The sequence below is a fragment of the Paenibacillus sp. FSL H8-0104 genome, from assembly GCF_038050215.1.
GTDB classification, from domain to species: Bacteria; Bacillota; Bacilli; order Paenibacillales; family Paenibacillaceae; genus Paenibacillus; species Paenibacillus amylolyticus.
Map to the genome: position 1 here is coordinate 6,747,570 of NZ_JBBOTC010000001.1, position 223,039 is coordinate 6,970,608.

At 45.9% G+C, this 223,039-nt stretch carries 179 protein-coding genes and 1 tRNA gene (1 of these 180 running past the window's edge); 38 read left to right on the forward strand and 142 right to left on the reverse strand.

The genetic code is table 11. The annotated features are described in order from the left end of the window. On the forward strand, positions 1 to 75 hold the 3' end of the coding sequence (locus NST38_RS29625) for a TetR/AcrR family transcriptional regulator (RefSeq protein ID WP_076251980.1). The gene continues 585 nt to the left of window position 1, outside the view; 75 of the gene's 660 nt are visible here — the last part of the coding sequence; the start codon falls outside the window, past its left edge; it ends in the stop codon at positions 73 to 75. A 130-nt stretch (positions 76 to 205) separates the two neighbouring features. On the opposite strand, the gene NST38_RS29630 is transcribed toward NST38_RS29625, so the two are convergent. The 5 genes from NST38_RS29630 to NST38_RS29650 all read right to left on the reverse strand — a co-directional run bounded on the left by NST38_RS29630 (position 206) and on the right by NST38_RS29650 (position 3,251). Next, complete coding sequence (locus tag NST38_RS29630; RefSeq protein WP_076251982.1) at positions 206 to 1,267, reverse strand: LLM class flavin-dependent oxidoreductase; 1,062 nt, start codon at positions 1,265 to 1,267, stop codon at positions 206 to 208. Positions 1,268 to 1,422: 155 nt separating this feature from the next. Then, complete coding sequence (locus NST38_RS29635) at positions 1,423 to 1,584, reverse strand: hypothetical protein (protein WP_179087887.1); 162 nt, start codon at positions 1,582 to 1,584, stop codon at positions 1,423 to 1,425. Beyond that, positions 1,581 to 1,838: a hypothetical protein gene (locus tag NST38_RS29640; RefSeq protein ID WP_076251984.1), complete on the reverse strand. Its 258-nt coding sequence runs from the start codon at positions 1,836 to 1,838 to the stop codon at positions 1,581 to 1,583. The genes NST38_RS29635 and NST38_RS29640 overlap by 4 nt, the downstream gene beginning before the upstream one ends. A 109-nt stretch (positions 1,839 to 1,947) precedes the next feature. Then, positions 1,948 to 2,760, reverse strand: coding sequence for a class I SAM-dependent methyltransferase (locus NST38_RS29645; protein ID WP_076251986.1), 813 nt, complete (start codon positions 2,758 to 2,760; stop codon positions 1,948 to 1,950). A gap of 149 nt (positions 2,761 to 2,909) precedes the next feature. Continuing rightward, positions 2,910 to 3,251: a zinc ribbon domain-containing protein YjdM gene (locus tag NST38_RS29650; RefSeq protein ID WP_017691576.1), complete on the reverse strand. Its 342-nt coding sequence runs from the start codon at positions 3,249 to 3,251 to the stop codon at positions 2,910 to 2,912. Positions 3,252 to 3,486: 235 nt separating this feature from the next. On the opposite strand from NST38_RS29650, the gene NST38_RS29655 reads away from it, so the two are divergent. Next, the gene (locus NST38_RS29655) at positions 3,487 to 4,638 is read left to right on the forward strand and encodes a VanZ family protein (protein WP_076251988.1); all 1,152 of its coding nucleotides are present in this window, start codon (positions 3,487 to 3,489) and stop codon (positions 4,636 to 4,638) included. 162 nt (positions 4,639 to 4,800) lie between these two features. On the opposite strand, the gene NST38_RS29660 is transcribed toward NST38_RS29655, so the two are convergent. The 7 genes from NST38_RS29660 to NST38_RS29690 form a co-directional block, all read right to left on the reverse strand. After that, positions 4,801 to 6,258: a carboxylesterase/lipase family protein gene (locus NST38_RS29660; RefSeq protein ID WP_076251991.1), complete on the reverse strand. Its 1,458-nt coding sequence runs from the start codon at positions 6,256 to 6,258 to the stop codon at positions 4,801 to 4,803. A gap of 280 nt (positions 6,259 to 6,538) precedes the next feature. After that, complete coding sequence (locus NST38_RS29665) at positions 6,539 to 7,633, reverse strand: metallophosphoesterase family protein (RefSeq protein ID WP_076251993.1); 1,095 nt, start codon at positions 7,631 to 7,633, stop codon at positions 6,539 to 6,541. Then, positions 7,633 to 7,971 carry a DMT family transporter gene (locus NST38_RS29670; protein WP_083684565.1) on the reverse strand — a complete coding sequence of 113 codons (339 nt, stop codon included), beginning with the start codon at positions 7,969 to 7,971 and terminating at the stop codon, positions 7,633 to 7,635. Before NST38_RS29670 ends, NST38_RS29665 begins: the two co-directional genes overlap by 1 nt. After that, positions 7,968 to 8,738: an HAD family hydrolase gene (locus NST38_RS29675; RefSeq protein ID WP_076251995.1), complete on the reverse strand. Its 771-nt coding sequence runs from the start codon at positions 8,736 to 8,738 to the stop codon at positions 7,968 to 7,970. The genes NST38_RS29670 and NST38_RS29675 overlap by 4 nt, the downstream gene beginning before the upstream one ends. A 95-nt stretch (positions 8,739 to 8,833) precedes the next feature. Then, positions 8,834 to 10,207: an ABC transporter substrate-binding protein gene (locus NST38_RS29680; RefSeq protein WP_076251997.1), complete on the reverse strand. Its 1,374-nt coding sequence runs from the start codon at positions 10,205 to 10,207 to the stop codon at positions 8,834 to 8,836. 37 nt (positions 10,208 to 10,244) lie between these two features. Continuing rightward, positions 10,245 to 11,090, reverse strand: coding sequence for a carbohydrate ABC transporter permease (locus tag NST38_RS29685; RefSeq protein WP_223199815.1), 846 nt, complete (start codon positions 11,088 to 11,090; stop codon positions 10,245 to 10,247). A gap of 59 nt (positions 11,091 to 11,149) precedes the next feature. Continuing rightward, a complete protein-coding gene (locus NST38_RS29690; RefSeq protein WP_036612319.1) occupies positions 11,150 to 12,025 on the reverse strand; it encodes a carbohydrate ABC transporter permease in 876 nt (291 codons plus the stop codon). A gap of 198 nt (positions 12,026 to 12,223) precedes the next feature. Here NST38_RS29690 and NST38_RS29695 point away from each other — a divergent pair, with 198 nt between their 5' ends. Further along, positions 12,224 to 12,796, forward strand: coding sequence for a GbsR/MarR family transcriptional regulator (locus tag NST38_RS29695; RefSeq protein ID WP_076252000.1), 573 nt, complete (start codon positions 12,224 to 12,226; stop codon positions 12,794 to 12,796). Between the two features lie 226 nt (positions 12,797 to 13,022). Here NST38_RS29695 and NST38_RS29700 read toward each other — a convergent pair whose 3' ends face one another. The 3 genes from NST38_RS29700 to NST38_RS29715 form a co-directional block, all read right to left on the reverse strand. After that, positions 13,023 to 16,622, reverse strand: a complete 3,600-nt coding sequence (locus NST38_RS29700; protein WP_341344248.1) for an S-layer homology domain-containing protein — start codon at positions 16,620 to 16,622, stop codon at positions 13,023 to 13,025. A gap of 497 nt (positions 16,623 to 17,119) precedes the next feature. Further along, complete coding sequence (locus tag NST38_RS29710; protein WP_341344249.1) at positions 17,120 to 18,277, reverse strand: glycerate kinase family protein; 1,158 nt, start codon at positions 18,275 to 18,277, stop codon at positions 17,120 to 17,122. Between the two features lie 3 nt (positions 18,278 to 18,280). Further along, positions 18,281 to 18,715 carry an Lrp/AsnC family transcriptional regulator gene (locus tag NST38_RS29715; RefSeq protein WP_338589399.1) on the reverse strand — a complete coding sequence of 145 codons (435 nt, stop codon included), beginning with the start codon at positions 18,713 to 18,715 and terminating at the stop codon, positions 18,281 to 18,283. Between the two features lie 161 nt (positions 18,716 to 18,876). Here NST38_RS29715 and NST38_RS29720 point away from each other — a divergent pair, with 161 nt between their 5' ends. Continuing rightward, positions 18,877 to 19,344, forward strand: coding sequence for a VOC family protein (locus NST38_RS29720; RefSeq protein ID WP_341344250.1), 468 nt, complete (start codon positions 18,877 to 18,879; stop codon positions 19,342 to 19,344). Between the two features lie 91 nt (positions 19,345 to 19,435). On the opposite strand, the gene NST38_RS29725 is transcribed toward NST38_RS29720, so the two are convergent. Next, positions 19,436 to 19,990, reverse strand: a complete 555-nt coding sequence (locus tag NST38_RS29725; RefSeq protein WP_076252008.1) for a hypothetical protein — start codon at positions 19,988 to 19,990, stop codon at positions 19,436 to 19,438. Between the two features lie 96 nt (positions 19,991 to 20,086). Here NST38_RS29725 and NST38_RS29730 point away from each other — a divergent pair, with 96 nt between their 5' ends. Further along, complete coding sequence (locus NST38_RS29730; RefSeq protein WP_076252010.1) at positions 20,087 to 21,004, forward strand: phosphatidate cytidylyltransferase; 918 nt, start codon at positions 20,087 to 20,089, stop codon at positions 21,002 to 21,004. A 109-nt stretch (positions 21,005 to 21,113) separates the two neighbouring features. Here NST38_RS29730 and NST38_RS29735 read toward each other — a convergent pair whose 3' ends face one another. Next, positions 21,114 to 21,683, reverse strand: coding sequence for a hypothetical protein (locus NST38_RS29735; RefSeq protein WP_341344251.1), 570 nt, complete (start codon positions 21,681 to 21,683; stop codon positions 21,114 to 21,116). A gap of 180 nt (positions 21,684 to 21,863) precedes the next feature. Continuing rightward, a complete protein-coding gene (locus NST38_RS29740) occupies positions 21,864 to 22,241 on the reverse strand; it encodes a LysM peptidoglycan-binding domain-containing protein (protein ID WP_340983888.1) in 378 nt (125 codons plus the stop codon). Between the two features lie 304 nt (positions 22,242 to 22,545). On the opposite strand from NST38_RS29740, the gene NST38_RS29745 reads away from it, so the two are divergent. From NST38_RS29745 to NST38_RS29755, 3 genes are all read left to right on the forward strand, one after another. Further along, a complete protein-coding gene (locus NST38_RS29745; RefSeq protein WP_341344252.1) occupies positions 22,546 to 23,598 on the forward strand; it encodes a bifunctional transcriptional activator/DNA repair enzyme AdaA in 1,053 nt (350 codons plus the stop codon). 77 nt (positions 23,599 to 23,675) lie between these two features. Further along, positions 23,676 to 24,449, forward strand: coding sequence for an isocitrate lyase/PEP mutase family protein (locus NST38_RS29750; protein ID WP_339196130.1), 774 nt, complete (start codon positions 23,676 to 23,678; stop codon positions 24,447 to 24,449). A 50-nt stretch (positions 24,450 to 24,499) separates the two neighbouring features. Continuing rightward, positions 24,500 to 25,018, forward strand: a complete 519-nt coding sequence (locus NST38_RS29755) for a hypothetical protein (RefSeq protein WP_076329362.1) — start codon at positions 24,500 to 24,502, stop codon at positions 25,016 to 25,018. A 161-nt stretch (positions 25,019 to 25,179) separates the two neighbouring features. On the opposite strand, the gene NST38_RS29760 is transcribed toward NST38_RS29755, so the two are convergent. The 7 genes from NST38_RS29760 to NST38_RS29790 form a co-directional block, all read right to left on the reverse strand. After that, entirely contained in the window at positions 25,180 to 25,878 is a 699-nt protein-coding gene (locus NST38_RS29760; protein WP_341344253.1) for a hypothetical protein, read from the reverse strand. Then, the gene (locus NST38_RS29765; RefSeq protein WP_339196134.1) at positions 25,875 to 26,750 is read right to left on the reverse strand and encodes an ABC transporter ATP-binding protein; all 876 of its coding nucleotides are present in this window, start codon (positions 26,748 to 26,750) and stop codon (positions 25,875 to 25,877) included. The genes NST38_RS29760 and NST38_RS29765 overlap by 4 nt, the downstream gene beginning before the upstream one ends. Continuing rightward, positions 26,747 to 27,127, reverse strand: coding sequence for a GntR family transcriptional regulator (locus NST38_RS29770; RefSeq protein WP_036611682.1), 381 nt, complete (start codon positions 27,125 to 27,127; stop codon positions 26,747 to 26,749). Before NST38_RS29770 ends, NST38_RS29765 begins: the two co-directional genes overlap by 4 nt. 99 nt (positions 27,128 to 27,226) lie before the next feature. Next, positions 27,227 to 27,397, reverse strand: a complete 171-nt coding sequence (locus tag NST38_RS29775; protein ID WP_017691550.1) for an aspartyl-phosphate phosphatase Spo0E family protein — start codon at positions 27,395 to 27,397, stop codon at positions 27,227 to 27,229. Positions 27,398 to 27,654: 257 nt separating this feature from the next. Beyond that, positions 27,655 to 29,037, reverse strand: a complete 1,383-nt coding sequence (locus NST38_RS29780) for a hypothetical protein (protein ID WP_036611685.1) — start codon at positions 29,035 to 29,037, stop codon at positions 27,655 to 27,657. A gap of 272 nt (positions 29,038 to 29,309) precedes the next feature. Next, on the reverse strand, positions 29,310 to 30,227 hold the full coding sequence (locus NST38_RS29785) for an aldo/keto reductase (protein ID WP_036611688.1): 918 nt from the start codon (positions 30,225 to 30,227) through the stop codon (positions 29,310 to 29,312). 147 nt (positions 30,228 to 30,374) lie between these two features. Next, the gene (locus tag NST38_RS29790; RefSeq protein ID WP_076252022.1) at positions 30,375 to 31,265 is read right to left on the reverse strand and encodes a diacylglycerol/lipid kinase family protein; all 891 of its coding nucleotides are present in this window, start codon (positions 31,263 to 31,265) and stop codon (positions 30,375 to 30,377) included. 501 nt (positions 31,266 to 31,766) lie between these two features. Between NST38_RS29790 and NST38_RS29795 the strand changes: the two genes are divergently transcribed. From NST38_RS29795 to NST38_RS29805, 3 genes are all read left to right on the forward strand, one after another. Further along, positions 31,767 to 33,284, forward strand: a complete 1,518-nt coding sequence (locus NST38_RS29795; protein WP_179087888.1) for a leucine-rich repeat domain-containing protein — start codon at positions 31,767 to 31,769, stop codon at positions 33,282 to 33,284. 310 nt (positions 33,285 to 33,594) lie between these two features. After that, on the forward strand, positions 33,595 to 34,935 hold the full coding sequence (locus NST38_RS29800) for a glycoside hydrolase family 30 protein (RefSeq protein WP_076252025.1): 1,341 nt from the start codon (positions 33,595 to 33,597) through the stop codon (positions 34,933 to 34,935). A gap of 312 nt (positions 34,936 to 35,247) precedes the next feature. Next, positions 35,248 to 36,408 carry an MFS transporter gene (locus NST38_RS29805; RefSeq protein WP_076252027.1) on the forward strand — a complete coding sequence of 387 codons (1,161 nt, stop codon included), beginning with the start codon at positions 35,248 to 35,250 and terminating at the stop codon, positions 36,406 to 36,408. Between the two features lie 137 nt (positions 36,409 to 36,545). Here the strand turns inward: NST38_RS29805 and NST38_RS29810 are convergent, their stop codons facing one another. Next, a complete protein-coding gene (locus NST38_RS29810; protein WP_036611704.1) occupies positions 36,546 to 37,508 on the reverse strand; it encodes an endo-1,4-beta-xylanase in 963 nt (320 codons plus the stop codon). Between the two features lie 426 nt (positions 37,509 to 37,934). Here NST38_RS29810 and NST38_RS29815 point away from each other — a divergent pair, with 426 nt between their 5' ends. After that, positions 37,935 to 40,064 carry a 5'-nucleotidase C-terminal domain-containing protein gene (locus NST38_RS29815; protein ID WP_445933730.1) on the forward strand — a complete coding sequence of 710 codons (2,130 nt, stop codon included), beginning with the start codon at positions 37,935 to 37,937 and terminating at the stop codon, positions 40,062 to 40,064. Positions 40,065 to 40,208: 144 nt separating this feature from the next. Here the strand turns inward: NST38_RS29815 and NST38_RS29820 are convergent, their stop codons facing one another. Next, complete coding sequence (locus tag NST38_RS29820; RefSeq protein WP_076252030.1) at positions 40,209 to 40,898, reverse strand: hypothetical protein; 690 nt, start codon at positions 40,896 to 40,898, stop codon at positions 40,209 to 40,211. Between the two features lie 337 nt (positions 40,899 to 41,235). Between NST38_RS29820 and NST38_RS29825 the strand changes: the two genes are divergently transcribed. Together NST38_RS29825 and NST38_RS29830 are read left to right on the forward strand one after the other, a co-directional pair. Next, entirely contained in the window at positions 41,236 to 41,592 is a 357-nt protein-coding gene (locus NST38_RS29825) for a hypothetical protein (protein WP_339196144.1), read from the forward strand. A 222-nt stretch (positions 41,593 to 41,814) separates the two neighbouring features. Beyond that, positions 41,815 to 43,260 (forward strand): DEAD/DEAH box helicase, encoded by a 1,446-nt coding sequence (locus NST38_RS29830; protein ID WP_341344255.1) that lies wholly within the window; start codon positions 41,815 to 41,817, stop codon positions 43,258 to 43,260. 79 nt (positions 43,261 to 43,339) lie between these two features. Here the strand turns inward: NST38_RS29830 and NST38_RS29835 are convergent, their stop codons facing one another. Then, complete coding sequence (locus NST38_RS29835) at positions 43,340 to 44,752, reverse strand: DKNYY domain-containing protein (protein WP_076252036.1); 1,413 nt, start codon at positions 44,750 to 44,752, stop codon at positions 43,340 to 43,342. Between the two features lie 245 nt (positions 44,753 to 44,997). Between NST38_RS29835 and NST38_RS29840 the strand changes: the two genes are divergently transcribed. Both NST38_RS29840 and NST38_RS29845 read left to right on the forward strand, forming a co-directional pair. Next, entirely contained in the window at positions 44,998 to 46,866 is a 1,869-nt protein-coding gene (locus tag NST38_RS29840; protein WP_076252038.1) for an AbfB domain-containing protein, read from the forward strand. Between the two features lie 105 nt (positions 46,867 to 46,971). Beyond that, positions 46,972 to 47,121 carry a winged helix-turn-helix transcriptional regulator gene (locus tag NST38_RS29845; protein WP_076252040.1) on the forward strand — a complete coding sequence of 50 codons (150 nt, stop codon included), beginning with the start codon at positions 46,972 to 46,974 and terminating at the stop codon, positions 47,119 to 47,121. A gap of 73 nt (positions 47,122 to 47,194) precedes the next feature. Here NST38_RS29845 and NST38_RS29850 read toward each other — a convergent pair whose 3' ends face one another. From NST38_RS29850 to NST38_RS29870, 5 genes are all read right to left on the reverse strand, one after another. Then, a complete protein-coding gene (locus tag NST38_RS29850; RefSeq protein ID WP_076252042.1) occupies positions 47,195 to 54,253 on the reverse strand; it encodes an InlB B-repeat-containing protein in 7,059 nt (2,352 codons plus the stop codon). 456 nt (positions 54,254 to 54,709) lie between these two features. After that, the gene (gene minD / locus NST38_RS29855) at positions 54,710 to 55,519 is read right to left on the reverse strand and encodes a septum site-determining protein MinD (protein ID WP_036671782.1); all 810 of its coding nucleotides are present in this window, start codon (positions 55,517 to 55,519) and stop codon (positions 54,710 to 54,712) included. Positions 55,520 to 55,925: 406 nt separating this feature from the next. Next, the gene (locus tag NST38_RS29860; RefSeq protein ID WP_036671783.1) at positions 55,926 to 56,624 is read right to left on the reverse strand and encodes a response regulator transcription factor; all 699 of its coding nucleotides are present in this window, start codon (positions 56,622 to 56,624) and stop codon (positions 55,926 to 55,928) included. A 4-nt stretch (positions 56,625 to 56,628) separates the two neighbouring features. Beyond that, positions 56,629 to 58,770: a sensor histidine kinase gene (locus NST38_RS29865; RefSeq protein ID WP_076252044.1), complete on the reverse strand. Its 2,142-nt coding sequence runs from the start codon at positions 58,768 to 58,770 to the stop codon at positions 56,629 to 56,631. 269 nt (positions 58,771 to 59,039) lie between these two features. Continuing rightward, on the reverse strand, positions 59,040 to 59,633 hold the full coding sequence (locus NST38_RS29870) for a hypothetical protein (RefSeq protein WP_341344256.1): 594 nt from the start codon (positions 59,631 to 59,633) through the stop codon (positions 59,040 to 59,042). A gap of 268 nt (positions 59,634 to 59,901) precedes the next feature. Between NST38_RS29870 and NST38_RS29875 the strand changes: the two genes are divergently transcribed. After that, positions 59,902 to 60,762 carry a GNAT family N-acetyltransferase gene (locus tag NST38_RS29875; RefSeq protein WP_076252045.1) on the forward strand — a complete coding sequence of 287 codons (861 nt, stop codon included), beginning with the start codon at positions 59,902 to 59,904 and terminating at the stop codon, positions 60,760 to 60,762. A 51-nt stretch (positions 60,763 to 60,813) separates the two neighbouring features. On the opposite strand, the gene NST38_RS29880 is transcribed toward NST38_RS29875, so the two are convergent. The 4 genes from NST38_RS29880 to NST38_RS29895 all read right to left on the reverse strand — a co-directional run bounded on the left by NST38_RS29880 (position 60,814) and on the right by NST38_RS29895 (position 63,980). Then, a complete protein-coding gene (locus NST38_RS29880) occupies positions 60,814 to 61,359 on the reverse strand; it encodes a hypothetical protein (protein WP_047840962.1) in 546 nt (181 codons plus the stop codon). 184 nt (positions 61,360 to 61,543) lie between these two features. Further along, positions 61,544 to 61,813, reverse strand: a complete 270-nt coding sequence (locus tag NST38_RS29885) for a CD3324 family protein (RefSeq protein ID WP_076252047.1) — start codon at positions 61,811 to 61,813, stop codon at positions 61,544 to 61,546. A gap of 271 nt (positions 61,814 to 62,084) precedes the next feature. Further along, on the reverse strand, positions 62,085 to 63,011 hold the full coding sequence (locus NST38_RS29890; protein ID WP_076252049.1) for an oxidoreductase: 927 nt from the start codon (positions 63,009 to 63,011) through the stop codon (positions 62,085 to 62,087). A gap of 60 nt (positions 63,012 to 63,071) precedes the next feature. Further along, the gene (locus NST38_RS29895) at positions 63,072 to 63,980 is read right to left on the reverse strand and encodes a helix-turn-helix transcriptional regulator (protein WP_076252051.1); all 909 of its coding nucleotides are present in this window, start codon (positions 63,978 to 63,980) and stop codon (positions 63,072 to 63,074) included. Between the two features lie 69 nt (positions 63,981 to 64,049). Here NST38_RS29895 and NST38_RS29900 point away from each other — a divergent pair, with 69 nt between their 5' ends. After that, positions 64,050 to 64,616: a dihydrofolate reductase family protein gene (locus NST38_RS29900; protein ID WP_076252052.1), complete on the forward strand. Its 567-nt coding sequence runs from the start codon at positions 64,050 to 64,052 to the stop codon at positions 64,614 to 64,616. Positions 64,617 to 64,733: 117 nt separating this feature from the next. On the opposite strand, the gene NST38_RS29905 is transcribed toward NST38_RS29900, so the two are convergent. Continuing rightward, positions 64,734 to 65,858, reverse strand: coding sequence for an SGNH/GDSL hydrolase family protein (locus tag NST38_RS29905; RefSeq protein WP_076252054.1), 1,125 nt, complete (start codon positions 65,856 to 65,858; stop codon positions 64,734 to 64,736). 64 nt (positions 65,859 to 65,922) lie between these two features. Continuing rightward, the gene (locus NST38_RS29910; RefSeq protein ID WP_076252056.1) at positions 65,923 to 66,291 is read right to left on the reverse strand and encodes a DUF4180 domain-containing protein; all 369 of its coding nucleotides are present in this window, start codon (positions 66,289 to 66,291) and stop codon (positions 65,923 to 65,925) included. Positions 66,292 to 66,503: 212 nt separating this feature from the next. Here NST38_RS29910 and NST38_RS29915 point away from each other — a divergent pair, with 212 nt between their 5' ends. Beyond that, the gene (locus NST38_RS29915; RefSeq protein WP_076252058.1) at positions 66,504 to 67,121 is read left to right on the forward strand and encodes an NUDIX hydrolase; all 618 of its coding nucleotides are present in this window, start codon (positions 66,504 to 66,506) and stop codon (positions 67,119 to 67,121) included. 108 nt (positions 67,122 to 67,229) lie between these two features. Here the strand turns inward: NST38_RS29915 and NST38_RS29920 are convergent, their stop codons facing one another. From NST38_RS29920 to NST38_RS29935, 4 genes are all read right to left on the reverse strand, one after another. Then, positions 67,230 to 68,123, reverse strand: a complete 894-nt coding sequence (locus tag NST38_RS29920; RefSeq protein ID WP_076252059.1) for a response regulator — start codon at positions 68,121 to 68,123, stop codon at positions 67,230 to 67,232. Beyond that, entirely contained in the window at positions 68,095 to 69,426 is a 1,332-nt protein-coding gene (locus NST38_RS29925) for an ATP-binding protein (protein WP_256720059.1), read from the reverse strand. Before NST38_RS29925 ends, NST38_RS29920 begins: the two co-directional genes overlap by 29 nt. Positions 69,427 to 69,582: 156 nt before the next feature. After that, on the reverse strand, positions 69,583 to 72,720 hold the full coding sequence (locus NST38_RS29930) for a hybrid sensor histidine kinase/response regulator (protein WP_076252063.1): 3,138 nt from the start codon (positions 72,718 to 72,720) through the stop codon (positions 69,583 to 69,585). Between the two features lie 3 nt (positions 72,721 to 72,723). Then, positions 72,724 to 73,881 (reverse strand): response regulator, encoded by a 1,158-nt coding sequence (locus tag NST38_RS29935; protein WP_076252065.1) that lies wholly within the window; start codon positions 73,879 to 73,881, stop codon positions 72,724 to 72,726. Positions 73,882 to 74,056: 175 nt separating this feature from the next. Here NST38_RS29935 and NST38_RS29940 point away from each other — a divergent pair, with 175 nt between their 5' ends. Beyond that, the gene (locus NST38_RS29940; protein WP_076252067.1) at positions 74,057 to 74,554 is read left to right on the forward strand and encodes a DinB family protein; all 498 of its coding nucleotides are present in this window, start codon (positions 74,057 to 74,059) and stop codon (positions 74,552 to 74,554) included. Between the two features lie 137 nt (positions 74,555 to 74,691). On the opposite strand, the gene NST38_RS29945 is transcribed toward NST38_RS29940, so the two are convergent. From NST38_RS29945 to NST38_RS29970, 6 genes are all read right to left on the reverse strand, one after another. Next, positions 74,692 to 75,642 (reverse strand): SMI1/KNR4 family protein, encoded by a 951-nt coding sequence (locus tag NST38_RS29945; protein ID WP_076252070.1) that lies wholly within the window; start codon positions 75,640 to 75,642, stop codon positions 74,692 to 74,694. A 213-nt stretch (positions 75,643 to 75,855) separates the two neighbouring features. Beyond that, on the reverse strand, positions 75,856 to 77,481 hold the full coding sequence (locus NST38_RS29950) for a rhamnogalacturonan lyase B N-terminal domain-containing protein (protein WP_076252072.1): 1,626 nt from the start codon (positions 77,479 to 77,481) through the stop codon (positions 75,856 to 75,858). 252 nt (positions 77,482 to 77,733) lie between these two features. Continuing rightward, positions 77,734 to 78,606 (reverse strand): AraC family transcriptional regulator, encoded by an 873-nt coding sequence (locus NST38_RS29955; protein ID WP_076252074.1) that lies wholly within the window; start codon positions 78,604 to 78,606, stop codon positions 77,734 to 77,736. Between the two features lie 169 nt (positions 78,607 to 78,775). Next, on the reverse strand, positions 78,776 to 80,884 hold the full coding sequence (locus NST38_RS29960) for a TerD family protein (protein ID WP_076252076.1): 2,109 nt from the start codon (positions 80,882 to 80,884) through the stop codon (positions 78,776 to 78,778). A gap of 339 nt (positions 80,885 to 81,223) precedes the next feature. After that, complete coding sequence (locus tag NST38_RS29965; RefSeq protein ID WP_076252077.1) at positions 81,224 to 85,027, reverse strand: S-layer homology domain-containing protein; 3,804 nt, start codon at positions 85,025 to 85,027, stop codon at positions 81,224 to 81,226. Between the two features lie 177 nt (positions 85,028 to 85,204). Beyond that, positions 85,205 to 86,341, reverse strand: a complete 1,137-nt coding sequence (locus NST38_RS29970) for a response regulator (protein ID WP_076252080.1) — start codon at positions 86,339 to 86,341, stop codon at positions 85,205 to 85,207. A gap of 177 nt (positions 86,342 to 86,518) precedes the next feature. On the opposite strand from NST38_RS29970, the gene NST38_RS29975 reads away from it, so the two are divergent. Continuing rightward, positions 86,519 to 89,608 carry a hybrid sensor histidine kinase/response regulator gene (locus NST38_RS29975; RefSeq protein WP_076252235.1) on the forward strand — a complete coding sequence of 1,030 codons (3,090 nt, stop codon included), beginning with the start codon at positions 86,519 to 86,521 and terminating at the stop codon, positions 89,606 to 89,608. Positions 89,609 to 89,841: 233 nt separating this feature from the next. On the opposite strand, the gene NST38_RS29980 is transcribed toward NST38_RS29975, so the two are convergent. The 6 genes from NST38_RS29980 to nikA form a co-directional block, all read right to left on the reverse strand. Beyond that, positions 89,842 to 91,347, reverse strand: coding sequence for a malate:quinone oxidoreductase (locus NST38_RS29980; RefSeq protein WP_076252082.1), 1,506 nt, complete (start codon positions 91,345 to 91,347; stop codon positions 89,842 to 89,844). A 378-nt stretch (positions 91,348 to 91,725) separates the two neighbouring features. Further along, positions 91,726 to 92,694 (reverse strand): ABC transporter ATP-binding protein, encoded by a 969-nt coding sequence (locus tag NST38_RS29985; RefSeq protein ID WP_083684583.1) that lies wholly within the window; start codon positions 92,692 to 92,694, stop codon positions 91,726 to 91,728. After that, positions 92,691 to 93,491 carry an ABC transporter ATP-binding protein gene (locus tag NST38_RS29990; RefSeq protein WP_036671813.1) on the reverse strand — a complete coding sequence of 267 codons (801 nt, stop codon included), beginning with the start codon at positions 93,489 to 93,491 and terminating at the stop codon, positions 92,691 to 92,693. Before NST38_RS29990 ends, NST38_RS29985 begins: the two co-directional genes overlap by 4 nt. Then, the gene (gene nikC, locus NST38_RS29995; RefSeq protein ID WP_083684586.1) at positions 93,488 to 94,342 is read right to left on the reverse strand and encodes a nickel transporter permease; all 855 of its coding nucleotides are present in this window, start codon (positions 94,340 to 94,342) and stop codon (positions 93,488 to 93,490) included. Before nikC ends, NST38_RS29990 begins: the two co-directional genes overlap by 4 nt. After that, complete coding sequence (gene nikB, locus NST38_RS30000) at positions 94,339 to 95,286, reverse strand: nickel ABC transporter permease (RefSeq protein WP_076252084.1); 948 nt, start codon at positions 95,284 to 95,286, stop codon at positions 94,339 to 94,341. The genes nikC and nikB overlap by 4 nt, the downstream gene beginning before the upstream one ends. Further along, positions 95,286 to 96,836 (reverse strand): nickel ABC transporter substrate-binding protein, encoded by a 1,551-nt coding sequence (nikA, locus tag NST38_RS30005; RefSeq protein ID WP_083684588.1) that lies wholly within the window; start codon positions 96,834 to 96,836, stop codon positions 95,286 to 95,288. The genes nikB and nikA overlap by 1 nt, the downstream gene beginning before the upstream one ends. 370 nt (positions 96,837 to 97,206) lie before the next feature. Between nikA and NST38_RS30010 the strand changes: the two genes are divergently transcribed. Continuing rightward, on the forward strand, positions 97,207 to 97,632 hold the full coding sequence (locus tag NST38_RS30010) for a hypothetical protein (RefSeq protein ID WP_076252086.1): 426 nt from the start codon (positions 97,207 to 97,209) through the stop codon (positions 97,630 to 97,632). A gap of 96 nt (positions 97,633 to 97,728) precedes the next feature. Here NST38_RS30010 and NST38_RS30015 read toward each other — a convergent pair whose 3' ends face one another. The 3 genes from NST38_RS30015 to NST38_RS30025 all read right to left on the reverse strand — a co-directional run bounded on the left by NST38_RS30015 (position 97,729) and on the right by NST38_RS30025 (position 100,417). After that, complete coding sequence (locus NST38_RS30015) at positions 97,729 to 98,274, reverse strand: hypothetical protein (protein WP_076252088.1); 546 nt, start codon at positions 98,272 to 98,274, stop codon at positions 97,729 to 97,731. A 12-nt stretch (positions 98,275 to 98,286) separates the two neighbouring features. After that, a complete protein-coding gene (locus NST38_RS30020) occupies positions 98,287 to 99,429 on the reverse strand; it encodes a WXG100 family type VII secretion target (RefSeq protein ID WP_076252090.1) in 1,143 nt (380 codons plus the stop codon). A gap of 184 nt (positions 99,430 to 99,613) precedes the next feature. After that, the gene (locus NST38_RS30025; protein ID WP_083684591.1) at positions 99,614 to 100,417 is read right to left on the reverse strand and encodes a DNA-binding protein; all 804 of its coding nucleotides are present in this window, start codon (positions 100,415 to 100,417) and stop codon (positions 99,614 to 99,616) included. Positions 100,418 to 100,581: 164 nt separating this feature from the next. Between NST38_RS30025 and NST38_RS30030 the strand changes: the two genes are divergently transcribed. Then, complete coding sequence (locus NST38_RS30030; RefSeq protein WP_076252091.1) at positions 100,582 to 100,929, forward strand: helix-turn-helix domain-containing protein; 348 nt, start codon at positions 100,582 to 100,584, stop codon at positions 100,927 to 100,929. 75 nt (positions 100,930 to 101,004) lie between these two features. Here the strand turns inward: NST38_RS30030 and NST38_RS30035 are convergent, their stop codons facing one another. From NST38_RS30035 to NST38_RS30055, 5 genes are all read right to left on the reverse strand, one after another. Further along, positions 101,005 to 102,699, reverse strand: a complete 1,695-nt coding sequence (locus NST38_RS30035) for a histidine kinase N-terminal 7TM domain-containing diguanylate cyclase (protein WP_076252093.1) — start codon at positions 102,697 to 102,699, stop codon at positions 101,005 to 101,007. A gap of 335 nt (positions 102,700 to 103,034) precedes the next feature. Beyond that, complete coding sequence (locus NST38_RS30040) at positions 103,035 to 103,805, reverse strand: AAC(3) family N-acetyltransferase (RefSeq protein ID WP_076252095.1); 771 nt, start codon at positions 103,803 to 103,805, stop codon at positions 103,035 to 103,037. A gap of 160 nt (positions 103,806 to 103,965) precedes the next feature. Then, on the reverse strand, positions 103,966 to 105,390 hold the full coding sequence (gene araA, locus NST38_RS30045) for an L-arabinose isomerase (protein WP_076252097.1): 1,425 nt from the start codon (positions 105,388 to 105,390) through the stop codon (positions 103,966 to 103,968). 275 nt (positions 105,391 to 105,665) lie between these two features. Next, complete coding sequence (locus NST38_RS30050) at positions 105,666 to 106,361, reverse strand: L-ribulose-5-phosphate 4-epimerase (RefSeq protein ID WP_047840995.1); 696 nt, start codon at positions 106,359 to 106,361, stop codon at positions 105,666 to 105,668. A 175-nt stretch (positions 106,362 to 106,536) separates the two neighbouring features. Beyond that, positions 106,537 to 108,162 (reverse strand): xylulokinase, encoded by a 1,626-nt coding sequence (locus NST38_RS30055; RefSeq protein WP_076252098.1) that lies wholly within the window; start codon positions 108,160 to 108,162, stop codon positions 106,537 to 106,539. Positions 108,163 to 108,603: 441 nt separating this feature from the next. Here NST38_RS30055 and NST38_RS30060 point away from each other — a divergent pair, with 441 nt between their 5' ends. After that, positions 108,604 to 109,695, forward strand: a complete 1,092-nt coding sequence (locus NST38_RS30060) for a GntR family transcriptional regulator (protein WP_076252245.1) — start codon at positions 108,604 to 108,606, stop codon at positions 109,693 to 109,695. Between the two features lie 156 nt (positions 109,696 to 109,851). Here the strand turns inward: NST38_RS30060 and NST38_RS30065 are convergent, their stop codons facing one another. The 5 genes from NST38_RS30065 to NST38_RS30090 all read right to left on the reverse strand — a co-directional run bounded on the left by NST38_RS30065 (position 109,852) and on the right by NST38_RS30090 (position 117,799). Continuing rightward, complete coding sequence (locus NST38_RS30065; RefSeq protein ID WP_076252100.1) at positions 109,852 to 110,616, reverse strand: leucine-rich repeat domain-containing protein; 765 nt, start codon at positions 110,614 to 110,616, stop codon at positions 109,852 to 109,854. Positions 110,617 to 111,216: 600 nt separating this feature from the next. Next, positions 111,217 to 112,356, reverse strand: a complete 1,140-nt coding sequence (locus tag NST38_RS30075) for a 5-methyltetrahydropteroyltriglutamate--homocysteine S-methyltransferase (protein WP_341344257.1) — start codon at positions 112,354 to 112,356, stop codon at positions 111,217 to 111,219. Positions 112,357 to 112,548: 192 nt separating this feature from the next. After that, a complete protein-coding gene (locus NST38_RS30080) occupies positions 112,549 to 114,402 on the reverse strand; it encodes a hypothetical protein (RefSeq protein WP_076252104.1) in 1,854 nt (617 codons plus the stop codon). 11 nt (positions 114,403 to 114,413) lie between these two features. Next, the gene (locus NST38_RS30085) at positions 114,414 to 116,705 is read right to left on the reverse strand and encodes a glycosyltransferase family 2 protein (RefSeq protein WP_076252106.1); all 2,292 of its coding nucleotides are present in this window, start codon (positions 116,703 to 116,705) and stop codon (positions 114,414 to 114,416) included. Then, a complete protein-coding gene (locus tag NST38_RS30090) occupies positions 116,705 to 117,799 on the reverse strand; it encodes a bifunctional glycosyltransferase family 2/GtrA family protein (protein ID WP_076252108.1) in 1,095 nt (364 codons plus the stop codon). The genes NST38_RS30085 and NST38_RS30090 overlap by 1 nt, the downstream gene beginning before the upstream one ends. A 458-nt stretch (positions 117,800 to 118,257) precedes the next feature. On the opposite strand from NST38_RS30090, the gene NST38_RS30095 reads away from it, so the two are divergent. Beyond that, entirely contained in the window at positions 118,258 to 118,980 is a 723-nt protein-coding gene (locus NST38_RS30095) for a YheC/YheD family protein (protein ID WP_036671837.1), read from the forward strand. 83 nt (positions 118,981 to 119,063) lie between these two features. Here NST38_RS30095 and NST38_RS30100 read toward each other — a convergent pair whose 3' ends face one another. From NST38_RS30100 to NST38_RS30135, 8 genes are all read right to left on the reverse strand, one after another. Further along, on the reverse strand, positions 119,064 to 119,402 hold the full coding sequence (locus tag NST38_RS30100) for a hypothetical protein (RefSeq protein WP_051449797.1): 339 nt from the start codon (positions 119,400 to 119,402) through the stop codon (positions 119,064 to 119,066). A 278-nt stretch (positions 119,403 to 119,680) separates the two neighbouring features. Next, positions 119,681 to 120,232 carry a DUF4303 domain-containing protein gene (locus tag NST38_RS30105; protein ID WP_076252247.1) on the reverse strand — a complete coding sequence of 184 codons (552 nt, stop codon included), beginning with the start codon at positions 120,230 to 120,232 and terminating at the stop codon, positions 119,681 to 119,683. Positions 120,233 to 120,269: 37 nt separating this feature from the next. Beyond that, a complete protein-coding gene (locus NST38_RS30110) occupies positions 120,270 to 120,548 on the reverse strand; it encodes a hypothetical protein (protein ID WP_076252110.1) in 279 nt (92 codons plus the stop codon). A gap of 11 nt (positions 120,549 to 120,559) precedes the next feature. Continuing rightward, positions 120,560 to 121,177 (reverse strand): hypothetical protein, encoded by a 618-nt coding sequence (locus NST38_RS30115; protein ID WP_076252113.1) that lies wholly within the window; start codon positions 121,175 to 121,177, stop codon positions 120,560 to 120,562. Between the two features lie 336 nt (positions 121,178 to 121,513). Further along, positions 121,514 to 122,059 (reverse strand): 50S ribosomal protein L25, encoded by a 546-nt coding sequence (locus NST38_RS30120; RefSeq protein ID WP_076252115.1) that lies wholly within the window; start codon positions 122,057 to 122,059, stop codon positions 121,514 to 121,516. A 502-nt stretch (positions 122,060 to 122,561) separates the two neighbouring features. Next, positions 122,562 to 123,338 (reverse strand): class B sortase, encoded by a 777-nt coding sequence (gene srtB, locus NST38_RS30125; protein WP_076252250.1) that lies wholly within the window; start codon positions 123,336 to 123,338, stop codon positions 122,562 to 122,564. Positions 123,339 to 123,361: 23 nt separating this feature from the next. Then, positions 123,362 to 129,355, reverse strand: coding sequence for a DUF7601 domain-containing protein (locus NST38_RS30130; RefSeq protein WP_341344258.1), 5,994 nt, complete (start codon positions 129,353 to 129,355; stop codon positions 123,362 to 123,364). A 387-nt stretch (positions 129,356 to 129,742) separates the two neighbouring features. Beyond that, positions 129,743 to 131,866, reverse strand: coding sequence for a bifunctional metallophosphatase/5'-nucleotidase (locus NST38_RS30135; protein ID WP_076252119.1), 2,124 nt, complete (start codon positions 131,864 to 131,866; stop codon positions 129,743 to 129,745). Between the two features lie 591 nt (positions 131,867 to 132,457). On the opposite strand from NST38_RS30135, the gene NST38_RS30140 reads away from it, so the two are divergent. Further along, positions 132,458 to 133,084, forward strand: a complete 627-nt coding sequence (locus NST38_RS30140) for a hypothetical protein (protein WP_076252121.1) — start codon at positions 132,458 to 132,460, stop codon at positions 133,082 to 133,084. A gap of 52 nt (positions 133,085 to 133,136) precedes the next feature. Here the strand turns inward: NST38_RS30140 and NST38_RS30145 are convergent, their stop codons facing one another. The 10 genes from NST38_RS30145 to NST38_RS30190 form a co-directional block, all read right to left on the reverse strand. Next, positions 133,137 to 134,252, reverse strand: coding sequence for a response regulator (locus tag NST38_RS30145; RefSeq protein ID WP_076252123.1), 1,116 nt, complete (start codon positions 134,250 to 134,252; stop codon positions 133,137 to 133,139). Further along, positions 134,249 to 135,979, reverse strand: coding sequence for a sensor histidine kinase (locus NST38_RS30150; RefSeq protein WP_076252125.1), 1,731 nt, complete (start codon positions 135,977 to 135,979; stop codon positions 134,249 to 134,251). Before NST38_RS30150 ends, NST38_RS30145 begins: the two co-directional genes overlap by 4 nt. Before the next feature lie 164 nt (positions 135,980 to 136,143). After that, positions 136,144 to 138,435: an S-layer homology domain-containing protein gene (locus tag NST38_RS30155; protein WP_076252127.1), complete on the reverse strand. Its 2,292-nt coding sequence runs from the start codon at positions 138,433 to 138,435 to the stop codon at positions 136,144 to 136,146. 472 nt (positions 138,436 to 138,907) lie between these two features. After that, positions 138,908 to 140,605, reverse strand: coding sequence for an ATP-binding cassette domain-containing protein (locus tag NST38_RS30160; protein WP_076252129.1), 1,698 nt, complete (start codon positions 140,603 to 140,605; stop codon positions 138,908 to 138,910). A 59-nt stretch (positions 140,606 to 140,664) separates the two neighbouring features. Next, positions 140,665 to 141,516 (reverse strand): glycosyltransferase family A protein, encoded by an 852-nt coding sequence (locus tag NST38_RS30165; RefSeq protein WP_076252131.1) that lies wholly within the window; start codon positions 141,514 to 141,516, stop codon positions 140,665 to 140,667. Then, positions 141,513 to 142,178 carry a glycosyltransferase family A protein gene (locus NST38_RS30170; protein WP_076252133.1) on the reverse strand — a complete coding sequence of 222 codons (666 nt, stop codon included), beginning with the start codon at positions 142,176 to 142,178 and terminating at the stop codon, positions 141,513 to 141,515. The genes NST38_RS30165 and NST38_RS30170 overlap by 4 nt, the downstream gene beginning before the upstream one ends. Before the next feature lie 4 nt (positions 142,179 to 142,182). Then, complete coding sequence (locus tag NST38_RS30175) at positions 142,183 to 142,602, reverse strand: hypothetical protein (RefSeq protein ID WP_076252136.1); 420 nt, start codon at positions 142,600 to 142,602, stop codon at positions 142,183 to 142,185. Between the two features lies 1 nt (position 142,603). Next, positions 142,604 to 143,641: a hypothetical protein gene (locus NST38_RS30180; RefSeq protein ID WP_076252141.1), complete on the reverse strand. Its 1,038-nt coding sequence runs from the start codon at positions 143,639 to 143,641 to the stop codon at positions 142,604 to 142,606. A gap of 38 nt (positions 143,642 to 143,679) precedes the next feature. Beyond that, the gene (locus NST38_RS30185) at positions 143,680 to 144,750 is read right to left on the reverse strand and encodes a nucleotidyltransferase family protein (RefSeq protein WP_179087890.1); all 1,071 of its coding nucleotides are present in this window, start codon (positions 144,748 to 144,750) and stop codon (positions 143,680 to 143,682) included. A gap of 346 nt (positions 144,751 to 145,096) precedes the next feature. Further along, on the reverse strand, positions 145,097 to 145,765 hold the full coding sequence (locus tag NST38_RS30190; protein ID WP_076252145.1) for a DNA alkylation repair protein: 669 nt from the start codon (positions 145,763 to 145,765) through the stop codon (positions 145,097 to 145,099). A gap of 214 nt (positions 145,766 to 145,979) precedes the next feature. Here NST38_RS30190 and NST38_RS30195 point away from each other — a divergent pair, with 214 nt between their 5' ends. Beyond that, positions 145,980 to 146,954, forward strand: coding sequence for a YndJ family transporter (locus tag NST38_RS30195; RefSeq protein ID WP_076252146.1), 975 nt, complete (start codon positions 145,980 to 145,982; stop codon positions 146,952 to 146,954). Positions 146,955 to 147,045: 91 nt separating this feature from the next. After that, positions 147,046 to 147,498 carry a HEAT repeat domain-containing protein gene (locus NST38_RS30200; protein WP_036611867.1) on the forward strand — a complete coding sequence of 151 codons (453 nt, stop codon included), beginning with the start codon at positions 147,046 to 147,048 and terminating at the stop codon, positions 147,496 to 147,498. A 253-nt stretch (positions 147,499 to 147,751) separates the two neighbouring features. Here NST38_RS30200 and NST38_RS30205 read toward each other — a convergent pair whose 3' ends face one another. Both NST38_RS30205 and NST38_RS30210 read right to left on the reverse strand, forming a co-directional pair. Beyond that, the gene (locus NST38_RS30205) at positions 147,752 to 149,242 is read right to left on the reverse strand and encodes an aldehyde dehydrogenase family protein (RefSeq protein WP_076252148.1); all 1,491 of its coding nucleotides are present in this window, start codon (positions 149,240 to 149,242) and stop codon (positions 147,752 to 147,754) included. 28 nt (positions 149,243 to 149,270) lie between these two features. After that, positions 149,271 to 150,356: a 5-methyltetrahydropteroyltriglutamate--homocysteine S-methyltransferase gene (locus tag NST38_RS30210; RefSeq protein ID WP_076252150.1), complete on the reverse strand. Its 1,086-nt coding sequence runs from the start codon at positions 150,354 to 150,356 to the stop codon at positions 149,271 to 149,273. A 274-nt stretch (positions 150,357 to 150,630) separates the two neighbouring features. Here NST38_RS30210 and NST38_RS30215 point away from each other — a divergent pair, with 274 nt between their 5' ends. Next, positions 150,631 to 152,655, forward strand: a complete 2,025-nt coding sequence (locus NST38_RS30215) for a right-handed parallel beta-helix repeat-containing protein (RefSeq protein ID WP_076252152.1) — start codon at positions 150,631 to 150,633, stop codon at positions 152,653 to 152,655. 174 nt (positions 152,656 to 152,829) lie between these two features. On the opposite strand, the gene NST38_RS30220 is transcribed toward NST38_RS30215, so the two are convergent. Continuing rightward, a complete protein-coding gene (locus tag NST38_RS30220) occupies positions 152,830 to 153,159 on the reverse strand; it encodes a hypothetical protein (protein ID WP_076252154.1) in 330 nt (109 codons plus the stop codon). Between the two features lie 34 nt (positions 153,160 to 153,193). On the opposite strand from NST38_RS30220, the gene NST38_RS30225 reads away from it, so the two are divergent. Continuing rightward, positions 153,194 to 153,589 carry a hypothetical protein gene (locus NST38_RS30225; RefSeq protein ID WP_076252156.1) on the forward strand — a complete coding sequence of 132 codons (396 nt, stop codon included), beginning with the start codon at positions 153,194 to 153,196 and terminating at the stop codon, positions 153,587 to 153,589. A 133-nt stretch (positions 153,590 to 153,722) separates the two neighbouring features. Here the strand turns inward: NST38_RS30225 and NST38_RS30230 are convergent, their stop codons facing one another. The 5 genes from NST38_RS30230 to NST38_RS30250 form a co-directional block, all read right to left on the reverse strand. Further along, the gene (locus NST38_RS30230; RefSeq protein WP_076252158.1) at positions 153,723 to 155,471 is read right to left on the reverse strand and encodes an InlB B-repeat-containing protein; all 1,749 of its coding nucleotides are present in this window, start codon (positions 155,469 to 155,471) and stop codon (positions 153,723 to 153,725) included. A 154-nt stretch (positions 155,472 to 155,625) separates the two neighbouring features. Next, positions 155,626 to 159,015, reverse strand: coding sequence for an S-layer homology domain-containing protein (locus tag NST38_RS30235; protein ID WP_076252160.1), 3,390 nt, complete (start codon positions 159,013 to 159,015; stop codon positions 155,626 to 155,628). A gap of 4 nt (positions 159,016 to 159,019) precedes the next feature. Further along, positions 159,020 to 160,759, reverse strand: coding sequence for an InlB B-repeat-containing protein (locus NST38_RS30240; RefSeq protein ID WP_341344259.1), 1,740 nt, complete (start codon positions 160,757 to 160,759; stop codon positions 159,020 to 159,022). A gap of 403 nt (positions 160,760 to 161,162) precedes the next feature. Next, positions 161,163 to 164,222, reverse strand: coding sequence for a sensor histidine kinase (locus NST38_RS30245; RefSeq protein WP_076252254.1), 3,060 nt, complete (start codon positions 164,220 to 164,222; stop codon positions 161,163 to 161,165). Then, complete coding sequence (locus NST38_RS30250; protein WP_076252164.1) at positions 164,219 to 165,451, reverse strand: response regulator; 1,233 nt, start codon at positions 165,449 to 165,451, stop codon at positions 164,219 to 164,221. Before NST38_RS30250 ends, NST38_RS30245 begins: the two co-directional genes overlap by 4 nt. Before the next feature lie 298 nt (positions 165,452 to 165,749). On the opposite strand from NST38_RS30250, the gene NST38_RS30255 reads away from it, so the two are divergent. Together NST38_RS30255 and NST38_RS30260 are read left to right on the forward strand one after the other, a co-directional pair. After that, positions 165,750 to 165,884 (forward strand): DUF2252 domain-containing protein, encoded by a 135-nt coding sequence (locus NST38_RS30255; protein WP_257467764.1) that lies wholly within the window; start codon positions 165,750 to 165,752, stop codon positions 165,882 to 165,884. Positions 165,885 to 165,910: 26 nt separating this feature from the next. Continuing rightward, positions 165,911 to 166,273 carry a DUF2252 family protein gene (locus tag NST38_RS30260; protein ID WP_256720072.1) on the forward strand — a complete coding sequence of 121 codons (363 nt, stop codon included), beginning with the start codon at positions 165,911 to 165,913 and terminating at the stop codon, positions 166,271 to 166,273. Between the two features lie 135 nt (positions 166,274 to 166,408). Here the strand turns inward: NST38_RS30260 and rlmH are convergent, their stop codons facing one another. From rlmH to NST38_RS30285, 5 genes are all read right to left on the reverse strand, one after another. After that, a complete protein-coding gene (gene rlmH, locus NST38_RS30265; protein WP_076252167.1) occupies positions 166,409 to 166,888 on the reverse strand; it encodes a 23S rRNA (pseudouridine(1915)-N(3))-methyltransferase RlmH in 480 nt (159 codons plus the stop codon). A gap of 662 nt (positions 166,889 to 167,550) precedes the next feature. Next, a complete protein-coding gene (locus NST38_RS30270) occupies positions 167,551 to 167,718 on the reverse strand; it encodes a CxxH/CxxC protein (RefSeq protein ID WP_017691462.1) in 168 nt (55 codons plus the stop codon). 206 nt (positions 167,719 to 167,924) lie between these two features. Continuing rightward, entirely contained in the window at positions 167,925 to 168,896 is a 972-nt protein-coding gene (locus NST38_RS30275; RefSeq protein ID WP_076252169.1) for an MBL fold metallo-hydrolase, read from the reverse strand. 374 nt (positions 168,897 to 169,270) lie between these two features. Continuing rightward, on the reverse strand, positions 169,271 to 169,795 hold the full coding sequence (locus NST38_RS30280) for a hypothetical protein (protein ID WP_051449799.1): 525 nt from the start codon (positions 169,793 to 169,795) through the stop codon (positions 169,271 to 169,273). Positions 169,796 to 170,094: 299 nt separating this feature from the next. After that, positions 170,095 to 171,372 carry a S1C family serine protease gene (locus NST38_RS30285; RefSeq protein ID WP_036611896.1) on the reverse strand — a complete coding sequence of 426 codons (1,278 nt, stop codon included), beginning with the start codon at positions 171,370 to 171,372 and terminating at the stop codon, positions 170,095 to 170,097. A gap of 716 nt (positions 171,373 to 172,088) precedes the next feature. On the opposite strand from NST38_RS30285, the gene NST38_RS30290 reads away from it, so the two are divergent. After that, on the forward strand, positions 172,089 to 172,301 hold the full coding sequence (locus NST38_RS30290; RefSeq protein WP_036611899.1) for a hypothetical protein: 213 nt from the start codon (positions 172,089 to 172,091) through the stop codon (positions 172,299 to 172,301). On the opposite strand, the gene NST38_RS30295 is transcribed toward NST38_RS30290, so the two are convergent. The 27 genes from NST38_RS30295 to rpsF all read right to left on the reverse strand — a co-directional run bounded on the left by NST38_RS30295 (position 172,270) and on the right by rpsF (position 202,588). After that, entirely contained in the window at positions 172,270 to 173,076 is an 807-nt protein-coding gene (locus NST38_RS30295) for an MBL fold metallo-hydrolase (protein ID WP_036671861.1), read from the reverse strand. The genes NST38_RS30290 and NST38_RS30295 overlap by 32 nt on opposite strands. A gap of 6 nt (positions 173,077 to 173,082) precedes the next feature. Further along, positions 173,083 to 173,826, reverse strand: a complete 744-nt coding sequence (gene yycI / locus NST38_RS30300; RefSeq protein WP_036612041.1) for a two-component system regulatory protein YycI — start codon at positions 173,824 to 173,826, stop codon at positions 173,083 to 173,085. Positions 173,827 to 174,098: 272 nt separating this feature from the next. After that, entirely contained in the window at positions 174,099 to 175,379 is a 1,281-nt protein-coding gene (locus NST38_RS30305) for a YycH family regulatory protein (RefSeq protein ID WP_076252171.1), read from the reverse strand. After that, positions 175,363 to 177,213 (reverse strand): cell wall metabolism sensor histidine kinase WalK, encoded by a 1,851-nt coding sequence (gene walK / locus NST38_RS30310; RefSeq protein WP_076252173.1) that lies wholly within the window; start codon positions 177,211 to 177,213, stop codon positions 175,363 to 175,365. Before walK ends, NST38_RS30305 begins: the two co-directional genes overlap by 17 nt. Beyond that, positions 177,213 to 177,935, reverse strand: coding sequence for a response regulator YycF (gene yycF / locus NST38_RS30315; RefSeq protein ID WP_017691453.1), 723 nt, complete (start codon positions 177,933 to 177,935; stop codon positions 177,213 to 177,215). The genes walK and yycF overlap by 1 nt, the downstream gene beginning before the upstream one ends. A 247-nt stretch (positions 177,936 to 178,182) precedes the next feature. Beyond that, a complete protein-coding gene (locus NST38_RS30320; protein ID WP_101313489.1) occupies positions 178,183 to 179,715 on the reverse strand; it encodes a peptidoglycan DD-metalloendopeptidase family protein in 1,533 nt (510 codons plus the stop codon). Positions 179,716 to 180,201: 486 nt separating this feature from the next. Then, entirely contained in the window at positions 180,202 to 181,011 is an 810-nt protein-coding gene (locus tag NST38_RS30325) for a class I SAM-dependent methyltransferase (protein WP_256720066.1), read from the reverse strand. Positions 181,012 to 181,300: 289 nt separating this feature from the next. Next, entirely contained in the window at positions 181,301 to 182,068 is a 768-nt protein-coding gene (locus NST38_RS30330; protein ID WP_076252175.1) for a hypothetical protein, read from the reverse strand. 222 nt (positions 182,069 to 182,290) lie between these two features. Continuing rightward, on the reverse strand, positions 182,291 to 183,577 hold the full coding sequence (locus NST38_RS30335) for an adenylosuccinate synthase (protein ID WP_036671866.1): 1,287 nt from the start codon (positions 183,575 to 183,577) through the stop codon (positions 182,291 to 182,293). A gap of 445 nt (positions 183,578 to 184,022) precedes the next feature. Further along, entirely contained in the window at positions 184,023 to 185,384 is a 1,362-nt protein-coding gene (dnaB, locus tag NST38_RS30340) for a replicative DNA helicase (RefSeq protein ID WP_036611922.1), read from the reverse strand. 1 nt (position 185,385) lies between these two features. After that, positions 185,386 to 185,829 carry a 50S ribosomal protein L9 gene (gene rplI / locus NST38_RS30345; RefSeq protein WP_076252177.1) on the reverse strand — a complete coding sequence of 148 codons (444 nt, stop codon included), beginning with the start codon at positions 185,827 to 185,829 and terminating at the stop codon, positions 185,386 to 185,388. Continuing rightward, the gene (locus tag NST38_RS30350; RefSeq protein WP_076252179.1) at positions 185,826 to 187,817 is read right to left on the reverse strand and encodes a DHH family phosphoesterase; all 1,992 of its coding nucleotides are present in this window, start codon (positions 187,815 to 187,817) and stop codon (positions 185,826 to 185,828) included. Before NST38_RS30350 ends, rplI begins: the two co-directional genes overlap by 4 nt. Positions 187,818 to 187,828: 11 nt before the next feature. Further along, complete coding sequence (locus tag NST38_RS30355; RefSeq protein WP_036612044.1) at positions 187,829 to 188,740, reverse strand: DUF2232 domain-containing protein; 912 nt, start codon at positions 188,738 to 188,740, stop codon at positions 187,829 to 187,831. Positions 188,741 to 188,745: 5 nt separating this feature from the next. Then, a complete protein-coding gene (locus NST38_RS30360) occupies positions 188,746 to 189,048 on the reverse strand; it encodes a MazG-like family protein (RefSeq protein ID WP_017691445.1) in 303 nt (100 codons plus the stop codon). Between the two features lie 265 nt (positions 189,049 to 189,313). After that, positions 189,314 to 189,739 carry a CBS domain-containing protein gene (locus NST38_RS30365; RefSeq protein WP_017691444.1) on the reverse strand — a complete coding sequence of 142 codons (426 nt, stop codon included), beginning with the start codon at positions 189,737 to 189,739 and terminating at the stop codon, positions 189,314 to 189,316. 184 nt (positions 189,740 to 189,923) lie between these two features. Beyond that, complete coding sequence (locus NST38_RS30370) at positions 189,924 to 190,958, reverse strand: LCP family protein (RefSeq protein ID WP_036671869.1); 1,035 nt, start codon at positions 190,956 to 190,958, stop codon at positions 189,924 to 189,926. A 242-nt stretch (positions 190,959 to 191,200) separates the two neighbouring features. Further along, the gene (locus tag NST38_RS30375; protein WP_076252180.1) at positions 191,201 to 192,787 is read right to left on the reverse strand and encodes an MFS transporter; all 1,587 of its coding nucleotides are present in this window, start codon (positions 192,785 to 192,787) and stop codon (positions 191,201 to 191,203) included. Between the two features lie 250 nt (positions 192,788 to 193,037). Further along, positions 193,038 to 193,943, reverse strand: a complete 906-nt coding sequence (locus tag NST38_RS30380) for a D-alanyl-D-alanine carboxypeptidase family protein (protein ID WP_076252182.1) — start codon at positions 193,941 to 193,943, stop codon at positions 193,038 to 193,040. A gap of 254 nt (positions 193,944 to 194,197) precedes the next feature. Next, positions 194,198 to 196,024: an oligopeptide ABC transporter substrate-binding protein gene (locus NST38_RS30385; protein ID WP_076252184.1), complete on the reverse strand. Its 1,827-nt coding sequence runs from the start codon at positions 196,022 to 196,024 to the stop codon at positions 194,198 to 194,200. A 19-nt stretch (positions 196,025 to 196,043) separates the two neighbouring features. Next, a complete protein-coding gene (locus NST38_RS30390) occupies positions 196,044 to 196,949 on the reverse strand; it encodes an ABC transporter permease (RefSeq protein WP_036611941.1) in 906 nt (301 codons plus the stop codon). A gap of 29 nt (positions 196,950 to 196,978) precedes the next feature. Further along, entirely contained in the window at positions 196,979 to 197,941 is a 963-nt protein-coding gene (gene opp4B, locus NST38_RS30395; RefSeq protein ID WP_036611942.1) for an oligopeptide ABC transporter permease, read from the reverse strand. Positions 197,942 to 197,948: 7 nt separating this feature from the next. Next, the gene (locus NST38_RS30400; RefSeq protein WP_017691436.1) at positions 197,949 to 198,881 is read right to left on the reverse strand and encodes an ABC transporter ATP-binding protein; all 933 of its coding nucleotides are present in this window, start codon (positions 198,879 to 198,881) and stop codon (positions 197,949 to 197,951) included. Positions 198,882 to 198,895: 14 nt separating this feature from the next. Continuing rightward, positions 198,896 to 199,885 (reverse strand): ABC transporter ATP-binding protein, encoded by a 990-nt coding sequence (locus tag NST38_RS30405; protein WP_036612047.1) that lies wholly within the window; start codon positions 199,883 to 199,885, stop codon positions 198,896 to 198,898. A 727-nt stretch (positions 199,886 to 200,612) separates the two neighbouring features. After that, positions 200,613 to 201,203 (reverse strand): M15 family metallopeptidase, encoded by a 591-nt coding sequence (locus tag NST38_RS30410; protein ID WP_076252186.1) that lies wholly within the window; start codon positions 201,201 to 201,203, stop codon positions 200,613 to 200,615. A 228-nt stretch (positions 201,204 to 201,431) separates the two neighbouring features. Then, a complete protein-coding gene (rpsR, locus tag NST38_RS30415; RefSeq protein ID WP_017691433.1) occupies positions 201,432 to 201,704 on the reverse strand; it encodes a 30S ribosomal protein S18 in 273 nt (90 codons plus the stop codon). A 56-nt stretch (positions 201,705 to 201,760) separates the two neighbouring features. Then, a complete protein-coding gene (gene ssb, locus NST38_RS30420) occupies positions 201,761 to 202,246 on the reverse strand; it encodes a single-stranded DNA-binding protein (protein WP_017691432.1) in 486 nt (161 codons plus the stop codon). Between the two features lie 48 nt (positions 202,247 to 202,294). Next, the gene (gene rpsF, locus NST38_RS30425; RefSeq protein ID WP_036611944.1) at positions 202,295 to 202,588 is read right to left on the reverse strand and encodes a 30S ribosomal protein S6; all 294 of its coding nucleotides are present in this window, start codon (positions 202,586 to 202,588) and stop codon (positions 202,295 to 202,297) included. Positions 202,589 to 202,790: 202 nt separating this feature from the next. Between rpsF and NST38_RS30430 the strand changes: the two genes are divergently transcribed. Next, a complete protein-coding gene (locus tag NST38_RS30430) occupies positions 202,791 to 202,985 on the forward strand; it encodes a YjzC family protein (protein ID WP_036671877.1) in 195 nt (64 codons plus the stop codon). 438 nt (positions 202,986 to 203,423) lie between these two features. On the opposite strand, the gene NST38_RS30435 is transcribed toward NST38_RS30430, so the two are convergent. The 4 genes from NST38_RS30435 to NST38_RS30450 form a co-directional block, all read right to left on the reverse strand. Next, a tRNA-Ser gene (locus NST38_RS30435) sits at positions 203,424 to 203,514 on the reverse strand. 103 nt (positions 203,515 to 203,617) lie between these two features. After that, positions 203,618 to 203,827, reverse strand: coding sequence for a DUF951 domain-containing protein (locus NST38_RS30440; RefSeq protein WP_036611950.1), 210 nt, complete (start codon positions 203,825 to 203,827; stop codon positions 203,618 to 203,620). After that, positions 203,817 to 204,758 (reverse strand): mechanosensitive ion channel family protein, encoded by a 942-nt coding sequence (locus NST38_RS30445; RefSeq protein ID WP_036611953.1) that lies wholly within the window; start codon positions 204,756 to 204,758, stop codon positions 203,817 to 203,819. The genes NST38_RS30440 and NST38_RS30445 overlap by 11 nt, the downstream gene beginning before the upstream one ends. A gap of 14 nt (positions 204,759 to 204,772) precedes the next feature. Continuing rightward, on the reverse strand, positions 204,773 to 205,036 hold the full coding sequence (locus NST38_RS30450) for a DUF3343 domain-containing protein (protein ID WP_017691427.1): 264 nt from the start codon (positions 205,034 to 205,036) through the stop codon (positions 204,773 to 204,775). Positions 205,037 to 205,153: 117 nt separating this feature from the next. Between NST38_RS30450 and yyaC the strand changes: the two genes are divergently transcribed. Continuing rightward, the gene (gene yyaC, locus NST38_RS30455) at positions 205,154 to 205,759 is read left to right on the forward strand and encodes a spore protease YyaC (RefSeq protein WP_036611957.1); all 606 of its coding nucleotides are present in this window, start codon (positions 205,154 to 205,156) and stop codon (positions 205,757 to 205,759) included. Here the strand turns inward: yyaC and NST38_RS30460 are convergent. The 12 genes from NST38_RS30460 to rpmH all read right to left on the reverse strand — a co-directional run bounded on the left by NST38_RS30460 (position 205,734) and on the right by rpmH (position 217,730). After that, the gene (locus NST38_RS30460) at positions 205,734 to 206,234 is read right to left on the reverse strand and encodes a DUF4446 family protein (protein ID WP_036611960.1); all 501 of its coding nucleotides are present in this window, start codon (positions 206,232 to 206,234) and stop codon (positions 205,734 to 205,736) included. The genes yyaC and NST38_RS30460 overlap by 26 nt on opposite strands. Positions 206,235 to 206,374: 140 nt before the next feature. Beyond that, positions 206,375 to 207,529 carry an aminotransferase class V-fold PLP-dependent enzyme gene (locus NST38_RS30465; protein ID WP_076252189.1) on the reverse strand — a complete coding sequence of 385 codons (1,155 nt, stop codon included), beginning with the start codon at positions 207,527 to 207,529 and terminating at the stop codon, positions 206,375 to 206,377. Between the two features lie 161 nt (positions 207,530 to 207,690). After that, positions 207,691 to 208,536 carry a ParB/RepB/Spo0J family partition protein gene (locus NST38_RS30470; protein WP_036611964.1) on the reverse strand — a complete coding sequence of 282 codons (846 nt, stop codon included), beginning with the start codon at positions 208,534 to 208,536 and terminating at the stop codon, positions 207,691 to 207,693. Next, positions 208,529 to 209,290 carry a ParA family protein gene (locus NST38_RS30475; RefSeq protein WP_036611966.1) on the reverse strand — a complete coding sequence of 254 codons (762 nt, stop codon included), beginning with the start codon at positions 209,288 to 209,290 and terminating at the stop codon, positions 208,529 to 208,531. Before NST38_RS30475 ends, NST38_RS30470 begins: the two co-directional genes overlap by 8 nt. 189 nt (positions 209,291 to 209,479) lie before the next feature. Beyond that, positions 209,480 to 210,298, reverse strand: a complete 819-nt coding sequence (noc, locus tag NST38_RS30480; protein ID WP_036611968.1) for a nucleoid occlusion protein — start codon at positions 210,296 to 210,298, stop codon at positions 209,480 to 209,482. Between the two features lie 515 nt (positions 210,299 to 210,813). Further along, on the reverse strand, positions 210,814 to 211,536 hold the full coding sequence (gene rsmG / locus NST38_RS30485; protein WP_076252190.1) for a 16S rRNA (guanine(527)-N(7))-methyltransferase RsmG: 723 nt from the start codon (positions 211,534 to 211,536) through the stop codon (positions 210,814 to 210,816). Beyond that, entirely contained in the window at positions 211,536 to 213,425 is a 1,890-nt protein-coding gene (gene mnmG / locus NST38_RS30490; RefSeq protein ID WP_036611972.1) for a tRNA uridine-5-carboxymethylaminomethyl(34) synthesis enzyme MnmG, read from the reverse strand. Before mnmG ends, rsmG begins: the two co-directional genes overlap by 1 nt. A gap of 222 nt (positions 213,426 to 213,647) precedes the next feature. Next, a complete protein-coding gene (gene mnmE, locus NST38_RS30495) occupies positions 213,648 to 215,024 on the reverse strand; it encodes a tRNA uridine-5-carboxymethylaminomethyl(34) synthesis GTPase MnmE (RefSeq protein WP_036671881.1) in 1,377 nt (458 codons plus the stop codon). A 210-nt stretch (positions 215,025 to 215,234) separates the two neighbouring features. After that, the gene (gene jag, locus NST38_RS30500) at positions 215,235 to 215,936 is read right to left on the reverse strand and encodes an RNA-binding cell elongation regulator Jag/EloR (RefSeq protein WP_036611977.1); all 702 of its coding nucleotides are present in this window, start codon (positions 215,934 to 215,936) and stop codon (positions 215,235 to 215,237) included. Then, on the reverse strand, positions 215,933 to 216,811 hold the full coding sequence (locus NST38_RS30505; protein ID WP_076252192.1) for a YidC/Oxa1 family membrane protein insertase: 879 nt from the start codon (positions 216,809 to 216,811) through the stop codon (positions 215,933 to 215,935). Before NST38_RS30505 ends, jag begins: the two co-directional genes overlap by 4 nt. A gap of 75 nt (positions 216,812 to 216,886) precedes the next feature. Next, complete coding sequence (gene rnpA / locus NST38_RS30510; protein WP_036611981.1) at positions 216,887 to 217,237, reverse strand: ribonuclease P protein component; 351 nt, start codon at positions 217,235 to 217,237, stop codon at positions 216,887 to 216,889. Between the two features lie 358 nt (positions 217,238 to 217,595). Then, positions 217,596 to 217,730, reverse strand: a complete 135-nt coding sequence (gene rpmH / locus NST38_RS30515) for a 50S ribosomal protein L34 (RefSeq protein WP_017691413.1) — start codon at positions 217,728 to 217,730, stop codon at positions 217,596 to 217,598. Between the two features lie 576 nt (positions 217,731 to 218,306). On the opposite strand from rpmH, the gene NST38_RS30520 reads away from it, so the two are divergent. From NST38_RS30520 to gntK, 3 genes are all read left to right on the forward strand, one after another. Beyond that, complete coding sequence (locus NST38_RS30520; RefSeq protein ID WP_076252194.1) at positions 218,307 to 218,981, forward strand: GntR family transcriptional regulator; 675 nt, start codon at positions 218,307 to 218,309, stop codon at positions 218,979 to 218,981. 210 nt (positions 218,982 to 219,191) lie between these two features. After that, positions 219,192 to 220,553 (forward strand): GntT/GntP/DsdX family permease, encoded by a 1,362-nt coding sequence (locus tag NST38_RS30525; protein ID WP_036671886.1) that lies wholly within the window; start codon positions 219,192 to 219,194, stop codon positions 220,551 to 220,553. A 66-nt stretch (positions 220,554 to 220,619) separates the two neighbouring features. Then, complete coding sequence (gene gntK / locus NST38_RS30530; protein ID WP_074092902.1) at positions 220,620 to 222,167, forward strand: gluconokinase; 1,548 nt, start codon at positions 220,620 to 220,622, stop codon at positions 222,165 to 222,167. The last annotated feature ends 872 nt before the right edge of the window (positions 222,168 to 223,039 follow it).

A 223,039-nucleotide genomic window follows, 5' to 3' on the forward strand; every position in this document is an offset into this window, starting at 1 on the left:
GCTGCCAAAACCCTCTATGATCATACGTTGTCCATGGTTATACACTCCCTTGTGAGTACATCTGCGAATGGGTAAGCATTAAACCTGTGCTGTTTTAGATACTTTTAGAAGATAAACAAAAAGGAGCAGCCCCATTGGCGTAATACGCCTAGGGCATGCTCCTTTGTTTTGTTGACTCATCTAGTTCCGTAACGGTTTCAGTCGATTAACGTGCCTCTTCGTTCTCAGCTTCCCAACGTGCAATTTCTTTACGCACGATAGGAGCGACTTCTTTACCAAGCAGTTCGATCGCTCTCATGACCTCGTTGTGCGGCATGGTTCCGAGTGGGGTGTGTAACATGAAGCGTGTAATCCCAACTTCTTTGCGTAGGTAAATAATTTTCTGAGCTACGGTATCCACATCACCTACATACAATGCACCTTCCAGGCTGCGCGCCGCATCAAATGTCGCACGGCTGTAGTGTCCCCAGCCACGTTCACGACCCAGTATGTTCATGACCGCTTGCGCTGGCGGGAAGAATTTCTCCACGGCTTCGTCTGTTGTATCGGCAATGAAGCCGTGAGAGTGAGAAGCAACGGTCAGCTTGGAAGCATCATGTCCTGCATGTGCAGCTGCTTTTTTATACAGCTCCACCAGTGGTGCGAATTGCACCGGACGGCCACCGATAATGGCAAGCACCAATGGCAAACCGAGCAATCCTGCACGAACTACGGATTCCTGATTACCACCACTGCCAATCCATACCGGAAGCTTTTCCTGTACAGGGCGCGGGTAGACGCCCAGATTGTTAAAGGAAGGGCGGTGTTTGCCTTCCCAAGTTACTTTTTCCGAATCACGCAGTTTGAGAAGCAAATCCAGTTTCTCGTCGAATAACTCATCGTAGTCGTTCAGATCATAGCCAAACAGTGGGAACGATTCGATAAATGATCCACGCCCTGCCATAATCTCTGCACGTCCGTTCGAAATGCCGTCCAGTGTCGCAAAATCTTGATATACCCGTACCGGATCATGCGATGACAGCACAGTTACTGCACTCGTCAAGCGAATATTCTTGGTCTGTGAAGCTGCGGCCGCCAGAATGACAGCTGGTGATGAAGCGGCGTAGTCGGCACGATGATGTTCTCCCACGCCATATACATCCAGACCTACCTGATCTGCCAAAACAATCTCTTCAACAACATCCCGAATACGCTGCGCATGACTGATAAGTTCTCCTGTTTTTACATCCGGATTCGTCTCCACAAATGTACTAATTCCGATTTCCATTGTCTGTTCCTCCCTGGTATGAAGCGATCCGTTGTTCATCTTACCTATTGTAAGTAGATCACCTTTTGTTATGTATCTTAATATTGAACTATTTTGATGAAAAACACAAGTACCCCCTGTTTCCAGAGGGCACATTTATGTTTATTTTCTATAGATTACAGCTTATCTATACTTAGTTCCATCAGGTTGGCATTAATTACAACACCGGTCTGTTTCATAAAATTAAATCCCAGAATTCCGTCAATCTCCAAACCATAATCCATATTTCCTATTTCAACTTGAAAATCATTAATCGTTGTTCCATCTGAAATTTTCATCGAGGACCTCTCATGCCAACATATCGTTCTCTTGCCAGAACTTCTGGACGTGAAGTGTGAAAAAAGCAGTATTCCCGTCTGGGATCTTCCTGATGCAATTCACCATAACGTTTTAGTGCCTTTGTAGAATCATCAAATGAATCAATCACTGCCATCTCTTCAATATAACGCTGGCCTTCTCTAGAATGCGCCTTGGTTGCCTCAAAAACGACCCACTCGTTAGGGAATCGCTCCTGAACTTCCTTCCATTGCATAGTGACACCTCCAGACCATTAGATAGAGATATTATATCATGTGGAAACAGTATTCCACGGGCTGAAATTCTAAAATACATAGATTTTTAGAGCATTGCCTGTAAGTCTATTATTTCTTCCTCCCGATGTACAGCAAATGAGACGAGATTCCCAATATGGAAGGGTCTTTGGCGGCTTCAATCATATATTGCATGAGTTCATCATACTCGCCACGCTCTTTCCAGTATTGCTGTTGCTCGTCCGTAAGCATCGCTCTAAGGCTAGATGAACCAATCAAATCAACGGTTTCAAATCCATGTTGCTCCATGAAGGGTGTAACGTCCTGAATATTAAAATAGTATGCTCCCGTAAATCGTCCTTGATCCTGATGATCGAATATGCCCTTTTCCACAAAAGAACGGATGGCTGCCATGTTATCATTCGGCTTCCAATGCTGCGGGGATTGCAGCGAATTGATACTCATGCGCATTCGGCTTTGCATGGCTACAAACACCACGCCCCCTCGCTTGGTCACACGGTACAGCTCCCGTACAGCAGCCGTGCGCTCTTCGTCTGTCTGCAGATGGTATAACGGCCCCAGCATGAGGGACGCATCGTACGTCTCGTCAGCCATACCGGAGAGCGAAGTCGCATCGAGAACATGGAATCCATCGAATTGCTGTGTCAAACCAAACTCCTGAGCCTTTTGCCTCGCAGTATCCACAGAGGAAGGTGTCAGATCCGATAAAGTGACCTTGTACCCCAGCTTCGCAAGCTCAATGGCATACTTCCCTGGTCCTGCGCCATTATCCAGAATACAACCAGTAGCAGGGAGATGTTCCCTGATGTAATGCATGTTAATGATGAATTCAATTGGTTCCCGCTCCAGTCTGCCCCATTCATCAAACCCGGAATAATATTCAATAATATGATCTCTCTTCATCGCTCTGACACCTGCCTTTTCTTATATGTAGACTACTCATCCATGTTCAAAAAAATTAAATTCCAACCAGTATATATCTACTAAATATTTCCTGTCAAACAAAAAACGTTCAATTCCCCATTGAATGCGGAACTGAACGTTTCTGGATCTTATATCTTTTTCACAAACTCAGACTTCAGCTTCATCGCACCCAAGCTGTCGATCTTGCAATCAATATCATGATCCCCATCAATCAGGCGGATATTCTTCACCTTCGTGCCCTGTTTGACCACGAGCGAGCTACCTTTTACCTTCAGATCTTTAATGACGGTAACGGTATCGCCATCACTTAGCACATTTCCGTTGGCATCGCGGATTACTTTTGCATCCTCTGCGTTATCATTGTCTGCTTCCAAAGACCATTCATGCGCGCACTCCGGGCAAACCAGCAGGTTACCATCCTCGTACGTGTACTCTGAATTACATTTGGGGCAGTTAGGCAAATTAGACATATGTATTAAACTCTCCATTCTACGATTGGCATTCCCGCAAGTATACGGGATTTCGACGGTATATTCCATACGCTTGGTCACTGCATGGATGGATTTAAACCAAATTTAAGGTTCATGCATCCCTCACTTTAAGGGTAACTACTTATGATGTAACTAATAGATACGCACTACACATACATGAATTTTAATGTCTCTATGAATGTTATTATATTTAATACCAAAGGAGTTCTTACTCATGTCCTCATATGTTTTCCCTGTGCAAATGGCTTTTTTGATCTTTGTTGTTGCGGCCATGTTTTTGCTGGTGCCGTGGTTGATCTATGGGTATCGTAAAGACGGTTTCTTCAGCTGGTCACGGTTTGGCATCAGCTTTTCGTTTATCTTTTATATTCTGGCCGCCTATTGCCTCGTCATTCTCCCGTTTCCAACTACGCGAGATACCTGTGCGCAGCAAGCCGCTGACACGATCTACTACAATCTGGTTCCATTCACTTTTGTCAAAGACATCATGAAGGAAACACCCATTGTATGGACCCAGCCTTCCAGCTATCTCAGCATGATTCAGGGCAGAGCCTTCCTGCAAGTTCTATTTAACGTCCTGCTTCTCATGCCGCTGGGTGTATATATCCGTTATTTTTTTCAAAAAAGATCATTCTGGAAGTACGCCCTGATTGGTGGATTCGGGCTTTCCTTATTCTTCGAGATCACTCAAATCACCGGATTCTACGGGTATTATAATTGTCCTTACCGCCTTTTCGATGCAGATGATCTGTTATTGAATACTTCGGGAGCAGTCATTGGATTCTTCACAGCGCCCATCCTGCTTGCTTTATTCCCATCACGTGCAAGCATTCAGGCGAAGAGTGAACAGATCGTGGAGCAAAACCGAGTGTATACTATGCCTCAATTGCTCGCGTTAATTATTGATGGAATCATTGTTGTCTTCCTTTCGATTCTGATATCGATCTTCACAGCATCTGATGTGATCAGTGATGCGTTAAGTACATCCATTGCTATGGTCATTGTACTGTTCTTCATACCTTGGGTGCGAAATGGGGTAACTCCAGGCTCGGCCATCTTGCGATTCCGCTATGTGAATCGTCAGACCGGCACACCCACCAGTGAATCGTTATTCAAAAGATTTGCCGCACTCTATGTTCCATGGCTGCTCGTTACGATCATTCGCTTGGTCAACGATTATGCTTTTTCAGGTCATCAGGATGTTATGCTTCAACCTTATCAAATGTGGATCTCCTTGGGGACATTCGGTATCTATATGTTAGTCTACGCCGTACTCTTTGTTCATGTCTTGATCGTGCTCTTCTCCCGTGGAAAACGTTCCTTCTACTTCGATGAGGTGTCCCGCACACGTGCCTCTCGTAAATAATGTATGGAGTATAACGGCACAATGTACCTCTATTCAGTGCTTACGTTCTGCTTATTATTCAGCCGGATTACAAAAAGAGGACGTTCATTATGAGATGAACGTCCTCTTTTGATCGGGCGCATAGCAGTTATTCAGAGTATCCATTCAAATAATCAGCCTGGGTTATAATCCTAACAGCTCTCGCTTGGCTGCATCCGGATCATGTACGACCTCAATCTCATGGTTGAAGATTAGTGTCGCACGATCCTGCTCATATTCAGGCCAGTTCACACCTGCAACTTCAGGTTGGCCATTCTTGGCAAAGGAAATCCAGGCATCCTGTACCTTGAGGGCAAGTGCCGCCGCAGCTTCATCCGGCTCTGCATTCATGAATTTGAGGACATGCAGTGTATTAAACACAAAGAACATTTCGATGCTGTGAATCGCTCTTTTTAACAAAGGATGTTCCGGCATGACCCAATCAAATCGATACATCCACACCGGAGCATACTTCTGCTGTGCCGCAGCATATTGCAGCGCTGACCGCCAGAAGAACATATCGGTCATGACTTGGGCTTGTCCATCTGCCGTTTTTGGATAACTATCCGCGATGGCTACCCGGTTATCCAGATCTGGCGTCATAAAGTCTACGCCCTGAACCATATCGATTTCTTTTGAAAAAGGTACATGTGGCTGGATGAACAGTGCACCCTCGTGTAATGTCGTACCAATCAACACCGGAATATCCTGCGCTGAGCCTTCGCTCACTGCCTGAAGTGGCACCTGTGGTAGTGTATTTCCATCCAATACAGGTTGGAACAACAATGCCATACCTGCACCGCTCTGCTGTTTGACCGTTTCCCCCGCTGCAATAATCTGCTCTACAGGAATTGTATTTAACTTCTGCAGGTTGTCCCGGTCCACCCCAAGAATCTTCAGCATCCCTTCCCGCAACGCTGAGGCTTGCTCTGCCGGCATCAACTGGGAAGCACCACTCTCCATAATGGCACGTCGGAAGAGTCCTTTGGCCGATGGCATCGCCATCAGTGCTGCAATACTCATGCTGCCTGCTGATTCGCCGAACACCGTAACTTGATCCGGGTTACCACCAAAAGCAGAGATATTATCCTTCACCCACTGTAATGCCGCAACCTGATCCAGCAGACCTGCATTGGATACATATGAATCACCTAATGGAGCCATATGCAGGAATCCCAAAGGTCCTAATCGGTAGTTGATCGTCACAACGATGACGTCCCCCCGAACCGCTAACTGTGTACCATCATACATCGGCTGGCTACCTGAACCTGTTACAAAGGAACCACCGTGAATCCATACCATGACCGGCAGTGGTGTTGCTCCTTTTTCCTTAGGTGCCCAGATGTTCAGATATAAACTATCTTCTGACTCATTCGGAATTTCTGTCTGGCCTTCTGGTTGATGATTTCGTGGTTGTATATTCTCAGGTCCAAATTGAGTGGCCTGTCTGATTCCATCCCATGACTCGGGCTGTACCGGAGCCTTGAAACGCAGCTCACCTACCGGAGGTTTCGCATAGGGAATGCCTTTCCATACGCTTGCATCGTGCAAACGTTCGCCTTGAACGGTGCCATATGTCGTTTGAACTTGAAGTTCTCTCATGCCACTTCTACTTCCTCTCCGTAAATAGGTTGAATTAACGAGTATGTGCATATCATGTGTACTTATTTGAGTATAGTTTGTAATCATACCCATTTACAACTTTACCCAACTCTAGCCTCCCCTGCTACGTTTCACGTGGAACTTTATGGGGTGGATGATCTGATACATATCTTTAAGATGAACACCAAAAAGGCCACCCATTAAGCAATGTCATCAAGTTTAACTTGTCTTAATGGCATTGACCCTTAGTATAACCCTTTCCCTTTTACCATCCAAATAACTACCCTTCTACAGGATAACTTACCGTAAATTCAGCACCCTCAATCCATTCGCTCGTAACAAAGTTCCGCCCCTTTACAACAACTCGATCCTTATAAATCTCCACATGAAGCCCTTCGCTGCCCTCCAGATGTTCATCCTGATCCGTCCATAGATAACCTACAGACGACGCATTGAACATGGTTGGCATGTGGCCTGCACCATCGTACATCGTATGCTGTGCTTCCAGTTGCCAATGGGTATGACCGGAGAAGAGAATCACTTGCGGGTAATTGGCCAGAACGGCCTTGAGTTCCGCATCCTGATTCACACCATACCAGCCTTGTTCCTTCAACGACCCCGCTACCGTATCCATAAGCGGCTGGTGTAAGAAGAGAAAGATCGGTTGATTCAGTGTTGCATGCTCAGACAATTTCGCATCCAGCCACGCCAATTGTTCAGCCGACATATCACAATCCTTCGGGTGAGGTTGCTCGGTGCCCAGGAAAATATAATGATACCCATCAATCCAATGATCGTGGTATGCGCCCTTCATGCCTGTTGTCCCTTCAAAATCACTTAATCGACGCTGCCATAACCCTGCGACTGTAATGGGGTCTACTCCTGAAGAGATCGGTCCCCCGTCTTGGCCCTCCTGCTCAGAAGTTACAGCAGACAACGTATAGGTCCCGCCGGATAGTTGCTCAATTAGTGCAGCTGATTCAGCAGCGGTTTGTTTTGTGACCAGCTTGATATCTGCCTCCTGCTCCAACAACTCGGCTACTTCATCCTCTTTCATCTCAAGCAATACGATCGGCGGATCTTGCCATACCACGGCTCCAATATCATGATTACCTACCGTGTACCGGATGTCCGGCAAACTCTCCGCATGCTGCTTCCATATGCGTTGCAACTCACGATATTCGCTCGGCAGCCCCCGATCTGTCACATCACCCACATGCATAATCCCGCTGCTCCCCTGACAGAATGTAGCTATGTCGGCTAATGCCAACTCCAAATGTCGGTTATGAATGTGGTCTGCCTCGTCCCGTACATGTGTGTCCGTAATAACCTGAAAGCTGACAAGAGGTTGCTCCGGTGTATGTTCATTTCCCATCAAGAATCACTCCATTTCAGTCCAATAATGCCAATCAGAATAAACCCGATCCAGACCATCGATGTGAGCCGCAGACGTTCACCAAAAAAGTAATGCCCCACGACGCCAATGAGCGTAATACCCACGCCAGACCAGATCGCATAGGCCACAGCCAGCGGCATATACTTCACTGCAAAGTTGAGAAACGTAAAACTTGCGCCATAACAGACAAACATCAACACCGAAGGCCATAACCGCGAGAATCCATCCGATACTTTTAGCAAAATGGTAGCGCTCAGCTCCAGCCCGATAGCCAGTGCCAACAGTACCCAGCCCAAGTAGGCGTGACTGTTTGTCATCGATTCAGCCCACCATTCAGCAATTCATGGAAGGATTGAATCGTTCTATCTGCCAAGCGGATTTTTCCCGGTTCTCCAATGCCAATCCTGTACCCCGCACCAGCGGTTCGTGCCATCTCCATGTCTCCGTCCGTATCTCCAATGACCACGGTATGCTGCACTGATACACCCAACCGTTCACAGGCAAGCAGAAGCATATCGGGAAAAGGTTTGCCCCGTTCCACCAGATCTGTACCCATCACCACGTCAAAAAAGGAATCCAGTCCCATCCACTGTAAATGTTTAATTGCACTTGGTGTATCATCTGCCGTCACTACACCCATAACCACGCCTTTGGTACGACACTGTTCAAGGAATTCTCGAACACCCGGTAACGGATGTGCCGGACGATGCTGCTCCATCTCTTCCTCCGCTCGCGCCAAACACTCCCGGACCATAATCTTGGATTCCGCCCAGCTGAGACCCGCACGATATCCATGCCACGTCAGCACGGCATACACTTCATCCATCGTGCCCATCGCAAGCGGGCCCCGCACATCATACCCATTCATTCGGCCTTGATCATCGTGGAATGTACCCCATATCTGTGGGAATTCATCTGTGTCGATACGGAGTCCTCTGGTCGCTAACTGTTCTCTGAAATCGTTCAACACACAATCGGTCCAGAACCCCCACATGCCCGTAAAATCAAGTAATGTCCCGTCCTTGTCGAACAAAACGGCTTTAATCGGATTGGGTAATCCATCCACATACGTTTCATCTTGCATTGGTTAAACTCCTTGTCTGCGATCTTGTATGAACGGAAAGGACGGTACAGCATGTACCGCCCTTATCGCGTGGGTCAATTGCCTGTATACGTTTCTTATTTCGTTACCCTATCCAGTTCCTTCTGTGCTTTCTCTTTCGCTTCCTTCAGCGCTTGTTCTGCTGGCATATTATTGATCTGTACCTGATCAGCTGCATCTTTCAATGCATCATTGATCTTGCCACCCGTTGGATCCTGGAATGGAGCCGAAGCGTGAGCTGCCTGTTGCAGTGGTACGGTGATCTGTGGATTTTCCTCACTGAATTTCATAAACTCTGGATCTTGTTGGGCCGATTGACGTACTGCGATATATCCAGTGTTCATGGACCATGAAGCTGTGTTCGAAGTTTCAGAGAAATACGTAAGCCATTTGTATGCTGCCTGTTGTTGTTCAGGCGTTGCAGCTGACGGAATACCTGCCGAAATGGCACTTGCTACCGGTTTTCCTTCACCAATACCTTCCCAGCCTGGTTGTTGCATCGCAGCGACTACGCTAAAGTCCAAGTCGCCTTGGTCACCACTAGATCCGGTATAACCTGCTGCTTTATTTTTCATCACATCATCAATCGTTTTGTACCAGTACTCCCAGCCCTGACCTCCATAATGAATGCCCATAATCTTGTCTTCGTTAATCCATTTACGGAATAAGTCCCATGTCTCGATCCATTCCGGAGAGTCGATCATAACGGTTTTGCCATCGTCGCTAAGAATCTGTCCGCCCTTACCCAGCACGGCATCTATCATATTGTCTCTACCCCACATCGGTTCCCAACCGTAGAAGGTGGTCTTGCCATTTTCTTGCTTGCTCATCTTCGCTGCCGCCTCAGCCAGCTTCTCCCAAGTCGTCAGACTCGCTGGGTCGATTCCGTTCTCCTTGAACGTATCCATACGGTAATACATGATCTGAGTTGTACCGTACATTGGCAAAAAGTATTGCTTTCCATCCACCTGTCCCTGGTTCAGGAATGTCTGAATGAAATCGTCTTTCTTAAAATTCGGATCAGCGGCAATCATCTCATCCATGGGTGCATAATATCCTTTGCGTGCCCAGTCTATATTGGAGCTGAGTACAGCGGCTGGAACCTTCTTGGAAGCAATTGCTGCTTGCAGCTTCTGTTCCGTTTCCGTGTAATCTGCTTGTACAATCCCTTTTACAACGACTTCGTTCTGGGAGGCGTTGAACGCATCAATCGTCTTTTTCATGTTATCGCCCAGATTACCACCCAGACCATACCAGAACTCAATCTCCACCGGATCTTTCGCCTGAGCTTCGGTTCCACTGGCAGCAGCCGTCGTGCCTGATTCTGCGGGTGCTTGTGTTCCACAAGCGGTCAGCAGTGCAAAGCTGGTCGCAAGTACCAGCGACATGCCACCCTTCCAGTTCAACCTCAATCTCTTTTTCCATGTCATGCTTGCCTGACTCCAATTCATTGTTGTTCCTCCCGTTTTAGGTGAATGGTAGTGCATATCAGTTCTTGTTAACACCAGCCGTAATATTCACGCTCTGCATGATCGTCTTCTGGGTGAACAGGAAGAGAATAAGTAGAGGTGCGATGGTGAAGGCACTCGCAGCCATAATCTGTGGCCAAGCAAGTCCATATGCCCCGCCTTCTACAAAGAAGCTACGCAGACCCGCCGATACCAGCTGTAAATCAGGGTCTTTGGTGATGAGCATAGGCCAGAAATAATTGTTGTACTGTTCAATAAACGTAATCAGCACCATCACGGCGAAGCTTGAGCGAACAAGCGGCGTAATAATCGTCCAGAGAATCCGGAAGTGGGATGCACCGTCCAGTTGTCCGGCTTCCACCAATTCATGAGATACCTGCATGAACGCCTGCCGGATCAGGAAGATCGAGAACACGCTGACACAGTTGGATACAATCAAGCCAGTGTAGGAATCCAGCAGATTAAGCTCACTAAGCACCAAGTAACTGGGCAGATACACAGCCGTACTCGGTATCATATAACCCACCAGAATCAGGGATGTCAGTACACCTTTGAGACGGAATTTCATATGTGTCAGGGCGTACGCCATCATACTGGAGTTGACGATCTGAAATAAACAGATGGCTAAGGCTACACCGGTACTGTTCAGGATGTAACGGGCAAATGGTGCCGCATTCCAGGCATCCACATAGTTGCTCCACAGGAACGTCTCCGGCCAGAAGGTCGGCGGAAACTGCCAGATCTCATCATTGGTTTTGAACCCGCTAATGACCATCCAATAGAAGGGAAAGGCTGTACCCAGCGCGATAATGGCTAACAGAAGGTAGCGGATTAATTTACTTATTTTAAAATTCGGTTGTGACACGTTCTGCAACTCCTTGCGCTTCATCCGTTTAGACTTTTTGTTGGGCAATGTCATTGTCATTAGTAGTGCACCAGACGTCTGCCAAGCAGGAAGGATACGCCCGATAGCAACACGCAGATCAGAATGATCACAACGGCGATGGACGAAGCTTCACCTACGTTAAAGGATTCGAATGCAGACTGGTAATACATGTACAGCAACGTTCTCGTTGATCCCGCCGGTCCACCCTGCGTCATGACATTGATCTGGTCATAGGCTTGCAAGGACTGGATAGTAAGAATAATTGAGAGAAAAAACGTCGTTGGTGAGATCAGCGGCAATGTGATACTTCTGAACTTATCCCAACCGTTTGCACCATCGATTGAAGCTGCTTCGAGCAGATCGGAAGGTAGATTTCGTAGCGCAACGAGATAAAATACCATTGCCCACCCAATCGACTTCCAGAGCGTGACGATCAGAACAGCAACCAATGCCCAGTCCGCGTCACGCAACCAGCCGATCGGAGATACGCCTACCCAGCCCAGCATCAGATTAGCGAGTCCCACTTCGGGCTCGAAGATCCAGGACCACGCAATAGACACCGCAACTGTCGGGGTGACCCAAGGTGAGAAGAGTAATGTCCGGAAGATGCCGGATGATTTGATTTTGCTATTCATGAGCATCGCAAGCGCCAATCCGCCCACAATAGTTGGGATTACACTCCCCAGTCCGAATAACAAGGTGACTTTCAATGACCGATAGAATTCAGAGTTTGTCAGCAGATAACTGTAATTGTCCAAACCAACAAACAGCTTATTCGGGCTCATAAAGTCCCAATCGGTGAAACTGAGATAAACGATATATCCCAGAGGCCCCAGCCAGAAGATCAGCAATGGGATTAGAGCTGGCAGCGTGAATAGTACCGCCTCAGACTCCCTCCATAGTTTTAAACGCAAATCCCCCACTCCTTACTGTCCAATTTTTCTTTAATGATTGGGAATTTTTGAGTATAATCAGCTTTATATTTATTCTGTACAAAATTCATTGTACACTCGTATTGAAAATTCTAATTCCGGCTTATGTTAAAATTGGAGCAAGTCATGTAAAATATGAGGCAGCTAGTGGGAACGCTATCATAAACCAGAGGTGACATTGTGGGAAAAGAAACCGCCGGGAACCCGAATCATTCTTCGTTACCTGATCGGCATGCGCTGAGGGAGAGAGTTATTGAGGCCATCGCCAATACGATGGATCTATATGGGGTTAATCATACGTTTGGCAAATTATACGGCATCATGTATTTTGAGGATCGACCGATGACACTTGAAGAGATGAAAAACTCGATGAATATGAGCAAGAGCAACATGAGCTATGCGGTTCGTTCGCTTACAGAATCACAGATGATCTATAAACTGGAGGAAAAGAAGGAGCGCCAGGATCAATATCTGGCTGAGACCGACTTCTATCGTACGTTCCAGAATTTCTTCGGGGCCAAGCTCCAACGGGAAGTAGATGTCATGTTAGAAGGCATTCGTGAGGTCATTCCTGACCTGTCGGCAATGATCCTTTCGGAACATACCTCTTCTGAAGATCGAGATGATGCACTGCGTGATCTACACAAACTCCAACATGCGGAGCAATACTACGTCTGGTTACAAGGATTCGTGGATCAGTTGCGGGATGGTAAGTTTTACGAGAATGTTGCACACACGCCCGATAAAGAGTAGTACAACTGCGTAAACAGAATAAATAATGGGTGATCAAGCGCTAACCAACCTAGACCAATGTTAAGTCACACTAAAGCGCAAAAAGGAGCTGTTCCTAGCCAATGTATGGCTTTTGGAACAGCTCTTTTTTTATTCTATCTATTGTATTGTCATATCCTATCCGTTTTTAGGGGTTTTCTTTTCCATATACTACTGCATTAATGACCCCTTTTTTCTTTTAAAAATATTACTTTTGCGCTGCAGCTTCGATATCTGCATATGCCCAGTGTGTTGCTGGCACATCTCTGAACGTTGGCGTAACTTCGCCAGTTAGTGGTGTGCGGTTGAACAATACATTCAGCACTTTCACCGCTTCAGCACGGGTCAGCTTACTGTCCGGTTTGAATGTACCATCGTTGTAACCAACCATCAGGCCAGCAGATTGCACGTATGCAATCGCATCTGCTGCCCACAGGTCTGCGGATACATCTGTGAAGGAAACTGCTGGACCATTCACTGTTGTATTACTCGCTTGTTGCTGCATCCACCGATAAGCAATCATTGCCATCTGTGCACGGGTGATCGAGCCTTCCGGTGCAAATTGGGTGTTACTCATGCCGTTCATGATGCCAGCGGATTGCGCTTTTTGAATCTCACTTGTTGCCCAGTGTGTTGCAGATACATCCTTGTAGCTCACGCTATTCACGGAACCTGCTGCCGCTTCAGTTGGAAGATTGCGAGCTAGCATGGCTGCCATCTGTGCACGTGTTACGAATGCATCCGGGCGGAAATCCGCACCAAATCCTTGGATGTACGGTTGATGTGTACTTTGTGAAGCTTTCAGTCCATCCACAACAACGAGGGTGAACGTACTGAATTTGGTTACGGTAAATTCGATGCCTTCGCTATTATCCGTGAGTTTCACCAATTTGCCTTGGATCAATTCTTTTGTGCCGTCACTGTGTTCGATATAGATCGCCAGGTTGTCCAATGCTTGCTGACGAGCAGCCGGATCGGTTGGCAGACTGTCACGCAGTGGCAATGTGAGTGTCACTTCGCGGCTCTGCATATTCGTGTCGATCTCTACCGGACGAGCCAGTACACGCACATTCGTATTCGGAGCAACTTGTTGAATCAACTGTTCTTTCTTCGCACGCTCTTCAACTTCTTTGCGCTCCGATTCCTTTTTCAAAGGTACAACACGGAAGTACAAGTCTTGATCGAATCCGGCGATGGAATTTGTCGGAACGGAAATCACTACATTTTCAGTGGAAATCTCCAGCTTGAGTGAACCATCATTCAGTTCTTTTACCGCTGCTTTAGGCAGTTCAATGCGTGTCTCGGACACGGAATCTTTGCTATCTGGAATAACAATGCGTGCGGTGTTCATGTTCAATTGCTTCGCTTTTTCCACCGATTCCTTGGCAATGGCTTCAGTCATTTTCACCAGATCTTTGATCGTGCCGTTGGTTTCGGTTGTACGGGTAATTGGCGTTTTGGTCAGGTTGGTGCCGTTTGTTCCATTAACGTCAACCACGATCTGCTCTTGTTTCGTTGTTGGAGCAGGTGTAGACGTTACTGGCGTAGTCGTAGATGATCCGCCACCACCACCTGTGTTTCCACCCGGGTTAGGCGTTGGAGTATTGCCATTATCTGTGCTGCTATCACCATTCTGTGTAAAGACAAACTTCACGGCGCGGCCTGGCAGTTCATCGCTGATTGCTTTGTAACGAACCCATACCGTTTTGTTGCCGCTAAGGTCCATTTTTTGAATGAAGGCAACATCAATCCAGTGCAGCTTATTGTCAAAAGAAATCTCCATCGTGCTGTCCAAGCCCGTTAGGGTGTTATTGATGTCATTCCCCTTCACATTAGGAGCCGTAAAGAATCGATTAAATACATTTTGTAGATTCCCAACATCCTCGTAACTGTCTTGTTCATTTAGGACCCATTCAGCCAATTCCTTCTGGCCTTCAGGACTAAGTTCTGCCCTTTTGGATAAATCAAGAGCGCCTCTAAGATTAAATTTGTATTTGCTGAAGAATGCTTCACCTTTACTCTGATCTTTCATTGCTTTATCAAGCCATTGATCCATTCGCGGTATAGAGGTAGCTTGCTCAAATGAATCGATAGGCATAGAGAGGAGATTCAGGACAATATCAGGATCAACAATATCCCCTTTAGACACTCCTTCCAACCTTTCGAATGCAACTAGATGCAAGTAATTATATGCCAGTACACCTTTATCTACTTTGCTACGTTCCAAATGTTGTTGTCCAAGGCTGCGTAACACATATGTCTGTTGGTCATTAAAGTGATTAGGTCCATTTACTAATTGCTGAGCGAGCAGATCCAGTTTATTCCTAAGAACACTGAGTTCCCTCTGCTCCCAAACAGATTGTGCCAATACACCAAGTTCAATCATATATTGGACCTGTTCTTTGTTTTTGTAATCTTTATTTACATAGTCGATCAGGAATCCCGCAATGAAATCTCTAACTTGCAAAGACAAAGCACCGTATCCGTTAGGAAGAGTAATACCCAGATCCGGATCTTCCATAGCCATTCGCATAGCCGCTATATTACTGTTGCTCTTTGCAGTATTTAAGACACTCAATGGATTGCTTTCGTTATCATCAGGGAAAAATTTATTAAATGCAGTCTGAATTTCTTCAAAACTTATATATCCACCAAGTGGTCTTTCACTAAGCATATGTTCTGCTAATTCTTCTTGCTCCTCGGCCGTAAGATCCTCCCATTTACTAATATTCAAAGGGAAGCTTCCAAGTGGAATTTCCACATCATCTTCGGAATTGTATGACTCGATCCCCTCTTGAATGGATGACATCCTTTCCATCATTACCAACATGTCTTCTGACGTCTCTACCTTGTTTATAAAAGGAGTACGATCCCAAGCCTGCTCCGTATAATCCAGTATATCTAAAATATCAGGATTTTTTCTGAATTTATGCTCATAATAAAATGCGGTCATACGCTTTTCTACCTCGGATGAATCGAAATAAAAGTTAATCCATTTATAATAATCACTATTTTCTTCCATATCATTGAAATGTTGTTTTCTTTCAGCTTTTTTATTATAAAATTCATCGAGTATTTTTCTGGAGTCTGATCCCCCGATTTTGCGAGGAAGTTCAAGTGCTTGCAGAGCCAATTGCACCATATATTGAACTTGCTCCTTATCCTCATACCCTTCACTAGTCGGTGGATCTATACGCAATAAATATTCTATGATGTCCCCCTGATCCTCCTCAGACAACAATTTGAAATCAGGATCGGCTATGAAATTTTTATTGCCAAGTAACTCAATTAGTTCAGGTTTGAGATCTATCTGTGAATTCTGATCCTTCGTTTGTATAATATCGTTGAATTGCTCCAACGGGCTCAGCTGTGTGCTTGGGTTGAACGATTTCATCTGATAGGCGGCTTCTAAATCATATCGATCCACAACCATCACATTATAATAGAGCGTCTGGCTGGTATCTAAACCTAGAATTTTTTTGGAGAACGTACCGTCTTGAGATGTTGAACCCAACACCCAATCCTCATCTCCATACTCTAGATTGTCCCTGATCTCTGTCATGTTGTTCAGATTAGAAGTATTAGAAACAAAGACCTGATATTTTAGGTTACGAGTTTCAGTGGTGTCAGAGAAACCAGCGCCCCAACGCACCTCTATGTTATTATCATCAGTAAGCTTGACAGTAATTAATCCATTTTTGCCTGGCACAGGGCTTGAGCCACCTGCACTAACCTTCCCTGCTGGTGCCAACCATGGAGCTATTAACACCATAATGAGCATCAAACTAATTATTTTCCTGTAATTCATGTACTTGATCCTCCCTATCTCATGTTTTTTACATATAAATTCAATCCATCTGATACGTAAGGCCTATTGTAGTGCACTGCGATAAACAGAATCTAAACAAAAAGAGCAAATAAAAGGAAAAAGATCCATCCTGTAGTGCAAAAACAGGATAGATCTCAATTTTTTTCGCCAAAATTCATCATTTTATTTTAAAAAAAGTGTTCTTTGGGACCTATATAACTCCAGCCCTTAAATCAAGGTGTACCCGCCATCCACATACAATGTGCTGCCCGTCGTGAACATATTGGCCATCAGATACGTAACTGTATGTGCAATTTCTTCATTGTGCCATCAAGGGTAAAAATAACGCGAATGAAGCGACCTGAACGACAACTATACAATGGAACTTCACAGCAAAAAAGACGAGAGACAGATCACCTGATATCAGGCATATCCGTATCCCGTCTTTGTCACATCACATTCCAATCCGACCCTATACGATCTCGATGGTCACCGACTTAAGAAAGTAACCCCAGCTTCAGTACTCTTGCAATATTCTCGGCGGTACGTTCCACATTCTCCGGGCCTTCTCGCAATAGTCGATCCAGATCTGCTGCTCCAGGCACAATACCAAATATGGCATCGATGCCTTCCGCGTAGAGGGTGTCGATCCCTTCGCCCACACAGCCTGCAAGGGCAATCACAGGTTTACCCGCTTCCTTGGCTGCCCGAGCAACACCATAGGGGGTCTTGCCAAATTTCGTTTGGAAGTCGATGCCGCCTTCACCCGTAAATACCACATCCGCAGCAATCAACTTTTCACGCAACTCAGTATATTCAATGACAATCTCAATCCCTTTACGTAGTACAGCCTGTGTAAAAATCAAGAGTCCCGCGCCCAATCCACCAGCCGCTCCGGCTCCTTGTTCATCTCGGATATCTTTATGAAGTTGCTGTTTCACCACATCTGCATAATGGGACAGATTCGCGTCCAGCTGTTCAACCATCTCTGGAGTTGCCCCTTTTTGTGGTCCAAACACCCTTGATGCGCCATGCTCCCCACATAGGGGATTGGTCACATCACAGGCCACAATGAACTCCACTTCCGGCAAACGCTCATCCAGACCAGATACATCAATCCGAGCCAGTTGATCCAAAGCCCCGCCCCCACGCGCAAGCGGCTGACCCTGTGCATCCAGAAACTTCGCACCAAGTGCTTCAGCCATGCCAGCCCCACCGTCGTTGGTCGCGCTACCACCAATGCCAATGATGATTTTGCGTATGCCAAGGTCCAGACATGCGCGAATCAACTCGCCTGTTCCATAGGTTGTCGTCCGGAGCGGGTCCCGGGTGTCCTTGATAACCAAGTGGATGCCGCTGGCCGACGCCATCTCGATGGCTGCCGTTGTTCCGCCACCCAGAATGCCATACTGCGCAGTGACTGTCTGGCCCAATGGTCCGCTCACCTCGTGCTGGTGAAGGACGCCGCCGGAAGCGTCCACAAGGGACTGCACCGTACCTTCCCCACCATCTGCCATAGGTACATGAATATAGCGTGCCGTCGGATATATTTTACGCAACCCTTTTTCCATCGCGATACATACTTCTTTTGCTGTCATGCTTTCTTTGAACGAATCCGGTGCCAGAACAAATGTCTTCTCTCTAGTCTCTCTCATATCTTAAAGGAGAACACGGTTTTCCATAATATTTTTCATGCTGATATGGGATTTGGAGGGTCCCAGCTTCACCAGTGAATCCTGAAATTCGGCAAGTTCTTCAATGGACGCCGTCTGTACCTTGATCAGGTAGTTATACTCACCGCTAATACGATAGACATCCGTGACTTCGATAGCCTGTTCACAGAACTGGACCAACTCGTCGCAATGCTCTGTTTTGAGCAAAATAAACGTCGTGGTTCCACGGTTTAACCGGGCCAGATTATAGATGGTTGAATATCCCGTTATCACACCTCTTTCCTCCAGTTTCAGAATTCTTTCCTTAACCGAAGGTTGGGACATGTTAATTTCTTTGCTTATCTGTGCAACGGGGATACGTGCATGATGTTGCAACAAGCGCATAATCTGCTGATCGATCTCATCTATCATGTGTTCCATTTGTAAGACCTCCGAGTCATGACCTTATTTAATAAGGTTATCCTGATAAATTAGCTAAAAATAGTTAGATTTCATCTCATTATATCCTTTGATATTGTATGGTTCCAATGCGATATTAACCCTATACTTTAGAATACAATCTGAAGAAGGAGCGATGTAATGTGAGTGTTATTGGACTTGCACATGTAGCCATTCAGGCTCGTAATTACGAAGATACTCTGGCGTTTTATATAAAAGTATTGGGATTCAAGGTCGGGCACTCCTGGAGTTTGCCTTCCTTCCACATTACCGAGGCATGTATGCTGATCTCTCCGGATCAGCGCACCTGTATTGAGGTATTTGATCCAAAAGCAGTCATTCCTGCCGAGGGTGAACCTGCCACCTCTCCTGAAGCGGTCCGGCACGGCGCACTGTTACATTTCGCCTTTTACGTGCATGATATAGAAGATATCTATCAGCGAGCGCTCGCCCATGGAGCCAAGGCCTACGTTGAACCGGATTGGATATCGCTTGGCGAACCTGCACTTCGGGTTAGAAGTGCGCTCGTCCACAGTCCGAATGGTGAAGTGATCGAATTTCTTGAAGAGGTTAATTTTGACCGATCGTCATCCTCACCATCATCCATATGAAGTACACAAACAGCCTGTTGCCTCGTCATTCGTGGCAGCAGGCTGTTTCATGGTTCGATTTGCTTGGCAAGCACCAGCACACACACCTACCCTACTCTTGCTCTGCATTCCCCAGCGTATACTCACTTAGTTTCCCTTCATAAACCAGTTGCAATCGTTCACTCTGGCGAAAATCATCCGGTGTCACCAGCGCCGGCAGTTTATTCCACAGTTTGATTCCCGAACGCTGTAGAATCTCGGCTACAAATTGGGAGCAGAAGTAGGAGTTGCTGAACTCCACCGGTTCCTTGAGTGTAATGCCGATCACGCCGAGCAGATTGTACATATATTTCTGGCGGCTGCGGATGAAGATGTGCAGCACACGTTTCATCTTTTCCACTTCACGATCCGTCACCTGAAGCTTGTATATGACACATGTGGTATTGGGGTACTTGCTGTATGTACCTGTCTGAATATTTTCCTTCACAAACCCGCCATTCAGCGGATTACTCGGATGCTTGCGGCCGAAGCTGTACAGCTCGGTTAACTCCCGGTCAAATGAGATCGATGCGTGATTATATGGCGCTCGGGTATAGCTCTGAATAACCTTGGTAAACAGCGTTCCTGTATTCGTAAGCAGAATATAGATGGAGCGTTCATCTGTCATAGCAAAATTTCCCCTTATCAAGTTGGCACTATTCCTTCATAATAACATAGGTACCCTACAATGGAATCTTACTTTGAATAAGCAGGTGATCGGTACGTGAGCAGTTCACTCTTTACACTAACGTTAATCTTCACAGCTTTACTTGTGATACATATCGTGTACAAAATTATTGCAAAGCTTCAGCCAAGCAAAGACTATTCAGGCATCGGCCAAAAAATCAAAACCTGGTGGGGTATGTTTGTGATCTTCTGCCTCGCTACCCTTTTTAACCCTATCGTGTCCCTCATCTCCCTCATGGTGCTTGCATTCTTCTCACTCAAAGAATACTTCTCCATGATTCGCAGTACACGCAAAGCCGACCGTAGGCTGTTCCTGTGGGCGTATCTGGCGATTCCGGTTCAGTTCTACTGGATCTACATTGGATGGTATGGCATGTTTATCGTGTTTATTCCACTATATGTGTTCCTGGTGCTGCCCTTGCCACGCTTGATTAACAAAGGTACGGTCGGTTTCCTGCGCAGTGTCAGCTCCACACAATGGGGACTAATGCTGATGGTGTTTGGACTGAGCCACCTGGCCTATTTCCCATTTGCCTCACCGGAGTACGGCTCCAAGCTGGTGCTGTTCTTGGTCGTGCTAACACAGCTTAATGATGTGGTGCACTATCTGGTCTCTCTCTATCTAGGCAAACGAAAAGTGGTGCCTACCGCCAATCCATTTGTCACCTGGGAAGGGTTTGCGTGTGCGTTTATTGTAACGACAGCTACGTCTTATTTTATCCATCCCTACCTGACACCATTTGATTGGAAATTCTCGCTGTTCATCGGGGTGTTGATCAGTCTGGCCGGATTCTTTGGCAGTCTGACGGTGTCTGTACTGAAGCGCGATCTGTTAATTGGAGATGACAACAAGTTCGATTCGCTCAAAAAAAGCTACCTGAGCCGGGTCGACAGCCTGACCTATACCTCGCCGGTTATGTTCCACGTGGTCCGTTATTTCTTTGACTTTATGTAGCAACAGATAGATCGGCGAGCTTGTAATTATGTATGTCAAAAAAAGCAGCCCAAGTGGCTGCTTTTCCTGTTCAACAGGCTCTAGATGGAGCCTTCATGATATTCCTACGCTACTTCAACGTAATTTCCTTTTCGGATATGATTTCGTTCCCCTCATCATTTGTGAAGACAAATGTCGCTTTGCCCCGCTCGCCCTTCATCTCATCCGAATAGATAAAGCCGGAGAATTGTCCATTGCCGCTAAAGTAAAACCCCTCTTCACCATTTCCACCATGTTCAATGGCTTCCTGTAGTGAATTCACAATCGTCACCGTGTTAGACGTCCACCGCATCTCCGTTAGTGTATAGCCCTTCGGAACCTGTTTAATTCCAAAATCAAAGCTGTTACCCTCGCTCGGTTTCTCCGACTGGTCAATGACGATATCAATCTGCTCAGACGGTTCAGTGGATTCCGATTGAGCCGTAGGCTTGCCCTCATCACCACTGGCACTGCCTTGGCTATTGTTATTCTTCGCATCCGCATTCGGTACAGAGTTTTCTCCAGCTTCCTCTACAGGTTGCTTCGATTCCGGATAGGCATGTTCCTGAACCGATTCACCACTAGTGCCACAGGCACTGACGAATAGCGAAATACAGAGCACAGACATGCAAAGTGCAGATTTCTTTATATTTATTTTCATCATCTAATTCTCCCTTCATCTATCTACAGCACGTATATCCAACACACCACTTACTAATCACTACACCATATCGTCCCACATGAAGCTCCATTATATGTAAATGATTAATAAATTCAGTATGTAACTGCACCTCGATGAGTAAAAAAAGAACTCTGTTCATGACGTCATGCACTGTTTAATTTATCGATCGAACCCAGGTAAGACCAACACTTGTCCAATCTGAATGGCGTTATGCTCGATTTTGTTCACTTTCTTGATTGCTTCTACATACACACGAGTGTCCATCTGCTGAGGTTTATGTACCAATGAAATGCCCCACAATGTATCTCCCTGAGATACAACGATCTGGTCCCCCGACAACAATTGCTCATCCCCGGCAAATGCAGTGAATACAGCACTACACCCTATGATTATAATTAGAGTTATAGTGACGATCTTCATTAGCCAGGTTGGCGTCTTCACACGCTGCATGAATTGACCTTTAACATACATGGTGCGAGACTCGGACGTTTTGGTATAAACGGATTCATAAATACTTTTGTACGTAGAATATCTCATTCTATTCGACCTCCAGACTTTCATTCCGCTAATCTTTAATTTCATGTTTACCTATGTATTTTTCCTATAACAATGAATGATCAATAACTCACTTTTTCACTATATAGGTATCTTTGCCTAAGTCACCCTACCCTGATAGGTCTATACTACCAGTTCACTCTAAACAAATTCTGAACAACCGAATTTCAATGTTATATCAGATTCAATTTATCCAATATTCATGCCTGATTTTCGGCGATGCTTGCTGCAACGTTTTTCTATAATAGGTATAGATAAAGATTCTAATGAGTAAGGACGTGCCCCCATGATTTCTGCTGATCTAAAGGAACAATATTACGAGGCGCTTGTGGCCAAGGATTCGGAATACGAGGGTTTATTCTATGTTGGGGTCCGAACCACAGGTGTGTTCTGTCGTCCCACATGCCCTGCGCGAAAGCCAAAATTCGAAAACTGCGAATTCTATGAGACGGCACAGCAGGCACTTCTGGCCTCTTATCGCCCTTGCCAGCGTTGTCGTCCACTTTCTCACCCTAACCAAGTATCCGATGTCGTTCGCATATTAGTGGAAGCTGTGGAGAAAAATCCGGAGAAACGCTGGAAAGGACAGGATTTCAAGGCCCTCTCCATCGATGAATCCACGGCGCGCCGTCAGTTCAAGAAGCGGTTCGGCATGACCTTTGTCGAATATGCTCGCGCTCGCCGCATGGGACTTGCCCTGAAAAATATTCGCTCCGGCCGCACCGTGATTGATAGCCAATTATCTACCGGATATGAATCAAGCAGCGGCTTCCGCGATGCCTTTTCACGGATCATGGGTGCTGCCCCTACACAAGTCGATGAAGGACATATCCTAAAAGCGTCCTGGATTGACACCCGCCTCGGCCCGATGATGGCCATTGCTGATGAGGAGTCGCTATATTTACTGGAATTTGTGGACCGCAGAGGTCTGGAACGCGAAGTTGAGCGTCTGCGTAAACGAACCAAATCAGCGATTGTACCCGGCACTACAGCTCCCATCCAGTCCATTGAGCGTGAACTAAACGAGTACTTTCAAGGTATTCGGACAGCATTCGACACACCGTTGTTCTGTTTAGGAACACCATTCCAAAAGCGTGTGTGGGATGAGTTGCTGGCCATTCCGGCTGGTGAAACGAGGTCATATCAAGAGATTGCAAATGCACTGGGAAAACCGACTGCTTGCCGAGCTGTGGCACAGGCGAATGGGGCCAATCAGCTTGCAATTGTGATTCCATGTCACCGTGTAATTAATGCCAGTGGCGAATTGGGTGGATATGGCGGGGGATTAACTCGCAAAAACTGGCTGTTGACTCACGAGAAACAAAAAAAGGGTAGCTGAAAAACAGAATGAAGTAATGAAGTACGAATCAAATGTCCAAAGGAATGCATGATATAACAAAGGGGAGTCAACATAATATGAGTACCTTAGAAGAAAAAGCAGCGTTGTTCCAACAATACCATGTGAAAGGAAAACCACTTGTTCTGGTCAATGTATGGGATGCCGGAAGCGCACAAGCCATCCAATCCGCTGGAGCAACGGCCATTGCTACCGGAAGCTGGTCCGTTGCTGCGGCCCACGGTGAACACGACGGTGAAGCCATGTCATTCCATCTGGTGCTTGCCAATCTCGCACGGATTACAGCGAGCGTGGATCTGCCTGTAACGATCGATATAGAGGGAGGGTATGGGAGGTCTGTGTCAGAAGTGAAGCAAAATATCCTGCAAGTCATCGATCATGGTGCTGTAGGAATCAACATTGAAGATCAACTTCCCGCTGGCTTGGGATTGTACACTGTGGAGGAGCAATGCCCGAGATTGTCCGCCGCCCGGGAAGCTGCGCAGCAGGCAGGCATCCCGTTGTTCATTAACGCCCGCACAGATATTTTTCTGCAACATGCACCTGAACACCATAACCACTCTCTCCTGGAGGAAGCACTTATACGTTCGAGCCATTATGCAGATGCAGGAGCCAGTGGTCTGTTTGTACCCGGTTTGCAGGATCACCAACTGATTCAGGAATTGTGTGAGCGTTCACCGCTGCCAATTAACGTTATGGTTACGTCTCCTGAGCCTTCACCAAAACAGCTTGCCACACTGGGTGTAGCACGTGTAAGTTACGGGCCATATCCCTATCTGCAAGTTATGGAACACCTAAAAGAACTGGGGAGAAACATTTTATCGGGAAATTAACAGGAGGGCATGTTATAATCACCTCTATTGAACATTTACAGGAGGCAATTATGCTTAACGTGGAACAAAAGCTAGAAGTGCTACAATCGTATCCCCAACTGCAACGCAAAGATGTTTCTCTCGGTCGAGTTAATTTCCACTACGAGGATAGTGCGTATGATAAAAAAATTGTTGCTCTCCATATTCATCCTAACGGAAACGGTTATATCTATGCAGGGCTACTGCCTAACTATGAGACCGATGCCAAAGGATTCGTCAATATTCGTGATTACTCCGAAGCAGATCTGCGCACATTGTTAGATGAAACGATCCAAGCGATGTCTCACAATCCCAACGCAGTTGAATTCGAAGAGCCAGAACAAGTAAAAGCTACTGCTCCTGTATTGTCTACAACCTCTACGGGTGGCGGAACGTGGATCGATGAAGATGGACATACGCTGACTTTAAAATACGAAGATGACATGTGGTATGTATATTCCGGTGATAATCTGGATATGGCTTTTGAGTCACGTAGCGAAGCCGGCGAGTACCTCAAAGACGAAGGATTCAAACCGCAGGCTCAAGCTTAAGGGATGCACCTTCATTTGGAATTACGTATAAAGATTGTTGAATAGGTAAATCCAATGATTTAGGATGATACAAAAAACACGAGGCGTGTTCGCACTCGTGTTTTCTAATTTCGGAGATTTCGCTTAGATTCCTTGCCCAGTTCCTTTATAACTGTTTCCTGTCAGTCTTTTTTGGTTTTCATGGTAAGCGGCGCATTCTTCATCATCGGGTACGTAGATAGAAGTAGCGCACCACCAATACATCCCAGAACGGTGAACAGTGTCATCATATTCACACTCGCAAACCACTTCATCCACTCCCCAAGATCTGCGAAGACAACGATCAGAGTGATCATTAGCCCTACCCCAAAGAACATAATGAAGAAGTTACGCATCCCCAAGCGCATCCAACAAACCGTTGGGAAGACAGAGATTCCCAGTACGAGAAAGCCGCACATCAGATCGATCCACAGGTAGGATAAAAAATGATATTTGTTTGAATACAACATGCCTGGTTGATAAAGGGTTACGTCAACAATTCCTTTTTCCTGAAGCAGGTGTATGAGGAAATACGCCACATGCAGAATGACCATGGTGCCTGCAACCATCCATACCGAGTTCATATAGAAGGATTTCATGAATTGAATTCGTGTACTGCCCATACCAATCGCAACCGGAAACAGTGTAATCATTCCCCCGATGGCAAACGCACATATCCCTCCGTACATGGGACCAAACAGTTGCGTAGCATACGAGACATCAAATATGAAGCCAATGGCCAGATATACAACGGCGAGCATTAGAGCGATGGATGAAAAAATGCCCAGATACAAACGCATATCATCGCGAATCAGTCGGTTCGTACCTTTTACTGCGTTCATGGTTTAACCCCCTCTTGATTACGGGTCCTGTTAACCAAATAATCTTGTAATGTCGCTTTCTCAATGGATAGCCCCTGTGAATGAGCGATATCCTTCCACATTTTCGAGTAGGGCTCATCAATCATGACTTTCACAGTCGATCCCATCTGGGAAGACTCTATAACTTTAACACCTGCTGTGACTCGGTTGATATCATCTATTCCCCCTGTTAGAAGAACTCCTTTTTCGCGCATCTCTTCCATCGATTGATTTAACAACACCTCTCCGGCTTGCAAAACAATAAGGGACTCACATAAAGGCTGAATCTCCTCAATATGATGACTGGATATTAGAATCAGACGCGGGTTATCTTCATAACTTTCCAGTAGCGCATTATAGAAGAATTTACGCTTCTCAGCATCGAGTCCATTGGTAGGTTCATCCAGAATGGTTATCTTTGCATTACTGGCAAGACCCAATATAATCTGGGCAGCAGTCTTCATGCCTTTCGAAAATTTAATGATCTTTTTCTTCGCCGGTAGTTCGAACACATCGATTAAACGTTCCGCCAACTCCTGATTCCACTGCGGATGAAAATATTGTCCCATTTGAACCATATCACTAACTGTCCAGTTTTTCCCCAGGGGATGATTCTCCTGGATGTAACACAGATGCTCTTGGGCAGCCAGATTATTATAGGGGTCTTGACCCATGATCTGAACGGTTCCACTGTCCGGGCGGTTATGCCCTGCAAGTAAACTCATCATGGTTGTTTTACCCGCTCCATTTCTTCCCCAGATTGCACTAATGATTGGCTCACTCTCATGTAGCGTAACCTGGTTCAGAACGGGTGTCTTCTGGTAGCTGTAGTTGACCTGCTCCATATGAATCATAACTCACTCTCCTTATCCTTCTTGCCGCGAATCAGATCAATGATCATGTCTTCATTCATGTGAATCCGTCTAGCTTCTTCAAGTAAAGGCTTGATGTATTCTTCATAAAAATCTTGCTTCCGTTCAACGAGCAATGCTTCTCTTGCTCCCTTTGCAACAAACATTCCAACACCTCGCTGTTTGTATATAATCCCCTTGTCCACGAGTTCCTGCAGTCCTTTGCGGGCTGTAGCCGGATTGATATTGTAGAAGCGTGACAGTTCATTGGTTGAGGGAACCTGTTCTTCCACCTTCAATCTGCCCTCCACAATATCGTCCATAATCATCGTAGCAATCTGATGAAAAATAGGCTGAGATTCATCCAAAGTCGATTTCATGTGCTTCCAACTTTCATACGTATTCATTAGTCAGTTAGTAGGTTAGTTACTCATGTAACTAACTATAGTATACAAAGACGCAAATGTAAATAGGCGAACTTAATTCATCGCCTTTCCTACCTTGGCTCTGTTGTATTGATTAATAAGCCCGTCCAGGACTACGGATTGCTGGATCACTTCCGGATGAAGCAGACTACCGTATTCCATATGCATGCGATATAACAACTGTCTGGCATCTTCGATCCGTGATATCAAATCCAGGCGATCCATAGTACCCCTCCTTTTTGTCATATTTTAGTGTATTATGCCAATCATAAGCGCATGTGAGATACGACATACTTATTCTTCCACTTTGATACACAAAAAAAGAACGCTTCTGAAATGAATTCAGAAGCGTTCTTTACTTTTATTAAGTTCCAAATCCATGATCAGCGGGTCTCATAATTTCGGGGTTCGGGCTTTCGGGATTCGGGCTTTCCTTGCTTGGGACAGGTTCCGTAGCAGGAGCTACGATGAATACAACGATACTACAGGTAGCTATCAGCAAAGCCAACTTTCTCTTCATTGAGTTTCTGCACCTCACTAATTATCATTTTGTATTGCTGTTTCGCCGTCTCAGATGCAAATTCCCGGTATTGCTCAAACAGTCCGACACCTCTAAGCATACCTCGTCCACTGCTAATTTCAATAGAAAATTTTAAACTATCTAGCACAAATTCTATACCTAAATGATACTCGTCTTTCTTTAAATAATATGCACCCAAATCTGCTAAAAGTCGTAAATATCGATCATCCGTAACTTGTCTGCTTACTTTACCAATTCGGTTACTCTGTTCCTGATAAGTGAAGTAGGATTCATACTGTTTGAGAACATGATCAATATCCTTATCATAGCGATTAGCCGCCGTTACAATATCACAAAGCGCTGGGAATATCTCATTTTCCTTCGTCGAGATATACGCCAGGTAATCTGGTAATACCTCAAACTGTCCACCCATTAAATGATATATATATCGATTAGCTTCAGCCCATTCTTGAAACTGATTCATAACTACGATTTCATCTTTATCCGGGTTCCTCACCCAGCGATTATCCGAATATAAAGAAACATATTTAAGTGCCTCAGTGTAGTCCTTCAATTGATAACAGGCACTTCCTGCAGCTAGATCGGAGTATAGAATATAGAAAACAATTGGTCTTTTTGTCTCTTCTTGTTTCCTTCGGCCATTCATCTCATAATGGATGGACGCTTTTATTTTCAATTTTTCAGATAACTCCTGAACCTTGTCCCATCTATGCAATGCTCCAAAAGCATTAATCAGTTCGTTAAGCGCATCCAACTGGTAGCGTTCATCCAGCCGATCCACATAATATTCGAACCGAGATGCAATAATCAGATTTCGGTGCTGATCATTGGTTAGCCCCAACCTGAACAGTCGATACTGACAGAGTGCAAGCCGCTCGGAATGTTGCATTTTCTCACTCTCGGCGATGTTTTCATATAGAAGGATGGCTGCTTTGAATTTACCCGCTTGGTAGAACTCTTCAGCCACATCAAATAACAAAGGAATATAGGATAGATTATCCATCATCAGACGAATAACCTCTTCAATACAGTCCAACTTGTCCAACTCGGCACAGCGATGAAGGAAGGGTCCCAGTCTTCGCCAGTCCGGGGTCGCGTGTACAAAACACTCGTCTATGTATAACTCATAGAAGTAACCTTCTTCCAGTCTCATGGCGGAAGTAATGCGATCCAACTGCTGCATGGCAATAGGCCGATTTTTATTCAAAATATTGCTGAGCGTACCCGAATTAATCCCTGACGTTTCCGAAAAATGACTAATGGACATCTGTTCACGCTTCAGATAACTTTCCAAGTGATCGCGTATCGTGGTTGTCGACTCCAAACGAACACCACCCTCCAAAATAAAAAACATAAACGGGATTATCGGTATGCAAAAGTAATTATATGTAATTAGAAAGTATCGGTCAATATAATAATTTCAACTAATTTGTATTAAAACCATTTTAATCCTTTTATAAAACGGACAATCCTATCCTTATTTTATATCGGAAACACGTCTGGCATCAAACCTGAAATTAGACAAAAAACACGAGCCATCTACGGGCTCGTGCTCTCAACTGACTCAGCAGTCAGTATACTCACTATAACTTGGATTTAAGGCAGTATATTACCTGCCGCACGGTAAATTTCATACCACTCTGGACGAGTGAGATGAACATCTCCTGCTTTTACACAGTCTTGCAGACGTTCAATGTTCATCGTGCCTGTCACAGGTTGCATCTGCGCAGGGTGACGAAGCAACCATGCGATTGCAATCGTTGTATTGCTCACGTCATACTTCACAGCAATCTCGTCAATCTTTGCATTCAATTCCGGGAACTTGTCGCTACCCAGGAATACACCTTCGAAGAATCCGTACTGGAACGGGGACCACGGCTGAATGGTGATATCATGCAGACGACAGTAATCAAGAATGCTACCGTCACGGTTAACCGCGGCATCGTTCTCCATGTTCACATTAATGCCACTGTCAATCATCGTGGTATTGGTAATACTCATCTGCAACTGGTTGGCTACCAGTGGCTGTTTCACGTATTTTTTCAACAATTCGATCTGGTTCGGATTCTGGTTGGATACCCCGAAGTGACGCACTTTACCTTCGCGCTCCAGTTGATCAAAGGCTTCAGCCACTTCCTCCGGCTCAACCAATGCATCAGGACGGTGCAGCAGCAGAACGTCAAGATATTCCGTTTTCAGACGTTGAAGGATACCATCCACCGAATTCAGGATGTGCTCTTTGGAGAAATCAAACATGCCTTTGCGGATACCGCATTTGGATTGAAGAATCATATTTTCACGAACTTGGGGATTCATCTGTACTGCTTCGGCGAAGATCTCCTCACATGTTCCTGTACCATAAATGTCGGCATGGTCAAAGAAATTTGCGCCAACCTCCATTGCAGAACGAACAAAATGTTCGGCTTCCTTACCGTCTAGTGAATTAATCCGCATGCAGCCCACCGCAACTACAGGTACTTCTAGTGCGCTGCTGCCCAATTTAATCGTTCTCAAGATGTTTTCCCTCCATATTCGAATATTATCGTGTATCTTACCTTTGATTGTGACATATATCTGCAATCGGTTTCAATAGCTTTATCCTACATTCATATGGAGAAATGATAGGTTCTTCATTCCAGCCTATAGATCCAAAAGAATAAACTATACTTCTTCCGGTATAATGACCTCAATATGCCTTGGCAGGACACGGATATGAATCGGCAGGGCAGGACCTTCTTCCCCATCTACATTAGTGCGAATGGCTTCGTCTGAGCGAACATGAACTTCTTTGGCTGTAAAATAGTCCACGTCCTTATGGTCTTTCAGACTACCAAATAATAGGGAGGTGCCCAGGGTCAGACTGTTGAACACACTGATATTACGAACAACAAAACAATGTATCAGACCATCGTCCACCTCTGCATCCGGGGATAACTTCTCGAATCCTCCGACCGAATTGGTCAGCGCCGCCAGAAAAAGTGGCGATTCCCCCTCCCAGAGCTGTCCGTCATATTCAATGGTTAGATGATTGGCTGGTGTATTCACCAGGTCTTTCAAGCCTTCTTTGAGATATGCGAATGATCCCAACTTCGACTTCTCTTCCGAGGATACGGAGAACAGAGCTTCTGCCAAAGAACCCGCAGCCACAACGTTGGCAAACAGGCGATCATTGATTTCCCCCAAATCCACGATATGGGTCTGATTCGAACGTAACTGCCTTATGGCTTCTTCCGGGTCAAGCGAGATATTCAGCGCACGCGCAAAATCATTCACCGTACCTAGCGGTATAACGCCTAATCGGGGGCGATGATCCTGATCCATCATGCCGTTAATCGTCTCATGCAGTGTACCGTCGCCTCCGATGGAGATGACCAGATCACAGCCGTCTTTGCAGGCGCTCAGACAGTAGTTGGTGGCATCACCTTCCCCGGCCGTCTCATTAACAACCACCTCATACTGCTGTGACTCCAGAATTTCTCTGACTTGGGACACATACTGCTCGGCCTCTTCCTTACCTGACGATGGATTACTAATGATCATGGCTTGGCGCATACTCACATCTTCCCCTCCAAAATGGCATCTTTACTTCATCTTTACCCGTTTCAAGGGTGGGTTGAATAGGGTCTGCGGGAGATGTTCTATTTTTTTTGATAAACATGTCTCTGAAGAGTGCAGAGCAGGGTTTGTTTCATATAGAATAGAAGTAGAGAAATAGCCATTACGAAATTCCTTGTTCCTTTTTCCCGTTGACGGGTTAATAACTATAGATGTGCTTTGAGCCGAACCTGCATATGTTAAACTCTTCAATTCACACTGAACACTCCGTGGGCAGAACAACCTTCCGGTCGCTGTTATCGTGTAGATACTAGAATCAATTTCATAATACCTTTAGCTGCTTCAATCAAGGCTAGATATAGATCAAAATGGTCCAATTTGTCTATATCTAGTTACAAAAATTCATTTTAATGAGTTATGAAATTGATTCAATATACTTAACTAACTCAATCTGTTCGGATGATTTTATAATTCTAAAAATCGGAGGGAATGCATGCAATGAGAAGAATGACGCTATTATTTCTAGTATTCATCCTGAGTCTCGGGGCATCGGGGCAAGCCATGGCTTACACCACTACAGACTTGGGCGAGGGAATCATTGAAGATCCCGCTTTGGAGGACGGACTGAAGTTAATCCTGAACAAACCTCTGGATGTGCCATTAACTTCAACGGATCTGGAGCAGCTTGAAGTGGTAGATCTGAGCAATGCAGGTATTCACAGCCTGTCCGGTCTCGAATATGCAACCAATCTGACTCACCTCCGATTATATGGGAATGAGATTGAGGATCTCACACCGCTGGCGCACCTAACCCAGCTTCGCGAGATCGATGTTCGCAATAATTACATTACATCCATAGACGCACTTACTGAATTAAAAGACTTGGGACGGCTGTATATCAGCAACAATTCCATTTCTTCCATAGAGGTTGTACGTGGGTTCAACCGATTACATACGTTCCACGCCAGCGGTAACCAGATTGCCAGTCTTGCGGCCCTCTCGGATGCGGATGCACTGAAGTGGCTTGAGATCTCGAACAATACGATTAACGATCTGACACCGCTCATGGGTAAAACCCGGCTCCAACAACTCAATGTAGCAAACAACCAGGTTCAGACGCTGGACGTACTGGCTGAATTGCCAAATACACTGCGGAATCTGAATGTGGCAGGTAATCAAATCACGGATCTGACACCACTGGAGCATATGACACGCCTTCGGACACTTGATATCTCTGGTAACCAAGTACAGCATCTCAAGGGGCTTGAGGAACTGACTGGGCTGACAGAGCTGAATGCAGAGTCCAATCAGATCTATGATCTGGAACCTTTACGGCAGCTTTCCAGCCTGGACGTGTTGAAATTATCCAACAACCGGGTGTGGGATCTGACACCGATCGCAGGTTTTACGTTTACCCGTGATCAGTCAGCGACAAATGTTATACAGGATATCTCGGCGTCTACCTCGTTATCCTCCGGTATTCAGACGTCTGTCTCAGAGGTTGAGCCTGCCGGACTCACGGTGCAGAACAATTATCTGGATGTTGTGAGTGGCAGTCATACGATGCAACTTCTGAACCGGATGAATGTGCGGGAGCAGAAACGAACGCCCCAGGGCAGCTTTCAGCGTCTAATCGAAGGGTCTACCACCGCCTATGTTGGGGATCGTGCTTATGCACTGGATGCTGCACCTTTTATCGATGAAGGCCGGACCTATGTGCCTCTGCGTTTTGTCTCGGAGCAGTTAAACGCCCGTGTGAACTGGAACAGCGGTACGCGCGAAGCTGTGATCACACAGAATGATAAGACCATCCGCTGGAGCGTGGGTAACAAACAAGTTGTCGTGAATGATACACTTGCGATCAATGATGCTCCTCTTCTGATGAAAGATGGTAAAGCTTTTGTACCGGTTCGCTTCATCTCGGAGCAATTCAATACCTCTGTTGGTTACATCGGAAGCAGCAAAACGATTCTGATTTTTGAAAATAAACAGCTTGGTGAGAGTGTACAGCCTTAAGTTGTGTCTCACGTTCATTTGCAGCCATAAGAGAATATGAGAAACATAGCGCAAGTCCCCGTCTGAATAATCAGCGGGGATTTTGTTGTGTTATGACAGTTGTGTTAAGACATTGGATAATGGTATATGGACATCGCTGATCACAAGCAAATACAGCATACGATCTGTCTATGCGAATACGAACTCGTGATACTCCATCTTCGATTAGGGTAAATTTCACACGGTTTAGCATATCTTCTTTTGCCGTGGGAGTTGTTATACTGAACGTAATATATATGACAACTGAGGTTCAAGCGAGGAGGAAATTCACATGACATTCACGCTCACTGGTTATTCCACAACCCAAGACAGCCCGTGGAGAGAGCTATCTTTTGTGCCAATTAATGAAAGCGCTAACCTAAAACTCACGGGTGAACAGCACCAACTTGTGGAAGGGTTTGGCGGATGTTTCAACGAGCTTGGTTATATGGCTCTGTCCCATTTGAATGAGGAGAAGCGCCATGAGGTATTTCACTCTCTTTTCCATCCCGAGGGCGAGCACAAGTTTAACATCTGTCGCCTGCCGATCGGCGCAAGTGATTATGCAGAGCAGTGGTATAGCCACAACGAGGTGGACGGCGACGTGGCCATGGAACATTTTTCGATCAAACGTGATTTCAAATATCTGATTCCTTACATCAAGGAAGCTCTGACTTATAACCCGAACCTGCAATTCTTCGCCTCGCCATGGAGTCCGCCAACGTGGATGAAGTCGCCCAAAGCCTATAACTATGGGACACTGCGCTGGGAGAAAGATATTCTGGAGGCCTACGCCCTGTATTTTGTAAAATTTGTACAGGCCTACCGTGAAGCAGGCATTACGATCCATCAGGTGCATGTGCAGAACGAAGTGATTGCAGATCAGAAATTTCCTTCTTGCATGTGGACAGGCGAGCAGCTTCGTGAGTTTATTGCCGATTATCTGGGCCCGGCTTTTGACCAACACGGTCTGGATACGGAGATCTGGCTGGGAACGATCAACGCCCCTGATCCATGGGAGGAATTAATCAAGAAAAAAACAAACGACTTCGATGAGTACGCCGGGCTTGTCCTGAGTGATCCAAAAGCCTATTCCTATATCAAAGGTGTTGGATATCAGTGGGCAGGCAAAAATGCGATTCAACGTACCTCAGCGAGTTATCCGGAGCTACGTTATATGCAGACTGAGAACGAATGCGGTGATGGCAACAACTCATGGAACTATGCCAAATATGTATATAACCTCTACCAGCATTACTTCAGCAACGGAGTGAACGCGTACATCTACTGGAACATGGTTCTGGAACCCAAAGGCCGCAGCACATGGGGCTGGGAGCAGAACTCCATGATTACGATAGATCCAGACACGACGGAGGTTACTCGGAACCCGGAGTATTATGTGATGAAACACTTCGCGCATCATATTGTTCCTGGTGCTCGAAGAGTCGGCTTGTCTGGCGCGTGGAGCGGGAAATCCGTCGCTTTCCGCAACCCGGATAACAGTCTCGTGATTGTCATCAACAATCCATTCCAGGACCGTCGTGACCTGTATCTGACCATCGAGGAAGGGCAGACCCTTCATATTGAGCTGGAGGCTGATTCATTCAACAGCATGGTTATTCAACCGAAATAACTAATCCAACACATCGTTAAAAACGCGGACATCAATAGCGTCAGGCCCCAAGGATTCCCCGGGCCGTCGCTATTTTTTTATGGGCCAGACCATGCTTATTGTCAGCATAATTACTCCTGTAGAACACAAGCAGAAGACAACTTAAAGAAATGACGTTTCACCTTTTATATTTACAAATCTATAAATCTAGATATAATGTAATCCAGAGAACTTACTCTCATGTCCATCATATTATAGGAGGCAAGGCAGGCTCATTTCAGCATAACATATCTACTTTTCTGTATATTTAAATTTATTGGAGGTACGCTTTGCATGAAATCACAACAGGTCAATCCACTCCTTATCCTGATGCTGGCACTCGGGGTATTCGGGATTATTACAACAGAAATGGGAATTGTGGGGGTACTGCCTCAGGTTGCGAATAAATTCAACATTACGGCTGCACAGGCAGGTTGGCTGGTCAGTATATTTGCGCTAGTCGTAGCCATTGCGGGCCCTTTTCTCACCTTGCTGGCATCCGGGATGAATCGCAAAATTATCCTTTTAGCCGCTGTGCTGATGTTTGCCATTTCAAACGTGGTCTATGCCTACGCCACAACATTTGATACCATGCTTATCTTCCGTATCATTCCCGCGTTATTCCATCCCGTCTTCTTTTCCGTAGCCCTGGTCACCAGTGCCCAACTCGTACCAGCAGAGAAAAGCAGTCAGGCCGTCGCCAAAGTATTCACCGGAGTTACCGCGGGCTTTGCCTTTGGCGTGCCACTCACATCGTATCTTGCTGAACGCCTATCCCTCGAAATCGCCTTCCTGTTTGGAGCGATGGTCAGTGTGGTCGCTTTGATCGGCATATGGATCTGGCTACCCTCGATGCCCGTGAAGGAAAAGATGTCCTATGGCAAGCAGCTCGGTATTCTGCGCAAACGTGGATTATGGCTGAATGTTGCCGCAGTCATTTTTATATTCGCCGCCATGTTCTCCGTGTACAGCTATTTCGCCGAGTATCTTGGACAGGTCACCCACATGAGCGGATCATGGATCAGTGTCATGCTGACCGTCTTTGGTGTCGTCATGATCATCGGAAATTTGGGGTTTGGACAGTTTCTGCGTAAGAGCGTGGTCCGAACTGTCCTCATGTTCCCCCTGCTGTATGTAGCAGCTTACGCACTCGTCTATTGGGCCGGTCCTCACTTCATGTGGATGGTTATTGTAGTCATCCTCTGGGCATCCGTGCATTCAGGAGGATTAATTGTAAGCCAAACCTGGTTAACCGCTGAAGCGCAGGACGCGCCAGAATTCGGCAACAGCTTGTATGTATCCTTTTCCAACCTCGGTATTACCTTGGGTACTGCCATCGGCGGCTGGTTCATCGCGAACCTTGGAATACATCAGCTGATCTGGAGCGGAATGATATTTGCACTGATCGCTTTTGTATTGGTTTGGATTAAAATTAAATGTTTCCCTGCACCATAAATTGCCGAACACTGTTGAGAGAAAGCACTAACACAAATAGCGCCATATTCCCATGCTTAACATGTAGAACAGGCGCTATTTGGTGTTATATGATTACCGGATTTACAAAGGAAGCTCAGATTCGTGCAAACGCACGCTTAAGGATTGTTCGCCAGGTAATTTCTCAGCCATTGCATAGCCGGACGTTCTGTACCGTTGCTATTGACCAAGTGAGAGCCAGCCTGCCAGGTTTGATTCTGGTTGTAACCCCACAGCGTCACACCTTTAACAGCAGAGTGTTTCCACAGCACAGGGAATTTCTGCTGATAACGTTGCAATTGTGTATTATCGTCACCTGTCATATCCAGCTCGGATACATAGATTGGTAGCCCTGTAGCCGCAAGCTTGTTCAGTACCGTGTTCATTGTGTTCACAGAAACGTTGTCCATATTGAAGTAATGCGCCTGGATTCCAATACCATCAACTAGACCTCTGTTTTTCAAAAGGTTGATAATCTGGATATATTGGTCCGCTTTAGCAGGATCACCGATAATACCATATTCATTAATTAACAATTTGGAGTTAGGGAAGGCTTGTCTCGCCTGTTGGAATGACCAGATAACCCAATCCCAACCCGTTGCCCCATCTCCACCAATAGCATTGCGATAGGATGGTTTCGCATGCAGAGGTTCATTCACCACATCAACGAAGGCAGACTTCGAATACCGCTGTCCTGCCGCTTTAATCCATTGTGTCACTTCAGCCTTCTGATCTGCGGCTGAGAGACTGTTAATCCAATTTGGCTGTTGATTTCCCCATACGAGCGTATGGAACTTGAACGGAAATCCGTTGTTGTTAGCATAGTTGTAGGCCATGTCCGCCTGGCCCCAGTTCATCACGTTGCGTGTGCCTTCAACAGCATCCCACTTGGTAGAGTTCTCCGGAGTTACCTGATTCCAATATGGACTAAAATTCGAAGGAACCTGATTGGCAATAATATTGCCCAGAAATTTGCTACCTTTCGCCAGACCAGCGCTCACACTACCAACCGCAACAGAAGCAGCGAGAATCCCTACCAATGCCAGTGAGCCGACTGTTTTGAACCACTTAGACTTAATCAATGATTTTCCTCCTTAGAATTCATTTTTTGTAAAGCGCTTACAAACATCATTTTACTGGATAATTTTGGTTTTTAACACCTGTCAAATTATAGTATTTCATTGTAAAAAAATAGATTTAAATGCTTTTTCTGAAGTTATTCATAGATTCACTCTCTTAAATCCAACATAACTCTTACATTGGAGTTTACATTCACCAGATGTTTATCTAGTATGAAATGATACATATCTTTACACACACTAGATAACAAGGGAGATTACAACATGCGCAAAATTTCAACGAAACGTTTCGCCGGATGGCCTTTATCGTTCCTCTTATGTGCCTCCATTTTGTTCGCCCCTTTTGCTTCCACTCCGGTTCAGGCTGCTGAGGCAGACAAGGAGACCAAGATTACGTTGCTGGGTACATCGGATATACATGGTCGATTCATGCCGTGGGACTATGCTCTGGACGGTCCAAATCCAACCGGTAGCATGACACAGCTCTACACCATTGTGAAAAAAGTCCGTGCTGAGAATCCCAACACGATCCTGCTGGATGCAGGAGACATGATTCAGGATAACTCGGCTGAGTTGTTCAATGATCAACCTCAATCTCCCATGATGGTTGCAATGAACGAAATGAAATATGACGCATGGGTTATGGGTAACCATGAGTTTAACTTTGGACTGGACGTACTGGAGAAGATCTCTTCCCAATTCAATGGACAGCCTCTCGTGGGTAACATTTTCAAAGAAAACGGCGACCGCTACATGCCTGCCTATACGATTATCGAGAAAGACGGAATCAAAGTGGGTGTTATCGGAATGAACACACCTATGATTACCGAATTTGAAAAAGGCACGGATCACCTGGACGGCATCATCGTCAAAGATCCTGTGGAAGAGACCAAAAAGGCCATTGCTGAGCTGAAAGGCAAAGTCGATGTCATGGTTGGACTCATGCATATGGGATTGGATAACGAGAACGGAAATCCGGGAACCGGAGTGACGGATATCGCCAATGCCAACCCAGAGCTGGCTGCCATTTTTGCCGGACACATGCATACTTTGATTGAATCCCAAACGGTTAACGGCGTATTGATCTCCGAACCGAATAAATATGGCTCACATATTTCACGAATCGATCTGACATTTGAAAAAGACGGCGACAAAGTTGTGCTGAAAAGCAAAGAAGCTCGAGCACTCGCTGTAAAAGCAGCAGACGGAACGTATGAAGTCTCCGATCCTGCGCTGGAAGAGACTTTGCACCCATTCCACGAGTTCGCTCGTGCCGATGCCAACATTGAAGTGGCTGAACTGAAAGGAACGAACCTGGTCCCTGCTGATGAGATTAAGGGTATCCCTGCGGTGCAGATCCAGGAAACACCTTTGTCTGATTTTTTCACCGAAGTGATGTTGCATTACAGTGATGCCGATGTGGTTGCGCATCAGATTGATAACGACAAAGCCAAGCTGGATGTAGGCCCGATTAAGAAAAAGGATATTGCATTTAACTACCAATACACCTTTGGTGAAGTGACCGTATATGAAGTAACCGGACGCGATCTAATGGATTATATGGAGTGGTCTGCGGGGTACTTCAACTCTACACGCCCGGGTGATGTGACCGTCAGCTTTGATCCGAAACGACGTGCTTCCAAATACAGCACCGATGATTTCTTCGGCGGCGTAACATATGAGATTGACCTGACCAAGCCATACGGTAGTCGGATTACAAATCTCAAGTACAGCAATGGATCAGTTGTCAAAGAAGATGATACGCTGAAGCTCGGTATGAATGCCTACCGGATGGAAGCGCTGATTGCCAAAGGTGGCGCCATGGAAGGGCGTAAGTTCAAGCAACTCTGGTCCTCCAAGGACGCCTCGGCATTTGGTGAGATTCAAGGCACGATTCGCAACCTGTCCATCGCCTATCTGAAAGATGTCATGCAAGGTGTCTACGAACCGAAGATTCAACGCAACTGGAAAATCACCGGCGTAGACCTGACTGCACCGGAGCGTGCAGATGTGGTGAAGTTAATTAACGATGGCATTATGTCTGTGCCAACAACGGAAGATGGCAAGTACACCAACATTGCCTCCATTAACATTTTGGATGCAGTGACTCAAGAAGAGATTGATACATTATCTGCCAAAGCAGGTGTGAGTGCAACACAATTCGCAGGCGTGAAAACCAAGGGAGCGTTCTATCAACAGCTGAACAAAGCTCGCAAATCGTCAGGCAATGGCGAGGGAGCAACTACTCCTACACCTGAGAAGCCGACAACGCCAACAGTACCAAAACCAACACCAACTCCAGGCACGTCGAAACCTGGTAAACCATCCACACCAAGCACGGGTAAACCAGGAACTGTCACCAAAGGCAAACAAGCCAAGGTTACTGCGGCTTACCTGAACGTACGCGCTGGCGCTTCATCCAAAGCCAAAGTTGTTGCTGCGGTACCAAAGGGCACTGTGCTTGAGGTGATCAGTACAGACAAGTATGGCTGGGTAAAAGTGAAGCTGGATGGACGTGTAGCATTTGTATACGGGAAATATGTGAGTATTTTGAAATAGGTAACATCGTGACGCACCACGCTTAACGAAAAAGAAAAAGGGCGATTCTCCCATGAATATCATGGTCGGGATCGCCCTTTGTTATGTTAAACGAATGGTTATGCGTATGGCCCTTCCTCTACTGCTCTAGGGGAATGAAGTCATTTAGCCTTGTGGTTGGTTCTTGATTTTATCCATAAAAGCGTTCAGCTGGATGCCATTCGTTTGTTCCATAAAATCACGCAATTCCTCCGATTCCCCCTCGTAGGCGGCAAGTACGTAGTCATCATCGACAATATAGTACGTGCCGTAGCGAGTGAATGAATATCCTCCCTGCTGTTCTCCGGTCGTCCCCTTTTTGACTACAGCGATAATCTTCATACCTGGTTTAAGTTCAGGCTCCACACCTGCGAAGTCAGCGTTGTAAAATAAAAAAGTATCCTCGGGTACATCATCTCCTGTTACTACTTCATTTACCTTCACCTGATAAGAGATGAATTCAGGTTGGTAGGATGTGATTCCATTAGCCCTAACCTTATCAGCCACCTTTCGTTCAGGCGTACCGGGTTTAGTCGATAGCTCCACACGAAAACTCGGCAACACCTTCACGACCTCCGCCACAACGACCCCATCCCCAAACGCCATGACCTCATTGAAGCTAACTTCTCTCATGTTAATCGTCGCGGGGACGCCAGTGGATAGCGGATATTCCTTGCGGAGTTCATTCATTCGATCAGAGGATAACCTGCCCCCTGCGGCATTAAACGATTCGTAAAAAGGGGACGAGCACCCGGATAGGCTGACCAGAGCCAGTACGATACTTAACAACCAACATGTCATCTTGACTCGCGGCATATCTTATCCCCCTTTTCCTGATAAAAAAATAAAACACAGACATCCATGTCTGTGCAGTCCATTAAAATTTCGGTTGTACTCGCTCCGGCCGGGTAATACGTAGTATATAAAAGTACCACTATTATAAAAATTCTTTCATGACTAGCGACATACGTGTAATATACGATTGATTATCCTATAGCTTTTTTACGGGTACCCATATGCTACCATATCCCATTTTTCAGTTCCAGCCTCAATGGAGTGATTTTTGTTCTTTATTCCATTGATGTAAAGGAACTTTGTTGTCTCTAAGACCGTCCATACTTATAGATGTATTAAAAAGGAGGTGAGCAACCCAATGTCCATTGCACGAAGGTTATCCTTACTACCAGTCATCATGCTCCTGTTAACCCTTGGATGTGCAGAGAAGTCCGTAGAACAAGGGAAAGAGAAGCCACATGTGCGAGGAATTATTACGGATTTTGAGGAAGAAAGAGGTCAGGTACTCATCGAGAATAAAGAAGATGGCGGTGTTGATTCAGGACCGATTTGGGTCTCGCTCAGCAAGGACGCCGAACTCATCGTCGGAGGAGAGATTGTCACCGTCTCTTTGGATGAGACACTCGTTGGTCGAAGTGCAGAAGTGTGGATCAATGGAGTTATTGCTCAATCTTACCCTCCCCAAACCAAGGCTGTGAAGATGGTCATTCATTAACACCAAGCATATACGCCGATACATTTCGTTTCACGTGGAACGTTATGATACACATACGAACAGCAACGGGTGGTTGCTACTAAAATCGGAAATGATGAAAACAATTTACACACTTGAAGCATTTACTCCGTTAGCCTGCCTGCATATAGAGTATAATGAAGAGGTATACGATAAATGTACGGTGCAATAATTGTACAAAAACTAACGCAAAAGAGGTAAACGATGAGCAAGCAACAATTTAAAGATTATGGACTTGGTGAAGAGATCGTAAAAGCACTGGACAGTCTGGGCTATGAGACACCAACCGAGGTTCAAACCAAAGTTATTCCGGTAGCACTAGAGAATCAGGATCTTGTGGTCAAATCACAGACAGGTAGTGGTAAAACAGCTGCTTACGGCATTCCGCTCTGCGAGCTGGTGGATTGGAATGAGAATAAGCCACAGGCTTTGATTCTTACCCCAACCCGCGAACTGGCTTTGCAGGTTAATGAAGATATTACGAATATCGGGCGCTTTAAGCGTATTAAAGCAACCGCACTATACGGACAGTCCCCTTTCCATATCCAAAAAGCGGAGTTAAAACAAAGAACCCACGTGGCTGTTGGTACGCCGGGCCGGGTTCTGGATCATATCGAACGTGGCACGCTGCCACTCGAACGGATCGCTTATCTCGTTATTGACGAGGCTGATGAGATGCTGAATATGGGCTTTATCGAGACGGTACAGGCAATCATTCAGAAACTGCCGCAGGAGCGAGTAACGATGTTGTTCTCCGCTACATTCCCTGAAGATGTAGCCAAGCTGTCACGCAAATACATGAACAAACCGGTAGAGATCGAGATCAAGGCAAGTGGACTGACAACAGCCACGATTGAACATGCTGTGATTAACGTACCAGAGGTGAACAAAACCGCACTGCTTCAGGACTTGTTCATTGTGGAAAATCCGGATAGCTGCATTGTGTTCTGCCGTACGCAGGAGAATGTGGATAAACTGTTCCGGGTCATGGCTGACCTGGACTACCCAGCAGATCGTATCCATGGTGGTATGGAGCAGGATGAGCGGATCGAAGTGATGAACGCATTCCGACGGGGACAATTCCGTTATCTGATCGCGACAGATGTAGCCGCACGTGGTATTGATATCACAAATATTACTCATGTCATCAACTACGATATTCCTTTGGAAAAAGAGGGCTATGTTCACCGTACAGGCCGTACGGGTCGCGCAGGCAAAACAGGTAAAGCCATTACGTTGATTACACCGAAAGATGGCAGACGTCTGGCTGAGATTGAATCCTATATCGGATTCGAAATCCCTGTCGTGAAGGCTCCTTCCGAGGAAGCTGTAGATCGCCGCAGAGAAGATTTTGAGAAAAGATTGAAGATCGTTCCTGAACGTAAAAAGGACAAGCGTGAACAGCTGAACCAACAGATCATGAAGCTGAACTTCAACGGAGGCAAGAAGAAGAAACTTCGCGCCGTAGACTTTGTAGGTACCATCGCCAAGCTTGAAGGGGTAACCGCAGACGACATCGGGATCATTACGATTCTGGATAATGTGACGGATGTAGAGATCCTGAACGGCAAAGGCCCTCTCGTACTGGAGCTCATGCAAAACATAACGATCAAAAAGATGCAGCTCAAGGTTCGCAAAGGTCATAAATAGTTTGGTAAACACGGTCAAATAACTAGGAATTCAAACAGGGATAGTGGACTCTTTTCTAAGTCTACCATCCCTTTTTTCATTACCTCTTCTTTTTCCGCACTGTACCGCCTTCCACCGTATACCGAAATAGCGCATCTTCGGCGCCCCCGATATCATCCGTAACCATAAACGTCGCTGCATCTCCCGACTTATAAACCCCACCCGTCACAAAACTGAACACCACACGGTCGTCTTTGCCCCAATATTGATTCAGCATGACAAATGTACTTCCGTTGATACCTTTTACCGTACGGTTGCCATTGGCATTATACAGACCCTTCTGGTCCATTGCCCAACTCTGGGGATCAGCATCAAATAGATGTGTAAAGCTGGCTCGATCGATATGTTTATTCGGTTTACCCCATAGATACACACGATTGGCATCCACCGCCCAACTGCCGGAAGGTGTTATTAACTCAAACGTCGCTGCGTCAGCCCCCTTAATGATCTGAAGCACATCGTCAGGATGACCGAAGGGCTGACTTGTCCGAACAACCTCCGCACGATACACATGTTGCTGATCCATGGAAAGTCCAAGATGCTCCGTCCCGGCAAACGCTACAAAATGCTGAGCATCTGCCTCGTCGACACGGTATCCGTTGTAATACACATGATTGCGGTCACGACCAAAAGGTCCACCTAGCGGCTCGAACGTATCCGGGTCTGCTCCTTTTACAGTACGCCACTGAAAATAAACACGTTCCCGGTCCCGTGCAAACTGCTCATCAAGCGGTTCAAAGGTAGACCTGTCTGCTCCACGAACAAGGTTGAATACCGCTTTTGCTTCTCGATGTGGGGTACGGCCCCATTCTGTTCTATAAAAAATGGACGACGCCGTCTCATACCAATTGCCTCTGATTTGCATAGCGCCCTCTGCACTGTGGGCATAATTCGCATGCCACCAGCCATGTACGTCGGGATGATGTTCTTGCAGCCATGCCCTCACCTCATCCTTTTCCCCATTCGCATAGCGAAGAGAACTGGACAGATGGAACAGATGGTCCTTGTCGGTGCAATAGTCGTGATGAGCAATCACAGCATTCGTATCAATATCCTCAAATAGATGAAAATGCGTGCTGCTCTTTACATATAAATAACGTTGGTCCTGAGCAAAGTAAGGCGTATCCGGCAACAGCCGAAAGCTGCTCGGATCGGAGTCAGGCACGACCTGATCTTCCAGATAGACATACTGAGAGTCGAAGCAGTAATCTTCATCGATCACACGAAAAGCTTCCGTATCCCGACTGAACAAACTCGCCTTATTCTTGCGGGCATTGAACCACCATATTCCCTGACGATCACGCAGATAGGCGAAGGTCAACCATCCCTTTTGATAGGTAGAGATGACTTCAAAATCCTGAGCAGTAATGCCTCCCTTAATCGGAGTGTTCGTTCCATCCTCGTCATTATGCAATATCACCTGAAGGTCTTCATCTACAATAAACTTGTTCATGACGGTCCACCCTCCAACCATGATGTGAATTCAGTCTAGCTTTATTTTAACGTGTGTATTTGATCCACTCTACATAATCGTACTTGATATTTAGGAATATTTCCTCCGCTCTCACCGCTCAGCCACGATGAAATGAAGGTTTGTTCAGCAATGGATGGATTGTTCACTTGAAAAAGAGTCTGACCCAACTAAAATATAAATGAAAGCGCTACATTTAATCTGATATCTTTCGGGAGGTGTATGTAATGGGTAACAGGAAAGCCATCTGGTTTCTGGTCTTTGCACTCACGTTCACCCTGGTTGGACTTCATCCTGAACGAACAAGCGCAGCAAGTGTCACGATAACCAACGGTACCGATTGGCTCGACACCGCAGGTAACCCCATCCATGCGAACAGTGGCAACATTCTGCAGGTAGGCTCGACGTATTATCTGTATGGTGAACATGCGGTGGGCGGCAAGTTCGACAGCGTGAACGTCTACACCTCCACTGATCTGAAGAACTGGACTTTCAGCAACGCCATTCTGACAAAAGATTCCGCAACCGAGCTGGCCTCCAGCAAAATTGAACGCCCCAAAGTCATCTATAACGCCTCCACCAACCAGTATGTGCTCTGGGCACACTATGAGAATGGAACGGACTACAACCTCGGGCGTGTAGCGGTCGCAACAAGCAATACCCCGAATGGCAAATTCACCTATGAAGGCAGCTTCCGACCGCTGGATTATGAATCCCGTGACATGACCGTCTTTGTCGATACAGATGGCACGGGTTATCTGGTTACTGCTTCCCGCAAGAATGGCGGTGCCAATGATACGATGGCTATTTTTAAAATGAATGCAAGTTATACGGGAATACAATCCTTCGAGGGCTGGCTGTTCGAGAACGCCTATCGTGAAGCGCCTGCTGTTGTGAAAAAAGGCAACCGTTACTACCTCTTCACCTCCCAAGCCGCTGGCTGGTATCCGAATCAGGGTGCTTATGCTACAGCAACTTCCATGACGGGTCCATGGACTGCGCTTACGCCATATGGCAATCCATCTGCCTTCGGCTCGCAGATTCATGATATTGCTACGATTACAGGCAGCAACTCCACATCCTACATCTACATGGGGGATCGCTGGAATCCGATGAACCTCGGAGAGCACAAACATATCTGGCTGCCGCTAACCTTGAATGATTCGAACGGAACCGCATCACTGGAGTGGTATACAACGTGGAATATCGATGCAGTAACGGGTGTGGTAACACCGCCTCCTCTCGTCAATCATGCCCAAGGCAAAACAGCTACCGCCAGCTCCACAGCCTCCGGCTCATCTGCATCCAGTGTCAATGATGGCAACTACCAGACTTCATGGGTGGCTTCCTCCAATAGCTGGCCTGCCTGGTGGCAGGTGGACTTCGGCACACCAAAGACGATCACCGAGATCGACACGTCCTGGTTTATGTATAAAGGTTCCGAAGGGTACTACAAATACAAAATTGAAATTAGCAACGATGGTGTCAATTACTCCACCTTGGATCGCACCAATAATCTGACCTATGGCTTCACCACGGATGCCGTGCATTTCACTGCCCGTTATGTACGGATCAATATGGTGAACGCCGTCTTGTGGAATAATCCGGGGAACTGGTACACCCCAACCCTGCACGAGGTCAAAATGTTGGGTCCTGCAACACCAGAAGCCACAGGGTTCAGCCAGTTCAGTTCACACAACGTTCCGGATCGATACATCCGTCATGCCAATTACACCGCTCGGGTGGATGCCAACGTCTCCCCTGTTCTGGATTCCCAGTTCCGCGTCGTACCGGGTCTTGTCAGCTCCACAGGAATCTCGCTTGAGTCCATTAACTTCCCAGGCTACTTTCTGAAGCGTAATGCCAGCAACAAAATTGTACTTGAAGCTTACGCCAACACCGCCGCCTATAAGGGAGATGCTACGTTCCTAAGCAGTCCTGGTTGGGCTGATAGCACCAAAGTATCCCTTCAATCGTACAGTCAGCCCGGATATTACATCCGTCATTATGACTACGTGTTACAGCTCGATGCCATCAATGCATCCAGCAGCTCAACAGTGAAGAGTGATGCCACGTTTGGGCGAACCAATTTCTAAGCAAGATAATTGGAGATGAGGATGAGCCATCTACATCTACAATTTAGATCTCGGGAAAGGCCGTTTTTCAGGGTTCAAAACTGAAGAAGCGGTTAACGTGAAGGTGTGATAAAACGAGTTAAGTACGATCAAACCCCGCCCAAAGTGGAGTATTACTTAACCCACCGAGATAAAAGTCTAATGCCCATTCTGGAGGAAATCTGCAAATGGGGTGTGCATAACGTCCCAGAGACACAAACGCTGCATGAAATATAGTGAGTTATGTAATATATGCAAAAAAGCCTACTCCGATGGGAGTAGGCTCTTCTGCCAGTCTGATCTATCCAAGTTATTTGAAATTAGGATCAAACTTCATCACGTTCATTTTACCTTGTTCCTTATAACTCACATAGATGTTATCGGTGCTGTCTATGGTGATGTCTAGCTGAAGAACATCACCAGCGGAGAATCCGGCAGACCCTACGGGTCTCCAATCCAAATTCTCGTATTTCATCACAGTCACCCTGTTGCCGTCTGCTGCATCTCGATAAGCAACGTAAGGCGTTCCTTCGCTGTCAAAGGCCATATCTATGCTTCCTTCTTGAGATGAACCGACCAAGAATTCGGGAGTACTCACCTTCTCCCATGCTGTATCTTCTGACGGAATGGTGTGCGGATATTTCCACATTTCAACAACGTTGGAGCTGCTGAGATAGATCATATAAGGTACGCCAGATGGATCAAGCGCGGATGCAGCATCCATATTCGCAGTTATTAGATATGCTTTACGATCCAATTGTTTCCATGATCCATCTACCAAGCTATATCCTGTTGCCACAGGGGTACCAGTTAACCTGAATGGAGCAAATAAATACATGCCGTTGTTTGGTAATGGTGCGAGGAAGGCTCTTAGACCTGCGAATGCCTCTAGTCTCGCTTCTTGTTTCCATCCACTACCTTCATGATAACTCCATGACATAAGCATTGACGGTTCCGCAGCATTACCGGCCAAAATACCTCTAAACATCAGAAAAGGATTATCATCCTTATCGAAGGTAATGAAGAAGCTATCATTAACTTTATCCACTTTTCTGCTCGTCTTTCCATCATTCCAACTGAAATCAGAGATAGTAGATACTGGTCTCCACCACTTATGTTCATCATTATAATTCTTAAAGCTTACTTTACCTGAGCTATTCTTATAAGCAACATAAAGCTTGTCCTTACTGTCTATTCCGAGCGATATAGCTGAGCTCCCTAATCCTCCCGCTTTTTCAAGATCGCTTTGATTGCCAAAGGACTGCCACTTGCCTCCCTTAAATTGCATCACAAACACTTCGTAATTGTCCTTTATATAAGCCACGTAAGGAGTTCCTTGACTGTCGAAGATGACATTGGACTTACTATTCAAATCCAACAAGTCACCTACTTGCAGCCACGATGTCATCGTCCACTTCGCGTACAGGGTGATGTTTGACGTCACCGGCGTCATGAAGTCGTAGGCGATCTCCAGATCGCGATCGCTGTACCAACCTTCAAATCGATACCCTGCCCACTTCAGCGCAGCAGGTGCCACAGCTTTGTCGCCAGTAACCACCGTCTGACTACCTACTGCTGCTCCACCGTTACTGTCAAAGTCCACCGTGCGGCTGTTAAATGTCCACTTCGCGTACAGCGTGAGGTTACCCGTCACCGATGTCGTGAAGCTGTAGGCTTCATTCAGTCCAGCGTCGCTGTACCAACCGTTAAACACGTAACCCTCCCTCGTCGGTACGGCAGGCTCCGTAGCATTACCGCCGGTTTGCATATTCTGTTCAGCCACCAGTGATCCGCCGTTACTGTTGAAGGTGACCGTATATATAGCCGTCCACTTCGCGTACAATGTGAGGTTATTCATCACAGGTGTCATGAAGCTGTAAGATTCATTCAGACCAGCATCGCTATACCAGCCTTCAAATACATGCCCTGCACGGGTCGGTGCGTCAGGAACTACTGCCGTGTCACCTTCACTCACGGACTGACTGCTCACCGACGATCCGTTGTTACTGTTGAAGCTCACTGTGTAGCTGTTCTTTGTCCACTTCCCGTACAGCATCACATTGGCAATTACACCTTCTGTGAAACCATAAGGTATCATCAATTCGCTATCGCTATACCAGCCATCGAACGTATACCCTTCCAGCATCGGAGCGCCAGGAGCAGTAGCCACGGCACCTTCATTCACAGTCTGTTCTGTGACCAACGATCCGCCGTTACTCTCGAAAGTTACAGTGTAGGTAATCGGTACATATACCGTCCACTTCGCGTACAATGTCAGGTCTCCCGTAACCACCATAGTCGTGAAATTGTAGGCGTTCATTAGCTCACTATCGCTGTACCAGCCGCTAAACACATAGCCGTCTTTCGTCGGAGGGGCAGGAGCCATAGCCTTGACGCCTTCATTCACTGTTTGGGCATCTACTACCGACCCTTCATTACTCTCGAAGCTTATCGTGTAAGGGATCAGCCACTTCGCATACAGTGTGAGATCCGCCGTCACCGCTGTAGCGAAGTCGTAAGCATTCGTCAACGTGTTATCACTGTACCAACCGCCGAATACATAACCATCTTTCGTCGGTTCAGTCGGCGTACTAATCGTGGCGCCAAACCCTACAGTCTGAGCCGGCACTTCTTCGGACCCACCGTTACTGTCGAAATTTACAGTGTAGTCGTTAATTGCCCACTGAGCGGTAAACTGGACATCTTCAGCAGGCATCGTGGTCGGAGGCGTTGGCGACCAACCCGTAAAGCTATATCCCTGCCATGTCGGAGTGCCTAGACGCAACAGCATCGTCGCTCCGAAAGGAACATTATCCGTTTTATTTGTTGCCCCAGAACCGTTATAATCAACCGTCATTTGGTATACATCACGCTTATAATATACCTTCAACGCCGTTTTGCCGTTGCTCGTGATTAGATCCGTCAGTACCGAAATGCTGTCGTCCCGCACGAAGCCATCATAGGATCTCGGCTTGACATCCGCCAAATTCGCCTCGGTACCCGTAACTCCACGATACGATTCCGTATCTGCAACCGTATAGGTGTCACTTCCGATATTTTGCAGCAAGTACACGACCTGATAAGGCGTACCCTCTCTCCCCGTCCACTTCGCTGTATACGTAGTATCCTCAATCGGCATTGTACTTGGAGCTTCTGGCGACCAACCGGCAAACGTATATCCCTGCCTTGTCGGCACAGGTATACGAGCAGCAATGTTCTTGCCAACGGCTTCCGTTAGCGAGATTTGGGGCGCACCGGCATAACCCCCAACGAAGGTCATCTTTCGATTCTCCGGATAGTAATTAACTCTTACGACTGTCGAGCCGTCTCCCTTGATTAATACGCCGCTTACCGTTCCGGTCGCATAGCCCTGCTCCTTAAACCTGTCGGAGCTGATTCGAATCTCTGTGTCCGTTGTTCCAGTCCTATTTTCAGTATCCACAGGCGGAGCCTGTATTCTGCTGTTCGGGTCTAGCACATAATACTCAACCGTATACGGCGTATTCTTGTTCGCAATCCAGTGCGCGTACAGTTTCCGATCCTCCGCACCCATTCGGTTCGGAATCGTGATCTTCGTGCCGCCGGAAGCGGCCGTATACCAGCCGTCAAAGGTGTATCCTGGATATACCGGGGTGACCACACTGATTGGCGCGTTATAAGGAGCCGCCACAACCTGGGTCACTCCGCTGTTCTGTGGATCCAGCTGAAGGATGTAGTCACCCACTCTGGCAAGCCAGCTTAACTGAATCGTACGCTTGAGTGGCTCGGACATGAACGACGCCGGTGCCCCCTTCCAGGTGATAACCAGATTGCCATCACTCACCTGAATGTTCTTGTCCACCACTTCAATCATCCCGTTTGCTGCGTCATACTTGAAGTTTGGATTGTCCACCTGAATATCGAAATTCGAGCGATCATACGCCTGTTCATCCGTATCGCCTGTCTTCAAATCAAAGGTATTCATCGTGACCCACAACTCCGGTACAGCGATGGATGACGCAGAACCCGCCATGTTCACTTTGAGCGACTTATCCTGTGGATAGGCGAAGTCGTAGACGTTCTGTTCTTCTCCAATCGTATACAGTGGCCACTCTTCATCGACCAGCTCCACGCCGCCGGAAAGCGCTCCATCTCCTAATTGAGCGCCGAGTTCGACCTCCAAATAGATCCCAATCTCGACGAACAGGGCACCTAAAGACTTCGTGGTCTTCACCCCGCTAATATTTTTCAATTGATAATAGAAGTAGCCCCAAAGATTCACATACACACCGGGTTCTACAGCAAGCCCGATACTATTCAACTTGACGCTTCCAATCCCCGCTTTGACCTCCATATGAATACCAGCTCGTAAACCGATCGTCCCCATCACATAGAAGGTAAATTGGTAATCTCCGTCTCCCGGCAAGCTGACCGTATTGCTCGAACCACTGAAACTCAATACGCGCAAGCTAACCGAGTAGCGCTTCGCCATCTTATAGTAGAAATCTGCCCCCACCGTCAGGTTCACCTGGGCGCTGACCACAAACTCCGCTTCAAATTTGACTTCCACAATACCTAAAGCCACGCGTACGCTCTTTTCAAAAAGCTCTTTCTTGATTAACGGAACCCACTCCGTGTCTTGCTCCAACATCTCTTGATACTTTTCCTTCAACGATTCCGCATCTACGGCAGTATCCTGCACACCCGCCATTACCGCTTTAATCTGTGTCGCAATGTTCTGAACCTTTCCCAACCTGCCTGCGTTCTTCTCGCCCACCCAGTCATTCAGTGCATCATTTAACTTATCGTGTTCGACGAGAGCTATCTCTGCCGTGATGTTCATCCCGGTATAGCTATAAGCATCCAGATTCGCCGTAATTACATAATCATCAATGCTGTACCAGTAAGGAATTCCCCACTTTTTCAGCCAGTGCCCTTTCATATCCCCATTGATACCGAGGTCTAGGCTCATCTCCTGCACGAATGTACCCGTCATATGGATGACAAGATCGCTGTCTTCATTGATATTGACAACAATATCGGCACCCACTTGTAATGTAGCGCTTACGCCTGAGGTTCGGCCGTCAATATTCTTCAGCCTCGTGCCGAGTGAAGCAACAACGGTCAGCTTCTCCACACTTACCCGGCTCCCTTTACCGGACGCTAGGGAGGACTGAGCCTTGATCTCCTGAATTTCCTTTGTCTCCATGGCGATGTCAGACAGATAATCCGCGGCTTCATTGACGAATCCGCTGTCTCTCGCTTGCTGCTCAATTTGCTCTTCGAGCTGTGCAATCTGTTCTTTCGAAAACAGATCTTCGCCATCAATTGCTTGCTTCTGATAGATGTTGAAGACATTTTCAATATCTTCAATGGTGGCATCGGTATACGTAATGACGTCCATCTCTGCCTCAGGCGTAATCGACGTAATACGTCCATAACCGGTTACCTTAGAACCTTCTTCGGCGAATTCACCTTCATAGAACCCGATAAAGTCTCCCACATCGACCGTGGTCAGTTGATCCAAACCAAAGGGCTCGTACAGGCCGTCGCTGTAGTTCATCGCGGTATGATCGACCGTGATGGAATGGTTACTGGGATCTCCATCCGTATCTGCCTCTACGCTCACCGGTAGCACATCTGGCTTGAGCAACACTTGTTTGGCATCTGCGTGATCATAAGTGTAGACACTTGCATCTACTGACGTGATCTGGACATAGGCCACATCACCATCGTCTTCACCAGTCGTTTCGACTGTGCGCAGTTTGGGACTAATTCCCTCATAGATGGCTACGGTATCACCAACTTGAATCACCGTGCCAGTGCTTCCGGTGTACTTGAACGTTCCACTACTCGCATTCACTTCGGCGAGTGCATTTTCGCCGCCTACCGTCGTAGTAACGACTGAAATCGCGGGCGAATCGACATCTGCTCCATTTATCACCATATCCGAGACATCCGTGAACGGAATGTAGATCATGTTCGGATTGAGTGGAACATTCATGACTTCTTGTTTAGCAACGCTAAATACATAAATACTTGTCGTCGCGTCTTGGCCTTGGAAGGACAAACTGTCATCCGTCAACGTAAGTTGATATGTGTTACCTTCAACGAACTTGCCATTTTCGGCTGCTGACGATACCGTGAAAACTCCGTTCCCGCCAGAGACGGTAACCCCTTCGAATTCGGGATTCGCCGTATCCACGAAGGTCATCCCCTCTTTGACCTGGGATTCCGTTAGACTGCCCGATGAATCCTGCACCTTAATGGTGAAGTTCGGCGCGACATCCAGTACCGAATAGCTTGGTACGCTCTGTACGGCACGATCTATGCTATCGGTATACTTCGCATACAACTTCGTATCCGCAGTCAAGGTAGTGCCACTTGCGAAGATAAGTGAAAGATCACTATCCACAAACCACCCTTGGAAAATGTAACCTTCCTTTGTTGGGGCAGGCAGAGCACTTAGCACTTGCCCTTTCCGCACCTTCTGTGCAGTGACTGGCGTACCTCCGTTGCTCTCGAAGGTGAGTGTATATGTAGCCTCACCGGTGTTACCGCCTCCGCTGCCTCCAGACGTTCCGCCGCCACTATTACCACCTGCTGATGGCGTTGGTGTTGGTGTTGGTATCGGTGTCGGAGCAGGCGTAACCGGCGTTTGATTCTGATTATTCCACGCCTCTACAACCGCGTTGTTGCGCATGAAGAGAACCGCTGCTTCCGCGCGAGTCGCTTGCGCACGCGGATTGAAGTTCCCCTTTTCGTCCCCTGTGAACACACCGGCTTGCCACAGCTTGATGACCGCATCAGCCGCCCAAGGCGATACATCCCCGAGATCGCCCGGTTCTGTCGTGACCGGATTCTCGGTCTGATAAGGGATCTGTTCGCTTTCGAAATACCGCAACGTCATCGTCGCCATTTGCTCCCGAGATACGGTAGCATCCGGCGAATATTTCCAATCTCCTGTGCCATCGGTAATTCCCTTCTTAACCGCCCATTCGACATATGGCGCATACCAGCTGCCCGCCTGTACATCGGCAAAGCTCGAAGTAGAGTACGCCCCCGCATCGACTCCGGCCATCCGTCCAAGTGCCGTTACATACATGGCACGTGTCATTGTCCCCTTAGGAGAGAAGCTACTCGCGTTCGTTCCGCTGAATATGCCCTTCTCCTGCACATGGACGACTGCATCATAGAACCAGTCGGTGGGACTCACATCCTGGAATCCAGTGGATGTGGTTACTTTTGTCATCTGCATCGGCAGTTCAGCCGCTACTGCCGATTGCGCTGGTAATAGGGGCACGGCAGAAACTATTAAGCTGATCACCAGCATCCACATTAGGATCTGCCGGCTCACCTTCCATCCCTGTCTTACTTTCTTCACTTTCATTCATCCCTTCTATGTATAGATCAAACTAAGACCATCCAAAATTGGTTTCTAATCAAGCTAATCAACAAAGCCAGACTAATAGCGGATACCACTGACCCAGATCGGGATCATTGGTCTCCTGCAAGTCAGTTCGCTCGACACGCGGAGATCAAGCGAAAAAAATTTACAGATTGAATTCGTTCACCGACCTTCCTGATCAGTCGCAGTCGAATTGTGACACCGACACAGCAAATTATGTCGTTTTTTCTTCCGTATTTTATCATGCGAGATAGGGGCGCTTGTGAATTATAAAGAAAACTTTAAGTAAGCAACTACTCGCAAGTGAGAACATCAATGACATCAAAAAATAGCGGCGTAGGGAAGGTAACTCCCACACCACTCTTTCATGAATTCTTTAGCTCGTCTGCAGTCCATTCCAGATGATTCTCTTCTCAACGATTCATCTACCAGAAGCGACTATAACGAACTGCTCTTCCCCCAACGCAGTCTTGGAGGAAGTGAAAAAACACTAATATGCCTCTTGGGTTTCAATGAGATAAAAGGCTCCTGCTGATTCTTCGCCACATTGTGGGCGATATGCCTGAAGCGCAGCCCGCTTTCAAACTCAGGATTAAGCGCAATCGGGATGCCCTTATGTACGGAACGTATAATTTCTACATCGGCATGGATCACGCCAATCACACCGATATTGAGAATATCGATAATATCCTGCATCTTTACCGTTGCCGAACGGGCTTCCTGTCCGTCGGCCATATTAATGATGAGCTGTGGCGGAGCCGGAATCATATCTTCTAATAATCCGATTACGCGATCCGCGTCCTGAAGCGATGTACGATGAGGCGTAGTAACGACAATAGCCTCACCTGCTGCCAAAGCCGCATTCCAGAATCCATTTTCAATGCCTGCCGGCGAATCGATCAGCACATAATCATAGTTCTGGGCTATTTGCTGTACAACCTCGCCAAAAACTTGCGGATCATCGTGATGCACCGTGTCGTTACTACAGGAGATAAAGGACAAGGTACTGATTCGCTTATCTTTGACGATCACTTGATGTAAAGCACATCGACCCGTCAGAAAATCAGAAATATGATACCTTACCCTATTACTCAAACCAAGCGGAATATCCAGATTTCTCAATCCAAAATCAGCGTCGATCAGGCAAACGCTGCTCCCCGATAAGGCAAGGGCAGTCCCGAGATTAGCCGTGACCGTTGTCTTGCCAACTCCGCCTTTCCCTGATGTGATACATATAACTCGTGCCATCGGAGCCACTTCCTTCTCTTCAAGTACTAATGCGGGACAGCAAGACAACCATTTCTTCACGTATTATCGTTTGATCCGGCTTGAATGTAACGTCCTCGTAGCTAATAATCAGTTGCAATTTGATGAAATATGTCGTTATATCGACCACAGTGATTTTATCATGATGGATTATCCTACTTGAGAAATCTAAAGAAAACTTTAAATCCGTGCGTATTGGATCGTTTAATTTTTCGGAGAGATGGCACATCATTTTGACGAGGATGGAAAAGCGCAGACTGGTGTTGAGGGATTCAATATCTTGAGTCGATTACGAAGCTAGTGGAAAGAACAAAAAATGGGCCAATAGCGTCAGATACTGCTCCAACGCCATTTTCCCATTTATAATAGACTACCCTTACTGCTATATTCATGCTTGTGACGTACTGTTAGAAACCAGCATATATCCACTCCCCCGAACCGTAATGATTCGCTCGGGGTCGGCAGGGTCAGACTCAATTTTTTTGCGTAAATTACTGATATGTACAGCAACCGTTCTCGTATCCTCCAGACTTTCCATTCCCCAGATGATTTGAAACAACGTATCGACACTGACGACACGATTCACGTTTTGTGCCATATAGGACAGCAGACTGAATTCTTTTTTCGATAAAGAGATAGATGTACTTCCCATGTTGACGGACTGCGTGTAGAAATCCAGTGTCAAACCCGGTAACTCCAGCAGTTGTTCCCTTCTACCCGTCGACACTCTGCGAAGGTGAGCCTTGATCTTGGCCATGAGCACTCCCGGACTGAACGGCTTGGTCACATAATCGTCCCCGCCATAGGATAATGCGCTAATTTTTATTTCGTCTTCCTCTTGACTGCTCAGAAACACAATCGGCGCACTGGTGAGATTACGCGCATTCCTGCACCAGTCAATACCGTTTTCATTAGCCAGCAATATATCCAGTATAATTAAATCCGGCTCAAACGATGCAAGCAGCTCCATCGCTTCTGACCCGCTATGACTGCAGGTGGAGACAAATCCCTCCCTATCACAATACACCTGCACAATCTCGCATATATGAGGATCATCATCAACGATCATGATTTTGTGCGTGTCCATCTCATCACCCCTTTCCTTCAATCACCGTACAAGGAAACGTTACATAGAATGTCGCCCCCATCTTGCCGTCGCTCTCCGCTCGAACCATTCCTCCGTGCGCTTGTACGATTTCCCTGCAAATTGCCAGCCCCAGTCCACTGCCCTCTATGCCCATTCCCGGCCGATCATATCTGTAATTACGTTCGAAGATTTGCTCAAGCTGATCCGGAGGAATCCCCATTCCAGAATCCTGTATGCTAATGACTGCATGGGGAGCATGATTCACCACTTCCACAACTAGTGCAATACGCACCAGCCCCCCGCTGGAGGTGAACTTCATGGCATTTGACACTAGATTAAATAAAGCCTGCTCTATTCTTTTCGCATCCATCTCGACAACTGGCAAAATAGATCGTCTATCCTCGGCATCTCCGATATCCAGTATGAAGTCTAATCCTGCGTCGCGCACTACCAACTCATATTGTTCAAAAAAACCATGCAAGAAAGGAATCATCTGAACTGGCTCCATTCGGTACGAGACTTGTCCAGTCTCCAAATGAGACAAGAAGGACAACTCCTCGATCATACGGTTAATCCTTATCGTGTTCTCCCGGATGTACTTCAGATATTGTTCATTGCGTTCCGGCTTGACCCTGTCCTGTATAGCTTCTACATATCCAAGCATACTGGACAACGGCATACGCAGATCATGCGTAATATAAGCAAGTAGCTTCTTCCTCCCTTGCTCGGAGTGAAGCAGTCGGTCATACGAGGTTTGGAGATCATCATGCACTGTAGATAAGGCCTGTGTTCGCTCCTGAACGGTCTGTTCCAGATTCATATTCATTTCAATCAGCTTGTCATTAACGTACTGTAATTCACGTGTAATTCTCTCTTCGTTCGATGCCGTCCTCGTAGATCGCGAAGACAGCAGAATCAGCTGCGCGATCGTAAATATCAATAAGCCAAGCGGAGATGTATTTCCAACTAGCGACCATCCGTTAAAATACAAAAAATCGTTGACAACCGTGACCAAAGTAACCACCGACACCAGCAGGAAGATCAGCGCTCCCTCCATACGTCGCACAGCCGCCTGAACCAGCCCGATCATCAGATAAATCATATGTAGAACTACCATCACACCGATTACCAGCAAAAATTTTGTATATATAATTGCAGGGGTTACCACTACAAGGATACAGAATGCACCAGTTACGATCCGGGTGCCAAGGCGAAACCATCGCGACACATAATTCGGAAAAATACAATCAAAATACATGGTGATGATATAACCGCTGAGGCAAAGAATCAGATATTCGATCTTGAACTGCAATTCCCAAGGAAAATGAGGCAACCATTGTGTAAAGATAAGCTCGCCGTTGAACAAGGATCGAATACCAAGCAGTACAGTAAACAGGCCAAAATATAACGGAGCTTTATCCTTACGTCGCAACATAAACAACAGCAGATTATACAAACCGATCACTAGCAAACTTGCCGTGATGAACATATCCCTGGCAAGATTCAGATTGGTCTTGGTCGTTAGTACGTCACTGCCACCCAGCTCGATATCCTTGGTAATGCCGCCCCGATGATGTTGGAAGTTGGATACTTGCATGACCAGCTCTAACGTGTCGCTTTCAGGCTGAAAATACACCAGCTTTGTTTCCAATTGCGGGGTCATGCTGTGCTTGTCCTGACCAACCTCACCAACTTCTGCCAGCAGCTCGCCATTGACCCATAATTTGTACGCATTAAAAATGCTAGACAGCCGCAGAGCAAGCATCTCATCGCGATCCTGCTCGCTTAGATGAACGACCAGTCCAAAGGTTGCATAGCCTGTACCGCTCAGCCGCTGACCTTCTAACGGGTAGCCCAGCCAGGAGCTTGGGATGTTAATCCAGTGGTCCTGATTTCCTGCCCTTGCCGAACGAACCCGCATATCCTCAGGCGACAGCAGTTCTTGCCAATAGAACGCCCACTTCCCTGTTAATTTTTGCGGATTCGTACTAAGTTGAGCCTGCGTTAAATCCAGAATACCTTCTTCACTTTGGAGCCTAGGAGAGTCCGGCGAAGAGAGGACGACATAGCCTGTAACCAAACCAATAACAGCAGCAATGATATACAACCAAACCTTACGAGAACCGACTCGGAGAATCTCCCTCATGATGAACCCAACCCCATTCTACAAGAGCGCAATAAGTAAGTTGATCATCCAAATAATATCATCAATACAGGAGAATGTACCCTGCAAATTTCTAGCAGGTGTCGATAGCTAACATCGCGATGATACCCTTTTGACGACGCGCGCTTAGCTGGGTGCGCCGCCACAAAAAAAGTACACACTTTGAAGTGCATACTGATATGAAGGATCTTATTCGCAATGAATAATTCGAGCACAATCTGTATGTGCCAGATTCACAGATGACTCATGCATTATAGTGAATTATTGATGATTTCTGTGAAGGGCTTCATGTTGTACGTGTCATCCTGAATGCGCCATTCTCCCTGATCCTGCAAAAAGGTGATATCACCCGATAACGGAATGGACTTGAACTCTTTGCCATCCTTATCCGTAAATTTCAAATCGAGCGTGTATTCCACAAGAATCCAGTCACTCTTGCTATCTTTGATCTTGGTTTGTATATTTTCAGGATGCAGTCTCGCTTGTTCGATGTGTGCAACCTGAAGAGGTAAGACAATATATCGATTAGCCATGTAAGCCTCATAATTCCTGGAGGTCAGGAACGGCTTCATCGTCTCTCCTTTGGCCAATAACCCTTCCATCTCTAACGTATCCTCATAGTCCTTGCCATCCACAGTGAGTTCTGTTGTCTTATACTCCAGCGACATTTCGAGCGCTTGTTGCTGCTCCTCCGCAGTCGCCTTCTGGTCCCCCGTATCACTTGGCTGTTCCGTTGCTGGTGGAGTGACGGGTTCAGTGCTTTCCGCTGGTTCAGATGATGTACATCCCATTAACATGGCGGCGGAAAGAAATAATATACCCATCACATATGCCAACTTGCGCATGCTTAACCCCTCCCTTTCTCGTCAGTATTACTCTCAATTATCCCTTCAATAGGATATAATGTCCAGTTATTGGGCGTATCTGAACAGACACCCAGTGAATTACATCCATTGGGTGTCATCTTCATCATAGATTGTGTTATAGTCATCGGGAAGTGATTTGGAGGAGATAATGATGATGATCAAAATTACAACTGGACCAACTCTCGAAGGACAGCGCCTGCGGGTCCAATAACTGCGTGTTTCCTTCAACAATGAAGGTGTGAAAGCTATGTCAACTTATCAAGTCGTTCCTATGATCTATGATTCCAAGGAACAGATTGATGCTATTATTTTACTCGAACAACAATGTAAACAGCTTGATTCCATTCATTTGAAAGCAGACCTTGACCATATTAGCAAAAAAGACGGAGACCATGCACTCCTCTGTTATCGCCACCGTGATTTGGTAGGACTCCTCAGTTGGTATCCATCCGACGGCGTAACGGGAAATATTAATGCCATCGTACACCCAGATTTTCGTCGCCAAGGTGTATTCAGCAGCCTACTGAACAAGGCCATCCTGGATATGAAACCACAAGGAATCAACCAACTCAGTTATCGCGTTCCTCAGGGATTATCTCCGGGTGTTCATACTGCCCAATCCCTCGGAGCCATTTATGATCGTGCGGAGTACTCGATGCAACTTGTGAATGAGGTCCTTTCGGTTGTGGAGTCACCTGAACTAACGTTGTCCTTGGCAGAAGCCGAGGTTATGGAATTTATGGTCACTTGCTCCTCCCAAGCCTTTGGAGATTCGGAGGACTGGACACGCGAGTACTTTATGCAAACAAATGAACCCAGCCGAGTCACCTATATTGTATGGCAGAATCAACTGCCTGTTGGGCTGGTACGGGTCAACTCCATTAATGCAACAACCGCATTTATTCATAACTTCTGTATCTTGCCTGCTTATCAGGGACAGAAACTGGGGCGCACTGCGCTTAGCATCCTGGTTGATCTCCTAAGGAAACAAAGTTACACAGATATCCGCTTATCCGTTGTTACCGAGAACAAACGTGCTTTGAATCTGTACCGCAGTGTTGGTTTTGAAGTAAATTCTGAGTATCACTATTTCAACGGTAGTTTATAAAAGGCAGTGGAGAGAGATATCGTTTTCCGCAAAGGGAGACGGTCTCTCTTTTTATATATTGGAGAATTGAAAAATCAATTTATAACCATCGAACGTTTGCCCGTACATCTCCCGATAGTTACCTTTGGTATAATTATTCACTGTTTTCCGCCAGAAAGATTGGCCAATCTTATTGTTCTCCGATGGATTGGTGAACAACTCCCAGTTTCCTATAAACATGCCAAAGATCGTCGATGCCGCGTGTTCAGCAACGCCTACACCTCGAAACGGCTGCATCAGAAAGAAGTCATTTACAAAGAAATTCGTGCCTTGTGAACAATATGGCGGAGTAGCTATGAACGCAAACCCTGCCGGTATGCCATCCACAATCATGAGGAACGGATAAAGACACTCCGGTTTTTCCCACCATATGTTCTGGACGTTATACTGATCCTGCAAAGTTATATAATCAGGACTTGGCTCAAAAATGCCATGTTCGTTCGGGGTATGCTCTCCACCCAGACCATAATGTCCGGATAGATCATGAAGGTATAGCGGGTACATATTTTTAATCACATACGCCTCGTCTTTATTCGTTAATTTCACTTCTATATTCATATTCACCAACCTTACCAGATGATTTAAGGAGTTAATTCATGAACTCTCACAGCATAACCTTCTACCGTCAAATGAATTGTACGCGTAATTAACAACCTCGAATATGTAAAAAAGCTTTAATAACTATTCTTTATTCTTACAGGAAAAAGCCACATTCGATTGCTCGAACATAGCTTCTATAGTTTCATCCCTTTTTGCAATACACAATTTTCTTGATGCTATCGATGGATAAGCAGTATTGGTCCGCAAGCTGATCGATGGTTGTCCCCGCAGCAAAAAGCTGGCGGATCTCGTCGTTCCGCTCCTGGACAACCCTTCTGCCACCCGAATTCTCGCCCCACTTCTTGTGGGCATCCTTGGGCCTCGGAATATAGATCAAGCCACCAGAGATATGACGCTGTATTTCTTTGAGTAATTCTTCCGGGAAGATTGTATCCGCATTAATATATTTCACGTTGCTCCACTCCTTAAAAGTTAAAATCTTTAAGGCAGCAGAGTCGTACAATGAACACATTGGATATGCACTACAATGATATGGCGGAAATGGATTTCACGCTCTATACAAACAACCGCCGTTGTTCATCACATGGACTCTGCATAGAGCGGATCGTGAAACTTGTTATGAAACGAATCATGGTAGCCCCCCATTCAGTTAATCTTATTCGTGCTGAAGAACTTTTAACTGTCTATTCCATAATAAGGTTTACTTTCCTTAATGGCAAAATCTACACGTCGAATCTGTAATATACCCCTGTTAATTCTTCTGATACGCTCCATAGCTTGTTTGAAATGTTAGCGTCATATAATTTTTCGATGATCTTAGCGCTCTTGGGATAGCCCTTAGTGCCGCCCATACCGCTGGGAGCAATATACTCCCCTCCCGTGATCGTCGGATCTGCTGCAGCATATAAGGTAGGTAATGCCCCCATATGTGCCGGTTGACTAATGATTTTCAAAAGACTGCGCATGAATATATTGGTCTGTTTCCCCGAACCGAAGGAAAATAGGTTGGTATGCGAAATTCCTGGATGAGCGGCGATACTCATGGAATCAATATGGGCGGAATTAAATTTATTCTGCAGCTCTTTCGCAAACATCAGATTGGCTAGCTTGCTTTGACTGTAGAACTTCATGGGATTATATCCTTTGGAGCCATCTAAATTATTAAAATCAATCGCACCATTATGAGCTGCCATACTACTTACAGTGACTACTCTCGATTTCGGAGTAGAGATCAATTGAGGCAATAGTAGACCCGTAAGCGCAAAATGGCCTAGATGATTACTACCAAACTGTAATTCAAAGCCATCTTTCGTCAACTGGAATGGAGGGTTCATAATTCCTGCATTATTAACGAGAATGGACAAAGAATCGTATTGCTCAAGAAAAGCGGCTGCGAACTTACGGATACTAGCTAAATCGCTAAGGTCAAGCTGCATAACGATTACCTCTCCAGCTACATGCACAGACGACTTTATTTTATTAGCTGCCTTTTCACCTTTTTCCAGATTACGAACTGCAAGGATAACTTTTGCGCCTTTTTCAGCTAACGCTAATGCCGTTTCATACCCTAACCCGCCGTTCGAACCTGTCACAATCACTACTTTATCGGATACAGTCGGGATGATGTCTTTAGTCCAAACTTCGCTCATTTGTCTACACACCTTTCTTATCTCTTCCTTGATACCCTAATATCCAGCGTTTGAAAGCTCTTATCCCCCACCATACTGGCTTAAACTCCGTTCCAGCATCCCTCTAACCTGCTGCTGCAGTTCGAGCGGAGACACCACCTTCACTTCCGGCCCATAGGAGAGTAACTTTCGTGCTGTAAAAGAAAACTCTTCAGGCGGAATCAGTCCGCGCCACTCATGGCCTTCAACTGACTTGAACAACACATCTGACGCAGCAATCCTTGCTCCAAATTCCGTGAATTGCAGCACCACTTCTACGCTTGCTCTATCTTCTTTGGCAGCTAGCCATGCCTTTAGACTTGGAACAGATTTATCCACTGATTCCATAACAACCAACTGCTGCATGCGATCCACCCGATACAACAATACACGATCCTTCTTCCGGGCTGGCATGTACCAATGTCCCTGCTCATAGTAGATGCCATAGGGAAAGACCTGTACTTTTTTAGGACCACTGCGGGCATGATACATAAATTCGATTTCTCTCTTTTCTACCGCTGCACCCAATATCTCGGTTGTTAAAGGCTCGGAATGCCCACCAGGATGCTGGACAAAGGTGATATGCTCTCTCATTCGCATAATCAGATCCTGTACATCTTCGGGCAAAGTAGAGAAATACTGCTCAGCCAGATGTTCACGCATGGATCCATATGGAAAATCAGGGACTTTCTGTAGATATTCCAGCATCATAAACAGCCCTAATGCCTCCTGTTGCGTTAATTGAAGAGGTGGCAAAATCCGATTGGGCAACACCCGGTATCCGCCGTTCACGCCAACTTCTGTGTACAAGGGAAAACCCAGCGCCTGCAATGCATCCAGATCGCGCTGGATCGTACGAACCGAAACGTCGAACCGTTCTGCCAGTTCCCGTGCAGTGAACTTCTGTCTGGAATCCATGAGACGCATGATCGCCAGTTTCCGATGATTCATGTATTCAACATCCTAACTACGTCAACTTTTGTCATAGTTAAAGTGTATCATACATTGTAGAAGGGAGCGATGAACATGTCTGATAACAAAACAATTTTGTACATTGCTATGAGTTTGGATGGATATATCGCAAGACTGGATGGTTCGGTCGATTGGTTATTTGATGTGGAGGGTGATGGTGGAGACAACGGGTATGCTGCCTTTTATGAAACGATCGGTAGCGTTGTTATGGGACGTTATACGTATGAAGAGGTGCTCACACTTTCCGATGATTTCCCCTATGCAGATCGGCCAACATATGTGCTTTCTCGCTCGGAACAGCCGCCCGCTTCGAATGTACAGTTTACAACCGAGGAGGTAGGTACGCTCATTCCCCGATTAAAGCAGACTTCTGATGGAGACGTGTGGATTGTGGGTGGCGGCATATTGGTTCAAGCTGTGTTAGCAAAAAAATTACTGGACGAGATTGAAGTCGCCATCATTCCCAAAATTCTTGGCGAAGGCATCCCCTTATTCCCGACAGGCACTGTGCCAAGTCAATTTAAAATGCTCCGAACCCAGACGCTCGGACAGATTATTTCGATTCGTTACGAGGTACAAAACAGCGACACAACGGATAAACCCTCGAATGTCTAGATGAGTAGAAAAGGGAAAGACCATTCTTGTGATAAATGGACCTCATAAAGTTAGACACCATCTAACCATTGGGGTACATTTCATGAAAGAGTGGTCTTTCCATCACCATGTATCAAGTTATCCTATCAATCCTCGTACATATTCCGCTAACACCTCTGCCGTCCTACGATGAGATAAATCGCCAGGATGGGTACGCGCCCCTACCGTCTCTTCGGTTGTATCAGGAAGCTGGATGATTGAGACCTTACGATCTCCTGTCCCCTTTGTATACGCATCAACCGCGCGGTAGATGGCAGGCATCATGGGAAAACCAAGCATGCCATAAGCCCATACGAGTTGTGCATCTGGATTGTTTTTCCGAAGTTTGAACAGGAACTGTTCCACCGCTTTCTCAAAAGCAGCCAGATCCTCTTCATGATAAGTACCATCTTCATTCAAACGCTGCTTGTACACCTTGCCCGTGTCGGGGTCTTTCCATTCCGGTGACTGAAATGCACCCCCATCATTGCTACCCAGATTCATGACTACCACATCCGGCTGCCAGGAACTAAAATCATGCTGATCTCCTGCGCCTAGCGCATCGTTACGTTCACCAGTAAGCAAGCCACAGACCTGTTCGTAATACTCGGGGATGTTCCCTTTTGGATTGTTATCCCAACTTGTCAGCACACCCCAGCCACTTTGCGAGATGACCCGATATTCTGCATTCAATGCCTCTGCTGTCATAAACGTATAATTATGTATGGCGCTGAACCACATCGGAATCCAATCTTCCTCCGCTTTCGCTCCAATCGCACCTTCGCCAGATGTAATACTGTCACCAATGAACTCGATCTTGTACGGTTTTTCCTGCACAGGCAGGAACGCTCCATCGGATTTCAACGCATGAATCTGCAAGGCACAACCCGGGTCACCACTCATCGCTTGAACATCTTTGACGATCCGTACATTCTTCACCACATCTGCGTTCATACCTCGTAATACACAGACCCAGTACCTTCCCGCCGTTAACATCTGTCTGCTCACCGGAACACCGTTGATCAGAATGCTGATCCATGACTCATACATGTCATACTGCGACTCTACCTCAACCCATAGTTCGGAGCCCCGTACATTGAGTTCGACTGCACTCCCCGTCCAAAATAACGTCAGCGGCGATCGCTCTCCAGTTGATCTGCCATGCACTTTAAGATTTCCGATCTCAGGCAGAGCATATACCTTTAAATTCTCATTAGATATCACGGTGCAAACCTCCTACGTTTGGCTCAGATTATAAGCAGGCTCTCTACATGCTTCAGATGTGCGCTTAACGGATATTATGCAACTTTTGAAGCGCTTCCTCTTTGTTTTTCAAAAAGAAAACATGCTTGCCATTGTTACACTCATAGATGAAATCTCTCAGGCTCTTGCTGTTATGTCCTTCGAAATCTCCCACAATAGCAAGCTTAACATGATAGTTCACGTACTTCTGCAAAATCTCACCTGCAAGCTTGGTTTTCAGTTCGAAGAACTCTTCCGTGATGTTCGATTTGTCGATAATGAGTTTATCGGCATCATCGCTATACCTTACCGAAGCCATCAAATCCAGTGCATCTTGAGCATTGTTGATGACGATGCCATCACTTTCAATAATGGCGACCTTGGAATTGCCTTGTTGATCAATAGTTATGTTCATTTCACTTTCTCCTCTTCTGGACATCGTTTCTTTATAATATCTCGCAGTTCTATATTAAAAAGCAATATTTGTAGAGTGCGTTTAATCATTAGTGTGATTCCCTAAATTTGAGTTGTCCTTTCTTAGTAGTTATAGACTGTAATTCATATGATATAATGGGGTTATTTCCTAACTAAACTAAATCTCGTGACTTGCGAAGAAAAGAGGAGTCCATGGACACAAAGTGGCTAGAATGGGCAAAACAGATTCAAGCTATCTCACAAACAGGTTTAACCTATGCCAAGGATGTTTATGATATCGAGCGATACGAGGAATTGAGGCGCATTAGTATTGATATCTTAAGCAACTATACTTCTGTTAACAAAGAGAAAATATCACTTACATTTGCAAGTGATTCAGGTTACGCAACGCCTAAAGTCGATATTCGCGGTGTTGTTTTCAGGGAAAACAAAGTGCTTTTGGTTCGAGAGAAATTAGATGGGGCATGGGCATTACCAGGGGGATGGAGTGACATCGGCCTATCACCATCAGAAGTAGCTGTGAAAGAAATTAAAGAAGAATCCGGTTTTGATGTTGTACCGATGCGGTTGTTAGCAGTATTGGACAAAAAATTCCATGGACACCCACCTGAGCCTTATCACGTATATAAGATGTTTATCCGCTGTGACATTGTGGGTGGGCATGCGGAAACAGGTGTAGAAACCAGCGCAGTTGATTTTTTTGCTATCGACGCTTTACCTGAATTATCATTGGAAAGAAATACGTTGGAACAAATTAAAATCATGTTTGAATTTCTTGAACAACCAGATAAAGAAGTCATTCTGGATTAAAATAGTAACCCCTTCAGCTTCCCGTCTTTGGTGAAGGTGACCTCGACACCGCCGATGGTCACCTTCCCGGGTTTTCATATCCTCCAACAGACAGAGGCATATGATGCCTCAATTATTCATCTTTTCAAGCGTCTCCATATAGAACACATGCAGGAACTTTTTGATATTAACCTTGCCTTTGTCACCTGCCTGATCTTCTTCCATGGATCTCATCTTCATTCGAACATCCTGGAAGTCAAAGTAGAGTGGCGCATAATGCTCAAACTTGTGGTTGCTATAATCGGTGAGTCCAATCGAGGCCATGTTTGTTAACGCGGCAATTACCGTTCTGCGAATGCGTTGTTCCATCGCCTTGCTCTCTTTCTCCACGTCTTTGGGCGTAGACTTATAAGTCTGGGCAACCGCTTCATAGGACTCCTTCAGCGGCGGCCACTCCGCGACCTGCTTCTGATCAATCGCATACTCCATGAGCGCAATGATGTCCTTGCTACCACTTTCTCCGATGATCCCCAGATCCATCAGAATGCTTCTTGCCGCATCTCGCACCGTACGACCTTGGGCAGGGGCCGGCGCTTCCACCAGATTCAATCGAGCCATCGACTGCTTGATCTCCAGCACGTAACGTTCGTACTTCCACTGGTCATTCACTTTGCTGAGCACATGCTCCACTTCCACCCGATTAATCGGTTTATGAATGAAGAATTCAATGCCGTTCTGGTAGGCCGCCCCCACCATCTCCTTGTTCTCCACCTGAGAGATCATAATGAATTTCCCGATATATCCGCTGTGCCGCAGTTTCGCTACCGTCTCAATTCCATCCTGATCCGGCATCAGCAGATCAATCAACACCACATCAGGACGCAGATCCATGATCATCCGTGCGCCTTCTATACCGCCCTCAGCCATGCCCGCAAGCTCACCGATACCACAGGATTCAATGATATCATGCAGCATGCTCCGACTCACCACATCATCATCCACGATCATGATAGAAAGTGTCATCGACATCGGCCCCCTTGATCAGATTTATTTTGGGAATAGCTATAGCAAATGTAGTCCCTCTCGCTCCCGGAGGCGCCGACTCTACCTTAATTTGTCCCGCCAACGACTGAACGATATCACGTACATGGGACAGACCAATGCCCGTCGCGGCAATGCCAACTTCATTGAACTTTGTTGTATAGCCCGGTTCAAAAATAACATCCCGTTTAGCTTGAGGTACGCCTTTTCCAGAATCCATCACGACGAAATGCACGTTTTCTTCCTGCTCATATATACGAATTCGAATCGTCCCATCATGCTCAATCGCCTCTACCGCATTGGCAATCAGGTTGTTCATTACTGTTAGAAGAGGAATGTAATACGGAGACTCACAATCATACTGTTGTTCGATGTCAATCTCCACCTGCTTATGCAGCATTTCGCTATATTTTCGGTTTGCTTTACTGGCAAAGTTCAGCACTTCAGACAGGCTCATGTTGACTGCTTTTTCATTATCATACAGCTTCAGCAGACCCGCCAGAATGCGTTGTGAATCCTTCTTCACTTCATGAATCTGCTGAGCGATGCCCAGGGTGCGCTGACTGTATTGATTCATGTCCTGCTCCCGGAGATCGCGATATAGATCATAACTATCAGCTGTAATGCCTTCGATCGTATTCATCGCTTTCTTCAGGTAAAAGACCTCGCCATACAGACCCGAGTTCACACTCAGCATCTGCTCCATCCGCTTCTCCTGCTCTGCATGTAATAGCCTCATCTGCCTCACCGCAATGCTGTTATATAGCCCAATCACAAAGTAACTTCGCAGACCACCTACCACAAGCAGATACAACCATTCCTTCATATAAAAGATATTGGTCCCGCTTAACATTCCGCGAAAAAGCAGCTCAACAAGATTAGAGGAGAAATCGATACATGTGATTAACCCGCCGAGCAGAAGAGGCTGCATCTCATGGAATCGATGCTTGAATTTGCTAAGCCCATAGGCAAAGACCACATAATACACACCTGCACCCAGATTGTCCCGCATGCTTTCCAGTATGGACACGCTCTGTACATGATTGATGAGATCTACCGACTGAAACAGCAAATTCGCGATGCCTGTCAGGATTCCTGTCTTCACATAAGACAAGTGTGGCATGATCATCAGCAGAAATAAAAGGATGCTAACCCCCAGCCCGATTCGGAAGTAATCTTCCCGGAACGGATTTATCTTGAATTGCGCCCCTACCGCAGTGGTAAAGGCAATGGCCGTCATCTGCACATTCTCATTTTTGACCCAATTGCGCATCGATCTCTTCACCCACTATAACAACGTTTAGCGCCCAATGCCGGAACCCGCGCTTCTAATGTTAAATATACTAACATATGAAAGAAGCATTAGAAATAATTAAAATTAGGGAATGAACTCGCAATTAAAACAAAAAGGCCGGAAGTTTTCACTTCTGCGGCCTTTTCCTTATATCTCATCCGGAATATCAAATGATACCATCGTGCCCTCACCCGGCTCACTTACAATCGATAATCCCTGACCATACCTTTGCAGCAATCTGCGGTTTGTATTCACAATGCCTATTCCGCCTTTTCCACCTGGCGTAGCATGTAGCAGCTCTGCAACCTTCTCCGGTTCGATGCCTTTGCCATTATCCTTCACCTCAATACGGGTATAACCCTCATGACGAGTGATGGATAGACATAACGTACCGCCTACATTGCGGCTTAATAGTCCGTGTCTGACGGCATTTTCAATCAAAGGCTGAATGGATAGCGGCGGGAGAAGCAACGGAAGGTCCGGCTCTACGTTTAATACCACCGACAATCGATCTTCAAATCGTGTTTTTTCAATAAAAAGATAGGCTTCAACGAGTTCCAGCTCATATGATAATTTCACCAGTTCCCCTGTGTTGAGATAGTTGAAGCTGATCCGTAAATAGGATGAAAAAGCATCGCCAAGCTTCCGCATATGCTCTGTATCAATATCACTTAAAACCATAAGTGAATTCAACGTATTAAACAGGAAGTGAGGCTGAATCTGAGCCTGTAAATACGCGGCCTCCATGCGCAGGCGCTCTTGGATAGACTGATTTAGCATGGTCAATGCACGTATCCGATATTTCAGTTCCACCGCATCTACAGGCTTCGTGACATAATCATTGGCGCCCGATGCAAACCCCGTGTAGATATCTGGTGGCTGACTTCGTGCCGTCAACAGCAGCACAGGAAGCTCAGACATCGAGAATTGTTCCCTCACCTTCTGGGTTAACTCGTATCCGGACATATTGGGCATCATCACATCTGTAATGAGCAGATCCCACTGACGTGTGCCGAGCAATTCCATCGCTTCCTGACCCGAACCCGCTGTAGTTATATCATATGGTTCCGTCGAAAGAATGCTGACCAACACATCCAGATTCACCGGATCATCATCCACAGCCAGAATGGTAGCTCTCCCCTCTTTTAACAACGGAGCCATCTCTGCTGTCGCCAAGGCTTCCGCGTCCCCCATACCTTGGCGGGGTAACAGGAATCCGCTAGGTGCATCTTCCATCATCTCGGCGGCCTGTTCCCATATCAGGGGAAGTTGTGACTGAGCCTGATCGGCGGCTTCATCTGCGAGTGGTAGATCGAAGCTGAATGCCGAGCCCTTTCCGAGTTCCGAGCGAACCGTAAGTGCCCCACCGTGCAGTTCTACGAGCTCTTTGCAGATGTTCAGTCCAAGCCCGATGCCTTGTCCATCACTGATTCCATACGACCCTTGTTCATACGGGAGGAAAATGCGCATCCGTGTATCTTCATCCATGCCAATGCCTGTATCCGTCACATGAATCAGAGCATGTCCTTCACGAATTTCGGCACTTACGGATATCGTTCCTTCCTCTGTATGTTTAAGCGCATTATGCAGTAGATTATACAAAATCTGAACAAGCCTTTCTTCATCAGCCATGACCTGAGGGAACGATTCCGGAATCTCCATATGAAGGCGGACTGGTTTTCGTTCTGCCATGAACTGCAGCATGGCGATAACGCCGGGCACAACCGACTGTATGGAAAGAGGCCCCTGACGTAACTCAATGCGGTGCTCCTTCAGCCGGACTACATCCAGTAGATCACCAAGGAGATGTGACATCCGTCGACCGATCGTAATCAGCAACTCCATATCCTCCAGGCTCCGTTCATCCAACCGGTTTTTCTCTCGGGTGACCACGTTGTGAGCGATGTTAATGATCCCGTGCAGCGGGGTCCGCAGTTCATGTGATGTATTCGCCAAGAATTGATCTTTAATTTTGTCGCCCTTCTGCAGCTCTGTATTCAGCTTCATATTCTCCCTGACATTCCTGAAGTATTTCTTGAACCAATAGGCAGAGAAGCCCGTAATCGCAAAGATGATGTCGATAGGATAATAGACAGTTGTCACATCTTTGGCTGTCTCGGCCACACTCCATATCAGGTTGGATGTAATACCTCCTGCAGTAAGCAGCAGAAAAACAATATCCCGGTCCGCCTGTTTCCTGAAGATCATCGTTCCGACGATGTATAGAAACCAGATCATGGATACAAGAAAGAACAGGTTAATAACGTTGTAATGGATCATGGCATAGGTAATATGAATGGGCACCACCACAATCACGGCCGTATAGATCAAGGTCATGACAACATGCCACTGTAGCCATGCCTTTCGTACATGAACCATCGTTAATCTCTGGAATAACAGAAGGATACAAGCATTTTGCAGCAACAATGAGATCAATCGAATTTTAATGCCCCAGGTATAATTAATAGGAAGCCATAACATCAATATATTGTCATGACCCATCGTAACCGTGATGCCAACAGATAAAGTTAATACGGCTCCAACCAACAAGGAACGTTCCTGTCGATTAAATGCGTAAAGAATACAGGCATACATGCCGTGGAGGAGCAGAACCAGAAAGGTGAGCATCTGAAAACCAATGGAATACCAACGCGAAAAATCAACGGCTGCCTGTGAACCAAAGCGAACAGGTTTGCTAATTCCGCCCATATAAGGGCTGTCGTAATTGGCCACGCGTATCAATAACTCAATGGATGTTGTTCCTTCCTGATCATAGGTCGCTGTATACGAAGTACTTCGGGGTATATATGTACTGCTATCCACGGAGATCTCACCCATGCCCCCGTCCGCGTCTCCATTCATCTCGATCTCGGAGGAACTTCGAATCCCCTTGAACCAAAAGGTAACAGGCGTCTGAAGTGGATCTGTCAAAATACGCAAGCGATATGTTCCGTAACCGTACGAACCCTCTTGTTCCTGACTCTGTCCACTCCCCCAGTCTCCTGGGACCTGAACACTCTTCGCACCGCCATTCCTCTTCGCAATATCTTGTTGGGTCAGCAACTCATCCGGGTAAATTTCCCATTCCCCATTCAAGTACATGACAGGGGAATGATCCAGATCCACATCTCTCAAATCAAGCACCCCGTTAACGGCGCGATGCTCATCTACTGTGTGGAATAGCTCAGACCATACCGAGCGCATGCCAATTAACACTCCAAAAATGATTAGCATGATGAACAAATATCTGTAACGGTCCATACGTTTCGTTTGAAGTAATTTCATTAATTATTTTTTCATGACTTTGGTTAAACCGAGCTTCCAGTCCTGATACCATTCGGTAATGTCCTCACTGATCGGTATCTCCAAATCTTGCTCCATTCTGGTGGTTAAGAGACGATACTGCTCCTCCACACCGAGATCGTTGTGCATTTCATCATATAACTTCATTAGCATAAAATAACTTTCTTCTTCATCCGGAAGCATATGCTGGATACGTTGTGTACTCTCGACCACTTTCTCCGCCAGCCCATGCTGCTGGTAATACAGACTTAGTTGTCTCATATGATACAGCCACAGATAGCGTAATCTTTCTCGCTCAGGTTCAGCCCACATGTATTCATAATTGCCAAGATAGGTACCCTTATATAGATGAAGCGCTTGCTCATAGGCATGAACGGTACTTGCGTCTACGACTTTCCATTGCCTGATTTCCCGTTCCCACTGCTCACTATCCAACTGAGCCTCACCCAATTCGAGTCGATAGCCTGCCTCCAGGTGCCCGCTCTGAATCGTGATCATATCCATATTGCAAGTTTTCAGGGTTTGGCGGACATGATACATTGCAGTGTAGAGTTGGTGTGTCGTCTTCTCTTCTTCCATTCCCGGCCACAGAAGCTCCAGCAGAACACTGCGATGGATGACCTGGTTCCGGTGGTGAAGCAAGTATGCAAACAGCTCCTGCGCCTTGCTTGTACGCCATTTGGCAACCTGAATATCCTTTCCCGGAAGCTTAAACTGAATCTGATTAAAACAGCAAATTAAAGGTACGTTTGTATCCTTTGACCGCTGCTCGCGTTTTACGCTCAGTTTCTCTCTTACGCGGCTCACCGTCTGCTTCAATCGATCCTTTTGGATGGGCTTCATCACATAATCCAAAGCCTGTAATTCGAAAGCATGCACCGCATATTGATCGTAACTGGTCACAAATATAATTTCGGTGCCCGGTGTTGCCGCCTGAATCTGTCTTCCCAGATCCATACCATCCATCTCCGGCATATGAATATCCAGAAATACAACATCAGGACTGTGCTCCACAATACCCGCCACAGCCTCTGTTGGATTCATATATGTAGCGATAATTTCAATGCCGCTTACTTCTTTTTCTAGTGATTTTTGAAGGCCTATCAACGCTAGACGTTCGTCGTCAACCAATATCACTTTCACAGGAGCTTCCTCCTCGACCCTGAGGTCTTGAGATTTATTTTCACTATTATATCATAGGCATTTTAAGTATTGAGGGTACTTGGTTATCCATTTTTAATTTTTAGCAATTTAATTGTATAATACTAAATAGAAGACAGGTTATCAGATCCGGTCTTGGAAGAGAGGAAGGTACCATATGTCAGATGTTAATCAAAGCTTTGGGCAAGCCCTTGTCAAATCATTAGTGGGGGAACGCGGTCATATCCGCATCGCCCGTGCTCTACCCGATATCGATGTCACACTTGCTGCTCGTACGCACGATGCCATGCCATATACGATCTATCAGTTGGTGAAGCACATGCATTATTGGCAACAATTCATGCTCGATCACTTGGAAGGACGCAAACCACAGCTCCCTGCTAACGTGAGTGAGAGCTGGCCTGAGGAGAAGGGTCCACAGGACGAAGCCACGTGGAAGGCAGATATTCAGGCATTCTTGGATGGAGTTGATCAAGCCATAGCCATTGCAGAAACTGCACAATTAGATGATCCACTGCTCTATTTCCCGGGTGAAACTAAAGCAGGACTTCTGCGCAATATCGCATCCCATAACTCGTACCATCTAGGGGAGATTGTTCTGCTGCGTCGCTTCTACGGCGCATGGCCGCCTCCAGGTGGCGGATATCCGGCGTAAACCGGAAAGATTCCGATAGAACGAAGCAAGCCGCAAGGGAATGTATCTCCCTCGCGGCTTGTATTGTTTTTACCACACTCTACATTGTCTAGTTAGCACTAGTATAGAGGCGCTTCAACACAATGATATTATTCATACTAGACTTCTGGAGTCATCAGCCCTTGGATAAACGTCTCAAAGTTCGGTGCCAGCGGAATGATCTCTTTGGGATTCTCCCTCTTCACATAAACGACCTCAGGTTCTCCATCATTACCGAATGAACGATAATCGAGCATGATAACCCCCGACTCCGAAGGAGATACTGCGATGACCACACCAATCTCCGGATAACCTTCACGTTCAATCAAATTCCAGCTGCCTTGTACACCAGCTAGTGTGCGAGGTTTCTCACGGCCAATGCCCAGTATACCTTCAATTTCAACATAATCCGTAGCTCCCGTATCTGTGTTGGCTACAGGGAAATATCGATTGTACGGAATGCCACCGTTATGTAGCTTCATCATCTCAATGTAGGAGGCAGGGAGTCGGAACACCAATTGCTCCTCCACAGACTCAATGAGACCATCACTTGGCGGATTGGACACATAGTGCTCCAGTGCCTGCTCACTATCGTTCCAGAATTCGCCGGATTCCGGTCTGGGAACTGCTTCAAAGGTCGCTACAACGTCAACGGGTACATGGAATTCTCCAACAGCCTCTGGATCCGTTTCAACTTCAGGTTCAGATTCGGACGGCTCCTCCATTTTGCTTCGAATCCATCCCAGAAACTCCAGCGTATCTTCATCCTCAGGGTCCAATTCATCCGCTCTTTCAAACGCCTGCAGCGCATGCGCGTATTGCTCCAGATAATAATAAGCCAGTCCAATCCGATAATGCCAGAGTGGGTCACCTGTGCCCTCTTTAGCAACCGTCAGGAATTGTTCAACCGCTTCTTCATACTGTTCCAAGTTATTCAGCGCTCGTCCCAAATGGTTAACCAGCTCATAATCTCTTTCTTCCACAGGAATTGCTTGAATTGCATCTACAATTTCCTGAAATTCATCTTCTTCATGCCACTCTTGCAATTGAACCAACAGATCGTCTCTCATTCTCTTTTCCTCCCGTTCATTTACTCATGATTACGTCTTGAAAATTATACCACTATCCGGATCACCATCTCCAGCAAAGCAAAATCCTTAGGGATCTCATGAATCGATATCTTTTCATTTCGGATGACAAAGCTAAAAGAGGTAACCTGAACCCGGTTAAGAAAACCAGGCAGGCCACCTCCTCTATTCCTTCCACTATATTGAATTCTTCATTCAATTCAGCAACTCAACACAGTCATAGACCCAGCCTGCACTTAACCAGTTACCCAAGTCACTTGAACCGCTGATTGGCGTAATCGTGATGGTATTGGAACCATTCACGAAGTAGGATGCTGGAACATTCCAGCTAAAGGTTGTGTTGTTCCCACGATACGTACCAATGGTGAAGCTACGAGAATTGGGCTGTGAAGATGCAGCAGGATTGGTTAAAGCATGTCCATTAACCGTTACACTCGGTCTACCATTATTGTAAGCTGCGGTAATACCGATGTTGAGCGTATGAGAAGATGCCGCTTGAGATGCATTCAAATTAAACGTTATTGTGGTTGGAGAATTCTGACCACGGAACTGGATTGCCGGGAATCGATTGGTCGCACTACCGGTAGCATAGGTGACAGGTCCCCAGCTTGGGTTGCGACTATCGGAAGGGTGACGGATCGGAATCGTCTGTCCATTCAGCAACTCCCGTGGTGTACCATCCCAGTTGCCGATTCGCCAGATGTTAGAGGCTTTACTTGGGTCATTGTTGATCGTACGTGTATTCAGAGTCGTCGTTTGCCCTGCCGTGACATTAACCGTTTCCGTATATACGGCTAGTTCTCCCTTATAAGCTGTCATAGTGTACGTGCCCGGGATCATGCTGTATTTGGCTGCCGCGCCACTTGAAGACGTCCCCACCCAATACTGGGCATTGTTATTGGCGAACCCAATTGTGTATGCATAACCCGTATCCATCCCGGAGAGGCCATTAAGCACTACGTTCCCCCGACTGGATACCCAACCCTGCAGATTCAGACCAGACATCCAGCTGAAATCGGGTACACTTGGCGTACCACCTGTGGTGAAGATCAAAGCATACGGCCCATGCAGACCCAGGCGCCAATTCTCCGTCTGTGCATGTCCCGAGTTCATATAGTTATATACTTCCGTCTCGGTTCCACTTTGGAACTGGATGTCGCGGAAGAATGGACCACCAGAGCTTTTTTCCCGATTGCCGTAGGCCATAAATACACCGACGCCATTCCCCGTAACTCCACGAACGGATAAATCTTTGGCCTGATCATTACCATAATATTTGGAGGCCGACTGTCCATTTGCAAACCCGAACACATCCTGACTTTCAATCGCTCCGGTGTTGCCCCTGTTGTTTGAATTCGCCGGAACACCTGTCAACACACTACCATTACCGCGGAAAATGTACCGCAGCTCCCCGATCGAAGGTTGAGCTGTGATATGCGTGGCCATGTATATGATGTTCTCCCCACCACGCGAAGCATAATAGTGAGTCAGTGTGCTTGTGGATACCGTGATTAACACGGTTGATCCTGAAGGAGAAGTATTCCAAGTCACATTGGCAGATGAGCCCAAACCTGAGCCGATATGCGACCCTCTGTTGCTGTTCAGCTCCGTACCGTTCATTTTGGCCGAGATAATATCCCCATTGGTTTTGTTCACCACATAGACTAATCCTGATCCGGTGTTTACTTCAATTCTGGAGCCGTTATCGGTCACATTAATGGTTGCCGCGTGTCCGGTAGATGCAGGGTATACAACAGCTGTTGCGATCATAACGATGATTAAAAACAAACCAAGCGCCTTTCTCACTATACTTTTGGTCATGAGTAATTCCCTCCTTGGAACTCATTTAATAAAGCGCTTACATTATAATATATAATAACTGACACTTCCGTCGCCCCCCCCCTTTTTAAATCACTCTTCTACATACAAGTATTCTTACAATTCCAATAAAATAATACCATTATATTACATAAATTTGCAATGAAAACGGCACGTATATCCGATAGCAAATTCTGAAAACAAAAAACGCAGCTTCAAAAAGCTGCGCCCGCAGATACTAAGCTAGAGACAGTATCATCTCTTCCGAATAGGTATCCATATCTCACTTCTATATTGCTCTACAGTAACATCCTTGTGCTCATTCCATAACATTTCCGGACCCTCACTCAGCTCATAATCCGATGAGGGAAACCACTCTGCGTAGATCCGGCCCCACACCTCCTGAAGCGTGCTTGGAAACGGACCCACGACGGTAAATACAGCCCACGTTGAAGCAGGAACCTCCAGCTGTTCCAGTCCTTCAGGCGTATCCTTTGTCGTAGCTGCACCAATGTAATGATCCAGTTCTCCCTGTTCCGCCATCCGTCCCTCACTGAAATGGGCTGAAGCACTGATTAAGCCCATAGGTTGGACGTTTGATGCCCCCTTGATCGTATCAATCAATTCCGGTGTGAGACTCTGGTACATCGCAGCGATCTCCGGATTAACCCCGTTGAATACGATTGGCACCCTTTTACGAATACCCACGATTCGAAAAGCTTCTTTGTCTTCAATGCGGTAGTTCATTTCGCTTCCTCCTTGAATGGTCAGTTGAAATGTCATCCGTGGAAAGGCTTTAAGGGATGGGCCATGGTTTCGCGCTTCGGAGGGCGTAGTGTCATGCATGCTTTGAAATGCCCTAGTGAAAGAATCCGGCGATGTATACCCGTACTTTAGCGCAATATCAATGATTTTGCTGTCACTGTGGCTTAACTCCATGGCCGCAAGTGTCATGCGGCGACGCCGAATATATTCCGAGAGTGTTACACCACTAAGAAAAGAGAACATGCGTGTAAAGTGATACTCCGAGCAGCAGGCAATTCGGGAAATCTCCTTCATGTCCACGACATCCATCAGATGCTCCTCAATATGATTCAAGGCTTCATTTAACCGCCTCAGCGTATCCATATCATCCCTCCCACGTTAATTTAAGCTTAGCAAAGTCATTCTCTTTGCATCCGACATTACCTGCACCATTCTGTAGGCTCTTTGCACCCAAACCAGAAAAAAAGAGCAGCATCAGCTACTCTTTTCTAACCTTGATATTCACATATCGCCAGTAGTCAGGTCAAACAGGTCAAACCAGATACTCCGCCATAATCTGCTCGATATCATAGGGTGTAATACCTTGATCCACCGAATAGATTGTATCCGCTTGATCTATTGTATCCACCAGTTCTCCTCTAGCTTTCGCGTGGAGCATGAACAAGTCGTGCAGATCGGGTTTGCGTAAATTCGTTAGTGCTTTACCCATCAGCACGATACCTTTCTGATTCCCCTCTACGTTATTGTAGTATTCCGGATATCTGGTCAGCGCCAGGTCTGTCCAGATGACGGTGCGTTCGACCAGGTCCATAATCACAGGGATCGCAATCTGCGTATCCGCGGTAATATCGATTTTGTTCGCTACGGTAGACGGTTCGAAAATCTCGCCAGACCCCGGCTTCTTCAGCATCATCCACCCTACAAAACATTCCGGCAGATCACAATACGGATGACTGGTAAACGATAGCAGTGTCGCCACCACATATCGTCCACCATAGGCCACGATGGATGGAATATGCAGATCAATGAACTCACTTGCGCCATAAGGTGCGGTCACGATATCTCCGCTATGGACAGCCTTATAGTTAGAGGATCGCAGATTCGTATAGGAAATATGCTCCACATAGTTCCAGTCCTTATCGTACATCACCGCAGACAAGTCAATGTCCACGCGCCCTGTAGACTTTCCATCCACGTCCCCCTCTTTCCACCAGTTGAAGAATCGAATGGTATCTCCCTCGGCCATCGGCACACGACTCCCACGTACGATAGTATGCAGAGCCTTGCTCGCCGATCTCTGGGAAAAGGGCACCAGATAATCATGAAGCTGTGGATCGACATAAGTCTTTCCAAGCGGGGCAAGGGCAGCGAAGCGCTCTACCAATGCCTGTTCGCACAATTGCACGACATTCTGACACGTGGCTTCATCGATCTCTGGCAGCTCATTCGGAACAGCAAAAGCTTTGGCTACATTGCCTTTCGGGAAGAAGACACGCAGATCCTGCGGTTCATTACGGTGGGCAAAATGCTGTCTTACCTGCAATAACACCGGGGTAGATACTTGCTCCAGTACCTCACCAAATGCCAGCAGTACATACGCTTCATCTTCGGTCATCCGCAGCAAGTGATCCAGTCTTCTCGCGAATTCACCTGGACGCTGTGACAACAGATCGATCAGACTCCATACATTCCGATATTGGAAGGCAAGCTCCACACTTCCGTTGAAGGTCGAATAAGGCTTATTATTACGCAAAATATCAAAGGCTTCTTCGCATCGTGGATACCGAAGCTTATATTCCGAAGGATGCAGAATTTCGCCAAGGCGAATCCAGCGATCCTTATATCGCAGCATATCCTCCGTCATGGAGCCACATTGCTCCAATAATCCGAGCAAAAGGCGTCTCTCGCGGCGTTTGAATTTCCGGAAGGGAGAAGCCGCAGCGAGGCTAACATCACCATCGGACCAGGCAACAGCCAGACGCAGGACATCACTTGCCGTTTTGAAATATGGACCGATCCGGTCGATGTTCGCTTTTTCATGCTTCAACAGCGAGGCAACCACAAAGCCCACATTTTCTTTGAACGGAATCTCATTGGGTAATAGCGCATCCACGTCTTCCGGGTCTGCATGCTCCAATACCGTGTCGATATCCGCCTTGTCTGTTTCCGAGATGGAACCTTTTGCTTCAATGATCTGACGGATGAGTGTCTGGAATGCTTGCTGGTTTCCCAAACCAATGACTTTCAAGTCCGTCTTCTCCAGCAAAGGCATTCGCTCCAGAGATTGTTGATCCGGACAGACCACAGTCAGGTTGGTCAGATAATGAATAATCGCATTGAGATATAACTCGGCCTCATCCGCTTGCATCACCTGCATCGGGAATCCTGCATACATCGGTGTGTACTTCACATGTGCGCCGACCATGACTCTTAGATCAGCCACGAGTTGATGATACACTGTTTCAAACAGTTCCTTGGACAGCTGCCGCATCGCCTGCATTAGCTCATCCGAGAAGGTGTATCCGAGTGCTTCAATATTTTTGAGGGCAGTCGCCAGATATGTCTTCGGCAACTGTTGTTTCCCTTCGTTTGATTCGATAATGAGTTTGTTCGCTCTGCGCAAATAGATTGTATTGTTCATGATAAAAGAGTCCAGGAAAGCCACATCCCTATATAACGTGAAAGGTTAGGGTTAGAAGGAAGGAATGTGATAGCCTGGACGCCTCCTCTCTGAAATAAAATCTTCAGGAGAGCTGCGACCCTATGATCTCCAATGATTGTAGAAGGAAGGATCGCAATAGCCTGAAGGCCAGCAGTTCAAAGTTTGTCACCCGAACCTCTGGTGAACCCATCATCTCAGATTCCACGATCTGCCAACAGGGCGAAAGTATTACGACATGGATTTAAGAATTTAATAAAAATGGAAAAAAGCCTTTGCCGACCCCCAATGTCAGCAAAGGCTTTTCATTTTAGATTGTGTTTATTGATCAATCAAGTTTGTTACTTTCAACATTCTTGCAATCAATGCAGTAACCTCGGCACGAGTCATCGTGGTCTTTGGACTCAGCACCTCCGGCCCGTTACCTTGGATGATTCCGGCTGCAATCAACTGGGCTACATCTTCTTTCGCCCAATTCGATACATCCGCTGCATCACTGTAACGTTCCAGTTCAGAGTTCATCTGATCCGGGCTAATTGCCGCTTCCGGTTCAATCAGACGATACGCACGAGCAACCATGGCAAATCCCTGCTCACGTGTGATCTCCTGATTACCGTTGAAGTTCCCATTATCGTAACCGCGAACGATACCGAATTCATTGGCAAGGGCTACCGCAGAGCGGAACCATGCGGAATCGTTAACGTCAGGGAATAGATTCTGTGGTGCATCCTGACGCATTAAGCCCAGTCCAAGCACAACAATCTCGGCAAACTCAGAACGAGTAACCTGACGGTTCGGTGAGAATGTGTTATCTCCGTTACCTTGCAGATCTAATCTCGCAGCGATGTTGTTCACATCAATTTTACCCCAATGGGATCTGGCATCTTCAAAATCCTGCGGGTTCCAGATAACCGAGTAACTTCCGCTGCTACGCAAGTCATTAATGAGCGCGTAGTAACGACTACTGATCTTCGTGACAACCGTTGGTACATGGAAGATGCTACCGTCCGGATTAATGATTACGCCTGTAGTAATCCGGTTCGGATCGATACCTTCCGGAAGTGCAATATACTTCGGTGCATAACCGTTCAGCTGGCCGGATCGCACGGTCTGTCCATCTTTCGTAAACGTCAGATCCAGATCAACCGGTGTGACAAGTAGCTCGTATCCTTGGGATGCGGCTCTTGTCTCAGCGCTGTCAATCAAAGCATCCGAGGAACGTGCGATATCAACATGGACATCAATATCATTCAACGCTGCATTACCAAGCTGTTTGGACACACCATTCACGTCCATTTTACCGCCAGGTACCGGATAGATTGCCAGCAGATTGCTAATGTTTAGTTTGGAACCTTGATCCACCAATTGTTTCAGTGTTTCGAGGGTTAAACCGTCCACCTTCATATCCCCATCATTCGGTGAATGAATGGCGAACTGCTGGCCTGTGCCTTGTGACATGGCAACATTCAGCTTGGCTGGATCAACTTGAACCAATGTTTCTTTGTTATTAGATGGTTTGGATGTAGCAAATGGTTGATGGCTACCATCCCGTGTTGTTTCCAAATTATCCTTCACAGGTGCCGGAGTTGGCGTTGGTACTGGCGCAGGTGTAGGTGCTGGTGTGCTTCCACCGTTACCTCCCGTATTTCCACCGCTGCCATTGTTGCCTCCACCATTGTTACCATTGTCACTGGATGCTCTAGTCACGTTGATTTTATACGCCGTAACATTTCCAAGTGAATCGGTTACTCTAACAACGATCTTATTCCCACCGACTTGAAGCGGTAGATTCTCACTAACAGTGCCACTTGAAACCTCGTTCCATTCTCCATCTCCAACAGCTATTTCAATCTTCGCAAGTGGATCAAGTGCCGTTGGCGTTAACTGAAATTGATATACGCTATTCGGAACAGAGATGGTGTACGTGTCTTTAGCCGGATCAAAGGCCGGGGACAAGCTTCCCACGGAAGGGACCAGTGTTTGCAACGTAGATGTATCCGTAGCAATCACTTTGGTAAGTCCTGTTCTAGCGTTAGTCAGATCTTGAAGTGCCTTGTCTACCTGCGCTTGATTCGCTGTCAGGTCATTCAACACTCGCTCTGCTTCGTTCATTGCATCATCCAGTGCTGTCCAGCTCGCTGGCGTATACGCTGATTCTTCCAGGCTTTCACCTGTAATTTCAGTTACTTTCGCTTGCAAAACTGATTTATCTACAACTGGTACAGATGTTGTAGGGATTAGGCCCGTTCTTGCATCTGTCAGATCCAAAAGCGCCTTATCTACCTGCGCTTGAGTCGCTGTCAGATCATTAAGCACTCGATTTGCTTCGTTCCTTGCCTCTTCAAGTACTGTCCAGCTCGCTGGTGTGTACTCCTCTTCGTCCAGTTCGCCTGTTTCGATCTTATCTTTAATCTCATCGATTTTGGCTTTCAACTTCGCCTTATCAATAACAACATAACTTTTCGAATTTGATGCTTCTGAATCTGAGTAGGCTGGATTGTTCGTCTTCGCTGTTACTGTCACCGTGTAAGTTCCAACTTCTAGCGATGGTACCAATTGCGACAGGTTAAGCGCCGTTCCGGTTACTTCCTCCGTCCGCTTCGTACCGTCTTCCAGTTCAATCGTTACTTCATATTTATCTGCATGCTCAACTGCTTCCCATTTCAACTCATCGTCAATCAGTGTAATGTCTGGCGCCGTCAAAGGAGCAGCAACTTCTGCTATCGTAAAGTATGAATTCAGACCAAAATTGGAGGTATTTATGCTTACTTGGCCATTTTCAATTAAATGGAACGATTTTGGAGCATCAAATTTTGCATCATCACTAATTACTAGATATCGAGGCAACTCCGTCGAGCCACCTTTTTTGTCTAGTTGAAGTGTAATCTGTGTTTCAGTCCAGTTTGATTTCTGTATTTTGTAGATACGCTTCATCATAAGCAGTTTTTCTTTATCATTAGTAATCGGTGTTACGAAATCGGTATTTTTCTCCCCATTGTCACCGAATGTAAAGAAAGAAGAATTTTCTGTTATTTTATTTTCATTAGCAGAATTCGTATCCTCGATACTGTTGCCTAATGCAATCGTCAATATCGAATCTTCTTCCTGCGCTTTGGCTTGTTTCTGCATCAAGCCGCTCTGATCATCTCGACCGATGCTTGTAACGCGGTGGGTATAGACTTCGTTCTCCTGGGCATCCCAGATCGTAGTCATGTTTGAATCGACATATGAATTTGCTGTCGTCTGATCAAGCGTATAGCCGTATTTGATCGCCAGATATGTGCTGACTTTTTGGCGTTCTGCGTCCGTCAGAGCATGGTCAAATACGATGATTTCTTCAATCGTACCCTCCCAATGCCCACTATTGGCCGCAGTTGCCGGAATTAGCTTACCAACTACGGCTCCGTCCGAGTTACCAGTATTCCATGCCTTAGCATTATCTTTTCCCCAACCACTCAGTTCCTGTACCTGCTTCATTTTACTGTACAATCTAGCTTTATTCGTTCCAGTGTCCCCACCTGTCCAAGTAACAAATAGCTCTGTCGGGAATGTCATTCCCATGAACTTGTCGGGAGTGTACAAAGTCTGGTTAGGGTCACTGTTAAATGTTGTCAAGCCGCCCCTTGCGTCAACTTGAAGCATCCCCATACCCGTATAACCACCCGTTTGTACTCCCCATGAAATAATATAATTGAGGCCTCCCGTTTTATTGGTTCTACTAACGGTAATGATCGATCTGGGGCTCTTCCCTTGAGGAAGCTTACTTACATCCAGATTCATAAAACTACTCGTGCCGTTATATTCCAATACCGGATTGAAATTGATATTATGACTCTTATCATCCCAATAGGTCGGTTGATTAGCTTCAGTACTTTGGGTTGCATTGTTTATTTTACTGCCTTGATCTTCCCAGATACTCACCTTTTCGCCGCTGGCAACTCCGTTTACCCGCTCTGGTCGTAGCCATAGTGAAGGGGATCCAACTCCGCCCGGACCAACAGGAGTCTGGTTAGTCGACTCCGCTTGAGCCAAACTCATGGGCAACGTTCCAATCGCCAGAATAAAGGAAAGAACCAGCATGGAAATTCTTTGCCATGGTTTCTTCCGGATTTTTGCTGTGTACATAGTTTCCTCCTACTTAATATGTTATTTTTGGACTGCTTACTGACTCAAAACATCATATCTACCCTCATCTTGCTTATTCTACACATGGCCTCTTACCAAACTCTTACCAAACCTTTCACTAGCAAATACAACAAAAAACAGCCTTGCAAATGAAGCTGCAAGGCTGTATATTTCCAATTAACTATTCGAATTTTTCCATTGTTGGTACCATAACTCAACTTCCAGGCCAGGACGTATACCTGCCTCTTGTTCTAAAGCGATAACCAACTGATTATATTGAGCGACCACAGGATCTTTATTACCCAATCGATCGTAGGTCTTCATTAAGGCCAGTCCGACTTCCTCCAATGATGGCTCGAATTGCTGTACCCGGTAATATAACGTGAGTGCTTCCGTATTCTGTCCTAGATCAATGTAATATTGTGCAAGTTGCATGGCATGGTTTCGCCATAGTGCATGCAAGCGCTGACGCTCCAGCTCAGCCCATACGTAATCGTCCTCACCATAATATTTGCCTTCATATTGATCTGAGGTCTGTCGATGTTCAGCTATTGTAGACGAAGATAATAGAGGCAATCGGTTAAGACGGCTCTCCCATTCTTCCGCGTCAATCCTGAATTCACCCGTTTCCAATAGATAACCAAACTGTTGATAGCGAATGGACATCTTATCCTCACCCATGAGTTCGTTCATCATGCTGCGTAAGCGATGGATCCCACTGTGCAGATTGGATATACCTCTCCGCTCATCCAACTCTGGCCACAACAATTCAAGTAGTGTATCACGCTTAATCGGTTTGTTCCGATGGTGGAGCAAATAAGCAAATAACTCTCTAATCTTGGTTGTTCTGAATTTCATATGTTTTGGCGGCTCATTGGGGTGCACTTGGACTTGGAGCATCCCCAGACAACGGATCAACATGGATGGCCCTTCTGCTACATTCAGACTTGCTGACACCGTTCGGCGTTGATACATCTTCATCGTTTTTTCCAAACGGTCACGCGTTACAGGCTTCATAATATAATCCAGCACTTCAAGCCCATAGGCCGTCAGTGCATGTTCGTTATATGCGGTTGTGAAAATAACTTCTGTTCCAGGAGAAACCTCATGGATACGTTCAGTCGCCTCGATCCCGTTCATCCCCGGCATTTGAACGTCCATGAAGACGATTTCCGGCAGATGAATTTCGATCTGATCTATGGCTTCCTGTGCCGTCACAAAAGAGCCGATAACTTCGCAATCCTCTCTCTCTTGCAACAGTTTGTTCAACCTGCTCAGAGCGAGATATTCATCATCTACCAAAATCACTCTCATATGCACAACTCCTCTGGCTCACTGATCACCCTTTAATCTATAATTTTACCATAAATTCTGACGTGGGACCGCTATCATTTAAATATAGAATCTATGTTCCGGTATTCAAAAAAATGTTCATCTTTGGCAGAGGGCATGCAGGAATTTGAAGTAAACTGTCGAAAACTAAAGTCTGCCATGAAACCAATAACCTATAAAAAGATACCCCGATATGTAGTGCTGTCGATTCTATTCCTGACTATTTTGCTTGGCTTTCGCTGGATATGGTCCGAGATTTTCACTATACCCGCACATCCTGAACCCATTGAAGGCTTGTTAGACCTTCGAGGCTGGGACCTCGCCAACACTTCACCCATATCCCTGGATGGAGAATGGGAGTTTTATCCCCAGACGTTAATCTCTAATCGTGACGCGAAAATAGCGGATAACCCATCCACACCGATTCAAGTTCCCGGTGACTGGCGTGATGCATTACCACAATCCTCATCGTCGTTTGGATATGGGACATACCATCTTCGCATACTTTTAGATCCATCTGTGGAGGAAGTCTCTCTCTGGGCTCAGAAAATCCAGACATCATCGATTATCGAGATGAACGGGACCATTGTTGCCGAATTCGGCCAACCTGCCACTCATGCCGAAGCCTATCGACCAGAAAGGACTGCATTTACAACTTCCTATGTGCTTGACGGTTCTACCGAACTTAATCTTTTGGTGCAGACAGCCAATTTTGACGATCCTTATAGCGGAGGGATCACACGCTCTCTCTATTTTGGTTCTCCAGAAGCCATTGGAAGTGAACGAGGACTATCCATTGACTTGCAAAAGATTACATTCGCTATACTGCTTTTGCACAGCCTATACGCTTTTGTCATGTTTCTGTTTATCCGGAAGGAACGAGCTCTGCTGACGTTCTCGATGCTAACACTAGTAGCTGCCCTAACGGTCGCTTCCGACCATGACAATCTGTTATTAAGTTGGATTCCACTCAACTTCACTTGGATCGTTAAGGCCAAAGCGTTGTCCTATCCGTTGTTCGCATTCTTTCTTTTACAAATGGCTAAAAGTTTCTCCCATAGTCTACAATGGCGTAAACTGTTCCGCATCTATGCCAGCGTGCTTGGCGTTTACTGTTTATTTTTGCTAGTCGCACCAGTGACCCTGATCTATCATGTACTTGAGATTGGGCTTTCTGATTTCCTCTATCTGTTTGCCATCGGCTGGTCTGTGTACCTATTCTTCCGAATGGCAGCCGAGAAACGAAGCGACGCAAGCTTTTTGCTCTTTGCGGCTACTAGCAGCCTATCAAGCGTGTTATGGGGAATTGTGAACTCACATAGCGAAATTACCAACGTGTATTATCCGATCGATGTGATTGCGGCCATGTTTGGCTTCTCCGCCTATTGGTTCAGAAAATACTTCCGCAATTCAAGTGAGATCGAGAAGTTGTACGAACAGCTCAAAGAGGAGGATCGCCAGAAGGATCAGTTTCTTGTGAATACGGCTCATGAATTGCGTACACCGCTGCACGGGATCATCAATATCGCCGAGAGCATCGCGGTTCGTGAACGTCGTAAATCAGGTGGGCAGCAGGCAGAAGACATGAAGCTGTTAGTTACCATCGGCCGACGCATGTCCCAACTGGTGGATGACCTCCTTGATGTCATTCGTTTGAAGGAAAAACGTATTACGCTTCAGAAGAAACCTTTATCTCTTGCATCTGTCATTCCAGGCGTGATCGGTATGTTCCGATTCATGGCAGAGGGCAAGCCCATCCATATGCAGGTGGATATTCCTGAATCACTGCCGTTGATTCAGGCCGATGAGAGAAGACTTGTTCAGGTGCTCTACAACCTGTTGCATAATGCACTCAAATTTACCGATGAGGGTACAATTACCGTGTCCGTTCGGGAACATGGAGAGTACGTCTTGATTCAAGTTTCAGATACAGGTGTTGGTATGAGTGAGGAGATACAACAGCGAATATTCGAGGCCTATGAACAGGGGACCCCAGAGGCTCGTTTAAGCGGAGGAATCGGCCTCGGTCTCAATATCAGCAGGCAGCTCACAGAACTCCATGGCGGCCAACTCACCGTGCAATCCGTACCTGGGCAAGGATCGACCTTCCAGATCTCACTTCCACGGGAAGACACCGCATCGCTATCGGACCAGACTGAGCAGCAATGGGACGCTCACAGCTTCGATGAAATTGCGATTGCAGAGCCGCAGCAGCAGACCGTCTCTCAAGATAAGACTGCTGCAAGAATTCTTGCCGTCGATGATGATCCTGTAAACCTGCGAGTACTGATCTCCATGCTGGCGAATGAACCGTATCATATTCAACCCGCGGCCTCGGCGCTTGAGGCACTTGAATTATTGGATAAGGAGCCTTGGGACTTACTGATTGCCGATGTCATGATGCCTCATATGTCCGGTTATGAACTGACCGAGAACGTACGCAAGCGTTATTCGGTATCCGAGCTTCCCATCCTGTTGCTGACGGCCCGTAACGAGCCAGCGGATGTATACGCCGGATTCATGGCCGGTGCTACAGACTATGTCACCAAGCCCGTGGATGCCGTTGAATTAAGACATCGCATCGGGTCTCTGATCGTACTGAAACAATCCATTGATGAGCGACTGCGCATGGAGGCTGCTTACTTACAAGCACAGATTCAGCCCCATTTTCTTTTCAATACGCTCAATTCAATCATGGTTCTTAGTGAGATGGACACGGAGCGAATGCAGAAACTGGGCGATGCTTTTATCGAGTACCTTCAGACCAGCTTTCATTTTGTCAATTCGGAGAAAATGGTTGAGGTCACTCATGAGTTGGATCTATCCCGCGCCTATCTCTACATTGAGAAGGAACGATTCATGAATCGGTTGAACGTCATCTGGGATATCCCTGATGACCTTGATCTATCCCTGCCGCCACTCACCATTCAACCGCTCATTGAGAATGCTGTTCGACATGGTATTCTCAGCAAAGTGGAGGGTGGAACCGTGCATATCCGAATCATCAACCAAACAGCGTCCACCTTGATTGAAATCGAGGATGACGGTGTGGGGATGCAGCCCGAGCAGATCGAACGGGCACTGGCGTGGCCCAAGAAAGGTCCAGGCGGAACTGGAGGCATTGGATTAACCAATACACATCGCCGGTTGACCCAGATGTACGGACAAGGTTTGACCATCGTCAGCTCGCCGGGCCAAGGTACGAAAGTTTCCTTTGTCATCCCTTTGGACCGCAGCATGAGAGCCTGAGCGATAAGATCGTTCTATGACTCTACAGCAGCATATTGTACGATCCATATCCGTATGCTTTGTGTAAGGTCTACGGGGAACGCGAGGATAGCGGACATGTTCAAGCCCAGGCTCGAGTTCAAGTTCAGGTTCTGACATACCAAATAAACCAAAAGAGAGCTAAGCACGGGTTTCGACCCGGCTTAGCTCTCTTTTCTATGACTTCATTATGATCTAACACGATAAACTAAACGTTATACGTGCAGGACATGTTTTTCATCCGATAATCCCAGCGCCTTGGCTGTTGAAGAATGAACCTCTTTGAGGAGATCCAGATTCTCCACAAGGGATATGCCGTAAGAAGGAATCATTTCCTTGATCTTTGGCTCCCATGCCTCCATATGCTGCGGGAAGCACCGCTGAAGAATCTCAAGCATGACCTGAACTGCCGTGGATGCACCCGGTGATGCACCTAGCAGAGCCGCAATCGTTCCATCTGCAGACGTGACCACTTCCGTACCAAATTGGAGCGTACCCTTGCCACCCTGGACGGTATCCTTGATCACCTGCACACGCTGCCCCGCCAGAACCATATCCCAATCCTCGCTCTTCGCACCCGGAACAAAGTCACGCAATTCTGCCATACGTTGTTCTTTGGATAACATTAGTTGTTGGATCAGATATTTGGTCAAAGAAATTTCTTTGACACCTGCTGCGAGCATCGTAAGCAGATTATGCATCTTAACCGACGTGATTAAATCAGCATTGGAACCCGTCTTCAGGAACTTCGGCGAGAACCCGGCAAACGGTCCGAATAACAGCGACTTCTTATTGTCGATAAATCGAGTATCCAGATGCGGAACCGACATCGGCGGAGCTCCTACCGAAGCTTTGCCATATACTTTGGCGTGATGCTGTTCCACGACTTTTTGATTTTTGCACACCATAAAGATCCCACTGACCGGGAATCCGCCGATATGTTTACCTTCCGGAATGCCCGTCTTCTGGAGCAAATGCAGACTTCCGCCGCCCGCGCCAATAAAGACGAATTTTGCCTTGTGGCGTTCGACTGCACCACTCTTCAGGTTTTTCACGGATAATTCCCATTGTCCATCGCTGGTGCGTTTCATATTCTTCACGCTATGTTGGTAGTGGACGCCCACTTGTTGTTCCTTCAAATGTTTGATCAGCATACGCGTTAAAGCACCAAAGTTAACGTCCGTACCGGAGTCAATTTTGGTCGCTGCAACAGGTTCATTACTGGTACGATCTTTCATCATCAGCGGCATCCATTTCGCCAGCTCTTTCTTGTCATCCGAGAATTCCATGCCTGCGAACAACGGGTGATTCGACAAGGAGTCATAACGTCTTTTCAAAAACTGGACATTGCTCTCTCCATGTACATAACTCAAATGAGGAATCGGCATAATGAAGTCCCGCGGATTACGAATCAGACGGCTATTGACGAGATAGGACCAAAATTGCTTTGAGATCTGAAATTGTTCATTCACTTTAATCGCTTTGCTAATATCTACGGTTCCGTCTGGTCGTTCAACGGTATAGTTAAGTTCGCACAATGCAGCATGCCCGGTTCCGGCATTATTCCATTCGTTGGAGCTTTCCTCTCCTGCAGTGGCTAGCTTTTCGAAAACCTTAATATTCCAGTCTGGTGCCAATTCTTTTAGCAAAGTTCCCAAAGTTGCACTCATAATTCCGGCACCAATCAAGATAACATCTGTACTCGTTTGTCCCTGGCTCATGTCTACCGTCCTTATATCCTATATTTGCCAAAAGGATGTAAGCGTTATCGATTTGGCATTTGCAGCAAGCCCATTCTTGAACGGGATCGCACCTTCTCTGAATGATTATAACCTTGATCTAGTGTATCAATAATATAGAGCAATTTAAATATGCAATTTCAAGATATTTGCTATTCCATCAGTATACGCTAGTTTACATCGGAACGTTAGCCCGGTTATAGGCCTGAAAGATATATTTGTTCAAAACAAAGAAAGGAACCCGGATTTAGGGGGACTTGGGTGATCAAATGGATGCACTAAAAGCCGCTCTCGAATCTCTTCGTAAGGCGGCTTCATATATAAATCAACGATTACAACCCCCGGCGTTTCCGGGAGTACTCAGAAAATTGAAATTAACTCTTTCGTGTACGGATGGCGTTCTTCAGCGAACAACGCATCTGCACCAAAACGGTCAACGATCTGACCTTCCCGCATAACGATGATACGCTGGCTCATGCGATGTACAGCAGCCAGATCATGCGAGATGAACACGTATGAAAGACCAAGCGACGTCCGGAGATCGGTGAGCAACTGCAAAACTGCTCCTTGCGAGATCACGTCCAGGCTGGCCGTCGGTTCATCCAGAACGACAACGTCCGGTTCAATGCCAATAGCACGTGCAATCGTGACGCGCTGACGCTGTCCACCACTTAGCTCATGGGGGTAACGTCCAGCCAAATCGCTAGGAAGCTCCACCGCTTCAAGCAGCTTTTGGACGTAAGCCTCCTTCGACGTATAGGTAAAGTGGGACAGCTCGGCGTTCCGTCCAAGCTGTTCGTACGGATCGATGAGCGAATCGGCAATCTTGAGCTTTGGATTCAGTGCAGCCATCGGGTTCTGGAAAACAATCTGAATCTTCCGGCGATGAGGCCGCAACCGTCGGCCGCTCAGCCGCGCAATATCCTGTCCACCCAGTGTAATCGAGCCTGTATCTGCATCTTCAATCCGTAGCAGACAGCGGGCGAGCGTACTCTTGCCGCACCCGCTCTCGCCAACCAGGCCAAGGCATTCGCCGTGGTTCAGGGTGAAGGAAATATCGTTCACAGCCGGTCGGTCTGCACCCGCGTACGTTCGGCTTAGATGTTCCACGTGAAGCACAGGATTGCCAGGGGTGCTGAGTGATGAAGCATTGTCTGAACCGGTGGTATCTATATCCGCATCTGTAACTGCATGATCTGTTTCTGTAGTATTTATGACTGTATTGTCTGTGTCTGCATGGTTTAAATCTCTAGCAAAATCGTGGCTTCGCACACCAGATTCTTCGGACTGCACGAGTCCACGGCGTTCATCATCTCCGGTTGTCTTCATTCGGTTCCTGCCTCCTTCAATCCCGACTTCAGTGAGCGACTCAAAACCGGAGCCGCATCAATCAGCTGGCGCGTATATTCATGCTGGGGATGGTCAAGAATGCGATGTTTCCCGCCAGATTCGACGATCTGGCCTTCCTTCATCACAGCCAAGCGGTTGGCATAGCGACGTACATGGCGCCAATCATGCGTGATAAACAGAATGGCACATCCCGTCTCCGCTTGTTTGCGTGCCAGCAGTTCCAACACGCGATGCCCAGACACACTGTCCAGTGCCGTTGTTGCTTCGTCAGCAATTAGCAGACGAGGAGACAGCATCAGCGATGTGGCGATTGATGCCCGCTGAAGCTGTCCACCGCTCAACTGGAACGGATAGCGGCGCAGCAATTCAGCGCCAAGGCCAACCGATTCCAGCGCTTCCTCCGCTCGTTTCTTGCGGATGGCAGAAGACTTTTCTCCATGTACCTTCTGGTATTCATCAAAGTGCCCACCAATGCTGCGAAAGGGCGTAAATGCTCCCTGATAGTCTTGAAAAATATATGAGATGCGGCTTCCCCGCAGGGCGCGCATCTCCTTTGGCTTCCGTTCGAGCAGGTTGCTACCTTCGAACATGACTCGCCCCGACGCATGCAGGTTGGGCGGCAGCAGACGACCAATTGCTTGCGAGAGCAAGCTTTTGCCACTACCACTCTGTCCAACCAATGCCATGAACTCACCTTCGCGAACAGCCAGAGAGACTTGATCTACAATCGTACGATCCCGACTGGAGATGCTCAGTTCTTCAATGGAGAGAATCATGGCTGCACCTCTTTCTTCACGTCAAACCGGTCTCTTAGATAGTCACCCAGCATGTTGGCGAGCAGCACTACCGAGACAATGGCAAGACCCGGATAGATCATCAGCTCCGGCCGAGACTGGAAGTACGGCCGTGAGTCGTTCAGCATCGCACCCCATTCAGGTGTTGGCGGCTGTGCGCCAAGGCCAATGTAAGACAATGATGAGATGAGTAGAATGATTTTACCCAGATCAAGACTGGCCAGCACGAGCACATGACCTGCGATATGTGGCAGCAGATGTTTTCTCATGATACGACCGTCAGACAATCCGTTGGTCCGGGCGATGCGAATGTAATCCTTTTGGGACTCCGATAAAACTGTACTCCGAACGAGACGGGCGTAGCTGACCCACTTTACGATCACAATCGCCAATACCAGATTACCGATTCCCGCGCCAAGCAAGCCACTTAGCACAATCGCCACGATGGTATCAGGGAAAGCGAGAAAAGCATCAGCGATGCGCATGAACAGCTTATCGACCCAGCCACGTTTGTATCCTGCTATCAGTCCAAAAGGAATACCGATCAGCAGTGCAGCACCGAGTGCCAGCAAGCTATAACCAAGCGTTTGGCCGCCGCCAAGCAGCAGACGTGTCAGTACATCGCGGCCCAGATGGTCGGTGCCGAACGGATGGAGAGCACTTGCACCCTGCAATCGTCCGCGCAGATCGGTTAATGTATGATCATGTTTCAGAACTAAAAAGGCATATAAGGAGGCCGCGATGACCAGCAGGGCAAATAGCAAACCAACGATCGCCTGCCAGTTATGTTTTTTAGATTTTGTAGGTGGAATGGGCAGGGGTATGGTTTTCATCGGTGGGCCTCCTTTTCCTTCAGTTTCATTTCGGGATTCAAATAACGGTACGACAGATCAACCGCCGTATTCACGAGAAATACCACGATAGCCATGATCAGAATGTAACCCTGAATCAGTGGATAATCACGCTGGCGGATGGCATCAACGACAAGCTTGCCAATACCCGGATAAGCGAACAACACTTCAATTACAACAACTCCGCCAATCAGGCTACCGAGACTGACGCCGAATACTGTAATGACAGGCGGCAGACTGTGCCGGAAGGCGTGAAGCATGAAGATCCGGCCTTCGGATAACCCTCTTGCCCTGGCGGACCGAACGAACTCCTGGCTAAGAGAATCCAATAGGCTGGAACGCAAAAGACGCACATAAACGCTGGAGATGGCAAGTCCCAGCGTCAGAGATGGCAGAATAAGTGATGTGAATCCATCCCGGCCCATGGTCGGCAGATTGCCAAAGCGTACGCCGAACATGTCGATTAGGATCAGACCCAGCCAGAAGCTTGGCAACGCCGCACCCACAATGGAGAGCATCCGGCTGCCCCGGTCAATCCAACTGCCACGATGGAGTGCTGACAGCGAGCCGAGCGGTATCGCTATGACGAGCATGACCAGTAGAGCGCCAATCGTCAGTTCAGCCGTAGCAGGTAGCGCACGCATCAGGGTCTGCATAACTGGCTGGCCTGTTGAATACGATACACCGAAGTCGAGACGAACGAAATCGAGCAACCAGTTGCCAAACTGGACAGGAAGCGAATCATTGAAGCCCATTTCCTCGCGTACAGCTTCGACCTGCTCCTGACTAACGGACAGTTCGTCCACATTCAGGATCGTCAGCACGGGATCACCCGGAGCCAGACGAATGAACAGGAAACTCACAAACATAATGAACAACAGAAAGATAAATACCTCAAGGAACTTCCGAAGCAAAATGCGAAACATTACATCACATCCAGCTTATTGGTAATCATGTAATATTCACTGCGAGTGGTAACCCAGTTCTTGATCTTCTTGCCGTTGTAGGCAACGATCGTACCTGGATGCAGCACGAATGAATTCAGTACGTTATCATGCACATAGTTGGCTGCCTTCTCGGCAAGCTCTGCGCGCTTCTCCGGTGCAACTGTGAGATTCAGTTCGTCGATGATCTTGGTCAGCTCTGGATCTTCCGATCCGCTGAAATTAAGGGCACCCTTCGGATGGTATGTTGCATTCAGGTAATAACCAGCATCTCCACGAGGGGCCGTCAAATTACTGTACGTTGCAATATCCCAGTCGCGATTAGACGCCATATAATCTTCTGGCGTGTCAATCTGACGAATCTGCACGTCGATACCGATCTTCTTCGCATCAGACTGGAACACTTGAGCGATCAGCGGAAGATCGGCACGGGCTGAATATGTCAGCAGCGTCAGCTGCAATGGTTTGCCATCCTTGGTCATCACGCCGTTTTGCTGCGTGTACCCTGCTTCGCCAAGATATTTTACAGCGACATCAGCTCCGGATTCCGTTGCTGTATCCGTATAGGTTGGTGCGAATGGCAGCGATGGCAGGAACGGTCCGATGGCTGCTTCGCCATATCCTAGCAGGATCGTGTCGACGATACCCTGACGGTCAATCAGCGCGTCCAGTGCACGACGAACATTAAGGTCCTTCATAATCTCCCGCTGCATGTTCATCGTTAGCTGATGCACGCGGAACGTCGACGTGGACTCAACCTTCATGCCGTCCAGCGCTTTGAGCGATTCGAGGCTTTCGACTTCTGGACGGTATACGATATCTACCTGCCCAGATTTGAGCGCTAGTGTGCGGGCATTGGCATCTTCATTGAATGAGAACGTGATGGAATCCAGAGGCGATGCTCCGTCCCAATATTCATCATAGCGATCCAGTTGCAGCTTGCTGCCTGGGGTAAAAGAGGTCAGTTTGAACGGGCCCGTACCAATCGGCTTGTTCACAATGTCCGGCTCACTCACGTCGATAATCGCCGTGTTGGGGTTCACCAGTTCTGAAGCGAACTCCGGGAACGGCTGAGTTGTGGTAATCTCCAGCTTGTCGCCCTCGGCTTCAATCGTATCGATCTTAAGCGCGTTCTGGATAGCTACATTCTCCTCAAGCGCCCGCTCAAGGGATGCCTTGACGGATTCACCCGTCATTGGCTTGCCGTTCTGGAATGTCACATCATCTCGCAGGTCGATCGTCCAATGCTGCCCATCTTCGCTCTCCCAGCTCTCGGCGAGCCATGGAGCAACCGTCAAGTTCTCTTCATCGAGACGAACCAGCGTTTCCGTAATGCCCGCGCGCAGCGGCACATAGCTGGAATCCACATGTGGATCTAGCGAACTCGTGGAGAAGTTATATAGGAAATGAACATTTTTATTATCGGTGGATGGTTGCGCAGCGGGACTGGACTCAGATGATCCGCAGGCGCTCAACAGTCCAGCGCTCAAGGCCAAGGAGACCAGCGCTAGCAGTGGCGTCTTTTTATTCAAGGTAATGCCCCTCTCTCTTAATCGTAATCATTATGATCTAAACAATGAGTATTATCATATCGTAATGATTACGTTTTGACAAGAGTTATATTGGTGTTGGAACGAGAAAGAATCCGACTCTCGGATGAGAGCGGATTCTTCATGTTTTTTGTTACATATGAGGGCTTTATTAGTGGGCATTTCTTTTGCGATCCGGAATTGTTTACAGGTAGAACCATCCAAAAATTTCTAGAAGAGTTAAACCCAGTTTCGTAGTCTTCCAGCAAATGTGACCAGTAACCTCGATGTACTTTAAGGATTAAACAAAATTGAGTTTATGCGGAACATTTCAAATACAAAATTCGTTTAGCGTTTAAAGAGGGGGAGTACGATGAGAAGATATTCACTTATCGCCTTAATGTTTGCTACAGTTATGGTCCTGATTCTTAGCGGCTGCCAAAGTTCTAATCAGCCCGATCAAGTCGAAGTAAATAAAGTCCAGAAGGAATTACACACCTTTTATCCTGGCGATATTACACAGGTTGACTCTATTGAAATGATGACTGGTGGTGATGGTACTAAAAAAACAACTACAGATCAAGTGCTGATTCAGGAATGGATTGAAAAGGTACGCGATTTAGAAATTGTAATTTATCCAGATCAAGAAGATGCTACAGGGGTATTGTTCCATGTAACAATGTTTGAGCAGGGAGAAGAAGTGCTGTATATGACACCTACCGATATGAATCATCAGCGAATGCAGCCACAGTTGGAATTGGCTGACCGAATGTCGGAACTTTATGATGCCATAGAATAAGAGTGTTCTTATATCCTGTATTCAAAGTGACTACATGCTTAAAAGTTCGATTTGAAATTATCCTTCGTAATCCACATTTTCAGCAAAGTAGGTTCTCTATGAGTTCAGTCGCTTTACATCGGTTAACTTTTCCTGAAGTATTTGAATACTCGTACTCTGCAGTATGTCAGGATTCAATTCAGTAACAAAATCCAGAAACTGATGCGCATTTTTCATAATTTCATCTGTAAAGGAAGCCGAACTTACAATAACATCCTTCCAAGTTGAGTATCTAAATTCCTCAAGTGGTTCAGTAATAAATAAGTCCAGAATAACTTCCCGATCAATATCTTCTACTAAACTAACTTGTAGTTCCACTCCCTGCTGTTTAAACTCCAGCCACAAATTAGCGCTATCAGGAATTCGATAAGCAACATATTGATGTATTCTAATCTTCTGGACTATAGTCAGTAAGTCCACAAACCATCTAATAAGTCTTTCATTACCAAACGGACAATCGTCAAAGAACATACCGTACTTACTTCCGTTAAAGTCCAATTCAATAATTCCCTCGATATCTTGTTTCGTTAGATCAAACTGCTTTGCAGACATTTGTTTAATTTCATCAAAGTTATCAATTGCTTTATATGAAATAGTGAACATATTTGAACACCCCTAATCTATTAAATCACTAATTTTATATATATGCGTACCATAAACGGAATCAACATTATCATTTCTAATGAAAACTTTAATCTGTTCATCAAATACAGTAACAGTATGCAATCCATCCTTTATTCCCTGTTGTTTCAACTGATTAACGGCCTCTGCAGACGCATCAGTTATTTTATTATCAGACCACTCTTTATTAAAGAAAGACTTTCTACTTAGCATTTCATTGATTTGTTCATCGGACATTTTCTTTTGGAGATATGGAAGTTGTTGCTTCGTACTATTAACAGAATGTCTATTAATAACATGGTCAATCAAATTTTGGCTCAACTGAGCTCTCTGCTCTGTGGCTTTTGGAGTTGCCTCTAGTGCATTTTTTTCTATACTCCTATTCTTCGCCTTCGCAGCCTCAATATGCTGCTTAATCTTCGCCACAGCAGGATTAGAAGCTGGCAATCGATGAGGCCCTTTACCGCCCGGCATACTCCCACGAACCATCTGAATCGCCATGAATATCTGACTAAACTTCAGAGAGGTCACCATCATCTGAGCATACTTATCGGATACAGGCTCTCCTGTCGTAGGATGAATCCCCATCTCAAACGCCTTGATCTGTAATGCAAAAATATCTTCCCCAGGCGGTTCAACGTTCACAGCTTGCATGCGATTAAAGTCTAGATTTCCCTGATCCCTCTGATAAGCCTGAAGAGCAGCCTGATCCGCAACACCATTCTCGTTGACCGGCATCCATACCAATTTACCAAACATATTGACTTGTGCCATCCGATAGCCCTTATCACCCGAATTTGAATCACCTGATGATTTGGTCATCATAGCTGCAGCACCAACTGCTCCAAACGCACCACCGAGACTTACCTTCTGAGCATCTGCATCTTGGAAACGCGTGGCGATATCCTTCAATTCCTTCGATGTATTCACCATACTCTCCAGCGCTTTATCCAGTATAGGACGTGACTGCTCGAACTCATAGTAAAATCGCTCCTGCGTCGCGCCCATCCACATCATCTGAACGAACATGATCTGTCTCGTCAGATCATTTCTTATGCTCTCAAACTGTTGTCTGGCCTGATCCACCTGATTCGATACGTGATGTAGTTGTTCAGGGGTAACTTTGATTGTACTCATACGTTTCTCCGCTCATTTGAAATAGGATTATCCTATGTTAGCAGAAGTGTAATATCTAAACTATCCGGCTAACATCCTGATTTCACCATGATAAAACACAAGCTGTGCTCCTCATCGGTGCTATGGTCCTATATGCATATACCCACTTCAAGGCATATCCTACCAGTTTCAGTAAATACCCTTCCTACTTCATCCCCTCCAACATGACCCGATACCGCCCGATCTGCTCCGCTGTCGCCTCTTCCCGCAATGATTCCAACAATGCCGTGCACCTTATAAAATACCGATCCATCCCTAGCTTATTCGCTAACCAGATTGCCTGTAAAATGAACTCCATGGCCTCCTGTGGTCTTCCCATCCAATGTTCGTACAGAGCCCGCTGATAACAGTAATGGTACATATTATCGTTGTTTGAAGAACCATCGTCTTTGCCAATACCCTGCATCTGATCCTCGAACACATGTAAAAGCCGATCAATCTGCCACCTATGCCGCACTGCTGCCTCAGTAATCACCTTCAGACCTGCCAACCCTTCCTCCGGATGCTCAAGCAAAAAGTTCACAAACTCCTCCAGCAGTTGCACCTGCCCGGCTTCAATCTCAAGAGCATATCGATTCACCAGTGCCTTATGTCTGAACTCCTGTACCACCAGCATACCTACCTCATCCAGATCCTCCAACCATCCCAGTTCTGCATATTGATCGATACATGCCCTCGCCTGATCTACCTGTCCCATCTTCTGGTGAGCCATACCCCGCATCAAATGGCTGAACCCGTAATAGTAGACCAAGGGCCGCTCGATGTTTATATGTGGTGCAGGCACTCCCTTTGACCGATACTCCTGCCGCTCTTCATGGATAGACTGCACACATTGATATAACATGTCCGCCCTCTCCATCACCTTGTTCCAATTTTCAAAAGCCACAGCCATCTCCAACATTTCAACAATGATGTCAGGTTTGAGTGATTTTAGGATAGATTTCCGCAAAGATAATCCTCCTTAATTATCGATTTTCTTATAATTGTATAGATAAACCAAAAGAAGATCAATATAAATTGTACTTATAAGTACTGTTTAATAATTATTTCCTTTGCACATATTAGTCTGTAAGGATTCTATAACCTCTTCTAACCTTAAGTGGAGGTGATCAAATGAGTTTACCAGAGGACGTAGGAAATCGAATACGTGAGTTAAGGAAAGCAAAAGGCTGGACTCAGGAACAACTGGCGGAAGCAGCAGGTCTTCATTACAGCTATATTGGTGGAGTTGAACGGGGAGATCGTAACATTTCTTTGGAGACTCTTGAGAAAATAATCAATGGATTGCAGGTCACTGCTGAAGAAATCTTTAAATTCAAAGAAGACTCTGAGTACAAAAGAGCCTTGGATGAACATATAACTTTAATAAGCGGCAAAAGTACAGATACAATCATATCATTGACCAAAATTAGCAAAGAATTTTTAAATGCTATCGAAAAATCACATAAAAATTCCGAATAAATATCTCTACATCAAAATCATACGCTAACACCAAAAAGAGTGGAGTACGTCTCCACTCTTATCTTATTTCTCTTTTCAAATAACTTCCCGCTCAAACTCAGCAAACTCCACTCTGTTCCGCCCATTCTGCTTCGCCTGATACAACGCCTTATCCACCGCAGCGAACAGTTGAGTCAAATACCCCTCCGGATTGTCCGGCACATGCACAACTTCAAAATCCTCAAAGGATAGAATCCCAATACTAATCGTAATCGACACCTGCATAATCTCGTGATCGACCATGATGTGGTTGGACTCCACAGCTGTTCTTACGCGCTCCGCGATCTGGTTCGCCAGATCATGCTCCGTGTGCGGAAGGTAGATCATGAACTCTTCCCCGCCATAGCGCGTCAGGATATCGGTGCTGCGAATCGATTGTTTGACGGCCTCCGCCGTGCGAACGAGCACTTCATCCCCGATGACATGTCCATAGCGATCATTGATGGCTTTGAAGTAGTCGATATCGAGCAGCAGGAGTGAAAATGGTGTTTTGTATTGAATATTGGTGATGACTTCGTGATTCAGATGTTGGGTCAGATAACGACGGTTGTAACAGTTGGTTAAACTGTCCGTCAGGGCGAGTTCCTCCAGTTTGCGATTGGCCTCGGATAACTCCTGACGGATCAGGTCTAGCGCCTGATTTCGCTCCTGAAGCGTTACGTTCTGGCGATTCATCTCTTTCACGTAGAAACGCTCCTGCGAGACATCCTGGAACGTGAGAATATGACCGATCGGCACAAGAGCCGAATCCACAATCGGAGACGATTGCAGGATATAGTGCCGGATATTGTTGTCCCGCTCCACGATCACTTCAATGTGAGAGAGGGTATTTTCTTTTTTCTTATAATGATTGACGAACTCCCGGCAGCTGCCCACGACATGAACAGACTCCAGAAAAGCTTCCATATCAAAAGAATCCCCCACATGCAGATCCATAAAGGATCGTGAGGCTTTGTTCGCTTCAACAATGACTTCATTCTCATCCAGTACCAGGATGCCATATGGAATGGTATTGATTACATCCTCATGGGCGATGGAGACCAGATCGAACACATTGTATCTTTTGATCACATAGACGAAGAACAGGTCCGATAGAAAGATCCCCAGCGAAGTCATGCCAGGAATGATCGGCAACCACCGGGCTAGAACGACATTCAGAATCGCATCAATCGTTGCAAAGACAGCCAAGACCAGGATGCCCCACAGGGTGATTCTCACCTGTTTTTTGATCATGGCAGACGTGTGCGAAGAATACACCGCCCGGAATAGAACCACGAGAGAAGTCAAGAAATAGCTCACCAGAATAGTCATCACAACCCAGAACCAAAGGCCGTAATCCCGCTCGATGTACCCGCCCTCCAGTGGAATGACGAATTCGTTCCATGGATTTGCGACCACACCTATAGCCCCGATCACCGCAGGGACAAATAGCAAGAAGGTTCCTTTTGCACTCAGACGCTCTGAATAACCGGTAATAAAGATCGTCAGTAGAAGCCACCCGCTCCCAAGCAAGGAGACCGCAACGAAAGATAAGGTAACGTAGAACAATTGCAGACCGGAATCATCCGTGAGCGTACTCGCAAATTGACAGAAAGGCCAGAGCATCATCAACCCGTGAAATAAAAAGTACACTTTATGTAAGTTCGTAATTCTAACTGTAGCAAACACATATACACCTACACCAAACAAAAGGACAAATAAAAAGAGATCATACCATACTAAAGGGTTCACGAATCTTCTCCTTCTTAGATGCTACAATGACAACGTGGTTGTTCATGATTCTATGTGATACTTATATAAAACTTCAATAAACACCTATACAATTCTGCTACGCCAAACTTATTGGTTAATTTAACCATATCTTATCACACCGCCATAAGGGTGAGTAGCCCATACACTGGAAGTCCGACCAACCTCTGATCGAAATGCTGATCTATTTCTGATTATTTATGAATGCTTTTGAAGGTTTAGAGTACAAACAGGAGAGGAGATCATCTGCTAGGGAGATATTCAGATATCATCAAGTGATCGATATTGAGCCATCCGGCTATCGGACGGCCCTTGTATCATTCGGTTACTGCATTTAGAGGGAGGTTGTCCGTGAATAGATCGGGGTTATCCTTCAGCATCTCCGTAATTACCTCTGCTGTCTTAGCCGCATCACACACTCTTACGACCGCATCACCGAGCTTTCCTGTACGCATCGCACCTTCGCGAACCAATACCTCATCTACTTTCCAGAAATGCTCCGACCATGGCAACCCACAATGTCTGCGGGATGGTACTGAAATCTGGCTTCCATCTGGTAAAACCGTATAAAGCATCTCATGCTCGTCCGTCATTCTGCCAGGGATGTCCACCCACTCTTCGACCCCGTGGATAAATGTATTCCGCTTCAAGTCAACGCCTACTAACAAGATCGTCGCTTTCCGATCAAGCAGTTTCCCCCATGCTGATCCTCTCGCACACGGTGTATCGAAGAGATGATCGTCCTTCGTAAATGCCTCTGCGTCCCGTCCCAGTGCTGCTACTGAGTGCGTCGGGTGCCACGAACGAACTACGCCCGGACGTTTACGAAAAAGTTCAGGCAGAATACCCACGCAACAGGTAGAATTTTCCACGTGGAACACTGGGTTATCCGCATTAATGGTAGACCACGTATGAGTGGGAAGCACCAACAATCCCTCTTTCATATAGTCGCTAAAGGCATCCAACACCGTGTCTGCTCCACCTTCAACCTCGCCTATACTTTTCATGGAAGAGTGAATGAGCACCGTGCCTTGCCTATCCACACCAAGCTGCTTTAGTTGCTGCATCAAGCTATCTTTTGTATACATGTCCTTCCTCCTTCATTTCTTATCCCTTTTCGATGAAAAAGCAAATCCTTGCTCAGCTTCACATCATGCTTCTCAGCATAACAAACAAATGGCCGAGGGTTAACCCCCGGCCGCAGAGAAAGAATTTGTATGAGTTCAGGCAGTAGCTGCCAATCCACTTTTACTTAATAATAACGTACTCCAGATTCACTAGCTTCGCATACGTCACGATCTGATCTGTAGTCAGGTTCAAGGATACAACCGTATGGTGACCACCACCATTTTCGATCCATGCCTTCACTCCATCTTGGAAGTTCGGCTTCACGCTCCACAGAACACGTGCTACTGGCAGATTAGGTGCTGGAACGGTTGGTTCAAAAGCAGATACTTCGTTGATCAGCAGTTTGTAATGTGTACCGAAGTCTGCCATGGATACCACGACACCTTCGCCTGCTTTACCATCGAATACAAGACGTGCCGGATCTTCACGATCGCCAATGCCCAGTGGGGACACGATAATTCTCGGTTTCGTGCTGGAAAGTGTCGGATCTACTTCAAGCATGTGAGATTGAAGAATCGCTTCCTGTCCAGCAGCCATCTCGTATGTGTAATCTTCCATGAAGCCCGTGTTCTCGTTATGGGCCATGATTTTCAGCAAGCGATCCAGCGCAGCTGTTTTCCAGTCACCCTCACCGGCAAATCCGTACCCTTGAGCCATCAGGCGTTGTACAGCCAGACCCGGAAGCTGTTTCATGCCATGCAGATCTTCGAAGTTTGTAGTGAAGGCACTGTAACCACCTTCGTCCAGGAAACGTTTGATCGCAATTTCATAACTCGCTTGCACACGTACACTGGCTTCCCAAGCTTCCTTGCTGTTCGTGCCGTAATCGAATTCGTAGAGTTCTCCATACTGAGCGATCAAATCATCGATTTCCTGCTCTGTTACAGCGTTCACGTATTGAACGAGGTCGCCAATGCCGAAGTAATCAACGGTCCATCCGAATTGGATCTGTGCTTCAACTTTATCACCTTCGGTTACGCCCACGTTGCGCATGTTGTCACCGAAGCGCGCTACTTTGATGTTAAAGCTTTCATTATAAGCTACCGCTACGTCCATCCAGTCAGCAACCTGTTGTTGCACTTCTGGGCGCTCCCAGTAGCCAACAACGATTTTATTTTGTTTTCTCAGACGGGCATTAATGAAGCCATATTCACGGTCACCGTGTGCCGCTTGGTTCAAGTTCATGAAGTCCATATCGATGGTTGCCCATGGAATGCTTTCATTGAATTGCGTTGCCAAGTGCAGCAAAGGTTTTTGCAGCAATTTTGTACCACGAATCCACATTTTCGCCGGGGAAAATGTATGCATCCACGTGATCACACCTGCTACTTCGTCGCGATAATTGACTTCCTTCATCGTACTCGTGATTTTATCTGCACTTACCGCCAGATCCTGCAATACGAGCGGGTACGGCAGTACGCCGCTTGCATTAAGCGCATCCGTGATTTTCTGTGCGTTGGCTTTTACTTCGCCCAGTGCTTCTTCTCCGTACAAGTGCTGTGAACCGACCACAAACCAGAACTCTTTTGCTGCTGTTGCTGACATATAATCATCCTCATTTCATTATTTTATAGTTGAACATTTGGGTTTACACTAGAACACTGCGATTGCAGTACCATCTTCCGATCGCTGGTTATCCCCAGATTTCTTTGATCAATTTTAATAAGGATGATATCCGGTTATAAAGGCGAACGCTTCGCTTCTACAGATAGGTACTGCACTCTCCGTTATCGTGTAAAAGTTTGATACAACTTCATTGGTAGTAGTAACAAACAACCTATTCGCTTGAATTATTATCAACCGATCGCTATATAACCTAATTACTTCTGTCCGTAATACGCGTCTTTTCCGTGTTTTCGCAGATAGTGTTTATCCAAAATGCCTTGTGGCAGTTCCTTCGCGAAGTTATTCAATTGCCGCGCGTACAGGTTCATTTTGCACACTTCCTCCAGCACGACACTGTTCACCACCGCAGACTTGGCATCTTTCCCCCACGTAAACGGTGCGTGCCCATGGAGCAACACAGCCGGAACCGCCATAACATCAATCCCACGCTGTTCAAACGTTTCAATAATGACGCGTCCTGTCTCCGCTTCGTATCCACGATCAACCTCGTCCTGATTCAGGAAACGTGCACAAGGTACCGCTCCATAGAACGTGTCCGCATGCGTCGTTCCCATTACAGGTACGTCCAGTCCGGCTTGCGCCCAGATAGTCGCCCACGTAGAGTGTGTGTGCACGATGCCGCCAATCTCCGAGTAATGCTTATATAGTACGGCATGTGTTGCGGTGTCCGAGGAAGGTCTCATCTCACCCTCCACTACGTTACCGTCCAGATCAACTACAACCATGTCGCTTGCTTTCATCACATCGTAGCTAACGCCACTTGGTTTGATGACGAACAGACCGCTTTCCCGATCAATTGCGCTGACGTTACCCCATGTGAATTTCACAAGTCCGTGCTTTGGCAGTTCCAGATTCGCCTGGAATACCTCTTCTTTCAGTTGTTCTAACATGTTATTCCCTCCCGTTCTCTAATAGTGCGTGTTCAAAAAGTCGGTTTTCAGTACCGAGAAGATGGGATGAAGCTAGAAATGGAGTAGCGGAGCGTAGATAGAGCTACGTGAGCAACGGACATTTCGGCTGAATTCCATATTCGATGTTGATGATGCCACTAGGCATCCTTCGTAATCAAAAGCGGTCTTTTTGAACAACCTCTACCAGATGATCTACGGCTGATTGCTCAATCGCAAGTCCACTCCGATAGCGTTCGATAAATGCTTCAAACCCTTTCACATCCGATGCAATCGGTGCCACTTCAACTCCCTCAACATCGCTAAAGACCTTCTGCTCCAGGAACACATCCAGGCTTTCCTCTTGATCCTTGTTGATCATGTACGAAGCCAGAAGCGCCATGCCCCATGCGCCGCCTTCACCAGCGGTAGACATTACCGACACCGGTACGTTCATCGCAGCAGCTACAATCCGTTGCCCGACGACAGGCGTTTTGAACAAGCCACCGTGCGCCAAAATACTATCAATGGCTACATTCTCTTCCTCCGTCAAAATGTCCATACCCAGCTTGAGTGCACCGAATGCACTGAACAGATGTGTCCGCATGAAGTTTGCCAGATTGAAGTTGCTTTCCGGGGAGCGGACGAACAATGGACGGCCTTTCTCAAGTCCCGTAATGTTCTCACCTGAGTAGTAACCATAGCTGAGCAAGCCGCCACCATCAGGGTCTGCCTCCAAAGCCTTGTTAAACAACACGCTAAACAACTTGGCGTTATCCACTTCATATCCCATTGCTTGAGAGAATTCACGGAACAGTCCAACCCATGCGTTGATATCACTGGAACAGTTGTTGGCATGCACCATCCCTACTGGGCTACCATCCGGCGTGGTGACCATATCGATCTCGGGATACACTTTGGATAATTCCTTCTCCAGTACGATCATCGCAAATACGGATGTGCCGACGGAGATGTTCCCCGTACGTTTTCTCACGCTATTTGTTGCCACCATACCCGTTCCGGCATCGCCTTCTGGCGGGCAGAGCGGAATGCCTGCTTGCAGATCTTGTGAAGGGTCGAGTAACTTGGCTCCCGCTTCCGTCAATGCACCTGCGTTCTCACCCGCGAGATATACCTTGGGAAGAAGATCCTCGACTTTCCACGGATAAGCTTTGCCTGCGATCTGTTCGTCGAACTGTTGGATCATGGATGGGTGATAGTTATGTGTAGACTCGTCAATTGGGAAAATCCCTGAAGCATCGCCGATCCCAATCGCCTTATTGCCCGTCAGCAACCAGTGGATGTATCCAGCCAAAGTTGTCAGGTGATCGATCTGTGGCACATGCACCTCTTCGTTCAAAATCGCTTGATACAAGTGGGCAATGCTCCAGCGTTCCGGGATATTGAATTGCAGAAGTTCCGTTAGCTCTCTTGCAGCTGCTCCCGTCGTAGCGTTACGCCACGTGCGGAAAGGTACCAACAGTTCACCAGCGCTATTCAAAGCGATATATCCGTGCATCATGGCCGAGAATCCGATAGACCCGACCGTGCGCAGCGTAATACCGTATTTCTGTTCCACATCTTGCTTCATCTCACGATAAGCCGTTTGCAGACCTGTGATGATATCCTCCTGGTTGTACGTCCAATATCCATCTTTCAGGAGGTTCTCCCATTCATAACTGCCTGACGCGATGGTCTCAAAACGCTCGTCAATCAACACCGCCTTAATCCGCGTTGATCCAAATTCAATACCGAGCGAAGTAGCGCCCTTGGTAATGGCTTCTTTCAAGTCCAGTTGACTCATAATCACGTGTATCCCCTCTCCGGTCGCGATTTCACATCCCAAAGGATGCATATATAAGGTGAAGCTTCTACTTATGACAATAGCTAATAATGAATTTTGTATAAGAGGTGGTTCAAAAAGTCTGTGTTTTCAAAGAATGCGCTTTCCTTTTCTGACAGCCTTAGTATATTTTTTGTACGTACATTTGTCAATAATATATAATAGTTATACTTACAAAGGACACATAATGTGCTCATTTTGACCATTCAAAGGTCTTATATGGCTATAAAAAGGCTATGCTGTAAGGTACACCTCCATCCAAAAAGGCTGGATATGTACGGTTTATTTTGAAAAATGTTCGGTTTTATTTTCATCCTATCTGAATCATGCTAAAATATGTACGTACAACTATTTGAACAACAACGTTGATATAGATGAGTAACGATGAAAGAAGTGGACTACGTGAAGCCAAAATATCAGGTCATCATTGATGATATAAAGAGTCATATCCTTTCGGGGACATATAGCATAGGCGAACAGATCCCAACCGAGTTGGCATTACAGGAAAGCTACACCGTAAGTCGCCAGACCGTGCGGAAGGCTATTTTGGAGTTATCGAACGAAGGATTTTTACGAAGCGAAAAAGGGTCAGGAACCTACGTTAGTAATCAGTATCGATCACGATCAGGTGGCAATACGTCTAAGAAAACGATTGGTGTGATCACGACATACATCTCGGATTATATCTTTCCGTCCATTATCCGCGGTATTGAGAGTCGTCTGAATGAGGACAACTACTCGTTACTGCTGGCCAGTACTAATAATGATGTAGCACAGGAGAAAAAAGCCCTCGAAATGATGCTCTCCTACGGCGTGGATGGCCTGATTGTCGAACCGACCAAAAGTAATCTCTACAATCCCAACATTGCATACTACCTATCGTTCAAAGAGCAGGATGTGCCGTTTACGATGATTAATGCATTTTATGAGGAGCTGGAGGTTCCGTTCTTCTGTCTGGATGACGTGCAATCCAGCTATCTTGCCACACGGGAATTGATCTCTAAAGGCCATACCCAGATCGGCATTATTGCCAAAATGGATGATCTACAAGGCAAGTACAGAATGAAGGGGTACATCAAGGCACTGGGTGAAGCGAAGTTACGGTTCCATCCTGAGCAAGTGCTTTCCTTTGATACCGCATCGAAACCGGATTTATCCTCTAATGTAGCAACGTATCTGGACGAAAACAGGGATTCACTCACCGCGATCGTCTGTTATAACGATGAGGTAGGACTGGAGGTCGTGAACGCCTGCAGGCAACTGGGCATCTCGATCCCGGATGAGTTATCCATCATTGGTCAAGACAATTCGTACATCGCCAAGAACGCCAACATAAGGCTTACAACGCTAACCCATCCCCAAGAGCAAATGGGCCGTGATGCTGCCGACTGGGTGATCAAGAATCTGCAGGGCAAAAAGGATCTGCCAACAAACACCTACTATCAGCCGGTGCTGGTTGAGGGAGAGACGGTGAAGGAGATCGAAGTGGAATAATATTGTTGCGGGACGGCGTTAAGTTGTTACCGAGCGTTTCTGTCCAACATAATTAAAGAAGGCCGTCAGAATATCTGCGGCCTTCTTTGTTTTTGTTCAATATAATGAGGGATTAACTTCTTCTTACATATACATATACATTTTTTCTAATCGAAACTACTTCGCCTGATCCGCTTCATCGCTTACCAGACTTACAAGGACACCTTTCTTCTCCAGCTTTTTCACAACCTGCTCTGCTCGATCATTCAACGGATTGTTAACCAAATATACCTCTGTTAGATGTGGGATGGTTTCGAGCACTGAAATATCCTCAATGAGGTTATTTTCTACATATAGATACTCCAAGGTCGGATGATTTTTTAAAGGAGTCAGATCCTGAATTTTATTATCGTTCATAATGACCCATTCCAGCTTTAACTTCTGAAGAGGACTTAGATCAGTCACCTGATTACCACTGGCGAGCAGACTGGTCAGCTTATGCATATTTTTTAATGGAGCCAGGCTTTTGATTTTGTTATCGTCCATAACCAGATTTTGCAGACTAGTCAGACCTAAAAGTGGTGAGATATCTGCAATCTGATTGCCTTCAACAGCTAAGAACGTCAATTTCTTTAACTTGTTGAGCGGCTTAATATTTTTTATATTTTGACCAGGCAAAAATAAATCTGTCATATTAACGGCATGTTCAAGACCTTGCAGGTTAGAAATCTTAATTTTTAATTCCATAGCATATAGAGATTTTAATTTTTTCAAATCGGCAGCCTTTATTTCCTTCTTAGCCGACATCTTCAGATCTGCTCGAATAACTTTGGCCAAGACCGGGTCCTTAATAAGCGACGACGCAGCCAAAACGCTCGTTGCCGGTAATAATAAAAAAACCAAACAAAGTACGATCAACTTTTTGATGATTTGATTATGCATGTAGAATCTCCTTACATTATTTAATAATACAAATATACCATGATCTGGAATGTAATACATGGATATTATTTTCATCCTAATTTAATAGACCCCCTCCTGCTCTCATCCTATAACTGTTCCGTTAAGAACGGATAATGGACTACTTCATCAAGGAATGTAACCCTCTGTGCTTCATACCGGAAAACTTGTGGCTGAGGGTAAGCCCGCAGAGGTGATAACCGCCCCACAGGTTAAAGACATTTTCGGATTGGAATGTACGGTCATAGAAGACCCCGTTTCGGGATCACCGATGGTGGTGCCTAAAGGACGATATCATGCGAGATAGACAAATAGCGGCAGTCGCGACAAAGATCCCTTTGTCCTAAGTGTCGCTATTTTATTTCGTCCACCACACCTCTTCCTCAGTCATGCCGTTTGCCTAATCCGTTATTCTCATCTCTACCCATTGCTTCACTCTCTTGGCTGTTATGGACTCTGATCAAACATCCACTCAAAAGTGAGGATACACCAAAAAGCCATACGGAAGATGGTCCGTACGGCTTTTTAGCGATTTTTTCTTATACATAACACATGCGTGAATGATGAATGACGTTGAAAAAGTTACTTCCAGAGCTCTTCAGCAATTTCCTTAATGAAGGAAAGCTTGCGCCATTGCTGTTCCTCGGTCAGATGGTTGCCTTCTTCCGTGGAAGCGAAGCCGCATTGCGGGCTCAGGCAGATTCGATCCAGCTCAACATATTGTGTAGCTTCCTCAATCCGTTTCAGGATATCTTCCTTGTTCTCCAACTCTCCGAATTTGGAAGAGAAGAGGCCAAGTACAACCTGCTGATTGTCCTTCAGGAAACGAAGTGGTTTGAAGTCACCAGCCCTTTCCGTATCAAACTCCAGATAGAAACCAGAGTAGTTATCGATGCTCAGAAGTGTCTGCGCAATCGGCTCGTAACCGCCACCGACTCCTGCAAATGTCGAAACATAATTACCGCGGCAGACATGAGTGGTTACCACGAGGTCTTCCGGCAGGCCAGATACCACATCTTCGTTCAGTTTTGCGAGTTCGTTTGCGTACTCTTCCACATTAACGCCAATCTGCTCCATCACTGTGATGAACTGTTGGTCACACAATGCACCCCATGTGCAATCATCAATCTGGATGCTGCGGCAGCCGGCTTCATAAAAAGCCAGGATGGATGCTTTGTACGCCCCGACAATGTCCGAGAGAAGCTCTTGGCGGTTCGGATAGATGGCCTGTGTGCTTTCCTTATTATCTGCCCGGTCCAATTCGAATAGGAACTGGGCTGCTGCTGGGATGGACTGACGGGCAACAACGTCTTCCCCAGCCGCTTCTTTCAAGAAGGCATAATGCGCTACAAATGGATGACTGCTATAGCTGATTTTGCCGCTCAGACGAGCTGTTTCCGGTCTGGATGTCGCACCGTTGAATCGGTAGCCTTCCTCAATGATTGTCCGCTCTACACCATCCAGTCCCCAGAAGAAGTCCAGATGCCACCAAGAGCGGCGGAATTCGCCGTCCGTTACAGCCTGAAGGCCAACCTCTTTTTGCTTCTGTACAAGTTTTACAATCTCGGCATTCTCCACTTCATTCAACTGTTCCGTGGTAATTTCGCCGTTCTGGTATTTTAATCGGGCGTCCTTCAATGCACTCGGGCGCAGGAAACTGCCCACAATATCATATCGAAATGGAGTGACTGTTCGTTGTTTAGGTTCTGTTTGTACGCTCATAGTTTAATCTCCCCGTTTATCATTATAGAATTAAATATAACATATCCGATCGGAATAGCTGTTCTACGAAAGAGTTATAGCCCGCTATAGGTATTAGCTATAGCGGGCTATATTTAAGGAGACTCTATATACAATCATGTATTCAATCTTACCTGACCGGATGTCCGGAACAGGATCTCAACATCTATGATTTCAAGTCAACGTAAGAACGATTTGATCCCCCGAACGGGTAATTTTATAAATCCCCTCTTGCATGTCGATACCATAATGCTTTTTCAGCAACCACTTGGCGTTGAGATCCGTCTCGACGACCACCAGATAATCGTAGCCGCTCAGAAGGTTATCCATATTATCCTCATAGAACAACACGATCCCGTCCACATGTGGAGCATACAAGAAATACTTTCCTACATATTGCATGTAATAATTCGTGACCTGCTGGTCCCTGTCTGAGGCGTAGAAGAGATATCTATTATTATCCACCTGCCCACCTGGGTACCACCGATCACCGGTAACCGCATGAATCTTGTAAGGGAGCGTTGTATCGTAGGTTTTGGCAATCGAGACGATCCCGTTGTATTCCGATAAAAGGATGGTCGCCGCAACCGCCATACAGCCGATAATGCCTTTTTGATAATGACCTTTCGTCTTGACCGTCTTAAAGGATTGATAATCAGGCACCTCACCGATCCGATAGTGGAATGATCGCTCCAGGTCGATCGCAGCGCACAACACCAGCCCACCGGCGAACAGCACCACGATACTCGATGCATAACGCTCAAAGCCTGCCAGGACAATGGCTTCATCCAATGGCATGGAGAAGAGATACAACGCCAGAATACCTGCATAATACAGTAACAGTACAAAATCCAAAGCAATTAATGCTTTCCATAAGTTCCACTTCTTCTTGAGCACAACGATAGCAAATACCGAAGCTCCAATCGCGATAAGTTGAAAAAGTACAATGCCGAGCACAGGCCTGGACGTGATATCTATGCTTGATTTCAAGAAGAGCGTCAGAATCTCCCATTTCTGTTCTCCCGTCTTGCCCGCTTTGATCACCGAGGCTGTTCCCTCGAACTTGTTATTAATGCCTTGGAACACCGTCGCCATTCGCCAGCTCCAGCCGAAATACGGAAGTAGTGAACCACCAATGGTACCAAGCACAGCCAGTCCGACTTTCCAGTTCGAGCGTTGCCCATTTCTCAACCATGTATACACCAGGAAGATCAGGCCGATCGCGGCGAAAATAATACCCGTGCTTTTGATGATGGTCAGCAATCCGGCAAGCGGAAGAACAACAATACATGCCTTCATGATCTCATTACGATATTGGTAAATCACTGCCAGGATCGCGAGTGCGTAGATCGGAAGCAAGAAATCCACGAGCAGGTTAGTGATCCGAATCGTAAGATTGAAAAACGAAAGTGTAGATAACCCGAGTCCGAGAAAAGCGTACAGAAGAAAACGTTTCTTCTCCGAAATAATGCCAAACATGGAATAAAAACAGGAAAAGATAAGCAGACCCTGTGCCAAAAGCATCACGGACTGGGAATGCCCCATGAAGCGACAGACATAATAAATAAATGACGAAGTCCCCAGCGGATAGTTTTTAAAATCAATCAGATTGGAGTCTGGCGTCGGAAAGGCATTTGTACTCAACATCTGCTTCAATACAATAGCCCAGTGCGAGAAATTATCGTAGTGTGTCAATTGATTTTGGAACAGAATCAGCAAAAAGATGAACGTTCCGCCCAGAAAAGAAAACTGAAATAACGAGAACAATACATTCGGCTTGGTCCCTCGTCGGACAGCTCGAACCAGCGTATCTCTAAAAAGAAACAAGCCGAGTATCATCACGATAATACTTCCTATAAAGAGCTGACCTGCCAAGCCAGCGAAATATACGATGCAGGCAATCGAGGAAAACACAAATACAGGGATAAACTCCCACCGTAGTGCAAGTGTCTTCCGAACAAACTGCATATAACCAACAAAGGAGATTATCAATAAAACTCCCATCACAAAATGAAGCACAATGAGCATCTCTATCTCTCCTAACCCTCTCTGGTGGCACGATCAGAATGTGGCTGAATCAAATCAGTCAGCAATTGGTCGATCAGGCCCTTCTCCACAATATCATCGATATTCTCCACCGAGAGAAGCACTTCGCGCTCACGGGCTGTCGTTTTTCCCGTATGTTGCAAAATGACTTCAATATTACTCTTTGTATAAAAAGTAACGACCGCTCCTGCCGCAATATCACCATGGAAATCCGTCGCGGAGAAGAAACGATAATTGAAGCTGCGCAGCGTACAGCTAGCATCATTGGTGAAATGAACTGGAAGCTGAAGGGAAAGCCGCGGCATTTTTCGCTGATCCGATCTGGGTTGAACAATCCGTTTTTTCACATTACGTAACATATCGTCATAAGCCGTATCCCACAGATTCATCTGCTCTGGCAATGAGTGTTTACGGTCGTAGATAATTTGCATGTATTGTCGGTTATCATTCTCATCAATCGGCTGAACCGTTGCGGAGTAACGCCAGCCCTCTCCATCCTGTTTCACATAAACGATGACTGCATCGAGATTGGCCTCATAGCGGTCGGTTTTGACGACCAAAGAGATGATTTTCTGTTCAGCCAAATAAATGGGATAAGGGACATAGAAGGCAATACCTTGCTCTGATACATCCACCGTCTTGGCCTGATATCGTAGATTGTTGGCTTGGTCGTGAATAGTGACATCTTCCTGCGCCCGAATCCGTTCTGTCTCCCGATACGCACGGCGGCCAACCATGAAGAACAGGGCATAACACAGCGCAATCATGTTATGAATCAGCCAGAAAATAATGATACTGCTGAAGAACAGCGCAATGCCGTACTTGCCATTCACATACCGAATCACGGCTGCAATGGAAAGCAACAGCAAGAAGATATGCGGAAGTGCATATAACAGAGCAGACATCCATTGTCGACCGCTTGCTCTGCTTTTGTTGGTGACCTTGAATTTTTTCTCGCGAATTCCCAGCGTCTCCAGGAGAACCGGCCAGATCAGATAAGGCATAAATATGGTATCGATAACCTGACTCCATCGCTGATTCCGAATATTACTGGACAGATATCGCATGGATACACTATAGAAGAAATAAGATGGAAGCCAGAATATTAGGATTTGCCAAAAGGTTGTATTCACAATCTGGAAGTCGAACAACGCAAACAAAATAGGTGCCAAAATGAAAATCAACCGATTAAAGAAGGACCACCAGTATAAGAAACTGCTTAAGTAGGTCACTCTCGTCCAGAAAGGAAGCTTGCCAGATAAGGGTGCACGCGTATTCTGCAGGCTCTGAATGATACCCCGTGCCCAACGAATCCGTTGTTTAATCATGCTCTTCACTGTTGTTGTTGTCTGCCCGGCAGCTTGAACCTCTTGAGTCGCATAGGTAATATAACCTTCCTGCTGCAAGCGGATGCTTGTCTCAAAGTCCTCGGTGATTGTATTGAGTGGAAAACCTCCGATGTCTTCCATGCCCTGCCGCGAAATGATCGTATTACTTCCTGTATAGGCTACCGCATTGGAGGCATTACGCAGGATGTTCACTTCTCTGGAGAAGAAATCCTGTTCATTCGGAATACCTTGCTCTGCATACAGGTTAAACTGGAATAGATCCGGATTGTAGAAGCTTTGCGGGGTCTGTACCAGACCAAGCTTGAACTTAGGGTCCATCTCGTCCTCTCGGCGAGGACGCCATACCTCATTCTCCTTAATAAACGTGGAGAGCATGAAATAGGGTACCGTTTTCATCAAAAAGGTGTGCTGCGGAATCATATCCGCATCAAACGTTGCAATGAGCGGCGAAGAGCTTTTGCTCAGTGCATTGTTCAGATTACCAGACTTGGCATCCTTGTTTCCGGGGAACCCCAGATACCCCACGCCAAACTGTCTGGCAAGCTCCTCCACCTCAGTTCTTGCTCCATCGTCACAGAGATAGATATGAACCTTCTGCTTGTCCGGGTAATCCATGAACGTACAGGCATTAACGGTTTTATATAACAGATCAACAGGCTCATTATGCGTAGCAATAAATACATCCACATCCGGATAATACTCCGGCGGAACGATTGGAAAGTCGAGCTGTGTACGTTCTTTTTGCATCTTTTGAAAGAATAATTCAAAGGTTGTCAGTACGGTGACCGTTTCAGCCACAATCAGCAGCATACCAAAAATGACGTTCAGAACGCCCTCACCCCATGGCAACGTAAAGAACGTACGCCATACCAAATAAATCGACATCAGGATCATCGTGATGACAAAAAAGATATTCTGCCTTTTTTCGTTTTGCACTACAACTGCTTCCTCCTTGCTGCAAATACCCATCTTCGCTGCAATTGGAAACTGAGCAGGAACAGCAAGGCATCACAGACGAATTTCGCCAATTTCTCATCTACGAAGAGAACGGTATGGAATATATATACACCGGTACTGGAAAGCAAGATCACTACTCCGCATAACGTCAGATAGCGCCATAGACTGCCCTGGCTATCCTCCTTGCGGAATACAAAGTGTCTGTTCAGTACATAGTTGACCACAATGGAAATCACTCTCGCAATCACGGTTGCAAGCAGAATTCTTAAATAGTGCTGCTCACCCAACACGGGCCGCAACGCGTCGATCAAAAACCAGGCGATGCCTAAATCCACAACAGAACTGGCCACCGATGATGAAATGAACCGCAGGAAATTGGAGAACAACACCCCCATGACCCGAGCACTATCCTGGATCGCTTTAAAATGAGTGCCTGCATTGCCATTCTCATAAATGACTTGGATTGGCATCGTATGAATCGGTATGCCAGACTGAATGCACGAGATGAGCATCTGCAGCTCATATTCAAATCGAGTGCCGCGAACATCCTGCATAAACGCAAGTAACCCTGGACCGAAGGCACGAAGCCCAGTCTGGGTATCTGACAGTTTTTTACCATAGAGCATGGCAAAAATAAAGGAGGTCATTCGATTGCCTAACAGGGACTTTGGAGGTATGTTCCCCTCGCTGAAATTCCTTACCCCGAGCACCAATGAGTCCGGATAAATCCTTGCTTCTTGGGCTATGCGGTATACATCCTCAGCTGCGTGTTGTCCATCTGAATCAGCGGTTACGACGAAGGAAGATGCGTCGAATTGCTTCCCAATATACTCAAATCCGGTCTTGAGTGCCGCACCCTTCCCCTGATTTTCCGTATGTGTCAGCAGAGCACAACCGTTCTCACGAAGCTCCTCGAAAATCGACTGGTAGGCCTCACCAGATCCGTCGTCTACAATAACAATATTAGTAAATCCATACTCTCGCAATTGCCGTACATAGGCTGGAAGTCTCTCATCCGGTTCAAGCGATGGAATGAGGATGATCGTTTCGCCGTTTTGTCTACCTATAATCATCCTGATAAGCCTCAATTCGACATATTTTCACAAATTCTTTTTTGAATATTGTGAGTATAACATCGAAAAGGCATACAGTAAACGAATAACTTGTATATATATTGGTAAAAAAGTTGCACTCTTTTATAAGCTAGTTTATAGGCGAAAAATACTAGTATAGGGTTAGTCTAGCACTGCTCAATCCATTACACATTTGGCTCTCGTTTCAGTACGTGCATCAGCATGGCATGCCGTTATCCACGGTGGTGTTAGAAGTGAACCTTCGTATCCAGAAGCTACTCGAAGCGTGAATGAACACCTCCCCAGAATGCAGTCATTTCTCGCAAAAGTTCATCTTCTGTCTCCATCGACCAATTGGACATGCATCAACTTACAAATCTGGACGAATGGCCACTTATGCGGATCACGAATTTGAATTAGAATTACCGTAGACGATTGAAAAAAAGGCTGTGATTCCAATGTTATTCGAAAGAGACAAATGGTTGCAGTATGGCATTCTGCGCGATGAGCCCTCTCTCGCTGAACGGTTGCCAGAAACACAGTTGCTTGAGAAGGATACGCTAACAAAGATGCTTCTTCAGTATCCCAGCGTTGTACTGAAACCTCGTAATGGCAGTTACGGAAGGGGTATCCTGTTCATTAAACGAAGCGGTGCAAATGCTTATCGTATTCAAAATGAAAATAACACAGTCACCATGAGAGACAACGAGCAGTTACTCGAATGGTTCGAACAAACAATCAAAAGTGATGAATATATTGTCCAAAAGCGTCTGCAGCTTGCTCAAATTAAACACAGGCCGTTCGACATTCGGATCATGGTTCAGCGCAAAAAGAGTTCCTCGTCCACTTGGAACGTGACAGGTTCCTATGCTAAAGTTGCGGCACAAGGATACCAAGTCACCAATGTGAATAACCGCCCCATTCCCGTTTTTAAAGCACTGAGACTAGCTCGAATTGGAGATCGGCGCTTACTTGTCAGAGCGGAACAAGTTGCACGATTAGCTGCCAAACGATTGGGAGAGCATTACCCTATGCTTAGACAAGTTGGATTCGATATAGCCATCGACAAGAAACGGCGAATTTGGATTATCGAAGGCAATTATCAACCAGCCTTACGGCCTTTCCGACTTTTGAAAGATTCCTCGATGCACCGCAGAATATTATGGTACAAAGAACATTAAAACGAAAAAAGACGACCTGCCTGCTAGCCCGGCAAGTCGTCTCTTCATGTTTCGTACCTAATCTCGATATTAACCCTCTTCGGTTATTTCCGGCATTTTCTAATCGCACTTGTAACACGTGTCACTCGGAACTGATTTACCCCTACCTGTATAATGGCGAACTGGCTGTACGAAGTACCAGAAGAGGTATACGGTTCAGCCTCAATATTTCCACTCGGTGTTCTAACCGTCGCGGTGATTCTAGTTACCAGGCACACACCACGGTCGGAAGATCTCCAAGTCTCGTCACGCTGAACACTATATCTATCGTTGCTACAAAAAATGGATGCATACTCCACTACTCCACTCGCATTAAACGAAGTCGAGTTATAGATCTGAACAGGGTCATAACCACTAGGTGCTCCAGGTCTTCTATTTCCCATTCTCAAAACCTCCTTTTTTATTGATAATCTATTAGATGCAATTAAATAGTTTTGGTGAGGTATAAATGTGGACAAGGCAGAAAAAGTGTGTTTGTACAGTGGTAGAGGGGGAACTGGTAGCTTCTGATGTCGTAGCTCAAACACGAAAAAGAACCACCCTTTAATGTACAAAGGTAGTTCGGGAAATTTGATCGTCTACTATTTGCCGATTCAGTAAGATTGTCGAGATTAAGTCGTATGTATGCCTTGCGAGCATCGTAGTAACGCTCCTGATGCTTCTATTCTGCCGCCTCCGCCAACCATGCTTGCATAGCCGGAGATTCTGCCCGATTCAAACGTAAGGCAATTTCGGTATTGATCTTATCCGGCGGCATGACTTCAACAAGGACACATACGGACTCTCGTGGTTGATTTAAGGCAAACACGCCTTCATCATCGAGCATTTTCATCGCCAGCTCCATGGCGTGCAGCCTCACATCCAACTCGCGATTCCAATCATCATTCTCCAGTTCCGCAATGAAAGGACGCTCGTTATATCGTTGTTTGACATCGTCAAAGTGATCATCCCCAAAACAACAATAGGGCGAATCCGCATACGACCATTTGATGAGATCCGCAATCGTGGATACCGGCGTATCACTTTCCTCTGCTTGCCTAGCCGATTCTAACGCCAAAGCTTCCCACGACCATGCAGAGATACTTGGCGCATGTCCCTCGCCAGTAGTGTATAACGTACAATAATAGTAACGTTCACCATTTTCAAAAAGAGTACAAAAGGACGTTCTGGCGGCAGCAGCGATCTCTATGGCCAGCGGCTCTATTTCTTGCATTGGCTTCACGATTAGAGTTCCCCTTTCCATTCGTTGATCATTTGCCCCTTCGATATGAATTGGCTATTTGGACTAGATACCAGACACCCGCACCCACAAGGGCAGCAAACACTAGATTGATGCAGCCGAACACGATGAGTGACTTTGCTTGGCCTGGACCAATCCGGAAAGCCGTAACAAGCTGGAAGACAGCCGGTAGCAGAAACGCCAGCCAAGAGACGGTTATAAGCTTTTCTGTTCTGAAGCTCCACCATACCGCTGAACATGAGGCAACTAGCAGTACCCAGGTACAGATAAGCTTTAGGGCGAACGTCATTTCAGCCCCTCCTATTTGCCATGAATCACAAGTCCATATTTACTGAAGATCCACGATTGGCTCAATTCGTGCATTGCATCATGGCTTATACGCACAGAGGGCTTTTGCTCCTTCATCGCATCTGCATCAAGGGCTGAGAAGCGAAGGGGTTTGGTCATTTTTTTGATAGAATCTCTTATTTCATCGAAAAACGCATAAGTTGCCGGCTTATGTTCACGGATATCCTCATAAATATAGTACTTTCCTTTTTCATCTTCCAAATCAACTTGAAAACCTTTCGGAAATGAAAGCAAGATACACGGCAGTTCATCCTCTGCCCATTGTCCGTGATATGGAAAAGAAACCTCTTCATTTCTTACAAAAAATCCTGAACTTTCTTGTTCTGATGCAATAGAAATAGAGTAAACAAAGAAGGGATGGATGTCATCTCTCTTTTCTCCTGCCACAAAATACTGATAGAACGTCTGATACTCCTCGTACACCTGATTATAATCATGCTCTGTTCGGGCAGCATTGGTACGATAGAATTGCGCTTGCCGATGCTCCAAAAGCTGCAAAAGGCTTTTAAACTCTTCAGGAGTGATGAAGAATCTCAGTTTATAGAATCCGCTATTCTTTAATTTGTCCATTTCTTTTCGCTCACCGCCCTGTTTAGAAATGTTATGCCAATGACCTTAGCGGGTCAGGTTCAGCTATATATGTATCTTATTTCCATTATAGTGATTACCTTTCCTGAGTCTACCTACTTTACACCTGAATTTTGCGAATGAACTTTGAAAAGGTAGCGAAATATCAGGATCATTACGCCTGTACGCGAGCAAAAGACATACGTGAGGTGAATTCCAGACTACCCGCCTTGTGAGGATGGGATCACGCCAACATCTCGTAATCAGCACAAATTAGCCGTACGGATGATCACCCGTACGGCTAATTTTGAATTATTCAGCTTTGCGAATTTGGAATTGTTAAGGTTTAACTACAGAGAGAAGAGACTCATTTCCCTCAGAGATCACCGTCACATCTGGTGCAAACTTAGCATCACTTACATGTATCGTTTCTCCAAGTTCCATAGTACTAATGTCAAATTCAATCGACGTTGGCAAGTGTCTCGGCAATGCCTCCACTTCAATAGAAGATAATTGAACTTGCACGACTCCGCCCTGTTTTGTGCCAATCGGTGTGCCGTTGAACTTGACAGGAATTTTAGTACGCAGGATCTCATTGGTCTGCACCTGCTGAAAATCCACATGAAGTAAATCCCGTGTAACTGGATCACGCTGGAGATCTTCCAACAATACAGTCAATGAGCCTTTCTCTTCAAACTGCAGTTCGATAAAACCAGACGTACCCTGCTTCAACCATTTTTGAAATTGTATTGTTGGAATATGAATCATTTCATTCTCCGTATTTTTGCCAAAAACAATACCTGGCAAACGCCCGGATTTACGTAAATCCCTAAGTCGGGATGTATTTAATGGAATGCGGTTCTCCGCTTGAAAACTAGTAGTCATGCTATGTTCGCTCCTCTTTATTAAATGATATTTTCACATTTTTCATACTCATCCAACCATCCCCTGTTGGGGCTAAAGAGAGAAACATAGCATCACCACCTCCATATACGATCCAATTAATTTTAAAATACATTTAATGTAAGCACCCATAATATACATGAAGGCACTCTACTCCGAAGAGTAGAATGCCTATGGGATGATTCAACCCTATCATAGAAACATAGATTTGTCGATTTAACCCCATAATATGATCAAAAGCGTCTCCTTCCAGTCTGCGTCGTTGATCAGCATAGAGACCACCCCAACGATGGAGTGGCCTTCATGTCCTCATCTCAAATGTATACATCCTCGATACTCGTTGGATTCGTCAGAATTTATCATTCTGCGTAATTCCTCAAGCCACATGTCCATGAGCACCTTATTTCGGGGACAAGAAAAATCGCGTCCTCTAAGGAGAGAACGCGAAATAAAATAGATTGATTTTGTGTTTCAGCATCGTCAATTAACGCTTTCGGGCCACCACCGCTAACCTACCGTTTTCGGTCGAATACTCGCATGTGGACAGTACAATAAGCTTGTCCCCATACTGTGCTGTTACACCTGTGTCATAAAGAGAGAGTTGTTTGATATTCTGAACATATGAATCGAACTCGGCGGGCGTACTTACATTCTCAATCTGGTAGTATTTAAACACGTCGTCCGATTTGCGATAAACTTTTGACAGAATAACGGCAACAATCTCATACTCTTCCTTTTCGTAAAGCGTGCTGAACTGGAACGTCGCATGTTCTTGATAAAAGCTTTCGTTCTTGTACTTCATTAAATCTTTAAACATCCAACCACTTTTCATGTGATGACCATGAACCAGCAAAATGTCCGAATTGTTGGTCGTACTAGACTCGTCCAAAAAAGGAAGACCGCCTTGGTTTTCTTTTCTATCGAAATCATGATTGAGATAGTACTCCGAATCCTGTGGGCTCTGCATGACTGGGTACTCAATTCGGGTACCGTCAATCTTCAGCCAGCCGACGATGTCTGAGTTCCTCTCGTAAAGATCTCGAAATTCGGGAAGCATAACCGGCTCATTGCCTTTATTGAACAAAAGGGAAGGGAATGCATCCCCTCCCCCTTGTTCTGATCCTTCTTTCCAAACCTTTGTTAACTCTTCGATTTTCTGCTTCTCGGCATAATCTCGCAAGAAAGTCCTCGCAAGACTGACAAGTGAAAATACCAACACAAGCAAGGAAACAGCGATAAGAACTTTTTTAGTTTTGCTCATTTTTCTTACCGCCTTCCCTTCCATTACTGGATGTGCTTTTTCTTCTTGTACCCGAGTAGACAGAACCCGATCGTCATTAAGGACATCAGCGCCAAAACCATATACAAGAATGGCGATTCACTGTTATCTCCAGTTTTCGGAGCATCGTCCAACTCGTTGCTATCGTTCTTAAGCTGATCGTTACCATTGCTTGGTTCAGGCGTTACCGTGCTCGGATCTGGCGTTACGGTGCCTGGTTCAGGCGTTACGGTGCCTGGTTCAGGCGTTACCGTGTCCGGATCTGGCGTTACCGTGCCCGGTTCAGGCGTTACAGTGCCTGGTTCAGGCGTTACGGTGCCTGGTTCAGGCGTTACCGTGCCTGGTTCAGGCGTTACCGTGCCTGGTTCAGGCGTTACCGTGCCTGGTTCAGGCGTTACCGTGCCCGGTTCAGGCGTTACGGTGCCCGGATCTGGCGTTACGGTGCCGCCTCCGTTGTTACCATTGCCGCCATTGCCGCCACCAGAACTAATTGGCTTCATTGGCACATCGTACCTGACAATGTCAAAATCGACTGAAATGGTACCACTTGTGTGCGTTTCGTATCCGTCCTTCGTTACGATCAGATAGTAATCCGCTTCAGGAAACACCATGTACGCATAGAAGCCATCTGCATCACTACTCTGCTCCGGGCTCTCGTTGTCGTACGGCGGGAAATTTGGAACCTTTGGAAGCGTTACTTTCGTACCCGGAATGCGGCCGTTATCTCTATTCCGCTGCGTATCCGCATAATACAGTGTAACTTTGGCTCCATCAATTTTCTTGCCAGTGACGGCATCTCCTGTCGTTTCATCATAGACCGTACCGTAAGGGTCGACTAACTCCTCTGAAATATTCAGCTCTCCGTTAGCTTTAACGTCAAGTTGCGCCACTTTGAGGAGCAATTCCTCGCCGGTCTCAGCTTGATAGCGAACTTCCATTGTGTACGTCTGCTCGCTTAGCCCTTCCACAGAGAAAGTTCCATTCGTAGCCATAGGGAATGCTTTAGGTTGGCCGTTTTCCTTAATATAAATGCCATCCTTGTCTTTCAAATAGATATGCATCTGGCTAGTCAATAAATCGTTGAATAGCACTGTTGTTCCATCCAGTTGTTTAAACAGAATGATCCCCACGGCCGTAATGTCCGCTGGAACAGTCTCGTCCGTTACACTTCTGTTCACATTTGCTTTCTGCGTAAACTCAACAGGTACATCCTTACCGCCTACCCGATACATCTTCGTATATCTGATCGTATAGTCGGTATCCGCTACGGCTGGGATTGAATATTCACCCTTCTCATTCGTCTGCGTCTGAATCTCTTCGCCTGTCTTCAGATCGGTTACCTTAATCGGTGCATTCGGAATGACTTCTCCTGTGTTATTGTTACGCAACACGCCTTCCAGATACGGTCGGGTATTGACAAAATGTGCTTCAGACCATTTTTTCTCTGGAATAGTGCCAATGTGAATGAGACTCTCTGGATCAGTCACATAGCCATCTTGCGTATAATCATCTTGGGTCACTTTGTACTGAAGATTGGTTGGAAGCCCTTGGACAATGAACGTCTGGCCATCTGTAAGCTCAAAGCTCTCACCACTCTTGATCATGCCCTTGCTGCCGTCTGACTTCTCATAGACGTAGGATTCGTCCGATCCCTCGCCAGTGAAGGCAACCGTGTACTTAAACAGCTTCTTCTTGTCTTCATCTTTGCCTTTAACTGTGTTGCTGATTAATAGGCCACCCTTCAAAACTCGCACGTTCGTGAATGGGGCATCTTCATCAATGCCTTTCATGACTCCGGTATAGAACCGTTCCTCAGGAGTAGTCATGTATTCATCGGTTGTGTAATCTTGTTGGGTAACTGTGTATTTCAGATTCTTAGGCAGACCCAAAATATCCAGTGCCTCTCCATCCTTAAGGCGGAATTTACCGCCGGACTTGATCGAACCTGTGCTGCCGTCCGTCTTCAAGTAAGAGTAACTTTCCTCTTTGCCTGTATCCTCAAAGTTGACGGTGTACTCGAACTCCTTCGTTTTATCGCCGCCGTTGCCCATGACCGTATTGCTGATGGTCAGCTTGTTAACGGTCCGTTCATTGATGAAATCCGCCTTGTGATCACCTTTATTCACGATTGAGCCAGACAGCTCTCTCGTACCCGGTATCGTCGTATAACCGTCAACGGATGTATAATCAGCCTCGGTTACGGTATAGACCAGATCCGCAGGCAAGGCTGGGAACGTCACAGATTCCCCGTGCTTAAGGACAATCTTGCCTCCGCTCTTGATCGTGCCAAACGTATCATCCGACTTCTTATAGGTATACTCTCTGTCCTTACCTTCGCCGGTGATGGTCACGGTGTACTCGAACTCTTTGTCCGGATCACTGCCGTTGCCTTCCACCTTATTGGTAATGGTCAGCTTGCCTTGGGCCGGTGTAGGCACGATCAGTGGATTATCAGAGGTTAATTTCACCCCGTCTACCCAGATGGGCTTCCCTGGCGTATTCCCTACATATACTTGGTATACCCTTGTAGTTGGTAGCCAAGTATTGGTGTCAATATAAGTTTCTTTCAGCTCATAATACCCTGGATCAGGGAATAGCAGATTAAGTTTCCCTCCGCTATCGGTTTTTCCTTTGGTGATTATAGTTCCGCCGTCTTTCTTATAGAGTGTAAACTCTACGTCTTTTAGCGGATTGCCATTGGGATCTACCTTTTTCAGAGGCAACAGAGCATTGGAACTTGAACTGCCGGCCACGTCCGAACTGTCCAGCGTGCTTTCGCTTCTGGCACTGACAGATTTCAGATTGTCATCGCCCTCCAGTTTTACCTTGTTGCCCATTGTGTCTCCAGCTTTCGCTGTAGATGGATCAACTTCTGTTTGGTACACAAACTGGTAAAGCTGATTAGGGTCGTCCATTTTAAATGTTAGAACCGTAGTGCCACCTGCGCCTGGTGCAGCTTCTACTTGAACTTCAGCATTCGGATCGCTGAGGTCCAGTGCTGCGCCCTCTCGTTCAAGAGTGCCGCTTGCGGTCAATTTAGCAGGATAGACTGCCATACTAGGTGATGTCAGCACAAGCTTTCCGTTTTCTTCATAACGCAAATTCATGCCTGCACCCAGGGTATCCTGCAAATAAACACCCTGCTTCATATTAAATGGCGGGGTATAGTTCACCGTCCATTCCAGCACTCCTGGAACTGGCTTAGTTACCGACTTTCCAAGGGTCTGAATAGGTACAATAACTTTGCGCTGTTCGGTGACAACCTTCTCCACTCCCCCCCATGTCATATGAAGATCGGCTTTGTTATACAGCACCTGCTTGTCTGTGCCGTTGATGGTGTATTCCTCTAAATACTTCTGCAGAGCATCGTTGGAAGGTCTTGCCTTCACCAGAATGATATAAGGACTTTCCAACTTGGAGAAGGTGAAAGTCCCCTCGTTTCCAATGTGTGAAAAATGGACTACATGAGAACTAGTCCCTGGTTCAATTAGAGTTCTAGCATCGTTTCTAACACCATATTCTGTTCCTGCACCATTGTCCGAAAATCCTTTCCAAAGCTCAAAGTCCTTAGTTTCAGAAAAAGGAACGAATTCCCAGCCTTCGGGAAGTGTATCCACTAGCTTAATATTACTAATGACTCGATTACCGCCATCCTTAGCCATTTCTTCTGTGTTATATCCAGGCATATTTACCCCTAAACGGAATGTGACCGTTTTGGTTGTCCTGTCATAGCCAGAAATTGTCCATGCTTCATTGTTATCATTTCTAATGTAACTGCTAACGTTATTCGGCGTCACATTTTCAAAAGTACCATCTACTTTTAATGGCTTCGAAGCAAAGAGCATATCCTTGTTCAACATATGCAGGTGTAGGTTGGTGCTGTTATCTGCTTTTTTTACGGTTTCGCCATCAATGAGCAAAGCCCGATTCGAAACAGTTTTCCCTGCGTTAATATCCTGTCTGAAGAGAATGTTCGGGTTGGTCTCAAGTGCACGGAAGCTGAAGGATGCCGCTTCTTCGGTGTATCCGGTCACCTTGATCAAATCCGCCACCACTTTACCGTCCACGGTTAATGGAATAGCTTTCATCGTCAATCCGGTTGCATTCGACTTCAGAGTTCCCGCTTTGTACTGCTTCCAAAGCTGCGCAGAAGTGATATTTGCTTTAATTTTCGCAATTGTCTCCGCACTCACCTCGCTGGTTTCATCTACAGCGTTGTCCAAGACGTTCAAGTCACCGCCATGCACAAGGACATCGTATACTGCCGCGTTAGGTAAGGCATACTGTGGTGCTAGATTAACGGTCCACGTGATACTGCCCAGGTTATAATCCTCGGTTGATACTGCGCCTGTTTTTGTAAACGTGTGTGCGCCAATGCTGACGACTGCCTCATCTGTCACCGCAATAGGTCTTTTACCCGTCATTACATCGTTGTTCTGTATACCACCTGTTGTATCCAAATTCCAGTTGGCACGAGGGTCAATTTGGAAGCTGGAACCACTTATTGCCTTGCTTTTAATCAACAATTCGACTTTTCCGTTAATATCCCCGAAGGAATAAACGCCGTTTGAATCTGGTGTAATTGGCGTTTCTTCAGATACAGCGCCATTTACCCATGTCTGCCATGCAGCCGATTCAAATTCCAGCCCAGCCGGTAATACATTTGTGATGGTGAAGTCCTTTAACCCTTTTTTATTATATTGGTTAACCGTTACCTTCCATGTAATGGTTTCATTCGCATGGTCATACGAAGCGCTGGCCTGAATCCAGTCGGAAGCAAAGGAAATCTCCAAACCTGACTGCACCAACATATTATTGTCTTTTCTCAGTTCCACTTTACCATTCATATCCCGGTGGCTGCGACCGAGATTGGCTGGCGGATTCCGATACTCGTAATAATAAGCTTCCTTTGAAATCCATGTTTTATATTCAACCTTTGGATCTAGACCTGTTCCCTGTGGAAAAATGTAAGTCAGCGATCCGTCTGGACCAACGACTGGAGTTACATTTTGGTCATTTACTTTAAATGATTCCTCCATATAGGTGCCGCGGGCATTTCCAGGGCTGGTATTGTACGTTGAGGGATTCGTATAAAAGGTCTTTCCGTCTAGTGGCAATTTGATTGTTTTATCAAACTGATCAAACGCAGATACGGTTGACTGCCAGGTAACAGCTCCCTCAACAAATTGCGCTGGTTGAATTCCGCGATAACTATACTGATCCCACCTGATCATTCCAGGCGAGCTTAAAGTAATGTTATACTCTGCTGTAACATCTGGGTTCTCTAGCTGATATGCACCACCAAAGATGTTGATCGGCTTTTTATCGCCATACGCTAGTCCCGTTATATCTGCATTGGCCGTAGATTCAAAGCTGAAGGCAATACCTCGTCCAACACCATTGAAAAAATAATCATCACCGTTAAATACAATCTTGATGCTATTTGGAGTGAAATAGGCGGTACCCAGCTGTTTTGTACCTGATTCCGTCTGTGCATTCAAGGTTTTAGTAGCTGTTGGCAGCACCACTTCCTTGAAGTAATCTTCTCTTTTCAGCTCGATCCAGTCACCCTTTTGGATGTATTTCTCAGGATCTGCATTAGTTGGATTTGGGTCATCACCATTCACTGGTACCTTGAGACCTTCCGATTTGAGCGTAAAGGGCTGTCTACCCTGAATAATACCGTTTGGATTAATAACAGCATTCCCCTGTGTCACTTCCAGCGGAAAGGTTGAATTGGATTCCATAAATACCGCTGTTTTGTCCGTTGGGACTGCCACCATCGCTACGAAATTATTCGGTGCATCGTACACTGCCTCAGGTACCGAAAGTGGTTCGTCGGCACTCGGTGAGTCAGATTCAATGACGGCTTCCATTCCGGAATCGGTTGGCACACTCTCCGCATATGCGGCGGTGGAGTATATCACGGTCTGCAAGACGAGCAACATTGCCAGAAATAAAGACAATATCGGTTTACCTATATTGCGTTTTTGTTTCAAACGAAAATCTCCTCCACTTCTAAAATTTTTGCAGCAACCAGAAACTTTTTCCCTTTTCTTTGGCCATTCCATCCTTACAACAGAAACTGATAAAATTCATCAAGTTCATATGGCTTGCCTTACCATTTTACTGTAGAGCCCTTACCAAATTCTGAACACTAAACGGTAACCAAACCATAGAGCCAATTCAGACATAGATTTCTCCATAGAATCGTGGATTTTAAGCATAAAAAAAACATCCTAAATTGGGATATGGCATTCTCTTGGATAAACCCTTTTCACCAATTAAAGAACTACTTGATGAGAGGGTTTATCCGTAGAGGAATGCTCATTCGCCCGATAGGATGTGTTTCTCTGTTTTAATATAAAGTTTGAATAAGTTCTACATTATGAAGCTTTTGCTGCAACAGCTTTTTCAATTAATGCTTTTGCATCGTTAGTAGTCAGACCTAGTTTAGGTTGAAGTGATTTTTTATCTGTTCCAGCAAAAATACCTTTGTCAATCAGTTTTGCCATAGGTTTAATTGCATAGGCAGACACGGATTTACCATCTTCGAAACTAGCAATAATTGTAGCAGCGTCTTTATCAGTCGCTTGATCTTTTACCAATTTAGCAAGAATGGTAGCAGCTTCTTCACGCGTGATATCCCGATCAGGATAGAAGTTTCCACCAAAACCTTGAATGAATCCAGCATGCATAGCTTCAGCAATCGCATCTGCATATGCAGCATTAGCCGCAACATCTTTGAATACAGGTGCTGTAGCTACTTCGTTAAGTTTCAACATGTCGACCAGAGCACTTACAAATTCAGCACGAGAAATGACTTCTGTTGTTACAGGTGTTTCTGTTGGCTCAGTAGATGCAGCCAGGTTTGTGATACGTCCTTCATTTTTAGCTTCGATGCTACCGCCCTTATACGTGTCTACGATGTATTGGTAGAATACATCCAGATCGATAGGACCTGCCAGGGATGATTTAGCATCCAGCAGCACTTTATAGTTATCTCCACCTGCAGCCATAAAGTTGTTAACTACAGCCGTATATGTTTTTGCAGGATCAATCGTTGTTCCATCTTCCAGACTAAGACCAGTAACGCGTTCTGCGACTGGCTTATTGAAATCTGCAGTGTATTTCAAACCAGAGATTTGGAGTGTTTTGGTATTAGGTGTACCGTCAGCATTGGTACCCCATTGCTGCTGCAACAAGGTTTTAACCTGTTCGCCAGTCAGCTCAAGTTTTACTAGAGTATTACCAAACGGTTGGATTTTGGCAAGATCAGCAAAGGTCACATCGCCTTGTGGCAGATCCGCACGAATACCGCCTGGATTCATAAATGCAAAGTCAGCAGCACTGGCCTTATCCCCAAAGTCTGCTTCACGCATTGAATCTGCAATGAGGTTGCCCAGAGGGGCTTCGTTATTATAAGCATCTGTACGGGTAACAGAACCATCCGTTGTACCTACTGGTTTCGTCAGCTCAGGATGCTTGTCTAATGATTTTTTAATAATAGCTAAAGATTCAGGGTCTTCTTTTACACCCTCTTGGAAAGTCGTTGTAACAGTCGCTGATTTTTCAGTTACATCCCCGGTAGCAGGGTCAATCATCAGCTTGATATCTTCAAACGCCGTACCATATGAGTAGGCTTGCACAATCAACTTTCCGTTCACTTCACCGTTAGCCAAAGCATGATTGTCACCTGCAACGATAACGTCAACAGGGGAGTCCGCCGGTAAAGCTTTTGCCAGATCAGCTGCTTCTCCAGTGGTTACACCTTCTTTGGTTGTTGCTGGATCATGTGCCAAAACAATGATCGTTTCTACACCTTGGTCTTGCAATTCTTTGGCATATTTATTAACGGCTTCCACTTCTTCTTCTGCGCTTAAGAAACGTACGCCAGCTGTCCCAGATGGAGATACTTTGGCAGGTGTTGATTTCGTCACTAGTCCGATAAATCCAATTTTGACTCCGCCCACTTCTTTAATCACATACGGCTTAATCAATGTTTTTCCTGTGGCAGTTTCAATCACGTTTGCATTGACGTAATCAAATTTTGCACCGGCATGTGTTACCTTACCTTCTTTTGGATCAAGGCCACCAAAGATCTGTGCCTTTAAAGCAGCGACACCTTGGTCGAATTCATGATTCCCTAAGGAACCTACATCAAAGCCCATCATATTCATCCATTCCATGGTAGGCTCGTCACGATCCAAAGATGAGGCTGGAGCAGATGCACCAACAGAGTCCCCATTATGGAAGAGTAGAGAGTGTTCATATTTGGCTTGAGCTTCTTTGAGATAGGTTGCTAGAATTGGAGCCGTTCCTGCCTTCTTATCACCCACGATTGATGTGGTATCTAACTGACCGTGGAAATCATTGATTCCAATCAAGTGTACTTCTACATCGTTACCTGCGGCAGAGACAGAACCTGTTGCGCCCAATAGTTGCGTGAGTAATAGTGCAGCGGTAGCTACACGCAGTGTGCTTTTACCCAAAACTTTTTTCCAAAACATGAATGAAAAAACCCCTCTCCAATTTTAGATCCTGAGATATTTTACCATAGTTCAATTCATAAAAATCATTAAATATATAAAATGGGTGTAAAAAGTTGAGAGATTGATAGAGGAGATGAATACCTATATCTCGATCTGCACCAAAATTAGTGTTTAGCTTCAATTTATTCAATCGAATAACAGGTTTTTTTCTAGCTCAGGAGACGAGAAGTTATAACGCATTGGTTGTAAGTAATAGATTCAAAATTTCATATAGAAAAATATGGCTTTTATATTTTTTGTTGCTATAATGGAAAATAAAGTATGCATTTTCACTTGATGATATAACTCCTCTACTAAAAAACACTTAGCTTCCATCTCCTAAAACACACACATCCCATTACATAATATGTATCAAAGATTTTCACACTTCTATTAAAGGAGGTGACCGTTGGGAGCATTTTAGATCTTAGTTCCCATTTTACACCAGATGGGGACGTGTTACCTCACCGCTCCTGACTGAATACAACGTAGAAACATGCAATAGCTGTAAGGATTTGTTGTTCTATGCATTTAACTTTAACCATTATAAGAAAAATAGGAGCGTGTCCAATGAACAAACGACTTTTTCCCAGATCTTTTCGAGTTCTTATGGCTTGCTTGTTGATTCTTGCATTTGCCGTACCAGCAACAGCTTCTGCTGGCTATCTTGGAGATAAACTCACGATCGGCCAAAGCATGGCTAAGGGTGACTATCTCACCTCCCAAGATGGCAGGTTCTCAGCCATCTGGCAAAATGACGGGAACTTTGTTATCTATCAAAACGGTTCTTCTCTCTGGAGTAGCGGAACTAGTAACAGTGGGGCTCTTTCGTTCAATTTTGAATCACAGTACGGGAAACCTGTCATGTATAAATATGGCATGAAATATCAAGACGTTTACCAATATGGTTATCGTTATGGTTTCAACCCGGCTACAGGTAAATTCGAATATTACACCGGTTGGGGATGGGATAAAGTTTTGATGATTGATACTTCTGTACAGGTAGCTGCCTGGTCTCCCAATACCACCTCATGGATTCCAGGTCATCACGGGAGCAGCTTACCTGCTAACACAACGGGTGACACACTGGTCATGCAAAGTGATGGGAATTTAGTTCTCTATAACACAACCCTGACCAATAGCAATTATCCGAACAGTTGGATTCCTGTCTGGGCTTCCAATACGGGCGGGCGTTAAAAAAATGAAGAGCCGCATGCTTTGCGGCTCTTTTTTGTTTATCAGGAGAATATCATTGATATTGTTCATATTGCTGTTGAATAGACAGCGAAGGCTGTAATCCAAGTTCATGAAGCAGTAATTGTGTATATTGCTCATAGTGGTTATGTAGTGATTTTCGATCTCCCATGGCTCCCAATATACTTAACAACAGCAATGTTGCCTCTTCCTCAAACTCATTGCGGGATACAATTCTTCTGGCAATGCGTGCTGCTTCATTATATTGATTCCGTTCCAGCAACCAGCTTGCAAGACGCTTGGCATAGGAAACGTACACAATTAACAATCTCTCACGTTCCCCTGTCGCCCAATCAAAAGATTTACCCTCAAACAACTCGCCTACGAACTGTTTCTCTAACGCTATGGCCGCTTTTTCATTAGCTATATTGAATTCAAATAACTCCAACATGGTCTGTTCGAATCGAATAAAATCAACATCGGCTTGATCTAAATCTACCCGATATTGCTCTTGCGCTGATAGGATCATCTCCTTGAACCCATGCTCGGATAACACCTTTCTAAGCTGATAGACAATCGTATTCAAGTACACTTCTGCCTGCTTGAGAGGCCTCCCTGGGAAGAGATCCTCCAGGATTCGGGATTTGGCTACACTTCTACCCTGTTGAACAAGCAGATAGGCAAATAGCTCCATGCTTTTCTTGGATTTCCATTTCACTGTACCCGCTTGCTTGCTGCTAGCCTCGAAGCAACTCAGTCCATGAACCGTCAGCCGATTAGGCACAAGGTCGTCAGCAAGATTAGAAGAAGATCTGCGTCTGCTGGCCGCCCTAGTGAGCGTCTGAGCCAGTCGCATTCTGGAAATCGGCTTAACCATGTAGTCCAACGGATAAACATCGTAAGCGTGAATCGCATATTCTGCATGCGAAGTGGTAAACACAATGTCAAGATCATTACAAACTGAGATCAAGCTGCGTGCAAGCTCTAATCCATTGTCCGTAGCAATCTGGATGTCCAGGAATGCGAGATCCACTTCCCTGTTCTTAACGAAATCGAGTGCCTCTGCCGCATTCTGAAAGCTTCCGACAATCTCCACATCTTGCATATTCGACAGCATCCGCTTCATTGCCAACAGCATGGCAGGCTCATCATCAACGATGAGAACTTTCATCTCTCTGTTCCGCCTCTCAAAGTGAAGTGAAATACGCTTCCTTGTCGCACCGTGCTTTCTGCCCACATATCTCCACCACTTAGTTGTACGAACTGTCGACTTACGAGCAGTCCAAGCCCTGCCCCTTTTTCACCTAATGTACCCGCCATGGAGTTGAGTTGCTTCTCGTTAAATAGCTGACGAACTCGCCCCTCTTCCATACCTACTCCGTTATCACGAACGGACACGATCACCATGTCTCCTGACAACTGAGCGTACACTTCGATTAAACCACCCAATTCGGAAAATTTGATGGCGTTGGTTAATAAGTTACGAATAATTAAACCAACTGTTTCCCGGTCTGCATATACATGGGTGCCTATAGCAATCTTATTCATCACGCTGATATGTTTACTCTCACTTTTAATGTGTAACATATGACAACAGTCCTCAACAACCTCCGAAAGCTCCAGTAACTCTGGACGAAGTGTCATGTCTTCAACCTGACTGCGAAACCACTCCAACAAGTTATTAGCCATTCCAAGTGTATTACGAATCTGGTCACCCAGCTGCTCAATGATCTCCTGATGATCCGCAGCGAAGGATTGCCTGTCCGCCTCCAGTAACTCCACGAGTTGAAACTGCAGCGCTAGCGGACTGCGAATATCATGCGATATAATTGTAAACAGTTGATCCTTCAACTGGTTCAACTGTGCCATCTGCTCCAGATGCCGTTGTTTCTCTGTAATATCAAAAATAAGAGAAATATTACCCTGTGCCTTACCCAGTGTATATAATGGATATACGTTTACACTATATATTTTTCTTTCTCCATCCAGCCACTTATCAATCTCTACACTGCCCGGTTGCATAGACTTGCTCAGCTTATACCATTCTGGCCAGGACGCTAGGATTTCCGATATATTCCGACCCGAAATATTGGTATAGCCCAACTCTGAGAACCATTGTGAAGCTCGATTATTGTTATCGATGACCTTTCCCGAACCATTCACAATCACAATACTCTCCTGCAACGTATCGAGCACAATATTCCTGGCAATCGGAACGGTAGAGAAGAACTTAATCCTCAGAATAATCACCAGCATAATTGTCCCTGTAGATCCGCAGTAAACTGTTAATGGAAGTAACCATGATGACCACTCAGGCTTCACAAATTTGATAATCTCCAGGACAAACGGTAATGTAGCCAGAAGGAGAACCCACATTCCCGGCTTACGATAATCACTCCTAATATTCCTTACATACTGAAATAAATAGTAGAGGCATATAACCACTGCACTATAGCAAATGAGGCTGAATGCTCTAGAATAGAGGGTTTTTGTTGTGACTAGGTGGCCATTATAAAGCTCAATCGTCAGATATATAATATGAAAGTTTGGGTCAAGCCACATAAGCAACGACCACGATACAAATACGGCAAACAATAGGATCTTCCATTGGTTCTTCAGCAGCTTGTCTCGACCGACTAAGTGATAAACGAATAAGATCAAGAAAGGGACCATTACATTTTGGGTCGTATTCTGAATATTGCGAAAAATTAATTTAGTCATAAATACATCGCTATGTCTCTCCAGAATGATACTGCTTGAGTACATCATTCGGCATACGATCAAACCTACGAGGTAGATTACTCCGCGCTCTCGTCTAAACCCGTACACAGTGAGTAAGATGATACCCGTCATGATCAATGAAACAATCATCAGGATAAGTTCTACAGTGGAATTCATACATCAGGTCCCTTTATATTTAAATTAAGAAAATATACACCTTATGCCTTTTCTATCCATAATAGTAGAGGGAATTATGGATTACAAGCATATCTCCTATCAGGCTTCAACAAAAACTGACCCCTGTTGTCATCTAATGACATCAGGGGTCAGTCCTTTATTGCTTAATGTATAGATTTCCAAAGTCGCAAGAGTACAACCGCAGCTTCGGCTCTTGTTGTTCGTCCCTCCGGAACAAATCGATTACCCGCTTGCCCTTTCAGAAGTCCGTGCTCTCGAGCAGCTTCGATATAAGCTTTGGCCCATGTTGGAATGTGTGTATCATCAGAGAAGTAGGGGCTATCCGTACTGCCAGCCTTCCATTCCATGACCTTGGATACCATTGTAGCCATCTCTGCACGGCTTACCGTTTGCTTCGGTCTTAATGTTCCGTCGGGATATCCTTGCAGAGCGCCCTCAGATACGGCTGTCTGGATCGTCAGGTGTGCCCATGCCGGAATGCTCTCTGCATCGCTGAAAGATACCTCACTTGATTCGTTACGTATCGGGATCTGAAGTGTCCTCATCAGCATAACGGCGAACTCCATTCGTGTTACGTTGCCTCTTGGTACAAAGGTCTGGGCATCCATCCCCTCCACAATACCCAATTCGGCTGCCTCGCATATATCTGATGTTGCCCAGTGATTCTCGATATCCGTGAACCGACATACCGGAGCTGAAGGAACATGATGTTCATCATGGGTCATACGGTTAATGGTGACGGTATACGTCTTGATCGTTCCATCCTCAGCTTGAACCGTAAGGGTTAACACATTAGCACCCATCACCAAAGGAACAGTCGTCATCTCACTTATCCGTTCTCCCAACAGCTTCACAACCGCCTTGGGATGGGCTGAAGCTACTTCCAGTTCAACCTGCGCAGCGTCTGTTTCTACTGTATACGTCGTAGTCCCCGACGTGAACTTAGGAGATAATTCCAATGCCTTTCCGGAATTATAAACATTTATTTTAGCTAAAGCTGCCTGGTTAGATGGAGATGAGGTTACTGCAGGCGGAGCAGACGAATTACCGCCTTGATCTATTGGGCTCGGTGCTGGTGCCGGCGTTGTGTTATCCAGTAGAAACGGATTCGAAACAGCCTCCTTAACATTCCCCACTTTGTCTACTGCGCGAATGTGTAAGTACCAACTTCCATTCCCGCTAGTCTGACTCAACGTATCGCCGTCTCTAAAGGGGAACCAGCCCATTGCCGGAACGGCCGTACTTTGCGTCCACACATATTGTAGTGAATGATCATCTATTCCGCTTTGTAGGTCGCTGACCGTTACGATACTCGCTGCAGTTTTCGCTGCCACTACACCACCATTCGTACCAAACTGCACTTCCGGAGGCGTTGAATCGATCGCCAGCGTAATGGTATACGTTTTACCGGGTAACAAGTAGGGCTCCACGCGAACAGGAATAACCGTATCCGTGGTTGCTCCCGCAAAGTTTATCATCTTCGTGCTACCTGACGGCAGCAGCTCACCGTTCACATACATAACTGTCTGGTCAGTGCTCTCGAGTGTCGGCGTTACATCTACACTGGACAGCGATTGACCGTCGTAATAATACGTGTAGTCCATGACTGAAGGATCAAAGGATTCTGTGAAATCCCCTTCCTGTAGCTTAAGCCCGCTCAGATTGGCATTCCCAGGTACATTCATTTGTCCATCCTGATTAGATCCCCAGGTAATTACGGTACCATCTGACTTTAAGGCAAGCGAATGAAAATGACCTGCAGCGACCGCCACTACTCTTTCTAAGTCGGCTGGTATATTGGTTTGACCACTATTATTGTATCCCCAGGCAACCACTGTGCCATCTAACTTTAGCGCTAATGAATGATATTCTCCTGCAACAATCGCCACTACTCCGTCTAAGCCCGCTGGCACATTGGTTTGACCGTCCTGATTAGATCCCCAGGCAACCACTGTGCCATCTGACTTTAGCGCTAGTGAATGAGTTTCTCCTGCAGCAATCGCCACTACTCCGTTTAAGCCTACGGGCACATTGGTTTGACCCCTATTGTTGCCTCCCCAAGCGACCACTGTGCCATCTGACTTCAGTGCAAGCGAATGGATGTTTCCTGCAGCAATCCCCACTACCCCTTCTACAACCACTGGTACATTGGTTTGACCGTTGGTATTGTTACCCCAGCCGACAACCGTGTTGTCTGACTTCAATGCAAGCGAATGGCTGCTTCCTGTGGCGATTGCCACCACATCATTCAAGCCCGCTGGCATGTTTAGTTGACCAAAGCTGTTGTTCCCCCAGCCGACCACCGTGCCATCTGACTTCAATGCAAGTATATGAAAATACCCAACATCAATTGCCATAATATCGCTTAAGCCTACGGGGACGTTTAGTTGACCAGGCCCCCAGCTAACCAAGGTACCATCTGACTTTAACGCCATTGAAGCATTACCTCCTGCGTCTATTTTCTCCGCTTTAACAGGTGAAGAAGGATCTGCAGCATAAACTGATCGCACCTCGAATGGAACGATTATGCTGAACAACAATACGAAGCTTATAACAAGATAAACCGTCTTTCTCCAATTAAACGATAACAATATGTATCCTCTCCTTCATCCCTTTGATTAGGTAACTAATCCTTGATTATTTTCTATCGGCATACGTCAGAATGATAGCCTTGCTAGAGCAAGCTTTAACCCAGATCCGAGATCCATCATCCTCTATGGATATTAACAGAGGGCTATGAAAGAATAATGAAAGAACATAGCGATGATGGAACCACGATCCATCCCGACTTCTAACGTATACACTTGGCTCGAACCAAACTGATCCCCCAGGAAGCAGAAAAAACCGATTAGAGACAACTTTACTTGCAGCTGTCTCTAATCGGCTTCAACATTTCACTCTATCAAATCACTTCAATTCATAAACGAAATCACAATACTTTAGAGTTGATTCTCGATGAGATGCAATGATAACAGTCTGATTATCTAATCTAGACACTGCTCTCATCACTTCCTCTTCAAGGCATTCGTCTAATGCGGATGTTCCCTCGTCCAACACCAAGATATCCGGAGAATCGTACACCGCCCTCGCTAGGCCTACGCGTTGGCACTGTCCCCCGGAAAGAAAGATTCCGTTCTCACCAAGATTGGTATTTTCACCTTGACCTAACCCTGCAATCATATCTGCTATTTGAGCCACCGATATAGCATGCGTCATTTTTTCTTTATCATAGTCCCGATAGAAAACAATATTTTCCTTCAGGTTTGCATTCAACAAAAATACTTTTTGGGGAAGATATCCGAAACGAAGCTTTGCCTCGCTAAGTTGCTCCGTCGTTCCATCTCCATGCTCGATATCGAGTCTTCCGTCATTTCGCACAAGAAGACCCGTCAACAGATTTAACAGTGTACTTTTGCCTATTCCGGAGGGGCCCCTTAAACCGACAATAGCACCACAAGGAATCTCAACGTTTATTTTCTTCAAAACTTCTTTTCCATTCTCATAGGAAAAAGATAGATTACTACATACAATTTTACTGCCCTGATTAAACCTGCCTGTAGCATGTGTATCTTTGTCTTGATCATTTACAGCATACGACTTTCTTGGTTTGTCTTCCTTTAGTATCCCTTGGATCTTCTCGTAGAAACCCCCGTCCATTCGATCCAAAACCGAGGAGTTCGCATACAAAGAAGATAAATAACCATTTATTCTGGTCACTCCTGGCATAACTCTAATTAAAATCAAGGCTAGAATGGCCATTTTCGACATGACGTCCTCGGATGAGCCATTCGTTACATAAACAGCAAGAAACGCCATCAACATACAAGCCACCGTAATCAATTCAATCAGATGTCTAGGCAATGTGGAATAGACAGTTTGCTTTACTTCTAAGGTTACATTTTCCTCGATGTACCCTTCATAGAGATGCTCCACTGCGTCTTTTGCGTGATACAATTTCACTTCCTTGATACCATTTATGGCCTCTCTTGTGACGGCACTCATTCGGTCGAAGCTGTGATTGGAACGTTTTCCGGTCTCTCGCACTTTAGTATAAATAAACCGATGGAACAAGATCATGATAAGAACATACACCAGAATCAAAGCCGCTGAAATATTGACATTTAGGACGCACATGTAAGCCAAAAGCATGAGAATGACGACAGCTTCTGCAATAAACTCCAGCATGCTCTGTATACTCAGGAAGATGGAACCCGTGTATTTGTTAATATTATTAATAAGAGCCGACGAATCTTCATCAGTGAAAGATTGATAATCTTGATCCAGGTGCATGCGCAACAATGACTTGCTTGTATCCTTATATTGGCTAACGATATATTTGCGCTTTATAATTCCTAACCCATATACAAACACGTTTTTTACTAGAAAACATATAAAAACAATTCCCGCAAAAAAAGCAACTTTGCTAATACTCTCATGATCCCCTTCTAGAATAGTAGAAACAAAAGGAACAATAAGTGAAATGCTTGCGGTCTCTAACACTGCACCGATCACATAGAAAAAGACAAGCACGCCAAATTGAATCTGTCGCTTTCGACCAAACAGATTCCATAATGTAAGTAAATTTACTCCGAGTGATTTATTCAAGGCAAGTCGCCGCTTTCTTCGTATAGTCCATCAAAACTACTGCACACTAATTTCAGTCTTCACTCGTTGCTCGTTCTATTTCTTGCTATCATGGCCGTAGTTTGCATTAAGGTCTTCTTAAATGCAGCAATCATATGTTCCACTTCTTTGTGATAATACTCTTGATCACATTCACAATAAGGCAAAATACTTAAATAAAGCTGCTTGATATCTTCTATCCGTTTCATAGTCTCCGTGAAACTACGCTTCGTACTAGAATGACCGCTACTTCTCCTGCAATATACATGCAGCTCCTCGTTTAGATAAGCACACTTGCTTCTGCTCGCGATTGGAAGTAGCAGCTGCGGATTCTGATCCACAGTGGATGCCGGAATCTGACGATTCGGATAACAGGAAAACAAGGCTTCTGTTCGCACCATAAATCGGCCCGCAAGTTCCAAGATACGTTCATGGAACAAATCATCAAATATATCGGACAAAAACGGCTGATTATTTTTTTCTCTATACATAATCGGATTCTCTGTCTCATCTTTGATTAATCCGTTGCTTCGCACCATATTAATATCAGGATGAGTTAGAAGACACTCTACCTTCTTTTCAATACTGTCATCCGTCCAGTAGTCATCCGCATCGCACCAGGTTAATAGTTCGCCGTGGACACTCGGAAGTGCTAGATTTACAGCAGCCACCTGTCCTGCATGGTTTTGGGATAGAACTTTCACCGATATACCTTTTTCTTCCATTATAACTGCCCGCTCTGTAAGGACCGAGAGTGAATCATCGGTAGACCCGTCATCTACCAAAATAAGTTCTAACGGCGCATAGGTCTGGTTTTCTACAGAATCTAAGAAAGTGTTTAAATATGGCATGGCATTGTAGATTGGCGTTATGATGGATACTAACGGTTTCATTCTTTTGACATCCTTTTCCTTAAAATAGCTGCATAATTTTTCATTTCTTCTTCACGTTTTAAACGTCCTGTATTGGTCATATGAAGGCGTCGCCTTAACGTTACTTGATTGATTTCACGAACCACGGCTCCTGTTTCCTTCAAACTCATCATCCAATCTACCGTTTCTCCACTTGAAAGATTTTCATCGAAGTATCCGTTCCGATCAAAGACTGATTTTTTGATAAGCGCGCAGCCCGGCAATACACCGCCATAACCGTTTTCTCTTGCCTTCAGTTTCATACTTTGTTCACTCGATAACTCCGGCGAAATAAAATCTTTTGCCTTTCCATATACAACAACACAGTTCGATTCATCTTCCATGGCAGTAAAAAGATTATCCAATGCATCCTGAGACAAAACATCATCTGCATCCAGAAATAATACATAATCCCCACAAGCCATCTTGAGTCCGACATTCCTTGCTTTTGCTGCACCACCATGTTCCACCGAGATCACACGATCACCTAATCTTTGGGCAGTCGCAAAGGAATGATCTTCTGATTGATCATCTACAATAATAATCTCCTTCTCGCCATTCCAGGTCTGGTTCGATATCGATTCCACTGCTTCTTCTAAATAATATCCCGCATTATATACAGGCATAATAATGGATAGCCTCATTGTATTAATCCTCTTCTTTTAGCTTAGGCCATCCCATATCTGCTTCCACATCATGTACAGGGTCTGCCAACAGAAGATCTTGAACCTCCGCGAATTCATTCAACTCAAGGCTGTAATCTCCATGAACCACGACAAAATCGCCCAATGATTCTTGGCTGTAAGGTTGATCATCTAAAATAAATATTTCCTTTTCCGTAAGCGCAGCAATAAACCGCTCTACACGCTGATCAATATCCACTACACAGTCCTCATTATTTTTAATTGTATCGACAATCTGCTTCGGGTCCTTGCCTTGCATCAACGCATCTAAAACCATCGATCCAAGAGCACTTGCTCCATAATACATTCCAGTAACAAAATTGATTATAATGGCTTGTCCGTCAGCAATATCATAAAACATCTTCTCATCATTTAATTTATACATGTTAAAGTCCCTCCATAAAGTTTTGCAATACGATTACATTCTTCTTAAGGTCTTTACTTAAACGAAACTCATAAACGGGTAAATCCTTCAGTCTGTCCATCATTCTCTTAACCATTTCTGTATCTCTTCGTCCGCCAATCTGACTTACACTGGAATGAACCAATTTTACCAATACTGAACCTCGGTCCGTCGGCACAATCATTGGATCGCTTCCCTCTGTAACAGTTGGACACAAAATAGCTTTAATCGGTAATTCTTCCTGAAAAGGATAGGCGGATGCATCAAAGAACTTCTTCCCGTTTCGCTTTTCCTCCGTCTTGATAACAGGCATGTTCGGTTTCAAAATCTGATACATATCCGAATTCAATCCAACCATTGTATATAGTGGCAGTGCATTTCGTTCTCCCACTTCACGCATCATAACATAATCATCTGCCACAAAATCTAACCCCTCAAGCAAACAACTTACCGATAAAGTTGACTTCCCAGCACCACCCCGCGCACTTATCAATACACCCTTATGATTAAATCCGACTGCAGCGGAATGCAGAATCAATATGTTCTCCTGCTCTGCCCAAAAATAAAAACATCTTATAAGTGGATGTCCCAACATGCAATCATCATAATCAGTGCCTGCTTGTCTGCAGAAATAATAGGTCTTCCTGATGTAGTCGGCACCCTCCATCTCCGTACTTCTAGTAACCTTGATGCTTCCCGTTGCATCCTTTCCCTGATATACATCGGTTATTGCTCCTTCTTGCAGCGGCTTATCGCGAAACGAATCGGGAATATAGACATTAACATCATCCGTATAGCACCAGATTACTGCACCCGGCACTACGTACTGCTCATTTGAAAGGACTCTTCCCAAAAGAGATGATCGTATTAATGAAACCTCTATGTCATCCCAATATCGAATTTCGAGAACCTTATCTGCTAATCTGATTTGCATATTCTTATAATGCATCCCGTTTTTCTTCAAAATTCGCTTATTAACATCTTCGAAGAAAGTGGAAATTGTAGCTTTTTTATTATCCATCCATTATTCTCTCTTTTCTCGCATAGTATTTGTTCTAATCAACGAAGTCTTAACCGTGAGAGAAATTTCTGATACAATTTCACGGGTCTATTTAAGTGGTAAAGTTCGGCAACATATTTTGCAAAACACATACCAGATTCTACTTCCTTTAATTCATGAGAATAATATCTATACTCCTTTCTGATAGGTTTATATTTTATTCTTAAATGTATTACCCGCAGCGTGATTGAACTATTTTCGTCCGCACGGCGTTCTTTCATATAAGGCACAATCGTCTCATAAAAATCCATTGCGTCTTTTAGCCATTTGCCATATCCACTATCCACTGCAAATAAATTTTCTGCATCCTCTAACGAAATGTCCTCTGGAAAACAGGTTGCGAATAATTTCATCATCAAGTGAACCCGATAACTACAATGCAGTTCACTCGCGCGCTTTGCTATTGCTGTCCAATCCGTGTCAGGCATCATTTTCAAGACCATTTTTGCATCAAATAACCACTTCATCCGTCGTTCCGGCATCTCATCAACAAATATGCATCTGGATTGCGAATCTAATATATGGACAAACATGTCTAACGGTGATAATACTCTGAATTTACAGCTATTCACCTCAACCTGTTCAACTCTCTCCCAAATATCACTGCCCTTTTCAAGATTGTTCTTAAATATGACATGATGAATATCAAACTCCGTCTTTCCCAACTTATATGTAATGGAATGCTTAGCTTCTACTATATACTCCGCACCCATATCTTGAAAAATTGAAACCGCTTCTTCATATTGTTCACCCTCGAGCGCAAAGTCTAAATCAGCCATCATTCTAGATACTCCTGAGGCAAAATGTAGACGCATCGCGGCTCCCTTTAAAAGCAAAGGGTATATATTCTTTTCATTCAACTTCTGTGTACTCATAAAAAGTTTCTGTAGCATCAGGGCATTCTCCACCTGATAATAACGATAGATGCCTTTTAATTGTGGGATGACATGCTTCGGAAATCCCATCCAATCGACGTTATACCCAAAATGAGCTAACATCAGCAGATAATTATGATTACCCGTATCCATATTCAGACCCTGAAGCTGATCCTCTATTTCTTCTATATTCACGTGTTCCTTAAATAGGAGTGACAGTAATCTTTGCTCGCACGGAACAAGTAGCCGTTTTTGCAACTCTTTCTCTATCGCTATATTCATATCTATTCTTTTTATCCTTTCATCTTTATTGGCTTTAATGTACAGTCAAAAACTTATTGAATTTCGTTTCATTTTTCCCAGCCGGTTTGTTCCATTTTGATTACTTATTTTTGAAATTATAACAGAGTGCTATGAAAGAATAATGAAAGAAATAAACCTGTGGTTTGGTTCCTACTCATTGGGCAAGGCATCATTATTATTAATGGATGCAGTCAGGGAGGTCCATTAGTTCGAACCACATAGGGATTCGCAGAGGTAACTAATTCTTATTTCGTTTGTTAACTTCAATTGCAATGAACTCTGGCAAATAATTAGGAGTACAGCCCTTTGATACCATTTCATCTTTATAAAGACCTGTATTCTCACCAAGTTTTATACAACGTGCACGATACTTTTGATCATAAATGCCTATCCAGCCTGCAATGAAATTCATAGCCCACTGAACTGCCGGCTCTTCCTGCGTAATATTAGCTTCAATTGCAGATAGTAAGTCCTCGGTGTTATCAGGAGGCGTTTGTCCGGTCCATCTCAATCGCGCTTGATAATACCAAAAAGCTCGCCTTTGAAGAGCAGAAGGGCTTTTTTCCCATGACTCCATCAATGCAATGGTCTTCTTGTCTTTGGTAAGCTGATTAGCCATTAACCAATCCATTAAGTTATTTCGCTCATCAAAAGTGTGAGTCTGCATATCCTTATCAAACTTATTAAGCACTTCTTGTGAGAGAAGTTTTTTATCCATAATTAAAATAGCTAATAGTCTGGGCAAAAACGCTTCGGTCGACCAAAGTTCCATAGCTAGTTCGTGATCTTTTTTAATATCCTTTGCGATTTTTCGTAATTCGCCTAGCTTAGTTTTACTATTGATCTGCTGTAGAATGTCCCCTGCTTTTGAAGAGTATTTCATTTCTATACTTTTATCCTTATTCATTTGATACCACAGCTCCTTTATGGCGAAAGTCTTTGAAGAGCGAAAGGGCTATTTCCCATGACTCCATCAACCGCAGTAAGATAAGCTTATTTTCATATATTGACAAATAAATGTGTTAGACTACTAAAAGAAGAATTGCCAATCTATACTAAAGAATGCTACACAACTGGATACAGGCAGTTCTTACGATAAACGTAGTTAGAAAGGAAACCCCATGAATAGTTCCTTGAAGCAACGAATGAAATCATTATTAGCACCCGTGTTTCCCGGTGGAATCATAACCATTCTGATATTTTCCCTTGATTACTTCCAAATCGAACTTGTTGAAAAATTTCTGCTTTTTGCGGCTTTTGTCATTGTACCTCTTGTGATTTCACTTTTGAACCATGACGAAAAGAATAAACATCAACGAATGATTTATGCCGCTATGAAATGGCTTCAATTTCCCGCTGCGCTTCTTACCCTGGCCTCGGTAATGAGTAATAAGATGTGGGGGTTAGAAAGTACGGAAATCCCAGGAATTCTGTCTCTTGGATGGCTACTGTTCACACTGCTGCTTGGCATCTATGGCTTGACCACGATTGTGATCTCTAAAGGAAAAGCAGCGGAAATAGCGATTGGTGCGGGGCTCGTTTATTTTTTTATCGGGGGCATTTGGTTTACCTTATATCAATATCAATTGAACCTGTTCCAAGCTAATCCTTCAACGCACGCGTTAAGCTCGCTCCACTTCCATTTCTCATCTGCGATCGTTCCGATTTTTATTGGTGCACTGGGACGCATCATGACGAAGAAAAGCTGGTATCCTTGGGTCGTTGCCATCGATATCATCGGACCAATCTTGATTGCTATTGGTATGATTTTCTCCAAGCCAATTGAATACATTGGTGTCACTTTGTTCGCCTGTAATATTGTGGTTTACACCGCTTATCTCCTTACTTACTTGAGGAAAAATGCTTTGGATATTAAGGCAGCCTTTTTCTTAGGCCTTTCTTGTCTAGCCTTTTACACGGTTGTTGTCATTTCCATCTTCTATCCGTTACTGAAAAATATGTACTCCTTAACCATACTCGATTTTATTCCCATTTATGGATCTCTGCATGCGTTTGGTTTTGTCTTATGTGGACTAATTGGTTGGGTGTATATGGTGGACTTCATTAAGGAAAAGGCTAACCAATCGGCTTCATAGGAGTAGTTTAGTCAGGTTCGTGCTATAATAGTGATCACATAAATAACATTCATCATTCTGCCGAGATGGCGATGATTAAGGAGATTGAATTTTGACGAACAACCATGATATTGGAGCAGTTAACGAACTACCGGAGAACTTTGAAGAGCTCAAACGAGCGGCTAACCGGACGTCGAGCTGGAGAGAAAGACTGAATGCCGTGAACGAATTGGGGAACTGGAATACAGCCCCTACCATTAAGTTGCTGCAGCATGTTTTGAAAAATGATCAAGTGTTTCAAGTGCGCGAAGCCGCATATCAAAAGCTCAAGCAGTTGGATGAAGATGTACAAATGCCTGCCAAAAACAAAGGTGAGCTGTTTAAAGGTACTAACAAAATTTTGCTACGGATTAAAAAAAGCCTTCCTGAAGGTCACACATTCGAGCAATTCAAGGAAAAACTGCAAAAGACACGTCTGGATATTTATGATACTTACGAGGGCGACAAAGATGCTGATTTCGATTCCTGGCTCCATGGAATTTGGGAGACACTAGGTAGAAGATAACCGCCGTTCACCGTAAAATAGCTGAATATAAAGCCACTCCATCAATGGAGTGGCTTCTTTATTTTCTCAGCGTCACCTCCATCAGATGTGGGGTTATTTTTTCTCTAAAAAAGTCACCACTGTCAAACTGATCTGACAAAAAAACGCCCTGTCTACTGATTCTTAAAAATCAGTAAACAAAGCGCAAAGTTAGAGCCTACATTCAATTTCACATGTACATTCCTGTACGATGCGAAGTTGTGTACTATAAGATTTATTCTGGTATATAAGGAAGATCCAGTGTCTTTGGAACGTTGATGACATGTTTTTCTGTATACGTGCGGATGCCTTCGGCACCGTATTCACGGCCAATACCAGATTGCTTAACTCCACCGAAAGGGAACCGAACGTCGAGACCCTGCACAGCAGCTGTATTGATCATTGTCGTTCCAGCTTCGAGTTGACGTGCAACGGAGATGGCATCCTCTTCTTTCCCCCAGACAGAACTCGTCAATCCATATATGCTTTCATTGTGTAGATGAATAACCTGCTCTTCATCGTCAAATGGAAGAATCGGAACCGTAGGGCCAAACTGTTCCTCCACTACAATCGGATCATGAACATCGCAACCTAAGACAAGCGTAGGTTGTAGGTAGTAACCTTGGTCAAACAGCTTCTGATCAAGAATTTGCCCGAGAGGGATGACCTTAGCCCCACGCTTTTGCGCATCTTCAACCAAACCAAGCACATAATTTTTCTGCTTCAGGTTATTAACCGGACCTACCGTCGTATTTGAATCAAATGGATCACCAATTCGAATCCAGCGATTAGCCGCCTCTATATATTTTTCCACAAACTCATCATAAATAGAACGGTGTACATACACACGTTTGGCGATCATACAGATCTGGCCTGCTGTCAAGAAATTAGAAATGACAATCCGGCGCATTGCTCGCTCATCATGAACATCAAAGCTTTCCAAGAAGATAGCCGCATCATTACCACCAAGCTCAAGCGTCATATCCTTAATCGTTTCCGACGCAGCTTTAATGATATGCTTAGCTGTTGCGGTTCCACCTGTAAAAGCGATTTTAGTAACAAGAGGATTACTAGTCAGTTCAACGCCCACATCCGCATCACCATGAACGACATTGATTACCCCAGCCGGGAACTCACTCGCAATAATCTCTGCCACCTTCGCTGCCGCCAGTGGCGCATATGGGCTTGGTTTAAGCACAATTGTGTTGCCCGCAAGTAAGGCAGGAGCGATCTTAATCGTAGATAATGCAATGGGATAGTTCCATGGACTAATCGCTGCCACCACACCAATTGGATCATAGGAAAGAATAGTTTTACCATTCTCATGCTCTTTGATCTCTTCCTGTAGAGCCGATTTAGCTTCATTACAAGCAAACTCCATCCACATTAACGAAACATAAATTTCACCGTGTGCATCATACAGGGGCTTGCCATGCTCTCTAGACAGCAAATGAACAATTTCATTCTCAGCTGCTCTAATCTTCTCGATCGACTTGCGCATCATAATAATGCGTTCATCAATGGAGGTCTGCTTCCATGTTTTAAAAGCCCCTGCCGCCGCTTCAATCGCTTCAACCGCTTGTTCTTTCGTAGTGACAGGGAAATAGCCTACGATCTCAGTTGGGTTTGTCGGATTCTCTTTGGCTAACTGCGAAAGGGATTTTACATTTTGACCATTAATGAACGCTTCAACTATAATTGTCTCTTGGTCTGCTTGTATCGTCATTTTACATCCCCTCCGTTATTTAAATGGATTAATTCCAAACTTCTTCTGCAATTTCCTTCACATAACGAAGTTTACGCCATTGTTGTTCTTCCGTTAAAATATTGCCTTCTTCTGTAGACGAAAAGCCACATTGTGGGCTCAAACAAAGTTGCTCAAGTGGTACATAGGTTGCCGCCTCTGCAATCCGAGCTTTAATTTGTTCTTTATCCTCTAACTCGCCTGTTTTTGATGTGAGTAAACCAAGCACGATTTTCAAATCTTTTCGATTCACATATTTTAATGGCTCGAAACCACCTGAACGCTCATCATCAAATTCTAAGAATAATCCGTCTACGTTTAAGCCTCCAAAGATAACTTCAGAAGCGTAATCATAACCACCCGTTGAGAAATAATTCGATTTATAGTTACCACGACAAATATGCATCGTCACCACTAAATCCGCCGGTTTATGAGACAAGGATTCATTAATCATGCGCTGCATCGTTTTCAACTCTTCTGCCGGTTCCAGACCTTTGGCACGCAGCTTATCATGACCAGCTTCTGAGAATAGGTCTGCCCAAGCGGTATCATCTAATTGCAGGTATCGACATCCCGCATCATAGAAAGCTTGAATGGCTTTTTGATACGCCGCAATCGTATCCTGAAGAAATTGCTCCCGGTCCGTATAGATATTGGCGCCATTTTCCAACCGATATAGAAGCATGTTGGGACTTGGAATGGTCTGTTTCGCCACTGCATCACCTGCATGCTTTTTCAAAAACTCAAAATCCTTAACAAAAGGATGACTCGAGAAATCAACTTTACCAAAAACACGAATTCCACCCTTGCGAGTTTGCATATTATGGAATTGAGGCCCATCAATTTCCTCATACAACTCTACGCCATCCAAGCCGCCCAGAAAATCAAAATGCCACCAGCTTCTGCGGAACTCACCATCCGTAACTGCCAATACGCCATTTTCCTTTTGCTTTTCAATAATTCGAATAATCTCTTGATCTTCTACAGCTCTTAATTCTTCATATGTGATGTTGCCTGATTTATATTGTTCACGTGCCTGACTTAAGTTTGCAGGGCGTAGAAAGCTGCCTACATGATCATTACGAAATGGTATCATAAGAATTTCTCCTTCTAACTTTTTATTCTAATGAGTATAGCATGATGAAATGGAATGCTTGTTATATGAAAAAAGCATGGCTAGTCATAGCTTTTAACAATAGCTAAATTCTCAAAAAGCAAAAAAATCACAACCTCATAGGGTACTAGATATGGTTTACCTCATATCAGTATACCTTTAGCCCGACACCTGACTTCCTATCTCTCCCAATACATTTATTTTCTAGTATAATAACGAGATACAACAAACATTTTTAAATAGAAGGAGAGTTGTTATGGAATATCATGTATCCAACCATGGGAATGATCAAGGAAAAGGAACAGCAGATCAACCCCTTCGTACCATATCACGCGCTGCGGCTCATGCCATGGCTGGTGATACCGTTATTGTTCATGCGGGAGTATACAGGGAATGGGTTAACCCGGCGAATGGAGGAACAGCGGAGCATCGAATCGTATATCGATCCGCAGGAGACGGGGAAGTTGTGATTACAGGAGCTGAGCGGATTACCAACTGGAAGTCTGAAGGAGACCATGTTTGGAGCACAGAAGTGCTCAACTCTATCTTTTCCGTTCGTAATCCCTTTGAGGTGGAGCTCAGTGGAGACTGGTTGTTTGACGGGCCTTTCCCGGTTCATCTCGGCGATGTCTATCTGGATGGCAAATCATTATATGAGTGCAATAGTGTTGAAAGCGTTCACAATCCTGAAGTTTGGCCCGAAGCCAAGTATCCCAAGGATTCATTGTTAAAATGGTATGCCGAGGTTGGTTCTACGACAACCAAAATCTGGGCCAACTTTGGTGGAAAAGACCCTCGTACGGAAAATGTAGAAATTAATGTACGTCCTTATTGCTTCTGGCCTGAGAAACCGGGAATTAACTACATCACCGTAAGCGGTTTTACTCTTCGTCAGGCCTCCCCCCAATGGGCACCGCCTACCGACTACCAGGAAGGTTTGATTGGACCTCACTGGAGCAAGGGTTGGATTATTGAAAACAATATCATCAGTGAATCCAAATGCGTTGGTATTAGCCTGGGTACCGAAATCGGTACAGGTCACAGCAAGTCTTTGGAGAAGCATAGTAAAGGCGGTACTCAACGGGAGCAGGAGGTTATTTTACGAGCATTACGCTCCGGCTGGCATAAGGATAACATCGGCAGTCACATTGTTCGAGGTAATGTAATTCATGATTGTGAACAGGCAGGTATTGTGGGTCATATGGGAGCAGCCTTCAGCCACATTTATCAGAACCGCATTTATAATATTCACCACAAACGACTCAGACATGGTGCCGAAGTTGCGGGAATTAAGCTTCATGCTTCACTGGATACTCAAATTAGCGAAAATATAATGTATAGCTGTTACCGTGCGCTTTGGCTGGACTGGCAGGCACAGGGCACTCGCATCAGCCGTAATGTATTTTTTGACAGTCTTTCGGAGGACCTCTTCGTTGAGGTTTGCCATGGTCCATATATGGTCGATCACAATCTATTTCTCTCTCCGATGAATTTCAGAAATATGGCTCAGGGCGGGGCATTTGCTCATAATTTGTTTGCAGGCCGATTTGTCGTTCGTTCCGAAATTACTCGTATTACGCCATATCACTTCCCTCACGAGACGGCCATGGCCGGATACTCTAATATCACTGGGGGCGATGACAGGTACTACAACAATATCTTCTTGGGTGATAACGATGCGAATAAAGAACCTGTTCCTATTACCTTCTTTGAACATCTTCCCCTTAAACCAAGGGATGAAGTTGGAGAGGACGGGAAGACGGTCATGGACGGGGTTCCGGATAATTCCATATGTTATCTGCATGCTGTTGGACTTGGCGGCTACGATCAACATCCTAATGTGAAAGATAAGAAATGGTGGGAATACACCAAAGAGGAGCTTCTTGAGCTTGGCGATGCCGCGAAGGATTTCTTTATAGGCAATGCCGTTCTTCCGGTGGCTATGGGTGGCAATGCATTTCTCAACGATGCGGTTCCAAGTCGTCACGAATCGGATGCGAAGATAGTTGCACAGAAGGGCGTAAAAATTGAGATGGATCCTGCACTAGGCAAAGTGCACATTCAGATCCATGATCCCGAATTGCTTCGGGGAATCTCTGCAATGTTAGTTACCACGGATCTGCTTGGAAAGACTTATCACGCCAACATGAAGTTTGAGGAGCCGGACAGTAGTCCATATCATTTGGACTCCGATTTCTTCGGATCAAAGAGACCCGATGCAGATGTCACACCTGGTCCCTTTGAATTAACCAAAAAGGGTACGATTGATTTTGAAATTTAGTTTATGATTGAGGGTCCAGTCATTTCAGGTGATTGGATCAAAATATAAAGACAAAGCCACTCCGTACATGGAGTGGTTTCTTTGCATAGAACTTCTCTATTATAGAATATTAGTTCTTTGTATCCCAAGCAGTATGGTTTCCCCAATCAGACCATAATGACTTTAATCCTTTAACTAGCCACTCTCCACAAAAGCTATTGTTCCTTCGTGTGAAACATAAATAATCCAGTCCATTTTGTGTGAAGTCCAAAACCCCTCACCACCTGAAAGCTCGCCATTGCAGCCATAATAAGGATACAGATTGGAAACCTGTATATTAAAAGTCTCACCTGTTTCTAGAAATTCAATCACCTGCTCAACTTCATGGTGCGTAAGCAAAGTAATAATATCATTTAGCTTTTCTTCACTCTCTATATATTCGGAATCAAAAGATATCAGGTCTTCTCTACTGCAATCGAATAATGGATACCAGTAAGGTTGTCTTATATCCCACACTCGTTCCATATCTTTTCTCGAATTGCTAGAAACCTCTTCTGAAATGATTGCTTTTTTGCAAGAGCCCCCCTCCTTCCTGCTACTTCTGAATGGCTTCTCTAAGATCATAACGAAAATTGAACCAGAGAAACAGAGAGAATTACTACATTTGATCATCAGTAAAATAACAGTGAATACTGACAACCAATCCAGCAAAAAGAAGCATCAAGGAAAAGGCCGATTTTGTGATTGTCGATTGTTATATAAAGTAGAACGGCAGGAGTTGAGAATGACGGCACAGGAGGAAGCTCGAAATAAAGAGCAGATAGAAAAACAAAATGAAAAACTCATTAATGAACAAAGTGGGCATCAAGTCAAGCATCACATGGAGCAGACCCAAAGAGCATCTCACTTCAAGCTGGCAGTGGCCTGTTATTTACATTCAGCAGACTTCTGCTGATGTCCCAGTTCATTTATTATACAAATCTCGATGTCCCTATCGCTATGTCTTCAGTATAAAAGAATAGCTCCACGCAAAGCCATTAGGCTTTACATGGAGCTATTTTCACTTCATCAGCGACAACTAATATGCCTCATCTTTTTCCCGTTACAAAGGCAAGAATCGCCTTAACGTCAGCCTCGTCCACAACTCCATCATTATTGAAATCGGCTGCTGCCAGTTGATCCGCGGTCAAGGTGATCGCACCCTTCAGATACTTCGCCAGCAGCTGAGCGTCCGCTGCCGATACTCCATTAGAGCCATCCAGATCTCCCTTAACAATCTGGGCATAATTAGCTGTAAACGTGACCGCCCCAGTGATAACTGTCGCCTTCAACTGGTCGCTACTTAGCTTCGTCACACCACCATCACTGCTCCAGCCCGTAAACCGATAGCCAGGGTCAGGAGTAACGGTTGGTACAGCCTCTGGCTTCATCCCCACCTCGACATCCTCGCTCGTTGCACTGATCATTCCGTGGTCACCAGATTTGTAGCTTACTTTCGCCTTCACGATAAGGATGGAAAGGGTAGCTGTACTCGAGATGAATTGTGCCCCGGAGGCATCGGTAATGACGACACGATACAGGTAGCCGTCCATATTCTTTGACGCTGGATTAACTGTCAAACTGCTGCTTGTTGCTCCATTCACATCCGTGAAGCTGTTGCCTGTGCCTGTCGTATCCACCTGCCACTGATAGGCAAGGCTGTCTCCCATGGCAGATACAGAGAAGGTAGCCGCTTCATCAATATTTACTTGCGTATTTTCTGGCTGCTTAGTAATGCTTGTGTCGGTTATTAACTGGTACAGTCCTTTATTACCACCGACAAGCAACTTCCCGTTACCATATTCCATAGCACCAAATGTAGTGGAAATAACGCTACTGTCTGCTGCCGCTACGGGTGTCCAGGTTATTCCACTATTGGATGACAGGAGCACGGTTCCGTCAGAGCGTAGCACGTACACATTATTGTCTTCGTCAACAGCTACAGCGCGGTAATTGCTGCCTGTGGGCAATAATCTGGTTACTGTAGTGCCTACGAGCTTCCATACACCGTTACTACCAGCAATATAAGTTGTCCCTCCAGCTTGAGCAAGGTCGTTCAAGTCCAGATCCGAAGAATCCACTTGAATGGTATTCCAGGAAGCCCCTCCGTTAGTCGAGTAATAAATATTTTTTCTAAGATCTCCTAAAATGAATCGACTGTTAACCTGATCATATACAGCATTTACAATGCGCACACCACTGAAATTAGTGCTGGTCCATGCCTTCTCTTCTATATTTCCAGTGGATGAGGTTTGTCGATAAATGACATTGGTATTGCCAGCTCCCATTACAATATTACTTCCGTCGGTAACAATAGGCCCAAGCAAGAATTGCCCCGTAGGAAAGGCTGATGGAGTCCAGCTATTGCTGGCATTGGATGTATTATTCATGTAGCCCAAAAAAGAAGTAGTAGTATTAGAGAAATCAGGAAACATCATCATAGATACGTTATATCCCGTCGCAAAGACTCTATCTCCAATAAAGGAGAGGTAGTCCAGATTAAAAGTTGTGCTTGAACTGAAGGTATCCGAGCCAATGATTTTGGTCCATGTCTGCAGGTCCGTGGATTGGTGTGCGATGTTGTGGCCACCAGTCAACTGTGACTTGTAGTAAAAGGTATCGTTGTTGTAATAGAGCTTCATAGGAACACCTATGTTATCCTTGAGCAGCTTGTATTTATACTGCGGAGGTGTAGCTGAACCATTGGCCTGGACCTCGTCCTTAGGGAGTAACAAGCTGCCCAACAAGGTGGAGATCAGTGCTAGGCATAAAGTGACCTTTCCTGCTTTTTTAAGCATAAGCTGTTCTTTCTCCTCTCGAAAATATGAAAATGTGTACTAGGCCAAATATCCTCCGAAAGGTAACCTATTTTTCGCTAGCCTGCATGCCCGCTTAAGGAGTACCTGCCTAGGATATATAAATACAACAGGGGGCATTTGCCCCCTAAACTAATTAAATCAGGCCGGATTGCTGCAGAAGTCTTTGGATAATTGCCGCTACCTCCGCGCGAGTCATATGCTGCTTGGGTGCCAGCTCGGCAACGCCTCTACCGGATACGATACCTGCTTGTACGCTGTCTGCCACACTACTGTGTGCCCATGTTGATACGGCTGCTGCATCCTTGAATGAACCCAGCACTGTAGCTGTGGATGTCGAGGTACCAGATTGCTTGTCCTGCAGTCCAGTCAGCTTCATTGCTTTGGCAATCATGACCATGGCCTGCTCACGTGTAATCTTGTCGTTCGGACGGAATGTACCATCCTCATATCCGCCAATCAGCTCATATGCCTGTGCTGTGCTGACGGCCTGGCTATACCAGTCTCCTTGCTTCACATCAGAGAAGGCTGTTCTTCCTTGCTCTGAGGCGAGTCCCAATCCCCGCACCAGGATAGCTGCAAATTCTGCACGGGTAATGTCCCGATCCGGGCTAAACTGCCCATCGCCAGTGCCTTCAATAATCATCCGTGAACCCATATCATTCACAGCACCCTTCGACCAATGTGAAGCCACATCGCTGAACTCTGTCGGGTGCCATACTACGGAGTAGATGCTGTTGGTCAGACTGTTAATCTGTGCATAGTACGTTCCGCCGTTATTCACTACCTTCGTTGGTACATGTCGCACGCTTCCGTCTGGTGCAACAATGACACCTGTCGTGATCTTGTTCGGATCAACGTTAGCTGGAAGCACGATGCTCCGCTCTACGTAAGCATTGAATTTTGATACCTCAACAACAGAATCCCCATACACAGCTTTCACCGTAAATTCTAGTGGCGGTACGGCGAGTGTGAATGAACCTTGTGCAGAGGCATCTTCAACGACCTTCAGCATATTCGCTGTCACCGCAGCAATTTCAATACGTACCTTGATATTTTCCAGTGAGATGGAATTGCCTAGCCTGTCTGCAATCGCGTTGATCTGGATCTGGCTTGCAGGAAGTGTGTATGTCGCTTGAGCCGTCTTGAGCTCGACCACTGCCTGCTTGCTTTCCATACTCTTGACCATTTGTCCATTCAATTCACCAATAATTATATCCGACTCTGTGCTGACCGGAATTGTAATGACTGCTCCTTGACCTTCTGTTGCAAGTCTCTGCTCCAGCTTCTGTGGATCGACCTGAATCGTCGTCACCTTTTGCCCATTGCGCTCTTCAGAGACAACTGTACCTGCTTGCTCAGCCTTGCCATTAACCAGAATCTCCACGCCGTTAGAGGCTGGGGGTGTCGCTGGTGTTGATGGCGTACTGCCACCACCTGTACCGCTACCTGTGCTTCCATTTCCGATGCCACTATTGTCGTCGTTACTGGAAGAGCTTCTTGGGACCACGGCATTGGATGCAGCAGAGGGTTCACTTGCCCCGACTGCATTCACCGCCTTCACCGTGAATGTATAGCTAGTGCCGTTGCTCAAGCCCGTCATGACGATTGGACTTGCTGTTCCTGTCACAGTCTGTCCGCCTGGCTCAGCAGTAATCTCGTAGTGGGTAATCGGGCTACCGCCGTCACTTGTCGGTGCTGTGAAGCGGACTGTCGCCTGTCTATTTCCTACAGTTGCTGTTACGTTCGTTGGAGGTGCCGATACCGTAGGAGGCGTTGGTGTGTCAGTTCCTGGAGCACCTCCGTTACTTGGGGTTGCGCCCGCCTGAATCGAAGCAACGCTTATGCCGTGAGTATTGCCTGCTTTTACCGTGAAGTAATAAGCTTGGCCGTTACTCAGATTCCGGACTGTGTAGGTTGAGTCTGTTACACTTGCGATCTCCTGATTACTGTATGCCCATGGCTCTGTTGCCATATAGATGTTATAGTATGTTGCTCCCGTAACGGTATTCCAGCTGAGATCTACCAGCTGATCTCCTTCAACTGCAGTAAGAATTTGGGGAGCTGCAGGTGCTTCTGAGTCACCTGGGAATCCTGGAATTGGAATGATCGGCAGTACCACTAACGTCGCTGTACCTTGCTTGCTGGAGTCTGCTGTGGAAGTAGCCGTGACGGTGTACAATCCTGGTGTGGTATCCGTCGCAACATCAACCTTGCCTGTATCATCAATAGTTACTTTGTCATTCATACTGGTTATGGACCAAGTTACGGTCGTAGCGGCGCCTTCTGAAGCGTCCACTGTAGCATGGAACTGCTGACTGCCTCCTGGCAGTACGCCAATCGTAGTGGGACTGACGCTTACACTGTTAACAGCCAGAATGTCGCTGACCGTTATTTTACCAGCCTTCAGCGTCTTCTCCATTTCAGCCACGGAAGCATCTGTTACCGTAAAATGGTCCAAGCTTGACGTCTGCACCGTCAAAGGCTTGTCCCCGGTTGCTGCCTCATTCTTGATCAGGAAGCTTACAGTGAACAGCTTGTCTCCAACAACAATCGGCGAATCTCCACCGTCACTGTCTGCCCAGGCTGTCTTGAGCCAGCCTGCTGTATTATCATAATTGGAATCGAAGTAGTCGCCCGCTTCACCTTCAATGCTCATCACTTCCAATGCATCAGCATCAAAGTCGATCTGCAGACTGTAGGATCCGATTCCATAGTTGGAACCACTTGCCATTACTGGAACTTTTACCGTTTCCCCCGGCATTCCTGCTACACTACCAATACCAACCGTTGCAGTGTGGCGCAGCCAGTTGGCATAGAGAGTCGTATTTGCCGTAACTCCTGCTGAGGAGAAATCCCAAGCAGTTGTCCCTGCCGCATCGGTGTACCAGCCAGTGAAGCTGTAGCCTGCTCTGATCGGAGCAGGTGGCTCGCTGATGGTGGTTCCGCTGCTTACACCCGTGATGCTCGTTACTGCGCTACCACCTTGCGTGTCAAATGCTACTGTATATTGCGCTGCTGAGACTGTGATCGTGCCATCAAACGCGTAGGATGGATCTGCTGGGTCATCACCTTCATAAAGCGCATGATTGGTAACAGTTACCTTCACCTCACCAGGCAGCACATTTTCCTTAATCTTGAACCTCAATGTCGCAATTTTGCTTTTTTCCATGATAGCTACGACATCATCTGTTGGAGAATCGAGATTAATGATTCCTTGGCTTAAATTGAAAGAGTAGGAATTATCAATTACATCAAGCTCATTAACCAATGTCACCAATTCGAGTGAACTGGTGTCATACTGGAGCGAGATGTTAAATTTATGAATAAGGAATTCAGGATCAACATATACCGCCATACTTACTATATCTCCAGGCTTGCCCTCCGCATCGGCCACTTCAACCGCAGGCAGTGCAGTATCGGCTTGAATCGCAGGAGTGATGGACAATACAAGACAAATCACCAGCAATATCGACGTCCATCTTCTCCATCCAGTCAGTTGCTTCCTCGTGTCAAAAAATTTCATGTGCTCAACCCTTTCCTGTAATAATCGCCAGAATCGCCTTGACATCCTTATCATCCACAACGCCATCACCATTGACGTCTGCTGCTTCCAGTTCCTCAGGTGTCAATTGAATGTTGCCCTTCAGATACTTTGTCAGCATCAGGGCGTCCGCAGCCGTCACGATGCCGTCGCCGCTGGTATCACCTTTGATAATCTGGGTGTAGTAAGCTGTGTAAGTGATCCCTTGGGTGATAACAGTTGTCTTCAACTCGTCGGTTCTCAGCTTCGTTACACCCCCATCGCTGCTCCAGCCTGTGAACCGATAACCGCTGTTCGGAGTGACGTTGGGTACTGCCGCTGGATGACCGCCTTTCACGATTGTCTCGTTCGTCGCACTGATCGTCCCATGCTCGCCTGGCGCATAATCGACTGTTACGTTCAGTGAGGCCCATTTCGCATATAGGAGTACATTGGAATTACGGATCGTAAAGGTGTCTCCGGCCTTATAATCCGTTCCGCTACCATCCGCCGCCGTATTCCAGCCGCAAAAGGCATAGCCAGGATTCTCCAGATTCCCCGTATTACCCGCTGTCGTCACAGTAGCCTGATTATCATACAGGTTACTGTCTGTAGGCACATTACCGGCGGTTGCGCCATTGCTGTTATAAGACACGGTGTAAGCTTCACCCAGCTTCATGACCGTCATCTTCTGACCATATACACTGTCCTGAAAAGCAATGTGAGGAGTGCCATGGTCTACCGCAAGCCAGGTATCGTTAATTAAACCTTCGGAAAACTCAGCATTGCCCACCGTTTGCCATACGCCGTCTGTGCCGTATTTCATCACAGTAGCCTTTGCAGAGGAACCATTGCGGAAGCCTACATAGGGTGTACCGTCTTCATCGATCGTCAGACTCGTATTATAGGCCCCATTTGTTGAGAAGCCCTCTGTACCTACAGGTGTCCAGCCATTTTGCTCGCTATACGTAACGACGGTTGCCTTATTGCTGTGGGAACGATCTCCGAATGCGAGGTAAGGCTGACCATCATAGACGTCAAATGCGGAGAAATAATTCAGGTTGTTATTAAAAATGTCATCCCCGAGGCTAGTCCAGTTGCTTCCTTCTGTATACTTCATGACGGCAGCTCTATAACCATTGTAGTTATACTGGTAGGTCAGATAGAGGACGCCGTTATCCATCTTGAGCTGTATATCTGAAGGACTGCTTGAGGTGTAAATAATGTTGCCTATGAATTTCCAATTGTCATCTGTAGAATCCAGACTCATGACAAATACCTTGCGATTGTTCGTAAAAGCAATATAAGGTGTACCGTCCTGGTCTAGAGTCAGTCCAGCATTATAGCCCATTGGCGGCAGTGAATCCGGATTGCCGACAGGTACCCAGCCTTCGCCCTCCATATACTTCATGACCATTGGCTTACCCTCATGCGCCATATCGGGATAGACGATATAAGGAGCGCCATTCCGAACTTCAATCGGGGTAGTGTAGTAGGTCTGTTGGTTGAGCCCTGTGTTGTCGAGTGTCCTCCAGCCATCTGTGCTGGAATACGTCATCACACGCAGCTGGCCATTTTGATTCTGAAAGGTCACATAGGGCGTACCATCCTCCACCGCCAGTCGGTGATATTGCATATATCCATCTGAGATGCCAGGGTTGCCTACGGTTGTCCATTTCTCGGGCGCCGCATAGGCGCGGTTCACTTCCCATGTCTGGAATGGAGGGATGTACCCCATTGACAGCATACATGCAATTAGAATGAAACAAACCCTTCTTGCAGTCAGCATTCCTCTGTTCATCGTTCTGTTCATTCCTTTCTTTGGTTGATTCATAGCGTCTATTTCTTGATCCCTCCTGACAGCACAAATCTGCCGCTCTCACAACTATTATTACTTTTGTCCCACTTCTTTTAGCCTAGTATAGAAGATCACACCTTAAAAAAACCTTAAAAATCGACATAACTCTACAGCACTTCTCTCCTACTGACACGCTTATATTCACAGTTAGATGAATCATTGAATGAACAATGACGATAACCAGCCAGAATATTTCTGAAAAAAACAAAAAACAGGCCCTATCATCATGGATAGGAGCCTGTCATGTGAGCCGTTGCTTGCGTCAACACCCGCGTCAATACTCATCAGCCGTTTACATCGCCACCGACGAGGCAGGGATGCGCACAGTTACCTTCGTTCCGTGCCCCAGAGTGCTCTCCAGTCGCAGTGATATGCCATATTCATAGGTTAGCCGCTTATTGATATTCAGTAAGCCCACCCCTTGCGATTCATCCGTCACAGTACGATCGAGCAGTGTCTGCAGTCGCTCCAGTGGTATACCAACACCATCGTCAGCCACAACAAATTGCCAATATCCATCCGACTCACTCACTGTTAAAGTAACCAGGCCTCCTTCAAGGCGATCACCAATGCCATGACGAATGGCATTCTCTACTAACGGTTGCAACAGCAGTGGGGGAATACGCAAGTCCAACGCACCTGCCGCAATATCTGATTCGAAGCGAATCCGATCGCGAAAACGTGCTTGCTCAATATCGACATACGTACGTATGAGCTTGAACTCCTCCTCAAAAGCGATTCTTTCGTCCGTATTGCTGAATCGAAAGCTGCCGCGCAAGTAATCAGCCAGATCGACAATCATTCCCCGTGCCCGTTCAATATTCGTATAACTTGATGCGACAATACTATTCAACACGTTGAACAGAAAATGCGGCTTGATCTGGGATTGGAGGAAAGCTATCTCCATTTGGATCGCACGTCCAAGGGACTCCTTCATCGCCAGCAGGCTTCCGATACGAGCTTTCAGCTCCTCCATATCGAACGGTTTGGGCAAATAATCGTTCGCCCCTGCCTGGAAGGCGGCTACCTTGTGCTGTGGCTGGATGGTAGCCGTTACCATCAGAATCGGCAGCTCCAGCAGCGAGTACCGTGTTCGCAGTTCCTGACACACCTCATAGCCTGACATTCCTGGCATCATCAGATCCATAATGACCAGATCAACCTTGTCTGCTCGCTGAAGCTGTTGGAGCACCTCATACCCGTTTTTCACTGCGATTACCCGATAGTCAAGCCCCTGAAGTGCGTCAATGAGGACCTTCAGATTCTCGTACTGATCGTCAGCGATGAGTACCGTGTGCTTGCCCGCGTGATTCGAATAATAAGGCGTAGCAAATGAATACTGCATTTGCTTGGGATCGACCTCGGCGACTGGAGGAAGTGTAATTGCTGGGTTGCCTTGATCGGCGACAGGAAGCGTAATCGTGAATGTCGAGCCAACTTCAGGCGTAGAGAAGACCGTAAGCGTACCACTCTGCAGTTGTACCAATTGTCTTGCGATGGACAGTCCTAATCCGAAGCCGCCTGGCTGCGTTCCATGAAGCGATTTGAACGGATCGAAGATTAACGCCAGATCCTCCGGCTCAATGCCCCTTCCTGAATCCTGCACTGAAATTTCTAGCTGATCACCTTGTAGCCTTCCCGTTACCACAATTCTTCCATGCTCGGTATGCTTGATGGCATTATCCAGTAAATTACCGATGACTTGACTCAGACGGCCCTCATCAGCCAGTGCAAAAGGTAAATGTGCTGGGACGTGGTTCACGAGCTGAAGCTGCCGTTCGACAGCCAGATAAGAGTAGAAGCGCACTTGCATCTCGACTACAGCACGAATATCAATTGGCGCCGCAGTAATCTGAAGCTTGCCCTGTCGCAGCTTGGACAGATCCAGAATGTCATACACCAGTTGCGACAGTCTCTTGGTCATGTCTGTCATCAGTTGCAGCTTCTCCCGCTGCTCTGCCGTTGGCGGATGTACGGTATCACTCAGCATCGAGCGTGAAATATTCATGACCACATGCAGCGGTGTCTTGAATTCATGTGAGGTACGGGCCAGGAAATCATCCTTTACCTTGTCCGCCTGCAGTAGCTCCTCTGAGAGCTCCTCAATTTTACGGAAGGCGTTCGAGAAGTGGACTGACATCAGCAAGGCCAGCATCAGCAACATCAGAAAGGGCTCGATCGGCGCCATTTCAAAAATCCGTACTCCATAGTAAATGTTCATATTCTGCTTCAGCGCTTGTACATTCGAGGCCATGGCTGCTACAGCTAGATAGAGGCTGCCTGCGACTCTATGGAGTGCGGCCAATACGAATACATAGGTAGCATACAACAATGAAAAGGTGGTATAGAATGTTGACATTTCTCGAAATGGAGACAACGAAATTCTGGCACCAAACAGAACATGCAACACAAGCAATATCACCCCGAAGATCAAGGCGCCGCGAACGAACCATTTGGAGCAATAAGGCCGGAAGGCGGAATAGACATAGAAGAAAAATCCAATCCCCACAACTGCCGCTGACACCATCTGAATACGGTAATACAACCAGAAGGGCAGCAGTCCGACCACATCGAACAACACCCGCTCACCATTCACGCTAGTGAATATGGCGAAACACATACAGACGATACCAACTACAGCAATGGAAAAGTCCTTTTTGCGCTGAGAGAATGAGCCGAGAAAATATAAGCCCATCATCAAAAAGGCTGTTATGGTAATCCAATCATGAATGATGGCCTGATTATACAGATCTGATATTTGCGTAGCTGTGCCTAGAAAGACAGATTCATTGATTCCGCTGCTTGCGCGAAAATCATAGTTGGCCACCTGAATCAGAAGCTCATTCGAGCCAGGCTGAAGTGTGAAATAGCTTGTATGTGGCTTATTCAAGGCTACATAATCCGGTTGTTTGCCTGGATTCCCGCTGGAGCCAACCACCTGGCCATTTACCATTATTCGATTCGATACCTGAATAGATGATGTTTTGAGTCCATATACCGTACTGGCAGCCACGTGATCCATTTCAATCCGTAGTCTATAGGTCACCATACCCTTCGTAGGTATCAGCTGCGACCATGATCCCGGTACCTGAATCATTGCTGCTGTTAATTCTTCCCCCGCAGTAGTAGGGATCAAGTCTTGCTGAGTGAACAGCTTGTCAGGGTACAGCTCCCATTCACCATCCAGCGGTAGCACTCCGTTCTCCGCGAACCCCCAGGAGGTCAGATCCAGCACTCCGCTCGTTGCGACGGGGATCTGTTCTTTGGGCATAGACACATAGGTCAGGAAAATCCCGTAGGCAGCAATCAGCAGAAATATGGTAATACATGCAGCGGTAGCTTGTTTTTTCATCGGTTGTTCCACTCAGCCTTTTCCCTCGTCTGCTGAATCAGCAGCACGGTCTTCGCCTCCAGCTCAGCTCCCAACTGAAGACACACCGCTTGCTCCAACTGGGAGCCTACGCGATGGGCCTCAGATCGATTGCCCATGTTCAGATGCAGTCTGATCAGCTCACGTCCGTCCTGTTCAGAATCCGGAATTAGCTTCAATATGCGCTGCATACTATCTACAGCCAAACTGGCGTTGTCCTGCTTGTGGAAATACGCATACCATACTCTAAGCGCACGAATATAGGCCCCTCTAACATCCAGCTGCCTGGACTCCGCCCATCTAAAGTCACAAGCGTCCATATAATCACCCTTGTACATTTGATTCATTTGGTCATAAAGCTCGGCATCCATCTCTATAGTAGTTACACTCCTAGTCAGGTGGTCTGACTGGGTGCTCAGCGATTTGATTTGGCTTACCAATTGCTTGAACTCGGCGACATCGAGTATCATTCCATCCCATTCAGCCACAAAGCCCTGATGAACCTTGTTTATACGAATCGGAATATGATGATCTGTCAGGGTCTTGCGTAAATAAGACAGGCATGTATACAGATACGTCTTTGCCTTATTCAGGTCATAGCCTGGCCAGATGGCTTCCAGAATAGCCGCCGTGCTTAAGGATTCCCCTGCAACGTGAATCAATAAAGCGCACAGCTCCTTTTCCTTCTTCGTCTTCCAGGACAACACTCTGCCTCTGTTACCCGGCAGCCTGATCTGGAATCCACCCAGACATTGAATGGCAGCAGACGAATTCTCAACATGTCCAGCTTGGGATGGGTTGGTGGACGAGGGGCTAAGCGAAGAATGGGACATGGAATGCTGAACACGAGTAACAGCATTCTGCAATCGGTCTGGTGTAAAGGGCTTCAGCAGATAGTCAATCGACTGAATCTCAAATGCCTCCACGGCATACTCTGCATGAGCTGTCGTGAAGATGATCGGCATCTGTGGGATCATTTGTCTAATCGCTCGTGCTACCTCCATCCCGTTCATGCCTGGCATTCGGTTATCCAGAAACACGGCATCAATAGGGCTTTCTCTTCCGTTGCTCTGAAGTGTCCGTATTACCTCAATAGCCTCGACAGGGTTCATATATCGCCCGATCACCTGCACATTCCCGAGCTGTCCCAGCAATATTTCAAGCAAATCGAGTGCATCTTCTTCATCATCAATCAGCATCACACGAATCATCAGGGTGTTCTCCTTAGCAGATAAAGTAATTCATAATATGAAAGAGTGTAACCTGCTTGGCTGATCACGTCTACAAAATCAAGCATAAAATTCCAGCCACAATCCGCAGGAGCCTGTATTCTCCTCTCTTGGATTGTGGCCCTGATGTGCACTATGATAAGAGGCATAATTCAGGTTCTTATATACAGGGGAGCATCTTGATGGTAAAGCCAGTCATTGTCGACAATGACATTAGCACACGTACCAAGCTGCGCCGGATACGCTCATCTCGGTGCTGGAAGAGTTCGATGAGAGGTTTATGAAGCTGGATCAGAAGGAGCTTGCTGAGAATTACCGGAAAATAATGCAAACGTCGTTCTCCTTCTTCCGGGGAAGTGCCTATCTGTTCTATTATGATGCTACACGTCATTATTTCTCTATCACACATCGGTAGAACAGCCGACATGGATTCAGGGCGATCTGCACTTTGAAAATTTCGGGGCATTCTGTGATGAATCGGGCCAGATTGTGTATGATGTGAATGATTTTGATGAAGGCTGCTTCGGCTCCTATCTGTATGATGTACTGCGGATGTCGGCAACCATTGCGCTAGGCCGCCGTCATCTTGGCTACGACCAGGAGCGCCAACTCGCCATGCTGGAGCACTATACGATGGCCTATTACAAGCAGATTCGTCGCTATGCCAAACACAAGGCGGACCCTGACAAATTCGTGATGGACAAGCAACACGCCAAGGGCTTGATCCGTAAGCTGGAGAGGCGTCAGCAAGGACACTTTCTGGAGAAGGTGACAAACCGACCGGGTGTCCCTGGAGAACAGTGAGCTGGTCGTGCCCACACCAGAGGAACAGGAGCAGTTGGAGAGTGCTTGGCCGAGGTATCTCTCCACACTTCGCTCTTCCATGGAGGAGACGGGGTACTATCGGATCAAAGATGTTGACATCAAGCAAATTTCGCCCTACTTGTGGTACGGTTCATTCCGATTTATCTTCACCGCGCGATAAATCTGCTCCACCAGCACCAGCCGCATTAACTGATGCGGCAGGGTCATGCGCCCGAAGCTCAAGCGCTGCTTCGCGCGGCGCAATACCTCATCGGAGAGCCCATGGCTTCCTCCGATGACAAACACGACATGGCTCGTCCCATACGTGCCGAGCTTGTCGATCTCCAATGCCAGCTCCTCGGAACTCCAGAGCTGGCCATCCAGTGCGAGCGCGACCACGTGCGCCTCGCTCTTCACATGCGCGAGGATGCGTTCGCCCTCGCGCTCTTTTACCGCCCGAACCTCAGCTTCGCTCAGGGTATCGGGCGCCTTTTCGTCTGCGACCTCGATCATCTGAAATTTGATGTACGGGGCGAGCCGCTTGGCATATTCCTGAATGCCCAGCGTGAGATATTTTTCCTTCAATTTGCCTACGCCAATAATCTGAATAAACATGAAAATCCATTCCTCCTAAATTGTCTTGCGAGATTTCCTATAAGTAAGATGCTTCATCGCATCGTTCGTTCCATCTGTAGTATACCTTTACTACATATTTCTCCAATTCTAACGAACCTCACACACCTTATTCAGCCCCATTTCGGCTACTTTAAAATCTAACGAATCTGAAACACACTATCTCAGTCAAAACAAGCGTTCCCCACCACTTTCGAGGCCTTTTCAGTAACATAAAGTGTCTACGATTCGTTAGATTTCAACCAGGCGGTATTTGCCACGAATAAGATCCGTCAGGTTCTTTAGAGTTACTCCGCTCCGCCACACCCACGTCACTACCCACATCGCTGTTACCCAACGGCACTTTCCCCCATGCCTCAGCGGCTTCCATTTCTATTACCTACAACTTGCACCTTTACTACAACCTAGCTCACTCCCAACTCGGCACCTACCTACCTTAATCTTCTCTTACTCTCGGCCTACTCCCACGTTAACCCCTACAGCTCCACGCTGCCTAACAACCACCACCAATTCCCCACACAAAGCCAAAAAGAGCGCTCATCACGCTCTCCTTGGCTTCTTGCTGTGATGTTCATACCGGATGGAAAGTCAGCCCGAAGCGCCACCTTAAGTCACGCCTCCAGCCATCTAAGTCCTACAGTACGCTAAACGACGAGGAATTCCGCGTGCTGTTCGCACTCGGCGCATTTAGCAGGCGGGTCCCAGTCGGCAAATTCCGTCTCCTTCAGATCAACGATATCTGGAGCGTCCTCATACTCATCGACAAACATGTCGATGGCAATGTCCACGTGTTCTTTGCATACAACGTACATCCGTTAAGCATCCTTTCTGTAACCAGCTATGTTCCCGATTCACAACCGCGTACCCCATTACAGGATAGCCACTTCTCAGTTCTATCACACCTGCCGCCGAAAAGAAACCCCTACACGCCTAATGACAGCAAAAACATCCCTCCCACTTAACAGGATAAGGATGTTCGCCCTTTACTTATAGCGTTTCTAGAATTCCATCGTTATACTTAAGGCCAAGAAATTTCGCCTTTAATTACCTGAGCGCTCGTATCCAGATCGCCTGTATTCGTAAAGTCCGGATATGCTTTTTTCATGGCTGCAATCAGTTCTTTAGAATCTTTGGCTGTCTCTGCCTCTGCTTCAAATTTAGCAATATAATCACGAGTGAATGTAACACTCGATATATCCCCGGCACTGGTACCCAGGTAATGACCTGGAATCACTCGCTCTGGATTCAATGCAATAATTTGGTCTAGCAATTGGCGCCAGTAGTCACGGCTCTCTGGCGTTTGGTTATCTGCGATCCAGACGTGCGAATTTTCATAGACAGGAACGCCACCCAGAACAGTTTTAATGGAAGGAATCCACAGGAACGTATGGGACGGATCGGAACCATCTAGACCGATAATCTCTACGGTTTCTCCATCTACGGTCAATTGAGCACCCTCAAGGACGTTCGGAACAATCTGTGCAGTTGGTGCATTTTCTTTCAAAATCGGATTCCAATATTCATTCTTCACTTGAATTGTTTCCTTGATTCCTTCCACCGTTGCTGGAGTCGCAACGATTTTTGCATCAGGGAACGCCTCACGGATCACCGATAGACCGAAGTAGTAGTCCGGGTCCTTGTGGCTGATATATACGATGGTCAGTTTTTTACCCTTTTCTTTAATCATTTTGACCAATTTCTCGGCATCATTCTTTTGGAACTGCGCATCAACGAGCACGATTTCAGTTGGACCTTCAATCAGGTTTGATGAAACGCCAAAAATGCTGTTTTCCCCAGGATTATAGGTAGTCACTTTCAGCTCCACCGCTGGTGTGTTTGTTTCCTCGCTCTTTGTATTTTCAGCACTAGCAGCATTGGATGAAGAGTCTTCCGCATTTTCGGTTTTACTTGCTGTACCCGCACAAGCACTCAGAATTAACATGAAACATAGAACGAGCATAATGCCCATTGATGATTTTTTCGTAAACATTTAATTGATCTCCCTCTCTTTATGTCGCCGCCGTTTATTCATAACAATGTATCCAGCAGCCAATTCCGTTGATTTTTTAAACCATCCTATAGTCTGGTTGTACAATTGCTTAGACTAAATCCCCCTTTAAATCACTATATGTAACTACTACAGTTACAACTTATATAATGTGATTATTATAGTTACAACTAACTGCGACTGTCAAGATATTTATTCAAAAAATCTACTTCTAATAACTTTTCCGCTACTCACAGACTTTATCAAAACAACAAAAAAACCAACCAGAATTTTCTGATTGGCCCCCATTTAACTTCCCCTAACCCTGTAATACGCTTTATTCCAAAGATTCATACTCTTCATGTCCAATACTAATTTTACTTCAATCCCGACTGCGCTTTCGTCAACAGCTTGCCACCTTGAAAAGCAATAACAGCATTGGCACCATTGCCGGCTGTGCCTTTATAGTTGTAAACCACCATATTCTCCGCTTCACTCAGCGCTTCACCTTCGCCGCCGAGGATCTCGATGACATCTCCCACCGACATGCCAACCTCAAGCTTCTCATACTGGGCAAAGGTAATCAGCACCCCATCGCCTTTCCCAGCCGATCCGTTGTTTCCCGATGTTACAGGCGTTTGACCACCAGCCTCACCTACCGCAATCACACTTGTACTCAACTCATTCAACTTGGTCTCAAGTGCTGCGATCTTTTGCTCCTGCTCAACGCTCTTGGCTCCCTGCTCCACCAGTTTCTTCTCAAGCCCTGCAATCTTCTCTTGCAGAGCACTTGTATCTACAGATGCTCCTGTCGTAGCTACCTCAGATCCACAGGCCGACAGCACAAACAGCGACAGCGCCAAGCTCGTTCCCCCAAGCATCTTTTTCTTCAAATGTTTCATCAAAAATACCCCTTCCATTCTGAAATAAAATCAGATCGACAAACAGATGTTATTGCATCAGCGACCGTCTCCAACATATTGACAACAGTTTACCACAGCCCTAGTCTTATGTATCTGCTCCTTTGGCTCCGGGTCTAACTGATCATGAGAATATAAAAATGGTTGATCTACTCATTTACTGTCGAACGAGCACATCCACCCATAACAACTAAAAAAGAGTGGTCAGTTGATCTGATCACTCTTCTAGCATTCCCTATTTCAATCCACGCAACAGTATGGGCTCGCTCGTTGATCTTCCCTTACTCCGGTTTATCCGTCAGCTTAACTGATACTTTCTCCGCTTTGCCATCCCGGTAGAAGGTCACTTCAATGGTATCTCCAATCTTCTTCTCATCGTACAGATACTTCCGCAGATCCAGCGTGGAGGTAATTTTTTGCCCGTCAAATTCCGTAATGACATCATTCAGCTTCATACCTGCTTCGGATGCCGGACCGGATGCTTCCAGCACAACCACACCGCTGTCCACATGAGATGGCAGCTTCAGATCCTTACGCTGCTCGTCATCCAGTGGTGCATAAGGGTTGCTCAGATCGACCGTGTACACGCCCAGGTATGGACGAGATACTTTGCCGTTCAGTAGCAGGGAATCTACCGTTTTCATCACTTCGTTCATCGGAATCGCGAAGCCAAGACCTTCAACGCCCGTATCCGAGATTTTCATCGTGTTGATGCCGACCACTTTGCCGTTCAAATCGACCAAAGCACCGCCGCTATTACCTTCATTAATCGCCGCATCCGTCTGGATCACGTTTTGCTCCCAGTCGTACACTCCGTCCTGATTAATCGATACAGGTAGAATACGATCCGTGTAACTGACAATACCGGATGTCAGCGTACCGCCCAGACCGAGCGGATTCCCGATCGCCAGCACCGTTTGACCGCGCTGAAGTTTGCTGGAATCGCCAATCTCCGCGACTGCTCCCAGCCCTTTATCTTCTGCGGATAATACAGCAATGTCACTTACACGGTCTTTACCGACCAGCTTCGCTTTATGTGTCTCCCCATCTACGGTCACAATCTCCAGATCACTCGCACCCTCCACGACGTGGTGGTTGGTCATAATGTAGGCCTTGCCATCTTCCTTCTTGAAAATGACCCCTGAGCCCAGCGCCGAATCTTCCATCGATAGACTGCTACCCGTTTTATGGTTCACAATGCTCACCACGGAAGGACGAACATGGGCTGCTGCCTGGATAATCCGGTCGTATGGATCAGCTGCCTGCGCTGTCTGTGCACCGCCTCCACCACCATTACCTGTAGCATTAGCCAGCGGTAACGAAGCAGGCTGTGTGATGAAGCTAAACAGCATGACGGTCACGATGGAGCTGATCACCGAGCTAATCACAGCTACCTTCACTGTGGAACTGATTCCCGTACGCGATCTGCGCGGATTGCTCCAGCGGTCACGTCCACGTGCTCTGCCTCCAGGGCGGATGATCTGAAGTTTGCCTTTCTGTTCAGGTTCGGCGCGTCTTGATACTTTGGTTGAATAAAAATCGTCTCCAAACAATCCCATCGTGATCCTCTCCCCTTCGTTGTCACGCATCAAGACCCTGACTGCCGCCTAAGTTGTCGCATGGTTCAACGATGGAGTTCTCACATACACCACTCCGCCAACAGACGAACCTTCCGATCGCTGTTACTCACAAATTTTTTTGATCCCCTCTTCCAAGGTAAAAATTTGTTCCTAAAGGCGAACACTCTGTTTCTTCAGGTTTCTTCTGTCGTCTTCGTTACGTGAAGACTCCAACGGTTTCCCATGCTTTTTTGCAATTTTAAAAAATGGTCTTGCATATCGCCGCATCCCGGCATCAAATCAAGATACAGCGTCTATGTACAACAGAACGGACACGCCATTCTGTCAGTGACTCTATCAATCATGCTCTCGCATTCTATGACATGCCATTTCACACGCAAAACAGCAAAAATCACAATGCTCCTCATATACTAAACACGTCAAATCACAAAAAGTTGCATATTTACGAAAATTAAAGCAAATTTCCGCTATAACGCGCTTAACAATAAAGGTCCATAGTATCTATCACCACAAAATCCGGTCCGCTAAGCGCCATTTTGGCAAATTTGAAGAACTTTTTCACCCTTGCATAGTCACAGGTTCAGCATACACGTCTCATCACACAAATGTTAGCGGCAAAAAGAGGAATGTTTTCCATCAAGCCTGACTACAATAATAGTAAAAGACAATTCGAAGCTTCATAGAGGAGGATATATATGGATCGCACACGTACACTCACAGCCATGGATGAAGTTCATATGGCGGCCAAGCTGGCCGATCTCAAGGAAGAACACTATCGAAATACCCTTGCACTCAGCACCATCATTGAACTACTTATTGATAAAGGCATCCTAACCCGCGAGGAAGTCGAGCGCAAAGCCGCCGAACTGGACAGCTTTATGGCTCACCCACCCTATCCCATGGCGTAGGACGGTCGTAATACGTATCACAGAGTTTGAACTCATGGTCCCGATAAAAGCATCCACGGCTCTCCATCGCGTCGCGCACCGACATTTTTGCCAAGTCCATCATATTATGATCTCGGCTAAGATGTGCCAAATACGTGCGCTTGATGCGTCCGTTCATCAGTTCACTAAGCGCTGCACCTGCCGCTTCGTTCGACAAATGCCCAATGTCGCTCAAAATCCGGCGCTTGGTGTTCCATGGATAACGCCCCATACGCAGCAATTCGACATCATGATTCGCCTCCAGCACCAGCACGTCAGAATCAGAGATGGCATCGCGAACCTTGTCGCTCATGTACCCGAGATCCGTTGCAACAGACAGCTTCTCCGTACCATCATCGAACGTATAACCTACCGGCTCAGCCGCATCATGCGAGATCCCGAAGGATTCCACGCGCAGTGAACCAAAATCATGCTTTTCACCCGTCTCAAATACCCTCCGGTTTTCCTCTGGAATCGCCCCAACCGACTTCTCCAGTGCCGCCCACGTATTCAGATTCGCGTAGATTGGTAAATTATATTTCCGAGACATCGCGCCTAGTCCTTTAATGTGATCGGAATGTTCATGTGTAACCAGAATCCCGTCCAATTCTGCCCCAGAAATCTCCCTTTCCTGAAACAGTGCATCCAATCGCTTCGCACTAAGACCCGCGTCAATCATGAGAGAGGTACCCCCATGTTGTATGACTGTGGCATTACCTGTCGAACCGCTGGATAACACGGTAAAATATATCCCCATAACGCATTACTCCCCTGGTTTGTCTGTCTTGGGACTGAAAACATCCCCACTGATGCCCTGCACGTACAACACTTCGCCACTTTCCAGCACGAACCGCCATGCCGGCATCGCTACCTGTATATCTGAATTGAACAACTGGCCGTAATAGCCCAGCTGAATATCTTTGACAATTGCATCATTTGGCAAAAAGTTCTCGATCAGCGTTCCCAGCGCCTTCGACGCCGGAAGCACCTGCTGATCGCTCTCCTCTGCGGTCGTAATCCGCACTGGAGTCTGACGGTAACCCGTTATTTTCTGGTCGCTGTAGAATAGCTCCAGACTCACATTGAAGAGCGGCCATTTGCCATCCACCAGTGGGTGAAGCACAAAAGCCCCATCCTCGGCCATCAACTGATCCAGCCGGTATGTCCCGATCTGTGGAATCTCACGCTCTAATGCATCTTCCAGCTCACTTTGAGAGAAGATTAACTTGCTATCTACAGGCTGTTCCAGTTCCATATCCACGCCAGCCTTGTCCTCTTCAATGAACTCATAGGACAACTTTGGCAGCTTTGGCGTTTCATTTGGAATCGGAGCCAGCACCTGAATGCCCTTCTCTTCCATCGCCTGCTGTGTATTATCTGCCAGTGAGGTGAAGTCCAGATTGGCTCCGGCCGTCTCCCGCGCATCCATCCAGATCTGGTATCCCAGCACCAGATTGAGCAGCAGAAAGGCATAGATCAACACATTTTTCGCCCGTCCCCAATCCAAAACATCCCCCCCTAACTTAGCTGCTTGCAATACTTTCTCAAGTTGCCTACACCTTCCACCGGAACTGGCCGTTTATAGCCTTTGAACTTAAAGCTATACGATAACGGAGAGGGCAGAAATAACCTGAAGAAGCGGAGCGTTCGCCTTTACCACCAGATTTCTCCCGTGTTAAAAGGGAATTCAAGAAATCTGGGGGTAACAGCGATCGGAAGGTTATTCTGCACGCGTAGTGATAAAGTACAGCTACTCTTTGGTTCAAAGACTATAACCTATCAAGAAACGGTGGTTTCCTCCCCGTTTCCAAAGCGGATCACCCATACCGGAATCAGCTTAAGTCCGTCCTCAATCGAAGAAGGACGATACGCCGGGTACACGTCCACGACCTGGCGATTCTCACCTGCTACCTTTTTAATAAGAGCCTTCAGCTTGTCTCCGCCAGGCAACTTTACCGATTTCTTCGTCTCTGCACCTTCGTTCAGGTATTCCAGTGATCGCTCATAGCTGGATACCGTCTCCTGCTGCATCTCCATACTGATCGTGCCAAAGCGGAACTGCATGGAATCCATAATCGGATAGCTACCATAATACTGTTGGAATTCAAGCTGCGTCTTGATGTCGGCGGTCTCCAGCATCATGCGCGAACGGCCTTTCCAGCCACCATGCTGATTCACAAAATCAACTGCAGACAACGCATCCTTCGCAGGATCAATCTGTCCCGCAGGCGGTGCCGCCGGATCGGTGTAGCTGATCCAGCGTTGCTCCTGTTTTACCTGCAAACTACGTTTACTGTCCGTGTAGATCTCAGATCCGTCTTTTTCCCGAATATTCCGGGTCATGCTTGGATCGAAGAACAGACTACGCTGCATCTGCTCAACCGTGAACTGCCCTGTCGGCACATCTGCCTCAATCGTCTCCAGAGCTTCGGCCGGGATATAATACCCGCCATCCATCAGCGTATATGGCGTCCAGTTCGTACCGAAGTCAACATGCTGCTGCACGTCTTGTACTGTAAGGTCCGCCTGCGTTGCTTCGTATACCACGTCTCCCTTGGCGCTGAAGAACAGCGCATGGGCCTTCGTTTCATTTTTGGACGTATAGATCGAGATTCGGTTAATGGTCTCCCCTTGGAACAAGGAATCCGTCCCAAGCCTCATCACCCGCTGTAACAATGCTACGGGAATACCTTCTTTGAACGATAGCTCAAACCCAGGGTTCTCCTTGCGAATCTGATCCCAGTTCACCGATTGCACACTGCGGCGCTGAAAATCATCGAACGCCCGCCCCTGTAACCGCGAATAGATTAACTGATAGAATGTATTGCCAGGGTAAAACACCGTATGTTTATCCTCACCCAGATGAATAATCATCTGATCAGGGAAGATCAATTCTTCAATATTTCGTTCCTGACCCATATTTTCCGTCTTCACATAGTTCGTTTCTGACGTCACAATGGAATCCCCGCCTCCGGGCAAACGGTAGATCAGAAAATAACTCTGAACCAGACTGGCTACAACAAGGGCAGCAAGCACCAAGGATTTAATCCGTTCCTTCACGGTGCTCACCCCCTTTCTCACGCATCGGCAGTGTGAACGTTACTGTCGTTCCCACATCTACTTCAGACTCCAGAGAGATGCTACCATCATGTGCCTTCACAATTTCCCGGGCAATGGACAGTCCTAGCCCTGTGCCTCCCATACTGCGGGAACGAGCCTTGTCCACCCGATAAAACCGCTCAAAAATGCGATCCAAATCGCGCTGTGGGATACCCATTCCGGTATCCGATACCGAGATGGCAAGTGCGTGTTCATCACTGCGTCTAGCCGCAATCGTAATGGTGCCGCCTTCCAATGTATATTTCAGCGCATTGGATACGACATTATCCAGCACCTGATCAATCTGGTCCCGATCCAGCGGAACAGCCGGAATATCATTCTCTACAGACAGCACAGGCTGAATATCCTTCTGATGCATCTGGAACGAGAATCGATCCGTCACTTCCTCCAGCATTTCCAGAATGTCAGTTGGCTGTTTACGTAGCATGGCCTCTTTGGAATCCAGCCGAGATAGATGCAGCAGATCCGTAACCAGTCGTATCATTCGCTCCGTCTCGTTCTGAATAACACCCACGAAACGACCGGCAAGCTGCGGATCTTCCAGTGCACCGTCATCCAGTGCTTCCGCGTAACTCTTGATCGTGGTCAGTGGTGTACGCAGTTCATGGGATACATTAGCTACGAATTCACGCCGGGATGCCTCAAGCTCTTCCTGCTCAGTAACATCCTGAAGTACGGCAATCGTTCCCGTGATCCCCCGTTCACGCCGGTGAACCGGTGTAAACGTCATCCGAATGACCACAGGTTCTTCTTGTCCTGCAGGTGCAATCTGCAGCAACGTTGAACCTGTGAAACCACTCGCGAGAGCTTCCGCATCCTCCGGATCAATGCCGAGTAATATAGCGAAGTGTCTTCCTTCAATATCCGCAGGATGCATACCCAGAATGCTGCTGGCACGACGGTTTACGAGAATGACTTTACCGTACTCATCCGTAGCCACTACACCATCACTCATATTGGTCAGAATGGAGGTCAGCTTCTCCTTCTCCTCTTCATTCTGGGAGAGTGCATCTCGAAGCCTGCTGGTCATATAGTTAAAAGCCCGACTGAGCTGACCAATCTCATCCGTGCCAAATACAGGTGTCTGCTGATCAAAGTTACCTTCTGCGACCGCTGTCGCTCTCCGCGTCACTTCCTTAATCGGCTGCGTGATCGTATGAGATAGGATCACGCCAAGCACCGCCGTTAACACCAAGGCAATCAGAATGCCGGAGATAAAAATTTTGTTGATTCCCTCCATCGTGGAATACAGCTCGTTCATGGATGCCGCGATGTAGACCGCGCCAATGATCTTGCCGCCGGACAGCACCGGCTTGGCAACGACCTTTTTGCGAACATTATCCTCGTCCACGATATATTCCTCATTGTCCCGAATGCCTTGCAGCGCACGGCTGACGACGGTCTGGGTGTTTTTGCGCCCGACATAGTCCGAATGTGAACTTAGCGAGGTCGTCAGTACTTTGCCGCTGGCATCCAGCACCTGAATCTCGGCACCGTTAATGTTGAACAGGTTGTTCACCAGCACACGCAGATTTTCCGTTTTGTCCTCGCCAGCCTCTGCTTCTCCACCAGCCATCGTCTCCCCCACGAGAACCGACAGCATCTCCGCACGCGCCTGCAAGTCTTCCGTAAAGTTGCTCGTTAGTGAGTTCTTCATCGCGCTCACAAAATAAACCCCGATCAATTGCATCGCAATCAGAATCAGCAGTACATAGATAATTATCAATTTCGCCTGAATCGTTCGGAAGAACGAAAATCGCGCGAATCGGCCCATTATATCCCCACGCTTTTGGCACTGCGCACGAGATAACCGAGCCCGCGGCGAGTCAGAATCGTTTCCGGTTTGCTCGGATTCTCCTCAATCTTCTCACGCAAACGACGGATCGTGACATCCACGGTACGTACATCACCGAAATATTCATATCCCCATACCGCTTGCAGCAGATGTTCCCGTGTCATAACCTTGCCGGAATGCTTCGCCATATAATAGAGAAGTTCGTATTCACGGTGGGTCAGATCAAGCGGTTCTCCGCCTTTATAAGCCGTATACATGTCCATATCAAAAGCCAGATCAAATAGCCGCATGACCTGCTTCTCTTCGTCTTCATGCGCTTCTGCCGTAATCGCAAGCTTTTGCCGTCTGCGCATCTGTGCCTTCACCCGTGCAAGCAGCTCACGCGTACTGAATGGCTTCGTCACGTAATCATCCGCACCCAGCTCCAGACCAAGCACCTTGTCGATCTCGCCATCCTTGGCGGTAAGCATAATGATTGGCATCTCCAGATGAGCGCGCACCTCACGACAGACATCCATACCGTCCTTGCCCGGGAGCATCAGATCCAGCAGCATCAGATCCGGTTTCTCGGATAACGCCAGTTCAACCGCACGAATGCCATCAAATGCACAGATGACCTCGTACCCCTCTTTTTCCAAATTAAACTTCAGAATGTCCGCGATGGGCTGTTCATCGTCCACCACCAAAATCTTCCCCTGCATCGGCTAAGTTCACCCCTATATCCTGCTTAATCCGCATTAGCGTTTATATCTCTCTTCTATGTTTAGCTTGTACCAAGCCTACTTGATTTGTTTCTCTAGTTTGTTGTTTATACTCTCTAGTTTAACATACCTGAAGCACCGTCACATCCCGATCAGGGGCTTGGAAGGTCTTTCATCTGAAAATTTTTTACAGCAGCAAAAAACAAGGCCAGCATTATAGCTAACCTTGCTCCACTTAAGCTCTATATTAGTTCAAATACGTTAACGGATTTTCTACCGTTCCATTCTTAATAATCTCAAAATGCAGATGTGTTCCAGTCGAACGACCCGTGTTGCCCATAACGCCGATACTCTCGCCTTTTTCAACCACTTGTCCAACCTTAACGCCAATGCTGTTCAAATGTCCATACAGTGTTTCGTATCCGTTACGGTGGTTAATAATGATGACATTACCATAACCGCTTTTCTGTCCTGCAAAAGTAATTACACCCTCATCAGACGCTTTCACATCGCGGTTACCTACCAGATCGACACCTTTGTGCTGGCGACCCCAACGTTGTCCAAAGCTGCTACTCATCGTTGCATTTGATACCGGCCAAGCAAATTCACCTGTGCCCTCACCAACAACTTTTGTTCCGCTAAGGACTACTTCAGTTACAGCTGCTTTAATCACTTCCTGACCAAGCCACTCTTCCTGAACCACTTCACCATTTTCTTTCGTTATACGGTACTGCATGCTTTTCAAGCCACTTTGTCCTGGGCGCACGACTTTTGTTGTACCAGCTTTCAACTCGGCACTTTTGCGCACTTCCACTTGTGGTTTGATCTCAATCTGTTCAACAACCTGCTCAACCGATTTAACGGTTACCGCCGGTTTTGGAACAGTCAAGGTCAGTTCGTCTCCGATTTGAAGTGACGTTTCCTTGATGCCCGGATTATGCTGGCGAATCTCGCTTTGTGTAATTTCATACTTGGCAGCGATCGAAGAGATTGTATCTCCTTCACGAACCACATAAGTTACAGGCGCGTCTTTACCAACGGTTAAAGCTTTAACCGCCTCGGACACATCCCATATTTTGTTTGGATCAGCCTTCACCACATCTGTCGCTACATCTTCCTTGATGCCTACCGACTTCAGGGTTGTGCTTGGCCCCTCGTCTTTCTTCGAGGAATTAGCCGATACCGACTTCGTCTTAAGCGAACTTCGCACAGCCGATGCCGATATGTATTTACTCTGCACTTGTTCCAGGATTGCATCAGCTGTTGCCTGATCCTTCACAATACCAATGATTTCACCGTCTACCTTGAGCTCCACACCTTTGGCGTAGGCTGTCAGCATGTCACCCAGTTTGTCCAGCGTCTCGTCACTGTTCACTTCAGGTTTGTACGCTCTTACCGTTTCGGTTGTGATGCCATCCGTGTTCAGCACCATCTCTGCATCCGGATATTTATGTTGATATTCCTCAGTTTTGTCTGTAAATAGTTGTTGTAATTGTGCCTCATCTGCAATGGTACCCATCTCGCTACCTTTAACCATTACTTTATAGTACGGTACGGTGTTTGCAGTAACATATTGTTTGCCTGCGAACCCAAGCGATGCTGCGATGAATACACCACATGCTGCTGTAATGATCCATTTGCGCGAGGCCAGAACGCGCTTCTTATTCACACTGAAGGTGGACATGCTCATGTTGTTTTTGTCTTCGGCCGTCCGGTGTTCCCCGGATTGTTCGTGTACCCGGTCTTTGCCCGGTTGGCGTATGCCTCTGAAACCTTTCATGATTCTCTCCTTTTCAGCACTTCTCAGTTCGCATTTCTGTCAAGACATCACCCATCGTGTCTGTCCCATGCTCGTTGATACTTGTATTGGGTGTCCGCAAAATCAGGACTTTAGCTGCGCTCGTAAAAGTGTCAAAATTTTAACCTTTTATCACACCCGTATACTTTAACACAGGTTTTACACTCATTTCAACTCTACACGTCACACCGCAAAGCCACGCCCCGCTTGCTTTCCCTGAATTATCCATAAGATAGTACGGCTGGTCCATCACCCATTATGCCTCAACATCCGCTGTACTATGTACTTTTGTTCGCAAATTAAGACTAGGTTCTAAGACCCAGTGAAATATGCTTTATTTTTCATAAAAATACATATAAAATCCCTCACCAGATCAACTCTGATAAGGGATTACGTAAACAACCTGTTTGTGGTTTATCTTAAACTGGATTTCATCTCATGCCACAATAGAAATTAACTTTTATGTCTCTATTCTTTGACTGCAAGAATTACAAATCGCTTCTGCTGTACTTCCCAGAATCCATTGTGCTCCATCTCCATATGAATATCCATTAACGGCTCACAGAAATATTCCACTTTGAAATCAGGTACTTGCCACGGTATGGTCTTTAGATAATATACCAGTGCCCCTATATCATAGAAACGCTGCGCGGGAGTTGCTTCCCGTTGCTCTAGAATACGGAATCCACACTGTTCCAGCTGAAGAACAGCACGATCCAGCTCCCATCCAGCGTAATCCGCTGGCATAGGAATGCCGAGCCGATCATTGATCTCCCGGCAATCTGACCAACCTACCTGCTGAGTAAGAAACAGTCCCCCTACCGATAGAATCCGCCTAACTTCCTGCTCATCATACGACTCATGTCGATTAAGAATCAGATCAAATTCCCCTTCTGCGAAAGGAAGATGCGAATCATCAGTCACCGGAAACACCTTCACACCGAGCGGCTGTAAACGTTCCTCTGCAATCGGTATATTGGGGAGATAGCCTTCGGTCGCACATGTGTATGGAGGAAGGGGATGGAGTCTGGACAACATCTCTCCTCCACCAGTCCCCATGTCGAGCATTCGTTCTGTTTGATTCAACAATCGGCGCGCCATTGTTCCATATGACCAAGGCAACATTCCGCTCTGGAGTCGCCCACTCCCTGTTACATAGCTAAAATCCCAGCCACTAAACGGCTGGTCCGCCTCTTGCAGCCCTTGCTCGTATCGCTCTTTCGTCGCCTCGGCAAACTCTTTTACTGATGGTTCTGAATTAGAATGATATAAGTTCATGTTCAATACAACCTCCAATTAGTGTATTCATAAACACAAGTCCATCGGATCTCTTGAAAGCACCCATGAACGGAGGTCCACGAATTGGACTGGAGGTTTCTGCAATGTTGCCTGAACGTTTTTATATGTCGTGTTCTTTACCTTTATATTTCATACACTTTTCCCTCCTACAGGCATTTCCAGAATTTATATAAATAAATTATATTCAATCATCCTCGACAAGTCCATTACATTATGAATCAGGCGATACGTCTATGAGCACACCTGTCTTCCCTGCCTGCCTATCATCCTATTCTGTTTGCAGTACTTCCATCAGGTTGTCGTACTCTTCACTGGTCAGGTACTTCGAGATCACCTGTTCAATCTCACGTAATTCCTGTTCCGTTAGGCCACCTTCCATGGCACCTGAGATCTGTTGCATTTCCTTCTGTGGAAGCTTATTCATGAGCAGGCTAAAGATTTTTTCTTTCTCCTCTGCTGGCAGCTTGTCCTTCGCTCCTGTAATGTCATCCGGTGATACAACAATGGCATCATTGCCTGAAGAAGCACCGCCGCTGGCCGCTCCGGTTCCATTGCCTGAAGCCGAACCACTACCCTGATCTGTTCCTGAGTCATTAACCGTGCCCGTATCCGTCCCATTGCCTGCACTTGTGCCTGAGTTTGATCCTACGGTCGTATCTGTACCTGAACCTTCCCCTGTGCCCTCGCCTGAGCCACTTCCTTGGGACGCATTGTTGCCTGCATCTACGCCAGATTGACCGCTCTCCGTTCCATTCCCCATAACTGAAACAGCATCTTCCGGAACCTGCTCTTCGTCCGCTCCTGTCGGCTGATCTGTCGTCCCATTTCCTGATTTATTACCCTCGCTGGTTTTACCACCCAAGGCACCTTGGAACATGGCGGTTAACCCCATGGGTTGACCCTCCCACTGAATATTGAAACTCGCGAGTAGCGACTTCGCATATGACTGTACAATTAATCCGGTCGTGAGCAGTGTCAGTGAACTGACCAGCAACACGGTTAGCACGATTTTAACAAACCACACAAGCAACTTCATTCCGTTCTCTCCCTCCGATTATCCCACCCGTCTAGCATACGCATGCTGGGGTCTGTGACTCTACTGTTAACCAGTATTGACGGAAATCTCGGGATTATATCCGAAAAAAATACAAAAAACCTCCAGTCATCGCTATAAAAGCAACAACTGGAGGCTCAACATGCCTAAGTCGGCAGAGGATCCTATTTTATAATTCAAGAAACAATCTCTCTATTTCTTCGATTACTCGTAGATTGGAAGAACTTGATTTGTTTGCTCACGGTTACGACCAACTGAGAAGATGGCAATTGGAATGCCTGTCAGTTCGGAAACACGTTTTACATAATTCTGTGTGTTCACTGGCAGGTCTTCAAGTTTCTTCGCTCCAGTGATATCTTCGCTCCAGCCTGGCATCTCTTCGTATACCGCTTCACATTCTGCCAGCATTTTGAGGCTTGCCGGATAGTGTGTGATGACCTCGCCGCGGAATTTGTATCCTGTGCAGATTTTTACGGTTTCCAGACCTGTCATTACGTCCAGAGAGTTCAGGGACAGACCTGTGATTCCACTGACACGACGCGCGTGGCGAACAACAACACTATCGAACCAACCTACACGACGTGGACGTCCAGTTACCGTACCGTACTCATGTCCAGTCTCACGGATTTGGTCACCGATTGCATCATGCAATTCCGTAGGGAATGGGCCATCTCCTACACGGGTTGTGTAAGCTTTCGCTACCCCAATGACTTGTTGAATACGAGCCGGGCCTACGCCAGAACCGATACATACGCCACCTGCGGACGGATTGGATGATGTAACAAATGGATAAGTTCCTTGATCAAGGTCCAACATAACGCCTTGTGCACCTTCAAACAATACTTTTTTGTCCTCATCAATATATTCGTTCAGAACAACCGATGTATCACGTACGTAAGGACGCAGAATTTCAGCATATCCGAGGTAATCTTGCAGAATCTCTTCCACATCAACAGGCTGGCCGCCATAGACTTGCTCGATGACACGGTTCTTTTCTTTGACCAGATGACGCAGTTTCAGTTCGAAGTCTTCAGCATCTAGCAGGTCAACCATCCGAATACCAATACGGGCTGATTTGTCCATGTAACATGGGCCAATTCCTTTGCCAGTTGTACCAATTTTGTTCGGACCTTTGCTCTCTTCTTCCAGTGCATCCAATACCATGTGATATGGCAGGATGATATGTGCGCGCTCACTGATGGACAGGTTCTTCGTTGTAAAATCATTGTCATGAATATAGTTAATTTCTTCGATGAGTGCCTTCGGGTTGATAACCATTCCGTTACCAATCACACACGCTTTATCCGTGTAGAAAATCCCTGATGGAATCATCGTCAGTTTATATTTTTTGTTATCAATCAGAATTGTATGACCCGCATTGTTACCACCTTGATAACGAGCCACCACATCAGCGCTCTCCGCCAAATAATCCGTGATTTTACCTTTTCCTTCGTCTCCCCATTGCGTTCCCACTACAACTACCGTTGACATAGTTAACATTCCTCCGTGGGTGCCTTGCGCACCTTTGTATTGGTCTGTCCGTCCTCTATCCCGGCAGGCATGTTACGCAATAAACCGACTGAGAAGCGTGCTAACGGACAGTAAAAATGTCCTTCCGTTACATTCAAGGGAAGGTTTGCGCTGCTTTAACGCAGCAGTATTAGTGTACCAGTACCCTTTTTCAAAGTCAAATCAAATGGCGAACAATTAGATATAGTACAACCGTAATGTTCGGGATTTACCCATTATTTCAACACAAAAAACCGGAGACTTCAGTCCAAGCTTGCTTGACTGCTATCACCGGTTCAAGGATACCCATTTCAATGTGAATCTATATCTGGTATTTATAACACATGTTTGCGTTCAGTTGCTCTAATGGTTGATCTTCGGGACAGACGATTCTGGCTTCTTGATCGAAGTCGTCAGCACCTGCCCGTTACATCGCGAAGGCGTCATTGTGCGCCCTCTCGTAATTGACGAATTTATTAAAGTTTTTCAGGAAGACCAGTTCCACCGTACCTACCGGACCGTTACGCTGTTTAGCGATAATGATCTCGATAATATTTTTCTTCTCGGTCTCCTGGTTATAGTAGTCATCCCGGTACAGGAACGCTACGATGTCGGCATCTTGCTCGATCGAACCCGATTCCCGCAAGTCACTCATCATCGGACGTTTGTCCTGACGTTGCTCTACACCCCGGCTCAGCTGGGACAAGGCAATAACCGGAACTTCCAGTTCCCGGCCAATCTGTTTCAGTGTACGTGAGATCTCGGATACCTCTTGTTGACGGTTCTCCCCTGCTTTACCACGTCCACTAATCAGTTGAAGATAGTCGATCAGGATCATGCCAAGGCCTTTCTCTTTCTTCAGACGACGGCATTTGGCACGAATATCCGCTACGGTAATCCCTGGCGTATCATCTATGAAGATGTTGGCTTCTGACAAAGCTGCAATACCCATCGTCAGCTTCTGCCAGTCTTCATCACCCTTGAAGTCACCCATACGCATTACGCTGGCATCCAGGTTGGCTTCCGCACAGATCATACGTTGCACCAGCTGGGCAGCTGACATCTCCAGACTGAAGATGGCTACCGTCTCCTGGGCCCGAATGGCTACGTTCTGAGCGATATTCAGGGCGAAGGCCGTCTTACCTACGGAAGGACGGGCCGCTACAATGATCAAGTCACTGCGCTGGAATCCGGCAGTCATCTTGTCCAGATCGATAAACCCGGACGGAATACCTGTCGTTGTACCCTTATTCTGATGAAGTGTTTCCACACGATCGAATACTTCCATCAGTACGTCCTGTATGGCTATAAAACCACTACTGGAGCGACGGTTGGAGATCTCCAGAATGCGACGTTCAGCTTCTCCGAGCATCGCTGCAACATCTTCTCCGCCTGTATATCCTTCGCTCACGATCTGTGTTGCCGTACGAATCAGGCGACGCAGCATCGATTTCTCTTCGATAATCTGAGCGTAATAGTCTACGTTCGCGGCTGTAGGTACACCATGGGCTAGCTTAGCCAGATAACTAACGCCCCCGATGTCCTCCAACTCACCTTTATCCTTCAGAAGCGAAGTCAGTGTAACAAGGTCAATCGGTTGATTTCCCTCACCAAGCTGGATCATCGCTTCAAAGATTAATTGATGGGGTTTATCATAGAAATCCTCGGTTTGCACCCGTTCCATCGCTGTAATCAGGGCCTCGCCCTGCAACAGGATTGCACCCAGCACGGCCTGTTCGGCTTCCAGGTTCTGCGGGGGAATCCGGTCGAATAACATTTCTCCGCCCATCTTACTCTTCCGTTACCTGTACCTTCAAGGTTGCCTTCACTTCAGGGTGAACCTTGACAGTTACTTGTGTTACGCCGAGTGTACGAATAGGCTCGTCCAGCTCAATTTTGCGTTTGTCTACTTTCAGACCCTTTTTAGACAAAGCTTCTGCGATCTGTTTGCTAGTAATGGCGCCGAACAGACGACCACCTTCGCCGGACTTGGCTTTCAGTTCAGTTACTTCTGCTTCCAGCTTTTTCGCAAGTGCTTCCGCTTCCACTTTCTCTTCCTGTTTGAGTCTTTCTTCAGCCGCCTTCTGGTTGTCCAGCGTCTTCATGTTGCCGTCTGTTGCCAGACGTGCGATTCCCCGTGGCAATAGGAAGTTCTGTGCGTAACCCTCAGATACTTCTTTCACTTGCCCTTTCTTGCCTTGACCCTTCATATCTTTTATAAAAATGACTTTCATTCGAACAGCCCCTCTTCCTTTTCGATTTCAGCCAGTACGTTCGTCAGCCGTTTTTCTGCCTCTCCAAGCGTTCCTTCAAGCTGCACGGCAGCATTCGTCAAATGTCCGCCACCGCCCAGTCGTTCCATGACAACTTGGACATTCATGCGCCCCAGCGATCTCGCGCTGATGCCAATCAGTCCATCCGGACGCTCACTAATCACAAATGAAGCGACCACATCAGTCATGTTCAGCAATGTATCCGCCACCTGGGCGATCATCATCTGTGAAATCTTGCTACCAGGGTCTGTGACCGCCAGCGCAATGTTTCCATATACCATTTTAGCATGCTTTATGATTTCTGCCTTAGCAATATATTCTGACAGATCCTCTTTCATCAACCGCTGGATCATAATGGTGTCCGCACCGCTACGGCGCAAGAAGCCTGCCGCTTCGAACGTTCTGGACCCCGTGTGCAGTGCAAAATGCTTCGTATCCACCGTAATCCCGGCAAGTAGAGCCGTAGCTTCTAGCGGAGTGAATTGTACCTTATCATGAATGTATTGCAAGAGTTCGGTTACCAATTCGGCAGCAGAGGACGCATAAGGCTCCAGATAGATCAACACTGCGTCATTGATGAACTCTTCGCCCCGGCGGTGATGATCCACAACTACCACGCGGGTAGCAGACTGTACCAGTTTCGGCTCCATGGTCATGGATGCCTTATGTGTATCCACCACCACCAGCAACGTGTGCTCGGTCATCATCTGGGTTGCCTGTTCCGGTGATACAAATGCTTTGGACAACTTCTCGTCCTTGTTCACTTGCTCCATCATACGTTCAATTGATGGATTAATTCCATCCAGTACAATTCGGGCTTCCACATTGTACAGACTGGCCGCTTTCCACACTCCGATGGATGCGCCGATCGCGTCCATATCCGGAATTTTGTGCCCCATGATGAGCACCCGGTCGCTCTCCTGCATGAGATCACGCAGCGCGTGCGCAATAACGCGGGCTCTTACCCGTGTCCGCTTCTCCACTGCGTTAGACTTGCCGCCATAGAAAGACAGGCGTTGTCCGGACTTCACGGCAGCCTGATCACCACCACGTCCAAGTGCCATGTCCAGACTGGACTGTGCCAGTTCTCCCATCTCACTGATGCTATCCGATCCAAACGCCAGTCCAACACTGAGTGTCATTGGCACTTTGAGGTCAGCAGTCATCTCCCGAACTTCATCCAATATGACAAATCGGCTCTGCTCCAGCTCCTGCAAAGACTTATGATTCAGCATCAACAGATAACGATCAGAAGACAGACGGCGCAGGTACACTTCGTACCGCTTGGCCCATGACGTAATCTCGCTAGTCACACGGGCAATCAGTGCTGTACGCTGTTGATCGTCCATGCCTTGGGCAGCCTCGTCCAGATTATCCAGAACGAGAATTCCCAATGCAAGGCGTTCATTTTCATATTTATCACGAAGAATGGCTAGCTCCGTAATCTCGTATACATATACATACCGCTCCTGCGGGTTATGAATAACTCCATAATGCCGATCATCCAACTGGAATTCGTCATGCAACTCCTTGGATGAATGTTCCTTCGTCCCATCCTTCTTCTCTTTAGGCTGGGGAAGTTTGGGAAACAAATTAAGTAGCGGATTACCCACCATTGTCTTCTCCTGGAACATCTCCGCGACAAAGCGGTTATGCCACTCTACCGTACGATCTTCGCTGTACAGCACAATTCCGAATGGAAGCATGCTGACCGCTTCCCCCTCCATCCGTTTGATCCGAATAGAAAGGCCATTAATGTAGTCGTTAAGCTCACGGCGGAACGCGAGCTCCGCCTTAATCATGACGATTCCCAGCGCCGAAGCCAGTATCAGACTAATCAAACCAAGCGTCCAGTTATAAATGGTAACGAACATAACGAGCAACAGCAGCAGTATGAACGCCCATACGGTATAGTAGCCGTGCCAGCGTTTCTTCAGAAATTTAGGCATGACTCATCACCCTATCGTTTTGATTTCGATATTGCCTCACGAAGCGGGAACGCCAGATCGATAATTCCGATAATCCGAAGCGGACCAATGAAGAAGACCGCTGCCGCCAGGAAATATGGTATAACCGGATTCCATTTCTTTGTATGTGAGAGAAAGAAGAAGAAACCGATCGCTTGAATCATGAAGCCCAGATTAATTAGCGGCGACAGATTCATGGCAATCATGGTCCAGTATGTTCCATCACTTTGTCTGGAGATCACTTCGATCAACAGTGCAAGGAAATAATACCAGATCAACGCACGCGGCATACGCCATTCTCTCGCTGGTGGAAGCTTCGATACCACCACACCCATCACGTTCAGAATCGGACGAGCAATGGCGTGTGTAATGAAGGCCATTACCATAGACGTGACAACGAGAGCAAACGGAATCATAAGCTGTGTTTGTTTGGCAACATCCTCGGTCATCTCAGGTGTCCATGCAAATCCGTTGATCATCTGATTCGATGTATTGGTTAACGGTTCAATGGTCAATTTGACCACATCTTCAATATAACTGGACAGGTCGAATTGGAAAATGACACTGCCGACCAAGAGCAACAACAAGTATTCTGCCAACATCATGCCACTTCCCGCCATCAGGGCGAACAGGGCCGATTTGCGTGTTTTATACGCGTGACCCATAACGATTGCAGGCAGGGTGAAGATGAGCAGTAGTAACAGATAGATGGGGTGGAATACGACCAAAATAACGGCTACTGGAACGAGATGCCATATAAATGATTTTAAAGATAATGAAGCATACAAAATAACTCCCGGAATCATCATAAAAAATATGGCAAGTACCGATAAAGGAGTTAACAGCGAAAGTAGCAAGAGCAGATAGACTGCGCTCCAAACAGCTGATTTAAAGCTAAATTTCAACAAATTCACCTCTTACGCATATGATCTTCTAGCGCGGAAATATCCTGGTACCAGTCTTCAAGCTGGTGACCTTCCTGTTTATGCTTTTTCAACTTCTCAACTAGCAGTGCATCCAGATCCTTGAAAGGAATACCGAGCCTGCGGCCCAATATGTAACTACTCATAATCAAACTGGCAAGACTGTCCCCGATTCGAGTTGTACTGCCTTCCCATAACGCCTTGAATAATCGGGATACCTGATCAAGCACTTCGGTTTTCAGCCATTCAATCACTTTAGCGCGTTTGGCTACATCCAGTTCTTTAGGCATATTGGCGAAAGTCACTCTCCCCCGAAAAAGCTTTATTCTCGATTATAGCATAAAAAGAGGGCCCGCAAAATTACCCCAAAAAACGGAGAAGTTCTCCGAAACTGATGTCAGGTACTTATGCGGAGTCCTCCGTACATCCTATCGACCTATATATTTGTAAAAAACTTCGAATGCGCCCCTGGTTCAGGACTTCTTAAGTTTAACATGATACCGGACGGCTGTGATTATCCCTCATGACACAATAATGTTTAAATTCGTAACAGCCTTACTTAGCCTTGATCGATTCTTTGGCTACAATGCCCTCGCAGTACTCAATAATCTGACTCCGTCTGACAATACCGATGAACCGATCCATATCATCGACCACAGGAACAAAGTTCTGAACTTTAGCCAGATTAATCAGGTCCTCCATGTTGGCGTTAATGGATACAGGTTTAATATCCAAGCGAAGGGGAACATCTTTGAGCAAGAACTTTGAAGCGTTTTCAAATGAAATCTTTCCCTCGGCATTCTTCATATACCACAGTAAGTCGCCTTCGGTAACCGTACCAATATATTTGCCCTCTTTATTCAAAATGGGTACCGCCGTAAAACGATGATATTCCATCCGTTCCAACGTTTGCCGCAGCGTAGAATCCGACGTCACGCACGTAACCTCTTGTTTGGGTAGCAAAAAAAATGCGATGTTCATACCCTTGTGTATCCTCCTTGTGAATTTCTTCGTTCAACTTATCTCGCTCAACTTATATTATACGGATCAGAACGCAGGATGTTCCAAAAGGATAATAGTTCTCAATACAAAGAAAAAAAACAGCAGCCCGCGAATAAACGTACTGCTGATTGTGGTCTACAACACATCATTGGTATGGAATTGGTTATTCAATCTTTTGCCGGTCAGGGATCATGACTTCACCGGCTGGGGTCGATTGATCCATCCAGTTGTTAATCAGCTCTTTGGCATATTGGACATCTTTCTCGTCAGCCTGACCATAATAGATACCGTCTTTTTTCATCCCCTCACCCAGAATGGTGAAGCTTGAAATCTGCGGTTTCTCCTGAGTAAGCACTTGTTTGGCCAGATCAATAATGAAAGATGCTCGCATATCCGTCTGGAAGCTGTCTCCCATGATCTGAATCAATTCCGGAATTTTGGCGATTTGATTCAAATTCAGCATCTCATTCGCCATCGCGTTCAGGAAAATCTGCTGCCGCTTGGTACGATTAAAATCGCTATCCTCACGGTATCTTACATAATACAGTGCTTCCTGCCCGTCATAGATCGGCTTACCACCTTCAATCGTGAATTGCACGTGATCCGGATTCTTGTTCACAATGTCCTCATCGATTGGCAGTTTTACACCACCAAGCGCATCAACCACTTTTTTGATTCCGTCGAAGTTGATCGTTGCATAATAACCCACATCAGCATCAAGAAATTTCTCCACGGTATTGATGGACATATTCTCCCCACCAAAAGCATAGGCATGCGCCAGCTTATCATAATCATCTTCGCCGTCCTTGTTGGCATCCCGTCCTACAATCTGCACATACGTATCACGTGGAATGGATACCAGAAGCACACGGGATTCCTTCGGACGTACTACAGCATAGATGACGGTATCCGAACGTCCACGCGTCTTCTCATAGGCGCGTTTGTCCGAACCGAGCAGTAACACGGAGAATGGTTCCTTACGGTATACCGTTGGATCAGGCGTGTTGTTGCCTTCTTGCGGTACATAAGAGCGGGATAACTGATCTTCTACCGAACCGGCGAGAAACAGATCAAATGCCGCTACAGCCAGCTGCTGACGGAACAAATACCCTCCGATTAACAAAACAACAAGCGAAACGAGCGTTATATATAGGCCTTTTCTTCTTTTCTTCTTCTTATCCTTAGTTCTGCTTTTCATCCATCGATTCCTTCTTCACTATCGAAATGATAATCCATAATACCAATTAAACGTCTGAGATGTCTTGTGACTCGGTGTTCTCTGAAGTTTTCTCTCTCTGGAATCAAGACACCGCTTACGCTCGTTCTATTGTAATCATTGCGAGAGCAAGAAAAGTTACAATCCGGTTAAATTGAAAAGAACAGCGACTCCTTTTTAGCTACAAAAGGTACACTGTTCTCTTCATTTCTAACGTTATCGAATCAGTTTGTGGATATACTTTCCACATGTTGGCTTTTCTCTTTTTGACGCAGACGTCCCGTTATAAGCGCAGCTACCAGCGTAAGCACACTGAATACCACCGCAGACCAGAAAAGGCCATTATAACCCTGCCCTGTCGTTTGATGCACTGCCTGGAGCAACACATCACGGATGCCTTCATCAGGAATCTGGGACAGGCCCTCTGTCAGACTGGAGACATCACTCCCTGCTGCTCCACCCGATGCATATTGCTCCAGCATCTCCGGAGGCACCTGAATTCCTTTGTCAGCGAATCCTGCCTGAATGTTGGACCCCAGATTAATGAAAGAACGTGCCAGGAATCCAGCGAAAATCGTAGGTGCAATAGCCATCGCCATCTGGCGGAATAACGAACTGGTCGCTACCGCGATGCCTTTGTTGTTCTCCCCCGCCTGTTCCGTGACAAGTACGTTAACTGGCGCACCAAGCATCATGCCGAAACCGATACCTACGAGTGTAATCGCGATGACAAATTGCCAGATATGCTCCACCCATAGCGGGAACAGCAGGAATCCAATGGCAGATAACAGCCCCGCAACCGATAACGTCCAGATCGGCCCTTTGCGGTCAACGAGGTATCCACCTCCACCTGCCCCGATGCCAGATGCCAGCGCAAGCGGAGTAAACCAGTACCCGGAAGCCGTATTGGATACGCCGAGATATTGCTCAACAAATCCGGGAATAAAGATCACCGAGGCCAGAATGGCTCCGGAGAAAAAGGCAATCAACAGCGTCCAGCGAAAGGACGCAATGCCCAGAAGCTGTGTCGATACAACAGGTTCACGTTCAGATCCTTCTAGCCTTTTTTCCATGAAGTAAAAGAGCACCAGAATGATCACACCTGCCAAGAAAAAGCCGTAGAACATCGGTGATCCCAGGCTTTGAAGCATGTTCACACCGTCCAGATTGCTAAAGCTATACATTAAACTGAGTACACCCAACGTTAGGACAGCAATACCGCTCCAGTCCACTGCTGCACGATTCAGTTCCTGCTCTTCCTGAATAAATCGAATACCTGCTATGAATAGCAGAATGGCGATAGGCACGTTAATCAGGAATAACCAATGCCAGTTGCCAGTCAGATCCAGTATAAAAGCACCGACATTGGGTCCCAAGATAGCGGCAACACCATTCATCCCTCCCAGCAGACCCAAGGCTGTACCTTGTCGCTCCGCCGGGAACTTGCTTAATACATATGAGCTGGCAATGATAAAAATCCCACCACCGCCCAAAGCTTGAATGACACGAGCAATCAGGAAAAAGGTAAACGATGTGCTCAGCGCGACAAGCAGGGACCCGATCCCAAACAACGCCACTTCAATCAAAAATAGTTTCTTGCGACCATAACGGTCCGACAGTTTGCCTGCAATAGGTACACTCACCGCAAGCCCAAGCGTGTAAAGCGTAATCGTCCATGCTCCCCATGTTGGCGACACACCAAATGATGCATTTAAGGTGGTCAGTGAAGAGGTGATGATCCCGTTATCCAGCGCAGCCATAAATACCCCTATGGCGAACAGGATTAGCGGCCATTTCATTTGTTTTTGCATCACATGTTACCTCCCGATCAGATCGTAAATTCAGTATCGTACAGTTGGTTTGGTACATATATATTAAACTGAATTGAACAATAATGACTCACTGGTCATTTTAAAACAAAAGAAAACCATATGTCAATTTAATAATATGGTTATATGGCTTAATTTACCTCTGATTCGATAAAATAGAACTGCCATAGGTTCAGTCGAACCTGCGGACAGCCCTCATATCTTATCTGACGTACTATGCTTGCGTAATGCTTCAATAATCTGGTCTGACTCGGTTTCCCGAAAACCCATAGTTGAATAACTTCCGAGTCTCCACAAAACGCCCTTCACGAGTATCTGTTCCAAATACAACTGATATCAGTCTTTTCCCATCACGTTCAGCTGTCCCCACAAAATGATATCCAGAATCTTCATCATACCCGGTCTTTAATCCGTCATTCCCATCGTAAGCATACGGCCCACCAATAGAGGACAACATCCAGTTCGTATTACTCATGTACATCCCTTTTTGGTGCATTGATACTTGCATTTGACTGGAGATTCTTAAAATTTCGGGATGGTTATTCAGCAGATATCGCGCAAGCTTGCATGCATCTATAGCCGTCATTAAGGTCTGCCCTTGTATATCCATTGGACGGTTAGGACCAAGCAGCTTTTCACTGAGGCCCGTTGAATTCGTGAATTGTGTATCCTCAGACAGCCCAATCTGAGTTGCTTTCTGATTCATCTGTTGCACAAACTTCTGCTCTGTACCACTGATATGTTCAGCCAGAGCAACCGCTGCATCATTGGCTGAATAGACAGCTACGATCTCGAACAACTCCTGAACGGTGAACTGCTCTCCCTGTTTCAGGGTCAGTTGACTACCCCCCACGGAGCTGGCATACAGACTCACATTAACAAGATCATTCCAGCCTATATCACCATTGATCACGGCCTCCATTACTAACAGTTCTGTCATCAACTTACTGACGCCTGCCGGAGCAATCTCTTCGGAGCCGTTAAAATCCATTAAGATCTGTTCAGAGTTCATATCCATTAGTACCGCAGATTCAGCTTTAATTCCCGGTTTGCCTACCAGCATGTCCGGTTTCACACCCAAATATATAATAAGCAAGAGAGCTAGCAGCATACCTGCCCGTTTCCACCATTTTTTCATAAGATGATCACCTCTTACCTATATAGACGAAGTAAAGAGGCATTTTGTCTGCACTTTTTTGAAAAAAAGTTAAATTTTTTTTATTTTTTGGTTACAAAAAAAACATGAACCCCATACACCCATGCCAGAGTGTACAGAATCCATGTTTTTAAAGACACTTTTTATTCATTTTCCCAGGAGAATTCTTCATTAATAATCTAGCAACCGGCTTCTTAAAGGACCCCAATCCTTACAGCTGCTAATTTAAGAATGTGTTACTGAGCTACAACTGCTTTGTCTGCATTAACTTGCAGGTCGCTCAGGTAAACGCCTGTTCCATCACCAATCGCATAGTTCATTACACGTTTGTTAACGGGTGCTACAACTGCACGATACAGTGTAGGGAATACAGGAACTTCATCTACCATGTATTGTTGCCATTGATTGTAGATCTCTTTACGCTTGTCTACATCAAATGCTTCAGCTGAGATACCTTGTGCCAGCAATTTGTCATTCTCTTCGCTGGAGAATCTGGAGAAGTTGTAGAGTGCATCGCGGCCATACAGACCAGATGGATCTACGTCAATACCAACGCCCCATGCTGCTTGATACACATCAATGTTTGGATCATCTTTACCTGTGTTACCTACACGGTCATAGAAGCTGTTGAACTCAACCATTTCCAGATTTACTTTCAAACCAATAGCTGCCCATGATTGAACATAATAACGAGCCAATGGTTCAGCTGTGTCTCCACCAGTCATGGATACAAAGTTGATTTCGAGTGGTGTTCCATCCGGATTCGTACGGAATTCACCATCCAGTTTGTAACCAGCTTCGTCGAGCAATGCTTTCGCTGCTTCTGGATCATATGCTACACCCGGATTGTTGGAATCATGGAATTCTGGGTGAGACGGTGGAATCAGGGTTGTTGCATTCCAACGCAGACCATTATAGAAACGTTTACCTACTTGATCGTTATCTACAGCCATCCACATGGCTTTACGCAACTTTTTGTCGCCCATTTTTGCTTCGGCATTGCTTACAACTTTTCCGTTCTCTTCATCCCACGTACCCAGTTTGAAACCGATGTACGTATAAGCACGATCGATTGCGCCCAGGAATTCTACGTTGGACAGGTTAGCATTATCTTTGTATTGATCTGTCGGGAATGCATCCACGAGGTCTACCCCGCCAGATTTCAGTTCTTGAACAACCGTTGTCGGGTTGATAACTTTCAGAGTCACTTTGTCCAGTTTTGGAGCCCCACGCCAGTAGTCTTCGTTTTTAACATAAGTTACAGACTCACCCGGAGTGATTACATCCACTTTAAATGGACCAAAACCAATTGGTTTTTCACGTACTTCTTTGGAAGAAGACATTTTTGCTACATCCATATCGCCGAAGATATGTTTAGCCAGTGGATACGTCCATACGCCACCTGTCAGCAGGGACGGAGTGGATTCTTTATACGTAATGCTGATTTGTTTGTCGCTCAGCACTTTAATACCAGAGATTGTTTTTGCTTTTCCAGCATGGAATTCTTCCATACCTACTATGCTAGTAAAGTTGGAGTCATAACGTGGACCATCATACGCTTTGTTACCAATAACTTCATAAGCAAATTGCAGATCTTCAGCCGTTACCGGCTTGCCATCATGCCAGTTTACGTTGTCACGAATGGTCAGTGTGAACGTTTTGCCATCTTCAGATGTCTCATATGTTGCTGCACCATCATTGGTGTACACATAGTCTTTGTCCCATGTAAGTAATGGCTCATCGAACCATTGCAGTACCTGAACATCCGGGTTACCGGAATAGAAGTTATAGTTCAGTGTACCTTCAAAAGCAGTATCCGATACAAGTCCGAATGTAATCGATCCACCCTCGATCGCAGTACCCTCATTCGTTTTGACATTGTTGAAGTCATCAATGGAGTAAACGCCCTCTTCATTAGCAGGTTTTTCCTCCGTTTTTCCCTCTTCTGTGTTGGAAGCTGGAGCTGGAGTAGCTGCTTCTTTCTCAGAGCATGCTGCGAGCACCAATACAAAGACCAACATCATCGTGAAAAATAGTCCCCGTGAAAATAATCCCTTTTTCATGAACCTTTCCTCCCTTTTTTTAACCTCTTCTTTGTCTTGCATCAGTCGCACGCTTTAGGGCTTGACCGACATTATTTATACTCAACATCAATACCAGAATCAGTACCGATGCGGGTAGCCATATCCACCATCTGGACTCCAGGGTTTGCGGATTACGTGCATAACTTACGAGTGTTCCAAGACTAGGCGTACTTTCGGGAAAACCAAACCCTAGGAAAGACAGCCCGGATTCGAGGCCAATGTTGGCAGCGAGATTCAATGTCATCGTTACGATGATAATGGAACTCAGATTCGGAAGAACCTGTGAGAGCATAATCTTCAGATGAGATGAGCCCAATGTTTTTGAAGCTTTTACATAATCCAGTTCCCGTTCCTGTAATGCTTTGGAGCGAATCAACCTGGCGATACCCATCCAGAGAAATGCCGTCATGATTAGAGAGAACGAGATGATATTGTATTTCGGTACTGCCGTAACAAACGCGATAACAATCATCAACATCGGAAGGATCATGAAGAAATCAACAACACGCATAAACAGGTTGTCTATCATTCCACCGAAATAACCGGATAAAAGGCCAATTAAGATACCTATGAAGCCAGTCATTAACGTTACGATAATTCCAATGGTCAGGGAGTTACGTGTACCGATGACCAGTTGGCCAAATACATCACGACCTCCATAGTCCGTTCCAAGCCAATATTTCGCGGATGGTGGTTCATATAAGGCAAACAGATCCACGCGTACGATATCATCCTGATTCAGAATGAGAGACGTGCCATATACCAGCAACATGACCAAGCCCAAGAAAATGAGCGAGATTAGTGCCACCTTATCTCTGACAAGCTCCCTCCATAAAATACTCAAGCTGGAGGGGCTTTTATCAACCTTTTGTGAAGTTACAACTACCTCGTTGGCCTTGCTCATCTTGTTTTCACCCCGAAATCTTCAAGTTCTTACTTGATCCGTATACGTGGATCTACAATTCCCAGAATTATGTCAGACAGCAATGCCCCGAGAATGGAAGCTACGCCATACAACAATACGAGTGCAGTCACAACGCTGAAGTCACGCAATGAGATGGAACTCAGGAACAACTGCCCCATACCTGGATAACTGAATATACTTTCGATGAATACCGTACCTCCGATAAGCCCTGTAATCTCATATCCGAAGAACGCGGCGATAGGTAATAATGAGTTCCTCAAGATATGCCTGTTGTAGATCCGGGATTCCGAGGCGCCTTTGGCTCTGGCAGTAATAACGAATTCCTTATGCTTGATATCAATGATTTCACTACGTAAATATTGAACCGTAGATACCGTTGTAATTAGTGCCATGGATAATGCCGGCAATAATAGATGATAGAACTTACTCATTACGTAGCTGAATGTGCCTGGTGTAAGACCCGGCGCAACGCTACCTCCTGTCGGGAACCAGCCGAAGTGGAATCCGAAGATCCATACCATCACCAGTGCGAAGATGAACAATGGTGCGGCAAACCCCAGGTAAGTGTATCCCGTGATCAACCGATCAGACCAGGTATCGTTGTAACGACCACTGATGATACCCAGTGGAATAGCGATCAGGTAAGTCAGTACAAGTGTCGCCAGTGCGAGCCAGAATGTATTTGCTACACGCTGACCGATCAAGTCGGTAACCGGCATTTTGAAACGGAAGGATTGCCCAAAATCACCTTGGATGGCGTTTTTGATCCAGTCCCAATATTGCACATACCAAGGATTATTCAATCCCAATCTCTCTCGCTGGGCTTCCAATGCTTTGGGATCAACGCTTGGATCAAGCAATCCGGTTAGTGCATCGCCCGGCATGGCCTTGGCCATCAGAAAGACCAAAAGACTAAGTAAAAAGATCTGAGGGATCATTATGATAATTCTGCGTACTATCGTTTTCCACATATGGCCTTCAACCTTTCTGAGGTAGAGCTACTCGGTGAGTATCGGAAATGGATTTGAGCGAGTATGCAAGTCCTTCCTCATCAAAGAAATTTCGGTATGAATGTTCATACTCGGATTTGACCTGTTGACGGAAGGCTACCATTTCCTCTCGTTTGGTTGGGTCCATATCCGGAATGGCTGCAATGAGACGTTTGGTATAGATGTGTTGCGGATTCTCAAAAATATCATTTGTTGTGCCCTGTTCCACATATCGACCTTTATACATAATTCCAATCTCATCACACATATGACGGATGATACCCAGATCGTGACTGATGAACAGATAGGTCAGATTTAATTCTTTTTGAATTTCCTGCATGAAGTTGAGTACCTGAGCCTGTACCGATACATCGAGTGCAGATACAGGTTCATCAGCGATAATTAACTTCGGCTTCAGGGCAATAGCCCGTGCGATGCCTATCCGTTGACGCTGTCCGCCGGAGAATTCATGAGGATATTTGTAGATTGATTCCGGACTCAGGCCAACCTTTTCAAGTAATTCTCTTACTTGTCTTTTCTCCTCGGTAGCTGTCAGACGCTCATAGTTACGAAACGGCTCAGCGATAATATCGATAACCCGCTTCTTTGGATTCAGTGATGAATATGGGTCTTGAAAAATCATTTGTACATCCCGCTGGAGCTGCCTGTTCTTACGTCGCTCCGTAGCCAGATTTTTGCCGTTAAACAGGATCTTTCCGTCAGTGACATGGTTTAGCCCAATAATGGCTCTGCCTGTTGTTGTTTTTCCTGAACCTGATTCGCCAACCAGACCATAAGTCTGTCCTTCTTCAATGGAGAAGCTAACATCATCAACAGCCTTTACACTGCCAATTTCCCGTTTAAGCAATCCACCGCGAATCGGAAAGTGTATCTTAAGCCCTTCTACTTCGAGTAATGCCATTATGTTATTCCTCCTCAGCTTTGGTCAGGGAAATGAAAGTGCTGGTAACAGGTACACCGTACAAAGTGACCTGGTGCAATTTCATGCATCTGTGGGTTCTCTTCATGAGCCGATTCACTAATCCATGGAATTCGGGCTTTGAATCTGCACCCTTTGCGAGGAAGATTTTTGAGTGATGGTACGATGCCTTGGATGACATGTAATTTGGATCTTTCTTCAGACAGGGTGGGAATAGAGTTCAACAATGAGCGGGTATATGGATGCTTCGCATCGTTCATCAATGTGAAGATATCTGCGATTTCAACAATTTCGCCTGCATACATAACTGCTACGCGATCAGCCATCTCAGCTACGACACCCAGATCATGTGTAATCAGAATAATGCCTGCGTTAATTTCACTCTTCAGATCACGGATCAGCTCCAGAATCTGTAGTTGAATCGTAACGTCAAGCGCCGTCGTTGGTTCATCGGCTATGAGTAGTTCCGGTTTGTTGGCAATCGCAATGGCAATAACAATTCTCTGTCTCATACCACCAGATAGTTCGTGGGGATACTGCTTGTATATTTGTTCGGGACGTGGAATCCCTACCTGATTCAATAAGTGAATGACCTTTTCTCTCTTCTCTCTGGAAGACAGCTTGGACTGATGAAGTGTGAGAATCTCTTCAATCTGTTCACCAATAATCATTAGAGGATTTAGTGCGGACAATGGGTCCTGAAAAATCATGCCCATTTCTTTGCCGCGTAGCTTGTTTAATTTGCTTGGGGAGATGTTGGCAATATCTTGTCCTTTATAGAGAATCTGGCCTTCGATCTTTGCTTTGTTATGCAAACCCATAAGAGAGAATGCAAAAGCACTTTTACCTGACCCGGATTCACCTACAATCGCCAACACTTCATTTTTCTTCACCGTAAGGTTAACGTGATCCACTGCTGCATAATAGTCATCTTCAATTCTGAATGATGTTGTTAGATTTCTGACTTCCAATAGCTCTGTATTCAAATCAATCACCCTAACCCCATAATTTCCGTAGATTGTATTCGTGTGTAGAGAAATGCATCCACTGTATATTTCCAAGTTCTTGAAGATAACGAACAATAGCTTATACAAAATACCAAATTGTTAGGAGAAACAAGTTTAAGAGACTTATATTTAGACCATTGGTCAATTAATGTTGATAATTCCTAGCGGAATTATATATCAAAATAATTAATGTAATCATACGTGTAATTTTAGCTAACGTCAATGCTTATTTTGAGATTTTTGGTATAAATGTTTTTTATACTACAGATTTGGATATTAGTAATACTATAAAGGCATATAGCAGGAATTTTGAGAGGTATTATCTTGTTTTTGGCTGTGAGGTATGCATAGGCAATTGGTCAAAATAACATATACATAACATAATAGTTACATCTAGTGTATGTGTATGCTTTAAATTAAGTAGACAATCTCAATTTTGCGTGAGGTAAATGTTACATATATGAGTGATGATTATATCTCGATCTATAGCTAAATTTTATTGAACCGGAGCCGTTATGCTTACAATTGAAATAATATGTGCGATCAGAGTAAAAAATCTAGTTAATCTAGTATAGTTTTATTTATTTGCTAATGTAAAGACCAAATTGTCATCTTTTATCATTTATTTTACAAAAGAAAGAAAAAAGCCCTGCAAAATGCAGAGCTTATCTAATAATTATTCATTTAAGTGTATATATAACACCTTTTACTGAGAGTCAGGGGGTCTTTTACCACGTTTTAACTCATTAATACTCAGTCCAAAATCCATCTGCAAGTGAGGATAGTCCGGAAAGTTTGCCCAATCTCCACCCCAAGTGAAATCTAACTCTTTGGCGAGATCCACAACTTCCATCCAGTCTGCCTTGCCATTGCCGTTATCATCCCGTTCCATATCCCACACCACATCACCCTCAGGCGTCCTCAATGCAAAATCAATTGCTAATCCGTAGTTATGATATGACTCACCACCACGTGCATTAGTAACGATATTGCCTGCGCTTGAGCGTCCTTGGTTGAATAGTGCATCTTGCTCCTCGGAACTTCGGTAACCGTGGGTGATAACAATCTCTATTCCACGTCTCACTGCCTTACTTGCCAATAATTTCTCATTCTCTGCTACCACAGGATGTAGGCCGGTGATTGGCAGAGCTTCTTGGATTGTTGTCCCAGGCCACATATTATCTATATCATCTTTTTGCTGTAACCATACATATATAATGGAAAGTAAAAGAGTAGCTATAATCCAGGTTTTCAGACTTTTTTTTCTCTGTTTGCCTTTACGTTTTGATGTATTCATATCCACTCCTGGTGTTTATTCTGAAATAAACAGCTATTCCTGCTGCCCGAACCTTTTCAGTAGATTAGACTCTATTATAATTCATTTGAGCCTTGAATGCTTCTATCACCACAGTATTGAATTCTTCCATTTGTTAGAGTGGATCTGTTATTTCTAATAATTCTATTGATATATACAAAAAAGCAGCCGGCTATAAGCCGACTGCTTCGTATGCAAGCTGAGTAAAAACTACTCAGTTGTGTATGGCAATAATGCGATTTGACGGGAGCGTTTGATTGCAATCGTCAGCATGCGTTGATATTTAGCGCTAGTACCTGTTACACGGCGTGGCAAAATTTTTCCACGTTCGCTGATAAATTTACGAAGCAAGTCCGTATCTTTATAATCGATGTGAGTAATTTTGTTAGCTGTGAAGAAGCACACTTTACGACGTTTATTACGGCCGCCACGACGTGCCGGTCTTTTATCGTTGTCTCCGCCTTCTCTTTGCTTGAAGCCCATGCTTTTCAGTCCTTTCCTATCATGTAACCCATATCTCCTAAGAGTATCAGCTCATGTTAAAATGGCAAATCATCATCCGATATATCAATCGGTTTTCCGTCATCGGAAAAAGGATCCTGATTGTTGCTACGCGAATTATTGTTATTGTTCGCGCGTCCGCCGCCTCCATAAGAAGGCTCTTCACGCATTGGTTGCCCACCGCCGCCACCGCTATTATCACGGTTAGCTGACTCCAAGAAACGGACATTATCGGCAATGACTTCGGTCACGTATACACGTTTTCCTTCGTTATTCTCGTAGTTCCGTACTTGAATGCGTCCTTCGACTGCAGCCAGGCGTCCTTTGCGCAAGTAGTTCGCACAGGTCTCGGCAAGCTGTCTCCAGGTTACGACCGGAATGAAATCGGCTTCCTTTTCTCCCCCTTGGCTTGTAAACGGTCTGTCCACTGCCAAAGTAAATTGCGTAACTGCCACTCCTGCTGGAGTGTAACGCAACTCAGGATCCCGGGTTAACCGTCCGATCAGAATGACACGGTTCAACAATGTAATCCCCTCCTTCAGAGCGTATTGGTGCGTTAATCACGAGTAGTCTTAAGCAGACTTAACGTCGTTGGTAATGAGATAACGAATTACTTCGTCAGAAATCTTCATGAGACGCTCAAGTTCAGTTACAACTGCTGGTTCAGCAGTGAAATGTACCAGAACATAAAAACCATCACGGAATTTCTTGATCTCATACGCAAGACGGCGTTTACCCATAACGTCGTGAGCTGTAACTTCACCACCGCCGTTGGAGATGATGCCTTGGAATTTATCGACTGTAGCTTGAACAACTTCTTGCTCAATGTCAGGACGAATAATGTACATCACTTCATATTTGCGCATAATTTTCACCTCCTTATGGACTCTGGCCCTCAATCTAGGTTGAGAGCAAGGAACGAGCACAAACTCGAACTATATTAATATAACAAATACCGAGTCAAAGTGCAAGCAAACGTTCCCTGTACATATTGGCACATGATCAGCCCGGCTATGGAGCACACTACAGAAGCAACAAAGTAACATAATCTGCAGAGGAGGTTTTATCATGGGTGAAAAAACCGAGTTTGAACCAGGAGACAAAGCCCCAAACGATGGAGAGTACACGGAAGTTGGGGAAAAAAGCTTTGTCACGGAAATTCAGAACCCAAAGCGGGTAACGCTGCAAAAAGGTGAAGCTTTTCCCGAAACAAGCAATCATAATCGCAAGTGGAAGAAGCTGACCAAAGCCCGCGTCCATTAATCGCAATACTTTTTTACGATCGATGTATATAAAACGGAATAAAGCACATAATACAATCAGGCGGTGCACGAGAGAGGTGTGGTTCCGTTGGACAACGAAGCCGATCATTCGCTGTTGGAGATTCATCACGTAATTTAAGAAGCAAGTGGTTATGTGTAGTAAGGCCCTTCGTCTGAAGCACGCGTATTGCTACGTGCAGTACACCAAGTGTCTGATTGTTACGACCGATTGTTTCCTAACAAACAAATGCACCGCCGGATAAAGAGCCCTTCGGGGCTCTTTGTTTTTCGTTCGAGTCATTAATGATGCATCTGATATGGATACATGTTCAATACATATTCAATAAAACGTTATACAAAAAAAGACTTTCCTAATGGAAAGTCTTCTTATCGATCTTTTTATTAAACTCAATGTGTATTGAGTAAATTACAACTGAAGTGGCGGAAAGGGTGGGATTCGAACCCACGCACGCTGTGACACGCCTAACTGATTTCGAGTCAGCCCCCTTGGGCCTCTTGGGTACCTTTCCGCAGCAATATTGATTATAGCATGATCATTTACAGAACGCAACACTCCTACGGAGCCTGCATGTAAACGTTATTACGCATACTGCATACCGAATTATTGCAAGCTCAGGATTCAGTGGAATCCTCGGCTGAACGCAGTACCTTCTTCATGTTTTTCTCGAATTTCGCTCTTGGAATCAACACGCTGTGTTTACATCCGACACACTTAATCCGAATATCCATACCCATACGAATGATCTCCATCTCATTGCTGCCACAGGGATGTTGCTTCTTCATCTGCACGATATCCCCAAGCTGGAAACTTTTACGCTCCACCTGTGCCATCCCCCTCATCTTTCTCCAAAGCTACTGCCTGTTCCAATACGGCTTGATTGCTCATCTCATGATACTCCAGCGTTTTTTTCACATCGCCCTGAATCTGACGTTCCACCGAAGCACGAGAGTTAGGCATACATTCAGCCACAATTCGCACCACATACTCAGATGTAGACATCGACTGTATACCGAGTACATCCGGCACCTTCACAATATTTAGGTCACGCTCTTCAATCCCAACCAAAGACTTTTTCACCAGGTGTACCGACTCATCAAGGCTCAAGTCCGCCTTCATCGGAATATCCACTACAGCCAACGAATTCGACATGGAGTAGTTCGTTACACTTGCAATCGCCCCGTTTGGGATAATGTGCACTTCACCTTGCCAGCTGACCAGTTTGGTAGTTCTAAGTCCGATCACTTCAACCGTTCCCTTGTAGGTTCCCGTCTGAATAACATCCCCCACAGCGAACTGGTCCTCCAATATAATGAAGAAACCGGTAATAACATCCTTGACCAGACCCTGTGCACCAAAACCAATGGCAAGCCCGAGCACACCAGCACTCGCGAGTAGCGGTCCAACTTGGATATTGATCTCAGATAACAGTAGCAGAATCATAATAAAATTACATGTTATGGAGGTCGCATTTTTCAACAGTTCCCCTACGGTTACGAATCTGCGCGGATTCACGCGAATCTTGCCTTCCTGCTTGCGTTCCATGGAACGATCTATAATTCGATAAACCACCTTAATGACAATACGGGTGATGATAAAAATAATGATAATCCGGATTGAGCTGAACATAATGTTAAGCCACATTTCTGGATCTGCAATTTTGTTCCAGACTTTATCCGTCCATCGAAGGGCTTCACCGACGGCCGCTACCGCACCGCCGCCATCATTCCCTTGAGCAAACTCAAATGACAACATTCATCATGCCTCCTCTACATCGGTATGTTATCATAGCTGTCTTCTGTTTTGAAATAGAGGCCTCGGATCTCTACGAACTCATTACGAATGATCTTCTGCACTCGCTCCAGATCCTCTTTTGGAAACTGAATACATAACGCACACCCTGCTGTAATTTCTTTTGGTGTAGGGAACAAATCAATCTCTATCTCAGCAAACTCCAGCAGCATTTCAGCACGCAGTGCCTGCTGGGTTGAATCAAATGCAATCAGCATCCAATCGTTAATCCATTCGTCCATGTTCGGCTCCTTTCGCCATACGTCCAACCCTAGAGAAAAAGCTTGTCCTCGTGAAGTATAAAACGCTCTACCTTTCCATATACTGTTACTACTATTCCAAGGGAAAGGATAGATCCTATGAATCCTACTTCGCGTTCCTTTTCATCACAAGACATGACCAGTTTAAAAATCCCCCATACCGATCCAGGTATTCACTCAGCCATTACCCATCGTTTAATGTTCCATCTCTATAAAGCCCATTCTCTGCAAAATGTAGTGATTGTCTGCATCGGCACAGATCGCTCAACAGGCGACTGCCTTGGTCCTCTGGTCGGATCAGCCCTTTCCAAGTGGGACAGCCCTTTATTCCATCTATATGGTACCTTGGATGAACCAGTCCATGCGATGAACCTGCAAGATACACTCCACAACATACAGAAAACACACCATAACCCTTATGTGATTGGCATTGACGCCTGTCTCGGTCAATCATCCAGTGTGGGATGCATTCAAGTTGTGAATGGTCCACTCAAGCCGGGTGCGGGGGTAAATAAAGAATTACCGCCGGTCGGCGATATCCATCTGACAGGTATCGTTAACGTCGGCGGCTTTATGGAATACTTTGTTCTACAGAACACACGGCTCAGTCTTGTTATGCGCATGTCCGAGATTATTTCCAGCAGTCTATACTCGGCCATTCGGGAATGGCATACACGTTCTACTCTGCTTGCTGTGCCAGAGTAATAGCTTCCTTTTCCTCTGGGGACAGAGTATACGTGGACTCTCCCCCTTTAAGAGGTTTGGCATATACGTAAGAACCGTCACGGTTATATATCCCCGTAAGAATCATGCCATCCTGGCTATCGTTAATCATGGCCATTGAGAAGCTCAGATCACTGCCACGCTCTCCATATGCATTGTACCTTTTCACACCAACTTTACCTTGAATGCGGGTCAGCTTTTGCATGACAACTTGCAGCTGATTCGTTTGCAGTTTGTGTTCATCCTCAATGCTGTCCATCTGAATTTTCAGATTAACCAGCAACGATTCCAGGTCCTCTACTCCACTGCCAGCCATCATGGCTTCATATTTACGTTTAAACTTTCGTAACTTTGCCCCTTGAACAATACTCACAATCAGCAAGATCACCGTAAGTAATGCCATTCCGCCAATAATCCATAACAGCTGTTCCAGAATCAGCTCGTTTAATTCAGCCATGTAATTGCAACTACCCCTCTATATTTTTGATCAGATTAACGTCTGTCCTGTAATATTATCATTCATTATAAATCAACCCGATATCCATAAGCTTAATCAAGCAACCCTATATCAAATGAGTTCATCATTTCAACTCTAATCTAGTCTGCCCTAGTCAATTCCAACACTGCCTTAACGAGTGCTTCCACATGTTCTCTAGTTGAATTGTACCCCACACTGGCCCTTACTGCTCCGGTAGCGGTTGTACCAGCAGATTCGTGTGCAAGCGGTGTGCAATGAAAACCGGAGCGAACCGCAATCCCATAATTCCGATCTAAACGGAAGGCGAGTTGTGCTGAATCATACCCATCCACAGTAAAAGATACTAATCCAGTGCGTGGCTGTCCAATCTCTGGACCAAGCATTCGTATACCCTTAACGGATGACAACCCATCCATTATATGTTGGGTCAGTTCCCACTCATGTTGGTAGATGAACGCGGGTGTCATCTCAAGTACATTTTTCACACCCGCATTCAGCCCTGCGATCCCGACTGTATTCGGCGTCCCCGCTTCATACCGATCAGGACGCACCTTTGGCTGCTCCAAAGCTTCTGACTGACTTCCTGTTCCTCCATGAAGTAAAGGCTCTATATCGAGCTCTGGAGCAATGTACAAGCCCCCTGTACCCTGAGGACCGAGCAGTCCCTTATGCCCTGGAAAAGCCAACATATCAATGCCCAATTGTTGTACATTCACAGGTATAACCCCAGCACTCTGAGCTGCATCTACCAATAAGATCGCCTGATGTTTACGACACAGGAGCGAAATCTCTCCAATAGGAAGAATACTGCCAAGCAGATTCGAACTATGTGTACATACCACCAATCTGGTATTGGAACGAAACATACGTTCCATTTGCATCAGATCAATGGCTCCCGCAGCATCAACAGGTACATAATCAATCTCTACATTTCGGAGTCTTCGCATGTACTCCAGTGGTCGTCTGACTGAGTTATGTTCCGCCATGGTGGCAATCACATGGTCGCCCTCACTAAGCGAGCCTTGAATAGCTAGATTTAGCGCTTCTGTCGTATTTGATCCGAATGCAATATCATTCGCATTTTTGATTCCAAAGATATTGGATATGGATTTTCTCGCCTCGAACAATACACGACTTGCCTGAACAGCCATACGGTGACTTCCTCTGCCAGGATTGGCTCCGGCAATCTCCAATGCACTCAACATCGCATCACCGACAGCAGGTGGTTTGGGCCAAGATGTTGCTGCATGATCTAGATAGATAACTCCCTCCACCTCACAACCACCTCTGTCCTATAAATTAATAATTCGCCTGCACATATTGCACATATAACCCTATAAACAAAGAATGACATATCGTTTCTCCATGATACAGAGGCGATATGTCATGACATGAGTAAGCCCCGCATGTTGTTAATGAATCATAGAGCCGACTGTTATTGTAACAATTCCAATAGCCGTTCCAGATCCTGTTGACTGTAGTAGTTGAGCTCAATTTTACCTTTATCTTTATTGTGCTTGATTTTCACTGTGGTTTTGAAACGTTCACGAAGAGATTCTTCCAATGTATCAATGAATGGATCTTTCTTTTTTAACTTCGATTTGGCTTTAGCCTCACCTGTTTTGGAGCGATCCAGTTGTTGAACAGCTTCCTCCAACTCACGTACACTCCATTGCTGATCAATGGTCTGTTTGGCAAGTTGCTTCACTATAACCTCGTCTTTAACACCCACGATCGCACGTGCATGTCCCATAGATAATGTTCCACGTGAAACATGGTCTTTTACTTCTTCGGGCAATGATAACAGACGCAAGAAGTTAGCAATGTGAGAACGTGATTTACCTACTTTTACAGACAACTCTTCCTGAGTCAACGCGAATTGATCCATTAACCCCTGATAAGCAACTGCAACTTCCATGGCGTTCAGATTCTCCCGTTGCAGGTTCTCGATCAACGCAATCTCCATTACCTGCTGATCACTGAAGTTGCGGACTACAGCCGGTACCGTGGCATTACCACAATATTGCGAAGCTCTGAACCGTCGTTCTCCGGCGATAATCTCATAACCTCGTAATACAGGACGAACAATAATGGGTTGTATGACACCATGCTGACGAATGGACTCAGCCAGTTCATGTATTGCGCCCTCATCAAATACTTTACGTGGTTGATAGGGGTTAGCCCGCAGTTGACTAATCGGGATTTCTACGACTTTATCATCGTCATTAATTGAAAGCGAAGGAATGAGGGCATCAAGGCCTTTTCCAAGCCGCTTACTCATAAGAAATCACTTCCTTTGCGAGCTCTAAATACACTTCCGCCCCTCTTGAACGAGGGTCATACGTAATAATGGATTGACCATGAGATGGTGCTTCACTAAGCCGTACGTTACGCGGAATAATCGTTTGATATACTTTTTGTTGAAAATACTTTTTCACTTCTTCAATAACCTGAATCCCCAGATTGGTCCGCGCATCAAACATCGTCAGCAATACCCCTTCAATCTGCAGGGATGTATTCAGATGTTTCTGTACCAGACGAACTGTATTGAGCAACTGACTCAATCCTTCAAGTGCATAATACTCACACTGAATCGGAATGATCACCGAATCGGAAGCAGTCAACGAATTGATCGTTAACATACCAAGAGATGGTGGACAATCGATCAGTATGTAATCATAGTTTTTTTTCACCATGGCGAGTGATTTTTTCAGGCGAACTTCCCGTGATATCGTGGACACCAATTCGATCTCGGCTCCGGCAAGCTGAATCGTTGCAGGTATGATATGAAGGCCTTCAATCTGAGTCTCCAAAATTGCTTCTTGAGGAGGAACCTCATTAATAATGACATCATATATACAATTAGCCACATCTGCTTTATTGATTCCGACTCCGCTGGTTGTATTCCCCTGAGGGTCAATATCGACAAGCAATACTCTTTTCCCGAGTGAAGCCAGTCCTGCACCCAAGTTAACAGATGTCGTCGTTTTCCCCACACCGCCCTTTTGATTTGCTACGGCCATAATCTTAGACAATTACTTCACCTCAAATAAAATAGGAGTCTTTTCTGTAGGTTGTGAGATATTGTTAACAAAAAGCAGGCGGCTATCGTCCACACAAACAACAACTACCGTTCCATCAATATACCGACCGTTCTTTAAACATGTCAGACCTAACTTGCTTTATAGACATAAAAAGCGGCCCATTGCCGCCATAAGCTTCAATTATTTGCGTTTTGGAATATGGATAACGATCTCATAATGATCCTCATGGTCTGCTTCTTTTGTTTTGATGTCCAGACCAGAGCCAGTTACCATATCAATGGATTGGCGAATTGTATTAAGTGCAAGCCTTACATCCTTGGTAAAGGAAACACGTCTAGATTTTTTAATCTTGGAAGATTCCTTGTAGAAGGCAACACGTGCCTCTGTCTGTTTCACATTCAATTCTTTTTCGATAATCTCACCGAGCAACTTCATCTGCAGTTCTTCCGTATCCAGAGAAAGTAATGCCCTTGCATGCCGTTCAGAAATTTTGCGTTCCATCAATGCGGCCTTAATGCCGTCCGGAAGCTGTAACAACCGAATTTTGTTCGCGATGGTTGACTGGCTTTTACCGAGTCGTTGTGCCAGGCTTTCCTGTGTCAATTGATGCAAGTCGATCAGCTTCTGATAAGCGACAGCTTCCTCAATGGAAGTCAATCCTTCACGCTGCAAGTTCTCAATCAGTGCAATGGATGCGGCCTGAGAGTCGTTGAATTCACGCACAATAGCCGGAATCGTATCCAAACCCAATTTTCGAACTGCACGCCAGCGACGTTCCCCGGCAATAATCTCATATGATCCATTTCGCACGCGAACGACAATAGGCTGAATTACACCATGTGTTTTGATCGTCTGCAACAACTCATCAATTTTATCATCATCAAAAATAGTACGGGGTTGATATGGGCTGCTCACAATTTCATTAACCGGAATCTGTTTGATCTCATCTCCGTTATTGCGCTCCGCCAAACCAAACAACTTCGAAAATTGTTCTTTCATTCCGCAGATTACCACCTAGTTTCGTAATAGCTCCCACAGTCTTTGCAGGTGCTTCTTATTCAATAAGCGACCTTTCACATGCATCGTTCTTGGAATAAGTTTTGCCTTTCATAACGCTTTCTGTCATGCAACATCGAACGCATATCCATCTATCTATACATATAATCTATGATCGCTGTGACCCAGGATCGGATACTTCTATTCTATCATCTTTTCTATCATAATCCTATGCTTACCTATTCTTTAAACTCTACTAATTATCCTGCTTTTTCTTTGTGAATATTGGAAATATGACGACTTGCACAAATTCAATTAATGAAATTGTTCATGAGTTACTGTGCGTAAAATTCATCAATACAGGTTCTTTAAAAGATATGTAATACGAAGTATCTGTAATGTTGATCCAGTCCTCCATTTTAGAAAACAAAAAAAAGAGAATGTTTCACGTGAAACATCCTCTTCATCCATGTCTAAAATTCTATTTTGTTTTGACTTACTTCAAAACTATCACGCAACTATATCAGCGGAGTCTTCATTGGAGTACCTGGTTTACGCGGATACTTATATGGTGTCTTATCAAATTTCTGAATCAGAATGATGTGACGCTCTGATTCTTCAACCGGCAGCTGGAAAGGATGAACGGCCTTAACCCGTCCTTTCAGCTGATTGAAGCTGAACTCCGCTTCCTTCATTTCTTCACGCGGGTCTCCGCCCTTCATGGCAGCGAATATTCCACCTTTGCGAACAAACGGAAGGCAGAATTCATTCAGCACAGCCAGCTTGGCTACTGCACGCGCCGTAACGAGATCGTAGCTGTCACGATACCCTTCTTTGCGTCCAATCTCTTCAGCACGTCCATGGACCAATTCCACATCAGTCAGACCAAGGATATCTACCACATGCTGTAGAAAGCCAATACGTTTATTTAATGAATCAATGATCGTAAGCTTAATATGCGGGAAACAGATTTTCAGTGGCAATCCCGGAAAACCCGCTCCTGATCCAATGTCAGCAAGCTTATTCACTTTGGTCATGTCAGTATAAAAAGCCAGCGATACCGAATCATAGAAATGCTTGGTGTACACTTGCTCCCGATCCGTAATTCCGGTCAGATTCATCTTTTCATTCCAGGATACCAGTTCCTGATAATACAATTCGAATTGCTCCAACTGGAGTTCGCCCAGCTCTAATCCATGTTTCTTTAAGCGCCGCTGCAGTTGCTGTTGAATATCGTCCATTATTGTCCCCTTGCTGCGGTTACACGGTTATAATGCTCCAGGTAGACCAGCAGAATGGAGATGTCGGCAGGAGTAACTCCAGCAATACGAGAAGCCTGACCAATCGAGATTGGACGAATCGTAGCGAGCTTCTGTTTGGCTTCCATAGCAAGACCATGAATCTCATCATATACGATGGTGTCCGGAATTTTCTTTTTCTCCATCTTTTGCAAACGTTCCACGTGGATCAATTGTTTCTCAATATAACCCGCATATTTAATTTGTATTTCCACTTGTTCTTTCATATCTGCTGTCAGTTCTACCTCAGATGGTGAGAGCTGTTCAATCAGTTCATACCCCAGCTCCGGGCGACGCAGCAAGGTAAGCAACGTACTGCCATCCTGAATAGGTGTAGATCCGTACTCTTCCAGCTTGGCATTCACTTCAACCGGGCGAGCTTTAGCCACTTTCAGACGTGCAACTTCCTGCTCGACTTTCGCCTTTTTATCCAGGAATTTCGCATAACGCTCTTCAGGGATCAGGCCAATGTCATGTCCGATTTCCGTCAAACGCATATCTGCATTATCATGGCGAAGCAACAGACGATACTCAGCGCGTGAAGTCAACAGACGATACGGTTCATTTGTACCCTTTGTCACCAGATCATCAATCAGCACGCCAATATAACCTTGGGAACGATCCAGTATTACCGGCTCTTTCCCCTGTACTTTGAGTGCAGCGTTGATTCCAGCCATAACACCTTGTCCTGCTGCTTCTTCATAGCCAGAGGTACCATTAATCTGACCCGCCGTAAACAGACCTGGTAGACGTTTAGTTTCCAGTGATGGCCACAATTGTGTAGGCACCATCGCATCGTATTCAATCGCATAACCATTACGCATCATTTCCACTTTTTCCATACCTGGAATGGAACGTAGCATAGCCAGTTGAACGTCTTCTGGCATACTCGTAGACAACCCCTGTACGTAATACTCGGATGTGTTCTTGCCTTCCGGCTCAAGGAATATCTGATGTTTCGGCTTGTCGCTGAAACGAACAATTTTATCTTCAATGGAAGGGCAATAACGTGGTCCGGTTCCTTCAATAAGCCCCGAGAACATCGGAGCACGATGCAGATTATCATTAATAATCTGATGTGTATCCACAGATGTATACGTCAACCAGCAAGGCAACTGCTCATTATCGGAAGATTCTGTTTCATAGGAAAAGAACTTCGGCTTGTCATCACCAGGCTGAATTTCGGTTTTGCTAAAATCAATCGTATCCTTATGCACACGTGGTGGTGTACCCGTTTTGAAACGAACCAGATCAAAGCCCAGTTCACGCAGATTCTCTGACAATTTAAGAGAGGGTTGTTGATTGTTCGGTCCACTCTCATACATCAGCTCGCCCATAATTACTTTACCGCGCAAATATGTGCCTGTTGTCAGAACGACCGCTTTAGCCCGATACTCTGTTCCGGTCTGAGTCACAACGCCTACACATTTTCCGTCTTCAACGATCAGTGAATCAACCATACCCTGACGCATTGTCAGATTACGTTCATTCTCCATTGTTTCCTTCATTTTATGCTGGTAGGAGAATTTATCTGCCTGAGCACGAAGCGCGTGAACAGCAGGCCCTTTACCCGTGTTAAGCATCCGCATCTGAATAAAGGTTTTATCGATATTCCGTCCCATTTCTCCACCAAGTGCATCAATCTCACGGACAACATGTCCTTTAGCCGGTCCCCCAATAGATGGGTTACAAGGCATAAAAGCCACCATATCCAGATTGATCGTAATCATTAGTGTTTTGGACCCCATACGAGCTGCGGCCAGCGCGGATTCCACACCAGCATGCCCTGCACCAACGACGATTACATCATAACTGCCGCCATCAAAAGCCATTCCCGTTTACCTCCTTATTCCGCTGCATTTGGTGTAACTCACGCAGACGGATCATGTTCTACAATAATGAAACTACTTCTAACCGTTCATCGGAACTTGCATCCCTATCTATATGAAACCAACACGTAATGGCTACAATATCATTCTATCCTTTGACAACAGGCAGAAATTGTACCTCTCCATCATACACTACGATTTAACTCAATCGGCAGTATATTATTTTTACTTTCCTAGACAGAACTGGGAGAAAATCTGATCAATTAATGCATCATGTGCTGTATCTCCAACAATCTCGCCCAAATGCTCCCACGCCAAACGAACATCAATCTGTATCATATCGATCGGAATGAACTGCTCTGCTGCTTCATAGGCATCAACCAGAGACTGCTTCGCTTTTTTGAGCAAAGCAATATGACGCACATTACTGACATAGGTCAGATCTGCGGACTCCAGTTTACCACTGAAGAATAGCGTAGAGATGGCATCTTCCAGTCGATCCACACCCAGATCATCTTTCACCGACATCGGTACAAGCCGTTCTTCCGGAATGTAACGAAGCAGCACGTCACGTTCTACCTGTGGCGTTAAGTCCATTTTATTCATAATGATTATCGATTGTCTACCGCGGATTTGTTCCAATAATTCAATCTCATCGGGATGAAGTGGCTCCGCGGCATTCACAACCATCAAGATCAGATCGGCTTCACTTACTGCAGAACGAGAGCGTTCTACCCCGATCTTCTCTACAACGTCCATTGTTTCCCGGATTCCTGCTGTATCCAGCAATTTCAGTGGAATATTATTAATCGTAATGAACTCCTCGATCACATCACGAGTTGTTCCTGGAATGTCCGTAACGATGGCCCGGTTGTCTTGCGCAAGTGTATTCATCAATGAGGATTTACCTACGTTAGGTCTTCCAACAATAGCCGTCGTGATACCTTCTCGCAGGATCTTTCCTTGCTCTGCTGTAGTCAGCAATTTATCAATTTCAGTCATAACCTGACTGGACTTTTCTTTAATAAAATCAGACGTTAACGATTCCACATCATGCTCGGGATAATCGATATTCACTTCAATATGTGCCAGTGTTTCCACCAGTGTATATCGTAGATCACGCAATTTGGAGGACAGCTTGCCTTCAACCTGTTTCAGCGCAACCGAGAAAGCTCGGTCCGACTTGGAACGAATAAGATCCATGACACCTTCCGCCTGAGACAGGTCAATCCGCCCATTAAGGAAAGCACGCTTCGTGAACTCACCGGGTTCAGCCAGACGAATATCAAGCTGCAATAGGAGGTCCATGACCCGTTTTACGGACACCACACCACCATGCGCACTGATCTCCACCACATCTTCTGTTGTGAACGAGCGTGGTGCTCGCATGACCGTAACCAATACTTCCTCAATCTTTTCCCCATTAACGGGATCTATGATATGACCATAATGAACCGTGTGAGATGCTGCCTGAGTTAAAGGGGTTTTGCTGCGAAAAATCTTTTCCGTCTCCGACACTGCTTCCGGGCCGCTGACCCGGATCACGGCGATACCCGCCTCTCCGACAGCCGTTGATATCGCTGTGATCGTATCACTGATCATAGTTATCTCTCCTTGCTCTATTTTAAATTGCCGTCCCTCTGGGGACGCCATATCCATTTTCAAATCTATTAATGATATATCATATGACATGTTGTTTATCGTATTAAGTCCACTCTTTACTTGTTCTACGCACCTTATCAAATTGCTTCTGTACGAAAAAAGCAATGGCTTCTGCACCGGGCAGGAAGCCATTGCGTCTTCAATTTCGTGTTATTTCGTCGTAATAACCACACGCCGATTAGGCTCCTCGCCCTTACTTAACGTCTTAATCTGCGGGTGATTTTGCAGTTTTGCATGGATGACTTTTCGTTCGAGCGGAGGCATTGGTTCCAGTACAACTTCCTTACCGGTACGGATTGCTTGTCCAGCCAACCGTTCAGCCAGATCCTCCAGTGTCTTCCGCCGACGTTGACGGAAATTCTCCGCGTCGAGCACAATTCGAACGAAGCTTTCCGAATATCGGTTCGCTACAATGTTCGTTAGATACTGAAGCGCATCCAGCGTCTGTCCACGTCTGCCAATAATCATGCCCAGATCTTCGCCGGCAATATTGAAGATATGTCCATCCCGCTGTTTTTTGATATGCACTTCAACATCCAGTCCCATACCTGCTGCGACCTCTTTCAAGAAAGCAGCCGCTTCTTCATAGGGATTTTTAGCTGCAACATCCTCGAGTAATGCATCTACTTCAGACTTGTATGCAGCTGGCTTGATCGGCTGTGGAACAACTTCCGGTACAGGCAATAATTTCACTTCAACTTTGGCCGCCCTCACCCCGAACAAACCCAGGAATCCTTTTGACGGCTGCTCTAACACTTGTATCTCAACCTTGTCCCGACTTACGCCAAGCTCGGTCAATCCTTGGTTTACAGCATCTTCAACGGTTTTTCCTGACGTAATGACTTTGGTCATTTCGATTTTTTGGCCCCTTTCGACCCTTTTCCAGAGACGGTCGCTTTGCCACCGTTTTTGCGTTTAGCTCCATTTTTGGAAGAGCTATTCTGCTTCACGTTGACCTCAGCTACGATTTTATCATTATTCCGGTAAAGGAAATAGTTTTGCACGATCGTGTAGATGTTACTGTAGAACCAGTACAGCGGAAGTGCTGACGGGAACTGATAAGACATCACGAAGATCAAAATCGGGTACACCCACAGCATAAACTGCATCGGACCAATTTGCTGTGCAGGGTTCATACGCATCATCATCCAAGTTTGAATGAATGTTGTGATGGCAGCCAGCACTGGCAAAATAAACAGGTGATCGGGTGATCCGAGCTGGAGCCACAAGAAATCATGCGTTCTCAGACTGGAGTTTCCGTAAATTGAGTTATAAAGTGCGATGTAAATCGGCATCTGAATGATAAGTGGCAGACAACCGGCCATCGGATTAACTTTGTTCTCCTGGAACAACTTCATTGTTTCTTGCTGAACTTTCTCAGGTGTATCTTTAAACTTGGCTTGAATCTCCTTCAGCTGCGGCTGAATCGCCTGCATAGCTTTGGAGCTACGGACTTGTTTCATTGTTAGTGGTAAAATCAGAGTCCGTACAATAAGCACCATCACGAGGACGGCCAGTCCATATTCACCTTTGAACCAGTTGGCGAATGTATCCAGCGCCAGTGAGAACCAGTACACAACATTGGCTTGCCAAAAAGAATCACTATTCTTTAGATCTTCCGTAGTAACCCCGGCTCCTTGTGGAGTACATCCGGCGAGTACAGTGACCATTGCAATGACTGCAATGAGGAGAATCCACTTCCCCTTTGATGTCTTCAATCGCGACACTTCATAACCCCTCTCTTAACCAATCCATTCCATCGTAAAATCATACCATAATTAGGAGGACAAATAAACCGAAGCTTACCGCTTGCTCGACTTCAAAAGAGAGCCCTTTCGCATCGCATGTAGCAGGCTTTTTTCCATTTCCTTATAGGGCATGTCCAGTGCACCTTTTCTGACGATAAAAATCAGATCCATCTGCGTGACGATCTCATGCTCATGATGACGAACAATTTCCTTGATCATGCGTCTCATCCGGTTGCGTACGACAGCGTTTCCGATTTTCTTGCTGCATGATACGCCGACCCGAAATTGTTCCGTATCTTTACGGCGACAGCCATACACCACGAATTGATGATTGGCAAACGATTTCCCATACCGGTATACACGGCTAAAGTCCGCCCGGTTTCGTAGACGCAGTCTTTTATACACGGCGCTTCTCCTTGCTCTTCTCCACCAATGTTATTGACGGAGGCCTCATTACTGATTTAGTATAGGCTTTCTTGAATGACGGTAAACCGCCTTGGCGACAACTTCATTTGGGATGATTGTTAATCAGCTACTTGAACTGATCCGCATTCATCCGGGATGAATGTTGATTGGCCATTTAAACCTATCAACGATTCATCATTATATAAGGTAAGTTTTCGAAAAATGGAAAACTCACTCAACATACATTCGTGTGTGTTCAGCACTTTTTCGCAGACCATTCAGACCTGATCTGTAGCAGCATCCAGTCTGATTTGAGCTAATTAAGAAAAAAAAGACCACCTCGGTGGTCTTCAATGCATTAAGCACTCAGGTTTTTACGGCCTTTAAGGCGACGTGCGGCCAAAATTTTACGGCCGTTGCTCGTGCTCATTCTTTTCCGGAAACCATGAACTTTTTTACGTTTGCTAACGTTCGGTTTGAATGTAGGTCTCAATGTATTGCACCTCCTCACAAGGAAATACTTATGTGATGAATCACTTTCATCTTCACAGAAAACACCTTTATATATTTAACCATGATCACCTGGAAAAGTCAACTGCAAGGCGCAAGGCTTCTCCCTCTTTTATATACACTCTTCATCCCACCAATAGTAATGACCACAGTCCGTTCACTTTATTACCAATTTCAAGCCCCGAAGAGAGTCCTGAAAGTTATCCCCAGACCCTGATAAGATCACCCTATTTCAGCGTTTATAGTTATCCACACCCTCCAATACCTGTTATCTCCTTCATTTCATCCTGTTTGAAGTTATTCACATGTGGATAATGATTATAGGCTATTAATATCGTCATATTCTAATCCCGTTGTATCCGCTTCAATTAAGGTTTACAAGCTTTTGAGAAAGGTGTAGGATAAAAATCACATCTTGTATACAAGTAGTCCTTTGAAAAAACAATTAGCCGTTAGCTTGTAGCTACAGACTATCGATGGAACTGAATGTCCAGTCCACAAAATAGTTATGCTATGATCAGTAATGAACTGATTACTTATTAATAGGAGCGTTAGCCATATGTTATTTCCTTCTTCCTGGCTTCAAGGGGCTTCCCGTGGTGAAGCCATTGCCTGCGAATTAAGGCTGCGGATCATCAGCGGTACCCTTCGACCTGGAGAGATTTTGTCGGAAAACCGAATTGCGGCTGATTTTGACAGCAGTCGTTCACCTGTCCGTGAAGCGTTACGAACATTGTCCAATGAAGGACTTATTCGACTTGAACGTATGGGTGTCGTTGTCATTGGACTACGAATCAAGGATGTCGAAGAATTGTATGATGTCCGTTTCCTGATTGAAAGTTTTGTGCAGCAGCGACTTGCTGGTGATGTCCCAGAATCATTAATCACCCAGCTGCGTAACGTGATCGACAAAATGCAACTTGCTGGACGGCATCAGGACGCCGTCGAATTCGCCTATCAGGATCTCGTTTTCCACGAGACCATCATTGAAGCTGCTCAGCATTCCCGTATTTCACATCTATGGAAGAGTATTCGATATGTTGTGATGACCGTTATGCTGCTCACAACGAGCAGAGTATTTGTTCAAGGCGAGCAGAAAGTAAGCGCTGTAATTAAGAAACATCGTTTGCTAATTGAAGCACTTGAATCAGGTGACAAGGTGCTCATTCAGACTGGAGTCCGCACGTATTTCCAAGATTCTGGAAAAACCCTGCACGAAAGCTTTGATTCTTAATCGATGCAAGGCGTTTGCAATCATATCCGTCGTGAATGATTGCAGCTTAACTTGTCGACAAGTATACAAAATGCGATTTTGTTTCAAATTTGGGCATGATAAAACTACATTTTTCGCCAACACCTTCTGTAGTACTGGTACAACTTTAATTGTTGACGCTAATTTCACTTGTAAGCGTTCTATATCAGAAATAAAGGAGCACACAACATCATGAGCACTCTTTTTGGACTATCCCACAACGCAACATTATTGGTTTGGACGTTAATTGCGATCGTTTTTCTGATCGTTTTGATCTCCAAGTATAAATGGAATCCCTTTATCACCCTGCTGTTGTCCGCATTAATGCTCGGTTTGCTTACAGGCATGAAACCTGCCGATGTGATCTCTTCCATTACCGGGGGACTTGGCGGCACACTTGGAACCATCGCAATTGTTATTGCTCTCGGTACGATGCTTGGTAAGATGATGGCCGAATCTGGAGGTGCCGAGCGCATTGCAACTACATTGGTTGATCGGTTCGGTGTAAAACGTGTGCACTGGGCCATGATGATTGTTGGATTTATCGTGGGTATTCCCGTTTTCTTCGAAGTCGGCGTGATTTTGATGATCCCTATCATTTTCACGGTTGCACGTAAAACCAACATGTCATTGCTGCAGATTGGTATTCCCATTTTGGCAGGTCTGTCGACCGTACACGGTTTGGTTCCACCCCATCCAGCGCCAATGATAGCGATTGAAGCCTTCAGCGCGGATCTGGGTAAAACCATTTTGTACTCTCTTATTGTTGGTATTCCTACAGCGATTATTGCAGGTCCTTTGTTTGGTAAATTTATTGGAAAAAGAATACACACCGAACCGCCAGCAGAACTGGCTGAACAATTCGCAACCAAAACAAACAGCAACATGCCTGGGTTTGGTATTACCCTGTTTACCATATTGCTGCCGGTTATTTTGATGCTGATTGGTTCCATAGCAAGCATCATTGACCCAAATGCCACGAGCGGTTTCACCGTTTTCAGTGAATTTATCGGCCATGAGATCATTGCTTTGCTCATTTCAGTTGTATTTGCCCTCTTTTCACTCGGCTTTGCACGTGGATTCACCAAACATGATATTTCCCGTTTCACCAGTGAATGTCTGGCGCCTACGGCGACCATCATTCTCATTATTGGTGGAGGCGGTGCCTTCAAACAGGTATTGATCAATAGTGGTGTGGGTAACGCGATTGCTGAAGTCGCTACCCATGCCAACATCAACGTGATCCTGTTTGCCTGGCTTGTCGCTGGGCTCATTCGTGTAGCTACCGGTTCAGCAACCGTAGCCATGACAACAGCCGCCGGTATTGTCGCTCCAGTGCTTGCACTCACACCAGGGGCCAATATTGAGCTGGTTGTACTCGCCACAGGTGCGGGGTCACTCATCTTGTCTCATGTAAACGATGCAGGATTCTGGATGATCAAAGAATTCTTCAATATGAGCGTTTCCCAGACATTGAAAACGTGGACCGTTATGGAAACACTATTATCCGTGGTCGGACTGATCTTTATTTTGCTCCTGAGTACAGTGGTATAAATGGAGTATCTATAGTAGAAAGAAATTAAAATCTCATCGCTTTTTGGAGAAAGAAGGATTAAATACATGAACAACTATATGATTGGGATCGATATTGGTACCACCAGTACCAAATCCGTATTATTTACCGAGCAAGGCTCTGTCGTCAGTACCTCAACGCAGGAATATCCTTTGTATACCCCAGCACCCGATGTTGCCGAGCAGGACCCTGAAGAGATTGTGCAAGCAGCCCTCCGCTCTGTGCGAGGAGTCATGGATCAGAGTGGTGTTGCTGCCGAGCAGATCCTGTTTGTATCCTGCAGCTCGGCTATGCATAGTGTCATTGCCATGGGACAGGATAATAAACCCTTAACCCGTTGCATCACCTGGGCGGATAATCGAAGTGCAGCTTGGTCTGCCAAGCTGCAAGAGAATGGATTGGGCCATCGCATTTATCTGCGCACAGGTACACCGATCCATCCCATGTCACCGCTGACCAAATTAATGTGGCTGCGCCACGATGAACCTGAACTTTTTGAGAGTACCGCCAAATTTATTTCGATTAAAGAATATCTGTTCTTCCGTCTATTCGGACAATATGTCGTCGACCATTCCATCGCTTCCTGCACAGGTTTGCTCAATCTGGAACAACTGGACTGGGACGCAGAGGCCCTTGAGGTTGCAGGCATTACACCCGACCATCTCTCGAAGCTTGTACCTACAACACATATATTAGAAGGAATGAATCACGAATCGGCTGAAAAAATGGCTCTCTCCCCCTCTACGCCCTTTGTTATTGGCGCAAGTGATGGGGTTTTATCCAATCTCGGCGTAAATGCCATTGAACCTGGTGTTGTCGCAGCAACCATCGGAACCAGCGGGGCCATTCGCACTGTCGTGGACCGTCCAGTTACCGATCCCAAAGGTCGAACCTTCTGTTATGCCCTCACAGAGAATCTTTGGGTCATTGGTGGACCTGTGAATAACGGTGGCATGCTGTTTCGTTGGGTGCGGGATGAATTCGCCGCGTCTGAAGTGGAGACAGCGAAACGACTTGGCATCAATTCCTATGATGTACTGACCAAAATTGCCGAACGTGTCCGGCCGGGATCGGAAGGGCTTCTGTTCCATCCGTACCTTTCGGGCGAACGTGCCCCTTTATGGAATCCGGATGCCCGTGGCTCCTTTTTTGGCTTAACACTCCATCACCAGAAAGAGCATATGATTCGTGCTGTCCTGGAAGGGGTTATTTTCAACCTATATACGGTACTGCTCGCCATGGAAGAACAGATTGGGCAACCTACCTCCATTCAAGCCACCGGTGGGTTTGCACGCTCTCCTCTCTGGCGCCAGATGATGTCTGATATCTTCAATCAGGAAGTGGTTGTACCCGAGAGCTTCGAAAGTTCCTGTTTGGGTGCCGTCGTGCTTGGTTTGTACGCTACAGGGCGGATCCAATCGCTTCATGCCGTTTCTTCCATGGTCGGTACAACGCATCGGCATACCCCTGTCAAAGAGAATGCTGTACTCTACCAAGAGCTGCTGCCCATCTTTATTCGGATCTCTCGCAAACTGGAAGAGGAATACGCAGATATCGCTGAATTCCAGCGTAAGATGTCCCTTCCCCGTCTCTAAATCATCAATCCATACTTCGTCCCTGCACCAAAAAAAGAGGGTGTCCTCTAAAACCAAAAATCGGTTTTAGAGGACACCCTCTTTTGCTATACACGCATAATCTATCCTTTGATTTCATATTATACATTCATACACTTCAACCTCCATATTCAATCATCAGCTTACCTCTTGATCCTCATAATTCTCATTCCATATGTCTCAGAATGAAGTCATCTATGTCCATTATCCTTATAAATTGTCATCACAGAATTACCATCTACTTAGAAAATACACCACTGATCTTGTTCAATTAAAAGCATGAGTTTACTCCCCCTCTCCGTCTCCCATCCAGATACTGAATTCGTCGCTTTCACCATCGCCCCATTGGCAAGAAAAACACGAGGGTGAGAGGTCACTCTTTTTCCGATCTCAATCATGCTCCATTTTCACTTCACGGTTATCCACAGACAGGTTATTCACAAACGAAGAATACTTTTACACACAATTTGGCATCATTTGACGGATAACCTGTGTATAAGACATTTTTGGTTTTTGGGTCATTCTGTCGAAAATTAAACAGTTTATAAACAATATATTGTGTTGTGACTAAAAATTATACACAAGTTATTGAATTTGTGGATAAAATCACGCGATACGTTGAAATGCGGGGTTTCTTTTGCTATGATTGTATTACTTTTGGATGTGAATATGTGATCTGACCCATAATATTATCAACAGCCTGTGGATAAAGTTGTGAACAATTTTCCGTTGTTCATACTTTTTTTGTTTTCGACCTGCGGGGGTTTGGGGATAAATTCAACAATATATCTCGTATTTCGACACTGCATCATGGCTTAAGCCACACTTGGAACATGTAAAAGGAGTGACAGTCT

Bases quoted from the DNA above. Each gene is read 5' to 3' on its own strand.
- NST38_RS30015 (WP_076252088.1), bottom strand. From the start codon at position 98,274: ATGTTCACTATTTCATATAAAGCAATTGATAACTTTGATGAAATTAAA.
- NST38_RS30400 (WP_017691436.1), bottom strand. From the start codon at position 198,881: ATGGCATTACTCGAAGTAGAAGGGCTTAAGATACACTTTCCGATTCGC.
- NST38_RS29820 (WP_076252030.1), bottom strand. From the start codon at position 40,898: ATGCCGCGAGTCAAGATGACATGTTGGTTGTTAAGTATCGTACTGGCT.
- NST38_RS30240 (WP_341344259.1), bottom strand. From the start codon at position 160,759: ATGCTGTCAATGGGGTACATCCCTCCATTCCAGACATGGGAAGTGAAC.
- NST38_RS29915 (WP_076252058.1), top strand. From the start codon at position 66,504: ATGGACACAAAGTGGCTAGAATGGGCAAAACAGATTCAAGCTATCTCA.
- NST38_RS29865 (WP_076252044.1), bottom strand. From the start codon at position 58,770: ATGAGGGAGATTCTCCGAGTCGGTTCTCGTAAGGTTTGGTTGTATATC.
- NST38_RS30220 (WP_076252154.1), bottom strand. From the start codon at position 153,159: ATGGAACGAGTGTGGGATATAAGACAACCTTACTGGTATCCATTATTC.
- NST38_RS30285 (WP_036611896.1), bottom strand. From the start codon at position 171,372: ATGGGATTGTTTGGAGACGATTTTTATTCAACCAAAGTATCAAGACGC.
- NST38_RS29895 (WP_076252051.1), bottom strand. From the start codon at position 63,980: ATGAATCATCGGAAACTGGCGATCATGCGTCTCATGGATTCCAGACAG.
- NST38_RS29635 (WP_179087887.1), bottom strand. From the start codon at position 1,584: ATGAAAATTTCAGATGGAACAACGATTAATGATTTTCAAGTTGAAATA.
- NST38_RS29755 (WP_076329362.1), top strand. From the start codon at position 24,500: ATGCTTAACGTGGAACAAAAGCTAGAAGTGCTACAATCGTATCCCCAA.
- nikB (WP_076252084.1), bottom strand. From the start codon at position 95,286: ATGTTTCGCATTTTGCTTCGGAAGTTCCTTGAGGTATTTATCTTTCTG.
- walK (WP_076252173.1), bottom strand. From the start codon at position 177,213: ATGGGCCGATTCGCGCGATTTTCGTTCTTCCGAACGATTCAGGCGAAA.
- NST38_RS29735 (WP_341344251.1), bottom strand. From the start codon at position 21,683: ATGAAAATAAATATAAAGAAATCTGCACTTTGCATGTCTGTGCTCTGT.
- NST38_RS29850 (WP_076252042.1), bottom strand. From the start codon at position 54,253: ATGAAAGTGAAGAAAGTAAGACAGGGATGGAAGGTGAGCCGGCAGATC.
- araA (WP_076252097.1), bottom strand. From the start codon at position 105,390: ATGTCAGCAACAGCAGCAAAAGAGTTCTGGTTTGTGGTCGGTTCACAG.
- NST38_RS29825 (WP_339196144.1), top strand. From the start codon at position 41,236: ATGTCCATTGCACGAAGGTTATCCTTACTACCAGTCATCATGCTCCTG.
- NST38_RS29805 (WP_076252027.1), top strand. From the start codon at position 35,248: ATGAAATCACAACAGGTCAATCCACTCCTTATCCTGATGCTGGCACTC.
- NST38_RS30190 (WP_076252145.1), bottom strand. From the start codon at position 145,765: ATGAATAAGGATAAAAGTATAGAAATGAAATACTCTTCAAAAGCAGGG.
- NST38_RS30210 (WP_076252150.1), bottom strand. From the start codon at position 150,356: ATGATACCATTTCGTAATGATCATGTAGGCAGCTTTCTACGCCCTGCA.
- NST38_RS30375 (WP_076252180.1), bottom strand. From the start codon at position 192,787: ATGCAAAAACAAATGAAATGGCCGCTAATCCTGTTCGCCATAGGGGTA.
- NST38_RS30020 (WP_076252090.1), bottom strand. From the start codon at position 99,429: ATGAGTACAATCAAAGTTACCCCTGAACAACTACATCACGTATCGAAT.
- NST38_RS30235 (WP_076252160.1), bottom strand. From the start codon at position 159,015: ATGAAATTTTTTGACACGAGGAAGCAACTGACTGGATGGAGAAGATGG.
- NST38_RS30320 (WP_101313489.1), bottom strand. From the start codon at position 179,715: ATGAAAGGTTTCAGAGGCATACGCCAACCGGGCAAAGACCGGGTACAC.
- dnaB (WP_036611922.1), bottom strand. From the start codon at position 185,384: ATGGGCGGAGAAATGTTATTCGACCGGATTCCCCCGCAGAACCTGGAA.
- NST38_RS30225 (WP_076252156.1), top strand. From the start codon at position 153,194: ATGATTGCTTTTTTGCAAGAGCCCCCCTCCTTCCTGCTACTTCTGAAT.
- rpsF (WP_036611944.1), bottom strand. From the start codon at position 202,588: ATGCGCAAATATGAAGTGATGTACATTATTCGTCCTGACATTGAGCAA.
- NST38_RS29750 (WP_339196130.1), top strand. From the start codon at position 23,676: ATGAGTACCTTAGAAGAAAAAGCAGCGTTGTTCCAACAATACCATGTG.
- NST38_RS30280 (WP_051449799.1), bottom strand. From the start codon at position 169,795: ATGAAACATTTGAAGAAAAAGATGCTTGGGGGAACGAGCTTGGCGCTG.
- rplI (WP_076252177.1), bottom strand. From the start codon at position 185,829: ATGAAAGTCATTTTTATAAAAGATATGAAGGGTCAAGGCAAGAAAGGG.
- NST38_RS29745 (WP_341344252.1), top strand. From the start codon at position 22,546: ATGATTTCTGCTGATCTAAAGGAACAATATTACGAGGCGCTTGTGGCC.
- opp4B (WP_036611942.1), bottom strand. From the start codon at position 197,941: ATGTGGAAAACGATAGTACGCAGAATTATCATAATGATCCCTCAGATC.
- NST38_RS29795 (WP_179087888.1), top strand. From the start codon at position 31,767: ATGAGAAGAATGACGCTATTATTTCTAGTATTCATCCTGAGTCTCGGG.
- NST38_RS30080 (WP_076252104.1), bottom strand. From the start codon at position 114,402: ATGCTCATTGTGCTTCATTTTGTGATGGGAGTTTTATTGATAATCTCC.
- NST38_RS30205 (WP_076252148.1), bottom strand. From the start codon at position 149,242: ATGACGATACAAGCAGACCAAGAGACAATTATAGTTGAAGCGTTCATT.
- NST38_RS30050 (WP_047840995.1), bottom strand. From the start codon at position 106,361: ATGTTAGAACAACTGAAAGAAGAGGTATTCCAGGCGAATCTGGAACTG.
- NST38_RS29630 (WP_076251982.1), bottom strand. From the start codon at position 1,267: ATGGAAATCGGAATTAGTACATTTGTGGAGACGAATCCGGATGTAAAA.
- NST38_RS29645 (WP_076251986.1), bottom strand. From the start codon at position 2,760: ATGAAGAGAGATCATATTATTGAATATTATTCCGGGTTTGATGAATGG.
- NST38_RS29860 (WP_036671783.1), bottom strand. From the start codon at position 56,624: ATGGACACGCACAAAATCATGATCGTTGATGATGATCCTCATATATGC.
- NST38_RS29675 (WP_076251995.1), bottom strand. From the start codon at position 8,738: ATGCAAGATGAAACGTATGTGGATGGATTACCCAATCCGATTAAAGCC.
- minD (WP_036671782.1), bottom strand. From the start codon at position 55,519: ATGGCACGAGTTATATGTATCACATCAGGGAAAGGCGGAGTTGGCAAG.
- noc (WP_036611968.1), bottom strand. From the start codon at position 210,298: ATGAAAGAACAATTTTCGAAGTTGTTTGGTTTGGCGGAGCGCAATAAC.
- NST38_RS30010 (WP_076252086.1), top strand. From the start codon at position 97,207: ATGAGAAGATATTCACTTATCGCCTTAATGTTTGCTACAGTTATGGTC.
- NST38_RS30470 (WP_036611964.1), bottom strand. From the start codon at position 208,536: ATGAGTAAGCGGCTTGGAAAAGGCCTTGATGCCCTCATTCCTTCGCTT.
- NST38_RS30275 (WP_076252169.1), bottom strand. From the start codon at position 168,896: ATGTTTACGAAAAAATCATCAATGGGCATTATGCTCGTTCTATGTTTC.
- NST38_RS30075 (WP_341344257.1), bottom strand. From the start codon at position 112,356: ATGAGCGTACAAACAGAACCTAAACAACGAACAGTCACTCCATTTCGA.
- NST38_RS29650 (WP_017691576.1), bottom strand. From the start codon at position 3,251: ATGTCTAATTTGCCTAACTGCCCCAAATGTAATTCAGAGTACACGTAC.
- NST38_RS29700 (WP_341344248.1), bottom strand. From the start codon at position 16,622: ATGAATTACAGGAAAATAATTAGTTTGATGCTCATTATGGTGTTAATA.
- NST38_RS29775 (WP_017691550.1), bottom strand. From the start codon at position 27,397: ATGGATCGCCTGGATTTGATATCACGGATCGAAGATGCCAGACAGTTG.
- NST38_RS30095 (WP_036671837.1), top strand. From the start codon at position 118,258: ATGTTATTCGAAAGAGACAAATGGTTGCAGTATGGCATTCTGCGCGAT.
- NST38_RS30055 (WP_076252098.1), bottom strand. From the start codon at position 108,162: ATGAGTCAACTGGACTTGAAAGAAGCCATTACCAAGGGCGCTACTTCG.
- NST38_RS29875 (WP_076252045.1), top strand. From the start codon at position 59,902: ATGTCAACTTATCAAGTCGTTCCTATGATCTATGATTCCAAGGAACAG.
- NST38_RS29835 (WP_076252036.1), bottom strand. From the start codon at position 44,752: ATGAACAAGTTTATTGTAGATGAAGACCTTCAGGTGATATTGCATAAT.
- NST38_RS30135 (WP_076252119.1), bottom strand. From the start codon at position 131,866: ATGTTTTGGAAAAAAGTTTTGGGTAAAAGCACACTGCGTGTAGCTACC.
- NST38_RS29955 (WP_076252074.1), bottom strand. From the start codon at position 78,606: ATGGATACGCTGAGGCGGTTAAATGAAGCCTTGAATCATATTGAGGAG.
- NST38_RS29910 (WP_076252056.1), bottom strand. From the start codon at position 66,291: ATGAACATAACTATTGATCAACAAGGCAATTCCAAGGTCGCCATTATT.
- NST38_RS30245 (WP_076252254.1), bottom strand. From the start codon at position 164,222: ATGAAAAAACAAGCTACCGCTGCATGTATTACCATATTTCTGCTGATT.
- NST38_RS30170 (WP_076252133.1), bottom strand. From the start codon at position 142,178: ATGAGGCTATCCATTATTATGCCTGTATATAATGCGGGATATTATTTA.
- NST38_RS30335 (WP_036671866.1), bottom strand. From the start codon at position 183,577: ATGTCAACGGTAGTTGTAGTGGGAACGCAATGGGGAGACGAAGGAAAA.
- NST38_RS29670 (WP_083684565.1), bottom strand. From the start codon at position 7,971: ATGACAAACAGTCACGCCTACTTGGGCTGGGTACTGTTGGCACTGGCT.
- NST38_RS30445 (WP_036611953.1), bottom strand. From the start codon at position 204,758: ATGTTGTCATTTGAGTTTGCTCAAGGGAATGATGGCGGCGGTGCGGTA.
- NST38_RS30330 (WP_076252175.1), bottom strand. From the start codon at position 182,068: ATGAAGTTGCTTGTGTGGTTTGTTAAAATCGTGCTAACCGTGTTGCTG.
- NST38_RS30215 (WP_076252152.1), top strand. From the start codon at position 150,631: ATGGAATATCATGTATCCAACCATGGGAATGATCAAGGAAAAGGAACA.
- NST38_RS29830 (WP_341344255.1), top strand. From the start codon at position 41,815: ATGAGCAAGCAACAATTTAAAGATTATGGACTTGGTGAAGAGATCGTA.
- NST38_RS30040 (WP_076252095.1), bottom strand. From the start codon at position 103,805: ATGTATACAAAAGATAGCTTGATGCAGCAACTAAAGCAGCTTGGTGTG.
- NST38_RS30365 (WP_017691444.1), bottom strand. From the start codon at position 189,739: ATGAACATCGCATTTTTTTTGCTACCCAAACAAGAGGTTACGTGCGTG.
- NST38_RS30370 (WP_036671869.1), bottom strand. From the start codon at position 190,958: ATGAAAAGCAGAACTAAGGATAAGAAGAAGAAAAGAAGAAAAGGCCTA.
- NST38_RS29770 (WP_036611682.1), bottom strand. From the start codon at position 27,127: ATGAAATCGACTTTGGATGAATCTCAGCCTATTTTTCATCAGATTGCT.
- NST38_RS30110 (WP_076252110.1), bottom strand. From the start codon at position 120,548: ATGACGTTCGCCCTAAAGCTTATCTGTACCTGGGTACTGCTAGTTGCC.
- NST38_RS30030 (WP_076252091.1), top strand. From the start codon at position 100,582: ATGAGTTTACCAGAGGACGTAGGAAATCGAATACGTGAGTTAAGGAAA.
- NST38_RS29665 (WP_076251993.1), bottom strand. From the start codon at position 7,633: ATGGGAAATGAACATACACCGGAGCAACCTCTTGTCAGCTTTCAGGTT.
- NST38_RS30100 (WP_051449797.1), bottom strand. From the start codon at position 119,402: ATGGGAAATAGAAGACCTGGAGCACCTAGTGGTTATGACCCTGTTCAG.
- NST38_RS30450 (WP_017691427.1), bottom strand. From the start codon at position 205,036: ATGGACGAATGGATTAACGATTGGATGCTGATTGCATTTGATTCAACC.
- NST38_RS29870 (WP_341344256.1), bottom strand. From the start codon at position 59,633: ATGCGCAAGTTGGCATATGTGATGGGTATATTATTTCTTTCCGCCGCC.
- NST38_RS29815 (WP_445933730.1), top strand. From the start codon at position 37,935: ATGCCGTGGGACTATGCTCTGGACGGTCCAAATCCAACCGGTAGCATG.
- NST38_RS29990 (WP_036671813.1), bottom strand. From the start codon at position 93,491: ATGATTCTCTCCATTGAAGAACTGAGCATCTCCAGTCGGGATCGTACG.
- NST38_RS29930 (WP_076252063.1), bottom strand. From the start codon at position 72,720: ATGAAATTACTTCAAACGAAACGTATGGACCGTTACAGATATTTGTTC.
- NST38_RS29710 (WP_341344249.1), bottom strand. From the start codon at position 18,277: ATGAGAGAGACTAGAGAGAAGACATTTGTTCTGGCACCGGATTCGTTC.
- NST38_RS29725 (WP_076252008.1), bottom strand. From the start codon at position 19,990: ATGACAGATGAACGCTCCATCTATATTCTGCTTACGAATACAGGAACG.
- NST38_RS30290 (WP_036611899.1), top strand. From the start codon at position 172,089: ATGGATCGCACACGTACACTCACAGCCATGGATGAAGTTCATATGGCG.
- nikC (WP_083684586.1), bottom strand. From the start codon at position 94,342: ATGAAAACCATACCCCTGCCCATTCCACCTACAAAATCTAAAAAACAT.
- rsmG (WP_076252190.1), bottom strand. From the start codon at position 211,536: ATGGACGATATTCAACAGCAACTGCAGCGGCGCTTAAAGAAACATGGA.
- NST38_RS29975 (WP_076252235.1), top strand. From the start codon at position 86,519: ATGAAACCAATAACCTATAAAAAGATACCCCGATATGTAGTGCTGTCG.
- NST38_RS30255 (WP_257467764.1), top strand. From the start codon at position 165,750: ATGAAGCTGGATCAGAAGGAGCTTGCTGAGAATTACCGGAAAATAATG.
- NST38_RS30155 (WP_076252127.1), bottom strand. From the start codon at position 138,435: ATGGCGTTAAAGTCAGATGGTACCTTGGTTAGCTGGGGGCCTGGTCAA.
- NST38_RS30250 (WP_076252164.1), bottom strand. From the start codon at position 165,451: ATGATTCGTGTGATGCTGATTGATGATGAAGAAGATGCACTCGATTTG.
- NST38_RS30105 (WP_076252247.1), bottom strand. From the start codon at position 120,232: ATGCAAGAAATAGAGCCGCTGGCCATAGAGATCGCTGCTGCCGCCAGA.
- NST38_RS30270 (WP_017691462.1), bottom strand. From the start codon at position 167,718: ATGTACGTTGTATGCAAAGAACACGTGGACATTGCCATCGACATGTTT.
- jag (WP_036611977.1), bottom strand. From the start codon at position 215,936: ATGACCAAAGTCATTACGTCAGGAAAAACCGTTGAAGATGCTGTAAAC.
- NST38_RS29765 (WP_339196134.1), bottom strand. From the start codon at position 26,750: ATGATTCATATGGAGCAGGTCAACTACAGCTACCAGAAGACACCCGTT.
- NST38_RS29655 (WP_076251988.1), top strand. From the start codon at position 3,487: ATGTCCTCATATGTTTTCCCTGTGCAAATGGCTTTTTTGATCTTTGTT.
- NST38_RS30350 (WP_076252179.1), bottom strand. From the start codon at position 187,817: ATGCCTAAATTTCTGAAGAAACGCTGGCACGGCTACTATACCGTATGG.
- NST38_RS29740 (WP_340983888.1), bottom strand. From the start codon at position 22,241: ATGAGATATTCTACGTACAAAAGTATTTATGAATCCGTTTATACCAAA.
- NST38_RS30175 (WP_076252136.1), bottom strand. From the start codon at position 142,602: ATGTATAAATTAAATGATGAGAAGATGTTTTATGATATTGCTGACGGA.
- NST38_RS30150 (WP_076252125.1), bottom strand. From the start codon at position 135,979: ATGAATTCCACTGTAGAACTTATCCTGATGATTGTTTCATTGATCATG.
- NST38_RS29965 (WP_076252077.1), bottom strand. From the start codon at position 85,027: ATGTACACAGCAAAAATCCGGAAGAAACCATGGCAAAGAATTTCCATG.
- NST38_RS29940 (WP_076252067.1), top strand. From the start codon at position 74,057: ATGTCAGATGTTAATCAAAGCTTTGGGCAAGCCCTTGTCAAATCATTA.
- NST38_RS30090 (WP_076252108.1), bottom strand. From the start codon at position 117,799: ATGATTATAGGTAGACAAAACGGCGAAACGATCATCCTCATTCCATCG.
- NST38_RS29900 (WP_076252052.1), top strand. From the start codon at position 64,050: ATGAACATGTCTGATAACAAAACAATTTTGTACATTGCTATGAGTTTG.
- NST38_RS29980 (WP_076252082.1), bottom strand. From the start codon at position 91,347: ATGAGCCAGGGACAAACGAGTACAGATGTTATCTTGATTGGTGCCGGA.
- NST38_RS30195 (WP_076252146.1), top strand. From the start codon at position 145,980: ATGAATAGTTCCTTGAAGCAACGAATGAAATCATTATTAGCACCCGTG.
- NST38_RS30230 (WP_076252158.1), bottom strand. From the start codon at position 155,471: ATGCTTAAAAAAGCAGGAAAGGTCACTTTATGCCTAGCACTGATCTCC.
- yyaC (WP_036611957.1), top strand. From the start codon at position 205,154: ATGAATCCTACTTCGCGTTCCTTTTCATCACAAGACATGACCAGTTTA.
- mnmG (WP_036611972.1), bottom strand. From the start codon at position 213,425: ATGGCTTTTGATGGCGGCAGTTATGATGTAATCGTCGTTGGTGCAGGG.
- yycF (WP_017691453.1), bottom strand. From the start codon at position 177,935: ATGCAGGGGAAGATTTTGGTGGTGGACGATGAACAGCCCATCGCGGAC.
- gntK (WP_074092902.1), top strand. From the start codon at position 220,620: ATGAACAACTATATGATTGGGATCGATATTGGTACCACCAGTACCAAA.
- srtB (WP_076252250.1), bottom strand. From the start codon at position 123,338: ATGAGCAAAACTAAAAAAGTTCTTATCGCTGTTTCCTTGCTTGTGTTG.
- NST38_RS30115 (WP_076252113.1), bottom strand. From the start codon at position 121,177: ATGGACAAATTAAAGAATAGCGGATTCTATAAACTGAGATTCTTCATC.
- NST38_RS30180 (WP_076252141.1), bottom strand. From the start codon at position 143,641: ATGGATAATAAAAAAGCTACAATTTCCACTTTCTTCGAAGATGTTAAT.
- NST38_RS29760 (WP_341344253.1), bottom strand. From the start codon at position 25,878: ATGAACGCAGTAAAAGGTACGAACCGACTGATTCGCGATGATATGCGT.
- NST38_RS30390 (WP_036611941.1), bottom strand. From the start codon at position 196,949: ATGAGCAAGGCCAACGAGGTAGTTGTAACTTCACAAAAGGTTGATAAA.
- NST38_RS29660 (WP_076251991.1), bottom strand. From the start codon at position 6,258: ATGAGAGAACTTCAAGTTCAAACGACATATGGCACCGTTCAAGGCGAA.
- NST38_RS29950 (WP_076252072.1), bottom strand. From the start codon at position 77,481: ATGACCAAAAGTATAGTGAGAAAGGCGCTTGGTTTGTTTTTAATCATC.
- NST38_RS30360 (WP_017691445.1), bottom strand. From the start codon at position 189,048: ATGCCTAAAGAACTGGATGTAGCCAAACGCGCTAAAGTGATTGAATGG.
- NST38_RS30165 (WP_076252131.1), bottom strand. From the start codon at position 141,516: ATGAAACCGTTAGTATCCATCATAACGCCAATCTACAATGCCATGCCA.
- NST38_RS29890 (WP_076252049.1), bottom strand. From the start codon at position 63,011: ATGAGCGAAGTTTGGACTAAAGACATCATCCCGACTGTATCCGATAAA.
- NST38_RS29970 (WP_076252080.1), bottom strand. From the start codon at position 86,341: ATGAGAGTGATTTTGGTAGATGATGAATATCTCGCTCTGAGCAGGTTG.
- NST38_RS29640 (WP_076251984.1), bottom strand. From the start codon at position 1,838: ATGCAATGGAAGGAAGTTCAGGAGCGATTCCCTAACGAGTGGGTCGTT.
- NST38_RS29920 (WP_076252059.1), bottom strand. From the start codon at position 68,123: ATGACACTTTCTATCATGATCGTGGATGATGATGTGGTGAGTCGGAGC.
- NST38_RS29840 (WP_076252038.1), top strand. From the start codon at position 44,998: ATGGGTAACAGGAAAGCCATCTGGTTTCTGGTCTTTGCACTCACGTTC.
- rlmH (WP_076252167.1), bottom strand. From the start codon at position 166,888: ATGTTTATTCAGATTATTGGCGTAGGCAAATTGAAGGAAAAATATCTC.
- NST38_RS30525 (WP_036671886.1), top strand. From the start codon at position 219,192: ATGAGCACTCTTTTTGGACTATCCCACAACGCAACATTATTGGTTTGG.
- NST38_RS29680 (WP_076251997.1), bottom strand. From the start codon at position 10,207: ATGAATTGGAGTCAGGCAAGCATGACATGGAAAAAGAGATTGAGGTTG.
- NST38_RS29880 (WP_047840962.1), bottom strand. From the start codon at position 61,359: ATGAATATAGAAGTGAAATTAACGAATAAAGACGAGGCGTATGTGATT.
- NST38_RS30325 (WP_256720066.1), bottom strand. From the start codon at position 181,011: ATGAACTTATATCATTCTAATTCAGAACCATCAGTAAAAGAGTTTGCC.
- NST38_RS30430 (WP_036671877.1), top strand. From the start codon at position 202,791: ATGGGTGAAAAAACCGAGTTTGAACCAGGAGACAAAGCCCCAAACGAT.
- NST38_RS30120 (WP_076252115.1), bottom strand. From the start codon at position 122,059: ATGACTACTAGTTTTCAAGCGGAGAACCGCATTCCATTAAATACATCC.
- NST38_RS29790 (WP_076252022.1), bottom strand. From the start codon at position 31,265: ATGCGCCAAGCCATGATCATTAGTAATCCATCGTCAGGTAAGGAAGAG.
- NST38_RS29945 (WP_076252070.1), bottom strand. From the start codon at position 75,642: ATGAGAGACGATCTGTTGGTTCAATTGCAAGAGTGGCATGAAGAAGAT.
- NST38_RS29960 (WP_076252076.1), bottom strand. From the start codon at position 80,884: ATGAACAATACAATCTATTTGCGCAGAGCGAACAAACTCATTATCGAA.
- NST38_RS30380 (WP_076252182.1), bottom strand. From the start codon at position 193,943: ATGAAAAAATGGTGGAAACGGGCAGGTATGCTGCTAGCTCTCTTGCTT.
- NST38_RS30065 (WP_076252100.1), bottom strand. From the start codon at position 110,616: ATGCATAATCAAATCATCAAAAAGTTGATCGTACTTTGTTTGGTTTTT.
- NST38_RS30145 (WP_076252123.1), bottom strand. From the start codon at position 134,252: ATGAAAGTTCTCATCGTTGATGATGAGCCTGCCATGCTGTTGGCAATG.
- NST38_RS30460 (WP_036611960.1), bottom strand. From the start codon at position 206,234: ATGGCTGAATTAAACGAGCTGATTCTGGAACAGCTGTTATGGATTATT.
- NST38_RS30295 (WP_036671861.1), bottom strand. From the start codon at position 173,076: ATGGGGATATATTTTACCGTGTTATCCAGCGGTTCGACAGGTAATGCC.
- NST38_RS29985 (WP_083684583.1), bottom strand. From the start codon at position 92,694: ATGAAGACAACCGGAGATGATGAACGCCGTGGACTCGTGCAGTCCGAA.
- NST38_RS29800 (WP_076252025.1), top strand. From the start codon at position 33,595: ATGACATTCACGCTCACTGGTTATTCCACAACCCAAGACAGCCCGTGG.
- NST38_RS30385 (WP_076252184.1), bottom strand. From the start codon at position 196,024: ATGAAAAAGGGATTATTTTCACGGGGACTATTTTTCACGATGATGTTG.
- NST38_RS30520 (WP_076252194.1), top strand. From the start codon at position 218,307: ATGTTATTTCCTTCTTCCTGGCTTCAAGGGGCTTCCCGTGGTGAAGCC.
- NST38_RS30410 (WP_076252186.1), bottom strand. From the start codon at position 201,203: ATGAATACATCAAAACGTAAAGGCAAACAGAGAAAAAAAAGTCTGAAA.
- NST38_RS29715 (WP_338589399.1), bottom strand. From the start codon at position 18,715: ATGGAACACATGATAGATGAGATCGATCAGCAGATTATGCGCTTGTTG.
- mnmE (WP_036671881.1), bottom strand. From the start codon at position 215,024: ATGATCAGTGATACGATCACAGCGATATCAACGGCTGTCGGAGAGGCG.
- rpsR (WP_017691433.1), bottom strand. From the start codon at position 201,704: ATGGGCTTCAAGCAAAGAGAAGGCGGAGACAACGATAAAAGACCGGCA.
- NST38_RS30140 (WP_076252121.1), top strand. From the start codon at position 132,458: ATGAACAAACGACTTTTTCCCAGATCTTTTCGAGTTCTTATGGCTTGC.